203 protein-coding genes (1 of these 203 only partly in view) are annotated in these 227,868 nt (G+C 60.2%); 114 read left to right on the top strand and 89 right to left on the bottom strand.

Going from position 1 to position 227,868, the window contains the following annotated elements:
- Both AC0J41_RS18165 and AC0J41_RS18160 read left to right on the top strand, forming a co-directional pair.
- Positions 1–696: the 3' portion of an MFS transporter gene (locus AC0J41_RS18165; protein ID WP_025113047.1), read on the top strand. The gene continues 615 nt to the left of window position 1, outside the view; only the last 696 of its 1,311 coding nucleotides appear in the window; its start codon lies beyond the left edge, outside the window; its stop codon occupies positions 694–696.
- 60 nt (positions 697–756) lie between these two features.
- Entirely contained in the window at positions 757–1,560 is an 804-nt protein-coding gene (locus AC0J41_RS18160) for an IclR family transcriptional regulator (protein ID WP_096794901.1), read from the top strand.
- A 4-nt stretch (positions 1,561–1,564) separates the two neighbouring features.
- Here the strand turns inward: AC0J41_RS18160 and AC0J41_RS18155 are convergent, their stop codons facing one another.
- Entirely contained in the window at positions 1,565–2,617 is a 1,053-nt protein-coding gene (locus AC0J41_RS18155) for an NAD(P)-dependent alcohol dehydrogenase (protein ID WP_473013231.1), read from the bottom strand.
- Between the two features lie 190 nt (positions 2,618–2,807).
- On the opposite strand from AC0J41_RS18155, the gene AC0J41_RS18150 reads away from it, so the two are divergent.
- Entirely contained in the window at positions 2,808–3,698 is an 891-nt protein-coding gene (locus AC0J41_RS18150) for an AraC family transcriptional regulator (RefSeq protein WP_473013230.1), read from the top strand.
- A 186-nt stretch (positions 3,699–3,884) separates the two neighbouring features.
- Here AC0J41_RS18150 and AC0J41_RS18145 read toward each other — a convergent pair whose 3' ends face one another.
- The gene (locus tag AC0J41_RS18145) at positions 3,885–5,549 is read right to left on the bottom strand and encodes an electron transfer flavoprotein-ubiquinone oxidoreductase (protein WP_025113051.1); all 1,665 of its coding nucleotides are present in this window, start codon (positions 5,547–5,549) and stop codon (positions 3,885–3,887) included.
- Between the two features lie 525 nt (positions 5,550–6,074).
- On the opposite strand from AC0J41_RS18145, the gene AC0J41_RS18140 reads away from it, so the two are divergent.
- The 10 genes from AC0J41_RS18140 to AC0J41_RS18095 all read left to right on the top strand — a co-directional run bounded on the left by AC0J41_RS18140 (position 6,075) and on the right by AC0J41_RS18095 (position 15,529).
- Positions 6,075–6,824 (top strand): electron transfer flavoprotein subunit beta/FixA family protein, encoded by a 750-nt coding sequence (locus tag AC0J41_RS18140; RefSeq protein ID WP_003226982.1) that lies wholly within the window; start codon positions 6,075–6,077, stop codon positions 6,822–6,824.
- 2 nt (positions 6,825–6,826) lie between these two features.
- A complete protein-coding gene (locus AC0J41_RS18135) occupies positions 6,827–7,756 on the top strand; it encodes an electron transfer flavoprotein subunit alpha/FixB family protein (protein WP_025113052.1) in 930 nt (309 codons plus the stop codon).
- Between the two features lie 81 nt (positions 7,757–7,837).
- On the top strand, positions 7,838–8,668 hold the full coding sequence (locus AC0J41_RS18130) for a substrate-binding periplasmic protein (RefSeq protein ID WP_473013229.1): 831 nt from the start codon (positions 7,838–7,840) through the stop codon (positions 8,666–8,668).
- Between the two features lie 9 nt (positions 8,669–8,677).
- The gene (locus AC0J41_RS18125) at positions 8,678–9,034 is read left to right on the top strand and encodes a DUF4398 domain-containing protein (protein ID WP_025113054.1); all 357 of its coding nucleotides are present in this window, start codon (positions 8,678–8,680) and stop codon (positions 9,032–9,034) included.
- Positions 9,031–9,843, top strand: a complete 813-nt coding sequence (locus AC0J41_RS18120; protein ID WP_473013228.1) for an OmpA family protein — start codon at positions 9,031–9,033, stop codon at positions 9,841–9,843. The genes AC0J41_RS18125 and AC0J41_RS18120 overlap by 4 nt, the downstream gene beginning before the upstream one ends.
- 201 nt (positions 9,844–10,044) lie before the next feature.
- Entirely contained in the window at positions 10,045–11,484 is a 1,440-nt protein-coding gene (locus AC0J41_RS18115) for an aminotransferase-like domain-containing protein (protein WP_003226969.1), read from the top strand.
- Positions 11,485–11,562: 78 nt separating this feature from the next.
- A complete protein-coding gene (locus AC0J41_RS18110) occupies positions 11,563–12,057 on the top strand; it encodes a translation initiation factor 2 (RefSeq protein WP_473013227.1) in 495 nt (164 codons plus the stop codon).
- Positions 12,058–12,222: 165 nt separating this feature from the next.
- Entirely contained in the window at positions 12,223–12,477 is a 255-nt protein-coding gene (locus AC0J41_RS18105; protein ID WP_025113057.1) for a YkgJ family cysteine cluster protein, read from the top strand.
- A 41-nt stretch (positions 12,478–12,518) separates the two neighbouring features.
- Positions 12,519–13,124, top strand: a complete 606-nt coding sequence (locus tag AC0J41_RS18100) for an START domain-containing protein (RefSeq protein WP_025113058.1) — start codon at positions 12,519–12,521, stop codon at positions 13,122–13,124.
- A gap of 311 nt (positions 13,125–13,435) precedes the next feature.
- Positions 13,436–15,529 carry an LTA synthase family protein gene (locus AC0J41_RS18095; RefSeq protein WP_025113059.1) on the top strand — a complete coding sequence of 698 codons (2,094 nt, stop codon included), beginning with the start codon at positions 13,436–13,438 and terminating at the stop codon, positions 15,527–15,529.
- Between the two features lie 57 nt (positions 15,530–15,586).
- On the opposite strand, the gene AC0J41_RS18090 is transcribed toward AC0J41_RS18095, so the two are convergent.
- Positions 15,587–15,745 (bottom strand): DUF3309 family protein, encoded by a 159-nt coding sequence (locus AC0J41_RS18090; protein WP_169432680.1) that lies wholly within the window; start codon positions 15,743–15,745, stop codon positions 15,587–15,589.
- A 300-nt stretch (positions 15,746–16,045) separates the two neighbouring features.
- On the opposite strand from AC0J41_RS18090, the gene AC0J41_RS18085 reads away from it, so the two are divergent.
- From AC0J41_RS18085 to csrA, 3 genes are all read left to right on the top strand, one after another.
- Positions 16,046–16,861 carry an SDR family oxidoreductase gene (locus tag AC0J41_RS18085; protein WP_025113060.1) on the top strand — a complete coding sequence of 272 codons (816 nt, stop codon included), beginning with the start codon at positions 16,046–16,048 and terminating at the stop codon, positions 16,859–16,861.
- 63 nt (positions 16,862–16,924) lie between these two features.
- Positions 16,925–17,257, top strand: coding sequence for a YnfA family protein (locus AC0J41_RS18080; protein WP_003226957.1), 333 nt, complete (start codon positions 16,925–16,927; stop codon positions 17,255–17,257).
- 146 nt (positions 17,258–17,403) lie between these two features.
- Positions 17,404–17,589 carry a carbon storage regulator CsrA gene (gene csrA, locus AC0J41_RS18075; RefSeq protein ID WP_025113061.1) on the top strand — a complete coding sequence of 62 codons (186 nt, stop codon included), beginning with the start codon at positions 17,404–17,406 and terminating at the stop codon, positions 17,587–17,589.
- 5 nt (positions 17,590–17,594) lie between these two features.
- Here csrA and AC0J41_RS18070 read toward each other — a convergent pair whose 3' ends face one another.
- The 5 genes from AC0J41_RS18070 to mnmC all read right to left on the bottom strand — a co-directional run bounded on the left by AC0J41_RS18070 (position 17,595) and on the right by mnmC (position 24,991).
- Positions 17,595–17,822 carry a YheU family protein gene (locus tag AC0J41_RS18070; RefSeq protein ID WP_003192759.1) on the bottom strand — a complete coding sequence of 76 codons (228 nt, stop codon included), beginning with the start codon at positions 17,820–17,822 and terminating at the stop codon, positions 17,595–17,597.
- A 163-nt stretch (positions 17,823–17,985) separates the two neighbouring features.
- A complete protein-coding gene (locus AC0J41_RS18065; protein WP_473013226.1) occupies positions 17,986–19,176 on the bottom strand; it encodes an osmoprotectant NAGGN system M42 family peptidase in 1,191 nt (396 codons plus the stop codon).
- Between the two features lie 162 nt (positions 19,177–19,338).
- The gene (gene ngg / locus AC0J41_RS18060; protein WP_473013225.1) at positions 19,339–21,087 is read right to left on the bottom strand and encodes an N-acetylglutaminylglutamine synthetase; all 1,749 of its coding nucleotides are present in this window, start codon (positions 21,085–21,087) and stop codon (positions 19,339–19,341) included.
- Positions 21,088–21,090: 3 nt separating this feature from the next.
- Positions 21,091–22,863, bottom strand: coding sequence for an N-acetylglutaminylglutamine amidotransferase (locus AC0J41_RS18055; RefSeq protein WP_473013224.1), 1,773 nt, complete (start codon positions 22,861–22,863; stop codon positions 21,091–21,093).
- Between the two features lie 148 nt (positions 22,864–23,011).
- Positions 23,012–24,991: a bifunctional tRNA (5-methylaminomethyl-2-thiouridine)(34)-methyltransferase MnmC2/FAD-dependent 5-carboxymethylaminomethyl-2-thiouridine(34) oxidoreductase MnmC1 gene (gene mnmC / locus AC0J41_RS18050; protein ID WP_473013223.1), complete on the bottom strand. Its 1,980-nt coding sequence runs from the start codon at positions 24,989–24,991 to the stop codon at positions 23,012–23,014.
- Positions 24,992–25,214: 223 nt separating this feature from the next.
- Between mnmC and pap the strand changes: the two genes are divergently transcribed.
- Together pap and AC0J41_RS18040 are read left to right on the top strand one after the other, a co-directional pair.
- Entirely contained in the window at positions 25,215–26,729 is a 1,515-nt protein-coding gene (pap, locus tag AC0J41_RS18045; protein ID WP_025113066.1) for a polyphosphate:AMP phosphotransferase, read from the top strand.
- Positions 26,730–26,831: 102 nt separating this feature from the next.
- Positions 26,832–28,016, top strand: a complete 1,185-nt coding sequence (locus AC0J41_RS18040; RefSeq protein ID WP_473013222.1) for a thiolase family protein — start codon at positions 26,832–26,834, stop codon at positions 28,014–28,016.
- A 111-nt stretch (positions 28,017–28,127) separates the two neighbouring features.
- Here the strand turns inward: AC0J41_RS18040 and AC0J41_RS18035 are convergent, their stop codons facing one another.
- Positions 28,128–28,322 (bottom strand): DUF6316 family protein, encoded by a 195-nt coding sequence (locus AC0J41_RS18035; protein WP_473013221.1) that lies wholly within the window; start codon positions 28,320–28,322, stop codon positions 28,128–28,130.
- Between the two features lie 209 nt (positions 28,323–28,531).
- Between AC0J41_RS18035 and AC0J41_RS18030 the strand changes: the two genes are divergently transcribed.
- A complete protein-coding gene (locus AC0J41_RS18030) occupies positions 28,532–29,491 on the top strand; it encodes a DMT family transporter (RefSeq protein ID WP_473013220.1) in 960 nt (319 codons plus the stop codon).
- Positions 29,492–29,613: 122 nt separating this feature from the next.
- Here AC0J41_RS18030 and AC0J41_RS18025 read toward each other — a convergent pair whose 3' ends face one another.
- Positions 29,614–31,008, bottom strand: a complete 1,395-nt coding sequence (locus tag AC0J41_RS18025; RefSeq protein ID WP_025113070.1) for a class II fumarate hydratase — start codon at positions 31,006–31,008, stop codon at positions 29,614–29,616.
- Between the two features lie 194 nt (positions 31,009–31,202).
- On the opposite strand from AC0J41_RS18025, the gene AC0J41_RS18020 reads away from it, so the two are divergent.
- From AC0J41_RS18020 to AC0J41_RS18000, 5 genes are all read left to right on the top strand, one after another.
- Positions 31,203–31,721 (top strand): DUF2059 domain-containing protein, encoded by a 519-nt coding sequence (locus AC0J41_RS18020; protein ID WP_003226938.1) that lies wholly within the window; start codon positions 31,203–31,205, stop codon positions 31,719–31,721.
- A gap of 12 nt (positions 31,722–31,733) precedes the next feature.
- Positions 31,734–32,033 carry a BolA family protein gene (locus AC0J41_RS18015; RefSeq protein ID WP_025113071.1) on the top strand — a complete coding sequence of 100 codons (300 nt, stop codon included), beginning with the start codon at positions 31,734–31,736 and terminating at the stop codon, positions 32,031–32,033.
- Positions 32,034–32,135: 102 nt separating this feature from the next.
- The gene (gene trhO / locus AC0J41_RS18010) at positions 32,136–33,077 is read left to right on the top strand and encodes an oxygen-dependent tRNA uridine(34) hydroxylase TrhO (protein ID WP_025113072.1); all 942 of its coding nucleotides are present in this window, start codon (positions 32,136–32,138) and stop codon (positions 33,075–33,077) included.
- 35 nt (positions 33,078–33,112) lie between these two features.
- Positions 33,113–33,715 carry a DsbA family protein gene (locus tag AC0J41_RS18005; protein WP_473016018.1) on the top strand — a complete coding sequence of 201 codons (603 nt, stop codon included), beginning with the start codon at positions 33,113–33,115 and terminating at the stop codon, positions 33,713–33,715.
- The gene (locus AC0J41_RS18000; RefSeq protein WP_473013219.1) at positions 33,708–35,525 is read left to right on the top strand and encodes an ABC transporter ATP-binding protein; all 1,818 of its coding nucleotides are present in this window, start codon (positions 33,708–33,710) and stop codon (positions 35,523–35,525) included. Before AC0J41_RS18005 ends, AC0J41_RS18000 begins: the two co-directional genes overlap by 8 nt.
- Here the strand turns inward: AC0J41_RS18000 and AC0J41_RS17995 are convergent, their stop codons facing one another.
- Positions 35,526–40,157 (bottom strand): hypothetical protein, encoded by a 4,632-nt coding sequence (locus AC0J41_RS17995; RefSeq protein WP_473013218.1) that lies wholly within the window; start codon positions 40,155–40,157, stop codon positions 35,526–35,528.
- 177 nt (positions 40,158–40,334) lie between these two features.
- Here AC0J41_RS17995 and AC0J41_RS17990 point away from each other — a divergent pair, with 177 nt between their 5' ends.
- Both AC0J41_RS17990 and AC0J41_RS17985 read left to right on the top strand, forming a co-directional pair.
- Positions 40,335–42,794 (top strand): EAL domain-containing protein, encoded by a 2,460-nt coding sequence (locus tag AC0J41_RS17990; RefSeq protein WP_025113076.1) that lies wholly within the window; start codon positions 40,335–40,337, stop codon positions 42,792–42,794.
- 79 nt (positions 42,795–42,873) lie between these two features.
- Positions 42,874–43,635 (top strand): TenA family transcriptional regulator, encoded by a 762-nt coding sequence (locus AC0J41_RS17985; RefSeq protein ID WP_473013217.1) that lies wholly within the window; start codon positions 42,874–42,876, stop codon positions 43,633–43,635.
- A 139-nt stretch (positions 43,636–43,774) separates the two neighbouring features.
- Here the strand turns inward: AC0J41_RS17985 and AC0J41_RS17980 are convergent, their stop codons facing one another.
- The 5 genes from AC0J41_RS17980 to AC0J41_RS17960 all read right to left on the bottom strand — a co-directional run bounded on the left by AC0J41_RS17980 (position 43,775) and on the right by AC0J41_RS17960 (position 48,749).
- The gene (locus AC0J41_RS17980; RefSeq protein ID WP_473013216.1) at positions 43,775–44,701 is read right to left on the bottom strand and encodes a GGDEF domain-containing protein; all 927 of its coding nucleotides are present in this window, start codon (positions 44,699–44,701) and stop codon (positions 43,775–43,777) included.
- Positions 44,702–45,063: 362 nt separating this feature from the next.
- Entirely contained in the window at positions 45,064–45,804 is a 741-nt protein-coding gene (locus AC0J41_RS17975) for a YciK family oxidoreductase (RefSeq protein ID WP_025113079.1), read from the bottom strand.
- A 178-nt stretch (positions 45,805–45,982) separates the two neighbouring features.
- Positions 45,983–46,654 carry an N-acetylmuramic acid 6-phosphate phosphatase MupP gene (gene mupP, locus AC0J41_RS17970; RefSeq protein WP_473013215.1) on the bottom strand — a complete coding sequence of 224 codons (672 nt, stop codon included), beginning with the start codon at positions 46,652–46,654 and terminating at the stop codon, positions 45,983–45,985.
- A 4-nt stretch (positions 46,655–46,658) separates the two neighbouring features.
- Entirely contained in the window at positions 46,659–47,357 is a 699-nt protein-coding gene (gene ubiG, locus AC0J41_RS17965) for a bifunctional 2-polyprenyl-6-hydroxyphenol methylase/3-demethylubiquinol 3-O-methyltransferase UbiG (RefSeq protein WP_025113081.1), read from the bottom strand.
- Positions 47,358–47,414: 57 nt separating this feature from the next.
- Entirely contained in the window at positions 47,415–48,749 is a 1,335-nt protein-coding gene (locus AC0J41_RS17960; protein WP_473013214.1) for a TRZ/ATZ family hydrolase, read from the bottom strand.
- Between the two features lie 108 nt (positions 48,750–48,857).
- Between AC0J41_RS17960 and mtnA the strand changes: the two genes are divergently transcribed.
- From mtnA to fabF, 27 genes are all read left to right on the top strand, one after another.
- Positions 48,858–49,934 carry an S-methyl-5-thioribose-1-phosphate isomerase gene (gene mtnA / locus AC0J41_RS17955; protein ID WP_473013213.1) on the top strand — a complete coding sequence of 359 codons (1,077 nt, stop codon included), beginning with the start codon at positions 48,858–48,860 and terminating at the stop codon, positions 49,932–49,934.
- 423 nt (positions 49,935–50,357) lie between these two features.
- A complete protein-coding gene (gene gyrA / locus AC0J41_RS17950) occupies positions 50,358–53,132 on the top strand; it encodes a DNA gyrase subunit A (RefSeq protein WP_473013212.1) in 2,775 nt (924 codons plus the stop codon).
- 240 nt (positions 53,133–53,372) lie between these two features.
- Positions 53,373–54,458, top strand: a complete 1,086-nt coding sequence (gene serC / locus AC0J41_RS17945; protein ID WP_473013211.1) for a 3-phosphoserine/phosphohydroxythreonine transaminase — start codon at positions 53,373–53,375, stop codon at positions 54,456–54,458.
- A complete protein-coding gene (gene pheA, locus AC0J41_RS17940; protein WP_025113086.1) occupies positions 54,458–55,552 on the top strand; it encodes a prephenate dehydratase in 1,095 nt (364 codons plus the stop codon). Before serC ends, pheA begins: the two co-directional genes overlap by 1 nt.
- 13 nt (positions 55,553–55,565) lie before the next feature.
- Positions 55,566–56,678, top strand: a complete 1,113-nt coding sequence (gene hisC / locus AC0J41_RS17935) for a histidinol-phosphate transaminase (RefSeq protein WP_473013210.1) — start codon at positions 55,566–55,568, stop codon at positions 56,676–56,678.
- 28 nt (positions 56,679–56,706) lie between these two features.
- Positions 56,707–58,914, top strand: a complete 2,208-nt coding sequence (locus tag AC0J41_RS17930; protein WP_338802653.1) for a bifunctional prephenate dehydrogenase/3-phosphoshikimate 1-carboxyvinyltransferase — start codon at positions 56,707–56,709, stop codon at positions 58,912–58,914.
- The gene (cmk, locus tag AC0J41_RS17925; RefSeq protein ID WP_473013209.1) at positions 58,911–59,600 is read left to right on the top strand and encodes a (d)CMP kinase; all 690 of its coding nucleotides are present in this window, start codon (positions 58,911–58,913) and stop codon (positions 59,598–59,600) included. The genes AC0J41_RS17930 and cmk overlap by 4 nt, the downstream gene beginning before the upstream one ends.
- Positions 59,601–59,719: 119 nt before the next feature.
- A complete protein-coding gene (rpsA, locus tag AC0J41_RS17920) occupies positions 59,720–61,402 on the top strand; it encodes a 30S ribosomal protein S1 (protein ID WP_025113090.1) in 1,683 nt (560 codons plus the stop codon).
- Positions 61,403–61,616: 214 nt separating this feature from the next.
- Positions 61,617–61,907: a hypothetical protein gene (locus AC0J41_RS17915; RefSeq protein ID WP_473013208.1), complete on the top strand. Its 291-nt coding sequence runs from the start codon at positions 61,617–61,619 to the stop codon at positions 61,905–61,907.
- Positions 61,908–62,060: 153 nt separating this feature from the next.
- Positions 62,061–62,357 carry an integration host factor subunit beta gene (gene ihfB, locus AC0J41_RS17910; protein ID WP_003189779.1) on the top strand — a complete coding sequence of 99 codons (297 nt, stop codon included), beginning with the start codon at positions 62,061–62,063 and terminating at the stop codon, positions 62,355–62,357.
- Between the two features lie 27 nt (positions 62,358–62,384).
- Complete coding sequence (locus AC0J41_RS17905; protein ID WP_473013207.1) at positions 62,385–62,624, top strand: LapA family protein; 240 nt, start codon at positions 62,385–62,387, stop codon at positions 62,622–62,624.
- Between the two features lie 224 nt (positions 62,625–62,848).
- Entirely contained in the window at positions 62,849–63,925 is a 1,077-nt protein-coding gene (rfbB, locus tag AC0J41_RS17900; protein WP_025113093.1) for a dTDP-glucose 4,6-dehydratase, read from the top strand.
- The gene (rfbD, locus tag AC0J41_RS17895; protein WP_473013206.1) at positions 63,922–64,815 is read left to right on the top strand and encodes a dTDP-4-dehydrorhamnose reductase; all 894 of its coding nucleotides are present in this window, start codon (positions 63,922–63,924) and stop codon (positions 64,813–64,815) included. Before rfbB ends, rfbD begins: the two co-directional genes overlap by 4 nt.
- Entirely contained in the window at positions 64,812–65,702 is an 891-nt protein-coding gene (gene rfbA / locus AC0J41_RS17890) for a glucose-1-phosphate thymidylyltransferase RfbA (protein ID WP_025113095.1), read from the top strand. The genes rfbD and rfbA overlap by 4 nt, the downstream gene beginning before the upstream one ends.
- A gap of 53 nt (positions 65,703–65,755) precedes the next feature.
- Positions 65,756–66,679 (top strand): glycosyltransferase, encoded by a 924-nt coding sequence (locus AC0J41_RS17885; protein ID WP_473016017.1) that lies wholly within the window; start codon positions 65,756–65,758, stop codon positions 66,677–66,679.
- Complete coding sequence (locus AC0J41_RS17880) at positions 66,676–67,635, top strand: UDP-glucose 4-epimerase family protein (RefSeq protein ID WP_473013205.1); 960 nt, start codon at positions 66,676–66,678, stop codon at positions 67,633–67,635. Before AC0J41_RS17885 ends, AC0J41_RS17880 begins: the two co-directional genes overlap by 4 nt.
- 485 nt (positions 67,636–68,120) lie before the next feature.
- A complete protein-coding gene (locus tag AC0J41_RS17875) occupies positions 68,121–68,939 on the top strand; it encodes an ABC transporter permease (RefSeq protein ID WP_025113098.1) in 819 nt (272 codons plus the stop codon).
- Positions 68,929–70,290: an ABC transporter ATP-binding protein gene (locus AC0J41_RS17870; RefSeq protein ID WP_367085304.1), complete on the top strand. Its 1,362-nt coding sequence runs from the start codon at positions 68,929–68,931 to the stop codon at positions 70,288–70,290. The genes AC0J41_RS17875 and AC0J41_RS17870 overlap by 11 nt, the downstream gene beginning before the upstream one ends.
- Entirely contained in the window at positions 70,287–73,304 is a 3,018-nt protein-coding gene (locus AC0J41_RS17865; protein WP_473013204.1) for a polysaccharide pyruvyl transferase family protein, read from the top strand. The genes AC0J41_RS17870 and AC0J41_RS17865 overlap by 4 nt, the downstream gene beginning before the upstream one ends.
- 2 nt (positions 73,305–73,306) lie before the next feature.
- Positions 73,307–74,923 (top strand): glycosyltransferase, encoded by a 1,617-nt coding sequence (locus AC0J41_RS17860; RefSeq protein ID WP_473013203.1) that lies wholly within the window; start codon positions 73,307–73,309, stop codon positions 74,921–74,923.
- Positions 74,924–74,934: 11 nt separating this feature from the next.
- Positions 74,935–76,191, top strand: coding sequence for a glycosyltransferase family protein (locus tag AC0J41_RS17855; RefSeq protein WP_367085301.1), 1,257 nt, complete (start codon positions 74,935–74,937; stop codon positions 76,189–76,191).
- 122 nt (positions 76,192–76,313) lie between these two features.
- On the top strand, positions 76,314–77,489 hold the full coding sequence (locus tag AC0J41_RS17850; RefSeq protein WP_473013202.1) for an acyltransferase family protein: 1,176 nt from the start codon (positions 76,314–76,316) through the stop codon (positions 77,487–77,489).
- A 117-nt stretch (positions 77,490–77,606) separates the two neighbouring features.
- Positions 77,607–78,638 (top strand): MraY family glycosyltransferase, encoded by a 1,032-nt coding sequence (locus AC0J41_RS17845; RefSeq protein WP_473013201.1) that lies wholly within the window; start codon positions 77,607–77,609, stop codon positions 78,636–78,638.
- A gap of 93 nt (positions 78,639–78,731) precedes the next feature.
- Positions 78,732–80,726 (top strand): polysaccharide biosynthesis protein, encoded by a 1,995-nt coding sequence (locus AC0J41_RS17840; protein ID WP_473013200.1) that lies wholly within the window; start codon positions 78,732–78,734, stop codon positions 80,724–80,726.
- A gap of 112 nt (positions 80,727–80,838) precedes the next feature.
- Positions 80,839–81,174 carry a ComEA family DNA-binding protein gene (locus AC0J41_RS17835; protein ID WP_473013199.1) on the top strand — a complete coding sequence of 112 codons (336 nt, stop codon included), beginning with the start codon at positions 80,839–80,841 and terminating at the stop codon, positions 81,172–81,174.
- Positions 81,175–81,384: 210 nt separating this feature from the next.
- Positions 81,385–82,182 (top strand): SDR family NAD(P)-dependent oxidoreductase, encoded by a 798-nt coding sequence (locus AC0J41_RS17830; RefSeq protein ID WP_473013198.1) that lies wholly within the window; start codon positions 81,385–81,387, stop codon positions 82,180–82,182.
- Between the two features lie 17 nt (positions 82,183–82,199).
- Entirely contained in the window at positions 82,200–83,474 is a 1,275-nt protein-coding gene (gene fabF / locus AC0J41_RS17825; protein ID WP_473013197.1) for a beta-ketoacyl-ACP synthase II, read from the top strand.
- On the opposite strand, the gene AC0J41_RS17820 is transcribed toward fabF, so the two are convergent.
- The 3 genes from AC0J41_RS17820 to eat all read right to left on the bottom strand — a co-directional run bounded on the left by AC0J41_RS17820 (position 83,471) and on the right by eat (position 85,866).
- Positions 83,471–84,025, bottom strand: coding sequence for a TetR/AcrR family transcriptional regulator (locus tag AC0J41_RS17820; protein WP_473013196.1), 555 nt, complete (start codon positions 84,023–84,025; stop codon positions 83,471–83,473). The two genes, fabF and AC0J41_RS17820, sit on opposite strands and share 4 nt — an antisense overlap.
- A gap of 181 nt (positions 84,026–84,206) precedes the next feature.
- The gene (locus AC0J41_RS17815; RefSeq protein WP_003226857.1) at positions 84,207–84,374 is read right to left on the bottom strand and encodes a DUF2897 family protein; all 168 of its coding nucleotides are present in this window, start codon (positions 84,372–84,374) and stop codon (positions 84,207–84,209) included.
- Between the two features lie 127 nt (positions 84,375–84,501).
- Positions 84,502–85,866: an ethanolamine permease gene (eat, locus tag AC0J41_RS17810; RefSeq protein ID WP_473013195.1), complete on the bottom strand. Its 1,365-nt coding sequence runs from the start codon at positions 85,864–85,866 to the stop codon at positions 84,502–84,504.
- A 399-nt stretch (positions 85,867–86,265) separates the two neighbouring features.
- Here eat and kdpF point away from each other — a divergent pair, with 399 nt between their 5' ends.
- The 6 genes from kdpF (at position 86,266) to AC0J41_RS17780 (ending at position 94,428) form a co-directional block, all read left to right on the top strand.
- Positions 86,266–86,355, top strand: coding sequence for a K(+)-transporting ATPase subunit F (kdpF, locus tag AC0J41_RS17805; RefSeq protein WP_007963673.1), 90 nt, complete (start codon positions 86,266–86,268; stop codon positions 86,353–86,355).
- A gap of 8 nt (positions 86,356–86,363) precedes the next feature.
- On the top strand, positions 86,364–88,058 hold the full coding sequence (gene kdpA / locus AC0J41_RS17800; protein ID WP_473013194.1) for a potassium-transporting ATPase subunit KdpA: 1,695 nt from the start codon (positions 86,364–86,366) through the stop codon (positions 88,056–88,058).
- A 10-nt stretch (positions 88,059–88,068) separates the two neighbouring features.
- Positions 88,069–90,126, top strand: a complete 2,058-nt coding sequence (gene kdpB, locus AC0J41_RS17795) for a potassium-transporting ATPase subunit KdpB (protein ID WP_473013193.1) — start codon at positions 88,069–88,071, stop codon at positions 90,124–90,126.
- Between the two features lie 228 nt (positions 90,127–90,354).
- The gene (kdpC, locus tag AC0J41_RS17790) at positions 90,355–90,900 is read left to right on the top strand and encodes a potassium-transporting ATPase subunit KdpC (protein WP_025113113.1); all 546 of its coding nucleotides are present in this window, start codon (positions 90,355–90,357) and stop codon (positions 90,898–90,900) included.
- 129 nt (positions 90,901–91,029) lie between these two features.
- Complete coding sequence (locus tag AC0J41_RS17785) at positions 91,030–93,681, top strand: DUF4118 domain-containing protein (protein ID WP_473013192.1); 2,652 nt, start codon at positions 91,030–91,032, stop codon at positions 93,679–93,681.
- Between the two features lie 48 nt (positions 93,682–93,729).
- A complete protein-coding gene (locus AC0J41_RS17780; protein ID WP_473013191.1) occupies positions 93,730–94,428 on the top strand; it encodes a response regulator in 699 nt (232 codons plus the stop codon).
- A 115-nt stretch (positions 94,429–94,543) separates the two neighbouring features.
- Here the strand turns inward: AC0J41_RS17780 and AC0J41_RS17775 are convergent, their stop codons facing one another.
- Positions 94,544–95,581, bottom strand: coding sequence for a patatin-like phospholipase family protein (locus AC0J41_RS17775; RefSeq protein WP_025113116.1), 1,038 nt, complete (start codon positions 95,579–95,581; stop codon positions 94,544–94,546).
- Between the two features lie 216 nt (positions 95,582–95,797).
- Here AC0J41_RS17775 and AC0J41_RS17770 point away from each other — a divergent pair, with 216 nt between their 5' ends.
- The 3 genes from AC0J41_RS17770 to AC0J41_RS17760 all read left to right on the top strand — a co-directional run bounded on the left by AC0J41_RS17770 (position 95,798) and on the right by AC0J41_RS17760 (position 97,943).
- A complete protein-coding gene (locus AC0J41_RS17770; protein ID WP_025113117.1) occupies positions 95,798–96,076 on the top strand; it encodes a hypothetical protein in 279 nt (92 codons plus the stop codon).
- A gap of 79 nt (positions 96,077–96,155) precedes the next feature.
- Positions 96,156–96,923: a CHAD domain-containing protein gene (locus tag AC0J41_RS17765; RefSeq protein ID WP_473013190.1), complete on the top strand. Its 768-nt coding sequence runs from the start codon at positions 96,156–96,158 to the stop codon at positions 96,921–96,923.
- Positions 96,924–97,148: 225 nt separating this feature from the next.
- On the top strand, positions 97,149–97,943 hold the full coding sequence (locus tag AC0J41_RS17760) for an acyl-CoA thioesterase (RefSeq protein ID WP_473013189.1): 795 nt from the start codon (positions 97,149–97,151) through the stop codon (positions 97,941–97,943).
- A gap of 1 nt (position 97,944) precedes the next feature.
- Here AC0J41_RS17760 and AC0J41_RS17755 read toward each other — a convergent pair whose 3' ends face one another.
- The 3 genes from AC0J41_RS17755 to AC0J41_RS17745 all read right to left on the bottom strand — a co-directional run bounded on the left by AC0J41_RS17755 (position 97,945) and on the right by AC0J41_RS17745 (position 101,018).
- Entirely contained in the window at positions 97,945–98,310 is a 366-nt protein-coding gene (locus AC0J41_RS17755; RefSeq protein WP_025113120.1) for an Mpo1-like protein, read from the bottom strand.
- Positions 98,311–98,519: 209 nt separating this feature from the next.
- Positions 98,520–100,001, bottom strand: a complete 1,482-nt coding sequence (locus AC0J41_RS17750) for a methyl-accepting chemotaxis protein (RefSeq protein WP_025113121.1) — start codon at positions 99,999–100,001, stop codon at positions 98,520–98,522.
- A 210-nt stretch (positions 100,002–100,211) separates the two neighbouring features.
- Positions 100,212–101,018: a TatD family hydrolase gene (locus AC0J41_RS17745; RefSeq protein ID WP_473013188.1), complete on the bottom strand. Its 807-nt coding sequence runs from the start codon at positions 101,016–101,018 to the stop codon at positions 100,212–100,214.
- A gap of 236 nt (positions 101,019–101,254) precedes the next feature.
- On the opposite strand from AC0J41_RS17745, the gene AC0J41_RS17740 reads away from it, so the two are divergent.
- The 3 genes from AC0J41_RS17740 (at position 101,255) to AC0J41_RS17730 (ending at position 103,776) form a co-directional block, all read left to right on the top strand.
- Complete coding sequence (locus tag AC0J41_RS17740; protein WP_025113123.1) at positions 101,255–102,676, top strand: MltF family protein; 1,422 nt, start codon at positions 101,255–101,257, stop codon at positions 102,674–102,676.
- Between the two features lie 108 nt (positions 102,677–102,784).
- The gene (locus AC0J41_RS17735; RefSeq protein ID WP_025113124.1) at positions 102,785–103,219 is read left to right on the top strand and encodes a DoxX family protein; all 435 of its coding nucleotides are present in this window, start codon (positions 102,785–102,787) and stop codon (positions 103,217–103,219) included.
- A gap of 248 nt (positions 103,220–103,467) precedes the next feature.
- Positions 103,468–103,776, top strand: coding sequence for a hypothetical protein (locus AC0J41_RS17730; RefSeq protein ID WP_003226820.1), 309 nt, complete (start codon positions 103,468–103,470; stop codon positions 103,774–103,776).
- A 6-nt stretch (positions 103,777–103,782) separates the two neighbouring features.
- On the opposite strand, the gene greB is transcribed toward AC0J41_RS17730, so the two are convergent.
- From greB to AC0J41_RS17715, 3 genes are read right to left on the bottom strand one after another with little or no spacing between them, the layout of a single operon-like run.
- A complete protein-coding gene (gene greB, locus AC0J41_RS17725) occupies positions 103,783–104,280 on the bottom strand; it encodes a transcription elongation factor GreB (RefSeq protein WP_025113125.1) in 498 nt (165 codons plus the stop codon).
- Between the two features lie 34 nt (positions 104,281–104,314).
- On the bottom strand, positions 104,315–106,819 hold the full coding sequence (locus AC0J41_RS17720; RefSeq protein WP_473013187.1) for an ABC transporter permease: 2,505 nt from the start codon (positions 106,817–106,819) through the stop codon (positions 104,315–104,317).
- The gene (locus AC0J41_RS17715; RefSeq protein WP_025113127.1) at positions 106,819–107,502 is read right to left on the bottom strand and encodes an ABC transporter ATP-binding protein; all 684 of its coding nucleotides are present in this window, start codon (positions 107,500–107,502) and stop codon (positions 106,819–106,821) included. Before AC0J41_RS17715 ends, AC0J41_RS17720 begins: the two co-directional genes overlap by 1 nt.
- A gap of 10 nt (positions 107,503–107,512) precedes the next feature.
- Here AC0J41_RS17715 and AC0J41_RS17710 point away from each other — a divergent pair, with 10 nt between their 5' ends.
- From AC0J41_RS17710 to AC0J41_RS17700, 3 genes are all read left to right on the top strand, one after another.
- On the top strand, positions 107,513–108,118 hold the full coding sequence (locus AC0J41_RS17710) for an arylesterase (RefSeq protein WP_473013186.1): 606 nt from the start codon (positions 107,513–107,515) through the stop codon (positions 108,116–108,118).
- A gap of 57 nt (positions 108,119–108,175) precedes the next feature.
- The gene (locus AC0J41_RS17705; protein WP_007908575.1) at positions 108,176–108,469 is read left to right on the top strand and encodes a hypothetical protein; all 294 of its coding nucleotides are present in this window, start codon (positions 108,176–108,178) and stop codon (positions 108,467–108,469) included.
- Positions 108,470–108,666: 197 nt separating this feature from the next.
- Entirely contained in the window at positions 108,667–109,638 is a 972-nt protein-coding gene (locus tag AC0J41_RS17700; protein WP_473013185.1) for a L,D-transpeptidase family protein, read from the top strand.
- 123 nt (positions 109,639–109,761) lie between these two features.
- Here AC0J41_RS17700 and oprI read toward each other — a convergent pair whose 3' ends face one another.
- A complete protein-coding gene (gene oprI / locus AC0J41_RS17695) occupies positions 109,762–110,013 on the bottom strand; it encodes an outer membrane lipoprotei OprI (RefSeq protein WP_025113130.1) in 252 nt (83 codons plus the stop codon).
- Between the two features lie 636 nt (positions 110,014–110,649).
- On the opposite strand from oprI, the gene AC0J41_RS17690 reads away from it, so the two are divergent.
- On the top strand, positions 110,650–110,931 hold the full coding sequence (locus AC0J41_RS17690) for a GNAT family N-acetyltransferase (RefSeq protein ID WP_025113131.1): 282 nt from the start codon (positions 110,650–110,652) through the stop codon (positions 110,929–110,931).
- A gap of 62 nt (positions 110,932–110,993) precedes the next feature.
- Here the strand turns inward: AC0J41_RS17690 and AC0J41_RS17685 are convergent, their stop codons facing one another.
- Both AC0J41_RS17685 and AC0J41_RS17680 read right to left on the bottom strand, forming a co-directional pair.
- A complete protein-coding gene (locus tag AC0J41_RS17685) occupies positions 110,994–112,070 on the bottom strand; it encodes a 3-deoxy-7-phosphoheptulonate synthase (protein WP_025113132.1) in 1,077 nt (358 codons plus the stop codon).
- 129 nt (positions 112,071–112,199) lie between these two features.
- Positions 112,200–112,643: a PilZ domain-containing protein gene (locus AC0J41_RS17680; protein ID WP_025113133.1), complete on the bottom strand. Its 444-nt coding sequence runs from the start codon at positions 112,641–112,643 to the stop codon at positions 112,200–112,202.
- On the opposite strand from AC0J41_RS17680, the gene AC0J41_RS17675 reads away from it, so the two are divergent.
- The 5 genes from AC0J41_RS17675 to cysB all read left to right on the top strand — a co-directional run bounded on the left by AC0J41_RS17675 (position 112,642) and on the right by cysB (position 116,605).
- A complete protein-coding gene (locus AC0J41_RS17675; RefSeq protein ID WP_473013184.1) occupies positions 112,642–113,028 on the top strand; it encodes a thioredoxin family protein in 387 nt (128 codons plus the stop codon). The two genes, AC0J41_RS17680 and AC0J41_RS17675, sit on opposite strands and share 2 nt — an antisense overlap.
- Positions 113,025–113,981: a putative 2-dehydropantoate 2-reductase gene (locus AC0J41_RS17670; protein ID WP_473013183.1), complete on the top strand. Its 957-nt coding sequence runs from the start codon at positions 113,025–113,027 to the stop codon at positions 113,979–113,981. Before AC0J41_RS17675 ends, AC0J41_RS17670 begins: the two co-directional genes overlap by 4 nt.
- Positions 113,982–114,009: 28 nt before the next feature.
- Entirely contained in the window at positions 114,010–114,915 is a 906-nt protein-coding gene (locus tag AC0J41_RS17665; RefSeq protein ID WP_025113136.1) for a 5'-nucleotidase, read from the top strand.
- Between the two features lie 98 nt (positions 114,916–115,013).
- Positions 115,014–115,517, top strand: coding sequence for a universal stress protein (locus AC0J41_RS17660; protein ID WP_025113137.1), 504 nt, complete (start codon positions 115,014–115,016; stop codon positions 115,515–115,517).
- A gap of 113 nt (positions 115,518–115,630) precedes the next feature.
- Positions 115,631–116,605 carry an HTH-type transcriptional regulator CysB gene (cysB, locus tag AC0J41_RS17655; RefSeq protein WP_007908591.1) on the top strand — a complete coding sequence of 325 codons (975 nt, stop codon included), beginning with the start codon at positions 115,631–115,633 and terminating at the stop codon, positions 116,603–116,605.
- Positions 116,606–116,614: 9 nt separating this feature from the next.
- On the opposite strand, the gene AC0J41_RS17650 is transcribed toward cysB, so the two are convergent.
- On the bottom strand, positions 116,615–117,097 hold the full coding sequence (locus AC0J41_RS17650) for a GreA/GreB family elongation factor (RefSeq protein ID WP_025113138.1): 483 nt from the start codon (positions 117,095–117,097) through the stop codon (positions 116,615–116,617).
- A gap of 2 nt (positions 117,098–117,099) precedes the next feature.
- Positions 117,100–117,510 carry a hypothetical protein gene (locus tag AC0J41_RS17645; protein WP_473013182.1) on the bottom strand — a complete coding sequence of 137 codons (411 nt, stop codon included), beginning with the start codon at positions 117,508–117,510 and terminating at the stop codon, positions 117,100–117,102.
- 124 nt (positions 117,511–117,634) lie between these two features.
- Between AC0J41_RS17645 and earP the strand changes: the two genes are divergently transcribed.
- Positions 117,635–118,777 (top strand): elongation factor P maturation arginine rhamnosyltransferase EarP, encoded by a 1,143-nt coding sequence (gene earP, locus AC0J41_RS17640; RefSeq protein WP_473013181.1) that lies wholly within the window; start codon positions 117,635–117,637, stop codon positions 118,775–118,777.
- A 48-nt stretch (positions 118,778–118,825) separates the two neighbouring features.
- Complete coding sequence (locus AC0J41_RS17635; RefSeq protein ID WP_025113141.1) at positions 118,826–119,395, top strand: elongation factor P; 570 nt, start codon at positions 118,826–118,828, stop codon at positions 119,393–119,395.
- 186 nt (positions 119,396–119,581) lie between these two features.
- Here AC0J41_RS17635 and AC0J41_RS17630 read toward each other — a convergent pair whose 3' ends face one another.
- The 3 genes from AC0J41_RS17630 to AC0J41_RS17620 form a co-directional block, all read right to left on the bottom strand.
- Complete coding sequence (locus AC0J41_RS17630) at positions 119,582–120,001, bottom strand: organic hydroperoxide resistance protein (RefSeq protein ID WP_007964807.1); 420 nt, start codon at positions 119,999–120,001, stop codon at positions 119,582–119,584.
- Positions 120,002–120,339: 338 nt separating this feature from the next.
- On the bottom strand, positions 120,340–120,813 hold the full coding sequence (locus AC0J41_RS17625; protein ID WP_473013180.1) for a MarR family winged helix-turn-helix transcriptional regulator: 474 nt from the start codon (positions 120,811–120,813) through the stop codon (positions 120,340–120,342).
- 73 nt (positions 120,814–120,886) lie between these two features.
- Complete coding sequence (locus AC0J41_RS17620; protein WP_025113143.1) at positions 120,887–121,843, bottom strand: LysR family transcriptional regulator; 957 nt, start codon at positions 121,841–121,843, stop codon at positions 120,887–120,889.
- A 109-nt stretch (positions 121,844–121,952) separates the two neighbouring features.
- Here AC0J41_RS17620 and AC0J41_RS17615 point away from each other — a divergent pair, with 109 nt between their 5' ends.
- Entirely contained in the window at positions 121,953–122,702 is a 750-nt protein-coding gene (locus tag AC0J41_RS17615; protein ID WP_473013179.1) for a sulfite exporter TauE/SafE family protein, read from the top strand.
- Here the strand turns inward: AC0J41_RS17615 and AC0J41_RS17610 are convergent.
- Entirely contained in the window at positions 122,692–123,546 is an 855-nt protein-coding gene (locus AC0J41_RS17610; RefSeq protein WP_025113145.1) for a LysR substrate-binding domain-containing protein, read from the bottom strand. The two genes, AC0J41_RS17615 and AC0J41_RS17610, sit on opposite strands and share 11 nt — an antisense overlap.
- 96 nt (positions 123,547–123,642) lie before the next feature.
- Here AC0J41_RS17610 and AC0J41_RS17605 point away from each other — a divergent pair, with 96 nt between their 5' ends.
- Together AC0J41_RS17605 and AC0J41_RS17600 are read left to right on the top strand one after the other, a co-directional pair.
- The gene (locus tag AC0J41_RS17605; protein WP_025113146.1) at positions 123,643–123,864 is read left to right on the top strand and encodes a DUF1127 domain-containing protein; all 222 of its coding nucleotides are present in this window, start codon (positions 123,643–123,645) and stop codon (positions 123,862–123,864) included.
- A 64-nt stretch (positions 123,865–123,928) separates the two neighbouring features.
- Complete coding sequence (locus AC0J41_RS17600; protein ID WP_473013178.1) at positions 123,929–125,155, top strand: winged helix-turn-helix domain-containing protein; 1,227 nt, start codon at positions 123,929–123,931, stop codon at positions 125,153–125,155.
- 251 nt (positions 125,156–125,406) lie between these two features.
- Here the strand turns inward: AC0J41_RS17600 and AC0J41_RS17595 are convergent, their stop codons facing one another.
- A complete protein-coding gene (locus AC0J41_RS17595; protein ID WP_204895215.1) occupies positions 125,407–126,753 on the bottom strand; it encodes a class II 3-deoxy-7-phosphoheptulonate synthase in 1,347 nt (448 codons plus the stop codon).
- A 153-nt stretch (positions 126,754–126,906) separates the two neighbouring features.
- Between AC0J41_RS17595 and AC0J41_RS17590 the strand changes: the two genes are divergently transcribed.
- On the top strand, positions 126,907–127,662 hold the full coding sequence (locus tag AC0J41_RS17590) for a spermidine synthase (RefSeq protein ID WP_025113149.1): 756 nt from the start codon (positions 126,907–126,909) through the stop codon (positions 127,660–127,662).
- Between the two features lie 108 nt (positions 127,663–127,770).
- Here the strand turns inward: AC0J41_RS17590 and AC0J41_RS17585 are convergent, their stop codons facing one another.
- Complete coding sequence (locus AC0J41_RS17585; protein ID WP_003226769.1) at positions 127,771–128,562, bottom strand: crotonase/enoyl-CoA hydratase family protein; 792 nt, start codon at positions 128,560–128,562, stop codon at positions 127,771–127,773.
- Positions 128,563–128,983: 421 nt separating this feature from the next.
- On the opposite strand from AC0J41_RS17585, the gene AC0J41_RS17580 reads away from it, so the two are divergent.
- A complete protein-coding gene (locus AC0J41_RS17580) occupies positions 128,984–130,657 on the top strand; it encodes a DEAD/DEAH box helicase (protein WP_007964821.1) in 1,674 nt (557 codons plus the stop codon).
- 117 nt (positions 130,658–130,774) lie between these two features.
- On the opposite strand, the gene AC0J41_RS17575 is transcribed toward AC0J41_RS17580, so the two are convergent.
- Positions 130,775–131,542, bottom strand: a complete 768-nt coding sequence (locus AC0J41_RS17575) for a DODA-type extradiol aromatic ring-opening family dioxygenase (protein WP_473013177.1) — start codon at positions 131,540–131,542, stop codon at positions 130,775–130,777.
- A 103-nt stretch (positions 131,543–131,645) separates the two neighbouring features.
- On the opposite strand from AC0J41_RS17575, the gene AC0J41_RS17570 reads away from it, so the two are divergent.
- Positions 131,646–132,302: a thiopurine S-methyltransferase gene (locus tag AC0J41_RS17570; RefSeq protein ID WP_473013176.1), complete on the top strand. Its 657-nt coding sequence runs from the start codon at positions 131,646–131,648 to the stop codon at positions 132,300–132,302.
- 805 nt (positions 132,303–133,107) lie between these two features.
- On the opposite strand, the gene htpX is transcribed toward AC0J41_RS17570, so the two are convergent.
- Together htpX and AC0J41_RS17560 are read right to left on the bottom strand one after the other, a co-directional pair.
- On the bottom strand, positions 133,108–133,995 hold the full coding sequence (gene htpX, locus AC0J41_RS17565; protein WP_473013175.1) for a protease HtpX: 888 nt from the start codon (positions 133,993–133,995) through the stop codon (positions 133,108–133,110).
- Positions 133,996–134,299: 304 nt separating this feature from the next.
- Positions 134,300–135,511: a pyridoxal phosphate-dependent aminotransferase gene (locus AC0J41_RS17560; protein ID WP_025113152.1), complete on the bottom strand. Its 1,212-nt coding sequence runs from the start codon at positions 135,509–135,511 to the stop codon at positions 134,300–134,302.
- Positions 135,512–135,734: 223 nt separating this feature from the next.
- Here AC0J41_RS17560 and msrB point away from each other — a divergent pair, with 223 nt between their 5' ends.
- From msrB to AC0J41_RS17545, 3 genes are all read left to right on the top strand, one after another.
- Entirely contained in the window at positions 135,735–136,130 is a 396-nt protein-coding gene (gene msrB, locus AC0J41_RS17555) for a peptide-methionine (R)-S-oxide reductase MsrB (RefSeq protein WP_025113153.1), read from the top strand.
- A gap of 101 nt (positions 136,131–136,231) precedes the next feature.
- Positions 136,232–136,717 (top strand): glutathione peroxidase, encoded by a 486-nt coding sequence (locus tag AC0J41_RS17550; RefSeq protein WP_025113154.1) that lies wholly within the window; start codon positions 136,232–136,234, stop codon positions 136,715–136,717.
- A complete protein-coding gene (locus AC0J41_RS17545; RefSeq protein WP_473013174.1) occupies positions 136,714–137,175 on the top strand; it encodes a MarR family winged helix-turn-helix transcriptional regulator in 462 nt (153 codons plus the stop codon). Before AC0J41_RS17550 ends, AC0J41_RS17545 begins: the two co-directional genes overlap by 4 nt.
- Here the strand turns inward: AC0J41_RS17545 and AC0J41_RS17540 are convergent.
- Complete coding sequence (locus AC0J41_RS17540) at positions 137,159–139,480, bottom strand: hybrid sensor histidine kinase/response regulator (RefSeq protein ID WP_473013173.1); 2,322 nt, start codon at positions 139,478–139,480, stop codon at positions 137,159–137,161. The two genes, AC0J41_RS17545 and AC0J41_RS17540, sit on opposite strands and share 17 nt — an antisense overlap.
- 165 nt (positions 139,481–139,645) lie before the next feature.
- Here AC0J41_RS17540 and AC0J41_RS17535 point away from each other — a divergent pair, with 165 nt between their 5' ends.
- Positions 139,646–140,536 (top strand): ATP-binding protein, encoded by an 891-nt coding sequence (locus tag AC0J41_RS17535; RefSeq protein WP_473013172.1) that lies wholly within the window; start codon positions 139,646–139,648, stop codon positions 140,534–140,536.
- Positions 140,533–141,015 carry a GAF domain-containing protein gene (locus AC0J41_RS17530; protein ID WP_473013171.1) on the top strand — a complete coding sequence of 161 codons (483 nt, stop codon included), beginning with the start codon at positions 140,533–140,535 and terminating at the stop codon, positions 141,013–141,015. Before AC0J41_RS17535 ends, AC0J41_RS17530 begins: the two co-directional genes overlap by 4 nt.
- On the opposite strand, the gene AC0J41_RS17525 is transcribed toward AC0J41_RS17530, so the two are convergent.
- From AC0J41_RS17525 to AC0J41_RS17490, 8 genes are all read right to left on the bottom strand, one after another.
- On the bottom strand, positions 141,016–143,961 hold the full coding sequence (locus AC0J41_RS17525; RefSeq protein WP_473013170.1) for an HD domain-containing phosphohydrolase: 2,946 nt from the start codon (positions 143,959–143,961) through the stop codon (positions 141,016–141,018). It lies immediately after the preceding gene.
- A 48-nt stretch (positions 143,962–144,009) separates the two neighbouring features.
- Positions 144,010–147,654 (bottom strand): transporter substrate-binding domain-containing protein, encoded by a 3,645-nt coding sequence (locus tag AC0J41_RS17520; protein WP_473013169.1) that lies wholly within the window; start codon positions 147,652–147,654, stop codon positions 144,010–144,012.
- Positions 147,655–147,662: 8 nt separating this feature from the next.
- Positions 147,663–148,289 (bottom strand): response regulator transcription factor, encoded by a 627-nt coding sequence (locus AC0J41_RS17515; RefSeq protein WP_041069609.1) that lies wholly within the window; start codon positions 148,287–148,289, stop codon positions 147,663–147,665.
- Between the two features lie 332 nt (positions 148,290–148,621).
- The gene (locus AC0J41_RS17510; RefSeq protein WP_025113162.1) at positions 148,622–149,950 is read right to left on the bottom strand and encodes a deoxyguanosinetriphosphate triphosphohydrolase; all 1,329 of its coding nucleotides are present in this window, start codon (positions 149,948–149,950) and stop codon (positions 148,622–148,624) included.
- Positions 149,951–150,026: 76 nt separating this feature from the next.
- Positions 150,027–151,190 carry an EAL domain-containing protein gene (locus AC0J41_RS17505; RefSeq protein WP_473013168.1) on the bottom strand — a complete coding sequence of 388 codons (1,164 nt, stop codon included), beginning with the start codon at positions 151,188–151,190 and terminating at the stop codon, positions 150,027–150,029.
- A 122-nt stretch (positions 151,191–151,312) separates the two neighbouring features.
- Positions 151,313–151,651 carry a hypothetical protein gene (locus tag AC0J41_RS17500; RefSeq protein ID WP_473013167.1) on the bottom strand — a complete coding sequence of 113 codons (339 nt, stop codon included), beginning with the start codon at positions 151,649–151,651 and terminating at the stop codon, positions 151,313–151,315.
- Positions 151,648–152,034, bottom strand: coding sequence for a phage holin family protein (locus tag AC0J41_RS17495; protein WP_025113165.1), 387 nt, complete (start codon positions 152,032–152,034; stop codon positions 151,648–151,650). Before AC0J41_RS17495 ends, AC0J41_RS17500 begins: the two co-directional genes overlap by 4 nt.
- A gap of 2 nt (positions 152,035–152,036) precedes the next feature.
- Complete coding sequence (locus tag AC0J41_RS17490; protein ID WP_025113166.1) at positions 152,037–152,351, bottom strand: ElaB/YgaM/YqjD family protein; 315 nt, start codon at positions 152,349–152,351, stop codon at positions 152,037–152,039.
- Positions 152,352–152,657: 306 nt separating this feature from the next.
- Here AC0J41_RS17490 and AC0J41_RS17485 point away from each other — a divergent pair, with 306 nt between their 5' ends.
- Positions 152,658–153,866, top strand: coding sequence for an ammonium transporter (locus tag AC0J41_RS17485; RefSeq protein ID WP_473013166.1), 1,209 nt, complete (start codon positions 152,658–152,660; stop codon positions 153,864–153,866).
- Here AC0J41_RS17485 and AC0J41_RS17480 read toward each other — a convergent pair.
- Positions 153,863–155,575, bottom strand: a complete 1,713-nt coding sequence (locus tag AC0J41_RS17480; protein WP_473013165.1) for a cation:proton antiporter — start codon at positions 155,573–155,575, stop codon at positions 153,863–153,865. The two genes, AC0J41_RS17485 and AC0J41_RS17480, sit on opposite strands and share 4 nt — an antisense overlap.
- Before the next feature lie 201 nt (positions 155,576–155,776).
- Between AC0J41_RS17480 and AC0J41_RS17475 the strand changes: the two genes are divergently transcribed.
- From AC0J41_RS17475 to AC0J41_RS17465, 3 genes are all read left to right on the top strand, one after another.
- On the top strand, positions 155,777–156,013 hold the full coding sequence (locus AC0J41_RS17475) for a glutaredoxin family protein (protein ID WP_473013164.1): 237 nt from the start codon (positions 155,777–155,779) through the stop codon (positions 156,011–156,013).
- A gap of 165 nt (positions 156,014–156,178) precedes the next feature.
- On the top strand, positions 156,179–156,496 hold the full coding sequence (locus AC0J41_RS17470) for a transcriptional regulator (protein WP_003226726.1): 318 nt from the start codon (positions 156,179–156,181) through the stop codon (positions 156,494–156,496).
- 81 nt (positions 156,497–156,577) lie between these two features.
- On the top strand, positions 156,578–157,468 hold the full coding sequence (locus tag AC0J41_RS17465) for a pseudouridine synthase (RefSeq protein WP_473013163.1): 891 nt from the start codon (positions 156,578–156,580) through the stop codon (positions 157,466–157,468).
- A gap of 77 nt (positions 157,469–157,545) precedes the next feature.
- Here the strand turns inward: AC0J41_RS17465 and AC0J41_RS17460 are convergent, their stop codons facing one another.
- Entirely contained in the window at positions 157,546–157,767 is a 222-nt protein-coding gene (locus AC0J41_RS17460; RefSeq protein ID WP_025113171.1) for a YgdI/YgdR family lipoprotein, read from the bottom strand.
- A gap of 78 nt (positions 157,768–157,845) precedes the next feature.
- Positions 157,846–158,448, bottom strand: coding sequence for a molybdenum cofactor guanylyltransferase MobA (gene mobA, locus AC0J41_RS17455; RefSeq protein ID WP_473013162.1), 603 nt, complete (start codon positions 158,446–158,448; stop codon positions 157,846–157,848).
- Between the two features lie 82 nt (positions 158,449–158,530).
- Between mobA and moaB the strand changes: the two genes are divergently transcribed.
- The gene (gene moaB, locus AC0J41_RS17450; protein WP_025113173.1) at positions 158,531–159,070 is read left to right on the top strand and encodes a molybdenum cofactor biosynthesis protein B; all 540 of its coding nucleotides are present in this window, start codon (positions 158,531–158,533) and stop codon (positions 159,068–159,070) included.
- Positions 159,054–160,280: a molybdopterin molybdotransferase MoeA gene (locus AC0J41_RS17445; RefSeq protein ID WP_473013161.1), complete on the top strand. Its 1,227-nt coding sequence runs from the start codon at positions 159,054–159,056 to the stop codon at positions 160,278–160,280. The genes moaB and AC0J41_RS17445 overlap by 17 nt, the downstream gene beginning before the upstream one ends.
- Positions 160,281–160,338: 58 nt before the next feature.
- On the opposite strand, the gene AC0J41_RS17440 is transcribed toward AC0J41_RS17445, so the two are convergent.
- The gene (locus AC0J41_RS17440) at positions 160,339–160,647 is read right to left on the bottom strand and encodes a hypothetical protein (protein ID WP_473013160.1); all 309 of its coding nucleotides are present in this window, start codon (positions 160,645–160,647) and stop codon (positions 160,339–160,341) included.
- A 318-nt stretch (positions 160,648–160,965) separates the two neighbouring features.
- On the opposite strand from AC0J41_RS17440, the gene yegS reads away from it, so the two are divergent.
- Positions 160,966–161,883: a lipid kinase YegS gene (yegS, locus tag AC0J41_RS17435; protein WP_473013159.1), complete on the top strand. Its 918-nt coding sequence runs from the start codon at positions 160,966–160,968 to the stop codon at positions 161,881–161,883.
- Here yegS and AC0J41_RS17430 read toward each other — a convergent pair.
- The 3 genes from AC0J41_RS17430 to AC0J41_RS17420 all read right to left on the bottom strand — a co-directional run bounded on the left by AC0J41_RS17430 (position 161,867) and on the right by AC0J41_RS17420 (position 164,379).
- Positions 161,867–162,526 carry a response regulator gene (locus tag AC0J41_RS17430; RefSeq protein ID WP_025113176.1) on the bottom strand — a complete coding sequence of 220 codons (660 nt, stop codon included), beginning with the start codon at positions 162,524–162,526 and terminating at the stop codon, positions 161,867–161,869. The two genes, yegS and AC0J41_RS17430, sit on opposite strands and share 17 nt — an antisense overlap.
- Positions 162,523–163,416 carry a sensor histidine kinase gene (locus AC0J41_RS17425; RefSeq protein WP_473016016.1) on the bottom strand — a complete coding sequence of 298 codons (894 nt, stop codon included), beginning with the start codon at positions 163,414–163,416 and terminating at the stop codon, positions 162,523–162,525. The genes AC0J41_RS17430 and AC0J41_RS17425 overlap by 4 nt, the downstream gene beginning before the upstream one ends.
- A gap of 492 nt (positions 163,417–163,908) precedes the next feature.
- On the bottom strand, positions 163,909–164,379 hold the full coding sequence (locus tag AC0J41_RS17420; RefSeq protein ID WP_025113179.1) for a hypothetical protein: 471 nt from the start codon (positions 164,377–164,379) through the stop codon (positions 163,909–163,911).
- 453 nt (positions 164,380–164,832) lie between these two features.
- On the opposite strand from AC0J41_RS17420, the gene AC0J41_RS17415 reads away from it, so the two are divergent.
- Together AC0J41_RS17415 and AC0J41_RS17410 are read left to right on the top strand one after the other, a co-directional pair.
- A complete protein-coding gene (locus tag AC0J41_RS17415) occupies positions 164,833–165,768 on the top strand; it encodes a chemotaxis protein CheV (RefSeq protein ID WP_025113180.1) in 936 nt (311 codons plus the stop codon).
- A gap of 97 nt (positions 165,769–165,865) precedes the next feature.
- Positions 165,866–166,678 carry an MOSC domain-containing protein gene (locus AC0J41_RS17410; protein WP_025113181.1) on the top strand — a complete coding sequence of 271 codons (813 nt, stop codon included), beginning with the start codon at positions 165,866–165,868 and terminating at the stop codon, positions 166,676–166,678.
- Between the two features lie 70 nt (positions 166,679–166,748).
- Here AC0J41_RS17410 and ppnP read toward each other — a convergent pair whose 3' ends face one another.
- The 8 genes from ppnP to AC0J41_RS17370 form a co-directional block, all read right to left on the bottom strand.
- Positions 166,749–167,033: a pyrimidine/purine nucleoside phosphorylase gene (gene ppnP, locus AC0J41_RS17405; RefSeq protein WP_007940055.1), complete on the bottom strand. Its 285-nt coding sequence runs from the start codon at positions 167,031–167,033 to the stop codon at positions 166,749–166,751.
- A gap of 114 nt (positions 167,034–167,147) precedes the next feature.
- Positions 167,148–167,690: a 3'-5' exonuclease gene (locus AC0J41_RS17400; protein WP_025113182.1), complete on the bottom strand. Its 543-nt coding sequence runs from the start codon at positions 167,688–167,690 to the stop codon at positions 167,148–167,150.
- A gap of 70 nt (positions 167,691–167,760) precedes the next feature.
- Positions 167,761–169,722 (bottom strand): acetyl/propionyl/methylcrotonyl-CoA carboxylase subunit alpha, encoded by a 1,962-nt coding sequence (locus tag AC0J41_RS17395; RefSeq protein WP_473013158.1) that lies wholly within the window; start codon positions 169,720–169,722, stop codon positions 167,761–167,763.
- A gap of 113 nt (positions 169,723–169,835) precedes the next feature.
- The gene (locus AC0J41_RS17390) at positions 169,836–170,633 is read right to left on the bottom strand and encodes an enoyl-CoA hydratase/isomerase family protein (RefSeq protein ID WP_473013157.1); all 798 of its coding nucleotides are present in this window, start codon (positions 170,631–170,633) and stop codon (positions 169,836–169,838) included.
- A complete protein-coding gene (gene atuD / locus AC0J41_RS17385) occupies positions 170,630–171,787 on the bottom strand; it encodes a citronellyl-CoA dehydrogenase (RefSeq protein WP_473013156.1) in 1,158 nt (385 codons plus the stop codon). The genes AC0J41_RS17390 and atuD overlap by 4 nt, the downstream gene beginning before the upstream one ends.
- Positions 171,788–171,817: 30 nt before the next feature.
- Positions 171,818–173,434 carry a geranyl-CoA carboxylase subunit beta gene (gene atuC, locus AC0J41_RS17380; protein ID WP_473013155.1) on the bottom strand — a complete coding sequence of 539 codons (1,617 nt, stop codon included), beginning with the start codon at positions 173,432–173,434 and terminating at the stop codon, positions 171,818–171,820.
- A 3-nt stretch (positions 173,435–173,437) separates the two neighbouring features.
- Entirely contained in the window at positions 173,438–174,307 is an 870-nt protein-coding gene (locus AC0J41_RS17375) for an SDR family oxidoreductase (RefSeq protein WP_473013154.1), read from the bottom strand.
- A 12-nt stretch (positions 174,308–174,319) separates the two neighbouring features.
- Positions 174,320–176,110 carry an acyclic terpene utilization AtuA family protein gene (locus AC0J41_RS17370; RefSeq protein ID WP_473013153.1) on the bottom strand — a complete coding sequence of 597 codons (1,791 nt, stop codon included), beginning with the start codon at positions 176,108–176,110 and terminating at the stop codon, positions 174,320–174,322.
- Between the two features lie 183 nt (positions 176,111–176,293).
- On the opposite strand from AC0J41_RS17370, the gene AC0J41_RS17365 reads away from it, so the two are divergent.
- The 3 genes from AC0J41_RS17365 (at position 176,294) to AC0J41_RS17355 (ending at position 178,907) form a co-directional block, all read left to right on the top strand.
- Entirely contained in the window at positions 176,294–176,917 is a 624-nt protein-coding gene (locus AC0J41_RS17365; RefSeq protein ID WP_473013152.1) for a TetR/AcrR family transcriptional regulator, read from the top strand.
- A gap of 94 nt (positions 176,918–177,011) precedes the next feature.
- Positions 177,012–177,809, top strand: a complete 798-nt coding sequence (locus AC0J41_RS17360; protein WP_473013151.1) for a substrate-binding periplasmic protein — start codon at positions 177,012–177,014, stop codon at positions 177,807–177,809.
- Positions 177,810–177,893: 84 nt separating this feature from the next.
- Positions 177,894–178,907, top strand: coding sequence for a GNAT family N-acetyltransferase (locus AC0J41_RS17355; RefSeq protein WP_473013150.1), 1,014 nt, complete (start codon positions 177,894–177,896; stop codon positions 178,905–178,907).
- Between the two features lie 133 nt (positions 178,908–179,040).
- On the opposite strand, the gene AC0J41_RS17350 is transcribed toward AC0J41_RS17355, so the two are convergent.
- Entirely contained in the window at positions 179,041–179,595 is a 555-nt protein-coding gene (locus AC0J41_RS17350; RefSeq protein ID WP_025113192.1) for an RNA polymerase factor sigma-70, read from the bottom strand.
- Positions 179,596–179,965: 370 nt separating this feature from the next.
- Between AC0J41_RS17350 and AC0J41_RS17345 the strand changes: the two genes are divergently transcribed.
- Positions 179,966–192,964, top strand: coding sequence for a non-ribosomal peptide synthetase (locus AC0J41_RS17345; RefSeq protein ID WP_473013149.1), 12,999 nt, complete (start codon positions 179,966–179,968; stop codon positions 192,962–192,964).
- 214 nt (positions 192,965–193,178) lie between these two features.
- Positions 193,179–194,003 carry an alpha/beta fold hydrolase gene (locus AC0J41_RS17340; RefSeq protein WP_473013148.1) on the top strand — a complete coding sequence of 275 codons (825 nt, stop codon included), beginning with the start codon at positions 193,179–193,181 and terminating at the stop codon, positions 194,001–194,003.
- Positions 194,004–194,129: 126 nt separating this feature from the next.
- Here the strand turns inward: AC0J41_RS17340 and dsbG are convergent, their stop codons facing one another.
- From dsbG to AC0J41_RS17320, 4 genes are all read right to left on the bottom strand, one after another.
- Positions 194,130–194,900: a thiol:disulfide interchange protein DsbG gene (gene dsbG / locus AC0J41_RS17335; protein WP_473013147.1), complete on the bottom strand. Its 771-nt coding sequence runs from the start codon at positions 194,898–194,900 to the stop codon at positions 194,130–194,132.
- The gene (locus tag AC0J41_RS17330) at positions 194,876–195,745 is read right to left on the bottom strand and encodes a TlpA disulfide reductase family protein (protein WP_025113196.1); all 870 of its coding nucleotides are present in this window, start codon (positions 195,743–195,745) and stop codon (positions 194,876–194,878) included. The genes dsbG and AC0J41_RS17330 overlap by 25 nt, the downstream gene beginning before the upstream one ends.
- The gene (dsbD, locus tag AC0J41_RS17325) at positions 195,745–197,478 is read right to left on the bottom strand and encodes a protein-disulfide reductase DsbD (protein ID WP_473013146.1); all 1,734 of its coding nucleotides are present in this window, start codon (positions 197,476–197,478) and stop codon (positions 195,745–195,747) included. Before dsbD ends, AC0J41_RS17330 begins: the two co-directional genes overlap by 1 nt.
- 125 nt (positions 197,479–197,603) lie before the next feature.
- Positions 197,604–198,287, bottom strand: coding sequence for a hypothetical protein (locus AC0J41_RS17320; protein ID WP_473013145.1), 684 nt, complete (start codon positions 198,285–198,287; stop codon positions 197,604–197,606).
- 275 nt (positions 198,288–198,562) lie between these two features.
- On the opposite strand from AC0J41_RS17320, the gene AC0J41_RS17315 reads away from it, so the two are divergent.
- From AC0J41_RS17315 to AC0J41_RS17295, 5 genes are all read left to right on the top strand, one after another.
- A complete protein-coding gene (locus tag AC0J41_RS17315; RefSeq protein ID WP_007969056.1) occupies positions 198,563–199,243 on the top strand; it encodes a response regulator in 681 nt (226 codons plus the stop codon).
- Positions 199,243–200,565: an ATP-binding protein gene (locus AC0J41_RS17310; RefSeq protein ID WP_029977855.1), complete on the top strand. Its 1,323-nt coding sequence runs from the start codon at positions 199,243–199,245 to the stop codon at positions 200,563–200,565. Before AC0J41_RS17315 ends, AC0J41_RS17310 begins: the two co-directional genes overlap by 1 nt.
- 216 nt (positions 200,566–200,781) lie before the next feature.
- Positions 200,782–201,267, top strand: coding sequence for a GNAT family N-acetyltransferase (locus AC0J41_RS17305; RefSeq protein ID WP_473013144.1), 486 nt, complete (start codon positions 200,782–200,784; stop codon positions 201,265–201,267).
- Positions 201,268–201,410: 143 nt separating this feature from the next.
- Positions 201,411–202,823 (top strand): diaminobutyrate--2-oxoglutarate transaminase, encoded by a 1,413-nt coding sequence (locus AC0J41_RS17300; RefSeq protein WP_473013143.1) that lies wholly within the window; start codon positions 201,411–201,413, stop codon positions 202,821–202,823.
- Positions 202,824–202,906: 83 nt separating this feature from the next.
- Positions 202,907–203,131 carry an MbtH family protein gene (locus AC0J41_RS17295; RefSeq protein ID WP_025113201.1) on the top strand — a complete coding sequence of 75 codons (225 nt, stop codon included), beginning with the start codon at positions 202,907–202,909 and terminating at the stop codon, positions 203,129–203,131.
- 185 nt (positions 203,132–203,316) lie between these two features.
- Here the strand turns inward: AC0J41_RS17295 and AC0J41_RS17290 are convergent, their stop codons facing one another.
- From AC0J41_RS17290 to AC0J41_RS17255, 8 genes are read right to left on the bottom strand one after another with little or no spacing between them, the layout of a single operon-like run.
- A complete protein-coding gene (locus AC0J41_RS17290) occupies positions 203,317–204,222 on the bottom strand; it encodes a metal ABC transporter substrate-binding protein (protein ID WP_473013142.1) in 906 nt (301 codons plus the stop codon).
- The gene (locus AC0J41_RS17285; protein WP_025113203.1) at positions 204,223–205,122 is read right to left on the bottom strand and encodes a metal ABC transporter permease; all 900 of its coding nucleotides are present in this window, start codon (positions 205,120–205,122) and stop codon (positions 204,223–204,225) included.
- A complete protein-coding gene (locus AC0J41_RS17280) occupies positions 205,122–205,970 on the bottom strand; it encodes a metal ABC transporter ATP-binding protein (RefSeq protein ID WP_473013141.1) in 849 nt (282 codons plus the stop codon). Before AC0J41_RS17280 ends, AC0J41_RS17285 begins: the two co-directional genes overlap by 1 nt.
- Entirely contained in the window at positions 205,967–206,896 is a 930-nt protein-coding gene (locus tag AC0J41_RS17275; RefSeq protein WP_473013140.1) for a metal ABC transporter substrate-binding protein, read from the bottom strand. Before AC0J41_RS17275 ends, AC0J41_RS17280 begins: the two co-directional genes overlap by 4 nt.
- Before the next feature lie 35 nt (positions 206,897–206,931).
- On the bottom strand, positions 206,932–207,507 hold the full coding sequence (locus AC0J41_RS17270; protein ID WP_473013139.1) for a DUF6162 family protein: 576 nt from the start codon (positions 207,505–207,507) through the stop codon (positions 206,932–206,934).
- The gene (locus AC0J41_RS17265; protein WP_473013138.1) at positions 207,504–207,845 is read right to left on the bottom strand and encodes a hypothetical protein; all 342 of its coding nucleotides are present in this window, start codon (positions 207,843–207,845) and stop codon (positions 207,504–207,506) included. Before AC0J41_RS17265 ends, AC0J41_RS17270 begins: the two co-directional genes overlap by 4 nt.
- On the bottom strand, positions 207,842–208,384 hold the full coding sequence (locus AC0J41_RS17260) for a thiamine pyrophosphate-binding protein (protein ID WP_473013137.1): 543 nt from the start codon (positions 208,382–208,384) through the stop codon (positions 207,842–207,844). The genes AC0J41_RS17265 and AC0J41_RS17260 overlap by 4 nt, the downstream gene beginning before the upstream one ends.
- Entirely contained in the window at positions 208,381–209,571 is a 1,191-nt protein-coding gene (locus tag AC0J41_RS17255; RefSeq protein WP_473013136.1) for a PepSY-associated TM helix domain-containing protein, read from the bottom strand. The genes AC0J41_RS17260 and AC0J41_RS17255 overlap by 4 nt, the downstream gene beginning before the upstream one ends.
- A gap of 323 nt (positions 209,572–209,894) precedes the next feature.
- Here AC0J41_RS17255 and leuC point away from each other — a divergent pair, with 323 nt between their 5' ends.
- Together leuC and leuD are read left to right on the top strand one after the other, a co-directional pair.
- Positions 209,895–211,313, top strand: a complete 1,419-nt coding sequence (gene leuC / locus AC0J41_RS17250; protein WP_473013135.1) for a 3-isopropylmalate dehydratase large subunit — start codon at positions 209,895–209,897, stop codon at positions 211,311–211,313.
- Positions 211,310–211,924 carry a 3-isopropylmalate dehydratase small subunit gene (gene leuD, locus AC0J41_RS17245; RefSeq protein ID WP_473013134.1) on the top strand — a complete coding sequence of 205 codons (615 nt, stop codon included), beginning with the start codon at positions 211,310–211,312 and terminating at the stop codon, positions 211,922–211,924. The genes leuC and leuD overlap by 4 nt, the downstream gene beginning before the upstream one ends.
- 109 nt (positions 211,925–212,033) lie before the next feature.
- Here the strand turns inward: leuD and AC0J41_RS17240 are convergent, their stop codons facing one another.
- The 4 genes from AC0J41_RS17240 to soxR form a co-directional block, all read right to left on the bottom strand.
- Positions 212,034–212,984, bottom strand: coding sequence for a LysR substrate-binding domain-containing protein (locus AC0J41_RS17240; protein WP_025113212.1), 951 nt, complete (start codon positions 212,982–212,984; stop codon positions 212,034–212,036).
- 23 nt (positions 212,985–213,007) lie between these two features.
- Positions 213,008–213,883 (bottom strand): alpha/beta fold hydrolase, encoded by an 876-nt coding sequence (locus tag AC0J41_RS17235; protein ID WP_473013133.1) that lies wholly within the window; start codon positions 213,881–213,883, stop codon positions 213,008–213,010.
- Positions 213,884–214,114: 231 nt separating this feature from the next.
- Complete coding sequence (locus AC0J41_RS17230) at positions 214,115–214,573, bottom strand: VOC family protein (protein ID WP_025113214.1); 459 nt, start codon at positions 214,571–214,573, stop codon at positions 214,115–214,117.
- A 106-nt stretch (positions 214,574–214,679) separates the two neighbouring features.
- Complete coding sequence (gene soxR / locus AC0J41_RS17225) at positions 214,680–215,129, bottom strand: redox-sensitive transcriptional activator SoxR (protein WP_473013132.1); 450 nt, start codon at positions 215,127–215,129, stop codon at positions 214,680–214,682.
- 94 nt (positions 215,130–215,223) lie between these two features.
- Between soxR and AC0J41_RS17220 the strand changes: the two genes are divergently transcribed.
- Positions 215,224–215,589, top strand: a complete 366-nt coding sequence (locus AC0J41_RS17220) for an antibiotic biosynthesis monooxygenase (RefSeq protein WP_025113216.1) — start codon at positions 215,224–215,226, stop codon at positions 215,587–215,589.
- On the opposite strand, the gene AC0J41_RS17215 is transcribed toward AC0J41_RS17220, so the two are convergent.
- The 4 genes from AC0J41_RS17215 to msuE form a co-directional block, all read right to left on the bottom strand.
- Positions 215,586–216,689, bottom strand: a complete 1,104-nt coding sequence (locus AC0J41_RS17215; protein WP_473013131.1) for a sigma-54 interaction domain-containing protein — start codon at positions 216,687–216,689, stop codon at positions 215,586–215,588. The two genes, AC0J41_RS17220 and AC0J41_RS17215, sit on opposite strands and share 4 nt — an antisense overlap.
- A 23-nt stretch (positions 216,690–216,712) precedes the next feature.
- Complete coding sequence (locus AC0J41_RS17210) at positions 216,713–217,900, bottom strand: acyl-CoA dehydrogenase family protein (protein ID WP_473013130.1); 1,188 nt, start codon at positions 217,898–217,900, stop codon at positions 216,713–216,715.
- A gap of 131 nt (positions 217,901–218,031) precedes the next feature.
- The gene (ssuD, locus tag AC0J41_RS17205) at positions 218,032–219,177 is read right to left on the bottom strand and encodes an FMNH2-dependent alkanesulfonate monooxygenase (RefSeq protein WP_473013129.1); all 1,146 of its coding nucleotides are present in this window, start codon (positions 219,175–219,177) and stop codon (positions 218,032–218,034) included.
- Positions 219,178–219,187: 10 nt separating this feature from the next.
- Positions 219,188–219,751: an FMN reductase gene (gene msuE / locus AC0J41_RS17200; RefSeq protein WP_473013128.1), complete on the bottom strand. Its 564-nt coding sequence runs from the start codon at positions 219,749–219,751 to the stop codon at positions 219,188–219,190.
- A gap of 391 nt (positions 219,752–220,142) precedes the next feature.
- Between msuE and AC0J41_RS17195 the strand changes: the two genes are divergently transcribed.
- From AC0J41_RS17195 to AC0J41_RS17180, 4 genes are all read left to right on the top strand, one after another.
- On the top strand, positions 220,143–220,400 hold the full coding sequence (locus AC0J41_RS17195; RefSeq protein WP_025113221.1) for a hypothetical protein: 258 nt from the start codon (positions 220,143–220,145) through the stop codon (positions 220,398–220,400).
- A 102-nt stretch (positions 220,401–220,502) separates the two neighbouring features.
- Positions 220,503–221,117 (top strand): LysE family translocator, encoded by a 615-nt coding sequence (locus AC0J41_RS17190; protein ID WP_473013127.1) that lies wholly within the window; start codon positions 220,503–220,505, stop codon positions 221,115–221,117.
- Positions 221,118–221,322: 205 nt separating this feature from the next.
- A complete protein-coding gene (locus AC0J41_RS17185; protein ID WP_473013126.1) occupies positions 221,323–222,489 on the top strand; it encodes an aminotransferase class V-fold PLP-dependent enzyme in 1,167 nt (388 codons plus the stop codon).
- Between the two features lie 56 nt (positions 222,490–222,545).
- A complete protein-coding gene (locus AC0J41_RS17180; protein ID WP_025113224.1) occupies positions 222,546–224,354 on the top strand; it encodes an aminopeptidase P family protein in 1,809 nt (602 codons plus the stop codon).
- A 45-nt stretch (positions 224,355–224,399) separates the two neighbouring features.
- On the opposite strand, the gene AC0J41_RS17175 is transcribed toward AC0J41_RS17180, so the two are convergent.
- Both AC0J41_RS17175 and AC0J41_RS17170 read right to left on the bottom strand, forming a co-directional pair.
- On the bottom strand, positions 224,400–224,996 hold the full coding sequence (locus AC0J41_RS17175) for a 2-hydroxychromene-2-carboxylate isomerase (protein WP_473013125.1): 597 nt from the start codon (positions 224,994–224,996) through the stop codon (positions 224,400–224,402).
- A 38-nt stretch (positions 224,997–225,034) separates the two neighbouring features.
- Positions 225,035–225,763, bottom strand: coding sequence for an SDR family oxidoreductase (locus tag AC0J41_RS17170; RefSeq protein WP_473013124.1), 729 nt, complete (start codon positions 225,761–225,763; stop codon positions 225,035–225,037).
- Positions 225,764–225,855: 92 nt separating this feature from the next.
- On the opposite strand from AC0J41_RS17170, the gene AC0J41_RS17165 reads away from it, so the two are divergent.
- On the top strand, positions 225,856–226,434 hold the full coding sequence (locus tag AC0J41_RS17165; RefSeq protein ID WP_025113227.1) for a TetR/AcrR family transcriptional regulator: 579 nt from the start codon (positions 225,856–225,858) through the stop codon (positions 226,432–226,434).
- Between the two features lies 1 nt (position 226,435).
- Here AC0J41_RS17165 and AC0J41_RS17160 read toward each other — a convergent pair whose 3' ends face one another.
- Together AC0J41_RS17160 and rhtA are read right to left on the bottom strand one after the other, a co-directional pair.
- The gene (locus AC0J41_RS17160; protein ID WP_473013123.1) at positions 226,436–226,717 is read right to left on the bottom strand and encodes a hypothetical protein; all 282 of its coding nucleotides are present in this window, start codon (positions 226,715–226,717) and stop codon (positions 226,436–226,438) included.
- A 169-nt stretch (positions 226,718–226,886) separates the two neighbouring features.
- The gene (rhtA, locus tag AC0J41_RS17155; protein ID WP_473013122.1) at positions 226,887–227,774 is read right to left on the bottom strand and encodes a threonine/homoserine exporter RhtA; all 888 of its coding nucleotides are present in this window, start codon (positions 227,772–227,774) and stop codon (positions 226,887–226,889) included.
- Between the last annotated feature and the right edge of the window lie 94 nt (positions 227,775–227,868).

The raw sequence follows: 227,868 nt of genomic DNA, 5'->3' as shown, positions 1-227,868 counted from the left end.
AACGAAGGTGAAATCGAGCTGATCCGCGAGGGCGGCGGATTGGTGGATATCCAGGCCGACACCGCCAAGGTCAAAGCCAGATTCAGCTGGACTGATCTGGGTATCGTCCTGACCAGGCGCAAGTTGTGGGGCATCTACCTCGGCCAGTTCTGCCTGAACTCGACGCTGTGGTTCTTCCTCACGTGGTTCCCGACCTACCTGGTGAAATATCGTGGCATGGACTTCATCAAGTCCGGCCTGCTGGCGTCGCTGCCGTTCCTTGCCGCGTTCATCGGCGTGCTGTGTTCGGGGTTCTTCTCCGACTTGCTGATTCGGCGTGGCTGCAGCGTGGGCTTTGCACGCAAGTTGCCGATTATCGGCGGGTTGCTGATTTCCACCTCGATCATCGGCGCCAACTTCGTTGAGTCGACGCCGCTGGTGATCGCCTTCCTGGCGCTGGCGTTTTTCGGCAACGGGCTGGCGTCGATCACCTGGTCGCTGGTCTCGACGCTGGCGCCGGCGCGCTTGCTGGGCCTGACCGGAGGGGTGTTCAACTTCATCGGCAACCTGTCGGCGATTGCCACGCCGATCGTCATCGGCTTCCTCGCCAGCGGCGATTCGTTTGCCCCGGCGATCACCTATATCGCCGTGCTGGCCTTGATCGGCGCGTTGTCCTACGTGCTGTTGGTAGGCAAGGTCGAACGTATCGAGTTGTAGTGGTCCGCGTCGGGCGACCATAATGCCGCCCGTTCCCTCGCTCAACGGTAAAGGCTGGATATGCAGGAAGACGCCCCGGAAAAAACCAAGGACGCCGCACCCACCGGCACCCAGACGCTGCTCCGCGGACTGGGTGTGGTGCAGGCGGTGGCCAGTGGCGCCCGCGATCTGAAAGAGATCGCCCGGCTGATCGGCACCACGCGCAGCACCACCCATCGTCTGGCCAGTTGCCTGGTGGACGAGCGCTACCTGCGCGTGGTGCCGCAAATCGGCTATCTGCTCGGGCCAAAGTTGATTGAGCTGGGGTTTCAGGCGCGCGAAGAGTTACCGCTGGTGAGCCTGGCCGGGCCGTATCTGGACGAGTTGTCGGCGCTGACCGGTGACACCGTGCATCTGGGTATTCGTGAAGGCGACGAGGTTTTGTACCTGCTGAAAAATCCGGGGCGCAATGGCCCGGAAATGCGCTCGCGGGTCGGCCATCGGATGCCGTTGGCGCGCACCGGGATCGGCAAGGCCTTGATGCTCGACGATGCGCCGCAGGATTGGCAGCGGCTGTACGACATCAGTCTGCCGGCGGGTGGGAAAAGTCAGTTCTGGCCGCAGCATCCCCAACAGTCGTGGGAACAGCTTGAGCAGCGCATGACCGAGTACGTAGCCGGTGGCTACGCCTTCGATCTGGAAGACAACGAACCGTCGATCCGCTGCGTGGCGGCGCCGATTCGCGATGCAAGCAAGCGCATTGTGGCGGCGATCAGCATCGCCAGCACCGTGCCGTACATGCCGCTGGAAAAAATGGCCGAGCTGATCCCCCTGATCAAAGGGGTCACAGCCCGGCTGTCGGCGGAGCTTGGCTTGAAGGTCTGAAGCCTTAAACCTTGAGCGTCGCCATGTCGATCACGAAGCGGTATTTCACGTCACCGGCGATCATGCGCGCGTAAGCCTCGTTGATCTGGCGGATGTCGAGCATTTCGATGTCGCAGGTGATGCTGTGCTCGGCGCAGAAATCCAGCACTTCCTGGGTTTCTGCGATGCCTCCGATCAACGAGCCGGCCAGTACGCGGCGGCCCAGCACCAGGTTGGCGGCATGCACCGGCGGGTCGATCGGCTCGATCAGTCCCACCAGAATATGCACGCCATCAAAGCGCAGGGTTTGCAGGTACGGGTTGAGGTCGTGCTGCACCGGAATGGTGTCGAGCAGGAAGTCGAACCGGCCCGCGGCGGCGGCCATCTGTTCGGCATCGGTGGAGACGATCACATGATCGGCGCCCTGACGACGGCCTTCCTCGGCCTTGCTCGCCGAACGGGTGAACAGCGTGACTTCTGCGCCCATCGCCTTGGCGAACTTGATACCCATGTGGCCGAGGCCGCCCATGCCGAGAATCCCGACCTTGTCGCCGGCCTTGACCCCGTAGTGCTTGAGCGGCGAGTAGGTGGTGATGCCGGCGCAGAGGATCGGCGCGGCGCTGGCCAGGTCGAGTTTCTCCGGGATGCGCACCACGAAGTGCTCGCTGACGACGATGCTGTCCGAGTAGCCGCCCATGGTGTTGCTGCCATCGACCCGATCCGGGGTGGCGTAGGTCATGGTCGGGCCTTCGAGGCAGTATTGCTCAAGGTTTTGCTGGCAGGCGGCGCAGGTGCGGCAGGAGTCGACCATGCAGCCAACGCCGACCAGATCGCCTACTTTATGTTGGGTGACGTTCGCACCGATGGCGGTGACTTTTCCGACGATCTCGTGGCCGGGCATCAGCGGATAGACGGCGATACCCCATTCGTTGCGCGCCTGATGGATGTCGGAGTGGCAGACGCCGCAGTACAGGATTTCGATCGCCACGTCGTCAGCGCGAGGGCTGCGGCGTTCGAATTTCATCGGGGCGAGGGGAGTGGTGGCCGATTGAGCGGCATAACCGATAGCGGTGTACATGATGAACCTCGCAGAAGCAGTGACGGGTGAGGTGGCGCATTCTGGGCGCCGTTCACCGGTCCGGCCATGACGATTCCTCCGGGTCTCATGCCTAATCCTCCGGCATGCGGGTCTGGGCGAGCGCATTGGCAAAAGGATCTGCGATGATGCTTGCATGCCTTTTTCCGTGAATTTTTTGAAGACCCCTCCGATGCAGTTGACCCGCCATCTTGATGCCAATGCCACGCTGGTTTCGCTGATCGAACCGCTGGCGCTCCGCGACGGTTACAGCCAGACCGGACTGCCCGGCGTGCAGGTGTTGCGCGCCAGTTGCGACGTGGCGCGTGGCCCGCACATCTATGAGCCAAGCCTGATGATCATCGCCCAGGGCAGCAAACTGGCGTTCCTCGGTCCGCGCACCATGGAGTATGGCGCCGGGCACTACCTGATTCAGGCGCTGCCGGTGCCGTTCGAGTGCGAAACCTTTGCCTTGCCGGACGCACCATTGCTGGGGGTGTCGGTGGCGATTGACCGGGTGCTGCTCGGTGAGCTGGTGCTGGCCATGGGGCTGGCGCCGGGGCGACACATTCCGGCGCAGACCCCGGAGTCGATGACTTCGGTGGTGCTCGACGATGACATGCGCGGCTGTGTCGAACGCTTGCTGAGCTGCCTGCACGATCCGCTGGAGTGCCAGATTCTCGGGCCTTCGCGGGTGCGCGAATTGTTGTTCACCGCGCTGCGCGGGCCGCAGGCCGATGTGTTGCGAGCGCTGGTGGAGCAGCAGGGGCAGTTCGCGCGCGTGGCAGCGTCGATCAGTCATCTGCATGCGCATTACACCGAGCCGCTGAACGTCGAAACCCTGGCCAGTTGCGCGAACATGAGTGTGTCGACCTTTCATGAGCACTTCAAACGCAGCACGTTGCTGTCGCCGGTGCAGTACCTGAAGCGCCTGCGTCTGCTCAAGGCGCAGACCTTGCTGATCGCCGAGGGGTTGGGTGTGGCGCAGGTGGCGCATCGGGTGGGGTATCAGAGCACGTCGCAGTTCAGTCGCGAGTACAAACGCTACTTCGAGCGTAGCCCCGGAGATGAACGCGCTGCCTGAATTGGCAATAGGTTCTCCTGGGAGCGAGCCTGCTCGCGAATGCGGTGTATCAGTCGACATCTATTCTGGATGATCCATCGCATTCGCGAGCAGGCTCGCTCCCACAAGGGATTTTTGGTGCGGCTCCCATATCGTGGGCAACAAAAAGGCCCCCAATATGGGAGCCTTGTTGTTCAGCAATACGACTTACATATTCGGGTAAGTCGGGCCACCGGCGCCTTCCGGCGTGACCCAGGTGATGTTCTGCGAAGGGTCCTTGATGTCACAGGTCTTGCAGTGCACGCAGTTCTGGGCGTTGATCTGGAAGCGCTTCTCGCCGTCTTCCTTGGTAATCACTTCGTAGACACCGGCCGGGCAGTAGCGCTGCGCCGGTTCGTCGTACAGCGGCAGGTTCTTGCTGATCGGGATGCTCGGGTCGGTCAGCTTCAGGTGGCACGGCTGTTCTTCTTCGTGGTTGGTACCGGAGATGAACACCGAGCTCAGTTTGTCGAAGCTGAGTTTGCCGTCCGGCTTCGGATAGTCGATCTTCTTGCAGTCAGCCGCCAGCTTCAGGCACGCGTAGTCCGGCTTGGTGTCGTGCAGGGTGAACGGCAGTTTGCCGCCGAAGATGTTCTGGTCCAGCCAGTTGAAACCACCGCCGACAATGGCGCCGAACTTGTGGATCGCCGGGCCGAAATTGCGGCTGGCGAACAGTTCGTCGTAGAGCCAGCTCTTCTTGAACGCGTCGACGTAAGTGGTCAGTTCTTCAGTGCCATCCTTCTCGGCGAACAGAGCGTCGGCCACCGATTCAGCGGCGAGCATGCCCGACTTCATCGCGGTGTGGCTGCCCTTGATCTTGGCGAAGTTCAGGGTGCCGAGGTCGCAACCGATCAGCGCGCCACCTTTGAAAACCATCTTCGGCAGCGAGTTCAGGCCACCTTTGCAGATCGCGCGGGCGCCATAGCTGACGCGCTTGCCGCCTTCCAGGTACTGAGCCAGCACCGGGTGGTGCTTGAGGCGCTGGAACTCGTCGAACGGCGACAGGTAGGTGTTGCTGTAGGACAGATCGACGATCAGGCCAACCACCACCTGGTTGTTTTCCAGGTGATAGAGGAACGAGCCGCCAGTGTTCTCGGTGCCCATGATGTCCAGCGGCCAGCCGGCGGTGTGCACCACCAGGCCAGGCTGGTGTTTGGCCGGGTCGATTTCCCAGATTTCTTTCAGACCGATGCCGTAATGCTGGGCGTCGGCCTCGCTGTCGAGGTTGTAGCGCTTGATCAGTTGCTTGCCGATGTGGCCACGGCAGCCTTCGGCGAACAGCGTGTACTTGCCACGCAGTTCCATGCCCGGGGTGTACAGGCCTTCCTTCGGATTGCCTTCACGGTCGACGCCCAGATCACCGGTGATGATCCCGCGCACGATGCCGTTTTCGTCGATCAAGGCCTCCTGAGCAGCGAAGCCCGGGTAGATTTCCACGCCCAGGTTCTCAGCCTGCTGCGCCAGCCAGCGGCACAGGTTGCCCAGGGAAATAATGTAGTTGCCTTCGTTGTGCATGGTCTTGGGCACAAAGAAGTCAGGAATTTTCTGCGCGCTTTCGGCGTTTTTCAGCACGAAAATATCGTCGCGGGTGACCGGAGTGTTCAGCGGGGCGCCGAGTTCCTTCCAGTCCGGGAACAGTTCGTTCAGAGCGCGTGGTTCGAACACGGCACCAGAAAGGATGTGTGCGCCGACTTCGGAGCCTTTTTCGACCACGCAGACGCTGATTTCCTTACCGGCTTCGGCGGCCTTCTGCTTCAAGCGGCAGGCGGCGGACAAGCCAGCGGGGCCGGCACCGACGATGACCACGTCGAATTCCATGTATTCGCGTTCCACAGGCTATCTCCTACTCAAGGCTCAACAGTTTTTTTTCTAATTTGGAGGTTTGGTGTCGTATCCGTTATTGCCTTTACGTTAACGTCAAGGGTAATAATGGACAAACCACCTTTCTCTCTAGGCGGCGCATTATATCTACACCACTCTGAGCGTCCAATACAAACGTTTGTTTGAATCGGCTCCAGCCCAGAGAAATCAAAGAAGCGCGGCTTATGAACGACCATTTTGCCGTATTGACCGGAATAGGCGTTCCGGTCAAGATACGGTCGGTTTTGCGCTCGCCGTAGGCAGACTGGCGGTTTCAAGAGCACCTCTAAAGACAGGGCACAGGCAGTTGAAGGTGATGCGCAGCGCAGGTCCGGCGCGCAGTTTACACACCGTGCAGAGCAATGACTTGTTGGTCACCACTGACGAACGGTCATCGCCCCCAGCCGGCGTTTTTAGAGGTGCCCTTGTGCCCGATGAGCATCAACCGCCAGGTTCGCCTAGGCGACTTTCTTTTCACCGGAGAGTAACGAGGAATCCATGAAGGTTCTTGTAGCTGTCAAACGCGTTGTGGATTACAACGTCAAGGTTCGCGTCAAGGCGGACAATTCCGGCGTCGATCTCGCCAACGTCAAGATGTCGATGAACCCGTTCTGCGAAATCGCAGTGGAAGAAGCCGTACGCCTGAAAGAGAAAGGTGTTGCGACTGAAATCGTCGTCGTCTCCATCGGCCCGTCCACCGCTCAGGAACAGCTGCGTACTGCACTGGCTCTGGGTGCCGACCGCGCCATCCTCGTCGAATCCGCGGAAGACCTGACTTCGCTGGCCGTGGCCAAGCTGCTCAAGGCTGTGGTCGACAAGGAACAACCTCAGTTGGTGATCCTGGGCAAACAGGCCATCGACAGCGACAACAACCAGACCGGCCAGATGCTCGCTGCACTGAGCGGCTACGGTCAGGGCACTTTCGCCTCGAAAGTCGAAGTCTCCGGCGACAGCGTTGCCGTGACCCGCGAAATCGACGGCGGCGCGCAGACCGTTTCGCTGAAACTGCCGGCCATCGTCACCACCGACCTGCGTTTGAACGAGCCGCGCTACGCGTCCCTGCCAAACATCATGAAAGCCAAGAAGAAGCCTCTCGAAGTGCTGACTCCGGACGCTTTGGGCGTTTCCACCGCCTCCACCAACAAAACCCTGAAAGTTGAAGCGCCGGCTGCACGCAGCGCTGGCATCAAGGTCAAGTCGGTGGCTGAACTGGTCGAGAAACTGAAAAACGAAGCGAAGGTAATCTAATCATGACTATCTTGGTAATCGCTGAACACGACAACAAAGTGCTGGCCCCGGCCACACTGAACACCGTGGCTGCTGCTGCCAAAATCGGCGGCGACATTCACGTGCTGGTTGCCGGCCAGGGCGCTGGCGCCGTGGCTGAAGCCGCTGCGAAAATCGCAGGTGTGAGCAAAGTCCTGAACGCTGACAATGCCGCATACGCGCATCAGTTGCCGGAAAACGTCGCTCCGCTGGTTGCTGAGCTGGGCAAGGGTTACAGCCACATCCTGGCTGCCGCCACGTCCAACGGCAAAAACATCCTGCCGCGCGTAGCCGCTGCACTGGACGTTGACCAGATCTCCGAGATCATCTCGGTGGAAAGCGCTGATACCTTCAAGCGCCCGATCTACGCCGGTAACGCCATTGCTACCGTGCAGTCGACCGCTCCAATCAAGGTGATCACCGTACGTGCCACCGGTTTCGATCCGGTTGCCGCTGAAGGTGGTTCGGCTGCTGTTGAAGTCGTTGCTGCTGCGCACAACGCCGGCACCTCGAGCTTCGTCAGCGAAGAGCTGGCCAAGTCCGATCGTCCTGAGCTGACCGCTGCCAAGATCGTCGTTTCCGGCGGCCGCGGCATGCAGAACGGCGACAACTTCAAACACCTGTACGCCCTGGCCGACAAGCTGGGCGCTGCCGTTGGTGCTTCGCGCGCCGCGGTCGATGCAGGTTTTGTACCGAACGACATGCAGGTCGGTCAGACCGGCAAGATCGTTGCACCACAGCTGTACATCGCCGTCGGTATCTCCGGCGCGATCCAGCACCTGGCCGGCATGAAAGATTCCAAAGTGATCGTTGCGATCAACAAGGACGAAGAAGCGCCGATCTTCCAGGTGGCCGATTACGGCCTGGTGGCGGATCTGTTCGAAGCAGTTCCTGAGCTGGAGAAGCTGGTCTAATCCGGCGGCTTCACTTATAAAGAGCCCGGCCTTATGGTCGGGCTTTTTTTTGTTTGGGATTTGAGTGGGGAGTGTTTTGCCATGGATCTGCGCCGCCGGTTGCATTGCTCGTTGTTGAGCCTGGCCCTGTTGCCGGGACTGTCCTTGGCCGCCGGTAAATGCGAGCGACTCATCGTCACCGGTAGCCCGGACGCGCCGCCGTACCTGTGGCAAGACCCGCAGAACCCCAAACAGCTGATCGGTGCCAGTGCCGACCTGCTGCAGCAAGTGGCCAAGGATCTCGGCATCAAGGTCGAATTGCTTTACGCCGGCAAACGCGCGCAGGCCCTCGATGAGGTGCGCAGCGGGCGCATGGACATGCTGGCCGACACGCCACTGATGTTCAACGAGCTGGAAAACCTCGACTACATCTATCCGCCATTGCTGGAAAACGACTATTTGGTGTGGACGCGCAAAGGCTCGACGCTGGCCTACAGCGAAGCCAAAGACTTGCACGGGCACACCGGCGGGTTGTCGGAAAAGTCTCGAATGACCCAGGAGTTTGGCACTTTCGCCGAGCAGAATCTGACCCTGACGCGGACGGCAAACATCACTCAGGCCTTTCAGAAATTGCTCTTGGGTGAGGTGGAATATGTACTCGCCGGGCGTTACTCGGGTATGGCTGCCGCGCAGGCGTTGGGCATGGCCAATGATCTGCTCGCCTTCGAGCAACCGATCGACCGACCGGGGCTGTTCCTCGCGGTTTCGCACAACTCCGCCTGCAACGATCCGTGGTTGCGCGGACAGCTCGCTAAAAAGATGACAGAATTGCCCGCGTCCGGACTGACCGAAGCCGCACTGCAACGCAACATCGAGCGCTGGAAAGCGCAGCAACAACAGCCGCAGCCATCTGTCAGTGCCCCAAAACAGTAGGGATTCTTAGTGAGTATTCGACCTCTTTTCGCGGCCATGGCCGTTCTGGCCCTGGCCGGCTGCGCCAACGACCCGGCACCCAATGAGCAAATGCGTCTGACCGAGCAGGCCATCGCCCAGGCCAAGGCCGTGGGTGCGACCGCCGATGAAATGCCGGAAATGAAACTGGCCGAAGACAAGTTCAATCGGGCCAAGGGCAACATGGCCGACGAGTCGTACAAGAACGCGCGCATGCGTTCCGAGCAGGCCGAGCTGGACGCACGTCTGGCCGAAGCCAAAGTGCTGACGCAAAAGAGCGAAGAGCAATTGAATGTGCTGAACACCCGCATCATCCGTCTGCGCAAGCAACTGGGAGATGCCCAATGAGCCTCAAGTCAAAAGCCCTCGGCGGCCTGATTCTGGCCGGTTGCGCGAGCCTCTACGGTTGCGCCGGTCAACACAGCGAAGCCGCCTTGCAGCAGGCCAGCAGTGATTTCCAGAAGGTCAAGGAAGACTCCAACGTGCTGCGCATCGCGCCGAAAGACGTGATCCGCGCGGGTGAGTCGCTGGCCCGGGCCGATCGGCTGACGACCTATTGGGGCAGCGGCTGGGACGTTGCGCATTACGCTTACCTGAGCCAGCGCTACAGCGAAATCGCCCGCGAGCACACCAATCTGGTGCTCAACGAAGAGCGTGCGGCGAAGCTCGAATTGGAGCGTCAGCGCCTGCAACTGGCTCTGCGCGAGTCCAAATTGCTGAGCGTGCAGCAGCAGGGCAAGTGGCTCGAAGAACAGATCGTCGCGCTGGCCACCACGCAAACCGATCGCGGTCTGGTCATGACCCTCGGCGATGTGCTGTTCGACACTGGCGAAGCGGAGCTGAAGAACTCGGCCAACCGCGTGGTGTTGAAGATCGTGCAGTTCCTGCAGCTCAACCCGAAACGCGTGGTGCGTATCGAGGGCTACACCGACAGCACCGGCGGCAAGCAGGACAATCTCAAGCTGTCGCGTGATCGTGCACAAGCGGTGGCCGATGTGCTGATGGACCTGGGCATCGAAGACAAACGGATTCAGGTCGAAGGTTACGGCGACGAGTACCCGGTGGACGCCAACGCTTCCGAGCGCGGGCGGGCACAGAACCGTCGGGTGGAAATTGTGTTCTCCGACGAAAAAGGCCAGCTCGGCGCCGCCCGCTGAGGGCTGCGTCTCTGGAAAGCCCGGGCTGTCATGCAGCGCCGGGCTTTTTTACGTCTGTCGAATAGCGCTCAATTCCATACAGTTGCAGCTGACACTGCACTGTATGGTCGACTATGGTGACAACTGTCCCAGTACACTTCTAAACTGTTCCGGTATTGTTTCACACAAGAATAAAATGCCCGTGAAATCGAGTGCTGCGTCATGACCAATCTCTTGCTCTACCAGCGTATTGCTCAACAACTGGCTGAAGACATCCGCCGTGGCGTCTATCAACCCGGGGAACGCGTACCGTCGGTGCGCAAGATGAGTTCGCAGCTCAATGTCAGCCATGCGACGGTGTTGCAGGCTTACGCCAATCTCGAGGATCAGGGTCTGATTCGCGCGCGGCCGCAGTCCGGGTACTACGTGCACCAGACTCCGGCGCTGACGGCACCGACGCCGGACATTGCCCGGGTCGAACGGCCGGGACTGGTCACGCGCGCCAGCATCATTCAGCAAGTGTTGGTCGAATCGCGTCGTGAAGGGGTGTTCCCTTTGGGCGCGGCGGTGCCGAGCGTCGACTATTTGCCGGTGCGTGCATTGCATCAACAATTGGCGAAAGTCACGCGTTTCCATAGCCCTCGGGCATTCAGCTATATGTTCAGCCCGGGTTTCGAACCGCTGCGCCGGCAAGTGGCGATCCGCATGCGCGACGCCGGCGTCGTGGTCGACCCGTCAGAAGTGGTGATCACCCACGGTTGCGTCGATGCGCTGCAGATGTCATTGCGCGTGCTGACCCGTCCGGGCGACCTGATCGCCGCCGAATCGCCGACCTATTACGGCTTGCTGCAACTGGCCGACCTGTTGGGCCTGAAAGTGATCGAGATCCCCAGCGATCCAGCCACCGGCATGAGCCTCGAAGCCTTGCAACTGGCGGCCAACCAATGGTCGATCAAGGCCCTGGTGCTGACCACCCGCCTGAGCAATCCCCTAGGCGGCACCATGCCCGAAGAGCGGCAGAAACAGTTGCTGCGCCTGGCCTCGGACTTCGATATCCAGATTGTCGAAGACGACATCTATGGCGAGTTGATGTTCGAGCAGGGGCGCACCAAAGCCCTGAAAGCCTACGACCGGCTCGACCGGGTGATCTACTGCTCGAGCTTCTCCAAAACCTTGTCGCCGGGAGTGCGTGTCGGCTGGATGATTGCCGGCAAGTATCAGCAGGAAATCCAGCGCCTGCAGACGTTCACCACGCATTCGGCGTGCAGCGTCACGCAAATGGCGATTGCCGCTTATCTGGAAAATGGCGGTTATGACCGGCATTTACGGTACATCCGCCAGGAATACCGGAAAAACCTCAGCGCCTTTCAGCTGGCGGTGCAGCAGTACTTCCCTGAAGGAACGCAAATGACCCGGCCCACGGGCGGTTTCATCCTCTGGGTGAGCTTGCCGGGGAGGGTCAATACCCAGGAGTTGCATGTCCGCGCATTGCAACAAGGCATCAGCATCGCGCCGGGACTGATCTTCAGTAATACCGAGCAGTTCAACCACTGTATCCGCCTCAATTGCGGCACGCCGTGGAATCGCGAGGCGGAGAGGGCGCTGATGACCCTCGGTTTGCTGGCGACGCAACTGTGTCAGGAAACTGCTGGCGGATTCTGAACAAGCGCTGCGTCGTGCTTGTCTTGTGACGCCCAACAAGCGAGCATATGGCCCTCTGCCGTTAGTGTTGTTGGGTTCATGAAAGCGATTTTTCCTGCCGCCTGGGTTTTGCTTTGTGTGTTGACGATGGGCCACGTGCCCGGTGTCATGGCCGCCGCCGTTCAGGAGAAACCGGCAGCGTCCGCATCAACGAGCAAAGCGGTCGCCAGCAAAAAAGCCGTTGCCGATAAAAAAGCTCAGGATAAAAAGGCCCGGCAGAAGAAAGCCACCACGGTGAAGAAACGGCCTCCGGTCGCTTCCAAGTCGAAACCGGCCAGTGAGGTGGTGAAAACCAAACTGCCGCCGGCCAAACTGGATCTGAGCCTGCCCAAGGACATGGTCCAGCAACTGAAACCGGCCGGTACCGTGCCGATGCCCAAACACGACGCGATCCTGCCGCAGATGTTTGGTGAGAAAAACAGCGGCTTCCAGCTTAATGGACGCCTGCTGAGCAACGAAATGCAGTTGCAGCTGCGCAACGAAGAACGTCGCGAAGTCGAAGGCGCCGCCCTCGATTTCGAGTTCAAGCAGTAATTTCAATCGATCCGTGACCCGCAGACCAGACGCTTTGTCGGAGACTGGTCAGTCACATTCAGTTATCGGTAAAAACCCCGGTTCAGGGAATTTGAAACAACCGTTTTAGCGGTTACTCTGTCCGTGTCTCTTTAACACATTGCCCGTCGCGAGGACTTGCTCGTCATGAAATGCCGTGAAGGCTGTGGCGCTTGCTGTATTGCCCCTTCCATAAGTTCTGCCATTCCGGGCATGCCCGATGGCAAACCCGCCGGCGAACGTTGCGTGCAGCTGTCGGTCGAAAACCTGTGCAGCATTTTCGGCCAACCGGAGCGTCCGGCGGTCTGTTCTGGCTTCGCAGCTGATGTCGAAGTCTGTGGCAGCAGCTCGGAAGAAGCGATCAAACTGATCGGCTGGTGGGAGCAGATGACAGCGGCGTGATGTGTCAAACGAACGGAACTTCAACAATAAGGAATAAGACTATGGGTTCGCTGCATCGTATCGCTGTGTTGTGTGGTTTGACGGCCGTGCTGGCTACTTCGGTTGCTCAGGCCGAGGACTGGAAGGTCGCCAAGGAACAGGACGGGATCAAGGTCTCACTGGCCGAAGTGCCGGGTTCCGATTACAAGTCCTATCAGGGTGTTGCCCTGATGAAGACCACCGTTGCCAAACTGCGTGCCTTGCAGGAAGACGTGTCCGGAGCTTGCGCCTGGATTCACGAGTGCAAGACCCAGAAACTGCTCAAGCACGAAGGCGATCAGAGCTGGACCTACACCCAGTTCAATACGCCATGGCCAGTGACTCCGCGTGATTCGGTGCTGCACGTCACCACCGTTGAAGGTGCCGATGGCAGCCTGACCCGCAATCTCGAAGGTGTGCCGAAGTACATTCCTGAAGAGAAAGGCTTTGTCCGTGTCGCCCAGGTCAAAGGTTTCTGGAAGTTCGTGCCCAAAGGCGATCAGGTCGAAGTGACCTATCAAGTGCACACCGAGCCAGGTGGCAGCGTGCCGAGCATGATTGCCAACAAGTTCGTGGTCGATGCGCCGTTCAACACCCTTAAAGCACTGAAAGAACGCGCCGAGAAGTAATCCGCGCGCTTAACGCAAAACGCCCCGATCGATTCGGGGCGTTTTTGTTTTGTCGTTATATTGTGTTTCCAGATATGCGTTGCACGAAATTTTCACAAAGTGTTCCAGACAATTCGCCCGCGCAATTCACGTCGTCCCCCTGCGGCTGCCTGTGTGAAAGAGTCGGGCAGTGGGGCACTAATCAATGGCAATGCTGCCGTTGATCGTGCAACATTTGCGCACCGCGCACGCCCCGGGGCCTGGATTGGCCAATAGAGGGCATGGCGCCGCTGTATTTTGCAACTTCAACTTCCAATGGGTCCTAAAACGACATGGCAAACCCGGACGCCCTGAATCAGCAGCGATCTTCCACTCGCCTGCTGCAACCGACCGTCAAATCGCATCTGGCCTACACACTGCTGTGTGCCCTAGTCATGATGGTGATGTTTTCCGTGCTGCGCCTCGCGCTGCTGGTCTACAACCGCGAGATGATCCTCGATACCCCGGCTTCGACTTTCCTCGAAGCCTTCGCCAACGGCCTGCGTTTCGACCTGCGCCTGGTGGTCTACGTCTGCGTTCCGCTGCTGCTGGCACTGTTCAGTGCCCGGGCGATGGCGGCGCGTGGTTTCTTCCGTCTGTGGCTGACCGTTGCATCCAGCATCGCGCTGTTCCTCGGCCTGATGGAGATGGACTTCTACCGTGAGTTCCACCAGCGTCTCAACGGCCTGGTATTCCAGTACGTGAAGGAAGACCCGAAAACCGTGATGAGCATGCTCTGGTACGGTTTCCCGGTGGTGCGCTACCTGTTGGCATGGGTCGTCGGCACGGTGATTCTGACGCTGGCCTTCAAGGGCGCCGACCGTGCGACCCGGCCACGCGGACCGTTCAGCGGCGGCAACGTCGGCACCCGTCAGGTGGCGCCGTGGTACACCCGCCTGGCGGTGTTCGTGGTCTGCCTGCTGATCTGCGTCGTGGCTGCCCGTGGCACCCTGCGTCAGGGCCCGCCGCTGCGCTGGGGTGACGTGTACACCACCGAATCGAACTTCGCCAACCAGCTCGGCCTCAACGGTACGCTGTCGCTGATCGCGGCCGCCAAAGACCGCATGGGCGAGGATCGCAACAACATCTGGAAAGCCACACTGCCGCAGGAACAGGCGCAGAAAGTCGTGCGCGAGATGCTGGTGATGCCGGACGACAAACTGGTCGATGCCGACATTGCTGCCGTGCGTCGTGATTACACGCCACCGGCCGACAAGACCCTGCCGATCAAGAACGTGGTCGTGATCCTGATGGAAAGCATGGCCGGTCACTCGGTGGGCGCCCTGGGCGCGCCGGGCAACATCACGCCGTACCTCGACAAACTGTCGAAGGAAGGCCTGTTGTTCGACCGCTTCTTCTCCAACGGCACGCATACCCACCAGGGCATGTTCGCGACCATGGCGTGCTTCCCGAACCTGCCGGGCTTCGAATACCTGATGCAGACCCCGGAAGGCAGCCACAAGCTCTCCGGCCTGCCGCAGCTGCTCAGTGCGCGCAAGTATGACGACGTCTACGTCTACAACGGTGACTTCGCCTGGGACAACCAGTCGGGCTTCTTCAGCAACCAGGGCATGACCAACTTCGTTGGCCGTAACGACTTCGTCAACCCGGTGTTCTCCGATCCGACCTGGGGTGTGTCCGACCAGGACATGTTCGACCGTGGTCTGGTGGAGCTGAAGGCGCGGGAAAACGGCAAGCCGTTCTACGCGCTGCTGCAAACCCTGTCCAACCACACGCCGTACGCCTTGCCGACGCCATTGCCGGTCGAGCGCGTGACCGATCGCGGCACGCTCAACGAACACCTGACCGCCATGCGTTACGCCGACTGGGCACTGGGTCAGTTCTTCGAGAAGGCGCGTAAAGAGCCGTACTTCAAGGAAACCCTGTTCGTGATCGTCGGCGACCACGGGTTCGGCAACGAGCGTCAGATCACCGAAATGGACCTGGGCCGCTTCAACGTGCCGATGCTGATGATTGCACCGGGCATCCAGGAGAAGTTCGGTACGCGTGACCACACCGTGGGCACCCAGATCGACATCGTGCCGACCATCATGGGCCGTCTGGGCGGCGAAGTACGTCACCAGTGCTGGGGCCGTGACCTGCTCAACCTGCCGGCAGGCGACACCGGTTTCGGTGTGATCAAGCCGTCGGGCAGCGAGCAGACCACTGCCATCGTGACGGCCGACCAGATTCTGGTGCTGCCGAAAGAGAAGGAAATGGCACCGAAAATCTATCAGTACCAACTGGGCGCGAACCCTTCTGCCGAGGTCATTCCGGACGCACCGCGTACCGCCGAACTGAAACTCAAGCTTGAAGCGTTCCTGCAAACCGCGACCAAGAGCCTGATGGACAACACCGCCGGTGTGATCAACGGCAAGCCGGACTGATAAAATCGCTGCACAAAAAAAGAGGCCCTCAGGGCCTCTTTTTTTTGTCTTGGGGTTTTATATCCTGCCAAGTAACAGCAAGACCAACAGCACCACCAATACCACGCCGATAATACCCGACGGGCCATAACCCCAACTTCTGGAGTGCGGGAAGACCGGCAGACCACCGATCAGCAACAGGATCAGGATGATGATAAGAATTGTGCCCATGTCGATTTCCTTGTTGATAGTGTTCGAGAAGTCTTGGTATTCAAGGGCGACTGGAGGTTAACTAAATCCAGACGGCTTACAAATTCCGACCGGTGCGAATGACAGAAAATTCAAAGTTTTTTTAATGTATTTAGTCCGCAGGTTTATTTCCTTTTCCCGCCCCGCAAGTGCAGAACTCTGGCTTTTCAAACGAATCCAACGCGCCACGGTTTGCCCCCACCATTCAGCAATCTGATGGAGCGTGGGTGGTCGCGGATCCTTCGCTACACTCCGCGCATCTCCTACGGAACAACAAGGCTGTCTGCTATGCAAAATCGCATGATGATCACTGGTGCGGGTTCAGGTTTAGGTCGCGAAATCGCGCTGCGCTGGGCGCGTGAAGGCTGGCAACTGGCCTTGTCCGACGTCAGCGAGCCTGGCCTGCAGGAGACCCTGAAGCGGGTGCGCGAGGCTGGTGGCGACGGTTTCACCCAACGCTGCGATGTGCGCGATTACAGCCAGCTCACCGCGTTTGCCCAGGCCTGCGAAGTGAAACTGGGCGGCATCGATGTCATCGTCAATAACGCAGGCGTGGCGTCCGGCGGGTTCTTCAGCGAACTGTCGCTGGAGGATTGGGACTGGCAGATCGCAATCAACCTGATGGGCGTGGTCAAGGGCTGCAAGGCGTTCCTGCCACTGCTGGAGCAGAGCAAAGGCAAAATCATCAACATCGCCTCGATGGCCGCATTGATGCAAGGCCCGGCGATGAGCAACTACAACGTGGCCAAGGCCGGTGTGGTGGCGTTGTCGGAAAGCCTGCTGGTGGAACTGGCGCAGCAGGAAGTCGGGGTGCACGTGGTTTGCCCCTCGTTCTTCCAGACCAACTTGCTCGATTCGTTCCGTGGCCCGACCCCGGCAATGAAAGCGCAGGTCGGCAAGTTGCTGGAAAGTTCGCCGATCAGCGCCGCCGACATTGCCGATTACATCTATCAGCAAGTGGCCGCTGGCGAGTTCATGATCCTGCCGCACGAACAAGGGCGCATGGCCTGGGCGATCAAGCAGAAGAACCCGCAACTGATCTACAACGAAATGACCAGCATGGCCGATAAAATGCGCGCCAAGGCCAAATCCAGCAATGGTTGAACTTGCCCGCCGGGTGTTGCGTCGTTAGGGTGGCCGCAATGGTCACCCTGTCGAGACGCATCAATGCTCAATTACTTGTGGTTCTTTCTCGCGGCGCTGTTTGAAATCGCCGGTTGTTTCGCTTTTTTCATGTGGTTGCGCCAAGGTAAAAGTGCCTTGTGGGTCATTCCGGCGTTGCTCAGTCTGACGCTGTTTGCGCTGTTGTTGACCCGTGTCGAAGCGGCTTACGCCGGTCGCGCCTATGCCGCCTATGGCGGGATCTACATCGTGGCATCGATCGGTTGGCTGGCAGTGGTCGAGCGCGTGCGCCCGCTGGGGTCGGACTGGATCGGCGTGGCACTGTGCGTGATCGGGGCCAGCGTGATTCTATTCGGGCCGCGCTTTTCCGCTGCTTGAGACGAGACTGTTTAGCGATTTGCAGGAAATGTCTGACGGGCGCAGCGCTTGAGGCTGTAGGGCAAGACTGATTTGCTCGCCACGCATTGTCGAGCGGGCGCTCACCGCGCATCTTCAGGGCTGGCTAACCCTGAAGGACGAACTCCATGCTTGTACTCAGCCGTGTTGTAGGCGAGTTGATTTCCATCGGTGACGACATTTCCGTGCGCGTTCTGTCGGTCAACGGTTCCAGTGTGCGCTTTGGTGTCGAGGCGCCGCCGAAGGTCAATGTGCACCGTTCTGAAGTGTACGAGCGGATCCAGCGCAAACAGGCCAGCGAAAAGGCGGGCTGAAATGTTCAGTCGAAAAGATGCTTGGGCACATCGTGTTTGAGCATCAATTGGCATTGCTCGCTTTCCGGATCGAACACGATCAGCGCCTGGCCTTTGGTCAGCGCCTGGCGCACGCGTAGCACACGGGTTTCCAGCGGTGTGTCATCACCGTTGTCGGTGCCGTCACGGGTGACGAAATCCTCGATCAGGCGGGTGAGGGTGTCGACTTCAAGAGCGTCGTAGGGAATCAGCATGGGCACCTCGGTTCAATCAATGTCGGGATGCTACGGCGATTACGTTTTACCTGCCAGTTTTGCGGCATGCCAATTCGCGAACAGGTTCGCTCCCACATTCGGGATGTGTTCCCCCTGTGGGAGCGAGCCTGCTCGCGAAGGCGATTGTTCTGCCAACAAGGAATCAACTGTCGGAACGCTGCCCCACCAGGCTGTCCACCGACGGCACCCGGGTATCGCTCTCCATCTGCGTCTCATGCTCGATCTGATGACTGAAGCGATCGAGCGACGCATTGGCCGGCGCTGCATCGCTGGCGAACACCGGCGGGCTCAGGATGTACGCCCCGAGCAGGCGGCTGAGTGCCGCGAGGCTGTCGATATGCGTGCGCTCGTAACCGTGGGTGGCATCGCAGCCGAACGCCAGCAGCGCGGTGCGGATGTCATGCCCGGCGGTGACAGCCGAATGCGCGTCGCTGAAGTAGTAGCGAAACAGGTCACGGCGCACCGGCAGTTCGTGTTCACTGGCCAGGCGCAGCAAATGCCGTGACAGGTGATAGTCGTATGGCCCGCCGGAGTCCTGCATTGCCACACTGACCGCGTGTTCACTGGAATGCTGGCCCGGGGCGACCGGCGCAATGTCGATGCCGACGAATTCGCTGACGTCCCACGGCAAGGCTGCCGCTGCGCCGCTGCCGGTTTCTTCGGTGATGGTGAACAGCGGGTGACAGTCGATCATCAACTCCTGGCCGCTGTCGACGATGGCTTTGAGCGAGGCGAGCAACGCCGCGACGCCGGCCTTGTCATCCAGATGGCGAGCGCTGATGTGGCCGCTGTCGGTGAACTCAGGCAATGGGTCGAAGGCCACCACGTCGCCGACGCTGATGCCCAACGAGTCGCAATCGGCCCTGGTTGCGCAATAGGCATCCAGACGCAGTTCGACGTGATCCCAACTGATCGGCATCTCGTCCACGGCGGTATTGAACGCGTGCCCGGATGCCATCAGCGGCAGCACGCTGCCGCGAATCACGCCGTTGTCGGTGAACAGGCTGACCCGGCTGCCCTCGGCAAACCGGCTCGACCAGCAGCCGACCGGGGCCAGGCTCAGGCGTCCGTTGTCCTTCACTGCACGCACGGCGGCGCCGATGGTGTCCAGGTGCGCGGAAACGGCGCGGTCGGGGCTGTTTTTCTTGCCCCTCAGGGTGGCGCGGATCGTGCCGCGACGGGTCATTTCGAACGGGATGCCGAGTTCCTCCAGACGCTCGGCGACATAACGCACGATGGTGTCGGTGAACCCGGTAGGGCTGGGAATGGCGAGCATTTCCAGCAGGACTTTTTGCAGGTAGTTCAGATCCGGTTCAGGGATTTGTGTGGTCATGGAAACTCCTGATGAGTTGAGGCGCATCGATGGTTTCGATGAGGGGTGATTCAGGGGGGCTGTTGCGGCCCCTTCGCGAACAAGCCCGCTCCCACATTTGGAATGCGTTCACCCTGTGGGAGCGGGCTTGCTCGCGAAGGCGTCAGTCCAGACGCCTCGGAATCAAGAAACAGCCGGCTGACTGTGCGGAAACAACAAATCGACAAACCGCTCTGCCGTCGGCTGCGGTTCGTGGTTGGCCAGGCCCGCGCGTTCGTTGGCTTCGATAAACACGTACTCCGGCTGATCCGCCGCCGGCACCATCAAATCGAGACCCACCATTGGGATGTCCAGCGCCCGCGCGGCCCGAACAGCGGCATCGACCAGGGTCGGATGCAGGATCGCCGTGACATCCTCCAGCGTGCCGCCGGTGTGCAGGTTGGCGGTGCGACGCACGAAAAGGTGCTCGCCGGCCGGCAGAATGCTGCTGTAGTCATACCCGGCTGCGTGCAGGGTGCGCTGGGTTTCGTGATCCAGCGGGATCTTGCTTTCGCCACCAGTGGCGGCTTGCCGGCGTCGGCTCTGGGCCTCGATAAGCGCGCCAATCGAATGGTGCCCGTCACCGACGACTTCAGCGGGACGGCGAATCGCCGCCGCCACCACTTCAAAACCGATCACCAGAATCCGCAGGTCCAGCCCTTCGTGGAAGCTTTCAAGCAGCACACGGCTGTCAAAACGTTTGGCGGACTCGATGGCTTGCTGCACCTCTTCGATGCTCTGCAAATCCACCGCCACACCTTGACCCTGTTCACCGTCGAGCGGCTTTACCACTACCCGCTGATGTTCGTCGAGAAACGCCAGGTTGTCGTCGGCATTGCCCGCCAGCTGCTGCGAGGGCAGGTTCAGGCCGGCGGCTTTCAGCACTTTGTGGGTCAGGCTTTTGTCCTGGCACAGGCTCATGCTGATCGCGCTGGTCAGGTCGCTCAGGGATTCGCGGCAACGCACCCGGCGGCCGCCATGGCTGAGGGTGAACAGCCCGGCATCGGCGTCATCCACTTGCACATCGATGCCGCGTCGGTGCGCTTCTTCGACGATGATCCGCGCATAAGGGTTGAAGTTGGCTTCCGGCCCTGGCCCGAGGAACAGCGTCTGATTGATGCCGTTCTTGCGCTTGATGGCGAACGTCGAGAGATTGCGAAAACCGAGCTTGGCATAGAGGTTCTTCGCCTGACGGTTGTCGTGCAGCACCGACAGGTCCAGATAGCTCAGGCCGCGACTCATGAAATGCTCGATCAAGTGTCGCACCAGCACTTCGCCGACACCTGGGCGCGAACACTGTGGATCGACCGCCAGGCACCACAGGCTGCTGCCGTGTTCCGGGTCGTTGAAGGCTTTCTGGTGGTTGAGGCCCATGACGCTGCCGATCACCGCGCCGCTGTCTTCATCTTCGGCCAGCCAGTACACCGGGCCGCCCTGATGATGCGGGGTCAGCCGCGTGGCATCGATCGGCAGCATGCCGCGCGCCTGATACAGCAGATTGATTGCCTGCCAGTCCGCTTCGCTCTGTGCCCGACGAATGCGGAAGCCGCGAAACACTCGGGTGGCTTGGCGGTAATCGCTGAACCACAGGCGCAGGGTGTCGGAAGGGTCGAGAAACAGCTGCGTCGGTTCCAGGCCCAGAATCTGTTGCGGCGCGGCGACGTACAGGGCGATGTCACGTTCGCCGGGCTGCTCGTTGAGCAGTTCCTGCGCCAGCGTTGCCGGGTCAGGAAAGGTGTGACCGATCAGCAGCCGGCCCCAACCGCAATGCACGGCGATAGGGTCGGCGCCGAGTTCGCTGCCGTCTTCGGCCAGACGCGCCTGCAAGCGTTCATACGACGGTGTCTGACCGCGCAGCAGGCGTTGGCTGATAGCCGTGGCGTGAGGTTTCATCAATCAGATTCCTTGTTCACTGAGCCACAGGTTCAGGGCCGCCAGTTGCCACAGTTTCGAGCCGCGCAACGGCGTCAGTTGGCCTTGCGGATCAGTCAGCAGTTTGTCGAGCATCGCCGGGTTGAACAGGCCGCGATCCTGACTCGGATCCAGCAGCAGTTCACGCACCCAGTTCAAGGTGTCGCCCTGCAAGTGCTTCAGGCCCGGTACCGGGAAATAGCCTTTCTTGCGGTCGATCACTTCGCTTGGGATCACCAGGCGTGCGGCTTCTTTCAGCACTTGTTTACCGCCGTCCGGTAGCTTGAACTGGCCGGGAATCCGCGCCGAGAGTTCCACCAGGCGATAGTCGAGAAACGGCGTGCGCGCTTCCAGGCCCCAGGCCATGGTCATGTTGTCGACACGTTTGACCGGGTCATCCACCAGCATCACCGTGCTGTCCAGACGCAGGGCTTTATCGACCGCTGCATCAGCGCCAGGCTGTGCGAAATGTTCCTTCACGAAGTCGCCGGCCGCGTCATTGGCCGTCAGCCATTTCGGTTGCACGGTGGCGGCGTAGTCGTCGTAGCTGCGGTCGAAGAACGCCGCGCGATAGGCTGCGTACGGATCGGCCGCACCGTCGACCTGCGGGTACCAGTGATAACCGGCGAACAGTTCGTCGGCACCCTGGCCGCTCTGCACCACTTTGCAGTGCTTGGCCACTTCGCGGGACAACAGATAGAAAGCGATGCAGTCGTGGCTGACCATCGGCTCGCTCATCGCGCGGAACGCGGCGGGCAATTGCTCGATGATCTCTTTTTCGTTGATGCGCAATTGGTGGTGCTGAGTGCCGTAGTGTTTGGCGATCAGGTCCGAATACTGGAACTCGTCACCGCGTTCGCCGCCAGCGTCCTGGAAACCGATGGAAAAGGTCGACAGATTTTCCACGCCGACTTCGCGCAGCAGGCCGACGAGCATGCTCGAATCGACACCGCCGGAAAGCAGCACGCCGACATCCACTGCTGCACGTTGACGGATCGCCACGGCTTCGCGGGTGCTGTCGAGCACGCGGTCACGCCAGTCTTCGAGGGTCAGATTCTTCTCGTCCTCGTGTGGGCCGTAGGGCAGGGTCCACCAGGTTTTCTGCTCGCTGCGGCCATCGGCTTCAACGCGCATCCAGGTCGCTGGTGGCAGCTTTTCGATGCCCGCGAGCAAGGTGCGTGGCGCAGGCACCACCGCGTGGAAATTCAGGTAGTGATTGAGCGCCACCGGGTCGAGGATCGGGTTGATGTCACCGCCCTTGAGCAGCGCCGGCAGGGCCGAGGCAAAGCGCAAACGCTGGCCGGTGCGCGACAGGTACAGCGGCTTTACACCGAGACGGTCGCGAGCGATGAACAGGCGCTGGGCGTCACGCTCCCAGATGGCAAAGGCAAACATGCCGTTGAGTTTCGGCAGCAGTGCTTCGCCCCAGGCGTGGTAGCCCTTGAGCAACACTTCGGTGTCGCCACCGGAATAGAAGGCATAACCGAGCGCTTCGAGTTCGGCGCGCAGTTCCGGGAAGTTGTAGATCGCACCGTTGAAGGCCAGCGACAAGCCCAGTTGGCTGTCGATCATCGGCTGCGCCGAGCCGTCCGACAGGTCCATGATTTTCAGGCGACGATGGCCCAGGGCAATCGGCCCTTGGGCATGGAAGCCCCACGCGTCGGGGCCGCGAGGGGCCAGGTGATGGGTAATTCGTTCAACCGCTGCAAGGTCTGCAGGTTGATGATCAAAACGTAACTCGCCAGCTAATCCGCACATAAGGTCCTTACCGGTTTTTCCGTTGGGGAGGGTCATTCAAGTCTGGCCAAAATGGCCGCTACTCAGAAACTGACCCGGTGCAGTTGTGGGAGTTTTAGAACGATAAGTTATAAGGGGTGGCGACTGACCAGCGGCCAGTCGCACTTTTTCACTTGCCGCGAATCAACGTGCGCAGCGCGAAACGGTTGGGATGGCAGGCCTCGGCGACGCTTCTGGGCAGTGGCAGCGGCTCGTTATCCAGCCACGCGGCGAGCAGCTCACCGGACAGCGGCGCGGTGATCAGCCCCCGTGAGCCGTGGCCACTGTTGACGTACAGACCGTCGAGCCACGGGCAGGCAATGTCCGGCACTTGTCGCGCATCCTTGCTCAACACCGCGTAGGCCTGCGCAAACGCCTGGCGGTCGGCCAGCGGGCCGACGATCGGCAAATAGTCGGGGCTGGTGCAGCGGAAAGCGGCGCGGCCTTCGAGCATTTCTGCAGGTCGTTCAGTGATGTGCAGGCGCGCGACCAGATCGCCGGAAATCTCTTCGAGCATCGCCAGGTTACCCAGGTGTTCGGCGGTGGTCGGCGTCAGGTCATCGCTGTTGAAGTCGAAACTGGCACCAAGGGTATGTTCGCCAAGACGTGCCGGTGCGACATAACCTTCGGCGCAGACCACGGTGTGCAGCGCCTGACTCTCGGCGGTTTGTGGCAGGCGCGTGATCTGCCCGCGAATGCGCTTGAGCGGCAGCTCGGCACTTTGCGCAAAACGTTTGATTTCCGCCGCGCCGGCCAATACCACCACCGGGGCGCTGGCGAGCAGGTGGTCGCCATCGAGGGCTTGCCATTGGCCCTCGACCTTGCGCAGCTCCAGCGCGTCGTGATGCTTGAGCAATTGGATGTTCGGTTGCGCGGCTTGTGCATGGCACAACGCCGGCGGATGCACCCAGCCGCCTTCGGGGTAGTACAAGCCGCCGTGGTCCAGACCGATCCCGGCCTGAGTTTCGGCTTGCGGCTGATCGAGCCAGTGCACCAGGTCTTCCGGGAACGCCGCGGCCAGTTGCGCCTGACGTTCGGCCTCTTTGGCATTGAACGCCAATTGCAGCACGCCGCAATCGTCCCAATCCGTACCGCGTTGCAGGGTTTCCAGCAGACGGCGGGTGTAGCCGAAGCCGCTGACGATCAGTTGCGACAACGCGGTGCCGTGGGCCGATAACTTCAGGTACAGCACGCCTTGCGGATTGCCCGACGCTTCTTGCGCCACGTCGGCATGCCGCTCCAGCAGGCTGACCTGCCAGCCCCGTGCCGCGAGACTGGCAGCGGTCGCGCAACCGGCCAGCCCGGCGCCGATCACCAGCGCTCGACTCTCACCGGTCAGCGGGGCAGGGCGGGCGAACCACGGTTTGTCCGGCGCGGGTGGCGCGACGTCCTGCGGCCAGCCGAGAAACTCGCCGCGCAGGATTTCCCACTTGTGACCAATGCCCGGTGTGCGCTTCATCTTGAAGCCGGCGGCATTGAGCAAACGCCGCACCCAGCCGGTGCTGGTAAAGGTGCTGATGGTCGAACCGGGTGCGGCCAGTCGAGCCAGTTCGATGAACAGCTCGGCGGTCCACATCTCCGGGTTTTTCGCCGGGGCGAAACCGTCGAGAAACCACGCATCGATCTGCGCATCGAGTTGCGGCAGTTGCTCCAGCGCATCGCCGATCAGCAGCGTCAGCGTGACTCGGCCATTACCCAGAATGATCCGCTGGAAGCCCTGATGGATCGCCACGTAACGGGTCAGCAACTGATCGGCCAGCGGCTTGAGCTCAGGCCACAAGGCCAACGCCCGTTGCAGGTCGGCCGGACTCAGCGGGTACTTTTCGACGCTGACAAAATGCAGTCGCGCACCGGCGACCGCGTGTTGCTCGAACAACTGCCAGGCGCAAAGAAAATTCAGCCCGGTGCCGAAGCCGGTTTCGCCGATCACCAGTCGCCCGTGCGCTGGCAACGCGGCAAACCGCTCGGCCAGACGGTTCTGTTCGAGGAACACGTAGCGGGTTTCATCCAGCCCCGACTGGTCGGAAAAGTACACGTCATCGAACACTCGCGAACGCGGGCGTCCGTGGTCATCCCAGTCGAGTTGGGCGTGGGGCGATACAGGTTTCATGGCAGGCTCGGCAACGACAAGGCGGCCATTCTAGCCGATCGGGCGCAGGCTGCTTGATCCATGGCAAGGCCTGGTTGCGCAGTCTCGAAGACAATCGATGATTTGGGCGCTGAACATAGATCCCCGTGGAGAGGGGCTCCCTACACAACATAGGCGGGGAATTTCTCCTCCATCGCCGTGCCCAATCCGCTAGTCTTGCTGAATCCTGGAAGGAGCCGTCCCCATGTTTGAATCCGCTGAAATCGGTCACGCCATCGACAAAGAGACATACGACGCGGCTGTGCCTGCTTTGCGTGAGGCGCTGCTGGAAGCGCAGTTCGAGTTGCAGCAGCAGAAGCGTTTCCCGGTGATCATTTTGATCAACGGCATCGAAGGCGCGGGCAAGGGCGAGACCGTCAAGTTACTCAACGAGTGGATGGACCCGCGCCTGATCGAGGTGCGCACCTTCGACCAGCAGACCGACGAAGAGCTGGCGCGACCACCGGCCTGGCGTTACTGGCGGATGCTCCCGGCCAAGGGGCGGATGGGGATTTTCTTCGGCAACTGGTACAGCCAGATGCTCCAGGGGCGGGTTCACGGTTTGTTCAAGGATCCGCGTCTGGATCAGGCGATCAACGCCGCCGAGCGTCTGGAAAAGATGCTCTGCGATGAAGGTGCGCTGATCTTCAAGTTCTGGTTTCACCTGTCCAAGAAACAGATGAAGGCCCGCCTCAAGGCGCTGGCCGATGACCCGTTGCACAGCTGGCGCATCAGCCCGCTGGACTGGCAGCAATCTGAAACCTACGACAAGTTCGTCAAATACGGCGAGCGCGTGCTGCGCCGCACCAGCCGCGACTACGCGCCGTGGCACATCATCGAAGGCATGGACGCCAATTACCGCAGTCTGGCGGTCGGCAAGATCCTGCTCGAAGGTTTGCAGAATGCCTTGAAACGCCCGGATGTTCATACCGAGGAGGTCAACGCCGCACCGCTGGGCACCGCGGTCGATCAACTGAACCTGCTCGACAGTCTCGACCTCAATCAACGACTGGAAAAGAAAGACTACGAAGAACAATTGATCACCGAGCAGGCGCGGCTGTCCGGGCTGATGCGCGACAAACGCATGCGCCGCCACGCGTTGGTGGCGGTGTTCGAAGGCAACGATGCTGCGGGCAAGGGTGGGGCGATCCGCCGGGTGGCGGCAGCGCTTGATCCGCGTCAGTACAGCATCGTGCCGATTGCAGCGCCGACCGAGGAGGAGCGCGCGCAACCGTACTTGTGGCGTTTCTGGCGGCACCTGCCGGCGCGGGGCAAGTTCACCGTGTTCGATCGCTCATGGTATGGCCGGGTGCTGGTGGAGCGGGTCGAGGGCTTTTGCAGCCCGGCCGACTGGCTGCGCGCCTACAGCGAGATCAATGACTTCGAAGAGCAGATCGCCGACGCCGGGGTCATCGTCGTCAAGTTCTGGCTGGCGATCGACAAAGACACGCAGATGGAGCGCTTCCAGGCCCGGGAGCAGATTCCGTTCAAGCGCTTCAAAATCACCGAAGACGACTGGCGCAACCGCGACAAGTGGGATGCCTATCGCGCAGCCGTGGGCGACATGGTCGACCGCACCAGCACCGAGATTTCGCCGTGGACCCTGGTCGAGGCCAACGACAAGCGCTGGGCGCGGGTCAAGGTGTTGCGCACGATCAACCGCGCGCTCGAAGAGGCGTTCGAGAAGTCCGACAAGCGCGCGAAAAAGCACAAGGACTGACCGATGGACACGCATACGCGGGGTGAATGATTGTCGCGGTCGGCGGCGGGGTGGACTTATGCTCGGTGCACTCTCATCCGACAACAACAATTGAGGTATGCCATGCGTGAAGTGGTGATCGTCGACAGCGTGCGGACCGGCCTGGCCAAGTCCTTTCGCGGCAAGTTCAACCAGACCCGTCCCGACGACATGGCGGCCCATTGCGTCAATGCGCTGCTGTCGCGCAACGACATCGATCCGGCCAGCGTCGAGGACTGCATTGTCGGCGCCGGCTCCAACGAAGGCGCGCAGGGTTACAACATCGGCCGCAACGTGGCGGTGCTCTCACGCCTGGGCACCAACGTGGCCGGCATGACCCTTAATCGCTTCTGCTCTTCGGGCCTGCAGGCGATCGCGATTGCCGCCAACCAGATCGCTTCCGGTTGCAGCGACATCATTGTTGCCGGCGGCGTCGAGTCGATCAGTCTGACCCTCAAAAGCGTCAACACCGATCACCTGATCAACCCGTTGCTCAAGCAGCAGGTGCCGGGCATCTATTACACGATGGGCCAGACTGCCGAAGTGGTTGCGCGCCGTTACGATGTCAGCCGCGAGGCCCAGGACCGTTATGCGCTGCAAAGTCAGCTGCGCACCGCCCAGGCGCAGGTCGCCGGGCTGTTCAATGATGAAATCGTGCCGATGGCGGTCAAGTACCGGGTCGAGGACAAAAACAGCGGTGAGGTGCAGATTCTCGACGGGATTGTCGATCACGACGACTGCAACCGGCCGGACACCACCTACGAAAGCCTCGCCGGCTTGAAGCCGGTGTTCGCCGAGGACGGTTCGGTGACCGCCGGCAATTCGTCGCAGCTGTCCGACGGCGCGTCGATGACCCTGGTGATGAGCCTGGAAAAAGCCCTGCAACTGGGACTCAAGCCCAAGGCGTTTTTCCGTGGTTTTACCGTGGCTGGCTGCGAGCCGGACGAGATGGGCATCGGCCCGGTGTTCTCGGTGCCGAAACTGCTCAAGGCCAAAGGCTTGCAGGTGGCGGATATTGATCTGTGGGAACTCAACGAGGCGTTTGCTTCGCAGTGCCTGTATGCCCGGGACCGGCTGGAGATCGATAACGACAAGTACAACGTCAACGGCGGCTCGATTTCCATCGGCCACCCGTTCGGCATGACCGGGTCGCGGCAGGTCGGGCATCTGGTGCGCGAGTTGCAGCGGCGCCATCTGCGTTACGGCGTCGTGACCATGTGCGTGGGGGGCGGGATGGGGGCGACGGGGTTGTTTGAGGCGGTGCGCTGACCCTGCAGATTTGTATTGCCTGTCAGGACGCTTTCGCGAGCAGGCTCGCTCCCACAGGTGACCGCGTTCTCCTGTGGGAGCGAGCCTGCTCGCGAAGGGATCAAACCGGATTTACCGGTTGGAATCCAGAAGCTGCATCCGCGCGATATACGCCTTTATTTCCTGCTCGGCTGTCTCCTGGCTGTCGAACGGCCCTTCAAGGGTGTTCTCCCGTGTGCAGAAAAACAGTTCGCCATTGACCCGACACACCCGGTCGCTACGAAAGTGCGTGGCGGGGGCGCTGTCCTGGGCGCGCATTCCTAACATGATCGGGCTCCTTGGATGATCGGGTGAAAGGATCCAATGAGCTTATGCCTGAAGCACTTGGCACGCCCGGGCAGCCGATCAACGGCGATTCGTCAATTTAATGCTGCGACCTGCACAGTTTCATTCGCGGCCTGGCCCGAACTGTCCCTGTGTTGCGTCTGCGTGCGGGCCTAGAATGACCGCTCTTGTCAGCAGGCATTGGGGTTCGCATGCACATTTCATCCGGTCGCTGGGTTTACGGTCTGTTCCTGGCGCTGCTGACGGCGTTTCTGTGGGGCATCCTGCCGATCAAGCTCAAACAGGTATTGCAGGTGATGGACCCGATCACCGTGACCTGGTTTCGCCTGCTGGTTTCCGGCGGTTGCCTGTTCATTTATCTGGCTTCGGTCAAGCGTCTGCCGAGCCGCAAGGTGCTCGGCCCTCGAGGCGGCTGGCTGGTGCTGATGGCGGTTCTCGGGCTGGTAGGCAACTACGTGCTGTACCTGATGGGGCTTAACCTGCTGAGCCCTGGCACCGCGCAACTGGTGGTGCAGATGGGGCCGATCATGTTGCTGATCGCCAGCCTGTTTGTGTTCAAGGAGCGTTTCAGTATCGGTCAGGGCATTGGTCTGGCGGTGTTGCTGATCGGCTTTGTGTTGTTCTTCAATCAGCGCCTGGCCGAATTGCTCACCTCTTTGTCGGACTACACCGCGGGTGTGTTACTGGTGCTGTTGGCCTCTACGGTCTGGACGTTTTACGCACTGGGCCAGAAGCAACTGCTTACGGTGTGGAAGTCGTTGCAGGTGATGATGGTGATCTACCTGTTCTGCGCGCTGTTGTTGACGCCGTGGGTGCATCCGCTCAAAGCCCTGGAGTTGAGCCCGTTGCAGGGCTGGCTGCTGCTGGCGTGCTGCATGAACACGCTGATTGCCTACGGCGCATTTGCCGAGGCGCTGGCACATTGGGAGGCGTCGCGGGTCAGTGCGACGTTGGCGATCACGCCGTTGGTGACCTTCGGCGCAGTGGCGATTGCCGCCGGGGTGTGGCCGGATTATGTGCATGCCGAGCAGATCAATGGTCTGGGTTATGGCGGGGCAGTGCTGGTGGTGCTGGGGTCGGCGCTGGTGGCGTTGGGGCCGTCGTTGATTGCCGGGCTGAAGGCACGGCGGATGCGGATTGCAGCCGGTTAGACCGCGTCGCTCCCATTCGCGAGCAGGCTCGCTCCCACATTTGACCGCATTTCCAACATGAGAATGCGGTCCACTGTGGGAGCGAGCCTGCTCGCGAAGACGGACTTTCAGGCGCTACAAAATCAGCCCTTGGCACCAGCCTCGATCATGTTCTCCGGCCGTACCCACGCATCGAACTCTTCATCCGTCAGATACCCCAGCTGCAGCGCCGCTTCACGCAAGGTCAGGCCTTCGCTGTAAGCCTTCTTGGCAATCTCTGCCGACTTGTCATAACCGATGTGCGGGTTCAACGCCGTCACCAGCATCAGCCCGCGTTCCAGGTGTCTGGCCATGACTTCGGCGTCTGGCTCTAGACCGGCGATGCAGTGCTGCTGGAAGTTGCTGCAACCGTCGGCGAGCAGGCGGATCGATTGCAGCAGGTTGTGGATGATCACCGGTTTGTACACGTTCAGTTGCAGGTGGCCCTGACTCGCCGCGATGCCGATGGTGACATCGTTGCCCAACACCTGGCAGGCGAGCATCGACAGGGCTTCACACTGGGTCGGGTTGACCTTGCCCGGCATGATCGAGCTGCCCGGTTCATTGGCCGGCAGCTTGACTTCGGCAAAGCCTGCGCGCGGGCCAGAGCCGAGCAGGCGCAGGTCGTTGGCGATTTTCATCAGGGCCACGGCGAGAGTTTTCAAGGCGCCGGACAGGCTGGTCAGCGGCTCATGCCCGGCCAGCGCGGCAAACTTGTTCGGCGCGGTGACGAACGGCAGGCCGGACAGGGCGGCAAGCTCTGCGGCAATCGCTTCGCCGAAGCCGTGCGGCGAATTCAAACCCGTGCCGACAGCCGTCCCGCCCTGCGCCAGTTCACACACCGCCGGCAGCGCTGAGCGGATCGCCCGCTCGGCGTAATCCAGCTGCGCTATAAAACCCGATAATTCCTGACCGAAGGTGATCGGCGTTGCATCCATCATGTGCGTGCGACCGGTCTTCACCAGTTTCATGTGGCGTGCCGCCAGTTCGGCCAGACCGCCGGACAGCTCGGCGATGGCCGGCAGCAATTGCTCCTGCACGGCTTTGGCGGTGGCGATGCTCATGGCGGTGGGGAAGCAGTCGTTGGAGCTTTGCGAGCGGTTGACGTGATCGTTGGGGTGCACTGGCGTCTTGCCGCCGCGCGGGTTGCCGGCCAATTCGTTGGCGCGGCCGGCGATCACTTCGTTGACATTCATGTTGCTCTGGGTGCCGCTGCCGGTCTGCCAGACCACCAGCGGGAACTGGTCATCGTGCTGGCCGTCGAGCACTTCGTCGGCGGCCTGTTCGATCAGGCGGGCGATGTCGGCGGGCAGGTCGCCGTTGCGGTCGTTGACCCGTGCGGCGGCTTTCTTGATCAGGGCCAGGGCGTGCAGTACCGGCAGTGGCATGCGTTCCTGACCGATGGCGAAGTTGATCAGCGAGCGTTGCGTCTGAGCACCCCAGTAAGCGTCGTCCGGGACTTCGATCTGGCCCAGGCTGTCGGTTTCGATACGGCTCATCGTGCACACTCCTGTTGGTCTGTTTGCGCAGTTTAGGCCCGGTCAGGCCTTGGTGGTTCCCTTGAACCGATTGTTGACCGGTAAAACCCCGTCAATCAAGCACGGCAAGGGCCGGGGGGTTGAGCCACGAGGTTTTTTAGGCGCAGAATGGTCGCCCTTGGGGTTTTACCTCGCTAGCTAGAAAAGGAAACTCGATGACTCGTCTTCGTGCCATCTGTACCGCGGTTGCACTGGTTTGCGCCAGCGGCCAGGTGCTTGCCGATACCGCCAGCCACAACGCCAGTGCCGAAGCTTTCCTGACCCTGGCGCACGCTGACAAACTGGGCACTCCGGTGTACATGCAAGTGCAGCAGATGTTTGCTCAGCGCTTTGAACAGACCAAAGCCCCGGAATCCAAGAAAGCCGTACTGGAAACCTACCAGGCCAAGGCCAATGCCGCCCTGGACCAGGCCATCGGCTGGAACAAGCTCAAGCCTGACATGGTCAAGCTCTACACCAGCAACTTCAGCGAATCGGAGCTCAAGGACCTGGTCGCGTTCTACCAGTCGCCACTGGGCAAGAAAGTCCTGGAAAAAATGCCGCAGCTGACCCAGCAATCGGCCCAGATGACCCAGGCCAAACTGGAAAGCGCCGTCCCTGTCGTCAACAAGCTGCTCGACGACATGACCAACGAGCTGGCACCGAAAGGCGCTGCGCCGGCCAAGAAGAAGTAAGCGGAGTTCGTGATGACCATGCAACAACGCATCGAATCGACGCTGAACCTGCTTCAGCCTGAGCATCTGCAGGTGCTGGACGAAAGCCACATGCACAGTCGCGGGTTGCAGACCCACTACAAGGCGGTGGTGGTCAGCGCGCAGTTCGAAGGCCTGAACCGGGTCAAGCGCCACCAGAAAGTCTACGGCACGCTCGGCGAGCTGATGGGCGAGTTCCATGCGTTGGCGCTGCACACGTACACCCCGCAGGAATGGGCAGAGGTGGGCGCCGCCCCGGCGTCGCCGACCTGTGCTGGCGGCAGCAAGCACTAAACCCGGGTTTTTTGCTAGAATCCGCAACGCGCCGCTCATCCGGCGCGTTTTTTTTTGAATCCGGTTCACCCTTTGCGAGGGTAGCCACCTGGAGAAATACCCATGACACAACCGATTGTCGTGGCGGCACTGTATAAGTTCGTCACCCTCGAAGATTACGTCAACCTGCGCGAGCCCCTGCTGCAAGCGATGGTCGACAATGGCATCAAAGGCACTCTGCTGATCGCCGAAGAAGGCATCAACGGCACGGTGTCCGGCAGCCGCGAAGGCATCGACGGCCTGCTCGCCTGGCTGAAGAACGACCCGCGCATGATCGACATCGACCACAAAGAGTCGTACTGCGACGAACAGCCGTTCTACCGTACCAAAGTCAAACTGAAGAAAGAGATCGTCACCCTCGGCGTCGAAGGCGTGGACCCGAACAAAAAGGTTGGCACCTACGTCGAGCCGCAAGACTGGAACGCGCTGATCAGCGATCCGGAAGTGCTGCTGATCGACACCCGCAACGACTACGAAGTGTCGATCGGCACCTTCGAAGGCGCCATCGATCCGAAAACCACCAGTTTTCGCGAATTCCCCGACTACATCAAAGAACACTTCAACCCGGCCGTGCACAAGAAGGTCGCGATGTTCTGCACCGGCGGCATTCGCTGCGAAAAGGCCTCCAGCTACATGCTCGGCGAAGGTTATGAAGAGGTTTATCACCTCAAGGGCGGCATCCTGAAGTACCTCGAAGAGGTGCCGCAGGAAGAAACCAAGTGGCAGGGCGACTGCTTTGTGTTCGACAACCGCGTGACTGTGCGTCACGACCTCAGCGAAGGCGACTACGATCAATGTCATGCCTGCCGCACACCGGTCAGCGTTGAAGATCGCGCCTCCGAGCATTACGTGGCCGGCATCAGCTGCCCGCATTGCTGGGACAAGCTGAGCGAGAAAACCCGGCGCAGCGCCATCGATCGGCAGAAACAGATCGAACTGGCCAAGGCGCGCAACATGCCGCACCCGATCGGCTACAACTATAAACAAGCATCCACCGAGGCCTGATCATGTCTGCGCGCCTGCTCTATGTGATGGACCCGATGTGTTCCTGGTGCTGGGGGTTCGCTCCGGTCGCCAAGGCATTGGTCGAACAGGCGCAGGCAGCCGGGGTGGAGTTGCATCTGGTGGTCGGCGGCTTGCGCACCGGCAGCGGTGCGGCGCTGGAACCGACCACGCGGCGCTACATCCTTGAGCACTGGCAAGCGGTCACCGAGGCCACCGGTCAGCCGTTCAAGTTTGACGGCGCGTTGCCCGACGGTTTTGTCTACGACACCGAGCCTGCCTGCCGGGCGATCGTCACCGCGCGCAGCCTGGCGCCGGATTGCGCGTGGACACTGGTCGGTTTGATCCAGCAGGCGTTTTACGCTGAAGGTCGCGATGTCACCCAAGCCGGCGTGCTGGTGGAACTGGCTGAAAAGGCTGGCGTGCCGCGTATCGAATTCGCTGCCTTGTTCGATCATGCCGATCAGCACAAGGCGACGCAGGCCGATTTCAGTTGGGTGCAGGATCTGGGCATCGCCGGGTTCCCGACCCTGCTCGCCGAACGCAACGGCCAACTGGCGTTGCTGACCAACGGCTATCAACCGCTCAGTGAGCTGTCGCCATTGCTTGGCCGCTGGCTGGAGCGCGCGGCCTGTGCCTGACCGGGCCGATGACACGCCAGCCGTAAAGCGTGTCGACCGGCTGAGCTGGGCAGAAGTCCGGCGTCTGGCACTTCATCACAAAAAATCCCTGTGGATCGCCAACGGCGTGGCCGTCCTGGCGACGCTGTGCAGCGTGCCGATTCCGTTGCTGTTGCCATTGCTGGTGGACGAAGTCCTGCTCGGCCATGGCGATGCGGCACTGAACATCATGAACCACGTGTTGCCGTCGATGTGGCAGCAGGCGGCGGGCTATATCGGCCTGATGCTGCTGGTCACCCTGACTCTGCGTTGCAGTGCCCTGTGCTTTGGCGTGCTGCAGGCGCGACTGTTTGCGCGGTTGGCCAAGGACATCGTCTACCGCATTCGTGTGCGCCTGATCGAGCGCCTTAAACGTATCTCTCTCGGTGAGTACGAAAGCCTCGGCAGCGGCACGGTGACCACGCACCTGGTCACCGATCTGGACACCCTCGACAAGTTCGTCGGCGAAACCCTCAGCCGTTTTCTGGTGGCGATGCTGACGCTGGTCGGCACCGCCAGCATCCTGATGTGGATGCACTGGAAACTGGCGCTGCTGATCCTGCTGTTCAACCCGCTGGTGATCTACGCCACAGTGCAACTGGGCAAGCGGGTCAAGCACCTGAAGAAACTGGAAAACGACAGCACCTCGCGCTTCACTCAGGCCCTGAGTGAAACCCTTGATGCGATCCAGGAAGTGCGCGCCGGCAACCGTCAGGGTTTCTTTCTCGGGCGACTCGGATTGCGCGCGCAGGAAGTGCGCAACTACGCGGTCAACTCGCAGTGGAAGACTGACGCTTCGAACCGCGCCAGCGGCCTGCTGTTCCAGTTCGGCATCGACATCTTTCGCGCCGCTGCCATGCTCACGGTGCTGTTTTCCGACCTGTCGATCGGGCAGATGCTCGCGGTGTTCAGTTACCTGTGGTTCATGATCGGCCCGGTCGAACAACTGCTCAATCTGCAATACGCCTACTACGCGGCGGGCGGCGCACTGTCACGGATCAACGAACTGCTGGCGCGGGCTGACGAGCCGCAGTACCCGGGCGGCGTCGATCCGTTCAAGGGCCGTGAAACCGTGGGTATCGAGGTGCAGGGGCTGAGCTTCGGTTACGGCGATGAACTGGTGGTGGATCAGATGAACCTGTCCATCGCCCCCGGTGAAAAAGTCGCGATTGTCGGTGCCAGTGGCGGTGGCAAAAGTACCCTGGTGCAGTTGCTGCTCGGGCTGTACACGCCGGTGGCCGGCACCATCCGTTTCGGCGGTTCGACTCAGCAGGAAATCGGCCTGGAGCTGATTCGCGAAAACGTCGCGGTGGTGCTGCAGCATCCGGCACTGTTCAACGACACGGTGCGCGCCAACCTGACCATGGGCCGCACCCGCAGCGACGAGGCTTGTTGGCAGGCGCTGGAAATCGCCCAGCTCGAGGCGACCATTCGGGCGCTGCCGGACGGCCTCGACAGCATTGTCGGACGCTCTGGCGTGCGCCTGTCGGGTGGTCAGCGTCAGCGCCTGGCAATCGCGCGGATGATCCTTGCCGAGCCGAAAGTGGTGATCCTCGACGAAGCCACCTCGGCCCTCGATGCCGCGACCGAGTACAACCTGCATCAGGCCATGGCGCGGTTCCTCAATGGTCGCACCACGCTGATCATTGCCCATCGCCTGTCAGCGGTGAAGCAGGCGGATCGGGTGCTGGTGTTCGACAGCGGCCAAGTGGCCGAGGACGGCGACCACCAGCAACTGATCGCTGATGGCGGCTTGTATGCCAAGCTGTATGGCCACCTGCAACGTCTGTAATCAACCCCAGAGCACTTGCAACGCCGCATCCCCACCGTCATGGGCGAACTGCTTCATCACCACTGAACAGGATTCGCACGGGCGCATGGTCGTCGCGATGTCGACGGCGCGGATTTCCTTCGGATCAGGGTATTTTTCGCGAATCATGCTGATCAGCTTGCTCTCACTGTCCAGTGAAGTGGGGCGGCTGGTCTGCGTTGGCTGATAGCTTTTCAACTCCTTGATGGTCAGCGGCACCGCCAGCAGTTGACCTTGTTCGGTCACCTCCAGCGAAGTGCGCGCAAAGGCCGGGTTGTAGTCGATATTGATGTAGGTGGTCTGACCGATCCGCACGTGATTGGCGCCCATGTGCCGAAACAGCGGCAGGCGCTGCGTGCTGCCTTGCGCGCCGGAGACGCTGACGTAGATTTCGCGCAGGCCGCTGGCGGTGGTGACTTCGGCGTAGGCTATGTTGCGCGGGTTGATCGGCCGCTCACGCAGGGCCAGCAGGTTCTGCAGTTTCTGCATGGCGCCGTCGATGCGCAGTGCCGCGTTGGCAGTGGTCGGGTGCACGGTGGGTGAGAGGAACAGGGTGTCGAAAATCTCCGCGGTTTTTTCTCGAAAGGCCTGCGGTGCTTCTTTGCTGCGTGCCCAGGTGACGGCACCTTCGGGCAGGCGTGTGACGATCATTCGGGTCGAGTGATCGAACATCAGCGCCTCGCCCGGACTGGTATCGACCTTCAGCCATTTCATGTTGTTCGCAGGGTTTGCCTGGGTGCCGATGGGGATCGCGATCTGTTCCATGGTGTGCATGGCGCGCTGCACAGCTTCGAGGCCATGAATGCGCGCGACATTGTTGGCATGCAGCGAACCGGTGTAGACGGTCAGCAGTTCCGCGCCCAGCGTGCCGTCGGCCAGCTCGGCAGGTGTCAGGCGTTTGAAGCTCAACTGGTTGCCGGGAATCTCGCCCTTGGCAATGCTGGCGAGGTAGTACTCTTGGTGGTTCACCCGAAAGAACACGTGAGCGCAGGAGTCGTCGAGGGCCGGCACGAGCACCGCACCGACCTGATGCGAGTCGTTGATGCCATCGTAGGTGCCACCCGTCTTGATGCGGGCGAAAATCCCTTTGCGAAACTGCAGCGTGGCCTGAATCTGTTGTCGCGGCACCAGCCTGCCACGACTGAACCCCAAGCGATGCAGATCACCGGTGAACAGTGTCGGGCGGTTGTCGACGATGCGATAGAGCTTGGCGTCGACGGCCAGGAACGTACCGTTGTGCCCGGGCAGGGGGACCGGTTCCGAGACTCGCTCGCCGAACCATGGCGCATAGCCTTTTTCCTTGTCGATCGTGCCCAGAGGCGGGGTCGGTGCGGGCTCTGCGGTGATATAGCTGACGCGGCAGTCGCCTGCTGGCCCGGGTGCGCGGCGAAAACGGCATGGCAACAGCTTCCAGTGCTGACTCTCGTCGAGAAGATCGACGCGACGCAGTTCGTCGCCGTCGAATCGATAGGGCACGTCGTCGATCAGCACCGTGGTCCGTCCACTTGTTTCGGGCAGATGTTCCACTCGCGCGTTTTGCGGCAGGTCGATGACGATTTGATCGTCGGTTTTCGTCACCCCGCGGTAGTGTGAGCGCCCGAGTGAAAAGTCATGCTCCTGCGCAATCAGTCGCGGCCCGTAAGGGCGGTTGGAGAGCGGGTCGAGCAGGTGATGCCGGAACCCGTTGACGGCAACGTTGCGCACCGGCACATCGTCAATGCCTCTGACCACGGCCAGGTGATCGGCCGGGCTCAGGGGTTTCCAGCTTCCGGCATCCAGCGTTTGCGGCAGGCTGTGCAGCAGATCGTATTCACCGCTTCTGCCGGCCAGTTTTTTCAGGCGCAATACCGCACGGTTTTCCAGGTGTGCAGCGGCTCGCACCGCGCCGATCACACCGCGGCCACCGAGCTTGAGCAAGGCCGGCACCGCGTCCAGCGGATTGAGATTTCTCAGGCTGGCAATGACCAGACTTGTCGACAGTTGCGCCATGCGTGGCAGGGTTGCACGAATCGCCATTTTTCCTGCCGCTGCGGCCAGGCGAATGCTGCCGGCGATGAACTTGCCCAGCGGAATCGCGAACGAAACAATGTCGAACAGCAGGCCGACGATGCCCAACAAGCGTGTGCCGGATTTGTCTGATTGCAGGTCGTCGAGGCTGCCCCAGAACGGGATAAATGCCTTGAGCCGGAAGATCCAGTGTTGCTTGTTGTTTTCTCGCTCGAAGCGGGTTTCGCCCCAGGCTTCGCGGCGCAGCGCCTGTTCATCGACATAGAACAACCGGGTGGCGACGAAAGAGGCGATCTGCCCGGTTCTCGGCGAGGTGAAGTTCAGGTTCGGTGCGCTTGGGTGATGGGCCGACGGGAGCGTCGAAGGGGGAAATGCATCGCCCAGCGGTTCGAGGATCGCGACACATATGACCTGCTGCCTGGGTATTGAGCCGTTCCTGTGCGCATCGTAGTCGAACGGCAGCGGGCGGGCAGTGATACGACGGATGCTCTGGCCCTTGGTCCTCCCGCGTTTTGGAGGCAGTGGCGGCAATACAATCCCGCCCACATGGCTGACTGTCAGGTCCGGGCGTTTGCGAATCATGCCGGCGCGCGGCAGGCACTCGTAGAAGCTCGATGTCCCCTGATAAGTCGCCTGTAACACAAACCCCATGCGTGCCCGGTGCCGCAGGATGTTTTCCGGTGTTTCCAGGTGAGCTTCGATGCGACGGGTCTGTTCCCTGAGGCTGAGGATTTTCACTTCACCATGTTCCAGCGCCTGACGATCAGCCGATGGCAGTGTCACCAGCTGACTTTTAATCAGGTACTCATAGGCACTTCTGGTCTTGGCCAGATAGGTATCGAACTGCTGCTCGAACACGTTCTTGATGTCAGGTAGGGTGCGACCGGTCGGGAATTGGGAGAGGCGTTGGCCCGGGTGCGAGCCTGCGCTGTCGACAAATCCGCTTTGCAGTTTGCCTTCTGCACTCAGGCTGATCCATTCGCTGGCACGCCTGCCATCCTCGCTGACGTACCAGCGGGCATCGACGGTCAGCGCGCCGCTGGCATACACCTCCAGCAACGGCCAGATGGGGAGCGCGACGTCCGGGGTGTCGAGAATGCTGCGTCGATGACGGTTGGCCGATTGATGATGGTGGCGCTTGAGGTGAATCTTCGTGTGGTCGTAAAGGTCATTGGCCAGCGCGCGTTGCAGCAATTGCCTGGCCAGTGGCAGGCGTTGCGGCGGCTCGACATCCAGTTGCAGGATCGCCTTGTTCAGTTGCGCCTCGTGATCCTCCAGCGCTTGCATGGCAGCCTGCGCGGTTGATGGCGCGTCCGAGGGCGTCAATGCCCCCGTCGCCAGCGCCCAGGTTTGCGCTGCTGGCGCACGAGTCGCGGCAATCAGGGCTTGCAGGTCGGCGTTGGCGTTTGCGCTTTTCGTCAGGGGCAGGTCGAGCAACTGTTGAAAGGTCAGGGCGTGCAGCAGCTCGGGGTCAAGGGCATGGGCGAGGTGGGTGCCGTGCACGAAATTCACCCAGACCGTCGAACAGGCATAGGGCAAGTCTTCAGGAATGTCGCGCACTTGAAACTCCAGTGGGAACCGCGCCAGGCATACCCACCCCAACAGGTGTTTCTCGATCGCTGTCGACGTGTGGCAAGAGTCCTCCAGATGCTTCAGAAAATCCCGGCGAAGGCTGGTGTAGCTCTTCCCGTAGTGAGCCCGTTGCTCAAGTGCAAAACCGGCCACCTGGGCCGAGCTGCCGTCGTTGGCCACTTCGTACCACAGGCACAAGGCTTCAAGCAGCAGGCGTGCGCCGATGTCAGGCAGCGTTTGCTCGTCAGGCTGTGCGCCATACCACTGCAGTGCTTGCAGAATACGCTGGCCCAGACCCTGCGCCTTGGGCGTATCGAGCAGGCGCTCCAGGCACGAGGCGGGCTGATCTTCCAGCTGCTTGCCGGTGAACGCCGGTATCACCTCAGCGGCCAGACTGTCGATGGGTGACAGGGTTTTGCCGGTGAGCCAATCGCCAATCAGGTCGTTAATCGCGGCTTTGTCGTCATCGCTCATCAATTGCGTCAGCCCCGGGTTCTGGCGCAGATTCAGTCGGTGGCTGGCGCGTTGTTCTTCTATTTCGTTAATCAGCCGGGCCAGTGTCGTAGCGTCCGGCTTGTCCGGTAATGTGAACCCGGACTCACGCAGCAGTTGTGACAGCGGCAACAGCCTGTCGGTACGCAGGTGTGCGCCTATACTCAGCAACGCTCGCTGAAACTCTTGAATGCTGGCGGAGGCCTTTTTGACATCCTCGATGGTGTGGCGGGCGGTGCTTTCGTCGCGACGGCTGAACGTAAAGTGGCACTGATCGCCCACGGCACTGACTTCTAACAGCAGCCCTTTGGCAGCTTGCAGATGCTCGTGCAGTTGCCGATTGCCGGCTTCTTCGAACAGCGCTTGCAGAAGTGTTTGCGCTCGCTCGTGCGCCGCGCCGAGGCGCGAATGCGCTTGGGGAGACAGGTAATGGGTGTCCAACGAGGTCGAGGCCGTGAGGACGGCGCGCAGTGCGGTGTTCAGCGAACGGTATTCTGCCTGTTGGGCGGTATGGCGTTGCAGTGCGGATATCGGTGATTGCATGGGGGGAGCGGCTCTGGAATGATCGGAAGCCGTCAGTGTCGAAGCATCGAGAACCCTGGGTGCGGTACATAGGTAACGCAGGTTGAAAATGTCCTGGCTTGCCGGAAGGGGGATCGCCCCCTAGGCTAGCTCTAGCGGTCTCCTCTTGATGATGGCAGTGCGTGCGCAAAGGACCTCATGAAGCAAAAAAGGACTCTCGGAACGCCACGGTTGTTAGGCATCGTCTGGCCATTTATTGCCGTCGTGTTATTTCAGGCGTTATTGGGGGGCGTGAGTCTTTACGTCCTGTCGGCCGTTCGCGGCTATGTGGCCGGTGAAAGTCTTTGGTCCAAGGGCCAGAAAGACGCCATCTATTATCTGAATCTCTACGCCGACAGCCGCGACGAGGCGATCTTCCTCAAGTACAAGGAAGCGATTGCCGTGCCACAGGGCGGGCATGAGTTGCGTCTGGCCCTTGATCGACAGCCACCAGATCTACAGGCAGCGCGGGACGGGATTCTGAAGGGCGGCAATCATCCCGATGACGTCTCCAGCCTGATCTGGCTGTATCTCAATTTCCGCCATTTCAGTTATCTGGAAACCGCGATCGACCGCTGGACGATTGGCGATGGCTATCTGGTTCAACTGGACAATGTCGCACGTGAGATGCATCAGCGCATCAGCGAAAACCTCGTAACGCCGGCTGATATCCAGCACTGGAAAGCGCGGATTTTCGCCATCAATGACGGTGTGACGCCGGCGGCCAAGGCGTTCAGCGATGCGTTGGGTGAAGGCTCGCGGATGATTCTGCGCCTGCTGCTGTTCACCAATCTGGCGACGGCGCTCGGGCTGATCGTGCTGGCCCTGTTGCGCACGCACAAGCTGCTCAAGCAGCGCCATGCCTTTGCCCAGGCGCTGCAACTGGAGAAAGACAGGGCGCACATCACCCTGCAATCGATCGGCGACGGCGTCATCACCACCGATGTCGACGGCGCCATCGATTACATGAACCCGGCCGCCGAGGCCATGACGCACTGGAAGGCCGAGCACGCGGCAGGTCTGCCGCTGGCGGCGTTGTTCAACCTGCTGGATGACAACGCCCAGGCTGAAGGACTGACGCTGATCGAGCATATTCTCAGCGGCAAACTGGTCGGCGGCAGCGAGCACTCGAAGCTGATACAGCGTCTGGACGGCAGCACGGTCTCGGTGACACTGGTGGGCGCGCCGATCCGCAATGCCGAAAAGATCAGTGGCACGGTGCTGGTGCTGCATGACATGACCCAGGAGCGGCAGTACATCGCTAATCTGTCGTGGCAGGCGACCCACGATGCCCTGACCGGTCTGGCCAACCGCCGCGAATTCGAATACCGCCTGGAGCAGGCCCTGCACAACCTGACACGGCAGTCCGGGCGGCATGCGCTGATGTTCCTTGACCTGGACCAGTTCAAACTGGTCAACGACACCTGCGGTCACGCCGCCGGCGATGAGTTGTTGCGCCACATCTGCACGCTGTTGCAATCGGGCTTGCGTGAGGGCGACACCCTGGCGCGGCTGGGCGGGGACGAGTTCGGTATCTTGCTGGAGAACTGCGCACCGGAGGCTGCGGAGAAGATCGCCGAGAGCCTGCGCCAGACCGTGCAGAACTTGCACTTCGTGTGGAAGGGGCGACCATTCCTGACCACCGTGAGCATCGGCCTGGTGCACATCGCCCAGACACCGGCCACCCTCGAAGCTTCGCTGCGCGCCGCCGACATGGCGTGCTACATGGCCAAGGAAAAGGGCCGTAACCGGGTGCAGGTCTACCATGCCGATGATTCCGAGCTGTCCTTGCGCTTTGGCGAAATGGCCTGGGTGCAGCGTCTGCACATGGCGCTGGAAGAAAACCGCTTCTGCCTCTACGCCCAGGAAATTGCCCCGCTGAGCCCCGCGGCGGGAGGCGCAGGGCACATCGAAATACTTCTGCGCCTGCATGATGAGGCCGGGCGGATGATCCTGCCGGACAGTTTCATTCCGGCAGCCGAACGTTATGGTCTGATGAGTCAACTCGACCGCTGGGTGGTCGAGAATGTTTTTAAAGTCATTGCCCAATGTATTGCCGAACAACATGAAGGGCCGTTGGCAATGTGTGCGATTAATCTTTCAGGCATTACTATCGGAGATGACGCGTTCTTGCACTTTCTGCGTGAACAGTTTGTTAATTACGCCATACCACCTGAAATGATTTGTTTTGAAATTACTGAAACCAGTGCCATTTCCAATCTCGGTAGTGCCATTCGATTTATTAATGAACTCAAAGGCTTAGGCTGTTACTTCTCGCTCGATGACTTTTGCGCCGGAATGTCTTCATTCGCTTATCTGAAACATTTGCCTGTAGACTTCCTGAAGATCGACGGGAGTTTCGTAAAGGATATGCTGGACGACCCGATTAACCGCGCAATGGTCGAAGTGATCAATCACATCGGCCATGTCATGGGTAAGCAGACAATTGCCGAGTTTGTTGAAACAACCCAGATCGAGCAGGCATTGCTTGAAATCGGGGTGGATTACGCTCAGGGTTATGTCATCGAGCGCCCACAGTTGTTTACCTGCGACAGTTTGCAAAGTCGGCCCGCCAGGCCGCAGCCGTTGTTGTTCAAGGCGCCTGGCACGTTCCGTTGAAATCTCTTGCCGATCCTTACAATCACAAATCAAAAGGAGCCGAACAGTGATCGACACATTCAACCGAACCGGACCACTCATGGAAGCTGCAAGTTATCCTGCCTGGGCGCAACAGCTCATTGCGGATTGCAGCGAGAGCAAGCGCCGGGTTGTCGAACATGAACTGTACCTGCGCATGCGCGATAACAAGCTCAGCGCCAAGACCATGCGTCAGTACCTGATCGGGGGCTGGCCAGTCGTTGAACAGTTTGCCTTGTATATGGCGCAGAACCTGACCAAGACCAAGTTTGCGCGCCATCCTGGGGAGGACATGGCGCGCCGCTGGTTGATGCGCAACATCCGCGTCGAACTCAACCATGCCGACTATTGGCTGAACTGGAGCCGCGCGCATGGCGTCAGCCTGGAGGATCTGCAGGCCCAGCAAGTCCCGCCCGAGTTGCACGCCTTGAGTCACTGGTGCTGGCATACCAGCTCGGCAGATTCACTGATCGTCGCCATCGCGGCCACCAACTATGCAATCGAAGGTGCGACCGGGGAGTGGTCGGCGCTCGTCTGCTCCACCGGCGTGTACGCCGCGGCGTTCCCGGAAGAGGAGCGCAAGCGCGCCATGAAGTGGCTGAAGATGCATGCTCAATACGATGATGCCCATCCTTGGGAAGCACTGGAAATCATCTGCACGCTGGCCGGGATGAACCCGAGCAAGGCATTGCAGACCGAACTGCGCCAGGCGGTCTGCAAGAGCTACGACTACATGTACCTGTTCCTTGAGCGCTGCATGCAGCTGGAAACCTCAGAGCGGGCAATCCATGGACGTGAGCGTCTGGCGTTGGCAGAGAGCTGATTTACGGCGGTACACAAGGCAAAAATGTGGGAGCGGGCTTGCTCGCGAATGCGATCTGACATTCAACATCCAGTTGACTGAAAGTCCGCTTTCGCTATCAAGCCCGCTCCCACATTTGGTTTGTGCTGGCCAGCAGAACTTAGCCAGCCATCGCCAGACGATTGCGGCCTTCACGCTTGGCCACATACAGCGCGCTATCGGCACGGCGCAGCAGGCTGTCGGCCGACTCCCCCGGCAGCAGGGTCGAGCAACCAAGGCTCACGGTCAGGTCAATCAACTGACCATCCGCAAAGTATTGCGCAGCCTGCGCCGCGTGGCGCAGTCGCTCGCCGACCATCGCCGCCGCTTCCCGGGCGGTGTTGGACAGCAGGATCAGAAACTCTTCCCCGCCATAGCGAAACACCATGTCGACGTTGCGCAGCTGGCCCTTGATCGACGCCGCCACGGCCTTGAGCACGTCGTCCCCGGCGCTGTGTCCGTGGCTGTCGTTGACCCGTTTGAAGTGGTCGATGTCGAGCATCAGCACCGACAACGGTTGCAGGTGCCGCCGCGACATGTCGATCTCGCGTTGCAGGGTCTGCTCCATGGCGATCCGGTTGCCGGTCCCGGTCAACGGGTCACGCAAGGCACTTTGTGTGGCGGCGCGATAGAGCAGGGCGTTGCGCATCGGGAACAGCAGCGACGACAGCAATGATTCGAGGTTGCCCTGGTCCTGCTCGCTGAAGCGCTGGTTGCGGCGAAATACCAGTTCGCCCAGGTGTTCGCCTTCGTGACTCAGGCTGTAACTGACCGAATGGTGACCGCGTGCGCCGAACTCCAGGCGCAGATCGCTGCCCTGATGCACATAGCTCAAGGCGTCGAGCGGCACGAGGCGCTGAACTTCGCGGAAAAACAGACCGAGGATGCGTTGCGGTTCAAGACTGGTTTGCAGTTGCAGGCTCATTTGCTGGCGCAATTGCGCCAGGCTGGCCGGGCGTTCCAGAAGTGGAGGCAGCTGACCAAAGCCCAGGCGTTGCAATTTGGCACTGTCAAAGTCAATTGCATTGGTCTGGGAGGGTGATTTCATATGGCGTGAGCCCCTAAGCAGTAAGTCTGTCTTACAGGCTGGGTGAGAGCGGCTATGGGCTGCGCGTCATACTGATCCATCAGTCCCGTAGGACATTTGGCGTAAGTTTAGTCTGCCTGATGACGATTAGTCAGCTATCGAAATCGGCCTTGCCCCACTGCCTTCACACGGCGTGCTTTGAGGAAAATTAGAGCGAAAGTCGTGCCATTCGGTTCATGTTTATTAAAACCGTTATGAATCAACAGGATGGCGTTTTGCTTTGGGAGGGGGTGGCAGATATTTGACTGAAAAGTGCCGGCGAGAGGCGGCAAAGGCGTGCCGCGACGGGAATCCGCCACGGCAACAAAAGCGACGTATGGCAGTTATTGGGCGTTGAATGCCTGACCATTGATGCCCGTGCTGTCCGGGCCCATCAGGTACAGATACACCGGCATGATCTCTTCCGGGGTCGGATTGTTCAGCGGATTCTCTCCCGGGTAAGCCTGGGCGCGCATGCTGGTGCGGGTGCCGCCCGGGTTGATGCTGTTGGAGCGTACCGGCGCCACGCCGTCGACTTCGTCGGCCAGGGTTTGCATCAGGCCTTCGGTGGCGAACTTCGACACGCCGTAGGCGCCCCAGTAGGCCCGGCCCTTGCGCCCGACGCTGCTGGAGGTAAACACCACCGAGGCATCCTGCGACAGCTTGAGCAGCGGCAGCAGGGTGCTGGTCAGCATGAACATGGCGTTGACGTTGACTTGCATGACGCGCATGAAGTTTTCGCCCGACAGTTGTTCGATCGGTGTGCGCGGACCAATGATCGAGGCATTGTGCAGCAGGCCGTCGAGATGGCCGAACTCGGTCTCGATCATCGCTGCCAGCTCATCGTACTGATGGGGCAGGGCGGTCTCGAGGTTGAACGGGATCACCGCCGGTTGCGGGTGGCCCGCGGCCTCGATCTCGTCGTAGACCTGCGTCAGGTTGGCTTCGGTCTTGCCCAGCAACAGCACTGTGGCGCCGTGGGCGGCATAGGTTTTTGCGGCAGCCGCGCCAATGCCACGACCGGCACCGGTGACCAGAATGACCCGATCCTTGAGCAATTCGGGACGAGCGGAATAATCAAACATAAAAACCTCTCCATAAGGCGAACGCTGAACTCTGTGGCAAGGGGATTTATCCCCGATGGGCCGCGAGGCAGCCCCAGCATTCTTTCAGGTCGATTCGACATGCAGGTCTTACGACGGCTCCGCCGCCGACCGGGGCGGTGCGTCGTTTCGCTAAATCCCCGCGTTAAAGGGGCTTTTTTCAGCAGCTGCAAAGCGCGCTGTCGAGCACCTTGCGCAATTCCAGCGGATGATCCACCACCACGTCCGCGCCCCAGTGTCGCGGGTTATCGTCCGGATGGATGTAGCCGTAGGTCACGGCAGCTGTTTTAGTGCCGGCATCGCGCCCGGATTCGATATCGCGTAGATCATCGCCCACAAACAGAACAGTCGACGGATCCAGATCAAGCATCTTGCACGCGAGGATCAACGGTTCCGGGTCCGGCTTGCTGTTCTTCACGTGATCCGGGCAGATCAGCAGCGCCGAACGTTCGGCCAGCCCCAGCTGTTGCATGATCGGCTCGGCAAAGCGCAGGGGCTTGTTGGTGACCACACCCCAGATCAGGTTGGCCTTTTCAATATCGGCCAGCAGCTCACCCATGCCTTCGAACAGTTTGCTGTGCACCGCGCAGCCAACCAGATAGCGCTCAAGAAATTCCAGGCGCAGTTCCTCGAAACCCGGCGATTCCGGGTCCATCGAAAAGGTCACGGCGACCATGGCTTTGGCGCCGCCGGAGATTTCGTCGCGGATGTGCTTGTCATTCATCGGCGGCAAACCACGATCCGCGCGCATCGCCTGACAGATGGCGATGAAGTCCGGCGCGGTGTCGAGCAGGGTGCCGTCCATGTCGAAAAGGACTGCTCTGATGGCCATCGGCTTACTCCTCGCGCAGGGTCTGGATCATGTAGTTGACGTCAACGTCGTTGGCCAGCTTGTAGTGCTTGGTCAGCGGGTTGTAGGTCAGGCCGATGATGTCCTTGACGGTCAGGCCAGCCATGCGGCTCCAGGCGCCGAGCTCGGAAGGGCGGATGAATTTCTTGAAGTCGTGGGTGCCGCGCGGCAGCAGCTTCATGATGTATTCAGCGCCGACAATGGCGAACAGATACGCCTTCGGGTTGCGGTTGATGGTCGAGAAGAACACCTGGCCACCCGGCTTGACCATGCGGAAGCAGGCACGGATCACCGACGATGGGTCCGGCACGTGTTCGAGCATTTCCAGGCACGTCACCACGTCGAACTGCTCGGGCATTTCCTCGGCCAGGGCTTCGGCGGTGATCTGGCGGTATTCGACGCTGACGCCGGATTCCAGTTGATGCAATTGCGCGACCGCCAGCGGCGCTTCGCCCATGTCAATGCCCATCACGGTTGCGCCGCGCTGAGCCATGGCTTCGCTGAGGATGCCGCCGCCGCAACCAACGTCGAGGACTTTCTTGCCGGCCAGGTTGACCCGCTCGTCGATCCAGTTGACCCGCAACGGGTTGATGTCGTGCAGCGGTTTGAACTCGCTTTCGCGATCCCACCAGCGATGGGCCAGGGCTTCGAATTTGGCGATTTCGGCGTGGTCGACGTTGCTCATGATCTATTCCTCTGAAACTTGAAAAAGGTTGTAGCCCCGGAGTCTGTTCCGGGGTGTTTACGATTCGGTATGGCCGCTGATGCGCTGGCCCCAGGCTCGGGCGGTGGCGCCCAGCTGTTGTTCATCCAGGCGGGTCAGGCGTCGGTCGTCGAGTAACTGTTTGCCGGCGACCCACAGGTGTTTCACGCAATCGCGGCCGGTGGCATATATAAGCTGCGACACCGGGTCGTAGACCGGTTGCTGGGCCAGGCCGGACAGGTCGAACGCAACGATGTCGGCGGCCTTGCCAATCTCCAGCGAGCCGACCTGCGTCTCGATGCCCAGGGCGCGGGCGCCATTGAGGGTGGCCATGCGCAGCGCGCGATGGGCGTCCAGCGCAGTGGCCGAGCCGGCAACGGCTTTGGCCAGCAGGGCGGCAGTGCGGGTTTCGCCAAGCAGGTCCAGATCATTGTTGCTCGCTGCGCCATCGGTGCCGACGGCCACGTTGACCCCGGCCTGCCACAGACGCTCCACCGGGCAGAAACCGCTGGCCAGCTTCAGGTTCGATTCCGGGCAGTGGATCACGCTGGTGTTGCTTTCTACCAGCAATGCCAGATCGTCATCGCTGATCTGGGTCATGTGCACCGCCTGAAAGCGCGGGCCGAGCAGGCCCAGGCGACCGAGACGGGCCAGTGGCCGCTCGCCGCGATGTTCCAGTGATTGCTGGACTTCGAAGGCGGTTTCGTGGACATGCATGTGAATCGACGCGTCCAGCTCTTCGGCGATCACGCGGATTTTTTCCAGGTTCTCGTCACCCACGGTGTAGGGTGCATGGGGGCCGAAGGTGATCTTGATCCGTTCGTGATGTTTCAGATCGCCGAACAGTTCGACGCCCTGGCGAATGGCCTCATCGGCACTGGCGGCGCCGGGAATCGGAAAATCGAGGATCGGAATCGCGATCTGCGCGCGAATGCCGCTGTTGTGCACGCGCTCGCTGGCGACTTTCGGGAAGAAGTACATGTCCGAGAAGCAGGTGATACCGCCCTTGATCTGCTCGGCGATGGCCAGATCAGTGCCATCGCGGACAAAGTCTTCATCGACCCATTTGGCCTCGGCCGGCCAGATGTGATTTTCCAGCCAGGTCATCAGCGGCAGATCGTCGGCCAGGCCACGGAACAGGGTCATTGCCGCGTGGCCGTGGGCGTTGATCAGGCCCGGAGCGAGCAGCACGTCCGGCAATTCTCGGATTTCAGTGGCGTTACACTTCAGTGCTTCAGCGCGTGGGCCGATAAACACGATGCGACCGTCGCGGATGCCCAGGCCATGCTCTTTGAGCACAACGCCTGCGGGTTCGACGGGTACCAGCCAGGTCGGCAGCAATAGTAAGTCGAGCGCAATGGCAGGTTTCGGCATCGAGGGTCGGTTCCAGTGCTTTTGTAAAGGATGGCGAAGTATACCCGAGCGTCTTCGCGGGGGGATCGCTATAATCGGCGGCTTTTGTTCATGAGTGCGGGGTGAGGGATGCGCGATCGACTGTTGGCTGCGGAGAAAGTAAAGGCCATCGATTGGCGAGATGGCGCGCTCCACCTGCTGGATCAGCGTATTTTGCCGTTCGAGGAAAGCTGGATTGCCTACACCAGCGCCGCTGGCGTGGCTGAGGCAATTCGTTCGATGGTGGTGCGGGGCGCACCGGCCATTGGCATCAGTGCCGCTTATGGCATCGTCCTCGCGGCCCGTGCGCGGATCGCCGAAGGTGGCGACTGGTACGCGGCGCTGGAAGAGGATTTCGCCTTGCTGGCCGACTCCCGCCCGACCGCAGTCAATCTGTTCTGGGCCCTTGGGCGCATGCACGATCGCCTGGATCGCCTGAAAGAAAACGCCGATCCGCTGGCGGCGCTGGAAGCCGAAGCTATCGCTATTCATGAAAGCGATCGCGAAGCCAACCTGACCATGGCCCAGCTCGGCGTCGATCTGATTCGCAAGCATCAGGGCAATGCCCAGGCGATCCTGACCCACTGCAACACCGGTGCGCTGGCCACTGGCGGTTTCGGTACGGCGCTGGGGGTAATTCGTGCGGCGTACCTTGAAGGTATGGTGGAGCGGGTTTATGCCGACGAAACCCGGCCGTGGCTGCAGGGTTCGCGTCTGACTGCGTGGGAGTTGGCGAATGAAGGTATCCCGGTGACTCTCAATGCCGACTCCGCCGCCGCGCACATCATGAAGACCAAAGGCGTGACCTGGGTGATCGTCGGTGCTGACCGCATCACCGCCAATGGCGATGTGGCGAACAAGATCGGCACCTATCAACTGGCGGTCAATGCCATGCACCACGGCGTGCGCTTCATGGTGGTGGCGCCGAGTTCGACCATCGACATGAATCTGGCCAGTGGCGACGACATCCCGATCGAGGAGCGTGACGGCGCCGAACTGCTGGAAGTCGGTGGCAAGCGCGTCGGTGCAGACGTCGAGGCGTTCAACCCGGTGTTTGACGTGACGCCGGCGGATCTGATCGATGCGATCGTGACCGAGAAAGGCATCGTCGAGCGTCCGGATACCGCGAAAATGGCCCAGTTGATGTGCCGCAAGCGCCTGCATTGACAGGTTCAGTAGCGGCGTCGGCCTCTTCGCGAGCAGGCTCGCTCCCACAGGTTTTGCATTCACTGCAGAACACTGTGGGAGCGAGCCTGCTCGCGAAAGGGGCTTAAAAGTCAATAAACATCCACAAACCAAGCCTCAAATCTGCATTCAAAGAAGCTCTGAGCCTCTCTCGTCCCCTTTACGCCTGTCATCGGTCAACTAACTATGCTCCATGCGCATCTGGGGGATAGGTGCGTGGCGGCTCTTGTGATAACATCCGGCGTTTTCCGAGGCAGCTTCACGGAGCTGTCTTTACTGCGCAAATCCACGATCCAATGTTGATTTGTCGTAAGTCGGCGCATGGCACTCAGCCTGCCCCGACGAGCTTCGTTCATCCCATATGGATATGACGAAGTTTCACCAGAAAAAGGAATCAGGCTTCTCATGGGCGAACTGGCCAAAGAAATCCTCCCGGTCAATATCGAAGACGAGCTGAAACAGTCCTACCTCGACTACGCAATGAGCGTAATCGTCGGCCGTGCACTGCCGGATGCGCGCGATGGCCTCAAGCCCGTGCACCGTCGCGTACTGTTCGCGATGAGCGAGCTGGGCAATGACTTCAATAAGCCGTACAAGAAATCTGCCCGTGTTGTCGGTGACGTGATCGGTAAGTATCACCCGCACGGTGATACCGCGGTGTACGACACCATCGTCCGCATGGCTCAGCCTTTCTCCCTGCGCTACCTGCTGGTTGACGGTCAGGGCAACTTCGGTTCGGTCGACGGCGACAACGCCGCGGCCATGCGATACACCGAAGTGCGCATGACCAAGCTGGCGCACGAGCTGCTGGCCGACCTGCACAAGGAAACCGTGGACTGGGTGCCGAACTACGACGGCACCGAACTGATCCCGGCGGTCATGCCGACCCGCGTGCCGAACCTGCTGGTCAACGGTTCCAGCGGTATCGCCGTGGGCATGGCGACCAACATTCCGCCGCACAACCTCGGTGAAGTCATCGACGGTTGCCTGGCCCTCATCGACAACCCCGAGCTGACCGTCGATGAGCTGATGCAATACATCCCCGGTCCGGACTTCCCGACTGCCGCGATCATCAACGGTCGCGCCGGCATCATCGAGGCCTATCGCACCGGTCGCGGCCGCATTTACATGCGCGCACGCTCGATCATCGAAGACATCGACAAGGTTGGTGGTCGTCAGCAGATCGTCATCACCGAATTGCCTTACCAGCTGAACAAGGCGCGTCTGATCGAGAAGATCGCCGAGCTGGTAAAAGAGAAGAAGCTCGAAGGCATCACCGAACTGCGCGACGAGTCCGACAAGGACGGTATGCGCGTCGTGATCGAACTGCGTCGCGGTGAAGTGCCTGAGGTCATCCTCAACAACCTCTACGCCCAGACCCAGCTGCAATCGGTATTCGGCATCAACATCGTGGCGCTGATCGACGGTCGTCCACGCATCCTTAACCTCAAGGATCTGCTGGAAGCCTTCGTTCGCCACCGTCGCGAAGTGGTCACCCGTCGTACCGTGTTCGAACTGCGCAAGGCTCGTGAGCGTGGTCACATCCTCGAAGGCCAGGCCGTTGCCCTGTCGAACATCGACCCGGTCATCGCCCTGATCAAGGCTTCGCCGACCCCGTCGGAAGCGAAAGAAGCGCTGGTCAGCACCCCGTGGGAATCCTCGGCCGTAGTGGCGATGGTTGAGCGTGCCGGTGCCGATTCGTGCCGTCCGGAAAACCTCGATCCGCAATACGGTCTGCGCGAAGGCAAGTACTTCCTGTCGCCAGAGCAGGCGCAAGCCATTCTGGAGCTGCGTCTGCACCGTCTGACCGGTCTGGAACACGAGAAGCTGTTGGCCGAGTATCAAGAGATTCTCAACCAGATCGGCGAGCTGATCCGCATCCTCAACAGCGCCGTGCGCCTGATGGAAGTGATCCGCGAAGAGCTGGAAGTGATCCGCGCCGAATACGGCGACGTGCGCCGCACCGAAATTCTCGATGCGCGTCTCGACCTGACCCTGGGTGACATGATCCCGGAAGAAGAGCGCGTCGTGACCATCTCCCACGGTGGCTACGCCAAGACCCAGCCGCTGGCTGCGTACCAGGCTCAGCGTCGTGGCGGTAAAGGCAAATCGGCCACCGGCGTCAAGGATGAGGACTACATTGCTCACCTGCTGGTTGCCAACAGCCACACCACGCTGCTGCTGTTCTCCAGCAAGGGCAAGGTGTACTGGCTCAAGACGTACGAAATTCCGGAAGCATCCCGTGCTGCCCGTGGCCGTCCGTTGGTCAACCTGTTGCCGTTGAGCGAAGGCGAATACATCACCACGATGCTACCGGTCGATCTCGAGGCCATGAAGCGTCAGGCTGACGAAGAAGAGGCTGAAGGCGCCGAGGCTGACGTAGAAGAAATCGAAAACAGCAACGAGACCGACGAAGAGCGCCGCGCGCGCATCAAGGCTGCTGACCGCAAGAAGGCTCCGTTCATCTTCATGTCGACCGCTAACGGTACTGTGAAGAAGACGCCGCTGGTGGCCTTCAGCCGTCAGCGCAGTGTCGGTCTGATCGCGCTGGAGCTGGACGAAGGTGACATCCTGATCTCCGCAGCCATCACTGATGGCGAGCAGGAAATCATGCTGTTCTCCGATGGCGGCAAAGTGACGCGCTTCAAGGAATCCGAAGTTCGTGCCATGGGCCGTACCGCTCGTGGTGTGCGTGGCATGCGTCTGCCGGAAGGGCAGAAGCTGATTTCCATGCTGATTCCGGAAGAAGGCAGCGAAATTCTGACTGCATCCGAGCGCGGCTACGGCAAGCGTACAGCCATCACCGAGTTCCCTGAGTACAAGCGTGGCGGCCAGGGCGTTATCGCCATGGTCAGCAACGAGCGTAACGGCCGTCTGGTCGGTGCGGTTCAGGTGCAGGATGGCGAAGAAATCATGCTGATCTCCGATCAGGGCACCCTGGTGCGTACCCGTGTCGACGAAGTGTCGAGCCTGGGTCGTAACACGCAGGGCGTGACCCTGATCAAGCTGGCCAAGGATGAAACCCTGGTCGGTCTGGAGCGGGTTCAGGAGCCTTCGGAAGTCGAAGGTGAAGAGTTTGAGGGTGAAGAGGGTGAGGCGTTCGAAGGCAATGTCGTGATCGACGATGCTGCCGAAGACCAGCAACTCGACGCCGCAGCTGACGAAGAGCCGCAGGAATAAGCGGGCAAGCGAGGGGGCGGATGAGAATTCGCCCCCTTGTTATTTGTCCGGTATGAAACATCGGAGATCTCTTGTAGGAGTGAGCCTGCTCGCGATGCAGGCGCCGCGGTGCATCTGAAATACCGCAGTGATGCAATCGCGAGCAGGCTCACTCCTACAGGGGGATGCGCTTCAGTGCCGTTCCGGTGTCGACGATTAATGCGATTTAATGCGTGATATCAAATCAGAGCGAGATTGGATGTGAGCAAGCGAGCCTATAACTTCTGTGCCGGTCCTGCGGCGCTTCCTGAAGCTGTCCTGCAACGTGCCCAGGGTGAACTCCTTGATTGGCATGGCAAGGGTCTGTCGGTCATGGAAATGAGCCATCGCAGTGATGAGTTCGTGTCCATTGCCAATCAGGCCGAGCAGGATCTGCGTGACCTGCTGAATATCCCGTCGAACTATAAAGTGCTGTTTCTGCAAGGTGGCGCCAGCCAGCAATTTGCGCAGATTCCACTGAACCTGCTGCCGGAAAACGGTTCTGCCGATTACATCGATACCGGCATCTGGTCGCAGAAAGCCATCGAAGAAGCCTCGCGCTACGGCCACGTCAATGTTGCCGCCACCGCCAAGCCTTACGACTATTTCGCCATCCCGGATCAGAGCGAGTGGAACCTGTCGAAAGACGCCGCTTATGTCCACTACGCGCCGAACGAAACCATCGGCGGCCTGGAATTCCAGTGGATCCCGGAAACCGGCGACGTACCGCTGGTGGCTGACATGTCTTCGGACATCCTCTCGCGTCCGGTCGACATCTCGCGTTTCGGCATGATCTACGCCGGTGCCCAGAAGAACATCGGTCCGAGCGGCATCGTGGTCAACATCATCCGTGAAGACTTGCTGGGCAAGGCTCGTGCGCTGTGCCCGACCATGCTCGACTACAAGGTCGCGGCCGATAATGGCTCGATGTACAACACCCCGCCGACCCTGGCCTGGTACCTGTCCGGCCTGGTGTTCCAGTGGCTCAAAGAGCAGGGTGGCGTTGAGGCCATCGCCAGGCTCAATGACGCGAAGCAGCGCATACTGTACGACTTCATTGATGCCAGTGGCCTCTACAGCAACCCGATCAAGAAGTCGGACCGCTCGTGGATGAACGTGCCGTTCCGTCTGGCTGACGATCGCCTGGACAAGCCGTTCCTGGCGGGTGCCGACGAGCGCGGTCTGCTCAATCTCAAGGGCCATCGCTCCGTGGGCGGCATGCGCGCCTCCATCTACAACGCCGTCGACATCAACGCCGTCAATGCGCTGGTGGCGTACATGGCTGAATTCGAGAAGGAGCACGGCTGATGTCCGAGCAAGAACTCAAGGCACTGCGCGTTCGCATTGATGCCCTCGACACCAAAGTCCTGGAGCTGATCAGTGAGCGTGCGCGTTGCGCCCAGGAAGTCGCGCGAGTAAAGATGGCCTCGCTGGCCGAAGGCGAAGTGCCGGTGTTCTATCGTCCTGAGCGCGAAGCTCAGGTGCTCAAGCGTGTTATGGAGCGCAATCAGGGGCCGCTGGGCAACGAAGAGATGGCGCGCTTGTTTCGCGAAATCATGTCCTCGTGCCTGGCCTTGGAGCAGCCGCTGAAAGTGGCTTATCTCGGCCCTGAAGGCACCTTCACGCAAGCTGCGGCCATGAAGCACTTCGGTCACGCGGTGATCAGCAAACCGATGGCGGCGATCGATGAAGTGTTCCGTGAAGTGGCGGCGGGTGCGGTGAATTTTGGCGTGGTGCCGGTGGAGAACTCCACCGAAGGTGCGGTCAACCACACCCTCGACAGCTTCCTCGAACACGACATGGTGATCTGTGGTGAGGTCGAGCTGCGCATTCACCACCACCTGTTGGTCGGTGAAAACACCAAGACCGACAGCATCAGCCGCATCTACTCCCATGCCCAGTCGCTGGCCCAGTGCCGCAAGTGGCTGGACGCGCACTACCCGAATGTCGAGCGCGTCGCGGTGTCGAGCAACGCCGAAGCAGCCAAGCGGGTTAAAGGTGAGTGGAATTCGGCGGCGATTGCCGGCGACATGGCTGCAGGTTTGTACGGCTTGACGCGTCTGGCCGAGAAGATCGAAGACCGTCCGGACAACTCGACGCGCTTCCTGATGATCGGTAATCAGGAAGTGCCGCCGACCGGCGATGACAAGACTTCGATCATCGTTTCGATGAGCAACAAGCCCGGCGCACTCCATGAGTTGCTGGTGCCGTTCCACGACAATGGCATCGACCTGACTCGTATCGAAACCCGTCCGTCGCGCAGCGGCAAATGGACGTATGTGTTCTTCATTGACTTCGTCGGCCACCACCGCGACCCGTTGGTCAAAAGTGTGCTGGAAAAGATCAGTCAGGAAGCAGTGGCACTCAAAGTGCTGGGTTCCTACCCGAAAGCAGTTCTCTAAGGGGCGGTAGCAAATGAGTGGCAATTTCCTCGCTCTGGCACAGCCGGGCGTGCAACAACTTTCGCCGTACGTTCCGGGCAAGCCTGTGGACGAACTGGCGCGCGAGCTGGATCTGGATCCGGCGAAAATCGTCAAACTGGCGAGCAACGAAAATCCGCTGGGCGCCAGCCCGAAAGCGCTGGCGGCAATCCGCGAAGAGCTGACCGAGCTGACCCGCTATCCGGACGGCAACGGCTTCGCGCTCAAATCCCTGCTGGCCGAGCAGTGCCGCGTCGAGCTCAATCAGGTGACGCTGGGCAACGGCTCCAACGACATTCTCGAGCTGGTGGCGCGCGCCTACCTGGCGCCGGGCCTGAACGCGGTATTCAGCGAGCACGCATTCGCCGTTTACCCGATTGCGACCCAGGCGGTCGGCGCTGAGGCCAAAGTGGTTGCGGCCAGAGATTGGGGGCATGACCTGCCTGCGATGCTCGCGGCCATCGACGCCAACACTCGCGTGGTGTTCATCGCCAACCCGAACAACCCGACTGGCACCTGGTTCGGCGCTGAAGCGCTGGACGAGTTCCTGCAGGATGTGCCGGAGCATGTGCTGGTGGTGCTGGACGAGGCGTACATCGAGTACGCCGAAGGCAGCGATCTGCCGGACGGTCTGGACTTCCTTGCGGCGTATCCGAACCTGCTGGTGTCGCGCACCTTCTCCAAGGCCTATGGTCTGGCAGCGCTGCGCGTGGGTTATGGCCTGTCCACCGCTGTCGTGGCAGACGTGCTGAACCGCGTACGCCAGCCGTTCAACGTCAACAGCCTTGCCCTGGCTGCGGCCTGTGCAGCGCTGAAAGACGAAGAGTATCTGGCGCAAAGCCGTCAGCTCAACGAGGCCGGCATGCAGCAACTGCAGGCAGGTTTTCGGGAGCTGGGTCTGAGCTGGATCGAGTCCAAGGGCAACTTCATCTGTGTCGACCTCGGTCAGGTGGCAGCGCCGATTTTCCGGGGCCTTCTGCGTGAGGGCGTGATTGTGCGTCCGGTGGCCAATTACGGCATGCCGAACCACCTGCGGGTGACCATCGGTCTGCCGGCGGAAAACAGCCGCTTCCTCGAGGCGCTGCGTAAGGTTCTGGCTCGTGGGTGATGTCACTGCTCTGCAATCTGCTGCACCTATGATCGGTCGCCTGGTGGTGGTTGGTCTGGGATTGATTGGTGGTTCGTTTGCCAAAGGTTTGCGTGAAAGTGGTATCTGCCGCGAAGTGGTCGGGGTCGATCTCGATCCGCAATCACGCAAGCTGGCGGTCGAGTTGGGCGTGGTGGATCGTTGTGAGGACGACCTGATCGCTGCCTGTCAGGGCGCCGACGTGATTCAGTTGGCGGTGCCGATCCTGGCCATGGAAAAAGTGCTGGCCCGTCTGGCGAGTGTTGATCTGGGCCAGGCAATTCTGACCGATGTCGGCAGTGCCAAAGGCAATGTGGTGCGTGCGGCGACCGAGGCGTTCGGCGGCATGCCGGCGCGTTTCGTGCCGGGCCACCCGATCGCCGGTTCCGAGCAGAGCGGGGTGGAAGCTTCCAATGCCGAACTGTTCCGTCGTCACAAGGTGATTCTGACTCCGCTTGAGCAAACCGATCCCGCCGCGCTGGCGGTGGTCGATCGCTTGTGGCGCGAGTTGGGCGCCGATGTCGAGCACATGCAGGTCGAGCGTCACGATGAAGTGCTGGCTGCGACCAGTCATCTGCCGCACCTGTTGGCTTTCGGTCTGGTCGACTCGTTGGCCAAACGCAATGAAAACCTTGAGATCTTCCGTTACGCTGCGGGCGGTTTCCGCGATTTCACAAGAATCGCCGGAAGCGACCCGGTGATGTGGCACGACATCTTCCTCGCCAACCGCGAGGCTGTCCTGCGCACACTCGATACATTTCGCAGCGACCTCGACGCCTTGCGCGACGCGGTCGATGCAGGGGATGGGCACCAATTGTTGGGCGTCTTCACGCGCGCCCGGGTTGCCCGCGAGCATTTCAGTAAAATCCTGGCCCGCAGGGCCTATGTGGACGCTATGAATTCCAACGATCTGATTTTCCTGGCTCAACCTGGTGGCCGCCTGTCCGGTCGGATTCGCGTACCGGGTGACAAATCGATTTCCCATCGCTCGATCATGCTCGGCTCGCTGGCTGAAGGCGTGACCGAAGTCGAAGGTTTCCTTGAGGGCGAAGATGCCCTGGCAACCTTGCAGGCGTTCCGTGACATGGGCGTGGTCATTGAAGGCCCGCACCACGGTCGTGTGACCATTCACGGCGTCGGCCTGCATGGCCTGAAGCCTGCGCCGGGCCCGATCTATCTGGGCAACTCCGGTACCTCGATGCGTCTGCTGTCCGGCCTGTTGGCTGCGCAGAACTTCGATAGCACCCTGACGGGTGATGCTTCGCTGTCCAAGCGTCCGATGAATCGCGTGGCCAATCCGCTGCGTGAAATGGGCGCGGTGATCGAAACTGCAGCCGAAGGTCGTCCGCCGATGACCATTCGCGGCGGGCACAAGCTCAAAGGCCTGACTTACACCATGCCGATGGCCAGTGCGCAGGTGAAGTCCTGCCTGCTGCTGGCGGGTCTGTATGCTGAAGGCAAGACCACCGTGACCGAGCCGGCGCCGACCCGTGACCATACCGAGCGCATGCTGCGCGGCTTCGGCTACCCGGTGAGCGTCGATGGCGCCACGGCGTCGGTCGAGTCCGGCGGCAAGCTGACCGCGACCCACATCGAGGTACCGGGCGACATTTCGTCGTCGGCGTTCTTCCTGGTGGCGGCATCGATCGCTGAGGGCTCCGAGCTGGTGCTGGAGCACGTCGGCATCAACCCGACCCGTACCGGTGTCATCGACATCCTGCGCCTGATGGGTGCGGACATCACGCTGGAAAACCAGCGTGAAGTCGGTGGCGAGCCAGTGGCTGACTTGCGCGTGCGGGCAGCTAAACTCAAAGGTATCGAGATTCCGGAAGCGCTGGTGCCACTGGCCATTGACGAATTCCCGGTGCTGTTCGTGGCAGCGGCCTGTGCTGAAGGGCGCACCGTGCTGACCGGCGCCGAAGAGCTGCGAGTCAAGGAGTCGGATCGCATTCAGGTGATGGCGGACGGCTTGCTGGCGCTGGGCGTCAAATGCCAGCCGACCCCGGACGGCATCATCATTGATGGCGGCCAGATCGGTGGTGGCGAAGTGCACGGTCATGGTGATCACCGTATCGCCATGGCCTTCAGCGTCGCCTCGCTGCGCGCCACTGCGCCGATCCGTATCCATGATTGCGCCAACGTCGCGACGTCGTTCCCGAACTTCCTCGCGCTGTGTGCGCAGGTCGGCATTCGTGTTGCTCAAGAGGCTCAGTCGTGAAAAACATTGCACCGGTCATCACCATCGATGGGCCAAGCGGTTCGGGCAAGGGCACGGTAGCCGGGATTCTGGCCAAGCGTCTGGGCTGGAACCTGCTGGATTCCGGTGCGCTGTATCGCCTCCTGGCGTTCGCTGCGCACAACCATGGTGTCGACCTGACCAATGAAGAGCTGCTGAAGAAGCTGGCTGCTCATCTGGATGTGCAGTTCATTGCAGCGGCTGAAGGCCAGTTGCAGCGCATCATTCTTGAGGGTGATGAAGTCAGTGATGTCATCCGCACTGAAAGTATCGGCGCCGGCGCTTCCCAGGTGGCGGCACTGCCGGCAGTTCGCGAGGCGCTGCTGCAGCGCCAGCGGGCATTTCAGGAGGCTCCGGGGCTGGTGGCTGATGGTCGGGACATGGGCACGGTGGTGTTTCCCGATGCGCCGCTGAAGATTTTCCTGACGGCCAGTGCCGAGGAGCGGGCGCGTCGTCGATATTTGCAGTTGAAGGGCAAAGGCGAGGATGTTAGTCTGTCGAGTCTGCTAGATGAGATCCGTGCGCGCGACGAGCGTGACACCCAGCGAGCGGTAGCCCCGCTTAAGCCGGCGGCTGACGCCATACAGCTGGATTCCACGGAGTTGTCCATCGATCAGGTGCTTGCACGCATCATGAGCGAGATCGCCATTCGCGATATCGCCGGGTGACCAAGAAGGCTGCAGGGGACCAGTCATAGTCCTGCAGCGCTTCTTTTATATGAAACTAACCCACACCGTCTGGGGTGTGGAGATGGGCGTATCCTTCGCCCTCATTTACAGGAATTAAAATGAGCGAAAGCTTTGCGGAACTCTTTGAAGAAAGCCTAAAAACCCTGAACCTTCAGGCAGGCTCCATCATCACCGGTGTTATCGTTGATATCGATTACCAAGCTCGCTGGGTAACCGTTCACGCTGGCCTGAAGTCTGAAGCACTCATCCCGCTTGAGCAGTTCTACAACGACGCTGGCGATCTGACTATCAATGTCGGTGACGAAGTTCACGTTGCTCTGGACTCGGTTGAAGACGGTTTCGGTGAAACCAAGCTGTCCCGTGAAAAAGCCAAGCGCGCTGAATGCTGGATCGTTCTGGAAGCAGCCTTCGCAGCTGAGGAAGTGGTCAAGGGCGTTATCAACGGTAAGGTTAAAGGCGGCTTCACTGTCGACGTTAACGGCATCCGTGCGTTCCTGCCAGGTTCCCTGGTTGACGTCCGTCCAGTGCGCGACACCACGCACCTGGAAGGCAAAGAGCTGGAATTCAAGGTCATCAAGCTGGACCAGAAGCGCAACAACGTTGTCGTTTCCCGTCGCAGCGTCCTGGAAGCCGAGAACTCCGCCGAGCGTGAAGCTCTGCTGGAATCCCTGCAGGAAGGCCAGCAAGTCAAAGGTATCGTCAAAAACCTCACCGATTACGGCGCATTCGTCGATCTGGGTGGCGTGGACGGCCTGCTGCACATCACCGACATGGCCTGGAAGCGCATCAAGCATCCTTCCGAGATCGTCAACGTTGGTGACGAAATCGACGTTAAGGTTCTGAAATACGATCGCGAACGCAACCGTGTTTCCCTGGGCCTGAAGCAACTGGGCGAAGATCCATGGGTTGCTATCAAAGCCCGTTACCCAGAAAGCACTCGCGTTACCGCTCGTGTAACCAACCTGACCGACTACGGCTGCTTCGCTGAGCTGGAAGAAGGCGTTGAAGGTCTGGTACACGTGTCGGAAATGGACTGGACCAACAAGAACATCCATCCTTCGAAAGTCGTACAAGTCGGCGACGAAGTGGAAGTTATGGTTCTGGACATCGACGAAGAGCGTCGTCGTATCTCCCTGGGCATCAAGCAGTGCAAATCGAACCCATGGGAAGATTTCTCTGGCCAGTTCAACAAGGGCGATAAAATCTCCGGCACCATCAAGTCGATCACCGATTTCGGTATCTTCATTGGTCTGGACGGCGGCATCGACGGCCTGGTTCACCTGTCCGACATCTCCTGGAACGAAGTGGGCGAAGAAGCTGTACGTCGTTTCAAGAAGGGCGACGAACTGGACACCGTTATCCTGTCGGTTGACCCAGAGCGCGAGCGTATTTCCCTGGGTATCAAGCAACTGGAAAGTGATCCGTTCTCCGAGTACGTCTCGGTTAACGACAAAGGCGCAATCGTTACTGGCACCGTGAAAGAAGTTGACGCCAAAGGCGCCATCATCGTTCTGGCCGACGATATCGAAGCAACTCTGAAAGCCTCCGAAATCAGCCGTGACCGCGTTGAAGACGCGCGCAACGTTCTGAAAGAAGGCCAGCAAGTAGAAGCCAAGATCATCAGCGTTGATCGCAAGAGCCGCGTAATTCAGCTGTCGATCAAATCGAAAGACGATGCTGAAGAGAAAGAAGCTATCCAGAGCCTGAACTCTGTTCAGGAAGCTCCAGCCGATACCACCATGGCTGCTCTGCTGAAGCAAGCAATGGCCAAACAGAACTAAGTTCTGCTTGATCATGAAAAAGGGCGACTTCGGTTGCCCTTTTTTGTGTCTGCGATTTGGTGAGTTGTGATGCGGTCTGGGTGTCTTGGGTCGCTGGTGAAACCAATCTGTTTGCCTGGTTGTCTGTTTCTTTAATCGGATCAATTGCCTGTTCGCGACTAAGCTAGGTGTTAGTCGTGTAGTGGTCGGGCTGTTGCCTGGCATAAGGAAGTGGATGAACAGATTTATTGTCTTCATGGCGGTGTCGGTGTCGGTGTCGGTGTTGGCTGGTTGCACCACAAGTGCCAAGACGCATGCGGTACGTGGGGTCAGTGGCATCGAGATCGATTGTTCCGGCCTGGGTTCGGGGTGGGAGAAATGTCAAAGGCGCGCAGCGAAAGAGTGCAAGGGGGCGGGTTACAAGGTGCTCACCCGGTCTGATGACGCAAAGGATGACGATGAGTTTCCATTTGGCTTCAACCCCGCAGGCTATGTAACCCGAACCATGCTGGTGATGTGTCGCTGACCGCGCGCTGATCCGGTTTGGTGTTTTTATGTTCTGAAAACGGGCGTTTCGACGCCGAGGAAGATATGTCAATCCCTGGGCTGTTCAAAATCTTCCGGGCGTGCTAAAACCTTTCAAGCGCTGATCTAGCTGCTTGAAAAAGAAGGGAAAAATATGACGAAGTCGGAGTTGATCGAACGAATTGTCACCCATCAAGGGCTACTCTCATCCAAGGATGTGGAGCTGGCCATCAAGACCATGCTTGAACAAATGTCCCAATGTCTGGCCACCGGTGATCGCATCGAGATCCGCGGGTTTGGCAGCTTCTCCCTGCATTACCGTGCGCCACGTGTCGGGCGCAATCCAAAGACTGGTCAGTCTGTCAGTCTGGACGGCAAATTCGTTCCGCATTTCAAGCCGGGCAAGGAATTGCGCGACCGGGTGAATGAGGAAGAGGAGGAGGGGGTTTGACAGTCGCTATCTCTCAAGGAGTCAATCATGCGTAACCTCAAGCGCATGCTTCTTGGCGTTTTCATTTTATTGTTGGTATTGGTGATTCTGGCGTTCGTGCTCGAGAATCAGCAATCCATCTCGTTGATGTTCCTCGGTTTGGCTGGGCCACAACTTCCAGTATCGTTGGTGGTGGTCTGCGCATTGCTCGTTGGCATGCTGATTGGTCCGATCCTTGGGTGGTTTCTGGGGCGTTCGTCCAGAGCTGCACGAAAGCGCCTTGTCTGAGTTTGATGGCTGCAGCGCGCCTATCAAATTTGGGTCGTCGCTTGTCCATATCCATTAGTAAAACGTTCATTAAGCTGTAAAATGCAACCCTTGTTCGATAGTGGTCTATTTCCACGTCGATTCAGACTGACTCTGACGGAAGCCCTGAGGTTGGTGGCTTCCGCATTCATGGATTAGACAGCGCTCTTATATGGCCTGTCCGCAGCTCAAGGGTATGCTTTCGCGTGAAAATTCTAGTTACCGGCGGCGCCGGGTTCATCGGCTCGGCAGTCATCCGTCACATCATCTCCAACACCACCGACTCTGTCGTTAACGTTGATAAGCTGACCTACGCCGGTAACCTGGAGTCTTTGGCTGAAGTCAGTCATGACTCGCGATACGCTTTTGAGCGTGTTGATATTTGTGATCGTGATCAGATTGATCGTGTTCTGCGTGAGCATCAACCCGATGCGATTATGCATCTGGCCGCAGAATCTCATGTCGATCGCTCTATTTCCGGGCCTTCCGAGTTCATCCAGACCAACATCATCGGCACTTACACATTGCTTGAAGCGGCTCGCCATTATTGGGCTGCACTGGATGATGCGCGTAAAGCCAGCTTCCGTTTCCATCACATTTCGACTGACGAAGTTTATGGTGATCTGGAAGGTCCGGAAGATCTGTTCACTGAAACTACACCTTATCAGCCGAGCTCCCCGTACTCGGCCAGCAAGGCCAGTTCCGATCACCTGGTTCGCGCATGGGCTCGCACCTACGGCTTGCCGACACTGGTGACAAACTGCTCGAACAATTACGGCCCTTGCCACTTTCCCGAAAAGTTGATCCCGTTGATCATTCTCAATGCACTGGAAGGCAAGCCATTGCCGGTCTATGGCAAAGGCAATCAGGTTCGCGACTGGTTGTATGTCGAAGACCATGCGCGTGCGCTGTACAAGGTTGTAACTGAAGGTGTCATTGGCGAGACCTACAATATTGGTGGTCACAACGAGAAGCAGAACATTGAGGTTGTCCATACTCTTTGCGCGCTGCTTGATGAGCTTCGTCCTGATTCCGCGCATCGTCCGCACGCAAGTCTGATTGCTTATGTGCAGGATCGCCCTGGCCATGACCAGCGCTACGCGATCGATGCAAGCAAGATTCAACGTGAGCTTGGCTGGACGCCGGAAGAAACCTTCGAAACCGGTATTCGCAAGACTGTCGAGTGGTATTTGCAGAACACTGAGTGGGTTGCTCACGTGAAGAGCGGCAGCTATCAGCAGTGGATCGATCAAAACTACGCAGACCGTTCAAAAAAAGCATGAAAATCCTTCTACTTGGAAAAAACGGCCAGGTAGGCTGGGAGCTGCAACGCTCCCTGGCTCCTCTTGGCGAACTGGTTGCTCTGGATCGCCACCCGGTTGGCGGTCTGACTGGTGATCTGTCTGACCTTGACGCGCTGCGTAATACGATTCGTCAGGTCAAGCCCGACATCATTGTCAATGCGGCGGCTTACACTGCCGTTGATAAGGCCGAATCCGAAATCGAGTTGGCTGATCGCGTGAACGCTCTCGCCACGGAGGTTATGGCGCAGGAAGCTGCGTCTTTGAACGCGTGGCTGGTTCACTATTCCACCGACTATGTGTTCAGTGGTGAAGGCTTGGCTGCGTGGCGGGAGACCGACGCGGTATCGCCGGTCAATCACTATGGCGCCAGCAAGCTGGCAGGCGAACAGGCGATAGTCGCCTCGGGTTGCAAGCACCTGATTTTCCGTACAAGTTGGGTCTATGCAGCGCGTGGCAATAATTTCGCCAAGACCATGCTGCGTCTGGCCAAGGATCGCGAGACGCTTGGCGTCATCGCCGATCAGATCGGCGCTCCAACAGGTGCTGACCTGATTGCTGACGTGACAGCATTGGCTATTCAGCGGGTTCTGCTCCGCCCTGAGTTGGCAGGTCTCTATCATTTGGCCGCCGCCGGCGAAATCTCTTGGCACGGATATGCCTGTCATGTGATTGACCTTGCCAAGGCTAACGGTGAGGAGCTTGCCGTCAAGGCGATCAATCCGATAGATACCACCGCCTACCCGACTCCTGCGCGCCGCCCTCTGAATTCCCGACTGGATACTCAGAAACTGCGCGACAACTTTTCTCTACACTTGCCGGATTGGCAAAGTGGTGTAACCCGAATGATTATGGAAGTTCTGAATAAATGATCACGACAAATCGTAAAGGCATCATTCTCGCCGGCGGTTCCGGCACACGCCTGCATCCACTGACGCTCGGCGTTTCCAAGCAGATGCTGCCCATCTACGACAAGCCGATGATCTTTTATCCTTTGTCGGTGCTGATGCTGGCCGGCATGCGTGAAATTCTGATCATTTCCACGCCCGATGATTTGCCAAGCTTCCGCAAGTTGCTGGGAGACGGAAGTCTTTACGGTATCAAGCTGACCTATGCGGAGCAGCCAAGCCCGGATGGTCTTGCTCAGGCGTTCATCATTGGTGAAGAGTTCATCGGTGATGATCCTTGCTGTCTGATTCTGGGCGACAATATTTTTCATGGTCAGCATTTCTCCGACAACCTGCGCTCAGCCTGCTCTCAGCAGGAGGGGGCCACGGTGTTCGGATATCATGTTTCTGATCCTGAGCGCTTCGGTGTCGTGGAGTTTGATGCGCAAGGTCGGGCGCTGAGCATTGAAGAGAAGCCGGCCAAGCCCAAGTCGAGCTATGCCGTTACCGGTTTGTATTTCTATGACAACAAGGTTGTCGAGATTGCCAAGGGAATCAAGCCTTCTCCGCGTGGGGAGCTTGAAATCACCGATGTAAATCGCGCCTATTTGAGCCAGGACTCCTTGAAAGTGGAGCTTCTTGGTCGCGGTTTCGCATGGTTGGATACAGGGACTCACGAATCGCTTCTTGAGGCCAGTCACTTTGTGCATACGATCGAGCATCGGCAGGGCTTCAAGGTCGCATGCCTGGAAGAAATCGCCTACAACAATGGCTGGATTGATGCCGCCCAGCTCGCGCAACAGGCGGAGCGCTTGAAGAAAACCGGCTACGGGCAATATCTGCAGCAACTGTTGGAGACAGGTCATATCTGAATTTGCTCGGGAAGATTCAGTGCGCCCTTCTTTAGGGGTAATTCAGGGCTGGTATAGCGGTGAGACCCATTAAAGTTGCAATTTTGCTTGCTGCGTACAATGGCATGGCATGGATCGAAGAGCAGGTCGCTTCGATTCTTTGCCAGCAGGGGGTGGAGCTCAACCTCTTTATCAGTATCGACCCCTCAACCGATGGTACTGAAGCCTGGTGTGCAGATCTTGCCGCCCGACATGATTGTGTGACAGTGCTGCCTACCGGTGATCGGTATGGCGGCGCTGCATGTAACTTCTATCGCTTGGTTCGTGATGTCGATCTGACTGCGTTTGATTTCGTAGGGTTTGCTGATCAGGACGATATTTGGCTTCCTGAGAAACTGAAGCGCGCCACCGATATTCTTGCAACCGGTGAATACTCCGCTTATTCGAGCAATGTCACGGCCTTTTGGTCGGATGGGCGAACTGTTGTTTTGAACAAGGCGCAGCCTCAGGTTGCCTGGGATCATATATTCGAGGCGGCAGGTCCAGGTTGTACCTATGTATTCAGTCGCGCATTGGCGCAACACCTGAAGCAATCAATGCTGGCCAACTGGCACTCGCTGCAGGGTGTCACTTTGCATGACTGGTTCTGTTACGCCTTTGCGCGCAGCCATGGATATCGCTGGTTCATAGATCCTTTGCCTTCTATGCGATATCGGCAGCACGAGCACAATCAGGTGGGCGCGAATACCGGAATTTCCAATCTGATTGCTCGATACAAAACGATCCATGATGGTTGGTGGTTTGATCAGGTGCGATTGATTGTGCGGTTGGTGGGCTTGGATTCGGATCCTTTTGTTCGGCGCTGGTCGAAGCTGGGGCGTTGGCAGTTACTCAAACTATCACTGAGTGCTGCAAGTTGCCGGCGACGATTGCGTGACAAAGTGTTGTTTTTCTTTACCTGTTGGTTAACTTCTCTGTTAGGAGGGAAGGCAAGATGACTTCCCGAAGAGTATTGGTTACAGGTGCTACCGGCTTTGTCGGTGAGGCGGTCGTTCTCCGATTATTGCTTGATCGGGTCCTGACTCCGGTAGCTGTCGTCAGAAGGGCATCGTGTTTGTCAGGATTGTGCCCCACGGTAATGTTCGACCTTGCCAGTTCGAATGAGCTGCCCGAGTTCGAGAATATCGATGCAGTGATTCACGCGGCGGCGCGCGTGCATGTCATGAAAGAGGCAGCACCAGATGCGCTCGCAGCCTTCAGAAAAATAAATGTCGACGGTACTGTGAAGCTGGCGCGAAAAGCGGCGCAATCAGGGGTCAGACGCTTCATATTTATCAGTTCGATCAAGGTTAACGGTGAGGTGACGCTGCCAGGTCATCCGTTCAAGGCGGATGATATCCCGGCGCCTCTTGATGCGTACGGCATTTCAAAGCTCGAGGCGGAAGAGGCGCTGAAAAGTATCGGTAAAGAGACCGGGATGGAGGTTGTCATTATCAGGCCTCCGCTTGTCTATGGGCCGGGTGTAAAGGCGAATTTCTACCGGATGATGAGCGTGCTGACGAGGCGGTTGCCGTTGCCGATGGGCGCAATCAATAATCGTAGAAGTATGGTGGGTATCAGTAATCTGGTGGATCTGATTGTCACCTGTGTCGATCACGTTGGTGCAAGGAATCAGACCTTCCTGGTCAGCGATGGCAGAGATTTGTCCACTAGCGAACTGTTGCGTTGCCTGCGAGAGACAATCGGTGGCAAGGCGTTGCTGATACCTTTTCCCGAAGTGGTGCTCAGGGCGGTCTTGAGATTGTGTGGAATGCACTCTGTCATACAGCGAGTTTGTGGTTCTTTGCAGGTTGACATTACGGCAACAAAGGCGGCTCTCGGTTGGTCTGCGCCTTATTCTCCAGAGGTGGAGTTGAAGAAAACTGCACTAAAGTTTCTCGAGAGCCAACAATAAATTATTGTTGGTCTGGAACTTTGGAAGTGCGGTTGGAATGTTGTTAGGTTGCAGATATTAACAATAATTACTGGGGCTGTATCTTTTTTTTGTTCTGATGTATAATGGGGGGTATTTTTATATTTGTTTTTGTACTTAAGAGTAGTGGATCCCGTTGAGTTTTGAGTCGAAATATTTCCTCTTGGGGTGCATTACCAATCTTGCTTAAAGGATTAATGTGGTGGAGTTAAAGTGGAGTGGTTTTTGGAAGTTGTCATGAAAGTGCTGTTTTGCACATGGCTAACTAATCATTCGCTTTTCTCTAATCAATGAGATTGATTTAAAATGAAGTTTGGTCAAGTGGATGGTTCTGTGATTTTTATGAGCGGTGTAGCAGAACATTTTGGGTCTTGCGAGTCGATCATTGTGGGAATTAATGTTAGGCAGTTACGCATCGTTTCAGATGGTGCAGGAAATCTCCCGAGCGATGCTGAGGTGTGCTGGTAATGGAAAAGTTTTCAATTTCGCCCCTGAATATGGTCAGTAGTTTCTGGAAAAATCGCGGACTTATCAAGGCTTTGGTCAAGCGCGAAATTGTTGGGCGTTATCGCGGCTCCATGATGGGTATCCTGTGGTCATTCCTGATCCCAGTATTTATGTTGAGTGTGTATACACTCGTGTTCAGTGTTATTTTCAAGGCGCGCTGGGGCGGAGGAGGTGACTCTAAAGTCGAGTTCGCGCTGGTGCTGTTTGCCGGTCTGCTGGTTTATAACTTTTTTGCTGAATGTATCAATAAATCACCGTTATTGATTACAAGTAATATAAATTATGTAAAGAAAGTTATTTTCCCTCTTGAGATTCTGCCTTGGGTCAGTATGGGGGCGGCTCTATTTCATGCGCTTATCAGTTTGAGTGTCTGGATTGCAGCGTATGCCTTGCTTTTTGGTATTCCTCATTTGACCGTATTTCTTATTCCTTTGGTTTTTTTACCTCTTATATTGTTTGTGATGGGGTTTTCCTGGCTGCTCGCAGCGTCCGGGGTTTTTCTGCGTGATATATCGCAACTGATCGGCATTATTACGACCACGCTGATGTTTCTGTCGCCGATCTTCTATCCGGCAACAGCCATTCCTGAAGAATTCCGCAGCCTGCTTTTCATGAACCCTCTGACCCCAGTAATTGAGTTGGCGCGAGGCGTATTATTTTTTGGGCAAGGTATTGATTGGGGACTCTACTCAATCTGCATGGCGGTCTCCGTCGTCGTGTGCTGGTTGGGTTTCGCCTGGTTCCAAAAAACAAGAAAGGGGTTTGCCGATGTCCTCTGATATCTCGATCAAAGTTGAGAACCTGAGCAAGTGCTATCACATCTACGACAAGCCCAGCGACCGCTTGCTGCAAATGCTTTCTCCAGTGAGAAAGCAGTACTACAAAGAATTTTGGGCGCTTCGCGATCTTTCGTTTGAGGTCAAGCGAGGAGAGTCGATTGGTATTCTCGGCCGAAACGGTTCGGGCAAATCAACGCTTTTGCAAATGATTTGCGGCACACTGAACCCGACCACCGGCAGCGTGCAGACATTTGGCAGGATTGCTGCGTTGCTTGAACTTGGCTCGGGGTTCAATCCAGATTTTACCGGTCGTGAGAATATTTTTCTGAATGGCACGATTCTCGGCCTGACCCAGAAAGAAATCGAAGACCGTTTTGACGCCATCGCTGCTTTCGCAGATATCGGTGATCACCTTAACCAGCCGGTTAAAACATATTCGAGCGGGATGCTGGTTCGTTTGGCGTTTGCCGTACAGGTCCAGGTGACTCCGGACATCCTAATCGTTGACGAGGCGCTCGCAGTTGGCGATGCGTTGTTTCAAAAGCGCTGCTTTCAGCAGATTGAAAAGCTGATTTCTGATGGCACCACGCTACTTTTTGTTTCCCACGATCAGGAAAGCGTTCGCACCCTGACTCACCGAGCTTTGCTTCTTCACAAAGGTGTGAGGAAGATGTGGGGTAAATCATCTGACGTCGTTCTGGAGTATCGTCGGATGCTTCATGAGGATGAACGCCAGAGCTTTCTTGAGTACGGTGCAAAGCTGACGGCCAATGCGGCAGCCACTACAGCGGCTGTTAAAGAGGCAAAGGTCAAAGGCGTTGAACTTCCGGAGAAACATAACAAGATCAAGTCTTTTGGTGATCTGGAAGCTGAAATTCTGGGTGTGAAAATCCTCGATTCCAAAGGTGTTGAGGTCTCGCATTTTTATATTGGCGAGCGCCTCACGATCAAGGTCTCGCTGCGGGCGAACGTTGATCTGAATAATGTCAACGTTGCATTTCGTATTCGAAACAAGGAAGGCGTCAAGATTACTTCATGGGGCACATTGAATCATGATATGCGGGCCTCACTGAAGAATGCTGACGCGTCTGAAATTATTTGGCTGAAGAACTTCAGCGCAGGTACAGAGTTCGCGGTGGAGTTCAATGCTGCCTGTACGCTTGGTGCAAACCTATACGAGGTCCAGGCGACGGTGACTCGTGAGCATGATATGTATTATGGGTCGCAACAGATATTGCATTGGATGGACGAAGCTGCCTTCTTTACTGTTGCAATCAAACAGCAAGAGCATGTTGTTGGCGGAATTTGCGATTTGGGTTTTGAACAAAAACTTATAGAGCATTCAGCATGAAAGTTGCCATCTTCAATGACACCAGCAGCTATCACCATATAGGTTGCCTCGCCGTGTCGGATGCTCACGACAGAATGCTCTCGGAAGTGGGGGCAATCGTCGAATATCGACACTTCGTCAATGAGTTTCATGATCTGTGGCAGGGTGACGAAAAATCGACCCGTGATTTTCTTGCAAATAGTGCCCTGGCAGCAGAAATTTCTGCAGTGGATGCTGTGGTGGTCAATGGTGAAGGCACGATCCATCACGGATCAGGCCTTCATTTGCTTGCCATCCTCGCCTATGCTCAAGAGCTGGGCAAGCGCACTGTTTTGGTGAATGCGGTCTTGCAGGATGTACCTGTTTATCTCGATGTCCTGGCAAAGCTTGATGACTTGACCGTCAGAGAGGTGAACTCATTCAGATACCTGTCTAGCCTGGGCATTGACTCGCGAATTGTATCCGATTCGATTGTTGGAGCACGGTTCAACCCAGGTGTTGACGAAAACTATCGTGACAAGGTCATTATCACCGACTGTCATTTGTCTCGAGAGGATGTAAGGCAGGTTCTGGAAAGAGCCAACGTCGAATTTTCTGCTGATTGTGTTTACTTTCCGCTTGAATATGAAAACAGTGTAAATGACTGGCGGGATACTTTAAGAAAATTTCGCGCAGCGAAGCTTGTTATTACAGGTCGCCACCACGCCGTCTATCTGGCTTTACTCGCGAACACTCCATTTATTGCCCTGCCTTCCAATACCTGGAAGATTGAGGGGACGCTGGAGCAGTTGGGCGGGTTGTTCGCGATGTGGACGGGAGAAGATATCGTCGACATGGCTCATCGTGCCATAGCGAATCCCGAGGCATACAAATCCGTATTCGCTCACAAACTGCTTGCCAATCCATTGAGCACTTTTGCGAACCTGCGTGACAGTGGCGTTCCAAAGTCTCTGCTGGATATCGAAGCCTATAAGGAATTGGCAACGAAGTATTTTTCGCCTCTGTCAGACGTTCTGTTTCTAGGTTCGAATGCAAGTCTGCGTTTGTTTAAAAACCACTCGATTGCACGAAACTTCGTATTCAGTGAGATCCCTCTCTCAGTATTGACCGATGGCACCATTGATGCAGTTGCTCTAAAAGGCGTAGTTCCCGAATCAAGTCGTGACATCGATACGATCGTTTGCATCGATGCTGTTGTGGATTCGGCAGGACTTACGCTTCTCACTGCTCTTGCAGCGGAGAAGCTACGGCCTGGAGGTCGTCTTCTGGTTCGGTGTTCGAACGATTCGTGTGCTGATGGGGATATTTCCCCCGAGAATAAATCAGCTCTTGAGGCCAAGGGGCTGCTTTTTGAATCAAGTCTGAGCATTGCTGCACTTCAGGCGCAGACAGCTGAGAGTAACTGGATTCTCTCGTTTTTCAGAAGTCCCCTCGTAAAATATTCTGCGCCGTATGAAGAGAGAAACCTGCCGGAATTTAATGGCAAGACTCACCTCGTTGATTTTGCTCGATATTACGAAAATCCATGGATTGTCCATTCCGTAGTGGAAATTCCGTGGAGGATAAAGAGTGCTGAACAACTGTTCAAATTGTCCGAACAGATACTCTCACGTTCCAGTGATGCCAGCGCAGACCAAGGTGCTGCATTGGCCATCCTCGGGTGGCGATACTTCGAGGCGGACTCGGCGGTAGACTTGTTGGGCTGGGGTGACGCGGTTGATTTGTATCTGAAAAATGATCGGTCGGATAATCCGCATGTTCGCAGATGGTGTGTTTCGTTAAATTATCTTCAGGCTCGATTTTGCCACCGTGCCAATTTGCAACAGCGAGCGCTGCAGTATTACAAAAGTGTTGTGAATAGCGAGATCTTCAGTATCACGCCGACACTTGGAACAAAGCAGGTCAGTGCGGCCTATCATGCCGGTATGATTCACTGGAATGCGAGTGAGCGTGAACAAGCGATCAGCATGTGGAAGCAGGGAGTCAAGCTCGCATTTGAGTGTTTGAGCTCTGATATGTTGGAGTTTGTTGGAAATATCGATCAACCTTTCATGTTCTCGTTGAATGACTCCGTGGAAATCATCGACGGTGCCGTTCAGTGTGCCTCGGCACTGAATATTGCATCGAAGTCCTCTGTGGCTTCCGAATGTTTTATTTTGTCGGCATTGGACGAAGTTGCGCGAAATGCATTGCGTAGTGCTTTCAATAGAGTTTCGCTGGAGTTGCAAGAATGCAGCGCTGAAAAGGTCTCTCTCCACGCTCGCCTTAACGAAACGTTGACGGCCAAGAAGTACGCTGAGGATCTGGCGTTCGGACGCCTGGATGAGATAAACAGCCTTTGTTCCGAAATTCAAAAGGTTCAGGATCAGTTAAAACTGACGGAAGACGCCAAGGGCTACGCAGAATCGTTGGCGATTTCCCGCTTGGCGCAGCTGGATGCATTAAACGCCAACGTTAGCTCAATGGACAGAATTCACTTCCTTTGCACGGTGAATGATGATCTGAGAGAACAGTTGAGTCTGACTGAGAGCGCAAAGGATGAATCTGACGCTCTGGCCATTTCCCGCTTGGGCGAGCTTGATGCGCTCAATGTAAAAAGCATAGAGCAGTCCGAAAAGTTTGGTGCAGAGCTTCGTTCACTGTCGGAGCAGTTGCAAGCGACAGAAGACGCCAAGGCTTTTGCGGAGAAATTGGCCATTGCTCGATTGGATGAACTCAATGCACTCAAAGAGAATACTGAAAAGCAGGATGAGATTGTTGGGCTCTATGCAGAGAATCAAGCTTTAAGGGAAAGGCTACAACTGACAGAAGACGCCAAGACTTTTGCGGAGGAATTGGCCATTTCTCGATTGGATGAACTCAATGCATTCAAAGAGAATACTGAAAAGCAGGATGAGATTGTTGGGCTCCATGCAGAGAATCAAGCTTTAAGGGAAAGGCTACAACTTACAGAAGATGCCAAGACTTTTGCGGAGGAATTGGCAATTTCTCGTTTGGCTGAGCTCGATGCTATTAAAAAAAGTGAAGGGAATTGATAGTGGAAAAGCTACATTGGTCCGTTGATTCGTTAGTACTGCGGAACCAGACTTATTTTGGATTTGGCTGGGCTTTTCACGAAGAGAAGGTGATCGTAGGCGTTAAACTGGCGGTCAAGACCAAAAATGGCTCTTTTCAAGCAATTCCAGCTAGCTACGGGAATCCGAGGGAAGATGTCTCCTCTCATTTTTCCGGCAAGCAAAATGCCTTGCATTCCGGTTTTGTAATGTATGGTAGTTGTAAAACCGATGCCGAAAGTGGTGATAACTTATTTCTTTTGATTGAGTTTGCCGATGGTACTTCGGTAGAACTTCCTGTCTCGGTTTCCTCGCTAATTTCTTTAGAGAAAACGTCAGCCAATGCGTTGCCATTGGCGAAACAGTTTTGGGCGTTTTTCAAACGTGGCTTGTCGTTGATCAGGCAGTTGAAGTTTAAATTGTTGGTCGAGAAAATCCAGCGATATACTCGTAACCGTCCTTCGGGTTCGTTAAATGATGTGTCGAACGCACGCGATCAGTTGGGTGTTACGGGCTCGCAATCCTCGGTCCTGATTATTGATCATGATCTGGGTGGCGGTGCCAACCATTATCGCGAACGCCTGGTCGCAGAAAAAATTCAGGAAGGGAAAGTTGTTTATATTTTCAGCTTCCATATTGCCACATTGTCTTATGTTCTCATGGTCAGGAAAGGCGCGACGAGTGAGACATTGTCGATTCCCGGCTACGAGTTTCTGATCGAGCTGTGCAAGTCGCTGAAGATTGACGAGATCGTCTACAATACGGGCGTTTCATTTGCACGCTCGGAAGAGATCCCACAACTTATTATTGAACTGAAAAAAGAGCTCAATTCAAAGTTGTTGTTGCTGGTCCACGATTTTTTCATGGTGTGTCCTTCACACTTCCTGATTGATGACACCAACAAGTATTGTGGTATCCCCGACCTTAGCAAGTGCCAGTCGTGCTTGTTGAATAACCACAACGGTTTTACTTCGCTGTTCAGTGCTCGAGATATGCATCAGTGGCGAGCGCTGTGGGGAACTGTCCTCAGTGTTGCGGATGAGGTGCGTACCTTCTCCACCAACACGCTGGAACTGCTGTGCAAGGCTTATCCATCTATTGATTTGTCGCGCGCCGTGGTCAAGCCGCATGTGGTTGAATACATCGATTTTGGCGCAGTGAAACCTTCCCAGACCTCCGAACTCAGAATCGGGGTGGTGGGGCAGATCGGGCTCCATAAAGGGGCTCAGATTGTCCAGCGTTTGTCTGAAGAGATCATGAGTCAGCAGCTTGACATCAAGATTGTCATCATCGGTTCGATCGAGACGCAGTGTGATGCGTCGGTGGTTACACAAACCGGCCACTACAAGCATGACGATCTGGCAAAATTGATCGAATCTTCGGGCGTGAATGTCATGCTGTTCCCGTCCATTTGGCCAGAAACGTTCTCTTACGTCGTCCAAGAGTTGATGGAAATGAAATTGCCCGTAGCCAGTTTTGATCTAGGGGCACCCGCAGAACGTCTTGCCAGCTATCAAAAAGCGCTCATACTCAAGAACTTCGACGTGCCGTCAGTTCTGAGTGAGCTGGTAATGTTTCATAAAAGAATTTATTCGGTTTAGGAGTATTGGAAATGACTCAAGTGCACGTTTTCACCAGCGCGGCATTCAACTACATTCCAAAAGTGAGGATGTTGTTCAATTCGCTGCGTGAGCACCATCCAGAATGGCGCCTGCATTTGGCTCTGGCTGATGAGTTGCGTGACAATATTGACCTGAGCAGCGAGCCTTTCGACGAGGTTATTCCCCTCAGCGAATTGAATATTCCACACTGGAAAGCCTGGGCGTTCTGCCACACCATCGTTGAGCTCGCCACAGCCATCAAGCCATTCACGTTGTCACGACTGCTCGCGTTGCCGGATACCGCCAAAGTTATCTATCTGGATCCGGACACCGTTGCCTTCTCGCGCCTGGATGACATCGTTGCTGCACTCGATGAGTCCAATGTCGTGTTGACGCCACACCAGATTACACCTGAGTCCAGCCTTGCCGCGGTGATGGACAACGAAATCTGCAGCCTGAAGCACGGTGTCTACAACCTGGGCTTCGCCGCCGTTGCAGCAACAGATACCGGTAAAGCCTTCGCCAACTGGTGGGGTGAGCGGATTTATCACTTCTGCCGTGCCGATATCCCGAATGGCCTGTTTACCGACCAGAAGTGGATCGATCTGGTACCTGCGCTGTTTGAAGGTGTGGCGATCATGCGCACACCTCGCCATAACGTCGCACCATGGAACCTGACCACCCGTGAAATCACTATTGATGACAACGGGACTTACCTGGTGAACGGCGAGCCTTTGGGCTTTTATCACTTCACCGGTTTTGACAGCGGTGCTCACCGCGTCATGGCAGCGAAAAATGGCGGTACCAACTCGGCAGTCAGCAAGCTGGTTAACTGGTACGACGATGAAACCAAGAAGCTGGCGGAAGATCCGCTTGCCAAAGAAGTGTGGGCCTACGGTCAATACTCTGATGGCACTCCGATCAGCAAGGGCGCCCGCGCTGTTTATCGTGAGCGTATCGACTTGCAGCGTGCGTTCCCGGAACCGTTCGATGCCACCGGTTACAAGGCTTGGTGGGAAACTCAGGGTAAGGTCGAATACCCGCAGTTCCACGACAAGAAGCAAGAAGCGGCAGCGTTGCTCGAGTTCTCGCGAGTGCTGACCCCAGGTTTTCGTGGTGGTATGGAGACCGTGGACTGGTCGCGCCTGGGTGGCCTGCTGAAGCAATCCATCATGAATCCGAGAACCGGTGGCGAGATGGCCAAGAAGGGCTGGGAAGTCCTGCGCAACCAGGGTCTTCGGGGTTTGAAGAATAAGCTCTTGGGTTAATGTTGCACATCGGCTAGCCCGTCATGCGGGCTGGCCGATTTTTTTATTGTCCTGTGTCCTGAGAATGGAATGAAGTCAGACGCACAGGGTAGTTCGACTCACACTGGCTTGATATTGCGATTATGACTACGGAAATTTTACAGCAGCGTCGATCTTTGCACTTTCCCTTGATCGATTTGTTAAGGGGATTTGCAGCTATATCTGTAGTGATTTATCACATCATCGAACACTTCTCATGGAAGGCGTTTCCAGCTGAGGGTATTTTGAGCTGGTTTCGAATTGGCTGGATGGGAGTTGACCTTTTTTTTGTAATTTCGGGTCTGGTGATCGGCCTCGCAGCGTTTTCAGGCATTGATAAGTTCGGTCCGCAAGGGTTTCGCGCGGATTTCATCCGGCGTCGTATCGCCCGGATCGTGCCACTTCATTACCTGACCATGCTTGTTTTCATCGCTTTCATTATGCCTGAGGTCATGTTTCAGGGATTTTGGGCAAATCTGCTTACGCATTTGTTTTTCCTGCATAACCTCTTTCCCGCCTTTCACGGTGCAATAAACGGCAGCAACTGGTCGCTGGGGACCGAGATGCAGTTTTACGCACTGATGGTGGTGGTTTCCCCGTGGCTGTACGTCGCTCGCATCTGGAAAGTGCTGTTTGCGTTTTTGATGGTGGCCTGGGCGTGGCGGTTGGGGACGGTCTGGTTTGTCGAGCCTGATGCAATGGGACCCTTCAAGATCTTTTTGGTCTCGACACAGTTGCCGGGGATGCTGGATGAATTCGCCATCGGTATTGTGATGGCAAAGTTGTTTCGCAGTGACTTGGGGCACAGGATTTTTGACTACTGTCAGAAGCTGCCTGTTGCGCTGGGCGTATGTGCCGTCGCCGCCGCAGTGTTTTATTTGATGCTTTCCATCTATTGGAAACACGCCAGTTTCTGGGACATCCCGGTGATGGTCGTGTTGTTCCGAACCTTCATTGCAGTATCATTTGGCATGATCATTTTTGCTGCCTGCGTGATTACCCCAAGCGTCCAGGTCAAGCGCCTGTTGTGGCCGCTCACTTATCTGGGAGAGATCTCCTTCGGCATCTACCTCTGGCATCTTCCTGTGCTGCTTTCGCTCAAGCGTCTGAATTGGCTGAGCTTTGAACAAATTGTAGTGTTGGCTCTGGTGTTGACCATTACGCTGGCGTCCGTGTCCTGGCATTTCTTTGAGCGTCCACTGATGCAGAAATATGCCCGTTCGACTAAGAAAGTGTCGGTTCAGGAGTCTGTGCCGCAAGTGGAAAAAGCCGCTGTATAGGGGGCTAAAGATAAATGTGTTTCCAGTAACTGTTTTCTTTGCACATATCAGCGAAGTCACAATTACTGCGAAACACGGTGTCCTTGGTCGACGAGAATTACAGGGTGACGGATTGTGATGGATTATTATTTTTTGTGGATGCTGTTGATCCTGGTCATGTCGTTTGCACTGACACTTTACTTGCGTCATTACGCGCTGCACCGAAAACTTCTGGATGTCCCCAATTCGCGTAGTTCCCACTCAGTACCGACTCCACGTGGTGGTGGTGTGGCGTTTGTATTGACGTATCTTGTATTTCTGACACTTGCGTGGTTTTTCTCAAAGGTCGATAGTTCGACGCTTATGAGTAGCGCGGGAGCAGGGGCGCTCGTCGCAATAATTGGCTTTATCGATGACCATCGCCATATAGCTGCGCGTTGGCGCCTGATCGGACACTTCACAGCAGCCGTTTTGGTCATTGCTCCACTCGGTCCATTTCCAACGATCACGATGGCGGGTTTTGCGCTCGATATGGGCGTGATCGGGCTGGTGCTGTCTGCCGTCTATCTGGTCTGGATGCTGAATCTCTACAACTTCATGGATGGCATCGATGGAATCGCCGCAGTCGAAGCGGTGACAACCTGTCTGGGGATGGTTGTGCTGTACAGCATCACGCAGCATTTCGAGCTGATCCTGGCACCGCTGTTACTTGCCACCTGTGTTGCCGGCTTTCTGATTTTGAATTTCCCGCCTGCGAAGATATTCATGGGTGATGCTGGCAGTGGCTTCCTCGGCGTTGTGTTGGCCGGACTCTCGCTTCAGGCCGCATTCAAGCAACCCGAGTTAATCTGGCCGTGGTTGATCCTGATGGGGGTGTTTATCGTTGACGCGACATTTACTCTTTTGAGGCGTTTGCTGCGGGGCGACAAAGTGTATGAGGCTCATCGTTCGCATGCTTATCAGTTTGCCTCTCGTCAGGTGGGTAAACATCTGCCGGTTACGCTGTGCGTAGGATTGATTAATCTTTTCTGGTTGCTGCCCATTGCATTCTGCGTTGTGCGGCTTGATTTTCCGGGGCTGGCCGGCGTGGTGTTGGCTTATGTTCCACTGGTACTGCTGGCTATTAAATATCACGCCGGTGCACTGGAAGGCGCCACTCAAGGACCATGACAATGGCGCATCCGGCTGACGGGTGCTGTATTCTTCAGGGATATTGCCTGAGTCGTGGACTTAGTATCGAAAGTTGATGAGAACGAAAGCATTATGGATAGATTTCGGGCTTTGTTACTTGGGTTACCTCGCCGCAAGAAAAGGCTGATTCAGGTAGCCACCGATGTCGTACTCGTTTGGTTGGCGCTTTGGCTGGCCTTCATTGTGCGCCTTGGTGTCGACGATATGTACAACCCTCTCAGGGCGCATTTTTGGCTGTTCGTATCAGCGCCGCTGATCGCGATTCCGCTCTTTGTGCGTTTTGGCATGTATCGGGCAGTCATGCGCTACTTTGGCAACGATGCCTTGATCGCTATCGTCAAGGCCGTGAGCCTTTCGTCGTTGATCCTGGCCCTCGTGGTGTTCTGGTACAGCAATCACGAAGCCGTTGTCCCGCGTTCCATCATCTTCAATTATTGGTGGTTGAGCCTGGTCATCATCGGCGGTCTGCGCTTATTCATGCGTCAGTACTTTATGGGCGACTGGTTTACCGCAGCGCAGCATGTCCCCTTTGCCAATCGTGATGACGGCCTTACCAAGGTTGCGATTTACGGTGCCGGTGTCGCCGGCAATCAATTGGTGGCTGCACTACGCATGGGCCGCGTCATGCGTCCGGTCGCTTTTCTTGATGATGATGCTGGTATTGCCGAGCGTTCCATTTCGGGTCTTCAGGTCTACAAGCCCAAGCATATCCAGCAGATGATCGATATGACGGGTGCGCAGGAGATTCTTCTCGCGCTGCCATCGTCGACCCGTGCTCGGCGCAGGGAAATCCTCAATATGCTGGAAGGTTTCCCGCTCCATGTTCGCAGCGTACCCAATTTCACCGATCTGGCCAGTGGCCGAGTCAAGGTCGAGGATATCCAGGAGGTCGACATTGCCGACTTGCTGGGACGCGATGCCGTGCCAGCACAGCCTGACCTGCTTGAACGCTGTATCAAGGGCAAGACTGTCATGGTCACTGGGGCTGGGGGGTCGATCGGTGCCGAGTTGTGCAGGCAGATATTTTCGCTAGGCCCGACCACGCTTTTACTGTTCGAACACAGTGAGTTCAATCTTTACAGCATTCTTTCCGAACTGGAGCCGCGCTGCATCCGTGAATCAATTTCTGTGCGCTTGCTGCCCATCCTTGGCTCCATCCGCCATCAGGACAAATTGCTTGATGTGATGAAGACCTGGAAGGTTGATACGGTTTATCACGCGGCTGCGTATAAACATGTGCCAATGGTTGAGCACAACATTGCCGAAGGCGTGCTGAACAATGTCATTGGTACGTTGAACACTGCCCAGGCCGCGTTGCAGTCCGGTGTGTCGAACTTCGTACTGATCTCGACCGACAAGGCCGTTCGCCCAACCAATGTAATGGGCAGCACCAAACGACTTGCCGAGCTGACACTGCAGGCATTGAGCCGTGAGGTTGCTCCGGTCCTGTTCGGCGACAAAGCCAACGTTTCCCGGGTCAACAAGACACGTTTCACCATGGTCCGCTTCGGCAATGTATTGGGATCGTCCGGGTCAGTGATTCCACTGTTTCACAGCCAGATCAAGTCCGGCGGCCCGCTGACCGTCACGCACCCGAAAATCACCCGCTATTTCATGACCATTCCCGAAGCGGCCCAACTGGTCATCCAGGCAGGTTCGATGGGGCAGGGCGGCGATGTCTTTGTGCTTGATATGGGCGAGCCGGTAAAAATCGTCGAGCTGGCAGAGAAAATGATCCATTTGTCGGGATTGAGCATTCGTTCCGATCGCAATCCTCAGGGCGATATCTCAATCGAATTCACCGGATTGCGACCTGGTGAAAAGCTCTACGAGGAGTTGTTGATCGGCGATAACGTGGCGGCCACGCCCCATCCGATGATCATGACAGCCAATGAAGACCATCTGCCTTGGGATGCACTCAAGGTCAAGTTGAACGATCTGCTCGCTGCGGTAGATAGGGACGACTATTCCCGAGTTCGCCAACTCCTGCGCGAAACCGTCAGCGGTTATACCCCCGATGGCGAAATCGTCGACTGGATTTACCAGCAGCGCCGCCTCGAACCCTGATTGTTTCACATCCTGTAATAGACGCATTTTTGACACCTGTCCTCCATGGCCTAGGTTTGTAAGAGCAGCTTGGGAAAAGCTGCTTTCTCAAACCATGTCATGGAGCGTCATTATGCGTAACGGTTTTTTCTACTCTCTGGTTTTTGCTCTGCTTACTGGTGCTTCAGTTGCCGTAATTGCAGCGCCTGCTGTTACTTCTTCCACCGAAAAGGCGCCGATGGTGACTGATGCCCAGGCGCAGTCCCCGAGTGAAAAGGTCGATCTCAACGGTGCAGATGCGGCAACTCTGCAAAAGCAATTGTCCGGGATAGGCGAGGCGAAGGCCAAAGCGATTGTTGCGTACCGTGATGCTAATGGGCCATTCGCGTCGGTGGATGAGCTGCTGGAAGTCAAAGGCATCGGCAAGGCGATTCTCGATCGCAATCGCGAGAAGCTGGAAGTGAACTAAGCTGATTATTCAACGCCAAGGGGCCGGTCATTGACCGGCCTTTCTGTTTTCGGATGCCGGAAATTCGGTGGAGGGAGGCTCACGCGTCTGTCGGTGAGTTGAAAATTATGGGTATCATATTACCTTGGTATTATGCCGATAATAAATTCCGTCGCCTCCAGACCTGTGTGGGTTGGAGGTTAATGTTCCCCCTGTTTCAGGAGCACCCTCATGAATTCGGTTCAGTCTCAAGGTACCGCTGTTGTCACCGGTGCATCGTCCGGTATCGGTGCCGTTTACGCACAGCGGCTGGCGGCGCGGGGCTTTGATCTGCTGCTGGTGGCCCGTGATCAGCAACGTCTGCAAAGTGCCGCGAGCCAATTGCGCGAGGCCCATGGTGTTCAGGTCGAAGTGCTCAAAGCTGATCTGACGCGAAAGGATGATCTGCTGAAACTCCAGCAGCGCCTGCGCAGTGATTCGAGCATCAGCCTGTTGGTGAACAACGCCGGTGTGGCAGCCAATGGTCTGTTGGCCGATGCTGACGCCGAGCAACTGGAGCGCCTGATCCAGTTGAACGTCACCGCCGTGACCCTGTTGGCTGCGGCGGCTGCCGCCAGTTTCACTCAGGCTGGTCGTGGCACGATCATCAACATTGCCTCGGTGGTGGCGCTGTTTCCCGAGCGTTTCAACGCGACCTACAGCGCCAGCAAAGCCTACGTGTTAAGCCTGACCCAGTCGCTCAACACCGAACTCGAAGGCACCGGCGTAAAGGTACAAGCGGTATTACCGGGCGTTACCCGCACCGAAATCTGGGAGCGCTCGGGCATTGATGCCAGTGGCATTCCGGCGGAGATGGTGATGGAGGCGGGTGAGATGGTCGATGCGGCGCTGGCCGGTCTGGATCAGGGCGAGTTGATCACCATCCCGTCGCTGCCTGACGAAGGTGAATGGCAGTCCTTTGTTCGTGCCCGGCATGTCATGGCGCCGAACCTGTCGCGCAGTTCGGCAGCCCAACGCTACAAGAACTGATCAGAGGTAACTGTGGTATGAGTCAACGTCGAATTGTTGTTACCGGCATGGGGCTGGTTTCTCCTTTGGGCAGTGATGTCGAGATTGTCTGGCAGCGCTTGCTGGCCGGGCGTTCCGGCCTGCGTAACTTACCGGACACGGTGATCGCTGATCTGCCGACCCGCGTCGGCGGCGTAGTACCGGCAATGGCGGAGGATGCCGAGGCCGGTTTCGATCCGGATCGTGCCACGCCACCCAAAGAGCAGAAGAAGATGGATCGCTTCATCCTGTTTGCCATGGAGGCGGCGCGGCAGGCGTTGGCGCAGGCCGGTTGGCACCCGACCGAGGACAAGGATCAGGTGCGCACCGCGACCATCATCGGTTCCGGTGTGGGCGGATTCGGTGCGATAGCTGACGCGGTGCGCACCACCGACAGTCGCGGTCCGCGTCGTCTGTCGCCGTTCACCATTCCATCGTTTCTGGTCAATCTTGCCGCTGGACACGTGTCGATCGAGCACGGATTGAAAGGCGCACTGGGGGCACCGGTAACTGCTTGTGCCGCCGGGGTTCAGGCGATTGGCGATGCGGCCCGCCTGATTCGCGCAGGCGAGGCGGATATAGCGGTGTGCGGCGGGGCGGAGGCGTGCATCGATCGGGTAAGCCTGGCCGGTTTTGCAGCGGCGCGAGCACTGTCCAGCGGTTACAACGACACCCCCGAACGCGCCTCACGGCCGTTCGACAGTGGGCGCGATGGCTTTGTGATGGGCGAGGGCGCGGGCCTGTTGGTGATCGAATCGCTGGAGCATGCGCTGGCACGTGGAGCGCAGCCCTTGGCCGAGCTGGTCGGTTATGGCACTACCGCCGATGCCTATCACCTCACCGCCGGGCCGGAGGACGGTAGCGGAGCACGTCGTGCCATGGCGCTGGCATTGGCGCAGGGCGGTGTCACGCCCGATCAGGTGCAGCATCTCAATGCACATGCGACCTCCACGCCGGTCGGCGATCTTGGCGAGTTGGCAGCCATCAAGGGGTTGTTCGGCACAGAGAATAAAATCGCCGTGACCTCGACCAAGTCAGCCACTGGGCATTTGCTCGGGGCAGCGGGCGGGCTGGAAGCGATCTTCACCCTGTTGGCTATACGCGATCAAATCGTGCCGCCGACGCTCAATTTCGATAACCCCGATCCTGCGAGCGCGGGCGTAGACATCGTCCATGGTCAGGCGCGTTCGATGCCGATCGAATATGCCCTGTCCAACGGTTTCGGCTTTGGCGGGGTGAACGCCAGTGTGCTGTTCAAGCGTTGGCAGGCTTAGTCCTGTGATTGCTTGAGGTGATCGCGAGTGACGTCGAGGATGCGTTGGGCAAATTCGGCGTCAGCGACACTGCGTGACAGCAACAGCGCGCCGACCAGCGTCGACATGATGACGATGGCCTCGTCGGCACTGTTGTCTTTGAGGGTGCTCTCGATCTGGTTCAGTCGGGCAATGAGTACGGCATCACTGGTCGGACTCGGATGGCCGCGCAGGCCCAGTTCTGAAGAGATCGTCGGCAGCGGACAGCCTTCGTGCGGGGAGGTCTGGTGCCATTCGGACAGGTAGGTGTCGATAAACGCGTGCAGCGGGTTTTCCTGGGCGAAGATCTCTGCGCACAAACCGTCGACCTGATTGCTCGCCTCCTGCAGGGCTTTTTCGACCAGTTCGTCCTTGGATTTGAAGTGTGAGTAAAAGCCGCCATGGGTCAGCCCCAGTGCTTTCATCAGCGGCTGCAGACCGGTGGCGCCGATGCCGTCCTTGCGAAATCGCGCCGAAGCTTCCTTGATGATTCGTTGATGGGTCTGAGCTTTATGATCTTGCGAGTAACGCATGTGGAACTCTCCGCAACAAGACCGCCATCTTAACCAAGGAAAATGACATGGTGACTGTACTTCTACTTCTTAATAGCGCGCCGCTCAGTCCAATATGATCCTTGAGGGCACTACCGGACATACGCAGCCAGTAAAAGTCTGTACAAAAACAAACCCCGCCTGTTCCGGCGGGGTTTTTTATTCAACGATCCTGTGCGTCCTTGATGTCCGCTTCGGCGTTGCGCTGCGCAACGCGCTTACGTTCTTCATCGGTCAGTTCGACCTTGTTGGCGGTGTCGCGCAGCATCATCAATCCGCCAACGATCGAGCCGATTGCAACGACCAGAATCAACCAGGCATACCAGGGCATAACGGCTCTCCTTAATGGCAGCTCGACGGGCGAGGGTTTCACCACAGACGCTGCATACCACTTTGAGCGAAGTGAGTTCGCAGTGGTTCCATTCTAGGCCGGTTATGCCCGGTGCACCCGAAATCCCTCAACGGCCCGTCAACATTGCATCCGCTGGGGCGTCAGCACGCAATTGACCGGTCAGCAGGAAGTAGCCGAAGCCGACCGCCATGAAGCCAAGAAAGACCAGCCCGATCAGCGCGTTGAACCAGGCCATGGCGACCAGGCACACCACTGCCAGCACCAGCGCAATCATCGGCACCAACGGATAGCACGGCGCACGGAAAGTACGCTCCAGATTCGGTTCGCACTTACGCAGTTTGAACAGGCTGAGCATGCTCATGATGTACATCACGATAGCGCCGAACACGGCCATGGTGATCATCGCGGCGGTGAGGGTCATGCCGCCGAGGTTGATCAGTCCGTCGCTGTAGATCGCGGCAATGCCGATGATGCCGCCGGCGATGATCGCCCGGTGTGGGGTCTGGAAGCGCGACAGTTTCGCCAGCGAGGCCGGCAAATATCCGGCGCGGGCAAGGGCGAAGAACTGTCGCGAGTAGCCGAGGATGATCCCGTGAAAACTCGCCACCAGACCGAACAGGCCGATCCACACCAGCATGTGCAGCCACCCGGAGTTGTCGCCGACCACGGTTTTCATTGCTTGGGGCAACGGGTCGTTGATGTTTGCCAGCGTGCGCCAGTCACCCACACCACCCGCGAAAAACATCACGCCCATCGCCAGCAGCACCAGCGTCAGGATGCCGCTGATGTAAGCCTTGGGGATCGTGCGCTTGGGATCCTTGGCCTCTTCGGCTGCCATGGCCGCGCCTTCGATGGCGAGGAAAAACCAGATCGCAAACGGAATCGCGGCGAACATCCCGGCAATCGCCGGTGCACCGAACACATCGGAACCGGCCCAGCCATTGAGCGCAAAACTGCTGAAGCTGAACGCCGGCGCGACCACGCCCATGAACACCAGCAATTCGATCACCGCCAGCACGCAAACGATCAGCTCGAACGTCGCCGCCAGTTTCACCCCGAGGATGTTCAGGGTCATGAACACAACGTAGGCACCGACCGCTGCGTGTTTCGGGTCGAGCGCCGGAAATTGCACATTCAGATAAGCACCAATTGCCAGCGCAATAGCCGGTGGTGCGAAGACGAATTCGATCAGCGTCGCCAGCCCGGCGATCAGTCCGCCTTTTTCACCGAACGCGCGCCGGCTGTAGGCGAACGGGCCGCCCGCGTGAGGAATCGCCGTAGTCAGTTCGGTGAAGCTGAAGATGAAGCAGGTGTACATGGTGGCGACCATGAACGAGGTCACCAGAAAGCCCAGCGTGCCGGCCACGCCCCAGCCGTAACTCCAGCCGAAATACTCGCCGGAAATCACCAGCCCGACGGCGATGCCCCACAGGTGCAGGGTGCCCAGCGTGGGTTTGAGTTGTGTGTTCATGCGCGTGCTCCCTGAACGGTTTGGAAAGCTCGGGGGAGGGCGTGTGCAGTGGGCGTGCCATTGCTGTGAAACGAGTCGTAATGAGTTGAAAGCTGTCGTATCGGGGATGTTCGCGGCGCAAGAACGGCTTTTTGTGCGCCAGTTGAGTGCGATGTTGACGGTTATGCCGTCTTCGCGAGCAGGCTCGCTCCCCCAGGGGAATGCATTTCAAATTGTGCGAGCGAGCCTGCTCGCGAAGAGGCCCGGCCTGACGGCGCAAAAACCTGCTGTAACGCCCGCATAAACCCACTCTTTACGCTTTCTTTATGCCCCGCCACACCCCTCGGTCTCGTTCCTTTACAGCCTCCTTTCCGACAATGCCTCCACACGCGGCAATACGCCGTAACACGGAGATCTTCCATGAGCGTTCTGGACGGGGTGTCCCTGCTGTTGGCAGCCGGGCTGTTCATTTATCTGTTGGTTGCGCTGTTGCGCGCGGACCGGAACTAGGAGCGGCTATGCACAGTTATGACTATTGGCTGATCCTCGCGTTTTTCGCGGTGGTCTTGCTGCCGGCGCCGTTCCTCGGGCGCTTCTACTACAAAGTGATGGAAGGTCAGCGCACCTGGCTGACGCCGATTCTCGGCCCGGTCGAGCGCGGCTGCTATCGCATTGCCGGGGTTGATCCACAGGCTGAACAGAGCTGGCAGAAATACACGCTGGCGCTGCTGGCGTTCAACCTCGCCGGTTTCCTGCTGCTGTTCGCGATCCTGTTGTTTCAGGATCACCTGCCGCTGAACCCGCAAAACCTGCCGGGCCAGGAGTGGACTCAGGCATTCAACACCGCGGTCAGTTTCATGACCAACACCAACTGGCAGTCCTACAGCGGTGAAGCGACCCTCAGCTACCTGAGCCAGATGGTCGGTCTCACCGTGCAGAACTTCGTCAGCGCCGCCACCGGCCTCGCCGTGCTGGTTGCGCTGTGCCGTGGCATCGGGCGCAAGTCGACCAAGACCCTGGGCAACTTCTGGGTCGACATGACCCGCGCCACCCTCTACGGCTTGCTGCCACTGTGCCTGCTGCTGGCGTTGTACCTGGTGTGGCAAGGCGTGCCACAAACCTTCGCGCAATACGTCAATGCCGTGACGATGCAGGGTGTTGATCAAGTGATCCCGCTCGGCCCGGCGGCCAGCCAGATTGCGATCAAGCAACTGGGCACCAACGGCGGTGGCTTCTTCGGCGTCAACTCGGCGCATCCGTTCGAGAACCCGACCGCGTGGAGCAACCTGTTCGAAGTCACTTCGATCATTCTGATCCCGGTGGCGCTGGTGTTCACCTTCGGCCATTACGTCAAGGACCAGCGTCAGAGCCGCGCGATCATCGCCTGCATGCTGGCACTGTTCCTGATCGGCGGCGCGACTTCGCTGTGGGCCGAATATCAGCCTAACCCTGCGCTGAACAACGTCGCCGTCGAGCAGACTGCACCGCTGGAAGGCAAGGAAGCGCGCTTCGGCACCACCGCCACCGTGCTGTGGTCGGTGACCACCACCGCCGCGTCGAACGGTTCGGTCAACGGCATGCACGACAGCCTCAACCCGCTCAGTGGCATGGTCGCGCTGGTCAACATGATGGTCGGCGAAGTGATCTTCGGCGGCGTCGGTGCCGGGCTCTACGGCATGTTGCTCAACGTGCTCATCGCGGTGTTCCTCGCCGGCCTGATGATCGGCCGCACCCCCGAATACCTCGGCAAGAAACTGCAGGCGCGGGAAGTGCAATTGCTGGTGGTGACCTTGCTGGTGATGCCGGTTGGCGTGCTGGTCCTCGGCGCCATCGCGGCGGCCCTGCCTGGCCCGGCGGCAACCATCAGCAACCCCGGCCCGCACGGTTTCAGCCAGTTGCTGTACGCCTACACCTCGGCCAGCGCCAACAACGGTTCGGCCTTCGGTGGCCTGAGTGCCAACACGCCGTTCCACAACCTGATGCTCGGTCTGGGCATGTTGATCGGGCGCTTCGGTTACATCCTGCCGGTGCTGGCACTGGCCGGTAGCCTGGCGATGAAGAAAACCGCACCGATCGGCCAGAACAGCTTCCCGACCCATGGCCCGCTGTTCGTGACCTTGTTGACCGTGACCATTTTGCTGGTGGGCGGCCTGACCTTCCTGCCGACCCTGGCGTTGGGCCCAATCGCTGAACATCTGAGCATGGGCTTCTGAGGACTCAATGATGAATATGCCCGCAATCAAACCCGCTGCCATCAAGGCACCGGAACAAGCGAAAACCGCGATCTCGGCCCTGTGGCGCCCGGCGCTGGTGCAAGCGTTCGTCAAGCTCGACCCACGCCAGCTGGTGCGCTCGCCCGTGATGCTGGTGGTCGAACTGACCGCGATCTTCACCACCGTGCTGTGCTTCATCCCGGACAACGTCGTGCCGACTTTCGTCGCTGCGCAGATTGCCCTGTGGCTGTGGTTCACCGTGCTGTTCGCCAACTTCGCCGAAGCCTTGGCCGAAGGTCGCGGCAAGGCCCGCGCCGACAGTCTCAAGGCGGGCAGCGAAGGCCTCAGCGCGCGGCGTAAAATGGCCAATGGCAGCTTCCAGGTGGTGCCCGCTGCCAACCTGCGCAAAGGTGATGTGGTGCGCGTCGAAGCGGGGGAGATGATCCCCGGTGACGGCGAGGTCATCGAAGGCATCGCGGCCGTCAACGAAGCGGCGATCACTGGCGAATCGGCGCCGGTGATTCGCGAGTCCGGCGGCGATCGTTCGGCAGTCACCGGCAACACGCGACTGGTGTCCGACTGGCTGTTGGTGCAGATCACCGCCAACCCGGGTGAATCGACCCTCGACCGCATGATCGCACTGGTCGAAGGCGCCAAACGCCAGAAGACCCCGAACGAAGTTGCGCTGGACATCCTGCTGATCGGTCTGACCCTTATTTTCCTGTTGGTGGTGGTGACCCTGCAGCCGTTCGCCCATTTCGCCAACGGCAACCTGCCGCTGGTGTTCCTGGTGGCGCTGCTGGTCACGCTGATTCCAACCACCATCGGTGGCTTGCTGTCGGCGATTGGTATCGCCGGGATGGACCGTCTGGTGCGCCTGAACGTGATCGCCAAGTCCGGTCGCGCGGTGGAAGCGGCCGGTGACGTGCACGTGCTGCTGCTGGACAAGACCGGCACCATCACCTTCGGCAACCGTCGTTGCAGCGCGGTGTACGCCGCGCCTGGCGTCAATGGTCGCGAACTGGCCGAAGGCGCGTTGTTCGCTTCACTGGCGGATGAAACCGCTGAAGGCAAATCCATCGTTGAATACCTGCGCGGTCTGCACCCACAGCCTGAGCCGACGCTGGACAGCCTGACCGCCGTGCCATTCAGTGCTGAAACCCGTTTGTCCGGTGTCGACTATCAGGGCCGCGTTTACCGCAAGGGTGCAGTGGATTCGTTGCTGGCCTTCCTCGGCCAACAGCGTGCCGATCTGGCGCCTGCGCTGTCGCGGGAAATCGACAAGATCGCCCAGAGTGGCGGCACCCCGTTGCTGGTCTGCGCCGACGGCAAACTGCTCGGTGCGATCCACCTCAAGGACGTGGTCAAGCCGGGCATTCGCGAGCGGTTTGCCGAGCTGCGCAAACTGGGGATTCGCACCGTGATGGTCACCGGTGACAACCCGTTGACCGCAGCGGCCATCGCGGCAGAAGCAGGCGTCGATGACGTGCTCGCTGAAGCTACCCCTGAGAAAAAACTGGCACGCATTCGTCACGAACAGAACGACGGTCGTCTGGTCGCCATGTGCGGCGACGGTGCCAACGACGCGCCAGCGCTGGCCCAGGCGGACGTTGGTATGGCGATGAACGACGGCACGCAAGCCGCACGCGAAGCGGCGAACATGGTCGACCTCGACAGCGACCCGACCAAGCTGCTGGACGTGGTGCAGATCGGCAAGGAATTGCTGGTGACCCGTGGCGCGCTGACGACCTTTTCCATCGCCAACGACGTCGCCAAATACTTCGCGATTCTGCCGGCACTGTTCGCCGCGATTTATCCGCAACTGGGCGTGCTGAACATCATGCACCTGACCAGTCCGCAGAGCGCGATTCTCTCGGCCATTGTTTTCAACGCCTTGATCATCGTGGTGCTGATTCCGCTGGCATTGCGTGGCGTGCGCGTGCAGGCGGCAAGTGCGGCGGCATTGCTGCGCCGCAACCTGCTGATCTACGGACTGGGCGGGATTCTGGTGCCGTTCGTGGGGATCAAGGCGATCGACATGCTGCTGACGGCGCTGCATCTGGTTTGAGACTGAAAGAGCCCCTCACCCTAAACCTTCTTCCTGGGGTAGAGGGGACCGACCGAGGTGTTTGCGGGAGCTGGATCGACCTGAAATACCGAGCCGAACTCAGGTCTTGAACAACACGAGGATCGGCTCCCTTTAACCTCTTCCCCTCGGGGGAGAGGGCTGGGGTGAGGGGGAAGAAATCTCCCTGACACTCCACCCAAGTTGCCCAACGAATTCGAGGATTTTGCAATGTCCACAATGATACGTCCGGCCCTGAGCCTGCTGGTGCTGATGACCCTGATCACCGGCGTGGCCTACCCGCTGGTGGTAACCGGTGTTGCGCAGGTCGCTTTCCCTGAACAGGCCAACGGCAGTCTGGTCCACGACGCCGACGGCAAGGTGCGTGGCTCGGCGCTGATCGCCCAGGATTTCGTCGGTGATGCGTGGTTCCATCCGCGTCCTTCGGCGGGTGCTTTTGCTACGGTTTCCAGCAGTGCCAGCAACCTGGCGCCGAGCAATCCGGCACTGGCCACCCGGGTGATCGACGACGCCAACAAGTTGCAGGTGCCCGGCCAGGGGCCAGTGCCATTGGCGTTGCTGACCACCTCCGGCAGCGGTCTCGATCCGCACTTGCCACCGGCGGCAATTGCCTATCAACTGGCGCGTGTCGCGGCAGCCCGCAACCTGCCGGTGTCGACCTTGCAGCAACTGCTCGATGCGCACATCGAACAACCGCTGGTGGGGCCGCCGGTGGTGAATGTGCTGGAGCTGAACATGGCGCTCGAGAAACTGTAAATCTGCGGCACGGCCATTCGCGAGCAGGCTCGCTCCCACAGGAGAATGCATTCCAGAATGTGCGAGCGGGCTTGCTCGGGAAGAGGCCCGCACAGGTAACACATAAACATCTGACTGAAGAGATCAAGCATGAGTGACTCCGGCCGCGCCGACGCGTTGTTAGCAGACCTGCCCCGCGACGGCCGTGGCCGGCTGAAAGTCTTCCTCGGCGCCGCCCCCGGTGTCGGCAAGACTTACGCCATGCTCCAGGCCGCGCACACACAATTGCGCCAAGGCGTGAAAATCATCGCCGGCGTCGTCGAAACCCACGGCCGGGCCGAAACCGAAGCGTTGCTCGGCGGCTTGCCCCAGCAGCCGCTGGTGCGCTCGGAATACCGCGGCGTGATGCTCGAAGAAATGGACCTCGACGGCCTGCTCGCGGCCAAACCGAAGCTTGTGCTGGTGGATGAACTGGCGCACACCAACGCCCCCGGCAGCCGCCATGCCAAACGCTGGCAGGACATTCAGGAACTGCTCGCCGCCGGCATCGACGTGTACACCACGGTCAACGTCCAGCACCTGGAAAGCCTCAACGATCAGGTGCGTGGCATCACCGGCGTGCAGGTGCGCGAAACCTTGCCGGACTGGGTGCTGCAGGAAGCCTACGAACTGCTGCTGATCGACCTGCCGCCGCGCGAGCTGCTTGAGCGCCTGCGCGAAGGCAAGGTCTACGTGCCGGAACAGGCGCGGGCGGCAATCGATGCGTTTTTCACTCAGACCAACCTCACCGCGTTGCGCGAACTGGCGATGCAAACGGCGGCGGCACAGGTCGATAACGATCTCGCGCAAGGCTATCGTCAACTCGGTCAGGCGGCCCCGGCGGTGCGCGGGCGTCTGCTGGTCGGCGTCGATGGCGATGCCCATGCCGAACGCCTGGTGCGTCACGCCAGTCGCGTGGCCCAGCGGCGGCATTTGCCGTGGAGCCTGGTGCACGTCGACAACGGCACGGTGCGCGATGAGCAATCGCGGCTGCGTCTGCAAAGCGCTCAGCAATTGGCCGAACGCCTCGGTGGCGAAGTGGTGCTGCTGCGTGCCGGTGAAGTGGCGAAGACTCTGATTCAACACGCCAGCGAACGCCGTGCGAGCCTGGTGCTGGTCGGCCAGTCGCGACCGAGCCTGCGTCGTCGCCTGTTCGGTGGTGGGCTTGCAGCACGCTTGTTGCGCCAGGCTCACGGACTGGAAATCAACGTTCTCGACAACGACCATGAACACCCTCAACCGCGCCTGCGGGTCACGCCGACGCTGGTCTGGTTCGACTATGCGCTGGCGCTGGCGGCCACGGTGTTGGCCAGTGCCCTGGCGTGGGCGGTGTCGAGTGTGTTGCCGCTGCCGAACATCTCGCTGGTGTTCCTCGCGGCGGTGTTGCTGGTGGCGGTGCGCAGCAGTCTGGGGCCGGCGCTTGCCTGCGCGGCGTTGTCGTTTCTGACTTACGATTTTCTGTTCATTCCACCGAATTTTTCCTTCGCCATTCAGCGCGAAGAAGATGTCCTGACCTTGCTGTTCTTCCTGCTGATGGCGGCGCTCACCGGCAATCTCGCGGCGCGCCAGCGGCGGCAGTTGCAGGCCCTGCGTGACACTCAGGAAGAGACCACCGAACTGCTCGATCTGTCGCGCAAACTGACTGCGGCGACCGACCGTCAGGCGGTGGTCAGCGCCGCCGCGCAACACCTCAATGGCTGGAGCGATCTGCAATTGTGCCTGCTCAATCGTGACGGCCAGGGTGGCTGGAAAGTCGAGACCGGCGGGCCGCTGGAATTTACCGAATCCGAACGTGCCGCCGCCGACTGGGCCTGGCAGCACGATCAACCGGCGGGCATGGGCACCGGCACGCTGCCATTCGGCCGCTGGTGGTGGTGGCCGCTGTCGGTGGAGGACGGGCCGCTTGCGCTGCTCGGGGTCTGCGCCAAAGAGGGCCAGACCTTGAGCGGCCAGCGCCGACGCCTGCTTACCGCGTTGAGTCAGCCACTCGCTCAGGCACTGGCCCGGGCGCAACTGGCGGACGATCTGGAAGCCGCGCGCCTGCACGGTGAAACCGAGCAATTGCGCAGTGCGCTGCTGGCCTCGGTGTCCCACGATCTGCGCACACCGCTGACCGCCATGCGCGGCAGCATCGATAGTTTGCTGGCGCTCGGCGAAGCCATTCCGCTGGAAGATCGCCGCGAGTTGCTCGAAGGCACTCGTGATGAGGCCGAACGCCTCGACCGCTACATCCAGAACCTGCTGGACATGACTCGTCTCGGCCACGGGGCGTTGAAGCTGGCGCGGGACTGGGTGGCGCCGGCCGACATTGTCGGCAGCTCGCTCAATCGCCTGCGTGCGGTGCTGGCGCCGTTGCAGGTCAGCACCGACGTGCCGGCCGAGTTGCCGCTGCTGTTCGTGCATGCGGCGCTGATCGAACAGGCGCTGGTCAATGTGCTGGAAAACGCTGCGCGTTTTTCGCCTGCCCATGGGCGTTTGCAATTGAGCGCCGGGGCGAGCGGTGAAGAGATTTTTTTCACGGTCAGCGATGAGGGACCGGGGATTCCAGAAGATGAGCGGGCGAAGATTTTCGACATGTTCTACACCGCTGCCCGCGGTGATCGCGGCGGCCAGGGCACCGGTCTGGGGTTGGCGATCTGTCAGGGTATGGTGGGCGCGCATGGCGGGCGGATCAGCGTCGCCGACGGCATCGACGGGCGCGGCACCAGCATCACCCTGCACTTGCCATTGCAGGCGCAACCGGGGATGGACAATGAAGCCTGAGCCCGGCTGCGCTACTCTCTTGCCAATCTTTTGCGTTGATGTGAATTCATGAGCCAGACCGCGACCATTTTGGTCATTGATGACGAACCGCAGATCCGTAAATTCCTGCGCATCAGCCTCGCCTCACAAGGCTACAAAGTGCTGGAAGCCGGCACCGGCGCCGAGGGCCTGGCCCAGGCCGCGTTGAACAAACCGGACTTGCTGGTGCTAGACCTCGGCCTGCCGGACATGGACGGCCAGCAGGTGCTGCGCGAATTTCGCGAATGGGCCACCGCGCCGGTGCTGGTGCTTTCGGTGCGGGCCAGCGAAGGGCAGAAAGTCCAGGCGCTGGATGGCGGCGCCAACGACTACGTGACCAAGCCGTTCGGCATTCAGGAGTTTCTCGCCCGGGTCCGCGCCTTGTTGCGCCAGGCACCGGCCGGCGAAGCGCAACAAGCGGCGTTGACGTTTGGCCCGTTGACGGTTGATCTGGCCTATCGGCGGGTGTTGCTCGATGGCGCCGAAGTGGCGCTGACCCGCAAGGAGTACGCGGTGCTGGCGCAACTGGCGCGGCACCCGGGGCGGGTGATCACCCAGCAGCAATTGCTCAAGGACATCTGGGGACCGACGCATACCGAAGACAGTCACTACCTGCGGATTGTCGTCGGGCATTTGCGGCAGAAACTGGCGGATGATCCGACACGGCCGCGATTTATCGTGACTGAGGCGGGGGTTGGGTATCGGTTGTTGAGTGAGGGCAGCCTGTAGTTTTTAGGGGTGTCTGGTCTGGTCTCTTCGCGAGCAAGCCCGCTCCCACATTGGATCACCCAACTCCTGTGGGAGCGGGCTTGCTCGCGAAGAGGCCTGACAGGCTGCCGGGATTTCAGCCTTGTTCACTCTCATACCGGTCCAGCGTATCCCGCGCAATTTCACGCCCCAGCGCGATCAATTCCGGCGCCTTGTAGAACTCGAAAAACCGGCACACGCGCTTCGGCACGTTGATCAGAATGTCCGGCGGATAGCCGGCGATCTTGTACTGCGCCAGCGAGGTCTGCATCACCTCGAAACTCTGGTTGATCAGGTCCAGCAGTGACGCCGGCCCGACGTTGTCGATGATGAACGAACCGGTGGCGGATTTCGGTGCGCCTTCGCGTTCGGGTGCAGCCGCCGGTTGCTGACTTTCCGGCTCGCTGCCTTCCAGCCAGGGGTTGATGTCCGCCGCTTCCGCGCGCAGGGCTTCCTGCTCGAGCAACAGCAACTGTTCGGCCTGTTTGCGCCGGAACGGCATCTTCGAACCCAGCGAGCTGAGCAGGCTGTCGAAGCGCGAGCGAAAGGCTGGCGGACGCTGGATCACCGGCAATTTGTAATGCCGCTGGTTGGTCGCGTTGAGGTTGACCGCGATGATCAGGTCGCAGTGGCTGGACACCACCGGCACGATCGGCAACGGGTTGAGAATGCCACCGTCCACCAGCATCCGGTTGCCTTGCATCACCGGGGTGAACAGGCTGGGAATCGCCGCCGAGGCGCGCATCGCCTGATGCAGACAGCCTTCCTGGAACCAGATTTCCTGCTGGTTGGTGAGGTCGGCGGCGACAGCGGTGTAGGGGATGCGCAGGTCCTCGATGTTGATCTCGCCGACGATCTTGCGGATCTGCCCGAAGACTTTTTCGCCACGGATCGCGCCGAGGCGGAAACTCACGTCCACCAGCCGCAGCACATCCAGATAGTCGAGGGATTCGATCCACGTGCGGTACTCGTCGAGTTTGCCCGCCGCATAGATCCCGCCGACCACCGCGCCCATCGAACAACCGGCAATGCAGGCAATGTCGTAACCGCGTCTTTCGATCTCCTCAATGACCCCGATATGGGCATAGCCCCGGGCGCCACCGGAGCCCAGCACCAGTGCGACACGCTTTTTCATCTGACTTCCTCCCGACAAGGTTCCACAATGCACCTATCCTGGGGCGGGCGACAATCGGCAGGGTCGTTCGGGGCGGCGGGGGCGTCGTTTTTTCGATACTCCGTGACCACTCGACGCTATCCTTGAGTCACCGCAGATTCATCGGGCGCCAAGGCACTTTTTCCTCGCCGCACCGTCTTAACTGCACGACTGTTGACCTATTTTGAGGTGTAAGTGATGAAAGCCTGGATCTGTGTGCCGTTGATCGCGCTGGCATTGGCCGGTTGCGCGGGCAAGACTGCTTATCGTGACAGCTGTGGCACTCAGCTTGATGCGGCGTGGCATGAACTGGACCTGGCCAAGGCCGAAGGTTTCGCCGGTACGGTCAGCTATTCCAAGGCGCTGTCGTTGCTGACGGCCGCCAAGACCCAGCAGCAATTCGAAGGCTTCGAGGGCTGCAGCAATAAGGCCGAGAAAGCCCGTTTCTATATTCGCGAATCCCGCGCCGGCCGCTAAGCTGCTGACTTGACGCAAGGATGCGGCTGCCTTCCCGAGGCAGACTGGTCCTTCAAGCCATTTGAATCAGGAGCAAGTGATGTCTGCGTTGGTGGATCGGTTGGTGGCTCATGTCCTGAGCCTGGAAGTGCGGCTGCTGGCGTGTCAGGCGCGCTTGACCGCGCGCACCGACCCCGAAGCGCTGCATGACTTGCGCACCACGGTGCGGCGCTTGCGCAGCCTGCTGCGGCCATTGCGCGGCTTGCCCGGTGTCGAGCAACTGGAAGTGGCGGCATCAGCGGTGGGGCAGGTGACCACGCCGTGGCGTGATCGCGAGGTGCTGGCGGCGTATCTGCTCAAGCATGATCAACCGCAAGCGGCGCAGCGACGCATGGCGCAAATGGCCGAGGCCTATCCGGCACTGGCAGCAAGTGCGGAAGTGGCTTCGCTGCTGATCATCCTCGACGCCTTCCCGCGATTCCTGCGTGCGTCTGAACGTCAGGGTCTGCTCAAGGGGCTGGCCACGCGCATCGAAAAACGCCTGCACAAACAATGGAAAAAACTCGACGAGGCCCTGCACGATCCGGCCCACGATCGGCATCGCTTGCGCTTGTTGATCAAGCGCGTGCGCTATGGCATCGAAGCGTATCCGGAGCTGGATCGCTTGCCTGCGGCGGCGCTGGCGCGATTGAAGTCGGCACAGGGCGCGCTGGGCGACTGGCACGATTGCTGGCAGTGGCTGGCGCGGGCCGAGCAGGAAAGCGATCTGCAACCGTGCGTTGCGACCTGGCAGGCGGGCCTGATCAAGGCTGAAGCCAAGGCGGATCGAGTGCTCGAAAAACTCAGCACTGCCTGCTTCAAATCCTGACCCTCCATAGAACCCCTGTGGGAGCGGGCTTGCTCGCGAAAGCGGAATATCAGTCACCGATGTGCCTGCTGATCTACAGCTTTCGCGAGCAAGCTCGCTCCCACCTTCGAATATCTCCTTGGCCTTAAGGCCTTTCTGTCAGTCCATTTGACCGGAATAGACGCTGCGGCGCTCTGCCATGCTGGTTAAGATCGCTGCATACACTTTTCGCTTTCCGAGGTTGTCATGCGCTTTTCCGATCTGCTCGATGCGGTCCGCCGCGATCCAGAACTGACCGTTCCCGCCGAGTGGGGCCAGGGTCGGGCCAGTTTTGGTGGCCTGGTAGCGGCGCTGCAATATGAAGCCATGCGCGCGAAGGTCCCCGCAGATCGCCCGGTGCGCTCTCTGGCTATTACCTTCGTCGGTCCGGTGGAGCCGGAAGTCCCGGTGCGCTTTGAAGTCGATGTGCTGCGCGAAGGCAAGGCGGTCAGTCAGGTGCTGGGGCGTGCGATGCAGAACGGGCAGGTGGTGACGATTGTGCAAGGCAGCTTTGGTGCTTCCAGACCTTCGGAAGTGGCCGTTGCAGCTTATCCGGCGGCCGAAATGAAACATTGGGATGAATGCCAGGAGCTGCCCTACATCAAGGGTGTGACCCCGGAGTTCATGCGTCACCTGTCGATGCGCTGGAGTGTCGGCGGCATGCCGTTCACCGGCAACAAATCGCGGCAAATGGGCGGTTGGGTGCGGTTGCGTGGAGACGTCAAGGAAGAGCCGGTCAATGAAGCGCATCTGCTGACGCTAGTGGATGCATGGCCGCCGGCACTGTTGCCGTACCTGAAAAAACCGGCACCGGGCAGCACGTTGACCTGGACCATTGAATTCGTTCAGCCGCTACGCGACTTGAGCACGCTGGACTGGTGCAAATACCTGGCTGACATCGAGTACGCCGCCGACGGCTACGGCCATGTCGCCGCGAAACTGTGGAGCGCGGAAGGAGAGTTGATCGCCATGAGTCGACAGACCGTGACGATTTTTGCCTGAGTCAATGCCGACGGTGGCGCTCACGCCAGGCGCGCCACCAGCCGCCGCTGAGGAAAAACCGCGGAAAGGTCAGGAACTGTTCGACCAGCAAGCGTGACATTGCATCTTTGCGGTCACTGAACGGCTCGGAGGCTTGCGCCTCCAGGCTGTGGCCGTGGCGCTGCAGACCCAGCGCCGCGACGATACCGATCACGCCGATGGCGACGCTGGCCAGGCTTAGGCTGAACACCCCGGACACGATCAACAGAAACGCGACGATGAACAACGGCACGGCAATCAGGTGCAACACCAGATTGGTCGGGTGTTGGTGATTGTTCGGGTACGCGCGCCATTGCCACGCGGGAAGATTGGGGTGACGTTTGCCCATGTTGCTTACTCCTCGATCCATGTTGAACACATGATTGAAGAATAGGCCGGGGCGGGTAGGGCGGCGAATCAAGGTTGGCTATTGCGGTGATAGGCGTCATCGCCGGATTTGATGTTGACCCGGCTGACGCCTTCGCGAGCAAGCCCGCACAGCAGATTTGTGTACGCCGCAGATCCCCTGTGGAAGCGGGCTTGCTCGCGAAGCGGCCGTCAGAGTTTCAACTGACCGATGGCCTTGCTCAACTCTCCGGCCAACGTCGCCAGCTCATTACTGGTGGTCGCCGAATCCACGGTCTGCTGCACCGTGTTCTCGGTCACATCACGAATGCTCACCACTGCCCGATTCATCTCTTCCGCTACCTGACTCTGCTGCTCGGCCGCCACCGCAATCTGGGTGTTGCTCTCACGCATCTGCGCCACGGCGCCGGTGATTTCCGCCAGCGCCTCGCCAGCCTCCTGCGCCTGTTGCACGCAGTCGTCGGCCTTGTATGAACTCTCCTGCATGAAGTCCACCGCATCGCGGGTGCCGGCCTGCAGCGCCGAGACCATGGTGGTGATTTCATCGGTGGAGGTCTGCACGCGTTTTGCCAGATTGCGCACCTCGTCGGCGACCACGGCAAAACCGCGGCCCATCTCGCCGGCCCGGGCGGCTTCGATGGCAGCATTCAGTGCCAGCAGGTTGGTCTGCTCGGCGATGCTGTGAATCACGCTGACCACGCCGTTGATCTTCTGGCTGTCTTCGGCCAGGCGCTGGATCATCTCGGCGGTCTGCTGCACGCCGCTGGAAAGTCCGGCAATCGATTGCTGCACCCGACTGACCACTTGCTGGCCGCTGCCCGCGAGGCCATCGGCGGTCTGCGACAGATCGCGGGTGGCGCCGGCATGCTGGGCAATGTGATAAACCGTGGCGGTCATTTCGTTGATCGCGGTGGCGGCCTGATCGGTTTCGCTCTGCTGGCCGAGCATGCCGTGGCGCACCTCGTTCATGCTCGCCGCCAGGCGTGCAGCACCGACGTCGAGTTGCCGCGCAGTGTTGGCGACCGTCGTGACCACGCGCTGATAACCGGCCTGCATCGCGTTGAACGCATTGGCCATCTGTCCGACTTCATCCTTGCAGGCCAACGGTACGCGGGCCGAGAGGTCGCCGCTTTTCTCGACATGCAGCATCACGTCCTTCAGCGTGTTGAGCTGGCTGAGCAGGAAGCGGATCAGCAACTGCGACGCGCAGAGCATCGCGAACATCAGGATGAACACCGCCACCGCGTAGTTGGCAAAACGCTCGCTGAACACTTGCGCCAGGCTTGGACCATAGGCGATGACTGCGACCTGTTGGCCATCGGCGCGGCTGAATACTTCAGCGCCCATCAATGGGTTGTCGCCGAACAGCGGCAGGTGATTGATTGCGTTCCAGCCGTTGCTGTCGCTGATTTCCAGTACGGGTTGATCGTTGAGGCGCGGCGCTTCCCCGCGTTTGAAGGTCAGCACCTGGTCAGCCTTGGGCAAGGCCTGTCCGGTCGGCCAGGCCTTGAGCAATTGTGCCTGGGCCTGAGCGGATGCTTGTGAGGCGTGGCTGCGGGCCTGTTGCTCCAGTTGCACGGCGTACAGCACCAGCAGCAGGGTGGTGACAAAGGCGACCGCGTTGACCGCCCAGAATTTGTATTTCAGCGAGATATTGCTAAGCCAGGCACCCATGGAGGTCTTCTCTGATAGCGGAAACAGTTTCGGCAAGGTGCCAGCATTGTGCCGCTACGCAGATATAGACGTCTTGATATGAGTCAACAGACCGCACTCTCCCCTGTGGGAGCGAGCCTGCTCGCGAAGAGGCCGTGTCAGTCGACATCGTTGCTGTCTGAACCATTGCTTTCGCGAGCAGGCTCGCTCCCACAGAGAAATTCTGGGGTGTCAGGGGAGGGTGGGCAGGTTGAAGAACGCACGGGCGCACGCCGTGGTGTGTGCCGCCAGGTCGTCCTCGCTCTCGCCGCGATGCAGCGCTACCTCGCGCAGTACTTCGCTCAGATACGCCGGCTCATTGCGGCCGTTTTTCGGCTTCGGTCGCAGAGTGCGCGGCAGCAGGTACGGCGCGTCGCTTTCGAGCATCAGCCGTCCGCGCTTGATCTCCTTGACCAGCGGGTGCAGATGGGTGCCCCGGCGCTCGTCGCAGATCCAGCCGGTGATGCCGATGTGCAGGTCCAGATCCAGATAGCTGAACAGGGCTTTTTGTTCGCCGGTAAAGCAGTGCACCACGGCAGCGGGCAACTGATCGCGGAAGTCCCGGAGCATTTCCAGCAGGCGCTGACTGGCATCACGCTCGTGCAGGAACACCGGCAGTTGCAGTTCTGCGGCCAGTGCCAGGTGTTCTTCCAGCACTTTTTCCTGTTGCGGGCGCGGCGAGAAATCGCGGTTGAAATCCAGCCCGCATTCACCCACGGCGACCACGTTTTGCTCTTGCAGCAGGCTGCGCAAACGACGTGCGCTGTCAGCGTTCCAATCACTGGCCGAATGCGGGTGAATGCCGGCGGTGGCGAACAGTCGTTGCCCGCTGTCATCCAGTTGCTGGCACAGTTCCAGCGCCTGCTCGCTACCCTCGACGCTGGTGCCGGTCAGCACCAGTTGGCAGACCCCGGCGGCGTAGGCGCGGTCGAGCACGGCCTGATGTTTTTCGGCGAAACTTGGGTTGGTCAGGTTGACGCCGATATCGATGAGTTGCATGGTTCTACCTCGGGCCGAAGGCCGGAAAGCATACCAGAGCTGTAGATTTATAAGAAAAGCCAAGAACTACAAAGAGTTATAGCTGTCTTTTGATGCCGTGACGCAGCCCGGGTTGGCAGAAGTGCCATCACTGTGCCAGTCTCTCGCACTTTGCCAGCGCTCATAGGCGCTCTGTTTTCGTCGGTGTTTTTGACCGTTCAGCGGTAAAAACACCCCGTATTCTTTCCGGAGAGTGGATGCATCGTCCCTCGGTTTTGCTCCTGTTGTGTGCGTCGCTGCTGCTGCCGATAACGGCGGTTGCGCGCTTGCCCGGGCCACTGCAAGCCGTGCCGGCCGCCAAGGTCCGAGACCTGTCGGAGATCCGTAGCAGCCGCGTGCTGCGAGTGCTGGTCAACCAGAGCCGCAACAGCTCCGGTGAAGTTCAGGGCCAGGCCATCGGTGTCGAATACCACCGCCTGCGCGCCTTCGAGCAATACCTCAATGGCCACGCCCGCGATGGCCAGGAAATCACTCTCAAGATCATTCCCAAAGCCAAGGACCAACTGCTCGGTGCCTTGCAGCGCGGCGAAGGTGACGTGGTAGCCCCAGGAGAACTGCTTGATCTGCAGCCGGGCCACGCGGTTGCCAGCAGCGAGCCGATTGCCCGCAATGTGCCGTTGGTGCTGGTCGGCATCAAGGGCGAGCGCCGTTACACCAAGGTCGAACAGCTGTCCGGCAAAACCCTGGCCTTGCCGACCGGCAGCGCGGCGGGGGAGGCGGTCAGCCAGCTCAATCAGAAACTCGCGTTGCACAAACTGGCGCCGATCAAGATCGAGTGGGTCGACCCCACCCTGGCTGTGGAAGACGTACTGGAGATGGTGCAGGGTGGGATATTTCACCTGACCATCGTCGAGCAACCCATCGCCGAGCGCTGGGGCAAAATCCTGCCCAGGTTGCGTTTCGATCGCCAGTTGATGATCAGCGAGCCGGGCGAGGAATACTGGTTCGTGCGCCGCGATGCCTCGATGTTGCGGGCGAGCATTGATCGCTTCCTGGTCGGCTACAAGAAGCCCTCGAACGAAGACGCAGAGTTTCTGCGGATCTATCGGCGCCTTTATCAAGTCCACTATCCGTTGGCCAAGGCTGACCGCCAGCGTCTGGAAAAACTGCGTCCGACCCTGCAAAAACACGCCGACGCGCAAAACATGGACTGGCTGAATCTGGCGGCGCTGGCGTTCAAGGAATCAGCCCTGCAACCCAGCGCCCGCAGCGGCAGTGGCCCGACCGGGTTGATGCAGATCACTCCGTCCGCGGCGCAACGGGTCGGCGTGAACAATATCCAGAATCTCGATGCAAATGTGCAGGCCGGGGCCAAGTACCTGGCGATGATCCGCCGCAAGTTTTTCAACAGTCCGAAACTCAATGAACGCGAGCGCATGGCGTTCACCCTGGCGGCCTACAACATCGGCCCGGAGCGCGTGCAAGGCATGCGTGCCGAGGCGCGGCGACGTGGGTTGAACCCCAATCAGTGGTTCTTCCAGGTCGAGCGCATCGCAATGGAGCAGGTCGGCATGGGGGCCGTCAGCTATGTTAATAGCGTGAACAAGTACTACTTGGCGTTCGACCGGGAGCGAGAATCGCTGGAGCCCCGGGGACAGAAAGTTGCCTCACGCAAATGATCTAACAATCTGATTGTTATGGCGGAATAATTGCGCTTTTAACATGAAATTAACTGATTAATATAGCGGCCAATCCCAACACACTTCTCGCAAAACAAGGAATGCCCCATGAGCTCTCTGATCAACAAGGTTCTGTTCACTCGCGCCGGTTACGGCCTGACCATTCTGCGCATCGCCGTCGGCGTGATCTTCGCCGCACACGGTTCGCAAAAGCTCTTCGGTCTGTTCGGTGGCTACGGTCTGGCGGGCACCGCGCAGTACATGGACAGCGTTGGTCTGCACCCGGGTTATCTGATGGCCACGCTGGCCGGCGGTACCGAGTTCTTCGCCGGTCTGGCGTTGATCATCGGCCTGCTGGTGCGTCCGGCGGCGCTGGGGCTGACCTTCCTGTCGCTGGTGGCGATCTTCACCGTTCACATCAGCAACGGCCTGTTCATGGCCAACAACGGTTACGAGTTCGCCCTGGCGCTGCTTGGTGGCAGCCTCGCGGTGATGATCGAAGGCGCCGGCAAGCTGTCGGTGGATCGCGCCATCGCCGGTTGAGCGCTCTGAATCAAGCAAAAGGCCCGCATTGTGCGGGCCTTTTTTGTTGTGGTTGATTCTTGACACTCGTCGGTCACGTTCTCTAGGATGTTGCTCATGCGCCGATTTAAACAGCTACTTGCGGGGCGCCAGGTGACTCAGAGAGTTGCCGTCAGAAGCCGGAACAGGGCTTCGAAATACCGCTAAAGCGCTGGTTCGGTGTTGCCTCTCACCTGCCATGCAGACTTTTGAGGCAGAGACACGACACGATGAATGCACTACGCCCTCCAGCACGTCCCGCGCCGATCACGGCACATATCACTCAGCGCAACCCGAAAATTCTGCTTGGCGGCAAACATCAGCCGACGCTGTTGCGTTATCTCGATGGTTGGCCACGTCGCAGCGGTGGTCCTGCCGCGTTCCTGATCCAGTTTGTCGAAGACGGCGAGTCCCTGGCACGCTTTGCCAGTGACAGTTTCGATCTGGCAGTGATTCAGGCGCCGAGCGCTGAAGACGCTCCGGAAATGATCAAGCAACTGACCCGCGTTGCGCGTCAGGGGTTGATCACTCGTCGCTGAAACGCGTTACGGATAATCGATCGCCACGATATAGACACACTGCTCACCGGTTGGCGTCTGTACCCGAACTTCGGCGTCCAGCGCCTTGCCGATCAAGGCGCGGGCCAGCGGTGAGTCGATGCTGATCAAACCCAGTTTCAGATCCAGTTCATCCGGGCCGACGATGCGGTAGCGTGATTGCTTGCCGTCTTCGTCCTCGATGGTCACCCAGGCACCGAAGTAGACCTTGTTCGGATCGCTGGGTTTTTCGCTGACGACCTTGAGTGCTTCCAGGCGCTTGGTGAGAAAACGCACGCGGCTGTCGATTTCGCGCAGCATCTTTTTGCCGTAGGTGTACTCGGCGTTTTCCGAACGATCGCCCTGAGCCGCGGCTTCGCTGACCGATTGCGTCACTTGCGGGCGGCGCACATGCCACAGCTCATGGAATTCGGCGCGCATCCGCGCTTCACCCTCTGGGGTGATCAGCGCGGTGCCGGCGGTGCGGGGAGGGCGATAACGGCTCATGGCAACTTCTTGTGGTGACGAAGGCTGGAGTCTATCAACCCTCGCGCAAGACTGTCAGCGGACTCGCATTCAGTGCTCTTCGTGTACCGAACACACCGGCACCGCCAATCAGCGCTGCACCGATCAAAGGCAGCACCAGCAGCCACGGATGCGGATGCCACGGCAGATCGAACGCATAGCGATACAACACCAGGCTCACCACCTCCGAGCCGATGGCCGCGAGCAGCCCGCTGACCGCACCGAGCAAGCCGAACTCGATGCGCCGAGCCTTGACCAGCAACTGCCGTTCCGCACCCAGCGCTCGCAACAGTGCGCCTTGGCGAATGCGTTCATCCAGCGTCGCCTGCAAGCCGGAGAACAGCACCGCCATCCCCGCTGCCAACACGAACAACAACACATACTCCACCGCCAGGGTGACTTGGGCGAGGATGCTGCGCAGTTGTTCGAGCAGGGCTTCGACCTGAAGAATGGTCACCGCCGGAAACGCTCGCGATAACTCGACGATCTGCTGATCGTGACCGGGTGCCAGGTAGAAACTGGTCAGATAGGTCGCCGGCAGATCCTTCAGCGTACCGGGCTGGAAGATCATGAAGAAGTTCGGCTGGAAATTGTCCCAGTTGATCTCGCGCAGGCTGGTGACTTTCGCTTCGCGATTGACGCCGCCGACGCTGAACACCAGGTGATCGCCCAGCTTGAGCTTGAGGCTTTCGGCGACCTTGCCTTCCACCGACACGCCCGGTACGTCATCCGAGGGTTGCGCGGTCCACCAAGTGCCGGCGGTAAGCTTGTTGCCGGCCGGCAGATCGGCGGCCCAGGTCAGACTCAGATCACGCTGAACCGCGCGGTCGCCGGCCGAATCCTTGCTGACGATTTGCTGCACTGGCTCGCCATTGATGCTGACCAGTCGTCCTGGCACCACCGGGTACAGTGGCGCCGCTTGTGCGGAGACGCTGACCAGGTGCTCGGTGAAGGCCTGTTTGTCCGCCGGCAGGATGTTCAAGGCGAAATAGTTCGGGGCGTTTTTCGGCAACTGGTTTTGCCAGGTGTCGAGCAGTTCGCCGCGCAGCAGGGCGATCAGCGCCATCGACAGCAGGATCAGACCAAACGCCAGTGATTGTCCAGCGGCCGCCAATGGATGGCGTAGCAACTGGCCCAGCCCCAGACGCCAAGGCAGCGAGGCTCGCGCCAACAGACGACGCAGGCTGTTCAGCAGTAACAGCAGCAACCCGCCGAGGATCACCGCCGCCACGACACCGCCACCAAGCAGGGCGAAGGTCAGCAGCAAATCGAGACTCAGGCGCCACATGATCAGACCGAGTGCGCCCAGTGCTGCGCCATAGACCATCCAGGTGCTCGACGGAATCGGCAGCATGTCGCGGCGCAGTACCCGCAGCGGTGGCACTCGACCCAGCGCGGCAAGCGGCGGCAGGGCGAACCCGGCGAGCGCCACCAGACCGGTACCGATCCCGGCCATCGCTGGAAACAGCCCACCCGGCGGTACATCCGCCGGCAGCAAGTCATGCAGCAGGGCAAACAGCCCCAGTTGAGCCAGCCAGCCGAGCACCGCACCACTGAGGGCGGCGCCCAGGCCCAGTACCGTCAGTTGAATACTGAACAACAGCATGGTTTCGCGACGCGACAAGCCGAGGCAGCGCAGCAATGCGCTGGCATCAAAGCGGCGACTGGCAAAACGGTTCGCCGACAGCGCCACCGCCACACCGGCCAACAGCACCGCGACCAGACTGGCCATGTTCAGGTAGCGCTCGGCCTTGCCCAGCGCACCGCCGATCTGTCGGTTACCGTCGCGGGCATCCTGAATCCGCTGGTTGGCGGCCAGTCCCGGTTTGATCAGCTGTCGGTAGGTTTCCAGCGCCTGCGGTTCGCCGCGCCACAACTCGCGATAGCTGACCCGGCTGCCCGGTTGCACCACACCCGTGGCGGTGAGGTCATCAAGGTTGATCATCACCCGAGGCGTGAGGCTGTAGAAGTTGCCCGCACGATCCGGCTCGTAGGTCAGCACGCGGGTCAGCTTCAGGGTTTTCATGCCGACGTCGATGCTGTCGCCGATCTTCAGATCCAGCGCGGTCAACAGTCGTGCTTCGACCCACGCTTCGCCGGGTTGCGGCTCGCCTCCGGAGGTTTCTGCGGCAAATGGAGCGGGGGCACTTTTCAGTTCGCCGCGCAGTGGGTATGCGCGGTCGACTGCTTTGATGCTCGATAACTGAATGCCATTGTCGGTGGCGATGACGCTGGAAAACTCCACCACCTGGGCATGAATCAAGCGCAGTTCGGTGCCGCTGCGGATCTGTTCGTCACGGGCCGGTGAGCTGCCTTCAAGCACCAGGTCGGCGCCAAGGAACTCGGTGGCGCGCAGCATCATCGCGCCGTTGAGGCGCGCGCCGAAATAGCCGATGGCGGTACTCGCCGCCACCGCGACGACCAGCGCGAAGAACAGCACGCGCAATTCACCGGCGCGGGCATCGCGCAGCAACTGGCGGATAGCGAGACTGAACAGACGCAACAGCGGCAGACGTGCCATCAAGGCTCCAGAGGGGCGACCAGCAGCCCGGCTTCAAGTCGGATCAGGCGCCGGCAGCGATGGGCCAGGCGTTCATCGTGGGTCACCAGCACCAGCGTGGTGCCGCGCTCCATATTCAGCTCGAACAGCAAGTCACTGATGCGCTCGCCGGTATGGCTGTCGAGGTTGCCGGTGGGTTCGTCGGCGAACAGCACGTCCGGTTCGGCGGCGAAGGCCCGGGCAATCGCCACGCGTTGTTGTTCGCCGCCGGAGAGCTGGCGTGGCGAGTGCGTCAGGCGCTGGCCAAGACCGACCCGTTGCAGCAATTCGGTGGCGCGTTCGCGGGCGTCTTTGCGGCCATCGAGTTCCAGCGGCAGCATGACGTTTTCCAGTGCGTTGAGGCTGTCGAGCAACTGGAAGGATTGAAAGACGAAACCTACGTGCTCGGCGCGGATACGCGCGCGCTGGTCTTCGTCGAGATTGCTCAGGGCTTGCCCGGCGAGGATGACTTCGCCGCTGCTCGGCAGGTCGAGGCCGGCCAGCAGGCCGAGCAGGGTGGATTTGCCGGAACCGGACGCGCCGACGATGGCCAGGCTGTCGCCCTTGTTCAGTTCCAGGCTGAGTTCGTGCAGGATAGTCAGTTCACCTTCCGCGCTGGGAACCACTTTGCTGAGGTTCTTCGCGGTGAGAATGCTTGCGCCCATGGAGAATCCGATGCGTGTGTGGTTTTTGAGTGCTGGCCTGGCCTTGATGTGCATGGCCCAGAACGCAGCGGCGGGTACTGTCCTGATCGTTGGCGATAGTATCAGCGCCGGTTTCGGACTGGATACCCGCCTGGGATGGGTATCGCTGCTCGAGCAACGGCTCAAACAGGAAGGTTTTGACGACAAAGTGGTCAATGCCTCCATCAGCGGCGACACCAGTGCCGGAGGCCAGGCGCGCCTGCCGGCGCTGCTTGCAGAGCACAAGCCGGAACTGGTGATTCTCGAATTGGGTGGCAATGACGGCCTGCGCGGAATGCCGCCAACGCAATTGCAACAAAACCTTGCGGCGATGATCGACGGCTCGCGCCAGAGCGGCGCCAAGGTGCTGTTGCTCGGCATGCAACTGCCGCCCAATTACGGCAAGCGTTACACCGATGCTTTCGCCGAGGTCTACGGCAAACTCGCCGACGAGAAAAAGATCCCGCTGGTGCCGTTTTTCCTCGATGGCATCGGTGGCCATCCCGATCTGATGCAGGCCGATGGTCTGCACCCGGCAGTCGGGGCTCAGGGCAAGTTGCTGGAAAATGTCTGGCCGACGCTAAAACCGCTGTTATGAGGCTTTTCTAGTGGCAGGCTTTCGGCTAATGTGGCGCCCCCTTATTTGGAGCCCCCGATGTCGCGTTCTGCCTGGTCCCTGTTTGCCTACCAACTGATCGAGCCTGACGAACAGCTGGATCTGTTCGCCTGCCAGGAAGTGCGGGTGCATCTGGTGACCCGTCAACTCGAACTCGGTGGCTCGGCCGACCGGACGTTGTGTGGCAGCTTGCTGCCGGCGCAGCCGCGCTGGTCGAGTGTCGATCGCCGGGTGTTTCAGGATCAGCGCCTGTGCTCGTTGTGCCGGGCGATCCTTGAGTCGCAGAAGCGCGGTACCTCGCCGATCTGGCCTGAGTTGCGTTTCGAGCTCTGACCTTGTGGGAGCGGGCTTGCTCGCGAATGCGGTGTTTCATTCAACGAATGCTTTGACTGACACACCGCATTTGCGAGCAAGCCCGCTCCCACCCAAAGCACCTTGTCGCCTGCTGCAGGGTGGTCTCCCCGAATTCCCGAGGCGCGGTGTACAATCGCGCTCTTATACCCTTGTTGATCATGCGAAGGATTTTCCGGATGTTGCCGCGCTTTCCTGCCGTCACCCGCTGCCTGTCACTTGCCGCCCTGTGTGTGGCCGGTCCCGTTGCTGCATTGGAGTTTCCCCTGCCACCACCCGGTGAGGACATCATCGGCCAGGTGCAGGTGATCAAGGCCAAGTACGAAGATACCTTCGCTGACCTGGGCACCACCTACGATCTGGGCTATTCGGAAATGGTCGCGGCCAACCCGGGCGTCGATGCCTGGCTGCCGGGCGCCGGCACGGAAATCGTCCTGCCGACGCGGTTCATCCTGCCGCCGGGTCCGCGCGAAGGCATCGTGATCAACCTCGCCGAATACCGCCTCTACTACTACCCGAAAGGCCGGAACGTGGTGTACACCTTCCCGTTGGGTATCGGTCGTGAAGGCTGGGGTTCGCCGATCGCTCACACCACTATCACCGCGAAAACGCCGAACCCGACCTGGACCCCTCCAGCGTCGATCAAGGCCGAGCACGCCGCCGATGGTGATCCGCTGCCGAACGTGGTGCCGGCCGGTCCTGACAACCCGCTGGGGCCGTTCAAGTTCAGCCTCGGCACACCCGGCTACCTGATCCACGGTTCGAACAAGAAGTTCGGCATCGGCATGCGCACCAGCCACGGCTGCTTCCGCATGTTCAACAACAACGTGCTGGAAATGGCCAGCATGGTGCCGGTCGGTACCTCGGTGCGCATTCTCAACGACGCGTACAAGTTCGGTCGCAGTGGTGGCAAGGTCTACCTGGAAGCGCACACGCCGATCGACGACAAGGGCAACCCGTCGGTGGTCGACAAGCACACTGCGGTGATCAACGCGATGCTCAAGCGTGAAGATATCGCCAACAACGTGCGGGTAAACTGGGACGTTGTGCGCGATGTAGTGGCGGCTGAAGACGGCCTGCCAACCGAAATCGGTACGCCGGGTGCGGCGGCGCCGATGGTTTCGAACTCGCCGATCGATCTGCAACAGTAAGGTCGATCCGGACCCGCCGGCGCGTGCAGCGTCGGCGGGTTTTTTATTGCCCGGACAAAAGCATCAGGCACAAAAAAGCCGACCCAGAAACTGGGTCGGCTTGATAACAATCCCGAGGGATTATTACTTGCGGCTAGCTTTGTCCAGCATACGCAGAGCACGCTCGTTAGCTTCGTCAGCAGTCTGTTGTGCTTTTTGAGCAGCAGCCAGAGCTTCATCAGCTTTACGGTATGCTTCGTCTGCACGAGCTTGAGCGCGAGCAGCTGCGTCTTCAGTAGCGGTCAGACGTGCTTCGGTTTCTTTCGATGCGCTGCTGCAACCGGTAGCCAGAACTGCGGCCAGAGCCAGAGCAGAGAATTTCAGAACGTTGTTCATCGTGTTCCCCTTCAAGGACTTTCAATTAAGTGGCTTTCTCCTCCGATTGAGGAAATAGCCGGCGTACATACTACCCATTACTTGTAGTAAGTAAACTGACGTAGCGCAAGAAGCAAAAAAAATTGTAGGCGTTGATTCTTTTTCGAGCAACTTTTAACTGGACTGTTTAAAAAATATCCAGCTACAAGCCCCGGCTTGAGCGAGTTATTGAGAAAAAGTTCCCGTTGCCCGGTGCAGTTTTTGCCGTCTTGCACCAAGTCTGTCTAGATGAATTCGTCTACACTTTTGTTCCGATTTTGCATGATGCCTCACCTATCTTTGTCTCTCTTGAGGTGACTTTAAACAAGACGCTACGTCTTAAGTCTCGACATTCGGCAATGTTCAGGTGAGCGCTTCGGGAAGATCTTCCCCACGCCTGCCACTACGCCCATCGATGTCACCCGGTCAATGAGCATGATGACGAGCGCACCTTGAGCATTTTCGCCAATGGTGCCTACTATTTATCACGTGCTCGGTTGTGCGAGATCGGTGTGGCTCTTCTCGGTGTTCATCAGGCACGGGGTGGCGTAGATGTTCCTTCGCCGGAAAAACATCGGTAAGGTAGGGGTCAGAATTCAAGACCCGCGAGGAGTAGTGATGAGCGAGGCGTTGTCCATCCACCATGACCAGGCTGGTCATCAGTTCGAGACCAATGTGGACGGTCATCGTGCCTACCTGACCTATATGGATCTGGGGAAACAGACCTTGGATATCTATCGCACTTTCGTGCCCAACGCGCTGCGTGGCCGGGGCATTGCGGCTGCGCTGACTGAAAGCGCGCTGCAATACGCCGAGGAAATGGGCTACACGGTGATACCGTCGTGCTCCTACGTCGAGCGCTACATGGAGCGCCATCAGAAGCGCGCCGCGAAAATCTGACAAACCCTACACACAAAAACGCCGGGCTGAGCCCGGCGTTTTTTATGCCTGCGAAACGCTGATCAGCTGCGCTGACGTTTCGGCAGAACATCCTTGAGTTTGGCGTGCATGCTGCGCAGGGTGTTCTCGGTGGCAGCCCAATCGATGCAGGCGTCGGTGATCGACACGCCGTATTGCAGGTCGGCGAGGTCTTTCGGGATCGCCTGGCAGCCCCAGTTCAGGTGACTCTCGACCATCAGACCGATGATCGACTGGTTGCCTTCGAGGATCTGGTTGGCGACGTTCTCCATCACCAGCGGTTGCAGGGCCGGATCCTTGTTGGAGTTGGCGTGACTGCAATCGACCATGATGTTCGGCTTGATCTTCGCCTTGTTCAGCGCCTGCTCGCAGAGGGCGACGCTGACCGAATCGTAGTTCGGCTTGCCGTTGCCGCCACGCAGCACCACGTGACCGTAGGCGTTGCCCTTGGTGGTGACGATCGACACGCCACCTTCCTGGTTGATCCCCAGGAAGCGGTGCGGGCTGGAGACCGACTGCAAGGCATTGATCGCCACGGTCAGGCCGCCATCGGTGCCGTTCTTGAAGCCGACGGCCGAGGACAGGCCGGAAGCCATTTCACGGTGAGTCTGCGATTCGGTGGTGCGCGCGCCGATCGCCGACCAGCTGATCAGGTCCTGCAGATACTGCGGGGAGATCGGGTCGAGGGCTTCGGTGGCGGTCGGCAGGCCTTTTTCGGCCAGGTCCAGCAGCAACTGGCGACCGATGTGCAGGCCGTCCTGAATCTTGAACGAGTCGTCGAGGTACGGATCGTTGATCAGACCTTTCCAGCCGACGGTGGTCCGTGGCTTCTCGAAATACACGCGCATGACCAGATACAGGGTATCGGAGACTTCCGCCGCCAGTTCCTTGAGGCGGTCAGCGTATTCGTGGGCAGCCTTGATGTCGTGGATCGAGCACGGGCCGATCACTACGAACAGACGGTGGTCGGTGCCATCAAGAATGTTGCGAATGACTTCGCGGCCCTTGGTGACGGTGCGCAGGGCAGCGTCGCTCAGAGGGATATCACGCTTGAGCTGATCGGGAGTGATCAGGGTCTCGTTAGAGGCGACGTTTAGGTCGTTGATCGGTAAATCAGCCATCGTTTACTCGTCAGGTCACGGGTGCCGGCCGCCAGCGATCCCCGCGCGGCGGAGCACAGCAGATTTAAGCGCGTCGGGGAGCCGAACCTTAGCGCGTCAGACGCGGCTCGACAATGGGCAAACGCCGCTTTAATCCAGCACTGGCTGGGCAAAAGCCTTGCGAACGCTGTCGTGAGAGAACTCGTCGGCGTGTTGTTCGACCCATTGCAGCGCCAGCGCCTGAATATCCTGCAGGTCGTCGTGGGCCTCGTTCATGCGGCAATAGCGTTCGATCTGGCACACCTGTTCGCCCATCCGGGCGCTGAACAGCGTCTGCTCGTCGGTGAACGCGATCCCCACCAGATAGCCCTTTTTACGCCGCAGGCACCACGCCACATAGCCTGGGTAACAAATGTCGGAGTTGAGCGTCGGCATGCGTACTTGCAGTGCGGTGCCGTGGCGCCAGGCGCGGTGATAATTGCAAGCGATCCCGCCGAGGCTGATAGTGTGCAACTGTTGCCTGGAAATGCACTCGGGCTTGAGTAGCGTTAATTCGACAGGCACTTCGTCCGGATGAGGAATGAAACGTCCCATGAGCACAGACTCCCTGTGTCGGCCATTTGACATTGTTTCACCCAGTATAGTGGTCGAATCGCAGCTGACCGATTTTGACGCCGACCAGCGGCTGCTGGCGATGAGCGGTGTTTCACTGGTGATTTTCACCAGTGTCGGCTGCTCCAGCTGCCGCTTTGCCAGGGAGGTGTTGCCCGGGTTCGAGCTGGCGGTCGATCGCCTGTGCTGGATCGATGCCGGCGACAATGGCGGGTTGGTGGAGCGCTATCAGGTCTTTCATTTGCCGGCGCTGTTTGTAGTGCGCGACGGTGAGTTCTTTGGGGCATTGCACACGCGCCTGACAGCCGACGCGCTGAACGCGGCAGTGGCGCAGGCGCTGGGTCGAATTGCAGAGGAGTTGCCATGATGGGAGAGGTCAGCAAACCGGTGGTGGGGATTATCGGCACCGGCGCGATTGGGGGATTCTACGGTTTGATGCTGGCGCGAGCCGGTTGCGATGTGCACTTCTTACTGCGCAGTGAATTCGCCGCAGTGGCCGAACGTGGTTTGCAGGTGGACAGTGCCGTTCATGGCACGCTGACGCTGAACCCGGTGCAGGCCTATGCGAAGGCCGAGGACATGCCGGCCTGCGACTGGCTGCTGGTGGGCGCCAAGACCACCAGCAGCGCCGGGCTGGCCCCGGCGATCATCGCTGCGGCCAAACCCGGTGCGAAAGTGCTGGTGCTGCAAAACGGCCTCGATGTCGAAGACAGCTTGCGCGAGTTGCTGCCAGATTCCCTGCATCTGCTCGGCGGTCTGTGCCTGATCTGCGTGCATCGCGAAGGCCCCGGGCACATTACTCATCAGGCTCTGGGGGCGGTGAACGTCGGTTACCACAGCGGCCCGGCGGCGGACGACGCAGGGCGCATGGCGATCGTCGAGGAGGGCTCCGGGCTGTTCCGTGCTGCCGGCATCGATTCACAGGCGATGCCCAATCTGCATCAGGCGCGCTGGCAGAAACTGGTCTGGAATATTCCCTACAACGGCCTCTCGGTGTTGCTCGGTGCCAGTACCTCGCCGCTGATGGCTGATGCCGACAGTCGCGCGCTGATCCAGGCCTTGATGGCCGAAGTGGTGCAGGGCGCCAGGGCCTGTGGTCACGACATGCCGCCCGGTTACGCCGAGTACCTGTTCATGATGACCGAGAAAATGCCCGACTATTGGCCGAGCATGTACCACGATTTTCTGCACAAGCGGCCGCTGGAGCTGGAAGCGATTTATGCCCGGCCATTGGCGGCAGCCAAGGCGGCAGGGTGTGAACTGCCGCGTATTGAAGCGCTGTATCGCACGTTGAGTTTCATCGACCGACGCAACACCTGAGTCGGTTTTTCGGGAAGTGGGGGAAGGCATGGCCAAGAACATCGATGACAAGCTGGTGCTGGCGATTTCGTCTCGCGCCTTGTTCGACCTGAGCGAGAGTCACAAGGTCTACCTGTCGAGCGGCGTCGAAGCCTACCGGCAATATCAGATCGAGCACGAAGACGAGATTCTCGCCCCCGGCGATGCCTTTCCCCTGGTGGAAAAACTTCTCAGCCTCAACAGTCGCCTCGACCGCGCCCGGGTCGAGGTGATTCTGGTCTCGCGTAACAGTGCCGACACCGGTCTGCGCGCGTTCAATTCGATCCATCACTATGGGCTGGACATCTCTCGGGCGGCATTCGTCGGCGGGCGCAGTCCCTATCCGTACCTCAAAGCCTTTGGCTGTGATCTGTTTCTGTCCACGCACGCCGAAGATGTACGCGCCGCGCTGGACGCCGGATTTGCTGCCGCGACAATTCTGTCCGGTGGCGCCAGTCGTGCTGCCAGTGACGAGTTGCGCATTGCCTTCGATGGCGACGCGGTGCTGTTCTCCGATGAATCCGAGCGCATTTATCAGTCCGGCGGGCTGGAGGCGTTTCAGGCCAAGGAGCGTGAGGCGGCGCGCGAGCCATTGCGCGGCGGGCCGTTCAAAGGCTTCCTGGCGGCGCTCAATGCGCTGCAGCGCGAGTTCCCCGAGGACGATTGCCCGATTCGCACGGCGCTGGTGACCGCACGTTCGGCGCCGGCCCACGAGCGGGTGATCCGCACCTTGCGCGAGTGGGACATCCGTCTCGACGAGTCGTTGTTCCTCGGCGGGCTGACCAAATCGGCGTTTCTCGAAGCCTTTGCTGCCGATGTGTTTTTCGACGATCAGGCCGGCCACTGCGAGCTCGCCCGCGAAGTGGTCGCCACCGGCCACGTGCCGCACGGCATCAGCAACGAACCGTCGATCTAAAGCCCCTGTGCTTCAAGACGTTGCGTCGCACGTCGTACTCGCCTGGGCACTGCTAAGCTGAATCAAATCTCCGCCATGTTGGCACGCGAGGAGGTCATATGATTCGTTCGATGCTGTATGCCACTGACCTCGGTCTGTACGCACCGTTAGTGATGCAGCATGCCCTGGCGTTGGCGCGAACATTCAATGCCGACTTGTATGTGGTGCATGCGGTGGAGCCTATGGGGTTGTTTGCCGAGTCGGTGTTGCAAAGCTATCTCGACGAGCAGGCATTGAACGAATTCCACAGTCAGGGTCTGAAAACTGTCATCGCCAATATCGAACAGCGGGTGCTCGACAGTTTTCGCGAAGAGCTGGGGGACGAGGGCGAGCAGGATCTGCAGCGGATTCGCGCGGTTCGGGTGCTGCAGGGCGATCCGGCGCAGGTGATTCTCGACCAGGTGCAAAAGCTCTCGGTGGATTTGCTGATCGTCGGCACGCATAGCCACGGAGTGGGGGTGGAAACGCCGTTGGGGCGCACGGCCACGCGAGTCCTGCAATTGGCCAAGGTGCCGGTTTATCTGGTGCCGTTGGTGGAGCGTCGGCGTCGGGGGGATCGCTGAAGCGGTAATAATGGCGTTTTGATAAAAAAGTTCTAGATTTATTCATCAAACCATTAATATAGTTATATACCGTCGCTGATGCCCGTGGCGTCTACCTGCTTTGAGGGATACATATGAAGCTTCAACAATTGCGCTACATCTGGGAAGTGGCGCACCACGACCTCAACGTTTCCGCTACAGCCCAAAGCCTTTACACCTCGCAACCGGGTATCAGTAAACAGATCCGCCTGCTGGAAGACGAACTTGGCGTTGAAGTGTTCGCCCGCAGCGGCAAGCACCTGACCCGCGTCACGCCGGCCGGCGAGCGTATCATCACCACCGCTGGCGAGATTCTGCGCAAAGTTGAAAGCATCAAACAGATTGCCCAGGAATTCTCCAACGAGAAGAAAGGTACCCTGTCGATCGCCACCACCCACACCCAGGCGCGTTATGCACTGCCGCCGGTGATCAGCAATTTCATCAAGCAATACCCGGACGTGGCGCTGCACATGCACCAGGGGTCGCCGATGCAGATCGCCGAAATGGCCGCTGACGGCACCGTTGATTTCGCCATTGCCACCGAAGCGCTCGAGCTGTTCGGTGACCTGGTGATGATGCCGTGCTACCGCTGGAACCGCTGCGTGGTGGTGCCGCAGGGGCACCCGCTGACCAAGCTGCCGAAGCTGACCCTTGAAGCGCTGGCCGAATACCCGATCGTGACGTACGTGTTCGGTTTCACCGGCCGTTCGAAACTTGACGAGGCCTTCAGCCATCGTGGCCTGACGCCGAAAGTGGTGTTCACCGCTGCCGACGCCGACGTGATCAAAACCTACGTGCGCCTGGGCCTGGGTGTGGGCATCGTGGCCAAGATGGCTGTCGACACCAAACTGGACAACGACCTGGTGGTGTTGGATGCCAGCGAGCTGTTCGAGTCGAGTATCACCAAGATCGGTTTCCGTCGCGGCACGTTCCTGCGTGGTTTCATGTGCGACTTCATCGAGAAGTTCGCTCCGCACCTGACCCGTGAAGTGATGGCCAAAGCCATTCAGTGCCACAACAAGCAGGAGCTGGAAGAGCTGTTCGACGGCGTCGAACTGCCGGTCCACTAAGAACCTGCCTCAGAGCACCTCGGTGACAGCGAACTGTTGCCGGGTGCCCGCCACCAGAATCTCCACCTCGTCACCCTCGAACTTGCCCAGCAGGCTTTTACCCAGCGGTGAGCGCGGGGTGATGACGGTAATCGGCTGACCCACCACATCGACTTTCAGGCCTGCCGCATCCGGCGCCAGAAACAGCCATTGCTCGCGACCCTTTTCGTCTTCCAGACCGAGCAGGGCGCCGATCTCGATGCCGCGATTTTCATCGTAGGCGCGCAGCGCCAGGTTCTGGCACAGCGCCAGCGACTGGCGGATTTCCTCGACCCGTTTCGCCTGACCCGCCGCCAGATAAGACGCCTCAAGCCCGAGCGTGTCGTATTTGTTCTCGGCGATGTTCTCTTCGTGGGTCGCGGTTTCGTAAGCGGTCTGCGCGGCACGCTCGGCGATGTCGAGGTCGACGCGCAGTTTGTCGAGGATCAGTTGGTGGACGGTGTGCTTGTTCATGATCAATCGCAGAATTGCAAAACGTTGGCGCGGCTCTTTTCGCTCGGCGCGGTCTGGTCCTGTTGCAGCCAGAACTGGCATTTCGCATTCGACTGGTTGCGACTGCTACCGCGAGCCTGATCCAGACGTGCCTGCTGTTCGTTCTTGCGCAGGTTCTCTTCGTACTGCTCGAACAGCGGGCTCTGTGGCGGAATGTCCGGTTGTACCTGGACGGCCGCTGGCGGCTTGGCCAGCTGCTGCACCGCCTGAGCGACAGGCGCCAGTTGTTCGGTGAACATGAATCGCAAGAGCAGCCAGCAGGTCAGGGCGATGGCCAGAAAGCCCAGCCACATGCCCAGGGCAATACTGCCGGTCAGTTGCAGCGCGCTAAGCTGAACAGGCAACGGACGACGTGGGTTGGGACGATAGGGCATGGCTGCCTCCTGGCGGATGATTGCGGGCAAGTGGCGATTGTCGCACGAAGATTAATCGCCGTCGGCTCTTCTGCGCGACGTCATTTATGCGGACAATCAGCGCTTTTGCCAACGGGAGTCTTGCATGTCGGTATCGGAAACCCGCTGGGATATTTTTTGTACCGTGGTCGACAACTATGGCGACATCGGCGTGACCTGGCGTCTGGCCCGGCAACTGGTGGCCGAGCATGGCATGACTGTGCGCCTGTGGGTCGATGACTTGCGCGCCTTCGAGCGTATCTGCCCCGAGATCGATATCCACGTTGCGCAGCAATCGCAGCAGGGGGTCGAGGTGCGGCACTGGCCGAGTGACTGGCCGCAGACGGCCTCGGCGGACGTGGTGATCGCCGCTTTCGCTTGCCAGTTACCACCCGCTTATATGGACGCCATGGCCGAGCGGCAACAACCGCCGTTGTGGATGAACCTCGATTACCTCAGCGCCGAAGACTGGGTAAGCGGTTGTCACGGCTTGCCCTCGGTGAAGTACAAATCGGTGCAGAAGTTTTTCTTCTTTCCGGGGTTTCAGCCAGGCACTGGCGGATTGATACGCGAACGGGGCTTGCTAGAGCGGCGTCGTGCGTTTCAGGCTGACGACGGGGCGCAGCGACAATTCCTGCTGGGGCTGGGGGTTGATCGTGCACCGGATGCACAATTGATCTCCTTGTTTGCCTACGAAAATGCCGGGCTTGCCAGTTGGCTGGACGTGCTGGCTGCCGACGCTGTGCCAACCCACCTGCTGGTGCCGGAAGGGCGGATTCTCGGCGACGTCGCGCGCTGGCTCGGAGTCGATTCGCTGGCCGCCGGCGACTTCAACGTACGGCAGGCGCTGACGGTGCAAGTGTTGCCGTTCGTCCGCCAGGATCAATACGATCAGTTGCTGTGGTGCTGCGACTTCAATGCGGTGCGCGGGGAAGATTCATTTGTCCGGGCACAGTGGGCCGGGCGCCCGATGCTCTGGCACATCTACCAGCAGGACGAAGACATCCATCTGGACAAGCTCGACGCCTTCCTTGCGCTGTACACGAAAGGTCTTTCGCCGGCGGCGGCCGAGGCGATGAACGGTCTGTGGCGAGCCTGGAGTGCCGGGCAACCGATCGGCGAGCACTGGCTAGAGGCCCGTAAACATTGGCCGCAGCTGCAGGAAAACGCCGAGCAATGGTGTCTGGAACAAGGCTTGCAGGCGGATCTTGCCACGGCGCTGGTACAGTTTTACCTAAATTGGATATGATACGCGGCCTAGATTTTTGTAAATCCCATCCAAATTCGGATATTCGCAATGAAAACTGGTAAAGAACTCAAACCCGGTACCGTGATCCGTATCGACAACGATCCTTGGCTGGTTCAGAAAGCTGAATTCACCAAATCGGGCCGTAACAGCGCGATCATGAAGACCAAGCTGAAGAACCTGCTGACCGGTTACAAGACCGAAACCGTTTACGGTGCGGACGACAAGCTGGACGACGTGATCCTGGATCGTAAAGAAGCCACCCTGTCTTTCATCAGCGGTGACACCTACACGTTCATGGACACCACTGACTACACCATGTACGAGCTGAACGCCGAAGACATCGAAAGCGTTCTGCCTTTCGTTGAAGAAGGCATGACCGACGTTTGCGAAGCCGTGTTCTTCGAAGAGCGTCTGGTTTCCGTAGAGCTGCCGACCACCATCGTGCGCGTAGTTGACTACACCGAAGGTTCGGCTCGCGGCGACACTTCCGGCAAAGTCATGAAGCCAGCCAAGCTGAGCAACGGTACTGAGCTGCAGGTTGCTGATTTCATCGAAATCGGTGACAAGATCGAGATCGACACCCGCGAAGGCGGTTCCTACAAAGGCCGTGCCAAATAAGCACGGCTTTTCGCGGAAAGAAAAAGCCCGGCCATTGAGCCGGGCTTTTTTGTGCCTGCGATTTCACCTTCAACACCGGCCCCGTGGGAGCGAGCCGGCTCGCGAAGGCGTCCTGGCAGTTAACACTTCGCTGGATGACACACCGCATTCGCGAGCAAGCCCGCTCCCACAGGGGGGGCTCGATCTTTAAACGGTGGTGTGCAGGCGCACATCGACGTTGCCGCGGGTCGCATTGGAGTACGGGCAGACCTGATGCGCCGCCTCGACCAGGCTCTGTGCATCCGCTTGTTCCAGACCCGGCAGGCTGATGTGCAGGTCGATGTCCAGACCGAAACCGCCAGGGATCTGACCAATGCCGACATGGGCGGTGATCGAGGCGTCGTCGGGAATTTTACGTTTGGTCTGGCTGGCCACGAATTTCAGTGCACCGATGAAGCAGGCCGAGTAGCCAGCCGCGAACAGTTGCTCCGGGTTGGTCGCTGCGCCGCCGGCACCGCCGAGTTCTTTCGGAGTGGCGAGTTTGACATCGAGGATGTTGTCGCTGGAGATCGCACGACCGTCACGGCCGCCAGTGGAGGTTGCGATTGCAGTGTAGAGAGTTTGCATGGTGTGGGCCTCGTTGGGTGTCTTTTGTTTCGCTAATTATTTGCGCGCTAAGTAAGTGCGAGATGAATGTAGCTCGCTAATGTTTAGTGCGCAAGATAATTTTTTGAGGAAAATCGGGATATGCCACCAAGCGCGGTGGTGCGGCCGGCTGGAAGGTTTGTTCTAGAGCGGCTTAAGGCGAATCAAAGCCAGCAAAATAATTTTCGCAGCGTCAATATTTTCAGATCAGCAGGAGGTTCCTGTGGGAGCGAGCCTGCTCGCGAAAGCGGTGCGTCAGTCAGCGAAGGTGTGGGCTGGAAGAACGCCTTCGCGAGCAGGCTCGCTCCCACAAGGGGAAATCAGGTGGACTCGGTCAGGCTGTCTTGCAGGTGGCTGCGCAGGGCTTGCAGCTCCGACTGCAGGTGTTGCAGGCGCTCGACGGTAAAGCCGCTGGCGCCCAGGATGCATTGCGGAACGCGCTTGGCCTGGTCACGAAGGGCCCGGCCCTGTGCGGTCAATTCGACGATCACCACTCGCTCATCCTCGCGACTGCGCGTACGGCTGAGCAGGCCTTCGCCTTCCAGGCGCTTGAGCAACGGCGTCAATGACCCCGGATCGGTCAGCAACCGCGCGCTGATTTCACCCACGGTCAAACCGTCTTTTTCCCACAGCACCATCATCGCCAGATATTGCGGATAGGTCAGGCCCAGCGCTTGCAGCAGCGGCTTGTAGACCTTGGTCATCATCAGCGAAGTGGAATGCAGGGCGAAGCAGGCCTGGTTATCCAGCAGCAGTTGATCGCAGTTGTCGGTGATGTCGCGTTCGGTGGTCATGGCAAAGCCTTGTTCGATGAAGGGTTTGAATCTAGCGCGCGAATGTTTAAGGCGCCAGATAATTATCCCGAATCTAGTGCCGGCCCAGTTCTCGTTGCAGCGCCAGATCCCACGGTGGTACCGGGCTGAAGCGAGTCTTCAGGTATTCGAGGAGCAAGCGGCTGCGCGAGTGGGTCTGCTGTTCCATGCGCAGTGCATAAATGCCGGTGGTCTCCGGTTGTGGCAGACCGTTCTCGCAGAACAGCGGCAATAGCTCGCCACGCAGCAGGTACTCACTGGCCAGCCAGGTCGGTAAATGCGCGATGCCCAGCCCGGCCAGTGCACCGCACACCAGCGCCTCGGCATTGTTGGCGCTCATGCGGATACGCGAGGGGCGATGCAACTGCATCTGCCCGTCCTGTTCGAAGCGCCAGGCGAAGGGCGGGGCAAGGCCTTCCCAATCCAGTCCGTCATGTTCACTCAACTGACCGGGATGGCTCGGCGCACCGCGCCGCTTGAGGTAGTCGGGGCTGGCGCAAGCAATGCGCACCATGCTGGCCAGCGGGGTAGCGACCAGCCGCGTATCGGCCATTTGCCCGGCACGCAAGACCAGGTCGACCTTGCCCAGGTTCGAGCCGTGCATGTCGATGAAGCTGTCGATCAGGTGTAATTGCACGTCGAGGCCCGGGTACAACACCAGAAAGTCGGCAATCACTGGCGCGAGATGGCGGCGACCGAACGCCGCTGGGGCATCGATGCGGATCAAGCCTTCCGGCGCACTGCTCAACGACACCGCTTCGGCCCGGGCCAGTTGCAGTTCGCTGACGATGCGCCGTGCCCGTTCGGCAAACGCCAGCCCGGCCGGTGTGGCCCGCACGGCGTGGGTGCTGCGGATGAACAACTGGCTGCCGACTGCACTTTCCAGGCTGTCGATGCGCCGCGCCACGGCGGAAGGCGTCAATGGATGACGACGGGAAGCCGCAGAAAAACTGCCGCTTTCCAACACATCGAGAAACAGCCCGAGCTGGTCGGTCAATTGATTGGGGTTCATGAGTGTTCAGTGCTTGTGCAAAGTTGGCATAGCCATTGTGCGTTGCTGTGCGTTTCCCCGCCAGCCTCGACTGCGTAGGATGAATCGCCTGACGGATGAGGGAATCGCTGTGCTCGAGTTTTTGTTGTACCTGCTGTTTGGCGCCGCCCTTGGCACATTGGGCGGCATATTCGGCATCGGCGGTGGGCTGATCGCGATTCCGCTGCTGGGTGTCTGGTTCGGTCTCGATCAGCAGATCGCCCAAGGCACGGCGCTGGTGATGGTCGTGCCCAACGTGATGCTCGCGCTGTGGCGCTATCACCAGCGCAATCGCATCGAACTGCGCCATGCACTGCCGTTGGCGATCATGGGCTTCTGCTTCGCCTGGATCGGTTCGATCTGGGCGGTGGGGATCGATGCACAAACCATGCGCATCGGCTTTGTCGCTTTCCTCGTGGTGCTCTCGGCGTACAACTTGCTGAAGATGTTCGGCAAGCAACCGTCTGCCACTTCCCGGATGCGTTATTCCTGGCCGTGGCTCGGCGTGCTAGGCGCGGTGTCCGGAACCATGGGCGGACTGTTTGGTGTCGGCGGGGCCGTGGTGGCGACGCCAGTGCTGACCAGCCTGTTCGGCACCACCCAAGTGGTCGCTCAGGGCCTGTCGCTGGCTCTGGCGTTGCCGAGCACCGGCGTGACGCTGGTGACGTACGCGGTGCATCACGAGGTGGACTGGATGATCGGCCTGCCGCTGGCCGCCGGCGGTCTGGCGAGCATCAGTTGGGGCGTGAAAGTGGCCCACGCCATGCCGGAAAGGCTGCTGCGCGGGCTGTTCTGCGGTTTTCTGGTGCTGTGTGCGGTAATGCTCGCCCTTAAAGTTTGAAGCCTTCGACGATGTGCTCGGCCAGGCATTCGGTGATCGGTGACGGATTGTTCAGGTTACGGATCAGCATGATGCTGGCTTCGGGCAGCAGCGGCAGATCTTCGGCAGCGCCGAGAATGCGCATGTCCGGGGTGATCAGGCTTTCCAGTTGCGCAGTGATCGCCAGACCCGCGCTCACCACCGCCATCAGCGCCGACAGGCTGGTGCTGTTATAGGCGATGCGGTAATCACGGCCCATTGCGTCCAGCGCATTGCAGGCCCACAAGCGGCAAAAACAATCACTGTTGAACATCGCCAGCGGTAGCGGCGTCTGCTCGTGAGCGCTGAAGTTTTGCGCCTCGGCCCAGACGAAACGCTCCTTGCGTAGCAACTGACCGATCTCGTTGCCCGGCTCACGCGTGACGATCGACAAGTCGAGGTCAGTGCGCTGCAACAACTGCTTGCTGGATTCGCAGTGCACTTCAATCTGGATCAGCGGATAGAACTGGGCAAACCGCGACAGGATCCCCGGCAGAAATCGCATCACGTAATCGTCCGGCGTACCGATGCGCACGGTGCCGACCATGTGCGGTTCGCGCAGGGTGTTGAACACCTCGCTGTGCAACTTGAGGATGCGCCGCGCATACCCGAGCAGCACTTGGCCCTCAGCGGTCAGTCGTACCTGACGGCCGTCACGCTCGAACAACTGGCGCTGCAGCACGTCTTCTTCCAGACGCTTCATCTGCATGCTCACTGCCGATTGCGTGCGGTTGACCATTTCGCCGGCGCGGGTAAAACCGCCCTGGTCAGCAATTGCGACGAAGGTGCGCAGGACATCGGTATCGATACTGGGGTAGGCCGACAATTGATGAATCTCCGTGATGAATGCCATCAGAAACATTCGTTGGATTGATCTTAGCGCCAGCGCGAGACTTGAGCCATCCACAAGGAGGGCAACACGATGAAAGGTCAAAGAGAGTATGTAGACGAAACAAAATTTTCCGGCCACGGCCATATCGTTTCCGACCTGCTGCACAAGTTTAGCCGCTGGTATGAACTGCACCGTGAACGCGAGTTGCTCGCCAGTCTGAGCGACGAAGCGCTGAAGGACATAGGGGTCAGCCGTGCCGATGTTGAGCACGAGGCCATCCGGCCGTTCTGGGACGATCCGATGCATAAATGATCAGGGCCTTACTACACAAACCACTTTCAAGTGAGGTAGGTTGCGAGCAGACAAGGAGATGTACATGCCCGCGACTCTGGCCTTTTCCCTCAAACAGGCGCGACGTCTGGCGCTGGCTGCCCAAGGGTTCAACGGGCGCCAGCCGCCGACCGTCAAGGCGCCGCAGCTCAACCGGTTGATCGAACGGCTGGGCCTGCTGCAGATCGACTCCGTCAATGCCGTGGTGCGCTCGCACTACCTGCCGCTGTTTTCCCGTCTGGGTGCCTATTCCTCTGATTTGCTCGACCAGGCTGCCTGGAGTTCGGGGCGACGTCGCACGTTGTTCGAATACTGGGGCCATGAAGCGTCATTGTTGCCGCTGTCGATGTATCCGTTACTCGGCTGGCGCATGCAGCGCGCCAGGCGTGGTGAAGACATCTATCAACAATTGGCCAGGTTCGGGCGTGAGCAGCAGGAGACGATTCGCCGGGTACTGGCATCTGTCGAAAAGCAAGGCGCACTGGGCGCCGGCAGTCTGTCGACCCGCGAAGACAAGGCCGGGCCGTGGTGGGACTGGAGCGCGGAGAAGCATGCACTGGAATGGTTGTTTGCTGCCGGTGAAGTGACTGTGGCCGGCCGCCGGGGGTTTGAGCGTTTGTACGATTTGCCGGAGCGGGTCATCCCGGCGCCGGTTCTGCAGCAGCCGCTGCCGGATGAAGCCGAAGCCCAGCGCGGTTTGCTGCTGCATGCGGCCCAGGCGTTGGGTGTCGGCACTGAAAAAGACCTGCGCGATTACTTTCGCCTGAATCCGGGAGATGCTCGACCGCGACTGGCGGAGCTGGTCGAGGACGGGCAATTGCAGACCTGCGAAGTTGCCGGTTGGCGACAGATCGCCTATTGCCTGCCGGAACCGAAAGTGCCGCGCAAAGTTGTCGCCAGTGCGCTGTTGTCGCCGTTCGACTCGTTGATCTGGGAGCGCAGTCGCACCGAGCGGTTGTTCGATTTCCGCTATCGACTGGAGATCTACATGCCGCAGGACAAGCGGGTCTACGGCTATTACGTATTGCCGTTCTTGCACAACGAGCGGATTGCCGCGCGGGTCGATCTACGCGCCGAACGGGCGTCGGGACGCCTGGCGGTGCACGCGGTGCACGAGGAGGAACCGGGGCTGGGAGATGAGGGGATGCTGGCGCTGGCCTTGAATTTGCGGCGGATGGCCGATTGGCTGGGGCTTGAGCGGGTGCAACTGAATTGTCAGCGAGAGAGTGCGGGGCGGTTGCGGGTGGCATTGGCGCAGATTGGCTGTGACTGAGCTGGCCTCTTCGCGAGCAGGCTCGCTCCCACAGGGCACTTGTGAACGACACAGATCCAATGTGGGAGGAGGAGCCGGGACTGGGAGATGAGGGGATGCTGGCGCTGGCCTTGAATTTGCGGCGGATGGCCGATTGGCTGGGGCTTGAGCTGGCCTCTTCGCGAGCAGGGGACTTGTGAACGACACAGATCCAATGTGGGAGCGGGCTTGCTCGCGAAGGCGGCCGGTCAGACGCTAGATACCTGACGGATTCAGCGCCGAACCTGCTTCAGGGTTTCCGCGATCAAAAACGCCAGCTCCAGCGACTGATCGGCATTCATCCGCGGATCGCAGTGGGTGTGATAACGGTCCGACAACCCGTCTTCAGTAATCGGTCGCGCCCCCCCGATGCACTCGGTGACATTCTGTCCGGTCATCTCGATGTGAATCCCGCCGGCATAAGTGCCTTCGGCTTCGTGCACCTGGAAGAACTGCTTCACTTCGCCAAGGATCTGCGCGAAGTCGCGGGTCTTGTAGCCGCTGCTGGCCTTGATGGTGTTGCCGTGCATCGGGTCCGAGCTCCACAGCACCTGTTTGCCTTCACGCTGCACCGCGCGCAGGAGTGCCGGCAGGTGATCGCCGACCTTGTTCGCGCCCATCCGCGCGATCAGGTTCAGGCGCCCGGGGTCGTTGTCCGGATTGAGCACGTCGATCAGACGGATCAGGTCGTCCGGGTTCATGCTCGGGCCGACTTTTACGCCAATCGGGTTGTTCACCCCGCGCAGGAATTCGACGTGGGCGCCGTCGAGCTGACGGGTGCGGTCACCGATCCACAGCATGTGCGCCGAGCAGTCGTAGTAATCGTTGGTCAGGCTGTCGCGGCGCACGAAGGCTTCTTCGTAGTTCAGCAGCAGCGCTTCGTGGGCGGTGAAGAAACTGGTTTCGCGCAGTTGCGGCGAGCTGTCCATGCCGCAGGCGCGCATGAACGCCAGGGTTTCATCGATGCGGTCGGCGAGGTGGCTGTATTTCTCGGCCAGTGCCGAGTTGGCGATGAAATCGAGGTTCCACTTGTGGACCTGATGCAGGTCGGCAAAACCGCCCTGGGCGAAGGCGCGCAGCAGATTGAGGGTGGCGGTGGACTGGTGATACGACTGCAGCAGACGCTCAGGATCCGGCACGCGGCTTTTTTCGTCGAAACCGATGCCGTTGACGATGTCGCCACGGTAGGCCGGCAGGGTTACGCCATCGATGGTTTCATCGTTGGCCGAGCGCGGCTTGGCGAATTGGCCGGCCATGCGCCCGACCTTGACCACCGGGCAACCGGCGGCAAAGGTCATGACGATCGCCATCTGCAACAACACTTTGAACGTATCGCGAATCTTCGCTGCCGAGAACTCGGCGAAGCTTTCCGCACAATCGCCGCCCTGCAGCAGGAACGCCCGGCCCTGGGTCACTTCGGCAAACTGCCGGCGCAGCTCGCGCGCTTCGCCGGCAAACACCAGTGGCGGGTAGCTGGCGAGGGTCTGCTCGACCTGGCGCAGATGCGCCGCGTCGGGGTATTGGGGTTGTTGCTGGATCGGCAGGGCGCGCCAGCTGTCAGGGCTCCACGGTTGGCTCATCACGGTCTCTAATTGGTTCTACGCACGGGAAGCCCATGGTAGCAGCAATTAGTGCGTGACCTGCTCCCGCCCCATCACCGACAATCGCCGCTTTGCCACGGCGCCTGAGCGGTGCCATCGCGTCACCGCGCCCGGTGACCATCAGGAGACGAAATGACTGAGGAGCGCGTCGAGCTGTTGCTCGCCGAGGTACAGGATGAGTTCGGCGTGATTCGCGTGCTGGAAGTGGCCGATTACCGCTTTCTGGAGTTCGGCGATGCCATCGAGCAGAGCTGCGTGTTTACCGCCGATCCGAGCTGGCTGGAGTACGACTACACCCGGGCAATGCTGATTGGCGCGTTGTGCCACGAACAACCGGAGAGCGCACTGTTTCTCGGCCTCGGTGCCGGCACGCTGACTCAGGCCTGCCTCAAGTTCCTGCCGCTGGAAGACGTCGAAGCCATCGAACTGCGCCCGGATGTACCGCGCCTGGCCATCGAATACCTCGGGCTGGATGATGACCCGCGCCTCTACATTCGTGTCGGCGATGCGCTGGAACTGCTGCCGACGGCCGAGCCAGCGGATCTGATCTTTGTCGACCTGTATACCGATGTCGGCCCGGGTGTCGGGCATCTGGCCTGGAGTTTCCTCGGTGACTGTCAGAAGCGCCTGAATCCGGGCGGCTGGCTGGTGATCAACCAGTGGGCCACCGATGACGGCAAACCACTGGGTGCGGCGCTGTTGCGCGGTCTTTATCACCGGCACTACTGGGAGCTGCCGGTGAAGGAGGGCAATGTGATTCTGATTGTGCCGGCCGACCTCGATCAGGCGCTGGACATGCAAGCTCTGACGGCCCGGGCTGAAGCGCTGGCGCCACAGTTGGGGTATTCGTTGCAGTCGCTGATCAAGGCGATTCGCCCGGCGACTTGAGTCGTCAGTGATGGCCCTTTCGCAAGCAGGCTCGCTCCCACTTTGGAATGTATTCCCCCTGTGGGAGTGAGCCTGCTCGCGATGGCGCCCTGACAGGCGCCATGATTTTCAGATCCCTTTGAAAATCCCCGGCCGCCGCTCAACCAGCGAACGCACCCCCTCCTTGGCATCCTCACTGCCGAGCAACTTCTTCACCAGCGCCGGCAACCCTTGCGCCGCCGCCGTCTCGCCTTCATAGCGTGCCTGCCGCGCCGACATCAGCGTCGCCTGCACGCCCAGCGGGGCCTGTCGGGCAATGCGCTCGGCCAGTTCGATCGCTCGGGGCAACAGGTCCTCACTGGCCATCACTTCCTGCACCAGTCCCAGGCGCAGCGCATCATGCGCATCGAACTCATCACCGGTCAGCAGCCAGCGCATGGCATTGCCCCAGCCGGCCACTTGATGAAAGCGTAAGGTCGCGCCACCAAAAGGAAAAATCCCACGCTGCACTTCCATTTGCGCGAAGCGGGTATTGCTTGCGCACAGGTTGATATCCGCCGCGAGCATCAACTCGATTCCGATGGTCAGGCAGTAACCCTGCGCGGCGACAATCACCGGTTTGCTGACCCGTGGCCCAACGAAAACGCCCCACGGATCGCAACCGCCGGTCGGAACCTGCCAGCCTTCGGCGAGCGCAGCACTCGCGTTCAACAAATCCAGACCGGCGGTAAAGTGCTCGCCATGCCCGAACACCACGGCCACCCGCGCTTCGCTGTCGGCCTCGAATTCACCGTAGGCCAGGCTCAGCGCATTGAGCAGGTCGAGGTCGAACGCATTGCGTTTGGCGGCTCGATCCAGGCCGATCAGGTGGACATGACCACGACGTTCACGGCTGACGCGGCCGGGGCAGGGCTGATTCATGGGTAAATCCTCGGGCGGGAAGGGCGGGTGCAGCGACGGTATGCCGCACATCGATGAATCGTTTAAGCGTCATCACCCGCAGGGCCGGGCCTTTGCAAAATAGACCTTCGCACGATTATCCGCAAAACCCCATTACACAGCGGTGACACACGGATTCAGGCGATAAAAAAAGCTCCCTTTTTTGGCAAATTCCGGTATAGTGCGCGCCGGCCTTTAACCGGGCCGCGTTTAGGTAGCGCAATTCCCCGAAGTCAGCTTCGGCTGCACGTCCGCACTGCGGGCTCTTCCTTGACGATTCTTTTTCATTCATACGTTTTCGCAAATCCCCGCCGACAAAGCTGCCAGGGCGACTCTTGAGTCTCAACACGGCATGTGCAGCTTTGGAGCATGGGTCTTTGCGGATGCACTTAGAGGCAGACCCATGACCCAGGAAATCGGCGGCTTCGCCGCTCTTGAACTTCATCCCAATATTGTCGCTGCAGTAGTCGCTACCGGCTATGAAGAGCCTTCGGCCATTCAGCAGCAGTCGATCCCGATCATCCTCGCCGGTCACGATATGATTGGTCAGGCGCAAACCGGTACCGGTAAAACCGCTGCCTTTGCCCTGCCTATCCTGCACCGCATTGATCCGTCCAAGCGCGAGCCGCAAGCTCTGATCCTGGCCCCAACTCGTGAGTTGGCGCTACAAGTTGCAACCGCTTTCGAAACCTACGCCAAGCAAATGCCGGGCGTAACTGTTGTGGCTGTCTACGGCGGCGCGCCGATGGGCCCACAATTGAAAGCAATCCGTAATGGCGCACAGATCGTTGTCGCCACTCCGGGCCGTCTGTGCGACCACCTGCGTCGCGACGAAAAAGTCCTCGCTACCGTGAACCACCTGGTTCTGGACGAAGCAGACGAAATGCTCAAATTGGGCTTCATGGACGACCTGGAAGTTATCTTCAAGGCCATGCCGGAAACCCGTCAGACCGTATTGTTCTCGGCTACCCTGCCGCAATCGATCCGTGCCATCGCCGAGCGTCACCTGCGCGATCCAAAGCACGTGAAGATCCAGAGCAAGACCCAGACCGTTACCGCGATCGAACAGGCTCACCTGTTGGTTCACGCTGACCAGAAGACCTCTGCCGTTCTCAGCTTGCTGGAAGTGGAAGATTTCGACGCTCTGATCATGTTCGTGCGCACCAAGCAAGCGACCCTGGATCTGGCCAGCGCCCTCGACGCCAAAGGCTACAAAGCCGCAGCGTTGAACGGCGACATCGCCCAGAACCAGCGTGAGCGCGTCATCGACTCGCTGAAAGATGGCCGTCTGGACATCGTTGTGGCGACCGACGTGGCTGCCCGTGGTCTGGACGTTCCGCGCATCACCCACGTGTTCAACGTGGACATGCCGTACGACCCAGAGTCCTACGTGCACCGTATCGGCCGTACCGGCCGTGCCGGTCGCGAAGGTCGTGCGTTGCTGCTGGTGACGCCACGTGAGCGCCGCATGCTGCAAGTGATCGAGCGTGTAACCGGTCAGAAGGTTGCCGAAGTGCGTCTGCCGGACGCTCAGGCTGTTCTCGATGCACGCATCAAGAAACTGACCAACAGCCTGTCGCCGCTGGTCGCTGATGCCGAGTCGACTCACGGTGAGCTGCTCGATCGTCTGACTGCAGACATCGGCTGCACTCCGCGTGCTCTGGCTGCTGCTCTGCTGCGCAAGGCTACCAACGGTCAAGCGTTGAACCTGGCTGCGATCGAGAAGGAACGTCCACTGGTGCCGAACAACGCACCGCGTGGCGACCGTCCTGAGCGTTCCGGCGATCGTCCGGATCGTGGTGACCGCGAGCGTCGTGCGCCAATGCCTTTGGGCGAAGGTCGTGCCCGTTGCCGTACCGCGCTGGGTGCGCGTGACGGTATCGCCGCAAAGAACCTGCTGGGCGCCATCCTCAATGAAGGTGGTCTGGCCCGCGAAGCGATCGGTCGCATCCAGGTGCGTGACAGCTTCAGCCTCGTCGAGCTGCCGGAAGATGGTCTGGACAAACTCCTGACCAAGCTGAAGGACACCCGTGTCGCTGGCAAGCAGCTGAAACTGCGTCGCTACCGCGAAGATTGATCCGCCCTTGGGCTGATTGATCGAACATAAAAAATCCCCGACTGGTTCGGGGATTTTTTTTGCCTGCCTTTTGGATTGCCACACCAGTCTGTGGGAGCGAGCCTGCTCGCGAAGGCGTCAGCCGAAGCGATAAATGTCCATACCCAGCGCCCCCATGGTGAACCCTTGGTGCGCCACGCTGAACTCACCCCCGGCACCGCGGGCAAAATACAACGGCAACAAATGCTCGTCACTCGGATGGCTGCGCACCGCGTTCGGCGCCTGCTGACGGTAGTCGTGCAGTGCCGTCTCATCGTCAGCGGCAAGCTTGTCGATGATCCAGTCGCGAAAGTCCCTGGCCCACGGCTCGACGCTGTCCGGGCCGGCGTGCCAGTCCAGTTCACGCAGATTGTGTGTGATGCTGCCAGAGCCAATCAGCAAAATGCCCTGAGCGCGCAGGCCCGCCAGCGCTTGCCCCACGCGGGTTTGCAGCGCCGGGCCGCCGCGACTCGGCAGCGAAACCTGCACCACCGGGATATCCGCTTGCGGATACATCAGCGACAGTGGCACCCACACACCGTGATCGAACGGGCGTTGCGGATCGAGACGTGCTGGCAGATGCGCGGCCTGCAGCAATTGGGCGACCTCGGTCGCCAGTTGCGGGTCGCCCGGTGCCGGGTACTGCACGTCGAACAGGGCGCGCGGGAAGCCACCGAAGTCATGCCAGGTTTCCGGCTGCGCGTGGCTGCTGACCAGCAGTTCGTGGCTCTCCCAGTGTGCGGAGACGATCACGATGGCTTTCGGTCGGGGCAGCTCGGCTGCCAGGCGCTTCAGGGCCGGGCCGCTGGCGCCTGGCTCCAGAGCAAGCATGGGTGAGCCATGGGAAATAAACAGGCTGGGAAACATGATGGGTTCCTGAGCGGTAAGATGGCCTCATCTTCAGTCAGATCATTGATCTAAATCTAATATAAGTTTTAACGCCTTTTGATCGAATTTATTGGAGGGATGCATGCAGCCTGAGTTTTGGCACAAGAAGTGGGAGTCCAATCAGATCGGCTTTCATTTGCCTGAGGTAAACCCGTATTTGCAGCGTCACTGGCCGCAACTGGCCCTCCAGGCACAGGCGCGGGTGTTGGTGCCGTTGTGCGGGAAAAGTCTGGATCTGGCGTGGCTGGCTGGGCGCGGTCATCAGGTGCTAGGGATCGAATTATCGGAAAGAGCTATTGAGGACTTCTTCAGTGAGCATCAGATAGCGCCGCAGATCAGCGAAAAGGGCGCGTTCAAGGTCTATCGTGGTGACGGTATTGAGTTGTGGTGTGGCGATTTCTTCGCATTGACCGCAGGCGACGTGGCAGATTGCGCGGCGCTCTATGACCGGGCCGCGCTGATTGCCTTGCCGCCGGCGATGCGTGAGCGCTATGCGACGCATCTGCAGCAGATCCTGCCGCAGGCGGTGCAAGGGTTGCTGATCACGCTGGATTACGATCAGGCGCAGATGCCCGGGCCGCCGTTTGCGGTGGGTGATGATGAGGTGCAGCGCTTGCTGGGACATGCGTGGCAGGTGCAGATGCTTGAAGAGCAGGATGTGCTGGGGGAGAGCTGGAAGTTCCTGCAGGCGGGAGTGACGCGGCTGGAGGAGCGGGTTTACCGCATCACTGGCCGGTAGTTTTTTGTCGGTATTAACGGCCTCTTCGCGAGCAAGCCCGCTCCCACAGGGGGGGCGGGTGTTCTCGGCATCTCCAGTACATAAAAATCACTGTGGGAGGGGGCTTGCTCCCGAAGGGGCCAGAACGGGTGTCTGGCAGGTGCAGATGCTTGAAGAGCAGGTGGGAGTGAGGCGGCTGTTTACCGCATCACTGGCCGGTAGTTTTTTGTCGGCATTAATGGCCTCTTCGCGAGCAAGCCCGCTCCCACAGGGGGATCGCGGGTGTTCTCGGCATCTTGAATACACAAAAAACATTGTGGGAGGGGGCTTGCTCCCGAAGGGGCCAGAACGGGTGTCTGGCAGGTGCAGATGCTTGAAGAGCAGGTGGGAGTGAGGCGGCTGTTTACCGCATCACTGGCCGGTAGTTTTTTGTCGGCATTAATGGCCTCTTCGCGAGCAAGCCCGCTCCCACAGGGGATCGCGGGTGTTCTCGGCATCTTGAATACACAAAAAACATTGTGGGAGGGGGCTTGCTCCCGAAGGGGCCAGAACGGGTGTCTGGCAGGTGCAGATGCTTGAAGAGCAGGTGGGAGTGAGGCGGCTGTTTACCGCATCACTGGCCGGTAGTTTTTTGTCGGCATTAATGGCTTCTTCGCGAGCAAGCCCGCTCCCACAGGGGATCGCGGGTGTTCTCGGCATCTTGAATATACAAAAAACATTGTGGGAGGGGGCTTGCTCCCGAAGAGGCCAGAACAGGCGCCGCATAATCCAGAGCATAAAAAAGGCCCGCATCGCTGCGGGCCTTTTCTTTACTGCGCCAAACCGATCAACCGCGACGACGCAGGGCGTCGATACGCTCTTCCAGCGGCGGGTGGCTCATGAACATGCGGGCGAAGCCCTGCTTGATGCCACCGTTGATGCCGAAGGCATTCAGGGTGTCGGGCATGTGTACCGGCAGGCCCTGTTCGGCGCGCAGGCGTTGCAGGGCGCCGATCATTGCGTTGGTGCCGGCCAGCCGTGCACCGGCCTCGTCGGCACGGAATTCGCGTTTGCGCGAGAACCACATGACGATGGCGCTGGCGAGAATGCCCAGTATCAATTCGGCGAAGATGGTCGCCACGTAGTAGGCGATACCCTGGCCTTCCTCGTTCTTGAAGATCACCTTGTCGACGAAGTTGCCGATGATCCGCGCAAAGAACATCACGAAGGTGTTCACCACGCCCTGGATCAACGCCAGGGTGACCATGTCACCGTTGGCGACGTGGCCGATTTCGTGGGCCAGCACGGCTTTCACTTCGTCCGGCGAAAAGCGCTCGAGCAGGCCCTGGCTGACCGCGACCAGCGCGTCGTTCTTGTTCCAGCCGGTGGCGAAGGCGTTTGCTTCGTAGGCCGGGAAAATACCGACTTCGGGCATCTTGATCCCGGCTTCGCGGGACAGTTGCTCGACGGTTTGCAGCAGCCATTGCTCATGCCGGGTACGTGGCTGGCTGATGATCTGGGTGCTGGTGCTCATCTTCGCCATCCACTTGGAGATGAACAGCGAGAACAGCGAACCGGCGAAACCAAAGACCGCACAGAAAACCAGCAGCTGACTGAGGTTGAGATCAACCCCGTTGGCCGCCATGAACCCGTTGAAGCCGAACAGGCTCAGGGTGATGCTGGCTATCAGCACGACCGCCAGGTTAGTGGCCAAAAACAGCAGGATGCGCATCATGGTTGTAGAAATCTCCTCAAGCTAAAGATGTAGCGTACTGCGGGGTATATAAGGTGCGGCACCGGGTGATTCAACCGAGTGACTATTTCAAACTGTGTCCTACAGCGGAATCCATGGCGGGCAGGTCATTCCCCACGAGCAAAACCGAAAGGACTGACAGACAGCCGCCACCCGCCGCCATTACGTCAGATGCGTGTAAGCCATACGAATCGCAAGTGTAGAAGGCGCAGCGAGGCGGGGAGGGCAGAAGTGTTGCTGAATCAGACAGTGCGCAACGTTCGGCCCGTTGCGCACTGTCTGGCCGTTACTGGCGGTAGGACTTGAGGAAGTTGCCGATGCGCCCGATAGCCATCTCGAGGTCGTCGACACGTGGCAGGGTCACCACGCGGAAGTGATCCGGCCACGGCCAGTTGAACGCTGTACCTTGCACTACCAGCAGCTTCTCGGAGAGCAGCAGGTCCAGCACGAACTTCTCGTCGTTGTGGATCGGGCAGACCTTCGGGTCGATCTTCGGGAACGCGTACAGCGCGCCCATCGGCTTGACGCAGCTGACGCCCGGAATGTCGTTGAGCAGCTCCCAGGTACGGTTGCGCTGCTCCAGCAGGCGACCCTGCGGCAGTACCAGGTCATTGATGCTCTGGTAACCACCGAGGGCGGTCTGGATCGCATGCTGGCTCGGCACGTTGGCACACAGGCGCATGTTGGCCAGCATGTCGATGCCTTCGATGTAGCTCTGGGCATTGTGTTTCGGCCCGGAGATAGCGATCCAGCCCGAGCGGAAACCGGCGACGCGGTAGGATTTCGACAGACCGTTGAAGGTCAGGCACAGCAGATCCGGGGCCAGCGAGGCGGTGCAAATGTGTACGGCGTCGTCGTAGAGGATCTTGTCGTAGATCTCGTCGGAGAACACCACCAGGTTGTGTGCGCGGGCGATTTCCAGCATGCCCAGCAACACTTCCTTCGAATACACCGCACCGGTCGGGTTGTTCGGGTTGATGATCACCATGGCTTTGGTGTTCGGGGTGATCTTGGCCTTGATGTCGGCCAGATCGGGGAACCAGCCGGCACCTTCGTCGCAGAGGTAATGCACGGCGTTACCGCCGGCCAGGCTCACGGCGGCGGTCCACAGCGGGTAGTCCGGCGCTGGCACCAGCACTTCGTCACCGTTGTTGAGCAGCGCCTGCAGCGACATCACGATCAGTTCGGACACGCCGTTGCCCAGGTAGATGTCTTCGATGCCGACACCTTCGACATTTTTTTGCTGGTAGTACTGCATCACCGCTTTACGGGCGCTGAACAGACCTTTGGAGTCGCTGTAGCCCTGGGCGGTCGGCAGGTTGCGGATCACATCCTGAAGAATTTCGTCCGGCGCTTCGAAACCAAACGGCGCCGGGTTGCCGATGTTCAGCTTGAGGATGCGCTGGCCTTCCTCCTCCAGACGTTTGGCGTGCTTGAGCACCGGGCCGCGAATGTCGTAGCAGACGTTGGCGAGCTTGTTCGATTTGCTGAACTGCATGGCGATGTGATCCCGAAAATGAACGATCCAGACGGCGAATGGACAACCGTGCTGGGATTCCTGCGTCTTCGCACAGGCGGAGTCTTGCGCCGTGGCGCCGAGAATCCGTTTGAATGCGCCCGGTCTGGCTGCCAGACTGGCGTGTGACGAGGCGCAATCATACGTGCCACCCGATCCGTGGAAAAGGTACAGATCGGGCTTTTTCAGCCGCTGAGGTGTGATGATGGAAAAGTTGGAAAAAACCCTGGAAGAATGGCGTGCGATGCTCGACCCGGAGCAATACAACGTTTGCCGACTCAGTGCTACCGAACGGCCGTTCTCCGGCAAATACAACGCCACCAAAACCGATGGCGTCTATCACTGCGTCTGCTGCAATGAAGCACTGTTCGACTCCAGGACCAAATTCGATTCCGGCTGCGGCTGGCCAAGCTTCTACGCGCCGATCGGCGAGAGCGCCATGACCGAGATTCGCGATACCAGCCACGGCATGATTCGCACCGAGGTCAAGTGCGCTCGCTGCGATGCGCATCTGGGCCACGTATTCCCTGACGGTCCGCCACCGACTGGCCTGCGTTATTGCATCAACTCGGTGTGCCTGAATCTCGAGCCGCGCGAGTAATCGAACGGGCGACCTGCGGGCCGCCTTTCGGATAATTAAATTGCACACAATTTAATTGCTCGCTATGTTTGGTTTTTCCCGATCACCCGTGGAGCCGACTCATGAGCGACAACCTGCTGAATATCCCTGTCACGAACATCAAGGGCGAGCAAAAGACCCTCGCCGAATACGCCGGCAAAGCGGTGCTGGTGGTCAACACCGCCAGCAAATGCGGGTTCACCCCGCAATACAAAGGTCTGGAAGAACTCTGGCAGACCTACAAGGATCAGGGCCTGGTGGTGCTGGGCTTCCCGTGCAATCAGTTCGGCAAACAGGAGCCGGGCAACGAGGGCGCGATCAGCGAGTTCTGTGAGCTGAACTACGGCGTCAGCTTCCCGCTGTTCAAGAAGATCGACGTCAACGGTACCGACGCGCATCCGCTGTTCGTGCAGTTGAAAAAGCGCGCTCCGGGTCTGCTCGGCTCACAAGGCATCAAGTGGAACTTCACCAAGTTCCTGATTGGCAAGGATGGTCAACTGGTCAAGCGTTTCGCCCCGGCCACCAAGCCGCAGGACCTGACCAGCGAGATTGAAGCCTTGCTCAAATGAATAGCCTGCCCGTCGATTCGCTGAAGCTCGACAGTCAGTTGTGCTTCAAGTTGTACGCCGCGTCCCGGGCGGTGATTCGTGCTTACAAGCCGATGCTCGATCAGCTCGGCCTGACCTACCCGCAATATCTGGCGATGCTGGTGCTGTGGGAATGGCAGCAGAATGCGCCAGAGCAACCGACGGTCAAGGCGTTGGGCGAGCGGCTGCTGCTGGATTCCGGCACCCTGACGCCGCTACTCAAGCGTCTTGAGCAACTGCAACTGGTGCAGCGTCAGCGCTCGGCGCTCGATGAACGCGAAGTCCACCTGAGCCTGACATCGCAAGGGCAGGCGCTGCGCGAGCAGGTCGGGCCGCTCAAGGCCCGATTGTTGTGCGACAGCGGGGTGGACCTTGATCGGCTCAACGATTTGCGCAACGGCCTTGATCACCTGCTGGGCCAGATCAAAGCGCTGTCGTAGTCGGAATCCACTGGTCGAGCAGCGCCGCCAGCTCTTCGCGGCGGAACGGCTTGGCCAGGTAATCGCTCATGCCGGCGGCACGGCAGCGCTCGCGTTCCTCGGACATGGCGTTGGCGGTCAGTGCGACGATCGGCAGATGTGGCCAGCGCCCGCTCTGGCGGATTTGCCGGCTCGCTTCGTAACCGTCCATCACCGGCATGTTGCAGTCCATCAGCACCAGATCGAACTCATCGTGCTCCAGTTGATCGAGCGCTTCGGCACCGTGGGCGGCGACCACCACGTCGCAGCCGAGTTTGCCGAGCATGCCTTTGGCCACCAGTTGGTTGACCGGATTGTCTTCCACCAGCAATACCTTGCCGCGCCGCTGGATCGGCAGGCTCTCAAGACGTGCGTCGTTGATCGTGGTGAGGTCGGCGAGCAGGATGCGCCGCAGGATCTGATACAGCGCGTTGCGTGCCAGCGGTCGGGCCTGTTGTTGCAGCGGAGCCAGCGCCGCGGCTTCTTCACCGGGCATGAAGCTGCCATAGGCGGTGACCACCAGGATCGGTGCGCTGAGGGTCGGGCGCAGACTGAACAGGCATTCCGGGCAATCGGTGATCACCAGGTCAGGGGACAGGCCCAGCAACGGCTCGTCCATCGTGCGCTGTTCGTAGGTCACGCCCCACACCGGCAGCAAGGATTTGAGCAGCTCGGCCAACCCGCTGCTGGCGGCGGTGATCGCCAGGACTTTGCCGTGCAGCGGTGGCGGTGCGATCGCGCGGGTGTGGCACGGCAGCGGCAGTTCGGCGCAGAACTGACTGCCGAAACCAGCTTCGGAACTGATGGTCAGCCGGCCCTGCATGGCTTCGCACAGGTTGTAGGTCAGCGCCAGGCCGAGGCCGGTGCCACCGTACTGACGGGTGATGCCCGCACCGGCCTGGGTGAACGGCTGGAAGATTTTCACCTGGGCTTCCTGGGCGATTCCGATGCCGGTGTCGCAGACTTCGATGCGCACCCCGTCCTTGTGGGCGCAAAGACGCACATCGACCCGGCCGAACCGGGTGAACTTCAGGGCGTTGGACAAAAGATTGCTGACGATCTGCCGCACCCGGGTCGGATCCCCCAGCACCAGCGCCGGGAAGTGCGGGTCGATCAGGCACGTCAGTTCGACGCTGGGCGCCGCGTTCTGCGATAACAGGTTGGCGGTGTCCTCAATCAGCGAGCCGAGGTCGAACGGGATGTGTTCCAGCTCCAACTGCCCGGCGTCGAACTTGGACAAGTCGAGAATATCGTTGAGCAATTCCACCAGGACCTTGCCCGAGTCATGGGCAATCGACAGCTGTTGTTGCTGTTCGGCATTCAGTGGCCCGTCGAGGGAGAGGGCGATCATGCCCAGCAAGCCGTTGAGCGGGGTGCGGATCTCGTGGCTCATGTTGGCGAGGAACACCGAACGCGCTTCGGCCATGTCCAGGGCGGTGCTGCGGGCGACTTCCAGTTCCTGGTTGGACTGGCTGAGTCGGGCGTTGATCGCCTTGAGCTCGGCGGTGCGCGCCGAAACGATGTGCTCCAGTTGCCCGAGGTACTCCGTGAGGCGGTTTTCGGCGTTGCGTCTTTGCTGGATTTCCGTGGCGATGTTGTCGAACTGCTGGTTGGCAACCCTGACCAGCACGCCGATCTCGTCGTTGGCGTGCCCGGCCGGGCATTCCAGCGTCGTGGGTTCTGCACTGCGCGCATCGCGGCCGCTGAGTTCGCGGATCAGCCGCACCAGTGGCTTGGTCAGCATCACGTAGAACAATGCCAGCAGGATTCCGGTAAGGATCAGGCTACGGGCAAACCCGTTGAGCAGGGTGATCTCGGCACGACGCAGGAACCGGCTGCCGAACGCATAGGTATCGACTTCCAGGCTCAGAATGCCCAGCGATTCGTTGGGCAGGTGGTCGAGGTAGAGGCGGTCTTCGAACTCGCGTTTGGCGCCGAACAGGAAGTCGCTGATCACTCGATAGCCGCTCTGCAGCTCCGGGCGTTTGACGTTGGCCAGAACGTTGCCATTGTTGTCGGTCAGTTGCGCCGAGATGATCGCCGGCGAACGCAACAGGCCCAGGGTCAGTTCCTGAGCCAGTTCCGCGTCGATGTTGTAGGCGATCCGCGACGCCGGATTGTGGCTGATTTCCAGTAAAGACAGGATTTCACGGTTGATGGAGGCGTCTTCGCTGGCATAATCGATGCCGATTTGCAGCAGGCTGAGCAGCGTGCCCAGAACGAACCCTACCAGCACAGTGAATCTGGCTTGCTTGTAAGACAGCCGGTGGGTGAATTTGATATCCATGGGGTGTTGAACCACTTCCGTTTCCCTTCGCTGCTCAAGCATAGTCGATCATGTATGGATACCGAGGTTCCCGAATCGCCTTGTAACAAGGCCTGAGCGGGGATTGAGATCTGTCTGTCGTCGCTGGATCGACATCATCACTGTGAACGTGCCCGAGGAGAAGACGTGGATTCCCGATTGAATGCTTTTCTTGAACGTGCCGAGTCGGTTCTGGCGCGCATCGAACCGTTGCTGCCGGCGCCGCGTCCGTTGATCGACTGGGGCACATGCCTGGCGGCGCGCTGGCAGCGTGACGGGCGCAGTGGCTATCTGCTGCCGCTGGAAGTCAGCCTCGATATGCGTCTGTCCGATCTGATCGGCGTCGACCGACAACTGGAGCAACTGGGGCGTAACACCCAACAGTTCCTCGACGGCATGCCGGCCAACCACGCGCTGCTCTGGGGCTCGCGCGGTACCGGCAAATCCTCGCTGGTGCGGGCGCTGCTGGCCGAGCACGCCAAGGCTGGGCTGCGTTTGATCGAGATCGAGCGCGATCACCTGGCCGACCTGCCGCGGGTGGTGGAGCAGATCGCCAAACTGCCGCAGCGCTTCGTGCTGTTCTGCGATGACCTGTCGTTCGAATCCGGCGAAGGCGATTATCGCGTACTGAAAAGCGTCCTCGACGGCTCGCTCGAACAAGCCCCGGACAACGTCTTGCTGTACGCCACTTCCAACCGTCGCCACTTGGTGCCGGAGAAGGAAAGCGACAACGAAAACTGGAAACGCGTCGACGGCGAACTGCACCCCAGCGAAGCGGTGGAAGACAAGATCGCGCTGTCGGATCGGTTCGGCCTGTGGCTGTCGTTTTATCCGTTTACCCAGGAACACTTTCTCAACGTCGTCGAACACTGGATCGGCCAGTTGGCGGCCAAGGCCGGCTTGAGCTGGCAGCGTGACGAAGCGCTGGACATCCTCGCTGTGCGCTGGGCAACCGGGCGCGGCAATCGCAACGGACGTTGCGCGTACCAATTCGCCCGTTACTGGGTGGGACTGAAATTGCTGGAGCACAAGGCATGATTGATTTGCAACAAAGCGGCCAGGGCCTCGAAGGCTATGGCCTGTTGGCCGCGCAACTGGAGTCGCTGCTGGCGGACGAACGCGATTTTATCGCCAACGCCGCGCAGTTTTCGGCGTTCCTGTTCAACCAGCTCGATGATCTGAACTGGGCTGGCTTCTACCTCAATCGCAACGAAGAACTGGTGCTTGGCCCGTTCCAGGGCCAGATCGCCTGCGTGCGCATTCCATTCGGGCGCGGCGTGTGTGGCGCGGCGGCGGCCAGCCTGCAGACCCAGCGCGTCGAAGATGTGCATGCATTTGCCGGGCATATCGCCTGCGACAGCGCCTCGAACAGCGAGCTGGTGGTGCCGCTGGTCAAGGACGGCCGGTTGATCGGCGTGCTCGACCTCGACAGCCCGAAGCTGGCGCGTTTCGCGGCGCACGATCAGGCCGGTATCGAGCACCTGGCGGCGATCTTCCTGCGTCTGACCGACTGCTGATCAGGTGCTCAGGCCAGCCTTGCGCAGCAGGCTGGCCGGTTCCACTGCATCGATTTGCCGCGGGTCGAGAAAACGCGCGGCATACTGCAGGTACACCCCGTCGTTGATGAACAGCCCAAACAGCTCGGCGTCGATGTGTGCTTCGCGGCACATGGTGGCCATGATCCCCAGGGCCTCGCTCAGGGACTTGGCCTTCTTGTACGGCCGGTCAGCGGCCGTCAGTGCTTCGAAAATATCGGCAATCGCCATCATCCGCGCCGGCAGGCTCATGTCTTCGCGCTTCAAGCGTTTGGGGTAGCCGCTGCCGTCCATCTTTTCGTGATGCCCGCCGGCGATTTCCGCGACGCTGTCCAGATGCCCGGGGAAAGGCAGGTGGCTGAGCATCAGGATCGTCTGCACCATGTGGTGATTGATGATGTAGCGCTCTTCGCGGGTCAGCGTGCCGCGCGCAATGCTCAGGTTGTAATGTTCGCCGCGATTGTATTTGTAGCGCGGCACATCCAGCTTGAACCCCCACGGGTTGTCTTGCGGAATCAGTTCGCTGTCGGCGCGTTCGATCAGGTGTTCGGGTTTGTCCGCCAGCAGTGGTTCGCTGGCTGGAAGCGTCGGTGCCGGGGTTCGCGTCTGCCGCCGGTTTTCTTCCCATGACACGCCCAGTCGATCATCGAGGGTGCGCGTCCAGCGGCGCTCGGCGATGCGCTCAAGGCGTTGCAGATCGTCCGGCGCCATGGCCTCGCTGCCCAGATTGCAGCGGGCGACAAATGCAAAGTCGTCGTCCAGTTCCGTCAGCGTGGCGTCACGCTGTTCACTCAGTCGCACCTCCTCACCGCCCAAGGCCAGCGCCTGCCAGTAGCTGATCCAGGCGTCGCGTTTGAGCACCTCGAAGCGGGTGCGGATTTCGTGGATGCGATCGTTGAGGGTTTCCAGCTTGGTGGCTTTGTCGACGACATATTCCGGCGTCGTGACCTTGCCGCAATCGTGCAGCCAGGCGGCGATGTGCAGCGCCTCCCAATCGTCTTCGTTTGGCTGGTAGCTCTGGAAGGCCGGCGCCTGACTGGCGGCAGCGGCCTGCGCGAGCATCAGGGTCAGTTCGGGGACGCGCTGGCAGTGGCCACCAGTGTAGGGGCTCTTGGCATCGATGGCGCCGGCAAGCAACTGAATGAACGCATCGAGCAACTGCTTCTGCTTGGCCTGCAGGCGCTGGCTTTCGATACTCACTGCAGCGGCGCCAGAGACTGCCTGCAGGAAGGCGATGCGATCCGGGCGCAACTTCTCCAGGTCTTGCGTGGCGCCGCTGTCGTTGACCAGCAGAATCAACAGGCCGATGGTTTCATTGTGCCGGTTGCGCAGGCGGAGGCCGATCAAGTGGATACGCGGTGACTGCATCGCCAGCAGCACTCTCTGCAGGTCTGCGGCCTGTTCGAAGCCAAGGCTGGTCACCACGTTGTCGCTATTTGTCAGTTGCTGGAACCATCCAGGCCCCTGGCCTGCCAGCAGATCCTGGCCCAGCACATCGAACTCGCCCGGCTCCTGCGCGACGCCATCGATGACCAGTCCGTAGGGCTCCATCCGGCTGCCATCGCTTTCGCGCAGGTAGATCAAGCCTGCCTGGGCCTGGGCGATCTGCACCGTTTCGAACAGCACCCGTTGCAGCAGCGGGACGAAGCGGGTTTCGGCGCACAGGCTGTCAGTGATGCGGAAGAAACTGGCGAGGGTGTCCTTCATGCGCGCCATCGACAGGCTCAACTGGTCGACCTCCAGCACCGGCGAGCGGCGCGTGACCGGAAAGTTGAAATCGAAACTGCGAATCGCGTCGGCTTCCTTGACCAGCGCATGCAGCGGCTTGACCAGAATCCGTGAGGTCAGCCACCCCAGCGGCAGGCATAACAACAATGTCGCCAAGGTGATCAGCGCACCCTGCCAGCGCATGCGGTAGGCGTCGGCGAGCAACTCGTCCTCCGGCACCAGCAGGGCCATCTGCAGACCTTTCGGCCCACCTTCCTGCAGGTTGCTGCGGGCGACGATCCAGTGGCGTCCATCGACGTCAAGTCGCTTGCCCGGGTGCGCCGAGGACAGCAGTGTATGCAGGGTCGGGCTCAGGTCGGCGGCCTTGGCCAGGCGTGCGCTGCTGTCGTCGACAATCAACCGGCGGCTGTCCGGATAGGCCACGGCATTGCCATCGGCATCAAACAGGACGATTTCGGTGGAGGGGGTCACTACGTGCTTGATCAAGGTGGCCGAGAGCGCGGCCAGGGTCAGGTCGGCACCGATCACTGTGGTTTCGCTGCTGCGTCGGGCCAGGGTAGTGCCCACGTTGTGCGTGGAGAAAAACACATAGGGCTCGGTGGTGATCTGATCGCCTTGTTGCAGGGCGTTGCTGTACCACTTGCGGGTGCGGGGGTCGTAGCTGTCTTCAGTGTTGTCCTGACGACCGACCGGGTTCAGCGCTTCGTCGAAAAACAACGATTGTGAAGACGTTGTCCCGCTGGCAGCGTGCTCGATACTCCAGACTTGATAAGCCGCTGTCGGCGGTGCCTTGACCAGAGCCTTCAGAGCGCTGGTACGCAAGGGGCGGACCATGAAGAAGTCGCCATTGCCATACCCCAGATACAGAGAGGCGAGATCGGTGTTGTCCTTGAGCGACTGACTGAACGGCTTGAGCAATGCCAGACGCTGTTGCAGGTTTGAGGCCTCGGCCGCCTGATTGTCGGCCAAAAGGCTCAGCAAATGTCGGATCGGTTCATAAGTGGCGTGCAGATCCAGGCGCACATCCTGCTCGATGCGATTGAACAGGTTTTCGCTGCTCGACAGGATGATTTTGGTGGTCTGGCGATAATTGAACAATCCCAGCACGATGCCCGTCAGCAATAGCAGAAAGGTAAACATGACGCTGATATGCACGTGCAACGGGAACCGGCGTTGATCCGGGCGCAGTGGGCTGGGCATTGCTGACTCTCCATTGAGGTAAACACACTGCTCAGCGTTCAAGCATAGTTAAGGCTCGGTCATTGTGCTTTGTTCAAACGACTCCAGTTGTTGCTGCAACGCCTGCTCCAGTTCGACCATGGCAGCATCGGTGGCCTGAACGCAACGCACGATAACGGGGACGGGAGATGTGGGCGTGCAGGCTTGTTCGAGGGCGTCGCAACAGGCGATCAGGCGCGAGGCCTGGGCGATCCGCGCAGCCCCCTTGATCTTGTGCGCTACCACTGCCAATGCTTCACGGTCATTGTGCGGGGCCAGGGCCAACAGTTCCTGGCGGTCAAGGCGGCTGCTCTTGAGCAATTCGCTGAGCAGGCGCCGGGCCTGCAGCGGATTGCCGCCAGTCAACTGATGCAAGCCCTGAAGATTGAAAGGTGGCTCGGACGCTACGGGCTGCAACCCGTTGACCCATTGGCTCAGCGCGCTGAGGCTCAGGGGTTTGAACAGGCAGTCGTTCATCCCGGCCTGCTTGCAGCGCTGCACTTCTTCAGGCTGCGCGTTGGCAGTGAAGCCCAGCACGGTACAAGGTGCACGCCCTGTGCGTTGTTCCTGCTGGCGGATGGCGGCGGTCAGTTCGTAGCCGTTCATCACTGGCATGTTGCAGTCGGCAATGACCAGATCGAATTCGCCGGCCTGCCACTGTGCAAACCCGCTTCGACCTTCTTCGGCAAGGCTGAAGCGATGGCCCAGAAACTCCAGTTGCTGGCACATCAGCAGGCGATTGGCGGGGTGATCGTCGACCACCAGAATATTCAGCGGGGTAAACGACGCGCGGATCGGCGGCTCGAATTTCGTCGTGGCGACTGTGCACGGTAGCGTTTGCAGCGGCAGCGACAGGCAGACCTGGGTGCCGATCCCGGGCTGGCTGCTCAATTGCAACTGGCCGCCCATCATTTCACAGAGGTTGCGGCTGATGACCAGCCCCAGACCTGCGCCACTGCGTGCCTGCTGCCGACCTCCGTCGGCCTGGGCGAAGGGCTCGAACAGGCGCTGCTGATCTTCGATGCAGATCCCGATTCCGGTGTCCTGAACCGTCAACTGGATAAGCGAGCAACCGTCGACCCCTCCGGGCAGTACGTCCAGAGTGATCCGGACATGCCCGCACTCGGTGAACTTGATGGCATTGCTGATCAGGTTGGAGAGGATTTGCTTGAAGCGTAACGGGTCCAGTTCCACATCGACTTCGAGTCCGGGAGGATTCACGGTCAGGGGCAGAGCGAGGTTTTTCTGTCGGGCCAGGCCGTCGAAGATCCTGACCACCGACGTTACCGTATCGACCAGATTGACCCGCTCCGGACTCAGGCTCAGGCGCCCTGACTCGATCCGGGCGATATCGAGGATGTCGCCGATCAGACCCAGCAGGTCCTTGGCCGAAGAGTAAGCCGTTTCGATGGATGTGCGGTCCGGGTGTTGTCGGGTCATGCGTTTGAGGGTCAATTCGAGCATGCCGATGATGGCATTCATCGGCGTGCGGATTTCGTGGCTCATGGTCGCCAGAAAGGTACTTTTGGCGCGGTTGGCGTTGTCCGCCTGCTCCTTGGCCGTGCGCAGTTCATCGAACAGCTGGCGGCGCTCGCTGATGTCGATCCAGCCGCCGATGATGCCTTGCACATCACCGCTGGAGTCGCGGTACGGCAGGATCCAGTGGTAGATCGTCAACCGCCGGCCACCAATGTGCAGTGGTCGGTCCAGCACCAAGGGCGTGCCTTCGGCCACCACCCGTTGGTAATCGGCCTGATAGCTCTGCGCTTCGAAGGCATTGCTCAGGGTGCCCTGCATGACACTTTTGCCGATCACGTCTTCGCGTTTGGCGTTGAAGGCTTCGAGGTAGCTGTCGTTGCAACTTTGCAGCAGGCCACGACGGTCGCGCACGTAGATCGGGTGCGGTGTACCGTTAACCAGCGAGCGCATGAATTCGAACTGATCGTTCAAGGCGCGCTCGGCCGCCTGACGCTGCTTGATCTGGCGCCGCATGTAGGCGTTCCACAACAGTGACAGCACCAACAGCAGACACGCCGCGCCAATCAGTTGGTAGAACAGACGCTGATAGTGATTCCAGTTGCCTTGCGCGGCGTTGGAAAAACCACGCCAGCGACTGTTGATGACCCCTAGCTCTTCCGGCGTGATGCTCAACAGCGCCTTGTCGAGGATCGACCCCAATTCGGTGTTGTCGCGGGCGGTGGCCAGTGAAAAGGCGGCCTGGTGGGTGCCTAGGGTCGTGGTGATCTGCAACGGGTGCTCGAAGAGCCGCGATGCAATCAGATAGTTGGCGATCACCAGAGAGGTGACGGCGCCATCGGCCTTGCCTTCGGCGAGCAAGGTTGCGGCACCAAAGGTGTCGGAGGTTTCTATCAGGTGAATATTGGGGAACTCGCGGCGCAGGTAATCGGCCATGGGATTGCCCTGAGCGATTGCCAGGTACTTGTCCTTGAGCTGGGTCGGATGAGTCGGGCTGTCGGCGGATTTGCGAGTCAGCAGGACAAACGAGTTTTCCAGATAGGGTCGACTGAATTGCAGCGTCTTTTCGCGTTGGGGGGTGGGGAGCAACGCTGCGATCAGATCGGCCTGATGCTGATTGATCTGCTCGATCATGTCGCCGTCGCTGCGGCTGCGCACCAGTTCGAATCGCATGCCGGTGCGCAGGCGCAGTAGCTCCAGCAGGTCTGCGGTGATGCCGCGCAGATTGCCGTCGCTGTCGAAAAAAGTCATCGGGGCGAACGCTTCGTTCACTACCACACGCAGCACCGGATGTTGCTTGAGCCAGTGCTCTTCATGATCGGTCAATTGCAGCTTCTGGTCGGTCAGCAGGATGTCGCTGCCAGCGCTCCAGCGTTTGGCAACGCTGTCCCGTTCACTGACCGGAACGGCCCGCAGCACGGTGTTGATGAGGGTGAGGAGTTGCGTGTTGTCTGCGCGCACGGCGAAGCTGAAACCGTGGGCTTCCTGTTTGCCGAAATTGGCCATGCGAATGTTGTTCAGATAGCCCTTGTTGATCATGTAGTGGGTGGAGATGGTATCGCCCAGAAACACGTCGGCCTGATCGAACGCCACCGCGTTGATTGCGTTTTGATAAGAGGGGTAGGAGGTCAGGATGGCTTTGGGGTACAGCGCCTTGACTTCATCCTGTGGCAAATAGTGGTACACCATGCTCAGCCGCAGTCCGGCCAGGCCTTCGGTGAGTGTGCGGGTCTCGCCCTCACGGGTGACCAACACGGGCTGGTCAATGGCGTAAGGGGTTGAAAGCAGGACGTCTGCGTTACTCGCCTCGAAACCATTGGCCGTGCCGAGCATGTCGACTTGCCCGGCTAACAGCGCGCGCAAGGCTATGTCCCGTGAGGCAAAACGCTTGACCCGGATCGGCAACTCGATGACCTGACCGAGGAGGCCGGCGTAGTCGGCGGTGAAACCTTCATAATCGCGCCCGCTGGCGGTCATGTCGAAGGGCGGATAATCCGGTGCGGAAGTGCCCAGTACCAGTTCGCTGCGAGTCTGCAACCATTGGCGTTGCGCCGGTTGCAGCGACACGGACAGCGTTTCGTGACTCGAACGGCTGCGCAGCACGTAATCTTGCGCCGTAATGAGCTCGGCATTCACCTGGGGCGTCAGGCACAGGCTCGCGCACAATCCAGCGAGATAGATCTTTAAACGACTGAGCATGCGGGCCCTCACACTAGCGCATTGCGCTTGGCCATCTCGATAAGTTCCACCAGAGACCTGGCTTTGAGTTTTTGCATCAAGCGTTTCTTGTAGGTACTGACTGTCTTGTTACTGAGAAACATGCCCTTGGCAATTTCCTTGTTGGTGCGCCCTTGAGCAAATAACTGCAAGACCATAAGTTCACGGTCATTGACGGACTTGAACAGTTCCAGTTCGGCATAACGCACATCGTCGCTGCGCACCGGATTCAACGCTTGGCTGGGGAAGTAGTTGTAACCGGAAAGAACTGCCTTGATCGCGCTGACCAGTTCGCTCAGATCTTCTTCCTTGCAGACATAACCGGACGCACCGGACTGCATGCAGCGAATACCGAACAATGTCGGACATTGCGCCGTCAGTACCAAGGTCTTGAGCGGAGTGCCCATGGCGTTGAAGCGCGCGAGGACTTCCAGGCCGTCCAGTTTGGGGATGCTGATATCGAGGATGATCAGGTCGGGCATGCATTCGCGGACCATTTGCATGGCATCGACCCCGTTATCGGTTTCGCCGACGACCTTGTAACCTTCATGTTCGAGCAGCATTCGAACGGCAAGCCGGATGACGGGGTGATCATCGACAATAAAAACGGAGTTCATAATCAAATCCCATACGTGCGCGAATAAAGCGCGCACCTTAGCTCAGAAAAATGAGCGGCCGCATGAACTCGCATGGCATTAGCGGCAATATAGGATAAGTCCTACACACTAAAAGGAAATCTACTACGACAAAGCTCTGTGTCGCGTAAGGAAGTGTTGGGAATGTTTGTTTATCTGAATGCTTTAAGTTGCTTGCAGAGTGTGGCGCATGCAGCGTTTTTGTTTGAGTTTTTATTCGCTGATCAAAAGATAATCGTACGCTGCAGAACCAGTTTAATGGGCAAGTCGCTCGACCGGACAGTCATACTGACCGGTCGAGACGAAGCGTCTCGTCAGTGGCTGGAGCGCCCGGTCATTTCCAGCGCCATGTCGCTGGCGTAGCTGTCAGTCATCCCGGCGATGAAGTCGATCATGCGCAGAAACGAACTGTGCAGCGGGCCGTGTGGATCCGGCGCATTGTTGCCCAGCAGATCGAGGATGCGCCGGCTCTTGAACGACGGGGTGCGGCCGCCGTGTTGCTCCAGCGCCGCGCCGCAGAACGCATTGAGGAGGATTTCCAGGGTGGTGTAGGCGCCGATTTCATGCAGCGTCTTGCGCTTGTCCTGGAAGATTTTCTTGCGGGCGATGTCCTTGGCGTTCAGCACGCAACGTTTGGCCGGGCCGTGCATGTGTTCGACGAGGTCGCCGTGCAGGGTGCCGGCCAGCAGCGCGTCCTGTTGCTCGACGAACGCCCGGGCGGCGGCATTGGTCAAGTGCTCGATGGCCTTGCCGCGCAGGATTGCCAGTTTGCGTCGACGCGAATCCTGGGGGCCGAGCTGACGATAGGTTTCCGGCAGATCGTCACCCACCAGGCCGAGCAGCAGCGATTCGACTTCTGCGTAGTCCAGCAGCTCCATTTCCAGGCCGTCTTCGAGGTCGATCAGCGCATAACAGATGTCATCGGCGGCCTCCATCAGGTACACCAATGGATGACGCGCCCAGCGCTGGTCTTCCAGCTGCGGCAGGCCGAGCTTGTGGGCGATCTGTTCCAGCAGCGGCAGTTCACTCTGGTAGCAGCCGAACTTGTGTTTCTTGTAACCCAGCGAGTCGGCGTGACGCGCCGTCCACGGATATTTCAGATAGGTGCCGAGGGTGGCATAGGTAAGACGAGTGCCGCCGTCGAACTGATGGTACTCAAGCTGGGTCAGCACCCGGAAACCTTGTGCGTTACCTTCGAAATTGAGGAAGTCACCGCGCTCGGCTTCGCTCATTGCGTCGAGCCAGCCACGCCCGGCCGCCTGCTGGAACCAGTGGCGAATCGCGTCTTCACCGGAATGGCCGAAGGGTGGATTGCCGATGTCATGGGCCAGGCAGGCCGACTGCACGACCATGCCCAGATCGCTGGGCTCACACCAGTCGGGCAGGGCGCTGCGCAAGGTTTCACCGACGCGCATGCCCAGCGAACGACCCACGCAGCTGACTTCCAGCGAGTGGGTCAGGCGCGTGTGGATGTGATCGTTACTCGACACCGGATGCACCTGGGTCTTGCGTCCCAGACGCCGGAAGGCGCCGGAGAAAATGATGCGGTCATGGTCTTTGTGGAACGGGCTGCGACCCAGCTCTTGCGGGCTGTGCAGCGGTTTTCCAAGGCGTTCGCGGTTGAGCAGGGTCTGCCAATCCAAGGCTGGTTCTCTCCGTCGGTGACTGGGATGACTGTTGCCCTAGCTTCCCGGTTCGGGCCTCCAGCTGCAAGCGGAACTACAGGCCCGCGGCATCGATATCGATCAGCAGCAGGCGCTCGCCGTTATCGAAGAACTGGCCCGCGGTCAGGCAATACTGGTTGCTGGTGGCATCGCGGTAGGTGTTGGAAAGGGTCAAGCGACGCTCCTCCCAGCCTTCGGCCAGCAAATGATAGAAGTACGGGCGCCATGACCAGTTGTGTCCCAGATAACGGTCGTCGGCGACCCAGCCGCGCTGGCGCCATTCCAGGTTGGGTGTCAGCTGCGTACCGTGGCGGTCGCATTGATAGAACCGCAGCAACCACGGAAAGGCGTCCAGCTGCGGCAGTGCACTGAGCGGAGCGCGGGCCTGCGCCCAAGCCTGGAGAATCGACATGAGTTCGCCGAGCTGCTGACGCATTTGCATGAGGCGCCCGCGTTCGGCCAGTTTCTGCCGCACGTAACGCTGGCGCAGTTCGGCGAAGCGTTGCACGAAGGCGTCAGTGGGGTAGAAGGCTTCCTGCGCCCTGGCGAACAGGAAACCCTGGACGTAACGCGACCCGCATTCCAACGCGAAATTGAGTTGTGCTTCGGTTTCCACGCCTTCGGCAATGATCCAGCAGCCGGTCTTCTCGGCCATTTGCGCAAGTGCCTTGACCACATCACTGCTCGGCCCGCCCAACGCTGCGGCCTGAAACAGCCGCATGTCGAGTTTGAGAATGTCCGGCTGCAACGCCAACACCCGATCAAGCTGTGAATAACCGGCACCGAAATCATCGATGGCGATCCGCGCGCCGGCGTCGCGATAACGCGCAACCACTTCGGTCAGGCGCTGGCTGTTGCCGCCCAGTTCAGTGATTTCGAAGACGATGCGTTGCGGGTCGACGCCATGGCGCAGTATCTGCTTGAAGCTGGGCAGCGGCTGATCCGTGCGCAGGCGACTGATCCAGCGCGGCGACATGTTCAGGCTGAGAAACCACTCGGCGGGGGCTTCATGCAGTCGACTCAGGGCGTTGTCGCGGATTTGCCGGTCGAGGCGCCGCAGGGCGATGGCGGGTGTGCGCGGATCGGCGAACAGTGGGCCGACCGAGGCCAGTTGGCCGTCAATCTGGCGCAAGCGGCCCAGTGCTTCGACGCCTGCAATTCGTCCGGTGGCGGTATCGATGAAAGGCTGAAAGCAGGCGAGCGGTTGCCCGTCGATCACGGGGCCTCCTTAGTCGTTCTTGTTCTGGTTGAACCGCGTTGACCGGGTAGGCGCGCGGGATTGAGCCTCCAGCTAAGAGGTTCATCCCGCGGGTATTGCAAGAATGCAGCCAGATGCGCGGCTCAGCGTTTGCCTGAGTTCTGCATCACCAGTTTGATCAGCGGCCCGAGGCTGGTCCCCAGACGAATCAGCCGGGTCAGGCCACCGACGCCACCGCTTTTCGCGCCTTTGCCCGTGATGAAACCCAGCAGGGTGACGGCGGCCACGCCCCATAGCGGCGCGTGCTTGATGCCAAAACCGTCTTGCAGGTTTTGCGTCATGCCGCGCATGCGCTGCAGCGGTTGCAGCACTTGCCCGGCTTCATGGCGGATTTCCTGGCGATGCATTTCCATGCGCAGGCGGATCAGCGCCTTGCGCATTTCCCGGCGCGAGCTGTTGTGTGGCAGTTCAGGCAGGCTCATGGCAACAGGCGCTCCCGATCGTTGGCCAATTCTTCCAGGGTGCCGTGGAAGGGCGAGGATTCATCGAAGACCGCAGCCTTCAGACGCAGTCCACAGAAAGCGGCCGCCAATGTGTAGAACACGCACAGGCCGATGATGGCGGGGAGACGGTAGGTGTCCCAGAACAGGATCAGCACCAGCGTCGACAGGCCGACCAGCAACAGCAGTGCAAACACCAGTGCCAGACCTGCGAACAGCAACAGGCTGACGGTGCGTGATTTCTGCTCCTGCAGTTCAATGCCGAACAGTTCGACATGGCTGTGCAGCAACCCAAGAACAGCGGCGCCCAGACGCCGCGTGGAAGAAGTGGTGCCCGACCCCAGGCCGGATTCTCCGATCGACATGATCAGCGCCGAGTGGCCAGCAGGCCAATCAGAAAACCTACCCCGGCGGCGATGCCCACCGATTGCCAAGGGTTGGCCGACACGTAGTCTTCGGTCGCGGTGACGGCGGCCTGGCCGCGATCGCGCAGAGTGTCTTCGGTCAGCTTCAGGGTTTCCCGGGCGCGCAGCAGGCTGTCGTGGATCTGTTCGCGCAGCTCATCGGCCTGATCGCCTGCCAGAGTCGCGGTGTGCTCAAGCAACCGTTCGGTGTCGGCCACCAGAGTCTGGAAGTCGTTCATCAGGATTTCTTGAGCAGTCTTTGCCTTGATGCTGGCCATGGGTGGATCTCCGTAAGTGACGTCTGAAGCGTTCGAGTATGAGCCTTGCACGAAGGTTCAGTACAAATGACTGGTACAGCTTTTGCTATGTCGTGGTGCGTCTTGCAACCGCCGTGCGCTGTTGGCGGGCGTAATTGCAGGAAAACCTTAACTCAAATAATCCGGGTTTGTGTCAGGGCATCGACCTTGTGCGCCAAAGCGGTTCATCGCAGCTCCAGTGCGGTGCCCGGCAAGGCGCAACTTGGTGCATGAATTGTCCGCGCGAACCGCTTTGGTGCCTTTTTCAGCCTTCAGGTCTGCCTCTTTATGGAAAATCTGCAAAGCGCTGTGGACACGCTGGTTCACAGCTCCAACACGTTGTTCATTCTGATCGGTGCGGTGATGGTGCTGGCGATGCACGCCGGTTTCGCCTTTCTTGAAGTCGGCACGGTTCGCCAGAAAAACCAGGTCAACGCGCTGTCGAAGATTCTCAGCGACTTCGCGGTCTCGACCCTGGCCTATTTCTTTATAGGCTATTGGATCTCCTACGGGGTGACCTTCATGCAACCGGCCGCGGTGCTCAGTGCCGATCACGGTTACGGTCTGGTGAAGTTTTTCTTTTTGCTGACCTTCGCGGCGGCGATTCCGGCGATCATTTCCGGCGGCATTGCCGAGCGCGCACGATTCGTTCCGCAACTGTGCGCGACGGCGCTGATCGTGGCGTTCATCTATCCGTTTTTCGAAGGTATGGTCTGGAACGGCAACTATGGTCTGCAAGCCTGGCTGACGGGCCGGTTCGGCGCTGCGTTCCATGATTTCGCAGGCTCGGTGGTGGTCCATGCCATGGGCGGCTGGCTGGCGCTGGCGGCGGTGCTGTTGCTCGGTCCGCGCAACGGCCGCTATCGCGACGGGCGCCTGGTGGCGTTCGCACCGTCGAGCATTCCGTTTCTGGCGCTGGGTTCGTGGATTCTGATTGTTGGCTGGTTCGGCTTCAACGTGATGAGCGCGCAGACCTTGCAGGGTGTCAGCGGTCTGGTCGCGGTCAACTCGTTGATGGCGATGGTCGGCGGCACTGTGGCGGCATTGATCGTCGGGCGCAACGACCCGGGCTTTCTGCACAACGGCCCGCTGGCCGGGCTGGTGGCGATCTGCGCCGGCTCCGACCTGATGCATCCGGTGGGTGCCTTGGTGACTGGCGCGATTGCCGGTGCGCTGTTTGTCTGGTGCTTTACCGCGGCGCAAGTCAAATGGCGCATCGATGATGTGCTGGGGGTCTGGCCGTTGCACGGCTTGTGCGGGGTCTGGGGCGGGATCGCCTGCGGCATCTTCGGCCAGAGTGCGCTCGGTGGCCTGGGCGGTGTCAGCCTGGTCAGTCAGTTGATCGGTACCGCCCTGGGGGTGGCGGTCGCACTGATTGGCGGATTCGCCGTCTACGGTTTGATCAAGGCGTTGCACGGCCTGCGCCTGAGTCAGGAACAGGAGTATTACGGCGCCGACCTGTCGCTGCACAAGATCGGCGCAGTGAGTCAGGATTAAGTTTCCTCATCGTCGGCGCCGGGGTAAAAACCGTGCAACAGACGATAACGGTCACTGCGTACCTGATCGACTCGCTCCTGGACCTGGCGCGCTGGCAATCCGAGCATGATCAGTGCGTGTGAGCCGAGCATCAGGCTCGATTCCAGCAGCTCCGGCACCACTTCGGTGGCGCCGGCAGCCTTGAGTTCCGCCCATTGGCTATCGTCGCGGGTACGCACCAGAATCGGCACCTGATCATTGTGGCGGCGGGCTTCCTTGAGAACGCGCAGGGCAACGTCGCCTTGATCCACCGCGATCACCACCAGCCGTGCGCGCAACAGTCCGACGGCGATCAGCAGATCGGCCCGAGACGAGTCGCCGTAATGCACATTGCTTTCGCCGACGGCAGCTTCCTGGATCCGCACGGGGTCGTTGTCCAGGGCGATGTAAGGCTGATTCGCGTTGCGCATGAAACGGCCGATGGACTGGCCGACCCGCCCGTACCCGCAAATCACCACATGCTGGTCGAGGTCGGCATTGAGCGCACTGATTTCTTCGATTTGCGCCTCCTGGTTCGGCTTGCGATGCAGGCGCAAGGCAATGTTCGGCGCCGCGCGCAGCAGCAGCGGGGTCAGCAGCATCGAGCAGAACGTTGCCGCGAGCAGCAGGCCGCCCAGCTCGTCAGGCAGCATCCTGTTTTGCTGCATCTGCGCCATCAGCGCAAAGCAGAACTCACCACCCTGGGCCAGGGCCAGGCCGCTACGCCATGCGGTTTCGTGATCGCTGCCACGCCACTTCACCAGCAGCGCCACGACAGTGCCCTTGATCAGCATCAGGCCGAGGGTAAGACCGATGATCAGCACGCTGTGGCTGACGAACAGTTGCAGGTCGATCAGCATGCCGATGCTGACGAAAAACACCCCGAGCAGAATGTCGCGAAACGGCCGGATGTCGGCCTCGATCTGGTGGCGGTAGTGGCTCTCGCCCAGCAACATGCCGGCCAGAAATGCACCGAGGGCAGGGGACAGGCCTAACAGGTGCGTCAGCCATGCGGTCAGCAGCACAATGACCAGCGCCAGCAGCACGAACAGTTCCGCCGAGCGCGAGGCGGCCACCTCATGAAACAGTCGTGGCAGCAACCAGCGGCTGGCCAACAGCAAACCGACAAACAGCACCACGGTTTTTCCCAGAGTCAGCGGCAGCGCCCAGTACCAGGCTTGCGCGCTGCTCCCGGCGAACACCGGCACCAGCGTCAGCAGCAACACCGCAACCACATCCTGAAACAGCAAGACCCCGACCGCGTTCTGCCCGTGACTGCTGAACACCTCACCCAGGCTGCTCAACTCCTTGGTGACAATCGCCGTCGACGACAACGACAGTCCGGCGCCAAGTAGCAGTGCCGGGGTCACCGGCATGCCCAGCAGGATCAACACCAGGCCCAGCACCCCGGTGCTGAGCAACACCTGTTGGCTGCCCATGCGAAACACCACCTGGCGCAGCGCGATCATCTTTGACAGGGAAAATTCGAGGCCCAGCGAAAACAACAGGAACACCACGCCCAACTCGGCCACGTCAGGCAGGTGTTCGCTTTCGTTGACCCAGTTGAATGCGGTCGGCCCGACCATCAAGCCCACACACAGATAGCCCAGCACTGGCGGCAACCGCAAGCGACGGAACAGGGCAATCATCACCAGGGATGAGGCAAGAATGATCAACAGGTTGGCAAACACAAAACACTCCGATGTCAGGCTCTGGCTTCTCAAGCGTAGAGGCAAAAAGCGCGGGAGCATCGCCTGATTGGCTTTTGTGCGGGCTGATTTGCGTCAGGGTTTTGCGTCCTGGGTGCCGTGTCGGGACCTTTGGGCCGCAGTGGCTCGACGGGTTTTCGAGGCAGGCCTAGAATGAACGCTCATTTTTCCGGTTGAGCGATCATGCCCCCTGAATGTCAGTTGTTCGGCACCCTGGGATGCCACTTGTGTGAGTTGGCAGAGGCCGAGTTGATGCCTTTTGTCGAGCACGGTCTGTTGGTGGAACTGGTGGATATTGCCGACGATGAATCCTGGTACGAGGCTTACAGCCTGCGGATTCCGGTGCTGCGCCGGATTGATAATGGTGCAGAACTGGGCTGGCCGTTCAATGCCGATCAGGTAGTGGCCTTCCTGCGCTGAACTGTTTCCTGCTGGCGTGCCACTGTCCTCCGCCGGTCGCGAGCGTGCATCCGTCCCTTGGCACTTTGCGGTTTATTCAGTTACTGTATGTGCATACAGTAATTGGATTGGCCTGCTGCTTTGCATGACTTGAGCAGGTGAATCCGGCAGTCAGAGGGACGAACCGTGGTCAATGTCGAACAGTTGAAGAACAGCGTGAACCGGATGTCGGTTGACGTGGTGCGCGAGGCAGTCCTCGAGTTGCGCCTGGACGGGCTGGTCACGGAGGGCAAGACGCCGTTCAACAAATTGCATTTCAACACCTGCTTTGCCGAAATCGAGGCGCTGTTCCAGCGTGCCGGTTATCACAAGCAACTGGATGTGGTCGGTTATCAGGGGCTGTTGTACGCCTTGTACGACCCGGGGCGCTGGGAGGCGGTCGATGTCCTGCGCTGGCTCAAGGAGTTCACCGAAGCCGCAGCGCTCAAGTCGATCCCGGCCTGAGGCGGGCGGCGGAATCTGCGCTAGGTTCGCATCGCTCAGTGTTGGATAATGCCGACCTGCATCGAGGGTTCGAATTTCCGTATGTCCACACCAACATTTTCCGCTGCCCAGAATCAGGCCAGCACCCTTTATCTGCCGCCAGGCGCCTGGCTCACCGTGCTTGATTGCCTGTGCGAACATTTCAGTGCGATCAGTCGCGAGCAATGGCTGGACCGGATTGCGCGGGGGCGGGTGCTGGATGGTCAGGGCCAGCCGATTGCGCTGGACCTGCCGTACAAGGAAGGCCTGCGGATTCACTACTTCCGTGAAGTGCCGGATGAGAAGCCGATTCCGGTGCTGGAATCGATCCTCTATGCCGACGACCATCTGGTGGTAGCGGACAAACCGCATTTTCTGCCGGTGACACCCGCCGGCGAATATGTCGAGCAAACCTTGCTGCGCCGACTGATCCGGCGCCTGGACAATCCGCACCTGGTGCCGTTGCACCGTATCGACCGGCACACGGCGGGGCTGGTGATCTTCTCGGCCAATCCGCAGACCCGTTCGGCATATCAGTCGCTGTTTCCAACCCGGCAGATCGATAAGCGCTATGAGGCCATTGCCCCCGCGCTGCCGGATCTGGAATTTCCCCTCGTACACAAAAGTCGTCTGATCGATGGCGAACCGTTCTTCCGCATGCAGGAAGGCCCCGGTGTCGCCAACACGGAAACGGCGGTCGAGGTGCGGGAGAAAAACGGTGAACTCTGGCGCTACGGACTGTATCCGGTGACCGGCAAGAAACATCAGTTGCGGGTGCACATGACCGCGCTGGGGGCGAGTATCTGCAATGATCCGTTTTACCCGGATGTGTTGAAAGACGCTGAGGATGACTACGTCAATCCGCTGAAACTGCTCGCGCAGGGGTTGCGGTTTATCGACCCGGTGACGGGCGAAGAGCGCTCGTTCGAGAGCCGGATCACCCTGCAGTGGTGAGACAACCGACTTTTCCAGCGCCCATGAAAAAGCCCGCATTAATGCGGGCTTTTCTGTATCCGGCGTCGACGTAAAGCTTACAGCTCTTTAACGGTACGAACCTGATCCTTGTTGATGCGGGTCTGTTTGCCATCCAGTTGCTTGAACTCGTAGAAACCCGAATCTTCGTCATATTTCGGGGTGTCGACGGCCTGGATTTCGCGACCGTCATTCAAGGTGATCACTGTTGGCGAGGAGCAACCAGCGAGAGTTGCCAGGCCCAGTGCGAGCATGAAAGTGGCGAGGGTCCGTTGAGTCATGGGTGTGTCTCCGAATGGGAATACTTTTGGTTACTGAGCTTGAGACGTATACAAGGCGTGAGAGTTCCTTGAATGCTGTCAGTCTGACACAGTGTTATGCGCATTTAACAGTTCGGGGGTGTTCAGGTTGGCCAGTCGCGGGTCATTGTCCGGGCATTGCAGGGCAGTGACGCCAAGGTCGCGCATGACCCGGCCGGGGCTGCGTTCACCAGCGTTCCAGGCCGCTTTGAACGCGGCCAGCAGGGCTACTGGAATCACGCACAGCAGCGGTTCCCAGTGCCCGTCGTGACGCAACATTAAAGGTTTGTCAGGAAACTGGCCGGCGGTTATTCGCATGTCGTGCAGCAGCGCGGCGTCGATGCGCGGTACATCGCAGGGCAAGATCAGCAGGTGTGACCGGCGCGCGGCCTTGAGCCCGGCGAGTATGCCGGCCAATGGGCCGGGAAAGTCGCCTTCTGCATCGCTCACCAGCTGATCGGCGTACGCGGCGTAGCGCTCGTGATTGCGATTGCAGGAGATGATCAAGTCGTCGGTCAGCGGCCGCACTTTGCGCTGCAGATGGGCAATCAGCGGTTCACCCTGCCATTCGATCAGGCCTTTGTCCTGGCCGCCCATGCGCTGGCCGCGTCCACCCGCCAGGAGCAGAATGGAGCAGGGGGGCAATGGCGTATTCGAGGTCATGGCAGCTCTCCAGCAGGGCGGCGAAAAATTCAGGCGCTGTGATATAACACCGGGCTGTTTCTCCTACAACTGGACGAGCCTAATGAAAGCCAAGGCCGATGTACCTTTTGCACCGCTGAACATTGCGGTGCTGACTGTCAGCGATACCCGAACCCTGGAAACCGACACCTCAGGCCAGGTCTTTGTCGACCGCCTGAGCGCTGCCGGCCACCGCCTGGCCGAACGGGTCTTGCTCAAAGATGACCTGTACAAGATTCGCGCGCAAGTTGCCCACTGGATTGCCGAGGACGTGGTGCAGGTCGTGCTGATTACCGGCGGTACCGGCTTCACCGGGCGTGACAGCACACCGGAAGCCGTGGCCTGTCTGCTCGACAAGCAGGTCGATGGCTTTGGCGAATTGTTCCGCCAGATATCAGTGGCCGATATCGGCACCTCGACCGTGCAGTCGCGGGCATTGGCGGGGCTGGCCAATGGCACGCTGGTATGCTGTCTGCCAGGCTCGACTAACGCCGTGCGCACTGGTTGGGACGGCATTCTGGCTGAACAACTGGACTCGCGGCACCGCCCCTGCAACTTCGTACCTCACCTGAAACAGGCGGCGCCTTGTGAATCCCGTGGGTAAGCCGGGCAAGACCGGCAGTCTGATGCCTGTCGAAGAAGCGCTGGCTCGCCTGCTGGCAATGGCCGAGGCCTCGCTGATTATCGAGCGAGAGTTCCTGCCATTGGCTGACGTCGAGGGGCGGGTGCTGGCCGAAGACTTGATCTCGACCCTGGACCTGCCGCCCTGGCCAAACAGTGCCATGGATGGTTACGCCCTGAATCTCGCAGACTGGACCGGAGAGCCTTTGCCGGTCAGCCAAAAGGTGTTCGCCGGGCAGGCGCCCGAGCCCTTGAAGCCCGGTACCTGTGCGCGGATCTTCACCGGCGCACCCGTGCCTGCCGGGGCAGATTGCGTGGAGATGCAGGAAAACGCCGAGGTTCAGGCCGACGGCCGGGTGCGTTTTACCGAAACTATCACCGTCGGCCAGAACATTCGCCCGCAAGGCCAGGAAACCACCATCGGTGAGTTGATCCTGCCGGCAGGTACCCGGCTGGGACCGATCGAACAAGGTTTGTCGGCATCACTGGGTTGCGCCGGGCTGAGTGTGGTGCGCAAGGTGCGGGTGGCGGTGCTGTCTACCGGCGATGAACTGGTCGAACCCGGCCAGGCGTTGGGCCCGGGCCAGATCTACAACAGCAATCGAGTGGTGCTGTGCAGTTGGCTGCAGCGTCTGGGTTGTGAGGTGATCGATGCCGGCATTCTTCCGGACGATCTGGATGCCACCCGTGCACGTCTGGGCGAGTTGCAGAATGTCGACCTGATTCTCTCGACGGGAGGGGTCTCGGTTGGCGAAGCGGATTTTCTGGGCATCGCCTTGAGAGAGGAGGGCGAACTGGCGCTATGGAAACTGGCAATCAAACCTGGAAAACCGCTGACGTTCGGCCATTTTCGCAATGTGCCGGTCATTGGTTTGCCCGGTAACCCCGCTTCGACGCTGGTGACCTTTGCCCTGCTCACACGGCCCTACTTGTTGCGGCGTCAGGGTGTGAAGGACGTCGAACCGCTGAAGTTCACGGTACCGGCAGGCTTTGTCTGGCCTGTGGCGGGCAATCGGCGTGAATACTTGCGCGGTCGACTCGAACAAGGCCGTGCAATCATCTACCGCAATCAAAGTTCAGGGGTATTGCGCAGTGCTGCCTGGGCGGATGGACTGGTAGAAGTGCTTGAGGGACGCACACTGGTGGAAGACGATCAAGTTGTCTTCATTCCTCTGAGTGATCTGCTCGGCTGATCCCCCGCCTTGCAAGTGCAGGCTCGACCGATACAGCGTCGATGCCTGCATTTCCCAATCAATGGCTCATCAGTGTGACCAGTTGATCGAACCGGCTATTGGCGACCCACCCAAGCAGCCCCAGCACCACCGCTGTTGCCCCCGCCGAATAGGCGAGGCGGTGCTTGATGGTTTTGACATCGCCGCGGACTTCATCCATATCCCGGCGAATGTATTTGAGGTGGGTTTCCAGTTCAGTCACGCGCGGTTCCATATCAACTTCTCCAGTGGTTCTGGCGCTCTTTTTGAAATCGGATGTGTGACTGGCGCGACTTTCGGTGAGAGAGGGCAGCGGACTATTTGAAATTCTGGCTTCATGGCTTTGCATGGAAATGTCCGTCGGCTGTTTCAATTGTAAGCTCGCTAAGCTTTCCATGATTCAAACTGTTACCCGTTCGGAGGGTGTATCCACTCATGACCTGCACATCCTTGTGTTGTTAAATCGAAGATTGATATCACCTGCACACGGTGAATCAATGAACGCGACGGGTCAATTGAGCCGATTCCTCACATGTTGTAAGAAAAAATACCGCTGTGTAGGACGCAACAGGTCAGTCGCTTGAATTAAAAGTGATTCCTGCGGCTTTTTTACGTGCGCCAGTGGTCAAGATGTCTCAGACCGAGTCAAACGTGGGGAGTAATGGTTATGAGTGAACGCAGGGCGCTGTTGATTCTGCATGGCAAGCAGGCACTCAATGAGGCGGTTCGTGCCGCCGTCGAAGGCAAACGCAAACAGGGCTGGGAGCTAGCGGTACGACTGACCTGGGAAGCCGGTGACGCTCAGCGTCTGGTGCAAGAGGCATTGGCGGCCGGGTACAAACAGATTATCGCTGGCGGCGGGGACGGTACGTTACGCGATATCGCCGAAGCGCTCGCCGCACATCCGCATCAGGCCAGTCTGGTGCTGCTGCCGCTGGGGACGGCCAACGATTTTTCCCGCGCAGCGGGGATCCCGCTGGAGCCGGCCGAGGCGCTGGAGCTGCTGGATGTGCCACCGCGCGAGATTGATCTGGGTGAAGTCGGTGGACAGATTTTCCTCAACATGGCGACGGGTGGTTTCGGCAGCCAGGTCACCGCCAATACGTCTGAGGATCTGAAAAAAGTACTCGGCGGGGCGGCCTATCTGTTCACTGGTCTGTCGCGGTTCAGTGAGTTGCACGCGGCCTATGGCGAGTTGCATGGACCGGATTTTCACTGGAGTGGCGAGTTGCTGGCGCTGGGTATCGGCAATGGCCGCCAGGCGGGCGGCGGACACGAATTGTGTCCGCAGGCATTGGCCGATGATGGCCTGTTGGATATCAGCATCCTGCCGGCACCGCAGGAGTTGTTCGGCACGCTGAAGAACCTGCTCAGCGATGGCTTCGGCCTCGACAATATGTTTGTCCGGGCGCGCTTGCCTTGGGTCGAAATCAAGGTCGCCGAAGGGTTGAGCATCAATCTTGACGGCGAACCGCTGGAAGGTGAAAGCCTGCGCTTCGAGGTGCGCCCCGCAGCCTTGCGGGTGCACTTGCCCGAGCATTCGCCGCTGTTGGGCGGCGCGCGGTCGGTCAGTCGTCGAGACTGATGATCTGTTCGCGCACAGCGAACAGCACCAGACCCGCCACATCGTAGATCTGCAGGCGCTTCATGATCTGTGAGCGGTGGGTTTCGACGGTCTTGATGCTCAAGCCAAGGCCGTTGGCGATTTCCCGGGTGGACTTGCCGCGCACGATCAACCGCAGGATTTCCAGCTGACGAGCCGTCAGGTTGTGCGAATCGGCCACTTCCGGCTGATTTTTCTGCGTGCGGGTCAGCGCCTGGTTGATCACGGTATGGGCGATGGCCGGGCTCAGGTAGCGTTCGTTGTTGCGCAGCGCTTCAAGGGCATGTTCAAGTTCGGTGGCCGTGGTGTCCTTGAGCAGATAGCCGTGTGCGCCGGACTCCAGTGCCTGCATGATCAGCGCCGGATCGGTGTGCATCGACAGGATCAGCACCTTGCTTTGCGGACGCACCCGCTTGAGTCGTTGCAGGGCTTCCAGTCCACCGGTTTCTTTCATCGAGATATCCAGCAACACGATGTCGGGCGTCAGTTGCTCGACCATTTCGAGCAGCTGCGAGCCATCGCTGGCTTCGCCAATGACCGCGTAACCGGGAATATCGAGCACCAGAGCGCGCACGCCGGCCCTGATCAGCGAGTGGTCATCCACCAGAAGTAAGTTACAAGTCAACGCATAACCTTATTCGTACTGGCCCGCTCGAGTGCACGGGGCGCCCAGGGGAATAGTGCTTCGATTTGAGTGCCTTTGCCCGGCTCGCTGATGACGTTCAGTGTGCCGCCCAGTTGTTCGATTCTTTCGGCCATCCCGGCCATGCCACGTTGTCCTTCGCGGCCCGGGTCGGCGGCAGGCGCAAATCCCAGGCCATCGTCACTGATAAACAACGTCAGACCTTGCGGCAGGCGTTGTACGCGGATCAGCAGGTTTTTCGCCTGCGCATGACGCAGGATATTAGTGACCGCTTCCTGAGTAATACGAAAGGCGGCGACCGCCATTTCTTCCGGAATGCCATTGAGGCGTTGCTGGCAATCGAGGCTCCAGTGCACCGGGGTGTTCGCCAGAGCCTTGAGCAAGTGCGCGCGCAGGCTGGCTTCGAGCCCGAGGCTGGTCAGTTGGCGCGGGTTGAGAATGGCTGAAACATCGCGCACCTTGTTGAGGGTTTCTTCAAGCGTGTCGCAAAGTGTCGAGCAATGTTCTTGCAAGTCCTGCGGCAGGCGTCTCTTCAGCCATTCGCTTTGCAGCTTGGCAGCCGTCAGCAACTGACCGATATCGTCATGCAGCTCGCGGCTGAGTCGGTGCCGTTCATTTTCCTGGACTTCGAGCAGGCGGTCTGCGAGTTCCTGAGGCTGGAACTTGATCGATTTGCGCGACAGCCGATATTGCACCCAGACGCAAGCGGTGGCCGCGACGTTCAGCAGTAGCAATCCCAGTGACAGCGGCGCCGACAAACCGTAGGTCAGCAGGCTGCCGACAGTCGCGATGACACTCAATATGAGCGTGAACCGGCGGGCATTTTCCCGGGAAGGTGGCCATGTAGTGATTGACTTGAGGCTGGCGTACATAACGGATGGAGCCAATGGATGTTCGCTGCGGGCAGACCGGCCGGTGGCGGGCGGATCTCTGTCTGAAAATGCTGTCAATTATGTTATTGAATTTAACGAGGTTCAGTGAGCGATATTTGACCGCCAAGTTTGGTGGGTGCCTGTCACTGAATCACTGTGCCATTAATTGAAAGCAACTAATGGCCGGCATAATACCACTTAAGATACCGTTGGTCGCGTTTGCCATATATGTCCAACGAGTCAGGAAAGACCCCATGTTGGACGCGAGTTCCATAATGGAAAAAAGTCGCTTTATTGTGCTCGGTAGATATCCACGTCACTCGAAGTTGTTCGTTACACGGACACAGGAAAACCCTGAGGCCGCGGGAAAATATCCGCTGCTGACGGGTGTGATTATTTAATTCGGCTTGTCGCTGGCAGGTATGAACTATTCAATTGCGACATTCAGCGACTCGGATATACAGCCTCGATTTGCGTATTAACAGCGGCCAATCAGGCCTGACGCTCCGAGTAGGGCGTGAACGATAGTGATCGGGTCGAGAGCGATGGCTGAAACTGGCTTTGGCCTACCTGGAATGCAAAGGCTTCGATCAGGGAAGTCTGTTCGCTGTCATCAAGGCTCAACTGGCCGGTGTTCTGGTCAACCAGTTCGATTTGCCAAGCCATCAGGGTGAAGCAGTCTTTGAGCGCATCCAGTGCCTGTGCGTGCAGATCGATATGATCCGGCGCGTGGGTGAGCAGGCTGTGAATGTGCAAGGAAAACTCGGAAACCGCTTCCAGCGCCAACGCTTCAGCCCGGCCTGCGAGTTTTAGCAGGGTGCTGAGCATGCAGTCGATGGCGTCCTTGTCGTTGCTGATCAGTTGCAGGTGGCTCAGGCATTCTTCGGATTTGGCCAGGAGTGTTTCTGCCTCGACGAGAAATTCGGGAAAGCGTTGTGCCCAGTCTTTACGGTCGATTGGCATGCTTATCTCCACAGCGTCATGTCTGATGAGGGAATGCCGTGTGTGTCGACGATCGTGAATCGTCGCGAGACCGCGCCCCGGCGTGCAAGTGCACAAGCTGAGGGTTTCGAGAGGATGCGTTTCCACCGAACTGCGATCGCACACAATAGCCTGACTCCGTTCATGCAATGAGAATGGCGTCACATTAATGGCTATTGGATATTGCGAACATCAGGTTGGGCCTGATTGTTACTAGGGGATTCCCTTACACGCGGGAACCTGTGGCGCAAACCGTGGTCGCGCCAGAAGAGAATGTAGCAGATGAAATCACCGAGCCAGTAAAGCATGATGTTAATGTGACATCAATGCCTGTGTATGGCATTTTGTTGGTGATTTGTGCGGGGATCAAGATTCACCATGAACAGCCGATAACCCCTCTTAGTGAATTCATCAGAACAAGCCCAGGAGTCATTGATGGCCGGCATTCTCGACACGGTAGACCAACGCACGCAACTGGTGGGTGAGAATCGCCTGGAAATTCTCATGTTTCGACTGGCCGGACGCCAACTGTTCGCGATCAACGTGTTCAAGGTTCAGGAAGTTCTGCAACTGCCGAAGCTGACCCTGATGCCCCAGCGCCACCCGTTTGTCTGCGGCGTGGTCAACCTGCGTGGCCAGACGCTGCCGGTGATCGACCTGTCCCAGGCGATCGGCATGCGTCCGCTGGTACCGGGTCCCAACAGCACGATTATCGTCACCGAGTACAACCGTTCAGTGCAGGCCTTCCTCGTCGGTGGCGTGGATCGCATCGTCAACATGAACTGGGAAGCCATTCTGCCGCCGCCGACCAGCGCCGGGCGCCAGCATTACCTGACTGCGATCAGCAAGGTCGACGAGCAATTGGTGGAAATCATCGACGTCGAGAAAGTCCTCGCCGAAATCGTCCCGTACAACGCCAAGGTCTCGCGCGACAAGCTGGATGATCCGGTGCTGGAGCGTGCCCGTGGCCGCGAAGTGCTGCTGGTGGATGACTCTAACGTCGCGCTCTCGCAACTGCGTGACACCCTCGGCCAGCTCGGGGTGAAAATGCACATTGCCAGCGATGGTCTGAAAGCGCTGAACATGCTCAAGGCCTGGGCCGATACCGGCGTGAACATGACCGACAAGTTGTTGATGGTGTTCACCGACGCGGAAATGCCGGAAATGGACGGTTACCGCCTGACCACCGAGATCCGCAACGACCCGCGTCTGCGTGGCCTGTACGTGGTGTTGCACACCTCGTTGTCCGGCAGCTTCAACGACTCGATGGTCAAGAAGGTCGGCTGCGACAACTTCCTCTCCAAGTTCCAGCCGGACAAGCTGGTCGATGTGGTGCGCCAGCGTCTGATGCTTGATGAAGTGCCGGCCTGATCACAACGTCTTGCAGGAGTGAGCCTGCAGTGTTTGTTCTTTGATTCGCGAATAAAGCTCGTATAGGGTGGCGTTTTCATCCTCCAGGGAGCTGGCCATGCTGCGTCTGAGCGCGCTTTATCGTTACCCGTTGAAATCCGGCAAACCCGAGATTCTGCAATCGATTGGTCTGGATAAACTGGGCCTTGAAGGCGACCGCCGCTGGATGCTGGTGGACGAGGCCAGCGGGCGCTTTCTGACCCAGCGGGCCGAGGCGAAAATGAGCCAGCTGTCGGCGCTGTGGAATGCGCAGGGCGGCCTGACCCTCAGCGCGCCAGGGCACGCGGCGCTGGATGTGCCGTTGCCCGAGCAGGATACTGACACCGGCCTGCGCGGCGTGACCATTTGGCGCGACACCTTGCGCGTACCGGATGCCGGTGACGCAGCGGCTCGTTGGGTCAGCGATTTCATTGGCAAACCCACCCGGCTGGTGCAGGTGCCACTGAACCGCGCCCGCATGACTCAGGACGGCTATGGCCGCGACGACGATCAGGTTGCGTTCGCCGATGGCTTCCCGTTGTTGCTGATCGGCGAGGCGTCCCTCCAGGATCTTTCGCAAAGGGTCGGGCGTTCGCTGGAGATGCTGCGCTTTCGGCCCAATCTGGTGATCGAAGGCAGCGCGCCGTTCGCCGAGGATGGCTGGAAGCGGATCCGCATCGGTGATGTCGAGTTTCGGGTGGTGAAGCCGTGCTCACGGTGCATTCTGACCACCATCGACCCGCAGACTGGCGAACGCAGTGCTGATCGCGAACCGCTGGCTACCTTGCAGAAATACCGTGCCCAAGCCGATGGCGCAATGTTTGGCCAGAACCTGGTCAACGACAGCAATGGTCACTTGGAAGTCGGGATGCCGGTGGAAGTCCTCGAGTAACCGTTCCTGAAATGAAAATGCCCGTGTCCTTCGACACGGGCATTTTTTTGCACCGGAAAAACCTGCAGCGTCAGCCGCGGTATTCGCACAGGTAAGCAGTGTCGACGGCGACTTTCAGCTGGAACTTGCTGTTGGCCGGTACGTTGAACTGGCTGCCGGCGGCGAAGGTTTCCCAGTCGCTGCTGTCCGGCAGTTTGACGGTCAGTGCGCCGGAGACCACGTGCATGATTTCCCGTTGGCTGGTGCCGAATTCGTACTCGCCCGGGGCCATGACGCCGATGGTCGCCGGACCTTCAGCGGTGCCAAAAGCGATCGACTTGACGGTGCCGTCGAAGTACTCGTTGACTTTGAACATGGGCGATTCCTCTCGAAAAGGGCAAAAAAGGGTTAAAAAAGGCTGGCCAGTATGCACAAGGCTCCTGGCGCCGTCACCTGCCCGGGGCGTGTCCGGCAAGTTCCCGCCCTGACTCTAGAGTGGCAATACCAGCGGCAACAATCGCGCGGTATTGCGCGCATCCTCCAGGGCTCGATGCTGCTGACCGCTGAACTGCATGCCAGCCAGTTGCAGCGCCCCGTTCAGCCCCAACGGCCGCTCCAGGCGCCGGGCCTTGGCAAAGCGCTGTTTGAGGTTCATGTGCGGCACCCGGCTCAACACGCTGTCGAGTTGCAGGCGCTGCCATTCCTGAAGCAATTGCTTGCGGTCGTAGTCACCCCAACTGGCCCAGCCTTCGAGGCGCGTCTGGTGTTGGCCGAGCCAGCGTTCGAAGGCCGGCCAGACCTCGGTCAACGGCTGCGCGGCGTCGATATTCGCCTGGGTGATGTGCGTGAGCTCACGGCAGAATGCCGTCAGCAACGGCCGCCGTGTCGGTTTGACGAAGCGCTGAAAGTGATCCTGCTCACGACCGGCACGATCGACCAGCGTGGCGCCGATTTCGATGATTTCCATTTCCGTAACCGGCCAGCCACCTTCATCCGTGGTGGCTTCCAGATCAATGACCAGCCAATGGGGCATCGCAGGTTTCCTGATTTACGCGTCCTGATAGATCAGAGCGTAGTCAAACCTCGCGTTTGCGCTTGGTGACTCACTCGACCTGCAACAGAACCTGACGATTTTTTACCTGATCGCCGACCTTGACCTGCACCCGCTTGAGCACGCCGTCAATGCCGGCCTTGAGCGGGTGCTCCATTTTCATTGCCTCCAGCACCACCAGCAGTTGACCCTTGCTGACCGGGCTGCCTTCGCTGACCAGCACGTCGACGATAGCACCGTCCATCGGTGCCTTCAGCGTGCCGGAGCTGACGCTGCTCTGACTGCTGATCAGTGCATGAGTTCGATCCTCCAGCCGCAGGTTGCCGGGGCGGGTGAACAGCCAGAGTTGTCCGCTCTCCAGCCGATAGGCGTGACGCTGGCGCAGGCCGTCGATTTCCAGGGTCAGCGAGCGCTCGTTGCAATCGATAATGTTCAGCGCCAGCGAGCGCTCCATCACGTTCACGGTGAAGTGGCCATCGCTGTCCGCCAGCAGTTGCAGCGTCCAGTCCTGTTCTTCAAGGCCAAGGCGGTAATTGAGCGGCGCCCCGGCATTGTTGCGCCAACCCTTGAGCGGCGCACGATGGGCCTGCGCGCCAGACTGATAAAACAGCACGGCGGCGATGGCCAGTTCCTCGGCACCGGGCACGTAGGCGTGCAGGCAAGCGTGGTCGGTGAAGTGTTGGGCGATGAACGCGGTACTGAATTCGCCGCTGATGAACTGCGGATGTTGCAGCAGGCTGCCCAGCAAGCGCTGATTGCTTTGTACGCCGAGCAGCACGCTGTCTTGCACCGCGCGCAGCAGCTTGCGCCGCGCCTCCTCGCGGGTGGCGCCGTGGGCGATCAGCTTGCTGAGCATCGGGTCGTAGAACGGGCTGATCGACTGACCTTCGAGCAGGCCATGATCGATCCGTGCGCCCGACGTCAAGACCGGTTCCCAGGCCTGAATGCGCCCGGTCTGCGGCAGGAAATCCTGCGTCGGGTCTTCGGCATACAGGCGTACTTCCATGGCGTGGCCGCTGAGCGTGACCTGATCCTGGGTCAATGGCAGCGGCTGCCCCTCGGCGACTGCGAGTTGCCAGGCGACCAGGTCCAGCCCGGTGATCAGTTCGGTGACGGGATGCTCGACCTGCAGACGGGTGTTCATTTCCAGAAAGTAGAATTGCCCACGGGCGTCGAGCAGAAATTCGACGGTGCCGGCACCTACATAATTCACTGCACGGCCAGCCTTGAGCGCCGCTTCGCCCATGGCCTGACGCAACGCTTGAGTCATGACCGGGCAGGGGGCTTCCTCGATGACTTTCTGGTGGCGCCGCTGCACCGAGCAATCGCGTTCGCCCAGATAGACCAGATTGCCGTGGCTATCGCCGAACAATTGCACCTCGACGTGTCGCGGTTCGATCAGCGCCTGTTCGAGGATCAGTTCGTCACTGCCGAAGCCGTTCAATGCCTCGGAGCGCGCCGTACGCAATTGCGCCGGCAACTCATCGCGGCTGTGCACCAGACGCATGCCGCGTCCGCCGCCCCCGGCGCTGGCTTTGATCATCAGCGGATAGCCAATGCGTTCGGCTTCACGCAGCAAGGTCGCGTCGTCCTGCGCGGCGCCTTGATAGCCAGCGATGCACGGTACACCGGCGTCGAGCATGGCGATTTTCGACAGGCGCTTGCTGCCCATCAGCTCGATGGCGTCGGCACTGGGGCCGATAAAAATCAGGCCGGCTTCTTCGCAGGCGCGGGCGAATCCGGCATTTTCCGAGAGGAAACCGTAACCGGGATGAATTGCGTCGGCACCGCTGCGGCGCGCGGCGTCGAGGATCGCCGGGATGTTCAGGTAGGACTGTTGCACCGGTGCCGGGCCGATGTTCACCGCTTGATCAGCCATCTGCACATGCAAAGCCTGGGCGTCGGCGTCGCTGAACACCGCGACGGTGCGATAGCCCAGGGCCTGGGCGGTGCGCTGGATGCGGCAGGCGATTTCACCGCGGTTGGCGATCAGGATTTTGTGGAGGGTGGGCATGGCTGTTTCCTCGGAATGTGCGGTGCTTATGCTGGCCTCTTCGCGAGCAGGCTCGCTCCCACATCTGGAATGCGTTGCTGCCCCTGTGGGAGCGAGCCTGCTCGCGAAGCTTTTCAGGTGGCCCACCCGGGTTTACGCTTTTGCACAAAAGCCATGGTGCCCTCGACCCCCTCGGCCCCGGTCACCGCCTCGCTGAACCACTGCGCCGCCTCGTCCAGCAATTCACTCGACGGTTGTCCGGCGCTGGCCAGCAGTAACTTCTTGGTCATGGCATTCGCCTCCGGCGCGCAACACAACACATGCTGCAGAACCTCATCGAGGCGCTCGGCCAGCGCTTGCGGATCCTGCTCGACAAAGTGCACCAGTCCCAGACGCCGCGCCTGATGCCCATCAAAGCGCGCAGCGGTCAGCGCCAGTCGGCGGGTCTCGGTCAGGCCGATGCGTTGCACCACGAACGGGGCGATCTGCGCCGGCAGCAGGCCGAGGCTGGTTTCCGGCAGACCGAACTGCGCCTGATGGTCGGCCATGGCGATGTCGCTGACACACGCCAGTCCGAACCCGCCGCCCAGCACCGCACCTTGCAACACGCTGATCAGCACTTGCGGAGCGTGCTGCGCCTCTTCCAGCAGCGCGCCGAAAGCGCGATTCAAATCACGGTAAGCATCGGCGCCCTGGGCGCGGGCGTTGGCCATGTCCTTGATATCGCCGCCGGCGCAGAAATGCCCGCCGGCGCCACTGAGCACCAAGGCCCGGACACGGCGGTCATCCCTTACTGTGGCCAACACTGCACGCAGTTCGCTGACCATCTGCAGACTCATCGCGTTGCGGCTGTCCGGGCGATTGAGGGTGATGTGCAGCACGCCGCCATGCAGTTCCAGCAACAGCGTCTGGCAATCGGGCAGGGTGCTCATTTCTTTTTCCCCGGCAGGATGCCCATCAGTTTGCAGATGATGCCGAGCATGATTTCGTCGGCACCGCCGCCAATCGACACCAGCCGCACATCGCGATAGGCACGCGCCACCGGGTTATCCCACATGAAGCCCATGCCGCCCCAATATTGCAGGCAGCTGTCGCTGACTTCTCGGCCGAGACGCCCGGCCTTGAGCTTGGCCATCGATGCCAGTCGTGTGACGTCCTGGCCTTTCACGTACTGCTCGGTGGCCTGATAGACCAGCGCGCGCAGGCATTCGATTTCGGTTTGCAGCTCCGCCAGGCGAAAGTGGATCACTTGATTGTCGATCAGCGCATTGCCGAAGGTCTTGCGTTCCTTGCAGTACTCGATGGTGCTGTCGACGCAATATTCCAGGCCCTTGATCATGTTCGCGGCGCCGAACAGGCGTTCCTCCTGGAACTGCAGCATCTGCATCATGAAACCGGCGCCTTCGTGGCCGATGCGGTTGCGCTGAGGCACACGCACGTTGTCGAAAAACACCTGGGCGGTTTCCGAGCTGCGCATGCCAAGCTTGTCCAGGTGCGAACTGAGGCTGATCCCCGGGGTGTTCATCGGCACCATGATCAGCGACTTGTTGATGTGCGGCTTGTCATCCGAGGTGTTGGCCAGCAGGCAGATGAAGTCGGCGCTCGGCGAGTTGGTGATCCACATCTTGCTGCCGTTGATCAGGTAGTCATCGCCATCTTTGCGCGCGGTGGTCTTGAGCCCGGCGACGTCGGAACCGGCACCGACTTCCGAGACCCCGATGCAGCCAACTTGCTCACCGCTGATGGCCGGGCGCAGAAACTCTTCGCGCAACTCATCGGAACCGAAGCGGGCCAGCGCCGGGGTGCACATGTCGGTCTGTACGCCGATGGACATCGGAATGCCACCGCAATGGATGGTGCCGAACTCTTCGGCGGCGACAATCGAGTAGCTGTAGTCGAGGCCCATGCCGCCGAACTTTTCCGGTTTGGAAATCCCCAGCAGACCGAGGTCGCCGGCCTTGCGAAAAATCTCGTGGATCGGAAAACGCCCGGCCTTTTCCCACTCATCGACGTGCGGATTGATCTCGTGTTCGACGAATTGGCGGACGGTGCGGCGCAGTGCTTCGTGTTCCGGGGTGAAGATCATTTTTATTGTTCTCCTTGGGATCCGTGGCCGTCAGAAACGGCTGACGCCGAAGCTGTTGGGTTGCAGCGTGCGGATGTCGGCTTCGTGGCAGATCTCCAGCAGGTAGCCGAGCAGGGTGCGGGTGTCACGCGGGTCGATCAGGCCGTCATCCCACAGGTTGGCGCTGCCGTAGAGCGCGGTGGACTGGCTGTCGAGTTTCTGCGCAGTGACCTGTTCGAGCATGTCGAGCATCTTCGGGTCCGGCACCAGTCCCTCCTTGAGCTGCTTGGCCTCGGTGACGATACGCAGCACCTTGCCGGCTTGCGCGCCGCCCATCACCGCCGTGCGGCTGTTGGGCCAGGCGAAGATGAACCGCGGATCGAGACCACGCCCGCACATCGCATAGTTGCCGGCGCCGTAGGAGCCACCGACGACGATGGTCAGTTTAGGCACGCGCGCATTGGCCACCGCTTGAATCAGTTTCGAGCCGTGTTTGATCACGCCTTGCTGCTCGGATTCGGTGCCGACCATGAACCCGGTGGTGTTGTGGAAAAACAGCAACGGTGTCTGGCTCTGGTCGCACAGCTGGATGAATTGGGCTGCCTTGCTCGCACCGGCCGGTGTGATCGGGCCGTTGTTGCCGATCAGGCCGCAGGCGCGGCCGTGGATTTTCAGTTGGCCGCACACGGTCTGTTGATCGAACTCGCCCTTGAATTCGAGAAACTCCGATTCGTCGGCGATTCGCGCAATGATTTCGCGCACGTCGTAGGGTTTTTTCGGGTCGTCGGGAATCAGCCCAAGCAGTTCGTCGATCGGGTAGAGCGGTACCTTGTATTGCGGCTCCGGCAGCCACGGCAGTTGCTCGTTCCATGGCAGCATGCGCAGGATCTCGCGCACCAGCCGTACGCCATCGGCATCGTTCTCGGCCAGGTATTCGGCGGTGCCGGCAACCTGCGCATGCATCTCGGCGCCGCCCAGTTCTTCATCGGTGGCGACTTCGCCGGTCGCGGCCTTGAGCAGGGGTGGCCCGGCGAGAAACAGCTTGGCCTTGCCCCGCACCACCACCACGTAATCCGACAGCCCCGGCTGATAGGCGCCACCGGCGGTGGCCGAGCCGTGCACCACGGTGATCTGCGGCAGGCCCATGGCCGACATGCGCGCCTGATTGGCAAAGCTGCGTGCGCCTTCGACGAAGATCTCGGCGGCGTAGTTGAGGTTGGCGCCACCGCTTTCGGCGAGGGTGATCACCGGCAGTTTGTTTTCCTGGGCGATCTGTTGCAGGCGCAGGGACTTTTTCAGGCCGCTTGGCGAAATGGTGCCGCCCTTGATCGCGCTGTTGTTGGCCACCACCAGTGCGCGCACGCCGGACACGTAACCGATGCCGGCGATCAAGCCCCCGCCAGCGGCACTGCCGTCCTTGTCGTCGTGCAGTTTGTAACCGGCCAGGCTCGCCAGTTCGAGGAACGGTGCGCCGGGGTCGAGCAACAGGTTCAGACGTTCGCGGGGCAGCAGTTGCCCGCGTTTGTCGAATTTGGCCTTGGCTTCAGCGGCCTTGTTCAGCAGGTTCTGCTCCAGTTGCTGGACTTGCTCGATGGCCGTGAGCATCGCCGCGCGGTTGCGGACGAACGCTTCGCTGTGCGGATCGAGTTGGGACTGGATCTGCGGCATGGCTTACTCCTTGTCCTTGAGGACGTCGGGCAAGTACGCCCGATGGAAACCGTTGAACGACTCGCTGTGGCTCGCCTTGTGCAGCGGCCACGCGCGGCTGCCGAGGCTGGCCGCGCCATCGATTTTCAAGGTGCTGCCACTGATGAACGCCGCCGCCGGGCTGAGCAGGAAAACGATCGCCGCGCTGACTTCCGATTCAGTACCGATGCGCTTGAGCGGCACGTGTTCGCGCAACGTCGGAATCACCGCCTTGAACGCGCCTTCGTAGGTGTCCATGCCGCTGGAGGCGATCCAGCCCGGGGCCACTGCATTGACCCGCACTCCGGCGTAACCCCATTCGAAGGCGGCAGTCTTGGTGAAATTGTCCATGCCCGAGCGTGCCGCGCCCGAGTGCCCCATGCCGGGCATGCCGCCCCACATGTCGGCGAGCATGTTGACGATATTGCCGCCGTGCTTGCTCATCGACTGGTTGAACACTTCCCGGGCCATCAGGAAACCGCCGACCAGATTGGTCCGCAACACGGTTTCAAAGCCTTTCTGGTTGATCGAGACCAACGGCGACGGGTACTGGCCGCCGGCATTGTTGACCAGACCGTGGATCGGCCCGTGTTCGGCGATCAACTCGCCGACCAATTGCTTGACTGCTTCTTCGTCACGGATGTCGCAGGCTTGCCAGTGGGCGCGGCCGCCGTCTTCGGTGATTTCGGCGGCGACCTTTTGCAGCTTCTCCGGCTTGCGCCCGACCAGCAGCACCGTGGCCCCGAGCGCCGCCAGTTCATGCGCAGTGCAGCGCCCGATGCCGCTGCCGCCACCGGTAACGATGATGGTCTGGCCGCTGAACAGATCGGCTTTGAAAATCGATTCGTAAGCCATGAAGCCCAACCTCTAGTCGAGTTGTTCGGCGATGCTCTGCGGCACCGGGATCTGGATTTCCAGCAGTTGCTGGGCGAAGGCTTTGCCCTGTGGGTCGATGCGCAGACTTGCGACACCGCCGCCACCGAGAGCGTTTTCCAGCAGAAAGTTCAGGCTGTGGGTGCCGGGCAGATACCAGCGTTCAACCCGGCCGTGGATCGGGTCGAGCACGTGGCGCATCCAGTCGACGAGCACCGCCGGGGTTAGCGCTTCGGCGATCCACGGCAGGTATTCGGGCCGGCGCGGCAATACGCCGATGTTGCTGTGATTGCCCTTGTCACCGGAGCGCGCCACCGCCAGTTTGACCAATGGCACACTGGCGTCGGCGCGGCCTTGGGGTTTGGACGGCTGGTCGGGGGTGGGCAGGTCGTGGCTGTCGAGCGGGGTCTGCGCGGGCAGGGCGCAGGGATGTCGCGCACCGGCCATGTCGATTTGCAGGGTGCAGGCGGTTTTATCGATCAGGAACGAGAACAGGCGAATCAGCGGGTACACCGTTGGCCGTCCGCCGACGATGCCGGTCAGCCCAGGCGCCATGCCGGTGGCGGCCTGAGCGATTTCCCGGGAGAACAGCACCAGCGCCTGTTTCTGTGGATGGCGCACGGCGAGTTTGATCACCACCTCGCGACTGTCCCGGCGCTGGCCGTGCGGGCCGTAGGTGGCTTCGCTGCCGAGCAGTTCGATGTCGACTTCGCTGTAGCCTGGCCAGCCGCGTTGGCTGAACATCTCGGATGTCTTGTCGATGATCGCCTGGCTGACGCGTCGCGCCTTGTCCACCGCATCGATGCCGGCGATCAGGCAACTGGCGGTGCAACGAAAACCGTCCGGCCAGGTGGCGCTGACCTTGTATTTGTCGCTGGGCGGCAAGCCTTTGGCGCCGTGCACATGCACGGTGTTTTTGCCTTGTTGCTGCAATTTGACCTGGGTGAAATCGCAGACCACGTCCGGCAACAGGTACGCCTGCGGGTCGCCGATTTCGTAGAGCAACTGCTCGCCGACGGTCAGTGGCGTCACCAGGCCGCCGGAGCCTTCGGGTTTGCTGACGATGAATTGGCCGTCGGCGCGGACTTCAACGATGGGAAAACCGATGTGTTCGTAATCCGGCACGTCGCGCCAGTCGGTGAAATTGCCGCCTGTGCACTGCGCGCCGCATTCGATGATGTGCCCGGCCAGCGCGGCCTGGGCGAGCTTGTCGTAGTCGTGCCACGCCCAGCCGAATTCATGCACCAGTGCGGCACTGACCACCGCGCTGTCGACCACGCGCCCGGTGATGACGATGTCGGCGCCCAGGCGCAGCGCCTCGACGATGCCCGGCGCGCCAAGGTAGGCGTTGGTCGACACGCACATTGGCGGCAGCGGCGTGCCGTTGAACATCTCATGGATGCCCTGAGAGGCGAGCTGCTTGAATTGCGGTTGCAGGTCATCACCCAGCAGCACGGCGATTTTCAGCGCCACGCCGGCCTTGTCGCAGGCCGCTTGCAGGGCGGCGGCGCAGGCCTGTGGATTGATTCCGCCAGCGTTGCTGATGACGCGGATATTCTGTTCGGCCAGTTGTGGCAGCAGCGGGGCGAGCACCTCGATGAAGTCCCCGGCGAACCCGGCCTGAGGCTCTTTCAGGCGGGCGCCGGCCATGATCGACAGGGTGATCTCGGCCAGGTAGTCGAACACCAGATAATCCAGGCGCCCGCCTGCCACAAGCTGCGCGGCGGCGGTACTGGTGTCACCCCAGAATGCGCTGGCGCATCCGATGCGAACGGTGGTTGGCATTGTTATCTCCGACTCAGGAACCTGCGACAGAAGTGTCTGGAGGCTACCAAGCAAGCGCTTGGTTTGTAAACAGCTGAAATATCTTCTGCCCAAGCGCTTGCTTGGTCGCAGCCCGCGGCTTAAATTGCGCGCAACCCTGCATGTTCAGGGGGCAACAGACTGATCGACTGTAGGAGAGAACGGGTGGACGAGCAAAAAGCCCTGAGGGTCATGCGCGAACTGGTCGACCAGGGCCAGTTGACCGACCCTGACAGCGCCCGCGGCAAACTGCTGCAAGTGGCCGCTCACCTGTTTCGCAACAAGGGCTATGAGCGCACCACCGTGCGTGACCTGGCCGGGGCGGTGGGGATTCAGTCCGGGAGCATTTTTCATCACTTCAAAAGCAAGGACGAAATCCTCCGTGCGGTGATGGAAGAGACCATCCGCTACAACACCGCGCTGATGCGCGCCGCACTGGCCGACGCGACAAATGTGCGCGAGCGGGTGCTGGCGCTGATCCGCTGCGAATTGCAATCGATCATGGGCGGCAGCGGCGAAGCGATGGCGGTGCTGGTCTACGAATGGCGTTCGCTGTCCGAAGACGGTCAGGCCAAAGTGCTGGCCCTGCGCGATGTCTACGAAGACATCTGGCTGCAGGTGCTGGGCGAAGCCAAGGCGGCCGGATTTATCCGTGGCGATGTGTTCATAACCCGACGTTTTCTCACTGGCGCGTTGTCCTGGACCACCACCTGGTTCCGTGCCGGCGGCAGTCTGAGCCTCGATCAACTGGCCGATGAAGCGCTGATTCTGGTGCTCGAAGAGCGCTGATCCACTTTCTAACGGGTCGGGAAACTGGCTAACTGGGCGAAACCGCCTAGCTTGAATGCATTGATCGGTATTTTTTTCGGGGGAGTGGGGTGTTTTGAAGTCTTCGCCAATTCGGACGGCCACGGGTCTGGTACTCGTCGCGCTGACGGCATTTTCAGGGTTGCCTGCGCAGGCGGCGCAACTGGTTCGAGTGGGCGCCGCGCACTTCCCGCCTTACACGATCCGCCCGGAAAGCGGTGCCGATACCGGGCTGCTGCCGGAGTTGGTCGAGGCGCTCAATGCGTTGCAGACGGATTATCAGTTTGTCCTCGTGCCGACCTCGATTCCCCGTCGCTTCGGTGATTTCAAGCAGGGCCGGATCGACATGGCGATCTTCGAGAATCCCGACTGGGGCTGGAAGGATATCCCGCACACGGATGTCGATATGGGCCTGGAAGATGCCGAGATTTTCGTGGCGCAGCGCGAAGACGGTCGTCAGCAGAACTATTTCGCCGACCTCAAGGGCAAGCGCCTGGCGCTGTACAGCGGTTATCACTATGAGTTCGCCAACTTCAATGCCGATCCCAAATACCTTGCTGATACGTTCAACGCCACGCTGACCTATTCCCACGACAGCAACCTGCTGATGGTGCTGCGCGGGCGGGCCGACATTGCCTTGGTGACTCGCTCCTACCTGTTCGATTATCTGAAGCGCAACGAAAAGGTGAAAGACGATCTGCTGGTGTCGCAGCGCATCGATCAGATTTATCACCACTACGCCATTCTGCGCCCGACCGCTCCGATTACCGGCGAGGCATTCGGCAAGTTGCTGCAGGGTTTGCGCGACAACGGCCAGATGCTGAAGATATTCGATCCTTACAAAATTGCCGTGGTGCCGGTGCCCCATCCCTGACCGTTTTTCACCCGCGCGGCTAAATTTCCGCTCTCGGCTCACGTCCCATCGTTGAACTGTCGACGATTATCGTGAGCCCGACCCATGTCCAATCTGAATGACCTGACTGCCCTGGCCTTGCCTTCGGGCAGCCAACTGGTAGCCGATGCAACTGAAAGCCGTCTGAGCCTGAGTCTGGACGGGCAACCGCTGATTCGCCTGCGCCTGGATCGTGAAGGCAACGGCCCGATCCAGCTCGATGAGCGTTTTGCCCTGCCGCCAGGCCTGGCGCTATGGGCGGCCTGCTATTGGTTGTTTGCCCGCGAGCCGGCGCGCCAGCAATTGACCTGGCAACTCGATCAACCGCCTACCGAAGCCTTGCTCAGCGGTCTGCTGGTCAGCACCGAGGTGGCCGGTGAGTATCGCTGCGAACGCGCGCTGTTCTGGCAACTGCCGCAACCATGGCTCGGCACGTCACTGAGCGGCAGCTATCCGCAGCACATGGTGATCAGCCATGGCAAGCGTCACCCGCTGCGCCCGGTGAAACCGCGCGGTGAGGTCTATCGGCGTTTCGATGCGCGTCTCGGCGCCTGGATTTCCCTGCGCACGGTGGAGATCGAGCAGGATCTGCCGCGTTTCAATCGCTGGCAGAACAGCCCGCGGGTCGCCAGTTTCTGGCAGGAAGAGGGCAGTCTTGAGCAGCATCGCGAGTACCTGAGCAAGCTCGACGCCGACCCGCACACGCTGTCCCTGATCGGCTGTTTCGACGATCAGCCCTTCGCTTACTTCGAAGCCTACTGGGCCAAGGAAGATCGTATCGCGCCGTTCTACGACGCCGATAATTACGATCGCGGCATTCACATGCTGGTCGGGGAGGAAGATCACCGTGGCCCGCACAAGGTGGCGAGCTGGTTGTCGGCGCTGGTGCACTACCTGTTTCTGGACGATCCGCGCACTCAGCGAGTGGTCGCCGAACCGCGTGCCGACAACGCGAAGATGATCGGCCACATGCACAACCAGTGCTTCCACTGCGAAAAGGAATTCGACTTCCCGCACAAGCGCGCGGCGTTGATGATTCTGGGGCGTGAGCGGTTTTTTGATCGGTGCAAGTTGGCTTGATGCTCAGGCCTCGGGATTTCAATGATCCTGAGGTCGCCTTCGCAAGCAGGCTCGCTCCCACATTTGTCCTGTGTACGCAGAACCAGTGTGGGAGCGAGCCTGCTCGCGAATGAGGGCGCCACGATTTCGCTGATTAACGACGACCCATCGATGCCGCATCCCCACGACTGCCCGACACCTTGCGGCAGTGCACCAGTGCGTCGCGAATCATGAAGTTGACCAGGGTCGGCGAGACGCCGAGCTCCTTGGCGATGTCCTTCTGCGGCACGCCATGCAGGCGGTACATCTCGAAAGCGTAGCGGGTGCGGCTCGGCAGTTCGGTCAGCGCGTCGGCAATATGTTCCAGCGTCGAGAAATTGATGTGCGAGGTTTCCGGCGAAGCGCCCTGGATGACCACATTCAATCCTTCCTCTTCGGGTCCTGCGTATTTCTGCTCCAGCGCCTGTTTGCGGTAATGATCGATGGCAAGGTTGCGCACGATCTGGAACAGGTAACTCAATTGCGCCTTGATCGACGAGGTGATTTGCGGCGCCGACTGCAACCGGAAGAACGCATCCTGCACCACGTCTTCGGCGCGCGAACGGCAGCCGGTAATGCGCGCTGCAATCTTCACCAGAATCAGTCGATTGTCGACGAAGGCCTGAAGTAGCGGTGAATCGCACCTGCTTGTGGATACTTGTTCCGTCATGGAAATCACCTTGCTGCCAATAGGTTAGTGGGACGCCTGGGGGACGGGGCCGTCCTACACATCGAGCGACAAATTATGTTGAATGATAATGATTGTCAATTGAGAAAGAGAAGTAATGCTCCATAAAAGTGCGAAGCGAGCACTGCGACACACCGCCACACTCCCGCTCCCATTGGCGATCCAGCCTGCCGACTAATTATTTCAAGACGCCATCCGTTCTCATTGGTGAATGGTTCCGGGTACACAACCCCGGCCAGACAGCATTCCGAAGCCTTGCGCGGTCGGCACAGACCGCGCCCTGCATGCCCTTCGAGGGGCGTGACGCAGCAACCCGATTCCATTAGCAAGCCGAATTCAGGCAGGAAACCTCATGACCGACGCGTTCGAACTCCCCAGCACCCTGGTCCAAGCCCTCCAGCGCCGCGCGGCCCGGACACCGGATCAACTGGCCTTGCGTTTTCTTGCCGAAAACGCAGAGCAGGCTGTGGTGCTCAGCTATCGCGAACTCGATCAGCGCGCCCGCCGCATCGCGGCCGCGTTGCAGGCTGAAGCCGAATTCGGCGATCGCGCGGTGCTGCTGTTTCCCAGCGGCCCGGACTACGTCGCGGCGTTCTTCGGTTGCCTGTACGCCGGCGTGATCGCGGTACCGGCCTACCCGCCGGAGTCGGCCCGGCGTCATCATCAGGAGCGCCTGCTGTCGATCATTGCCGATGCCGAACCGCGTCTGCTGCTGACCAGCGCCGACCTGCGCGATGCCTTGCAGCAGATCGAAGGGGCACCGCCATTGCTGTGCGTCGATACTCTCGACAGCGCACTGGCCGAGCACTGGGTTGAGCCGAACCTGCCGCAAGATCACATCGCCTTCCTGCAATACACCTCCGGTTCTACCGCGCTGCCCAAAGGCGTGCAGGTCAGCCATGGCAACCTCGTGGCCAACGAACTGCTGATCCGCCACGGTTTCGGCATCGATGTGAACCCCGACGACGTGATCGTCAGCTGGCTGCCGCTGTACCACGACATGGGCCTGATCGGCGGTCTGTTGCAACCGATCTTCAGCGGCGTGCCGTGCATTCTGATGTCGCCGGCGTACTTCCTCGGTCGGCCGTTGCGCTGGCTCGAAGCGATCAGCGAATACGGCGGCACCATCAGCGGCGGCCCGGATTTCGCCTACCGTCTGTGCAGCGAGCGCGTCAGTGAATCGGCGCTGGAGCGTCTCGATCTGAGCCGCTGGCGCGTGGCCTATTCCGGCTCGGAACCGATTCGTCTCGACACCCTTGAACGCTTCGCCGAGAAGTTCACCGCGTGCGGTTTCAGCGAAGACAGCTTCATGGCCTCTTACGGCCTGGCCGAAGCGACGCTATTCGTTGCCGGCACACCGCGTGGCACCGGCATTCCTGCGCTGCGCGTGGATGATCAGGCGCTGGCGCAAAACCGCGCCGAGCCGGGCGACGGCAGCCCGATCATGAGTTGTGGCGTCAGCCAACCCGATCACGCCGTGTTGATTGCTGACCCGGTCACGCTGAAAGAACAGCCTGACAGCCTCGTCGGCGAAGTCTGGGCCGCGGGGCCGAGCATTGCCCATGGCTACTGGCGCAATCCCGAAGCCAGCGCCAAGACCTTCGTCCAGCACGCCGGCCAGACCTGGCTGCGTACCGGTGACCTGGGCTTCATTCGCGACGGTGAACTGTTCATCACCGGGCGCCTGAAAGACATGCTGATCGTGCGCGGCCACAACCTATACCCGCAGGACATCGAGCAAACCGTCGAGCGCGAAGTGGAAGTGGTGCGCAAGGGTCGGGTTGCGGCATTCGCGGTCAGTCAGAGCGGTGAGGAAGGCATCGGCATCGCCGCAGAAATCAGCCGCAGCGTGCAGAAAATCCTCCCGCCCGAAGCACTGATCAAAGCCATTCGCCAAGCGGTGGCCGAGGCGTATCAGGAAGCACCGAGCGTGGTGGTACTGCTCAATCCGGGCGCGTTGCCGAAAACCTCCAGCGGCAAGCTGCAGCGCTCCGCCTGTCGCAATCGTCTGGCCGATGGCAGCCTCGACAGCTATGCGGTGTTCCCGTCCGCCAGCGAAGCCACTGAAAACCCAGGCGCCTCGGTGTCCGGGCTGGAAGCCCTGATCGGCAAGATCTGGGCCGAGCAACTGAGCGTCAAACAGGTCAACGCCGACGACCATTTCTTTCTCCTCGGCGGCAACTCGATTGCGGCAACTCAGGTGATCGCCAAAGTGCGCGAAGAACTCGGCCTGGAGCTTAACCTGCGCCTGCTGTTCGAAGCACCGACCCTGGCCGCGTTCGCCGTTGCCGTGGCGCAACAGCAACACAACGGTGGCAGCGCCCAAGGCGAAATCACCGCCCTGGCGCGCACTGAAGCGATGCCGCAATCGCTGGCGCAAAACCGTTTGTGGATCACCTGGCAACTCGACCCGCAAAGCAGCGCCTACAACATCCCCGGCGCTTTGCGTCTGCGCGGTGAACTGGACGAGGAGGCGTTGCGCGCCAGCTTCCAGCAACTGCTCGAACGCCACGAATCCCTGCGCACGCGCTTCTTCGAACGTGACGGCGTGGCGCTGCAACACGTCGACGCGGCGAATGAATTCAACTTGCAACTGATCGATATCAGTGACCTGCCGGCGCACGAGCGTGAAGCCCGCGCGCAACAGATCCGCGAAGACGAAGCGCGCACTCAGTTCGATCTGGAAAAAGGCCCGCTGCTGTGGGTGACGCTGGTACGTCTTGACGACGAAGATCACCAGTTGCTGGTGACACTGCACCACATCATCGCCGACGGCTGGTCGCTGAACGTGCTGATCGATGAATTCTCGCGGCTGTACGCGGCCGCCTCCCAAGGCCAGCGCGCCGACCTCGCGCCGTTGCCGACCCAATACGCCGACTACGGCAGCTGGCAGCGCCAGTGGCTGGCGCAAGGCGAGGGCGAGCGGCAGCTGAGCTACTGGAAAGCCCAACTGGGCGACGAACATCCAGTGCTGGAACTGGCGACCGACCACCCGCGCTCGGCCAGACAGCTGCACAGCGCCGCCCGCCACAGCGTGCGTCTTGGCGTCAGCCTCAGCGATGCGATCAGGCAGACCGCCCAGGCACATCAATCGACGCCGTTCATGCTGTTGCTCGCGGCATTCCAGAGCCTGTTGCACCGCTACAGCGGCCAGCGCGACATTCGCATCGGCGTGCCCAATGCCAACCGACCGCGCCTGGAAACCCAGGGCCTGATCGGCTTCTTCATCAACACCCAGGTACTGCGCGCGGAGGTTGATTCGCGCTTGTCGTTTGTCGAGTTGCTGGCGCAAACCCGCCAGGCATCGCTCGGCGCTCAGGCGAATCAGGACCTGCCTTTCGAACAACTGCTCGAAGCCTTCCCGCAGGCCCGGGAGCAGGGTCTGTTCCAGGTCATGTTCAACCACCAGCAACGCGACTTGAGTGCGCTCAAGCGCTTGCCGGGGCTGCTCGCCGAAGAACTGCCGTGGCACAGCCGCGAGGCCAAGTTCGACCTGCAACTGCACAGTGAAGAGGATCGCAATGGGCGCCTGACCCTATCCTTCGACTACGCCGATGAGTTGTTCGAGGCGGCGACCATCGAGCGGCTGGCCGAACACTTCAGCAACCTGCTGCGCGCTGTCTGCGAGCAACCGCAACAGGCGATCGGTGACCTGCAATTGCTGACCCCGTGCGAGCACGAACAGCAACAGGCATGGAGCGTCGCACCGTGCACCCCAGCGCAACAATGGCTGCCGGAACTGCTCAACGAGCAGGCACGCCAGACCCCGGAACGCACTGCGCTGGTGTGGGACGGTGGCAGCCTCGATTTCGCCGAACTGCACGCCCAGGCCAACCGTCTTGCGCACTACCTGCGCGACAAAGGTGTCGGCCCGGATGTGTGCGTGGCGATTGCCGCCGAGCGTTCGCCGCAGCTGCTGATCGGCCTGCTGGCAATCATCAAGGCTGGCGGCGCCTACGTTCCGCTGGACCCGGATTACCCGGCCGAGCGCCTGGCCTACATGCTCAGCGACAGCGGTGTCGAACTGCTGCTGACCCAGACTGCGTTGCTCGATCGCTTGCCGGCCAGTGAAGGCGTCAGCGTGATCGCCATGGACACCCTGCACCTGGAGAACTGGCCGAGTCAGGCACCGGGCCTGCACCTGCACGGCGACAACCTCGCCTATGTGATTTACACCTCGGGCTCCACCGGCCAGCCGAAAGGCGTCGGCAACACTCACGCGGCATTGGCCGAACGACTGCAATGGATGCAGAACACTTATCGCCTGAACGACACCGACGTGCTGATGCAAAAGGCGCCGATCAGTTTCGACGTGTCGGTGTGGGAGTGCTTCTGGCCGCTGATCACCGGCGCACGATTGCTGATTGCCGCACCGGGTGAGCACCGTGATCCGCATCGCATCGCTCAGCTGGTTCAGACATACGGCGTGACCGCGCTGCACTTCGTGCCGCCGTTGCTCTCGCTGTTCATCGATGAACCGCTGAGCGCTGAGTGCACCAGCCTGCGCCGGGTATTCTCCGGCGGTGAAGCGCTGCCGGCGGAACTGCGTAACCGGGTGTTGGCGCAACTGCCGGCGGTGCAATTGCACAACCGTTATGGCCCGACCGAAACCGCGATTAACGTCACCCACTGGCACTGCACAAGCGCCGACGGCGAACGTTCGCCGATTGGCCGTCCGCTGGGCAACGTGGTCTGCCGCGTACTCGACGCCGATCTCAATCCCGTACCGGCCGGTGTGCCGGGTGAGCTGTGCATCAGCGGCATCGGACTGGCTCGCGGTTACCTCGGTCGCCCGGCGCTGACTGCCGAGCGTTTCGTGGTCGATCCGCTGGGCGAGCAGGGCGCACGTTTGTACCGCACCGGTGACCGCGCACGCTGGACCTCGGACGGCGTGATCGAATACCTCGGGCGTCTCGATCAGCAGGTCAAACTGCGTGGCTTTCGCGTTGAACCGGAAGAAATCGAAGCACGCCTGCTGGCCCAGGACGGCATCGCCCAAGCCGTGGTGCTGGTACGTGAAACAGCGGCCGGCGCACAACTGATCGGCTATTTCACCGCGCTTGATGCCAGCGAAGATCGGGACGCGCAGATCGCCCGCCTGAAAACTGCATTGGCCGCCGAGCTGCCGGAATACATGGTGCCGGCGCAACTGATGCGTCTGGCGCAAATGCCTCTGAGTCCGAGCGGCAAACTCGACCGTCGCGCGTTGCCCGAGCCGCACTGGCAAGTGCGCGAGCATGTCGAACCTGTCACTGAACTCGAACAACAGATCGCCGCGATCTGGCGTGAAGTGCTGGGCCTGGCGCAAGTCGGTCTGCGCGACGACTTCTTCGCCCTCGGTGGTCACTCCTTGCTGGCCACGCAAATCATTTCGCGTACCCGTCAGGCCTGCGACGTCGAACTGCCGTTGCGCGCCTTGTTCGAGCACAGCGAACTGGCGGATTTCGCCGAGCAAATCCGCCTGATTCAGGCCAGCGGCCGCACCAATAAACAGCCGCCGATCGACAAGGTTGATCGCAGCAAACCTGTGCCTCTGTCCTATTCACAACAACGCATGTGGTTCCTCTGGCAGATGGAGCCGGACAGCCCGGCGTACAACGTCGGCGGCATGGCGCGCCTGCGTGGCGTGTTGCATGTCGAGCGTTTCGAGGCCGCTCTGCAGGCGTTGATCCTGCGCCACGAAACCCTGCGCACCACCTTCCCGAGCGTCGACGGCGTAGCGCGTCAGCAAGTGCATGCCGAGACGGGCGTGCGCATGGGCTGGAAGGATTTCTCGAAACTGGCGGCTGAGCAGCGCGAGCAAAAGGTTCAGCAACTGGCCGACGAAGAAGCGCATCTGCCGTTCGATCTGGAGACCGGCCCGCTGCTGCGCGCCTGTCTGGTGAAGACCGCCGAGCACGAGCATTACTTCGTCCTGACCCTGCACCACATCGTCACCGAAGGCTGGGCGATGGATATCTTTGCCCGCGAACTCAGCGCGCTGTACGAAGCGTTCGTCGATGACCGCGACTCGCCGCTGGAGCCGCTGCCGGTGCAGTACCTGGACTACAGCGTGTGGCAGCGCAACTGGTTGGAGTCCGGTGAGCGTCAGCGTCAACTCGACTACTGGACCGCGCAACTGGGTCGCGAACATCCACTGCTGGAGCTGCCCGGCGACCGTCCGCGTCCGCCGGTACAAAGTCATCAGGGCGAACTGTTCCGTTTTGACCTCAGTGATGACCTCGCTGCCCGTGTCCGTGCGTTCAACGCGCAAAACGGTCTGACTCTGTTCATGACCATGACCGCCGCGCTCGCCACGTTGCTCTACCGCTACAGCGGCCAGACCGATCTGCGCATTGGTGCGCCGGTAGCCAACCGTATCCGCCCGGAAAGCGAAGGGCTGATCGGTGCGTTCCTCAACACCCAGGTGCTGCGTTGCCAGCTCGACGGCCAGATGTCGGTCGGCGAGTTGTTCGAGCAGGTGCGTCACACCGTAATTGAAGGCCAGTCGCATCAGGACCTGCCGTTCGATCATCTGGTTGAAGCCCTGCAACCTCCGCGCAGCGCCGCGTACAACCCGCTGTTCCAGGTGATGTGCAACGTGCAGCGCTGGGAATTCCAGCAGAGCCGCATGCTCGCCGGGATGACCGTCGAGTACCTGGCCAACGATGCGCGGGCGACCAAGTTCGACCTCAACCTGGAAGTCACCGACCTCGACCATCGTCTTGGCTGCTGCCTGACGTACAGCACCGACCTGTTCGACGAGCCGACCATCGCACGCATGGCCCAGCATTGGCGCAATCTGCTGGAAGCGTTGATCGCCGATCCGCAGCAGCGCCTCAGTCAATTGCCGCTGCTGGCTGCGCCGGAGCAACAGCAGTTGCTCGACAGCCTCGGTGTCGAGCCGGGCGAACATCGCCTCGACCAGTGCCTCCATCACCTGTTCGCCGAGCAGGCGCTGGCGCGCAAAGACGCGCCGGCCCTGACCTTCGCCGGGCAGACCCTGAGCTACGCCGAACTCGACGCTCGTGCCAATCGCCTGGCCTGGGCCCTGCGTGAGCGCGGCGTCGGCCCGCAAGTGCGAGTCGGTCTGGCGCTGGAGCGCTCGTTGGAAATGGTTGTCGGCCTGCTGGCGATTCTCAAGGCCGGTGGCGCCTACGTGCCGCTCGACCCGGAATACCCGCTCGACCGTTTGCACTACATGATCGAAGACAGCCGCATCGGTCTGCTGCTCAGCGATCGGGCGATGTTCAACGCCCTCGGTGATCTGCCGCCGAGCGTGGCGCGCTGGTGCCTGGAAGAGGACAGCGCGGCGCTGGCCGATTACCCGGCCAGCGAGTTGCCATTTATCAGCCTGCCGCAGCATCAGGCGTACCTGATCTACACCTCGGGTTCCACCGGCAAGCCGAAAGGCGTGGTGGTGTCCCACGGTGAAATCGCCATGCATTGCCAGGCGGTGATTGCACGTTTCGGCATGCGCCCGGACGACTGCGAACTGCATTTCTATTCGATCAACTTCGACGCCGCCACCGAGCGTCTGCTGGTGCCGTTGCTCAGCGGTGCGCAAGTGGTGCTGCGGGCGCAAGGGCAGTGGGACGCGGAAGAAATCTGCGGCCTGATTCGCGAACATCGCATCAATATTCTCGGTTTCACCCCGAGTTACGGCAGCCAGTTGGCACAGTTCCTCGCCACGCGACACGAGATCCTGCCGGTGCGGATGATCATCACCGGCGGCGAAGCGCTGACCGGCGAACACCTGCAGCGGATTCGCGCGGCGTTCAAACCGAGCCTGTTCTTCAACGCTTACGGCCCGACTGAAACCGTGGTCATGCCGCTCGCCAGTCTGGCGCCGCAAGTGCTGGAAGAGGGCGCCGGCAGTGTGCCGATCGGCAGCGTGATCGGCGACCGCGTGGCGTACATTCTCGACGCCGATCTGGCGCTGGTGCCGCAAGGCGCCACCGGTGAGTTGTGCGTCGGTGGCGCGGGTCTGGCGCAGGGGTATCACGAACGTCCGGGCATCAGCGCCGAGCGTTTTGTCGCCGACCCGTTTGCCGCCAATGGCGCACGCATGTACCGCACCGGCGACCTGGTGCGCCAGCGTGCCGACGGGCTGGTGGAATACCTGGGGCGGATCGACCATCAGGTGAAGATTCGCGGTTTCCGGATCGAGTTGGGCGAAATTGAAACCCGTCTGCTCGATAACGCTTCAATCCGTGAAGCGGTGGTGCTGGCGCTGGATACGCCGAGCCGTAAACAACTGGTTGCCTACCTGGTTACCGATGTCGCCGAGCAAGGCGCAGTACAACAGGCCGAACTACGCGAAGCGCTGAAGTCGCACCTCAAGCTCCAGTTGCCGGACTACATGGTGCCGACGCACCTGATGCTGCTGGCCAGCATGCCGCTGACCGCCAACGGCAAACTCGACCGCCGTGCCTTGCCGGCGCCGGACCCTGAGTTGAATCGCCAGGACTACGTCGCCCCGAGCAATGAGTTGGAGCAGACCCTGGCGCAGATCTGGTGCGAAGTGCTCAACGTCGAGCAGGTCGGTCTCAACGACAACTTCTTCGAGCTTGGCGGCGACTCGATTCTGTCGATTCAAGTGGTCAGCCGGGCGCGGCAGCAGGGCATTCACTTCAGCCCGCGCGATCTGTTCCAGCATCAGACCGTGCAGACCCTCGCCGGCGTCGCCAGCCGCAGCGAACAGGTGACGGCCGAGCAAGGTCTGGTCAGCGGTGAGTCGGCACTGACGCCCATTCAGCACTGGTTCTTCGACACTGAAATCCCTGAGCGTCAGCACTGGAACCAGGCGTTGCTGCTGGAGCCGAGCGTGACACTGCAAGCGCATCGCCTGGAGCAGGCACTGCTGGTGGTGATCGAACAGCATGACGCTTTGCGTCTGCGCTTCACCGAGGCCAACCGCGAGTGGCACGCGACGCACCAACCGGTGTCCGATGCGGCCGTGTTGTGGCAAGTGCGTGTCACCTCGATGGACCAGTGCGAAGCCCTGTTTGCCGATGCCCAGCGCAGCCTTGATCTGGAAAATGGCCCGCTGGTTCGCGCCTTGCTGGTAGACGGCCCCGAAGGTCAGCAACGTCTGTTCATCGCGATCCATCACTTGGTGGTCGACGGTGTGTCGTGGCGCGTATTGCTCGACGATCTGCAAACCGTGTATCGCCAACTCGACGCCGAACAGTCGGTGAAACTGCCAGCGAAAACCAGCGCCTTCAAGGACTGGGCGGCACGCTTGCAAGCCTATGCCGGCAGCGAATCGTTGCGTGAAGAATTGCGCTGGTGGCAGACGCAACTGGCCGGGCCGAGCGCTGAACTGCCGTGCGAAAACCCGCAGGGTGGGCGGCAGAACCGCCATGCGCAAACCGTCAGCGTGCGCCTCGATGCCGAGCGCACTCAACAGCTGCTGCAACAGGCGCCGCGCGCCTATCGCACTCAGGTCAACGACCTGCTGCTGACCGCATTGGCCCGTGTGTTGTGCCGCTGGAGCGGTCAGCCGTCAGCGCTGATTCAGTTGGAAGGCCACGGCCGCGAAACCCTGTTCGACGAGATTGACCTGACCCGCACTGTCGGCTGGTTCACCAGCGCTTACCCACTACGCCTGACCCCGCACAACATCGAAGAAGCCGCCGGGCAGGGCGCTTCGATCAAGGCGATCAAGGAACAACTGCGCGGTGTGCCGCACAAAGGCCTGGGCTATGGCGTGCTGCGTTATCTGGCTGATGAACTCAGCCAGCGCAGCATGGCGGCGTTGACGAACGCACCGGTCACCTTCAACTACCTCGGCCAGTTCGACCAGAGTTTCGGCAGCGATGCGCTGTTCCGTCCGCTGGACGAGGCGGTCGGTGCGGCCCACGATCCGCAGGCGCCGCTGCCCAACGAGTTGAGCATCGACAGTCAGGTGTACGGCGGGGAACTGCTGCTGCGCTGGACTTTCAGTGCCGAGCGTCATGACGCGCAGACTATCAATGAGCTGGCCGACGCCTACCTCGGCGAACTGCAAAGCCTGATCGCCCATTGTCTGCAAGACGCCGCCGGCGGCCTCACGCCATCGGACTTCCCGCTGGCGAAACTGACCCAGGCGCAACTCGACGCGTTGCCGGTGCCGGCGGCGCAGATCGAAGACGTCTATCCGCTGACGCCGATGCAGGAGGGCATGTTGCTGCACACCTTGCTCGAACCGGGCACTGGCCTGTACTACATGCAGGATCGCTACCGCATCAACAGCGAGCTCGATCCCCAGCGTTTCGCCCAGGCCTGGCAAGCGGTGGTCGCCCGTCACGAAGCGTTGCGTGCATCGTTCTGCTGGAACGTTGGCGAAGACATGCTGCAAGTGATCCACACTCCGGGGCGCACGCCGATCGAGTACCTGGACTGGAGCGCCGTTGCCGAGGACGAACAGGAACCGCAACTGCAAGCGCTGCTCAAAAGCGAGCGCGAGGCCGGTTTCGATCTGCTCAACCAGGCACCGTTCCACCTGCGCCTGATCAAGGTCGGCGCGGCGCGCTACTGGTTCATGATGAGCAACCACCACATCCTCATCGATGCCTGGTGCCGCTCGTTGCTGATGAACGACTTCTTCGAGATTTACACCGCCTTGGGTGAAGGTCGCGAAGCGCAGTTGTCGCTGCCGCCGCGTTACCGCGACTACATCGGCTGGCTGCAACGCCAGAGCCTGGCCGAGGCGCGCCAGTGGTGGCAGCAGAACCTGCAAGGTTTCGAACGCACCACGCCGATCCCGAGCGACCGGCCGTTCCTGCGTGAGCACGCTGGCGAAAGCGGCGGGATGATCGTTGGCGACCGCTACACTCGCCTTGATGTCGAGGATGGCGCCCGCCTGCGTGAATTGGCCCAGGCCCATCAATTGACCATCAACACCTTCGCCCAAGCGGCGTGGGCCTTGGTCCTGCGGCGCCTGAGTGGTGATCGCGACGTACTGTTCGGTGTGACCGTGGCCGGGCGTCCGGTGGACATGCCGGAAATGCAGCGCACGGTCGGCCTGTTCATCAACAGCATCGCCCTGCGAGTGAAAATGCCTGAGGACGATCAGCGCAGCAGCGTGCGTCAGTGGCTCAGCGGTTTGCTCGACAGCAACATGCAACTGCGCGAGTACGAATACCTGCCGCTGGTGAACATCCAGGAGCAGAGCGAACTGCCCAAAGGCCAACCGCTGTTCGACAGCCTGTTCGTGTTTGAAAACGCGCCAGTGGAAGTCTCGGTACTCGACCGCGCGCAGAGCTTGAACGCGACCTCGGATTCCGGTCGCACCCACACCAACTTCCCGCTGACGGCGGTGTGCTACCCGGGCGATGACCTCGGTCTGCACCTGTCGTACGACCAGCGTTATTTCGACGACTCGACCATCGAGCGCATGCTCGGCGAGTTCAAGCGTCTGTTGCTGGCACTGGTCGATGGCTTCCATGGCGACATGGCCGATCTGCCGCTGCTGGGCTCTGATGAACGGCAATTCCTGCTGCACGGTTGCAACCAGAGCGCGCACGATTATCCGCTGGAGCAGAGCTACGTTGCGCTGTTCGAAGCGCAGGTTGCGGCGCATCCGCAGCGCATTGCCGCCACTTGCCTCGATCAGCAACTGAGCTATGCCGAGCTGAACCACAACGCCAACCGCCTCGGCCATGCACTGGTCGCGGCCGGGGTGCAAATGGATCAACCGGTGGCGTTGCTGGCGGAGCGTAACCTCGACCTGCTGGGCATGATCATCGGCAGCTTCAAGGCCGGCGCCGGTTATCTGCCGCTGGATCCGGGCCTGCCGAGCCAGCGTCTGCAACGCATCATCGAGCTGAGCCGTACGCCGCTGCTGGTGTGCACGCAAGCCTGTCGCGAACAGGCGCAGACCTTGCTCGATGAATTCAGCTGCGCCAACCGCCCACGGCTGTTGGTCTGGGAGGAGGTGCAAGCGCTGGCGACGGCGCTGCAAAACCCGGGCATCTACAGTGGCCCGGACAACCTCGCGTATGTGATCTACACCTCGGGTTCAACCGGCTTGCCGAAAGGCGTGATGGTCGAGCAGCGCGGCATGCTCAACAACCAGTTGAGCAAGGTGCCGTACCTGAAGTTGACGGACGCCGATGTGATCGCGCAGACCGCTTCGCAAAGCTTCGACATCTCGGTCTGGCAGTTCCTCGCCGCGCCGTTGTTTGGCGCACGAGTGGACATCGTGCCGAATACCATCGCCCACGATCCGCAAGGTTTGCTGGTGCATGTACAGGCCCAGGGCATTACCGTGCTGGAGAGCGTGCCGTCGCTGATTCAGGGCATGCTCGCCGCTGAGCGCCTGAGCCTCGACGGCCTGCGCTGGATGCTGCCGACCGGCGAAGCGATGCCGCCGGAGCTGGCGCATCAGTGGCTGTTGCGTTATCCGCAGATCGGTCTGGTCAACGCCTACGGTCCGGCGGAATGTTCCGATGACGTGGCGTTCTTCCGTGTCGATATGGCTTCGACTCGCGGCAGTTACTTGCCGATCGGTACGCCGACCGACAACAACTTGCTGTACCTGGTCGATGGCGCGCTGGAACTGGTGCCGTTGGGAGCGGTGGGTGAGTTGTGCGTGGCCGGTACCGGCGTCGGTCGCGGTTACGTCGGCGATCCGCTGCGCACCGCGCCGGTGTTCGTGCCGAACCCGTTCGGCGCGCCGGGCGAACGTCTGTATCGCACCGGTGATCTGGCACGCCGTCGCAGTGACGGTGTGCTGGAGTACGTCGGCCGGGTCGACCATCAGGTGAAGATTCGCGGCTACCGCATCGAACTGGGCGAGATCGAGGCGCGTCTGCACGAACAACCGGAAGTCCGCGATGCGGCGGTCGGTGTGCAGGAAGGGGTCAATGGCAAGCATCTGGTCGGTTATCTGGTCGCCGCCGACACTGCGCTGAATCCGAGCGAACGCCTGGAGCGAATCAAGCAGCGCCTGCGCAGCGAGCTGCCGGAGTACATGGTGCCGCTGCATTGGTTGTGGCTGGATCAACTGCCGCACAACGCCAATGGCAAACTCGACCGCAAGGTCCTGCCGGCGCTGGAGATTGGCCAGCTGCAGAGCCAGGATTACCTGGCCCCGCGCAATGAGCTGGAACAGACCCTGGCCGATATCTGGGCCGAGGTGCTCAAGGTCGCCAAGGTCGGTGTACGCGACAACTTCTTCGAGTTGGGCGGTCACTCGCTGCTCGCCACGCAGATCGCCTCGCGGGTACAGAAAACCCTGCAACGCGACGTGCCGCTGCGAGCGATGTTCGAGTGCAGCACGGTGCAGGAACTGGCCGAGTACATTGAGGGCTTGGCGGCAAGCGACATCACCGAGGACAAAGTGGATCGGTTGAATGATCTGATGGCGGAACTGGAAGGCTTTTAATCTCCAGCGTCTGCCGCGGCCGCTTCGCGAGCAGGCTCGCTCCCGCATGGGTTTTGTGTCGATCACAGATCCCTTGTGGGAGCGGGCTTGCTCGCGAAGGCGTCAGTGAATTCAACACCTATAAACCGGCATATTCACGTACACATTCAGGGTTGACGATCCAGAACCGGCAGCTCAGTCTGCCGGTTCTCTTTTTTTGTCGCGGGGGTGGTCGATGCCTTTTTTCACGGTTGACGGACAAGCGCTGCACTACATTGATCAAGGCACCGGCCCGGCCGTCATGATGGCAGGCAGTTATCTGTGGGACAGCGCCATGTGGGCACCGCAGATCGCAGCGCTGGCGCCGCACTATCGGGTGATCGCACTGGACCTTTGGGGCCATGGTGAGTCGGGACGGTTACCTGAAGGCACGGCATCACTGGATGACATCGCCCGTCAGGCGCAGGCCTTGCTCGATCATCTGGATATCGATCAGGTCACTCTGGTCGGGCTGTCGGTCGGCGGCATGTGGGGCGTGCGCCTGGCGTTGTCGGCACCGCAGCGGCTCAACGGCCTGGTGCTGATGGACACTTACGTCGGCGTGGAGCCTGAGCCAACGCGTCAGTACTACTTCTCGCTGTTCAAGCAGATCGAAGAAAGCGGCGAAATTTCCGAGCAGTTGCTCGACATTGTCGTACCGATTTTCTTCCGCCCAGGCATCGATCCACAGTCGGCGCTGTATCAGGGCTTCCGCGCCAAACTGGCGGCTTACACCGCTGATCGCCTGCGCGAAAGCATTGTGCCGATGGGGCGTATCACGTTCAGTCGTGATGATCTGTTGCCGCGTCTGGGCGAATTGAATGCCGCGACCACGCTGGTGCTGTGCGGCGATCAGGACAAACCGCGACCGCCGTCGGAGGCGCAGGAAATGGCCGAGTTGATTGGTTGTCCGTGGGCGCTGGTGCCGGAGGCGGGGCATATTTCCAGTCTGGAGAACCCGGAGTTTGTGAACGAGGTGTTGTTTACCTTCCTCAGCGAGCGCAACCGGCGCACCGAGTAATCGTTCTTCGTCGGAACGTCGCCCCGCAAACAAGCTCGCTGCCACAATGGTTCTGCGTGTACAGAACCAAGTGTGGCAGCGAGCCTGCTCGCGAAAAGGCCGCTTCAGGCAATAAAGAATCTGACGTTACTTAGGCCCAAGAATCTTCGCCAACTTATCCGGCGACGGCGCGCCTTGCTGCTGTTGCAGCTCACCCTTGTCATCCATGTAGAAAATCGCCGGAGTCGCCTGCAACTCCAGGTCTTCCATCAACTGCATGTTGGCCGCCAGTTTGGTTTGCACCGCAGGTGGAATGTTCTTCAATGGCTTTAGCGAACTTTCCTTGCCCGCCTTCTCGTGTTCTTCCAGGGCCTTGGCCGGATCCTTCGCCGCCAGCAGTGCGGCGGATTTCGCCGGGCTGTCTTCGCGGATGATCCCGACCATGATGTGCCGCAACTGCACCTTGCCGGCCTTGACCCATGGACGGGCCTGCTCCCAGAACATGTTGCAGTACGGGCAATTCGGATCGCTGAACAGGTACACGGTGCGCGGTGCATCCTTGTTGCCGTCCTGAATCCAGTTGCTGGCTTCGAACTTGCCCCAGATTTCCTTGGCCATCGGCGCGTAGACCAGTTTCTGCAACGGCTCGCTGCTCAAGTCCTTGCCGTCGGCGTCGTACAGATTGCCCAGCAACACATGTTGGCCGTCCGGCGTCAGGTACAACGCCATGCCTCGGTTCTGATACTGCGCCGCATAACCGCGCAAACCGTCCGGGGCGTCGAACTGGCCGACGATTTTTGCGCCCTTGGCTTCGATCTGCTTGATCGCGGCGGGCAATTCTTCGGCGGCCTGTACCGACGGCAGGTGCAGCAGGGCAGTGCCCAGAGTCAGCGTCAGCAGGTGGCGGAGGCGGGGCATGGCAGTTTCCTTGCAGAGGTGGCCGGTGCGGCGGATGGGTTCGCAATGTCGAAATTTTCCAGGGCGCGGGCCAGGCTGGCGTTCGACAACTCGCCCAGATGGCTGGTCAACAGTCGTCCATCCGGGCTATAGAACAGCGTAGTCGGCAGCGCCATGGAACCCACGGCCTGACCGAGTCGGCCGCTGCGGTCGAACAGCACATTGTTCAGGCTCAGACCTTGGGTTTCGAGGAAGGTAGCAACGCTTTGCATGCTTTCGGCCTGATTGACGAACAGAAAGGTCAGGTCCGGGCGTTGTTGCTGGGCGCTTTCCAGCACTGGCATTTCGCGCCGACACGGTGGGCACCAGGTCGCCCACAGGTTGATCACCAGCGGACCGCCTTGATAATCGCTGAGCTGGATGGTCTCCCCGGCGGCGTTGCGCAGGGTGATCTCCGGCAGGCGGGTGCCTTGTTCGTAGATGTTCAACGACAGGGTCGCCAACAGCCAGAACAGCACACCGCTGGCCACGCCAAAACCCAGCGGCCGACGCAGGCCCGGGCGGCGCCAGCCGCGATACAACGCCGCAAGCAACAGTACGATCACACCCGGCCAGGCGAGAAAACCGCCATCGCGCAGGTCGATGATCTGCCACGGATCGTTGCGATAGTGGCCCCAATACAGCGCGACAAACGCCACGCGCGCGGCGAGCATGCCGAGCAGAAACAGACTGAACAGCGCCGACTCGGGGTTATCGCCGCCACGCTTGGCCACCCGCCAGCCGACAAAGGTCGCCAGTGCCAAGGCACTGATCAGCAGCAGGTGGTTAAGCGCGATGGCAAAGGTGCCGAGGGTGAACGTCAGCATTAATTGGCGTCTCGGGTGGTGGTCCAGCGTTGCAGGAACGTATCGGCATCGACCTCACCGGTGATGCGCTGGTTACGCCGTTCTTCGCCGTCGGCGCCGATCCAGACAAAACTCGGTGGCCCCGGGACTTTGTAGCGACCGAGCAGCTCGCGGCTGGCGGCATTGTCGGCGGTGACGTCCAGCCGCAGCAGACGCACGTCGCTGAGCGCCTGCATGACCTTGTCCTTGCCGAACACTTGTTTCTCCATGACTTTGCACGACACGCACCAGTCGGCGTAGTAATCGAGCAACACCCATTGGCCCTGGGCCCTGGCGGCATCCAGCTCACGTTGCAGCGCTGCCGGATCCTTGATCGTGGTGAACGCGTCGTGCCCGCTCGGCGTGGCGCTGGCAACACGGCCGGCGCTGTACACCTGCAGCGGCTGATACGGGTCGTCACTGCCGCCAGCGGCACCGATCATCAACAGGCTGCCCCAAAGACCGAGCAGCAACGAACTGGCGCCGAACACCTGGGCGACCCGTCCGAAACCATCCGATTGCTTCCAGGCGCAGAACGCGGCGATCAACAGCAGCGCGCCGCACAGGCCCAGCCATAGGGACGAGTCCAGCACCGGGCGCAACATCAGCAGCGCAGTCGCCAGAAACAGGAAACCGAAGATGCCCTTGAGCAGGTTCATCCACGCCCCGGGTTTTGGCAGGAAGCGGTTGCCGACGGTCACCAGCAGCAACAGCGGCACACCAATGCCGATGCCCAGCGCGAACAGAATCAGCCCACCGTGCAGCGCGTTGCCGCTCTGGGCGATGTACAACAGGGCGCCGGCCAGCGGCGCGGTCATGCACGGGCCGACCAGCAGACCGGACAAGGCCCCGAGCACCCCGGCGCCGATCAGGCTGCCGCCGTTGCGGCTGCGCGAGGCGTGTTCGAGGCGGTCACGCAATGCCACCGGCAATTGCAATTCGAAGAAGCCGAACATCGGCAGCGCGAGCACCACGAACACTGCGGCAAACGCACCGAGCAGCCATGGATTTTGCAGCCATGCCTGCAGGTTGGCGCCGAGCAGAGAAGCAACCACGCCCATCGCCGCATACACCAGCGCCATGCAGATCACATAGCTGCTGGCCAGCGCAAAACCACGACGAGGCGTGGCACCACTGCCGACGATCATCCCCGCCAGGATCGGCAACATCGGCAACGAGCACGGGGTAAATGCCAGCAACAGCCCAAGGCCGAAGAACACCAGCAGGCTCCAGCCCAACGCGCGTTGCTCAAGGCCGCTGGCCAAGGCTTGATCCGGTGCTTCAGCGCTGGTCGACGGCGCGGCTTTGCCACCCAGATCGATGACCCGGGTTTGCGGTGGGTAACACAGGCCAGCATCGGCGCAGCCCTGGTAACTGACTTTGATCTGACCGCTGGCCGAGGCCGGGACTTTCACCTCCAGGCCCTGGCGATACACCGGCTGTTCACCGAAAAATTCGTCGCTGTGGGACTCGCCCTCGGGCAGAACCGGCTGTTGCTCGGCTTTGAGACCGTCGAATTTCAGACGCTTCTGATACAGGTAGTAGCCGTCGGTGATCTGCCAGAACAGTTGGGTTTCCCCGGATTCCAGGCGTTCGGAGGTGAGCACGAACGCTTTGTCGACCGGCAGAAATTCCGGTTTGCTCTCGAATGGATTATTTCCCGCCTGGGCCAGGCCGGAGATCAGCAGTGCAAACAAAAGAAAAAAACGACGCATGGAGGAGCCTTGTCCCTGTGCAAGTCTGGTGCACAGTGGCGGGTGGCGATTAACCGATGATTAACCGCCCCGCACGATGCCGGATGGGCGACCCGACGCCGATTCACTGATGCCTGCGAGTGGCCTCAGTCCTTCAGCAGCCCGGGCCAGGTTGAGTCGGAGATTGTATACGGGCCAAATACTTTTTTCGCGCCCTGTTCATAACGCAGGTACTGGTTGTCGTTCAGGAAAACATAAAAGTAAGTGTCGAATGTCGGGTAGTCATTGGTGACGGCCGTCATCATGCGATCTTTATATTCTTCCAGCGGCGCCCACAGCGAGCCTTTGAGTGGCAGCACTTCCAGACTGTTTGAGTAGAGGTCGTAGATAAGGTAGTTGCCGTTATTCAACAGGAACCAATACGTTTCCTTGGCGGCCGAACTCTCGGCCCACATCACGCCTATGATTTGATAATAGTAAGGCAGTAACTTTGCCCACGTGGATTTTGCCACGGGAGTTTTAGACGCGGCTTTGTCCGACTTCTGGTTGAACTCACAGACGCTGGGGGTATTGCCCTCGTCGTAGAACACCCAGAGGGTGTCGATGCCACCGTTATAGCTGCTGATCGTCGTGGTGAAACCGAAACGTAGATCGGCAGCAGGCTTGTCCAGGCCTTCCCATGCACCGTTAACGGATTTGGGGTAGCCGGCGAGAACTTTATTGTCCTCGAAATCGAAGCGGGAATAGGTGTTCTTTTCTTTGAAAAAGAAATAAATGCGATCGGCGCCAGTGCGCCAGTCAACAGTAATGAAGTTCTTGCCAATGGCCATGTTTAAGACTCTTTTGAGGTATTGAATTTGTGTGGTTTGTTGTTTGTGTGTTGCCAGGCAAGATTAGTTTTTGGGTTCTTATTTGTACAGTAAAAGGGTGTTATTAGTTGTTTCGTTAGTTGGTAATATAGTTTGATTGGTTGTTAGCTATTAGTTGTCGTGGCTATTTAGGTTTCATTCAAACAGGGCATGGCCTGCCGCCTGCGTTGTGGCTCTGCCATAATGGCGGCTTAATCCTGCTCTGTTTGACTCACCTCTTTTCTCAGGGAATCGCCATGCACGTACTGGTTTGCGAAGACGATGAATTGATCGCCAGCGGTATCGTTGCCGGGCTCACAGCCCAAGGCCTCACCGTGGAGCATGTCAATACGGCTTCCAAGGCAAGGGCGATGCTCAAGGTCGCCGAATTCGACGTGATGGTGCTCGACCTCGGCCTGCCCGACGAAGATGGCCTCAAATTGCTGCAACAGTTGCGGCAACAGGGCCTGGAAATTCCGGTGCTGATTCTGACCGCGCGGGACTCGGTGACCGACCGCGTCGATGGTTTGCAGGCCGGGGCTGACGATTACCTGCTCAAACCATTCGATCTGCGTGAGTTGTTCGCCCGTTTGCAAACCTTGTTGCGCCGGGTCGCCGGGCGCAGTGTCAACCTGATCGAACATGGCGCGCTGACCTACGATCCAAGCAGCCGTGAAACCACCTTGGCCGGGCAACCGGTGGACTTGTCGCGACGCGAGCAATCGCTGTTGCAGGCGCTGTTGCACAATCGTGGCCGGGTGCTGTCCACCGAGCAATTGAAAGACAGCGTCTACGGCTTCAATGACGAACTGGAGAGCAACGCCCTGAACGTGCATATCCATCACCTGCGCAGCAAGCTCGGCAAGGGCATCGTCGAAACCGTTCGCGGTCTGGGTTATCGCCTCGGGCCGGCCGATGGTGGAGAGCAACAGAAGTGATGAGTCTGCGTCTGCGCCTGAGTCTGACCCTCGGCGCCGCGTTCGCCCTGATCTGGGCCCTGGCCGCGGCCTGGATGCTCAGCGACTTGCGCAATCAGATGATGTTTTCCCTCGACCAGCGGCTGGTGGCTTCGGCGCGCATGGTCGCCGGGTTGCTGGAGCAACTGCCGGCGTTGCCGAGCAAGGGCGAGGGCACCCATTTCAGTGCCGAACAATTGAACATTCCCGGCGGCATGGCCTGTCAGGTCAGTTCGTTGCGCGGGGAGATTCTTGCCCGCAGCCACAGCAGCCCAGAGCAAACCCTGGAAGCCGAGAAAATGGGCTTTCACGACCAGATGATCGATGGCGCGCCGTGGCGCAGTTTCACCCTTGCGCGAGGTGACGTGCGGATCACCACGGCCGATCGGCAGATTGAGCGCGAAGCGCTGAACATGTCGATTCTGTTGGCGGCCTCGGTGCCGGTCGGCGTGGCGCTGCTCGGTTGCCTGTGCCTGTTGTGGCTGGGCATCGGTCAGGGCCTGGCGCCGCTCAATCGCCTGCGCGAAGCCTTGATGCGGCGTAACGCCGACTCGCTCGAACCGTTGCAACTGCAGTCGTTTCCCAGCGAACTGAAACCGCTGCTCGACACCCAGAACCAGCTGTTCCAGCGCATCGGCAAGACCATCGAACGTGAACGCCGCCTGACCGGTGACGCCGCCCATGAGCTGCGCAGCCCGCTGACAGCGATCAAGACTCACCTGCAAGTGGCGCGCATGACCGAGGGCAGCGCCCGCGATCAGTCGCTGGCCCGGGCCGAGGAGGGCGCCGACCGCATGCACCGCACGCTGGAGCAATTGCTGTTGCTGGCGCGGGTCGAGGGCAGTCTGTCGTTCGACGATGGCGTGCAGTGCAGTGCCGAGCAGGTGGCGAAACTGGCGATGCAGGATGCGGCCGGCGGCGAGCGCCAGCGCATCAAACTGCAATTGCCGACGCCGCTGTCCAGCGCGCCGGTGCAGATGCCGGCGGTGCTGTCGATTGCCGCGCTGCGCAATCTGCTCGACAACGCCCTGCGCCATACCCCGGCGGACGCTGCCGTGGAACTGAGCCTGGAAACCGTCGGCCAGCGCGCACGCTTTGTGGTACGCGACCACGGCCCGGGGATTGCTGCGGATGATCTGCAGCATCTGACCCAGCGCTTCTGGCGCAACGGCCAGAGCACTGGCTGCGGACTCGGCCTGGCCATTGTGCAAGCCATCGTCCAGCGTTGCGCCTGCACCCTGCATTTCGACAGCCGCCCGGATGGCCTGCGCGTGGAGCTGACGATGCCGTTGCAACCTGTTTGATTCCACCGTAATTCCCTTGTGGGAGCGGGCTTGCTCGCGAAGGCGGTGTGTCAGTTAGTGATGCGTTGACTGACACACCGCCTTCGCGAACAGTCTCACTCCTGCAGGGGATCTGTGTTGCGGGCACATCAAATGTAACGTCTGCGCATTGGTCATTCGCCAGTCCCGGCGTTATGGTCGGGGCTGCTCTGACTCAATGGATTGAGGGACCGCAGCATGGAAGCAGCAATCTGTATCTGCCCGGCGAAACTTGCCGACGCCGGCATTATCAGCCGCATCATCGAGCGTTCGATCCGTCTCGGTTGTGCGCTCGAACACCGTAACGACCCTCAACTGCTCAACCGCTGGATTGCGCGGCACTGTGCTGATTTCATCAGCGCGCAGCTGGCCGACCCGCATTGCTACCTGAATATCGCGCTGTTGCAAGGCAAACCGGTGGGTGTCGGTATGGCCATGGTCAGCGGCGACATCGGCTTCTGTCATGTGCAACCGGAATGGTTTCGCCGTGGCGCGGGGCGGGCGCTGATGACGGACCTGGAAGGCTGGTTGCGGATCCGCGCAGTGCCTCAGGTGAATATCGTCAGTACACGCACCGGTGCGGCTTTTTATCGGTATCTGGGCTACCGCGAGTCGGTGCCAACCTTCATCGATCAGGGCTTGCAGCGCGTCGTGTTGCACAAACCGTTGCCATCGCCCGACTGACAACGCGATCAAGGGTCTAAATCCTCGCCCCGCTTAAGCGTTTCCAGAACAGGAAAACCTGCATGTGCGCCCCGCGACCGGAACGCGCACCTGTTCGGTGTGCTGTTTTGGTCACTATCCATAGCGTATTGAGGGGTCGAGAGATGTCAGTCGCCACCAGCCTTATCGAAGAGTCGTCGGCCCGGATCGCCTCCGCGCCGGCCGAAACCCTGTATCAGTTCAACGAGTCGCCACTGCTGGCCCGTCAGAGTCAGCAGGAATCCAACGCCCGCAGCTACCCGCGACGTATTCCGCTGGCACTCAAACGTGCCAAGGGGCTGTACGTCGAAGACGTTGAAGGCCGCACCTTCATCGACTGCCTGGCCGGTGCCGGCACGCTGGCGTTGGGACACAACCATCCGGTGGTGATCGAGGCGATCCAGCAAGTGCTCGCCGATGAGTTGCCGCTGCACACCCTCGACCTGACCACGCCGGTCAAGGATCAGTTTGTGCAGGATCTGTTCGGCCTGCTGCCGCCGGCACTGGCGGCCGAGGCGAAGATCCAGTTCTGCGGCCCGACCGGCACCGACGCGGTGGAAGCTGCGTTGAAACTGGTGCGCACCGCCACCGGGCGCAGCACTGTGCTGTCGTTCTCCGGCGGTTATCACGGCATGAGCCAGGGCGCGTTGAGCCTGATGGGCAGTCTGGGGCCGAAGAAGCCATTGGCTGCCTTGCTCAGCAACGGCGTGCAGTTCATGCCGTTCCCGTATGACTACCGCTGCCCGTTCGGCCTCGGCGGCGCGGCCGGGGTCAAAGCCAACCTGAGTTATCTGGAAAATCTGCTCAACGATCCCGAGGCCGGCGTGCAGTTGCCGGCGGCGGTGATTGTCGAAGCGGTGCAGGGCGAGGGCGGGGTGATTCCGGCCGATATCGAGTGGCTGCGCGGTTTGCGTCGGATTACCGAAAAGGCTGGTGTGGCGCTGATCGTCGACGAGATCCAGAGCGGTTTCGCCCGCACCGGCAAGATGTTTGCCTTTGAGCACGCCGGCATCACTCCGGACGTGGTGGTGTTGTCCAAAGCCATCGGCGGCAGCCTGCCATTGGCGGTGGTGGTCTATCGCGACTGGCTCGACACCTGGCAACCGGGCGCCCATGCCGGCACCTTCCGTGGCAATCAGATGGCGATGGCCGCAGGTTCTGCGGTGATGCGTTATCTGGTTGAGCACAAGGTCTGCGAACACGCCGCGGCCATGGGCGAGCGCCTGAGCGAACACCTGCGCATTCTGCAACGCGACTTCCCGCAACTGGGCGACATTCGTGGTCGCGGCTTGATGCTCGGCGTCGAACTGGTGGACCCGAACGGTACGCCGGACGCCCTCGGCCATCCGCCGGCCTTCGCCCGTCTGGCGCCGCTGGTGCAGCGCGAATGCCTCAAGCGCGGGCTGATTCTGGAGCTGGGCGGCCGCCATGGCGCGGTGGTGCGCTTCCTGCCCCCACTGGTGATCACTGCTGCCGAAATCGACCGCGTCGCCGAAATCTTCGGGCGTGCCTTGGCCGCTGCCACCGCAGCCGGGTAAATTTTTTACAGCGCCCAACGTTCTTTCTACATACCCGGCTGCACCCTGTGTGCAGCCCACCCCTACAACGATGGAGAACCAGCATGACGTCAGTATTCGACCGCGAGGACATCCTCTTTCAGGTCGTGGTCAACCACGAAGAGCAATACTCGATCTGGCCGGACTACAAGGCCGTGCCGCAAGGCTGGCGCACCGTGGGCAAGAGCGGCCTGAAAAAGGAATGCCTGGCCTACATCGAGGAAACCTGGACCGACATGCGTCCGCTGAGCCTGCGCCAGAAGATGGAAGGGCAGGCGGCTGCTCAGTAAGCTGACAGACAAAAGAAACCCGCTGGACTGGTGACAGTCAGCGGGTTTTTTCATGGCTGGCATTTGTGGTGTTTTGGCGGGCCTCTTCGCGAGCAGGCTCGCTCCCACAGGGGATTTGTGAGTGACACAGATCCCGTGTGGGAGCGAGCCTGCTCGCGAAGAACGATAACGCGGCGCAACTGAAACTACGCCCCGTTCAAACCCTTGAGCAGCAAATCCACATTCCCTTCCAGCTCCGCCACCGGATCTTCGGCATCGGTACTCAACACCAGCAACCGACTCCCCGACTCGGCAATCGCCGCTTTCACCGCCTCCGATGGCTGACGATGATGCAGCACCAGCGCCACGTCGTTGTCCTTGAGCGTCGCCGTGAGTTTCTGCAGATCCTCCGCAGTCCATTCGGCATCCGGTCGTGGATCCTGGCCGATCAGCTCCAGGTTCAGGCTGCCGATCAGGTAACCGAAGTGATCGCTGAGGCTCATCACACTGAGGTTGTCGGTCTTGGCCAGACGCGCTTCGCTGTCGGCGCTGAGCTTGAGCAAGCGCTGTTTCAACGCCGCCAGATTGGCCTCGATCTTCGGCTTGGCGGACGGTGCCAGGCGCACCAGGTCCGCCGCCATCACGTCGGCCATGCGCCCCATGTTGTTGCTCGCCAGCCATGGCTGACTGTTCAAGCCATCGACCTTGAGCCCCGGTTGCACGGCAATTCCGGGCAAGGCGCCATCGACCGGGCGCGCCGCGTTGACCTCGACGATGCGAATGTTGCTGCGCCGGGCGATCGGGTACAGCGGGTCATCGGCCCACAGCGAACGTACGCCGATCACCGCGTCGGCGTCGTTCGCCAGTTTGCCCAGTGCCGGCGCACCGCGACCGGTGAAGTAGGCGGTCTGACGGCTGCCCGGCAGATTCGCCGGGGCCGCGCGTTCCAGGCTGACATCGGTGCCCTTGAGCAGCACCTCGCCCAGCCCGTAGGTGATCGGCAACGAGGCCAGCACGCGCAACGGTTTGGCGTTTTCGGCAGCGATCAGGGGCGTGCAGACCACGCCGCACAGGGCCATGGCCAGGGTCAGTTTGCGCAATGAGAAAGCCATTTATCCAAGGTTCCCTTTCAGACTCGGAACAACCCCGCGCGCAATGGCGGCGAGGGCGAAGGCGATGCCGGCGACCAGAATGATCGCGGCGCCGGACGGAATTGGCAGATCGAAGACGATCGGCGCGAGAATCCCGCACAAGGTGCTGACGGTGGCAATCAGCACTGAGCACCAGAAGAAGCCCTTGAGCGACTGGCTGAGCAAGCGCGCCGCCGCTGCCGGAATCACCAGCAGCGCACCGACGAGGATTGCACCGATGACCTTCACTGCTGCAACGGTGATCAGCGTCACCAGAATCACGAACAGGTAATCCAGGGTCTTCACCGCCACGCCGCGCACCGCCGCCAGTTGCGGGTTGAAACTGGCGAGCATGATCCGGTTGTACAGCGGCAGCGCCAGGGCCATGACCAGCGAACCGACGATCGCCAGCACCAGCAGGTCGTTGCCGTTGACCGTCAGCACCGAACCGAACAGCACGTTCTCCAGAATGTGCACGTTGATCTTGCCGGCCAGAATCAGCAGCAGGCTCGCCCCCAGCGCCAGTGACACCGAGAGGAACACGCCGATCAGCGTGTCCGGCGCCAGGCCGGTACGGTTGCGCAGGTAGTTGAGCAGGATGCCGAACAGCAGGCAGTAACCGAACAGGCTGCCGTACGGCCCGGTGTAGGGTTCGCCGAGCAGAATGCCGATGGCCACGCCGGTCAGCGCCGCATGGCCGACCGCTTCGGAGAAAAACGCGAAGCGCTTGACCACCACCAGCGTGCCGAGGCCGCCGAGCACCGGGCCGATCAGCAGGCCGGCGAGCAGCGCATTGACCACAAAACCGTAGGCGAGCGCTTCCGGCAGGTAACCGGAGGTGGCCCAGCCTTGAACCATCAAACGAAAGGCTTCGTAACTCATCAGACAGCGCTCCGAGGATGGGTCGAGAACAGCGTCAGCAGCCGTTCCGGGGTCAGCGCCTGTTGCGGCGTGGCGTCGAACAGTACGCGCCGGTTGAGGCCGGTGACCCGATTAGCCAGGCGCTTGACCGCTTCCAGATCGTGCTCGATCCACAGCACGGTGATGCCAGCGGCGCGCCAGTCGCCGAGCAAGCGCTCGAACACTTGAATTCCGGCTTCGTCGAGCGCCGACATCGGTTCATCCAGCACCAGCAGTTGTGGCGGCGGGATCAACCCTTGGGCGAGCAGGACGCGCTGCCGCTCACCGCCGGACAGCGCGCCCATGCGTCGCTTGCGTTTGTCTTGCATGCCGACCCGTTCCAGTGCCTCGCCGATGGCCTTGGCGTAGTGCTTGCTCAGGCCAAGAAACGCCGGACGGCGCTGGCACATGGCGGCCATGAAATCGTCAACGGTCATTGGCAGGCCGCGATCGAACTCCAGCGCCTGCGGCACATAACCGATGGTGCCGGGTTCGCCCGGCCAGCGCAGGCTCAACTGACCTTGATGGGGCATCTGCCCGAGCAAGGTCTTGATCAGCGAGCTTTTGCCGCCGCCGTTGGGGCCGACCAATGCGTGTACGTGGCCGGGCTGCACCTGGAAGGTGACGTTGTCGAGAATTGTGGTACGCCCCAGGGTCAGGCTGACCTGCGCAAACTCCAGCGTCGGCCCGCTGACCCTTTGTAGGCCTTCGCCTGCTCGCGATGGCGGTGTGTCATTCAACGATGTGGTTGACTGGCCGGGCGCTTTCGCGAGCAGGCTCGCTCCCACAGGGGATTGGGGGGTATCAGAGAGGGTTTCTTTTACCGTCATGCCCCGGACTCCTGAATCGCTCGCACCACGGTGTTGAGGTTGCCGGTCATTTCCTTTTCATACTTGTCAGCGGTGTATTCGCCGTAGGAAATGTGCGACAGCGGGTACAGCTTCACGCCGGATTCGCGCTGAATGGTTTCAACGTAGGTGGACGGGAAGTCCATTTCCGAGAAGATCACCTTCACGTCGAGTTCGCGCAGTTGGTCGATGGTCTTTTTCAACTGGCTCGGGCTGGGTTCGATACCGTGGGCCGGCTCGACCACGGCAGTGACTTCCAGGCCGAACTCGCGCAGCAGATAGTCGTACGCCGCGTGCACTGTCGCCACCCGCAACTCGGCGTTGGGGGCCTGAGTGAGTTTCGCCAGCGCATCGGCGCGCATCTGCCGCAGGCGTTTGCCGTAGGCGCGGGCGTTCTGGGTGTAGATCCTGGCGTTGTCCGGGTCGAGTTTGCCCAGCTCGCGGGCGATGTTATTGACCTGGGCAATCGAGGCGCTGATCGACAGGAAGGTGTGCGGGTTGACCACTTTGCCGGCACCACGCGCGGCGGTACCGGTGGCGGCCAGCAGCGGCACGTTCTCGTTGGCTTCGATGGTCTTGATGTTCGGCGTTTCGCTGGCCGCGATCATGCGGTCGGCGAAGTCGTCATGGCCGACACCGTTGAGGACGATCACGTCCAGCCCGCTGATGCGTTTGATGTCCTCGGCCCGTGGCTCATAGGCGTGCGGATTGAAACCGGCAGGAATCAGCGGCACCACGTCGGCCTTGTCGCCGACGATGTTGGCCACATAGCTGTAATACGGGTGCAGCGTGATGCCGATGCGCAGGCGCTTGCCCGGATCGGCGCTGGCAAGCGGGCTCAGCAGGCAGGCGCAAAGGCCTGCCAGCAGCAGGCGCAGGAAGGGACGGCGAGGCGATGAAATAGACATGGGCAAGCGGTCTTCTCTGGGGTGAAGGCGAAGGTTCAGTGGCGATGCTCGCGAGTCACGCCGGCATCGAATTGCGCGACGATCTGCTTCCAGCCAGCGGCCGACAGCGCGGTGTCGGTCAGTTCGGCGGGCGTCTGCAGATCGGCGGCGCGGTTGAGCCAGATGTCCGGCGCCGCATGGGCATCGGCGCTCAGCAGCATCACGAACGATCCCGCCACGGCCGGCGACTGGCTATGGCCGAAATAGGCGGTGTCCGCCAGCAACTGCCAGGCATGTCCACCACGGCTGACCGAGCTGGCGTCCTGGGCGAATGGCGCAAAACCTTCCTCTGCCAGGGATTGCGGGCTCGGAAGGGTTTGCTGCTCTTCGCGCAACAGGCGGATTTCGTCCAGGGTCACCCGCAGGTCGGCGTAGATGCCTTGCTCGGCGGCGCTGAGGTCGCGCCGGGCATCGAGCTGATGGCTGGCGACCGGCTGCGGTTCATGGGACACCCCGCGCCACGCCACCACCGAACCGGCAACCGCGAGGATCAACAGGCACAGCAGCAGGACGTTGAGGGTTTCATGGCCGGCGCCGGCCGGACGGACGACTTGCGTGGTGGGCGTACTCATGGGGCCTCGATGTCTGCTTGGTCGATTTCCACGACGTGACCGGGGCCGGCGTCGAACAGCACGTAAAACTCGGCGGCGGGTTTCTTGAAGGTCAGGCTCGAGTCGGCGCCGAGCTTGCCCGGCAGCAGAATGGTTTCGTCGTAACCGATCACGTCCAGAGTCACCCCGGGCGCGCCGCTGCCATCGGAAAAGCCGCCGGTGCATTTGATCTGCTCGGCATCGACGGCTTTGCATTCACACATCGGGTTGTGGGCCAGGGCGCCGGCGCTGAAACCGCTGCACAACAGCAGCAAGGCAGCGCGCAATCGCAGGCGCAAAGGGCGTTGAACGCGGTTCATGGTTTGGCTCCTTGTTTGTTCAGCCAGGCAATGGTGGCGGGAGAGGCCTGGCGCAGCGGAATCGAGGCTTGATGCAGGCTGCCGTCCCAGCCTTCCATGGTGATCCACAGGTCGGCGTCGGCCTGGGTCTTTTCCGCCACCGGCAACTGCGCGCCCATGCGGTACGGCGTGCCGAAGAAAATCACCCCGGCGGCGCGCAGGCTGCGGGGCTTGCCGATGCGCAGGTAGGTGGCCTTGACCTGTTCGACGCAGGCGTCGCACAGGGCTGCATTGAAGTCCTTCATGTAACCGGCGGGGCCGTCGAGATGCGGCGCTTCGTTTCGCAGTTCGGCCAGGCGCAGGCTCCAGGGCCCGACCTGGATGTCACCGATCTCGTGCTCGCCGAGGCCGACATCGCCGCGAAACAGCGCAGCGTCGGCGAAATACTTGGGCATGAAACCCAACGGAATCAGCAGCAGCAGCGCATTCAGATGAAAGCGCCATTTGTGCCAGAAGCGGCGCAGTGTGGACGGCTGGACATTGCGGTTGGACTGGCTCACAGGCTGACCTCCGCTGGTTCACGACTGACGCTGGTGCTGCGGGTTTTTTTACTCTCGCGCTTGAGCGCGTTGGCGGTGGCCAGCGCGGTGCGTTTGGTCCAGATCAACAGGCCGCTGAGCACCATCATGCTCAGCAACAGGCCGAAGAAGAACCAGATCAACTTGATCCACAGGCCGCCGAAATCACCGGTGTGCAACGGTCGCATCGACTCGGTGACGAACTCCAGCGAGGAGCGGTCGGAGATCAGCCGCGAGGCAGCCATGTCGCCGTTGTAAGGGTTGAGCGTGGCGGTCTGGAACATCAGCGGATACCAGCCGCGACCGCCGACACTCAGATGGCTGTAGGCGTTGCCCGGCAGGCTGATGAAGCTGACTTCCAGCCCGGGGATTTGCTGTTCGGCGATCTGCACCGCGCGATCCAGGCTGATCCGTGGCGGTGGCCCGGCGTCGGCCGACATCGGCACGTCTTCGCGGGCCATCGCCGGGATGATCGGCTCGGTAGTGATGGACACCTGGTTATCGAACAAAAACGCCTGAATCAGAAACCAGGTGCCGGTGATGGAAATCACGGCAATGAACCAGATCGACCAGATGCCGCTCAGTCGATGGAAGTCCCCCCAGAAGATCCGGGCGCCGTGGCGAAAACGCAGCGTAGGCTTGAAAAAGCCTTTCCAGAAACGCTTGTAGACCACCAGCCCGGTGACCAGCGAGGCGAGCATCGGCAGGCCGAGAAACGACACCAGGTACCAGCCCCAGCTATAGCCGTTGGTGAACGGCACCAGCCACCAGCCGTGCAGGGCACGGGTGAATGCCTTGAAGTTGAAGTCCGGCGCCGGGCCCTGGATCGCGCCGGTGTACGGGTTGACGTACACCGTCTGCGCGCGGCCGTCGGGGTAGCTGACCTCGACGTCGAGGGCGAAATGCGACTCGTCGGGGCGGCTGATGCTTTCGACCAGTGTTTGCGGTTCGGCTTTCTTGATTGCGGCCAGCACTTGATCGTAACTGAGCAGCGGAGCGTCGTCCGCCGGTTGGCTGGCGCGCATCTGCGGGTTGGCCAGCCAGACGATCTCCTGGCTGACCACCGCCAGTGTGCCGGTGACACAGACGATCAGGACAAAAAACCAGATCGGCAGCGCGAGCCAGCTATGCACCAGGAACCACAGTTTGGAACGGGATTTCTTCGACATGATTGCGCGTCTTGATTGCGATGAAAGGGCACGCGGCTACGGGCTTCGCAGTAAGGGTGACCCTGAAAGGCGCGGTCGTGGCTGTTGCCTACGCGAACGGCCTGCATCTCTATAGGACGGATGAGTCAGGTAAATCCCGAAGGCTTATATGAAAGTAAATGTTTCGCACTTCCCCCAGACACCACCAACCCTCCTACAGGGGGCGTTCGGTGGCCAGGGGATCGAACACGATTCATGAACGCCGCTCTCACTTCCTGCCAATTGATGGCCGCCAACCGCTCCCTATGATGGAAATCACCGGATTCCCCTGAGCGAGCGCCTTGATGAGCCCCAGAACCCTCTACGACAAACACATCGACTCGCACGCCGTGTGCCGCCTCGATGAGCAGGGCCATGTCCTGCTGTATATCGACCGTCAGGTGATCAACGAATACACCAGCCCCCAGGCCTTCAGCGGTTTGCGTGCAGCCGGGCGTCAGGTCTGGCGGCCGGGCACGGCGCTGGCGGTGGTTGATCACGTCAACCCGACCACACCGCTGCGGGTCGCGGCGATGCCTGATGCGGGCGGTGCGCGGCAGGTGTCGTATCTGGCGGAAAACTGCCGGGACTTCGGCATCGAACTGCTGGACATCCTCGACAAGCGCCAAGGCATCGAGCATGTGATCGCCCCAGAGCAAGGCTTCATTCTGCCGGGGATGGTCATCGCCGCCGGCGACAGCCACACCACCACCTACGGTGCGCTGGGGGCGTTCGGTTTCGGCATCGGCACCTCGGAGATCGAACACCTGCTGGCCTCGCAGACCCTGGTCTACAAACGCCTGAAAAGCATGCGCGTAACCGTCGATGGCGCGCTGGCGCCGGGCCTGACCTCCAAGGACGTGATCATGGCGCTGATCGGCCGCATCGGTGCCTCCGGTGCCAGCGGCTACGCCATCGAGTTCAGCGGTTCGACCATCGATGCCCTGAGCGTCGAAGCGCGCATGACCATTTGCAACATGGCGGTCGAGGCCGGTGCGCGCGGTGCGTTCATGGCGCCGGACGAAAAAGTGTTTGCCTATCTCAAGGGCAAACCCCGAGCACCGCAGGGTGAACTCTGGGAACGCGGGTTGCAGAAGTGGCGTGAACTGCGCAGCGATCCCGGCGCCGTGTTCGACCGCGAAGTACACCTCGACGCGAGCCTGCTGGAACCGATGGTCACCTGGGGCACCAGCCCGGATCAGGCGGTAGCCATCGGCGCGCAAGTGCCGGACCCGCAAAGCATCGACGATCCGATCCTGCGTCAGGACATGCACCGGGCCCTGCATTACATGGGCCTGGAACCGGGGATGGCGCTGCGCGATATCGTCATCAGCCATGCGTTCATTGGTTCCTGCACCAACGCGCGGATCGAGGATTTGCGCGACGCCGCCGCTGTCGTGCGCGGGAGGAGAGTGGCCGAACATGTGCGGGCGATGATCGTGCCCGGCTCCAGCGAAGTCCGCGCTCAGGCCGAGGTCGAAGGCCTGGCGCAGATCTTCATCGACGCCGGGTTTGAATGGCGCCAGTCCGGCTGTTCGATGTGCCTGGCGATGAACGATGACGTGCTCGCGCCCGGCGACCGCTGCGCCTCCAGCACCAACCGCAATTTCGAAGGCCGGCAGGGTGCCGGAGCGCGCACTCACCTGATGAGTCCGGCGATGGTCGCCGCCGCCGCGATCAGCGGCCACCTCACCGACATTCGTCACTTTGGAGAACGCCCATGAGCCTGCAACCCTTCACTCAGGTCAGCGGCCAGGCCGCGCCGCTGCTGGCGGCCAACGTCGACACCGACGTGATCATGCCCAAGCAGTTTCTCAAGGGCATTGATCGTCAGGGACTGGATCGCGGGGTGTTTTTCGATCTGCGTTTTTTTGCCGACGGTACGCCCAACCCTGAGTTCGTGTTGAACCAGCCGGCCTGGCAGGGTGCGAGCTTTCTGGTGGTCGGGCCGAATTTCGGCTGCGGCTCCAGCCGTGAACACGCGGTGTGGGGGCTGCAGCAGTTGGGGGTTCGCGCGCTGATCGGCAGCCGTTTCGCCGGGATCTTTTACGACAATTGCCAGCGCAACGGTGTGTTGCTGATCACCCTCGACGAGGCGCAGGTGCAGCGCATTGGCCGGCGGGTGAGTCAGCCGGAAAGTGCACGGCTCAGTATTGATCTGGAGGCGCAGCAGATCCGTCTGGCGGACGGCGAAGTGCTGGATTTCCAGATGGAGGGCTTGCGCAAAACCGCCCTGTTGCTGGGGCTGGATGCGATTGGCAGTACCTTGCAGCGGCGTGAACAGATCAAGGCGTTCGAGCGCGAACACCTGACCAACAACCCATGGCTTGCCTGACACAGTACCAACCTGTGTAGGCCTTCGCCTGCTCGCGATAGCGTCGTGTCAGTCGACATCATCATTGGCTGAACGACCGCTATCGCGAGCAGGCGAAGGCCTACAAGGGCTACAGTGAAAGATCCTTGAAATGCCCCTGCAAAAACTCCACACACGCACGCAGCTTTCCGGAGTTGGCCAGCCGCGTCGGGTACACCGCCCAGACGTTGGCGCTCTGACTGTAATCGGCCAGCACCGGCACCAATCGGCCTTGTTCCAGCAACGGCTTCACATCCCACAATGAGCGCAGCAACACGCCACGTCCGTCGAGCGCCCATTGCAGGACGATCTCACCGTTGTTGGACGACAGCGGCCCGCTGACCCGCACGCTTTCCTGCGCGCCGTCGCGATCCAGGTGCCAGATGCCGAATGCATTGTCGCGCTCCTTGATCACCAGGCAGTCATGCTGTTGCAAGTCGTCCAGCGTCTGCGGCGTACCGTGGCGTTGCAGGTATTCGGGCGCTGCGCACAGCACCCGGCGGTTGCTCACCAGTTGTCGGCCGATGTGCTGGCCGGGCAGGTCATCGCCGACGCGGATTTCCAGATCGAAGCCTTCGTTGACGATGTCCACCGCGCGGTCGAACAGGTCGAGGCGAATCTGCAATTGCGGGTGACGTTCGGCCAGCAGCGAAACGGCGGGCGCCACGTGGTTGCGGCCAAAGCCGAAACTGCTGCAGATGTGCAGGCGCCCGCGCGGGCTGTCGTGGGCATCGGCGAGGTCGTCGCGCAGTTGCTGAAAGTCATCGAGGATGCGCAAGGCCCAGCGCTGCACCCGCTCACCGTCCTCGGTCAAAGACACGCGGCGACTGGTGCGGTGCAGCAGGCGGGTGCCGAGGGTCGATTCGAGAATCTGGATGCGTTTGCTGACGTAGGCCGGGGACAGGCCCAGCTCGTCGGCGGCGGCCGCGAAACCGTTCTTGCGGATCACCGTCAACAGCACGCGCAGGTCTTCGGGCAGGGGCACGGGTTCTTGGTTCTGGGACATGTTGGCACGAGCACTGGCGGCACAAGCCGCCAGCATAGCATCGGCAGGCAAGGCTCGATTCAGCGCAGGAAATCCAGGGCTTCGGCGAGCAGCAGATCAGGCACTTCCTCGGCCAGATAATGCCCGGCGGGCAGTGCTTTACCGCTGACATCGGTTGCCACTTGCTGCCATTCGCGCAGCGGTTCGAAGCAACGTCCGACCGTGCCTTCGGCACCCCACAGCACGCGCAGCGGCAGATGCAGCTGATGGCCGGCGGCGATGTCGGCGCGGTCATGTTCCAGGTCGATGGCGGCGCTGGCGCGGTAGTCTTCGCAAATGCCCCGGGCGCTGCCGGGACGTCGCAGGCAGCGCAGGTATTCGCTGAACGCGGGCTCGGTGAACGGTGTGAGCCCGGCGCTGCGGCTGCCCATGACGCTGCGCAGATAGGCTTCGGGATCGGCCTCGATCAAGGTTTCCGGCAATGGCGCCGGGCGGATCAGGAAGAACCAGTGCCAATAGGCACGGGCGAAGGCTTCGTTGGTCTGCGTGTACATCGACAGAGTCGGGGCGATGTCGAGCAGCATCATCCGCTGCACGGCAGTTGGGTGGTCGAGGGCCAGGCGATGGGCGACCCGGGCGCCACGGTCGTGGGCCAGCACCGAGAACTGCGCGAAACCCAGCGCATGCATCAGCTCGACGTTGTCCCTGGCCATTTCACGTTTTGAGTGGTTGCGGTGCTGCTCATCGGCGGCGGGCCGGCTGCTGTCGCCATAACCGCGCAGGTCGGCGGCGACCACGGTGAAGTGCCCGGCCAGTTGCTCGGCAATCTTGTGCCAGATCACGTGGGTCTGTGGGTGACCGTGCAACAGCAACAGGCCCGGGCCGCTGCCGCCGAGGCGGTAGGCGATGTCGACGCCGTTGACGTGGCGCTGGTCTTTGCAAAATCCGGCAAACATCGGGCTGATCCTTTTTTCAGTCGTTGTCGGCATGCTGAAAGTGTTTGCGTTCGGGAGCAACTGGCGCAGCGTGGTGTGGTGGTTCATGAAGTGTGATGTGTCCGCACTGGCCCCTTCGCGAGCAAGCCCGCTCCCACAGTGTTCTGCTGTTTGACCACGATAGTGTTCACACCAGAGATCCCTGTGGGAGCGGGCTTGCTCGCGAAGAGGCCGGTCAAGACACTGAAGATCTCAACCCTGACTGAACATCTCGATCGCCCGCTGCTTGATCTGCTCTTCGGTCAGGTCCTCCTTGCGCGTAGCCAGGAACCACAGGTGCCCATACGGATCCTTCAGCGTCCCGCTGCGGTCACCATAAAACTGATCCTTGACCTCGGACACCGCCTTGGCCCCGGCATCCAGCGCCCGTTGAAAGGACTTGTCGACATCAGTGACATACAAATGCAGACCGACCGACACGGCGTTGTCCGGACCGCTCAACGGCCCTTGGTCGCAGGGCGTGCCGAGCATGATTGCGCTGTCGCCAATGCGCAGTTCGGCGTGGCCGATGCGGCCGTCCGGCATGTCGAGGCGCATGACGACCGTGGCGCCGAAGGCTTTTTTATAGAATTCGATGGCTTCGGCGGCCTTGAGGATGCCGAGGTACGGGGTAATGCTGTGATACCCCTCGGGAATGGGTTTGACGCTCATGACGTTCTCCCTGTTCTTTGTTTTGCGAGGTGTGGGGCTCCACCGGATTTGTGGAAGATTCACTATAGAACTGTCTGCGCAACGAGGATTTTTGCCCGACGAGCAGTCAGCCGAGGAAATGCGCGCCTGGCCCCTGTTCACCGAGCACATCGCCCTGATTGCGCAACGGGCAGGCCTCCATCGACAGGCAGCCGCAGCCGATGCAACCGGTGAGCCGATCGCGCAACAGGGTCAACTGATTGATCCGCTCATCGAGTTCGCGTCGCCACTGCTCGGACAGGACTTTCCAGTCCGCCGCGGTCGGCGCGCGATCGTCCGGGAGCATCTTCAACGCCTCGCCAATCTCCGCCAGCGGAATGCCCAGCCGTTGCGCGACCTTGATCAGCGCCACTCGACGCAAGACTTCCCGTGGATAGCGGCGTTGATTGCCGGCATTGCGCTGGCTCTTGATCAGGCCCTTGGCTTCGTAAAAGTGCAGGGCGGTGACTGCCACGCCGCTGCGCGCGGCGACTTCGCCCACGGTGAGCTGCTTGTGCAGGGTTTCTTTGGTGATCATTGGCAAAATGACTCTTGACCTTGACTTAACTAGAGGTTTTACCCTGCAGGCCTTCGAGTCGCAAGACTCGTCTTACGGTGAATGGGGACTTGTCATGCAAACGTCAGCGAAAAATCGCAGTTTTACCCAATTGATCGAATTCGAGATCGAACCGCGCCAGCAACCGGCGCTGGTGTCGGCACTGGCGCAGCAGACCGAGCATCTGGCGCAGCGCTACGCAGGCTTTGTCAGCGCCAGCGTGCAGGTCAGTGACGACGGTCGGCGGGTGCTGAGCCTGCTGCAATGGCAGACCCGCGAGGCCGGGGAAGCAGCGTTCAGCCGTTTTGAAAGTGGCGAGCAGGATTTCTGGCAACTGATCCGTGCCCATCAGGCGAAAACCGTGACCTTCAATTCGTTCCAGGTATTGAGCAGCATCGCCCGCAGTCATGACGATGCGCTGCACTGCAACCTGGTGGGCTAGATCGACAACTGGATCAGGCGTTCGCCTTGCAGGTTCTCCGTGAATCGCCGCTTGTTAACCGCCAGTTCGCCGATCTTGATCAGCCGCGTGCGAGTGACATTGCGGCTCAGGCCGAGCAGGGCAGCGGTGTGCACCTGGTTGTAATGGCAGAACCGATACGCGGCGCGCAGCAGGGCGTCTTCGACCTTTTCGTGGAGAGCGCCGGCCTGTTGTTCGAAGAGCTTTTGAAAGGCTCGCTCAAGCAGCGCTTGCGGTGAGTCGTCGGCGCTCGACTGCTGATCGTCCGGGCGCTCGATGCGCAGGTTCGACAGGCGCAAATCATCGCGCTCGATCACACCGTTGCGGCAGATCAACAGGGTGTGATGGATGACGTTTTCCAGTTCGCGGATGTTGCCCGGCCAACTGTAGCCGCGCAGTTTGTGCTCGGCGCCGGGGCTGATGCTGACCCGCCCGTAACCCAGGCGCTGGCTGTAGGCTTCGATGAAGTGCCGGGTCAGCGGCAGGATGTCACCGGGCCGATCGCGCAGTGGGCTGAGCTCCAGATTGACCACGTTCAGGCGATAGAACAGGTCTTCGCGGAAGTTGCCGGCATTGATGGCTTTTTCCAGTTGCACGTTGGTCGCCGCCAGCACCCGCACATCGATGGGAATGCTCTTGCGCGAGCCCAGGCGCACCACTTCGCGCTCTTGTAACACCCGCAGCAACTTGACCTGAATCGCCATCGGCAAATCGCCGATTTCGTCGAGGAACAAGGTGCCGCCGTCCGCCTCCTCGAACCAGCCGGCCTTGGCGCTGAGGGCGCCGGTGAAGGCCCCTTTTTCATGGCCGAACAGTTCGGCTTCCACCAGCGATTCGGAGAACGCGCCGCAGTTGACCGCGACAAACGGCCGATGGCGGCGATTGCTCAGGTTGTGGATATGCCGCGCCACCAGCTCCTTGCCGGTGCCGGTTTCGCCGATGATCAGCACGCTGGCTTCGCTCGGTGCAACTTGCTGCAGATGCGCGAGCAGGGCCTGGGATTTCGGGTCTTCGAAGACTTGCGCGGTGGCGCGGATCGATGTCGCCAGGGTGGGTGAGGGCGGAAGGGTCAGCAGTTGCATGGCTCGCTCCATTAAAGGAAAGATCAGGAATAGAACGTCGGCACCGGCAGCGCCTGATTCAGCGCCCAGTCGCCCAGCTCATGGAGCTTGTAGTCGAGCGGGTCGTGCAGGGTCTGGGTGCGCAGGTTGCGCCAGTGCCGGTCCAGGCGCAGCGAAGCGTGGGTCGAACGCGCGCCGGTGACTTCGAATAAGCGGCTGCAAATCTCCAGCCCCTGACGACTGGCGGCGACCTTGGCCGTGGCAATCGCCGTGGCCAGATGCCCACGCTCCTCGGCAGTCAGATTCGGGCCTTTGGCCCAGGCGTCGTCAAGCAGCGAGGCGGCCCGTTCGACCAGCAGGCGAATGCCTTCCAGCGCCACCCAGAACTCGCCGTAATGCGCGAGCACGTACGGGTCTTCGCGCACATCACGGGCCACGGATTTGTGCCAGAGCCGGGTTTCGCTCAGCGTGTATTGGCGGGCTTCGGCAAAAGCGCCTTCGGCGATGCCAAGAAACAGGTGGGTGAACGTCAGTTGCGCGATCAGCGGACGCAGGCAGGCAAACGGTGTGCTCAACGGCCCGGGATCGAGCAGCAGTTCGGACTCTTCGACGCGCACTCGTTCGAACGTGGCGCTGCCGCTGTCGGTCTGGCGCTGGCCGATGTTGTTCCAGTCATCGTGCAGGGTGATGCCGCTGCGCCCACTGGGGATCGCCGCGATCAGCAATTTGCCGCCGGCGCTTTCGTCCACCGCCGAAGCGATCAGCATCTGCGAGTCGCTGGCGCCGGAGCAGAAACTTTTCTTGCCGGAGAATTCGCGCCAGCCGCCGCAGTCCTTGACCACGGTGCGGGTGTCGAGCGGGTTGAGGGCGTTGCCCCAGAACCAGTTCTGCCGTGCGGTCTGTTCGAACCACGGCTGCCATTGTTCCGGGCGCGAGAACAGGCGCACGGTGGCGAGCATCAGGTGATGAAAGCCGAAGACGTGGGCGATTGAGCTGTTGACCTTGGCGAACTCGCGCACGATCTGCAGGGTTTCGCTCCAGCGCGCGCCGAGGCCGCCGTAGCGCGTGGGAATGCTCAGGGCCAGCAGGCCGCTGTCACGCAGGGCATCGCGTTCGGCCTTCGGCGTACCGCCGCGCTCGTCACGCTCGACGGCGGTGAGGGCAAATTCGGTGGCCAGTTGGCGGGCGGTCTGCAGCGGGGAGAGCAGGGTACTTTGTGGTTTGGCGGTCACACGGTGTTCCTCAAAGAGTCAACGCAGTCCCCTATGGGAGCGAGCCTGCTCGCGAAGGGGTCGTATCAGTCACCATTCCTGTAGATGACCACTGCATTCGCGAGCAGGCTCGCTCCCACAAGGGTTTCGGTTCAGGCAGTGGCTTTTGTGGGCAACACATCGTTGGCAATCATTTCGCCAAACGGCCCGGTCAGATTGGTCACGCCGCGCCCGGCCAGGCTCGCGTAGGGTTCCGGCAGCAGCGGGAACACCAGTTCGGCAAAGCGGTAGGCTTCTTCAAGGTGCGGATAACCGGAAAAGATGAAGCTCTCGATACCGAGGTCGGCGTACTCCTTGATGCGCGCCGCCACTTGCTGCGGATCGCCGACCAGCGCAGTCCCGGCGCCGCCGCGTACCAAGCCGACACCGGCCCACAGGTTGGGGGCGATTTCCAGGTTGTCGCGTCGCCCGTCGTGCAACGCCGCCATGCGCCGCTGCCCTTCGGAGTCGAAGCGCGAGAAGGATTTCTGCGCCGCCTCGATGGTCTCGTCGCTGATGTGCTCGATCAGTTTGTCCGCAGCTTTCCAGGCTTCTTCGGCGGTCTCGCGGACGATCACGTGCAGGCGAATTCCGAACTTCACCTTGCGCCCGTGCCGAGCCGCAAGTTCGCGCACATCGGCAAGTTTTTCGGCGACGGCGGCGGGTGGTTCGCCCCAGGTCAGGTACACGTCTACTTGCTCGGCGGCCAGGTCATGGGCAGCGTCGGAGGAACCGCCGAAATACAGCGGCGGATACGGCTTCTGCACCGGTGGATACAGAGCTTTGGCGTTCTGCACTTTGAGGTGTTTGCCCTCGAAGTCCACCGCCTCGCCTTGCAGCACTCGCCGCCAGATCCTGAGGAATTCGTCGGTGACTTCGTAGCGCTCGCTGTGGCTGAGGAAACTGCCGTCGCCACGGTTTTCGTCGGGGTCGCCGCCGGTCACCACGTTGATCAGCAGGCGACCGTTGGACAGGCGATCCAGAGTCGCCGCCATGCGCGCCGATACGGTCGGCGAGATGATCCCCGGACGGATCGCCACCAGATAACGCAGGCGTTCGGTCAACGGCACCAGCGCCGAGGCGATCACCCACGAGTCTTCGCAGGAGCGCCCGGTGGGGATCAATACGCCGTGGTAGCCAAGGCTGTCGGCGGCTTGCGCCACTTGTTTGAGGTAATTGAGTGTGACCGGGCGCGCGCCTTGCGTGGTGCCCAGATAATGGCCGTCGCCGTGGGTCGGCAGGAACCAGAAAACATCCATGAACAGCTCCTTAAGCGATTTTCAGCAACGGTTTGATTTGCGTGCCGAACAGCGGCGCGGCGCGTTCAGCGGCGAGGCGGATGCGCGCTTTCAGCTGTTCGCTGGTGATCTGGTAGTCGGCGAAATCGGCCTCGGTGGCGTAAACGCCAATCGGCAGGGTCACGGCCTGGAAGAAACTGAGCAGCGGACGCAACTGGTGATCGAGCACCAGCGCATGACGCTCGCTGCCACCGGTGGCGGCCAGCAACACCGGGGTGTCGATCAGTGCATTGAGGTCGATCAGGTCAAACAGATGCTTGAGCAGGCCCGGGTAGGAGCCTCGATACACCGGCGCTGCAACGATCAGCAGGTCGGCCTGTTCGATGGCCTGCAGCTCGGCCTCGACCTCTGCGCTCAGTTCCTGACGCGACAGCGCAGCACCGAGTGGCCGGGCGATGTCACCGAGTTCGATCAGGTGACTGTCGAGCGGCAGGTGCTCGCCCAGTTCGGCCAATAAAGCCTGAGTCAGCACCAGGGTGCGGGACGGGCGCCAGGTGCCGCCGGACAGGGCAACGACTTTCAGGGGACGCGACATGATGAGTTCCTTTTTATCAACAGTTGCTCAGCGAGCAGTGAGTAAGTGCCAAGGCTTGAGCAAGCGCTGTACCAATTCCTGAGAAGCCCGGTTCGCGGGGGCTATAGCGTTCTGGCGCCATTGAGTTGTGCAGATATCAGGCGGGTTTGTTGAACTGCTGTTGCCTGGGCAACAGTTGCTGGAGCAACAGTTGTTCGCCGTATGGAGGGATTTATAGCGGTTGCTTGTTATTCCGTAAAAGAACGTTAATCGATATTTATAGATCTTTAAGAGATATGAGGACGATCAAGCTGAAATCCTGATAGCCACTATTGAGCGCGTTGATTTTTGCCCGGGCGAGCGCGGGCGTAGCCTTTGTCCATCGACTAACACCGCTCGCCAGGACGCCCCCATGAATCGTTTACTGACTGTTTCGCTGCTGCTCGCTGTTTCCGTGCTCGCCGGATGCGCCACCCACGTTTCCCCCGAACAACGGCCCTACACCGCCGAAGAGACCCGCGAACTGGCGATGGAAGCGCTGAATCGCAGCGGCTTGTCCTTCGACGAATACCACGCGAAAAAAGCGGCGCTGCTGGGTCAATCGTCGTTCGACAAGAAAGCTGAAATGAGTGCCGGACGTGCCATACAGCTGCACGGTCGTCCAAGCTGATCGCAAACTGTACTGCTCGAAGTTTTAGCCAACTGTCCGTGGGTTTGCGGGCTGCCGTGCGATAGGGTCAACACCTGAATGCCCCCCCGACGGAATGACTACATGACCCTCTCGCTTGATCTGCTGCTGGGCTTTGCCCTGTTTGCCCTTGTCACCTCGATTACACCGGGGCCGAACAACACCATGTTGCTGGCGTCGGGGGTGAACTTCGGTTTCAACCGCACCATTCCCCATATGCTCGGCATCACCTGCGGTTTCTTCGTGTTGGTGGTCGCGGTGGGCTTTGGCCTGGGCGCGGTGTTCCAGACATATCCACTGCTCTACACGGTGCTGCGCTATATAGGCGCCGCGTATCTGTTGTACCTGGCGTGGAAGATCGCTCATTCGGGACCGGTGGGCGAAGGCGCTGAAGGCGAGGGCAAACCGATCAGTTATCTGGGCGCCGCCGCGTTTCAGTGGGTCAATCCCAAGGCCTGGATCATGGCCATCGGCGCGATCAGCACCTACACGCCGATGCAGGGGTATTTCACCAATGTTGTGGTGATCGCTGCGGTGTTCGCCATCATCAACCTGCCCAGTGTCGGCGTCTGGGCGGCGTGCGGCACGTTGTTGCGCAACGTGCTGAAGGACCCACGCTGGTTGCGCGTATTCAACTGGGGCATGGCCGCGTTGTTGGTGATTTCGCTGTACCCGTTACTTCTCGAAAGCTTTCACTGACGCATTGCTTCAACCGCCGGCCCGATGCCTGTTAAGCTCGGCTTCAGGAGCGTTCCTACGCACTTTTAAATGAAGTTGTTCTTCTTTAACGGCATCCGATCAGGTATTGATGACGCTCTCGAACCGACGCGCAGCTCACAAGGCTGCGCTGTGCCGTTTGCAGACACGAGCCTCCTGATCCCGGAACACGCTCTGCGAGTCTTTTATGAATAAACGTCCGTTGTATTTCGATTATGCCGCCACCACTCCGGTGGACGATCGGGTCATCCAGGTGATGATCGACTGTCTGGGCTTTCACGCCAACTTCGGCAATCCGGCGTCCAGTTCTCACGCATTCGGTCAGCAGGCCCGGCAAACAGTCGAGCACGCCCGCCGGCAAGTCGCCGAACTGGTCGGTGCCGAGGCAGCGCAGATCGTCTGGACCTCCGGTGCCACCGAATCCAACAACCTCGCCCTTAAAGGCGTGGCCCAGGCACGCGGCGTTGCCGGCGGCCACATCATTACCAGCCAGATCGAACACAAAGCCATCCTCGATACCGCCCGGCAACTGCAGGACGCGGGCGTTGCGGTGACCTACCTGGTGCCGGATGCCGAGGGCCTGATCACCCCACAGGCAGTCAGCGAAGCGATGCGCGACGACACCTTTCTGGTCTCGCTGATGCTGGTCAACAATGAACTCGGCACGCTCAATGACATCCCGGCCATCGGTGAGGTCGTGCGCAACCGTGGAGCGCTGTTCCATGTCGATGCGGCGCAGGGCGCCGGTAAAGTGGCGATCGATCTGCAGCAATGGCCGGTGGACCTGATGTCGTTTTCGGCGCACAAGCTCTACGGCCCCAAAGGCATTGGTGCGCTGTATGTCGGGCCGCGGGCGCAGCAGCGTTTGCAGGCGCAGATTCATGGTGGCGGGCACGAAGGCGGCTTGCGTTCCGGGACTCTCGCGACCCATCAGATTGCGGGTATGGGCGCGGCATTCGCCTTGGCCACTGCGATGTTCGATGAGGAGAAAAAGTCCATCGTGGCGCTGCGTGATCGCTTGCTCGAACCGTTGCTGAGCCTGCCGGGCGTGCGCCTCAACGGCAGCGCCAGTCAGCGTATTGCGCACACCTTGAGCCTGACGTTCAGCGAAGGTGAGTTCAACAGTGCAGCCTTGAGCCATTCGATCGCGTTTTCCGCGACTTCGGCCTGCAACTCGGCGAGCAATGCGCCTTCCCACGTGCTGCTGGCACTGGGGCATGACGCCCGGCTGGCTGCTCGCACCATTCGCCTGAGCCTCGGCCGCTTCACCACCACCGACGATATCGATCAGGCGGTAGAACTGATCAAAGGCGCCTGCGCCAGTGCTCCGGCATTCTGGGCGACAGGGCTTTAACCAGCCGACTTCCACGGCTACGAACAATAACGATGAAGTGATTGGCAGGAGACATGATGAGTACCCAGACTTTGACCGAAGGAACGGTTCCCCAGCGCCTGGCGCACACCCGTGAACTTATGCGCCGTGAAGGCATTCATGCGTTGCTGGTGCCGTCGGCCGACCCGCACCTGTCGGAATACCTGCCGGGATACTGGCAAGGGCGGCAATGGCTGTCGGGGTTCCATGGTTCGGTTGGCACGCTGATTGTCACCGCTGATTTCGCCGGAGTCTGGGCCGACAGTCGTTATTGGGAACAGGCGACCAAGGAACTCAAAGGCAGCGGCATCGAACTGGTCAAGCTGCAACCGGGGCAACCGAGCCCACTGGACTGGCTGGCCGAGCAGACTCCGGAAGGTGGCGTGGTGGCGGTTGATGGCGCGGTGATGGCCGTGGCCTCGGCGCGTACCTTGAGCAGCAAGCTTGAAGCCCGTGGTGCGCGTCTGCGCACTGACATCGATTTGCTGAATGAAGTCTGGGCCGATCGTCCTGGCCTGCCGAACGCACCGATCTATCAGCATTTGCCGCCGCAAGCGACGGTCAGTCGCGGCGAAAAACTCGCCAGACTGCGTGAGACCTTGCAGGAACGTGGTGCCGATTGGCACTTCATCGCCACCCTTGATGACATCGCCTGGCTGTTCAATCTGCGTGGCGGCGATGTGTCGTTCAACCCGGTGTTCGTTTCTTTTGCGTTGATCAATCAACAGCAAGCGACACTGTTTGTGGCTCTGAGCAAGGTCGATGCCGAATTGCGTGCGGTGCTGGAGCGGGACGGAGTGACTCTGCGTGATTACCATGAAGTGGCCGACGCCTTGCGCGCTGTGCCAGGCGGCGCAACCCTGTTGGTGGATCCGGCGCGGGTGACCAGCGGTTTGCTGGATAACCTGGAAAGCGGGGTGAAACTGGTCGAAGGCCTGAATCCGACAACCCTCGCCAAGTCGCAGAAAAGCGAAGCCGATGCGCAGCACATTCGCCAGGCCATGGAGCAGGACGGTGCGGCATTGTGCGAATTTTTCGCCTGGCTGGAGTCTGCCTGGGGGCGCGAGCGCATTACCGAACTGACCATCGACGAGAAGCTCACCGCCGCCCGCGAACGCCGTCCGGATTACGTGTCGCTAAGCTTCAACACGATTGCCGCGTTTAACGCCAATGGCGCGATGCCGCACTATCACGCCACCGAAGAAGAACACGCGGTGATCGAGGGTGATGGCTTGCTGCTGATCGACTCGGGCGGCCAGTACCTGGGCGGTACGACCGACATCACGCGCATGGTGCCGGTCGGTACGCCAACGGATGAGCAGAAGCGTGACTGCACGCGCGTGCTCAAAGGGGTGATCGCACTGTCGCGGGCACAGTTCCCGAAAGGCATTCTGTCGCCGCTGCTGGATGCCATCGCCCGTGCGCCGATCTGGGCTGAAAGCGTGGATTATGGCCACGGCACCGGTCATGGGGTCGGCTATTTCCTCAATGTTCACGAAGGCCCGCAGGTGATCGCGTATCAGGCCGCAGCGGCTCCGCAAACGGCAATGCAGCCGGGGATGATCACATCGATCGAGCCGGGCACTTACCGTCCGGGCCGTTGGGGGGTGCGAATCGAGAACCTGGCCATGAATCGCGAGGCGGGCAGCAGCGAGTTTGGCGAGTTCCTCAAGTTTGAAACCTTGACTCTGTGCCCGATCGACACACGCTGCCTGGAGCCGTCTTTGCTGACGCAGGAGGAGAAGCAGTGGTTCAACGCCTATCACGCCGAAGTGCGTGAGCGCTTGAGTCCGTTGCTGGAGGGCGCTGCACTGGCGTGGCTGAACACGCGGACAGCGGCTATCTGATGGCATCAACCCGGGGGCTGTGTGGCGCCCGGGTCTGTTCTCCTTCTAAGCCTGACGCAGGGCTTCTTCGACAAAGTCGAGGCGGTCCTGACCGAAGAACAACTGATTGCCGATGAACATGCTTGGCGCACCAAACACTCCGCGTTTAACGGCTGTTTCGGTGTTGTCCTTGAGTGCTGCCTTGACCGCCTCGTCGTTGGTCAGGGCCAGGACTTCATTGGAATCGAAGCCGTGTTCGCTCAACACCGCTGCGACAGTGGCCGGCTCATCGAGAGCACGTCCCTCCACCCACAGTGCCTTGAACAGGCAATCGATAAACGCCTGAAAGCGTTCTGGCTGGCGCAGTTGTATGCCGGTGACGGCGCGCATCAGCATCAGTGTGTTGATCGGGAAATGCGGATTGAACTTCAGTGGCACGCCATATCGTTTGGCGTAGCGATCCAGATCCTGAAACATGTAGCGGCCCTTGGCCGGGATCATCGCCGGTGAGGCATTGCCGGTGGCCTTGAACACACCGCCCAGCAGCATCGGGATGTAGATCAATTCGCTATGGGTGTCGGCACAGATTTTCGGTAACTGGGTGTAGGCCAGATAAGTGGCAGGGCTGCCGAGGTCGAAATAGAACTCCACGGTTTTCGTCATATTCGCTGCTCTCTATTTATTGTTATGGAGGAGGGGGATTACCAGCGTTCGTTCCATGGACGCAGATCCAGTTCGAACGTCCAGGCATCCCGTGGCTGACTGTGCAGGTACCAGTAGTTTTCGGCGATGTGCTCGGGATTGAGAATACCGTCCTCATCCTTGGTCGCGTACTTCTCCGGAAAGCTGTTTCGGATGAAGTCGGTATCGATGGCGCCATCAACCACCACGTGGGCGACGTGGATGTTCATCGGCCCCAACTCGCGCGCCATGCTTTGCGCCAGCGCACGAATACCGTGTTTGGCGCCGGCAAATGCGGCAAAACCGGCGGCGCCGCGAAGCCCGGCGGTGGCCCCGGTAAACAGAATGGTGCCGCGCTTGCGGCTGACCATGCGCTTGGCCACTTCGCGGGCATTGAGAAAACCCGAGAAACAGGCCATCTCCCAGATCTTGAAGTATTTGCGCGCAGTTTCTTCAAGAATGCTGCAAGGCACGTTGGCGCCGATGTTGAAAACAAACGCTTCGATCGGGCCGAGGCGGGTTTCAATCTCTTCAATCAGCGCAATGACGTCTTCTTCCTTGCGTGCATCGCAGGCGAAGCCATGTGCTTCTCCACCCTCGGCCTGAATGGCCTCGACCAGCGGCTGCAATTTGTCAGCACTGCGTCGGGTAACGCAGGCGACAAAACCTTCTTTGGCAAAACGCTTGGCGATGGCTCCGCCGGTAGCATCGCCAGCACCGACCACTAGTACGACCTTGTTGTTATTCATCGGTGTTTCCCTTTAGTAAACGATCGTTAAGTGAACGAACGTTATGCTAGGATTCGGACAACGTCAAGGCGGTCGATCACGAGGGTAAGCACATGCGGTATTCCGCCGGTCATAAGCTGGAAACCCGGGAAAAGCTGCTGAACAGCAGTGCGCTGTCGGCAAAGCGCGCTGGATTTTCGACTGTCGGAGTCGATGGATTGATGAAAGCCATCGGCCTGAGTGGGGCGGCTTTCTATAGCCACTTCTCATCGAAAGACGCGTTATTCACGGCAATCGTCGAACGCGAACTGTGTCAGAGCCTGGAGCGACTGGGTGGGAGAGGTGAGCAGGATCGCGAGCGGCTGGAGCGCTGTCTCAAACAATACCTGAGCATGGCTCACGTAGAGCAGCCTGAATCGGGGTGTGCCTTGCCGACGCTGGGTGCGGAAATAGCCCGTTCAGATGATCAGGTTCGCGAGCAGGCCGAGCTGTGGATTTGTCGGCTGCAAACCAGTTGGGCGCAGATTCTGCAGAGTGACAGCCTGGCATGGGCGATTCTGTCGCAATGCGTCGGCGCGTTGGTGGTTGCGCGGATGTTGGTGACGCCGGAGATTCAACGGACGGTATTGAAGTCCAGCCATGAAGAAATCGGGCGTCAACTGGCTGCTCGGCGAGACGAGCAGCCAGAATGATTCATTTGCAGATGACGATCATGCTTCGACTGGTATAGCCAGCCGGGTTGAGACCGAACGGGTAGTCGCCAGGTTCTTCCACGGCGTCTCCCGATTTGGCGATGACCTTGTAACCCTTCGGAGCGCAAGCATTGGCGGCGCTGGTGTAACACTTGTCCCAGGAGGACGACAGCCCCGAACAGTTGATGTGCAGCCCTTTTCTACCGTGCTTCACTTGGGTCTCGGAGGTCGCTGCGCACCCCGCTACTGCCAACACAGCGATCAGTATCAAAAATCGTTTCATTACCGTCCTTATGGTAGCCACGAGTCTGGCGCTCGGGTCTGCCTGTATTCGCTTGCGCTTTAAGCGTTCTGATATCCCTGTCCGAAAAAATCCATATCTGACACTGAGTTAAGGGATCTAAACATGGCCTAAATGAGCGCCAATTGCCAGACCTTCATCAAATCCAGTTTCAATCTGCCGCAATGGCGGGCTTGGCGGTGCTGCCCATCGTCATGGTGGCTCCGACTGACGCCAGAATTATGCACAGGATCGCCATCCATTGTGACAGCGTGAGGTATTCCTGCAGGAAAAGCAGTCCTGACAGTGCGCCGAAGGCGGGTTCTATGCTCATCAAAGTGCCAAAGGTACGTGCGGGTATGCGGGTGAGGGCGACCATCTCCAGCGTGTAGGGCAAAGCGGTCGACAGGACGGCGACGCCAATAGCAATCGGGATGAGTGACGGCGTCAACAGAGCAGCGCCTGCGTGGACAATACCAATCGGTGCAACAAAAAGTGCGGCAATCATTACACCCAGGGCCGCAGTGGTAACGCCGTTGTCTGCGCCGGCCTTCTGACCAAACAGAATGTAAAGTGCCCAGCAGACGCCGGCGCCCAAGGCATAACCAGCCCCGACCAGATCAATTCCTGCTGTTGTCGCTCCAGTGGGGATCAGCAAAAGCAGGCCGACCGCAGCCAAAGCAATCCAGAGAAAGTCGATGGCACGACGGGAAGCATAAACGGCGACGGCCAGCGGGCCGGTAAATTCGAGTGCGACTGCGATTCCGAGCGGTACCGTGCGCAATGACATATAGAAGAGGAAATTCATTCCGCCCAGCGCCATGCCATAAACGATCACTGTCCGCAGGGACTGGGCTGTCAGCCTGGCGCGCCATGGACGCAGCAGTATCAACATGATCACGCTGGCGAAGATCAGGCGCAGGGTGGTCGTTCCCTGAGCGCCGACCACCGGAAACATGCTCTTGGCCAGTGATGCGCCGGACTGGATGGATGCCATGGCTATCAATAACAGGCCAACCGGGAACAGCATTGAGGCCAGAGAGCGGGGTTGGTCAGTCATTGCGAGGCATCATCCGAAGGTAAGAGCAGGGTATTGTTTTAGGTGTTGGGCAATATACTGCGCATTCGATGGCATTGCGTCTATATATAAGCAG

The sequence above is a fragment of the Pseudomonas sp. Arb-4-2C genome (genome assembly GCF_055755015.1).
Note: the sequence above shows the minus strand (reverse complement) of the source record. Positions and strands in the feature narration are given on the sequence as shown.

What these genes read in the sequence shown, in the direction of transcription:
- AC0J41_RS18160 (WP_096794901.1), top strand. Translation starts at nt 757, where the DNA reads ATGCAGGAAGACGCCCCGGAAAAAACCAAGGACGCCGCACCCACCGGC.
- AC0J41_RS18155 (WP_473013231.1), bottom strand. Translation starts at nt 2,617, where the DNA reads ATGTACACCGCTATCGGTTATGCCGCTCAATCGGCCACCACTCCCCTC.
- AC0J41_RS18150 (WP_473013230.1), top strand. Translation starts at nt 2,808, where the DNA reads ATGCAGTTGACCCGCCATCTTGATGCCAATGCCACGCTGGTTTCGCTG.
- AC0J41_RS18140 (WP_003226982.1), top strand. Translation starts at nt 6,075, where the DNA reads ATGAAGGTTCTTGTAGCTGTCAAACGCGTTGTGGATTACAACGTCAAG.
- AC0J41_RS18135 (WP_025113052.1), top strand. Translation starts at nt 6,827, where the DNA reads ATGACTATCTTGGTAATCGCTGAACACGACAACAAAGTGCTGGCCCCG.
- AC0J41_RS18130 (WP_473013229.1), top strand. Translation starts at nt 7,838, where the DNA reads ATGGATCTGCGCCGCCGGTTGCATTGCTCGTTGTTGAGCCTGGCCCTG.
- AC0J41_RS18120 (WP_473013228.1), top strand. Translation starts at nt 9,031, where the DNA reads ATGAGCCTCAAGTCAAAAGCCCTCGGCGGCCTGATTCTGGCCGGTTGC.
- AC0J41_RS18115 (WP_003226969.1), top strand. Translation starts at nt 10,045, where the DNA reads ATGACCAATCTCTTGCTCTACCAGCGTATTGCTCAACAACTGGCTGAA.
- AC0J41_RS18110 (WP_473013227.1), top strand. Translation starts at nt 11,563, where the DNA reads ATGAAAGCGATTTTTCCTGCCGCCTGGGTTTTGCTTTGTGTGTTGACG.
- AC0J41_RS18105 (WP_025113057.1), top strand. Translation starts at nt 12,223, where the DNA reads ATGAAATGCCGTGAAGGCTGTGGCGCTTGCTGTATTGCCCCTTCCATA.
- AC0J41_RS18100 (WP_025113058.1), top strand. Translation starts at nt 12,519, where the DNA reads ATGGGTTCGCTGCATCGTATCGCTGTGTTGTGTGGTTTGACGGCCGTG.
- AC0J41_RS18095 (WP_025113059.1), top strand. Translation starts at nt 13,436, where the DNA reads ATGGCAAACCCGGACGCCCTGAATCAGCAGCGATCTTCCACTCGCCTG.
- AC0J41_RS18085 (WP_025113060.1), top strand. Translation starts at nt 16,046, where the DNA reads ATGCAAAATCGCATGATGATCACTGGTGCGGGTTCAGGTTTAGGTCGC.
- AC0J41_RS18080 (WP_003226957.1), top strand. Translation starts at nt 16,925, where the DNA reads ATGCTCAATTACTTGTGGTTCTTTCTCGCGGCGCTGTTTGAAATCGCC.
- csrA (WP_025113061.1), top strand. Translation starts at nt 17,404, where the DNA reads ATGCTTGTACTCAGCCGTGTTGTAGGCGAGTTGATTTCCATCGGTGAC.
- AC0J41_RS18070 (WP_003192759.1), bottom strand. Translation starts at nt 17,822, where the DNA reads ATGCTGATTCCCTACGACGCTCTTGAAGTCGACACCCTCACCCGCCTG.
- AC0J41_RS18065 (WP_473013226.1), bottom strand. Translation starts at nt 19,176, where the DNA reads ATGACCACACAAATCCCTGAACCGGATCTGAACTACCTGCAAAAAGTC.
- ngg (WP_473013225.1), bottom strand. Translation starts at nt 21,087, where the DNA reads ATGAAACCTCACGCCACGGCTATCAGCCAACGCCTGCTGCGCGGTCAG.
- AC0J41_RS18055 (WP_473013224.1), bottom strand. Translation starts at nt 22,863, where the DNA reads ATGTGCGGATTAGCTGGCGAGTTACGTTTTGATCATCAACCTGCAGAC.
- mnmC (WP_473013223.1), bottom strand. Translation starts at nt 24,991, where the DNA reads ATGAAACCTGTATCGCCCCACGCCCAACTCGACTGGGATGACCACGGA.
- pap (WP_025113066.1), top strand. Translation starts at nt 25,215, where the DNA reads ATGTTTGAATCCGCTGAAATCGGTCACGCCATCGACAAAGAGACATAC.
- AC0J41_RS18040 (WP_473013222.1), top strand. Translation starts at nt 26,832, where the DNA reads ATGCGTGAAGTGGTGATCGTCGACAGCGTGCGGACCGGCCTGGCCAAG.
- AC0J41_RS18035 (WP_473013221.1), bottom strand. Translation starts at nt 28,322, where the DNA reads ATGTTAGGAATGCGCGCCCAGGACAGCGCCCCCGCCACGCACTTTCGT.
- AC0J41_RS18030 (WP_473013220.1), top strand. Translation starts at nt 28,532, where the DNA reads ATGCACATTTCATCCGGTCGCTGGGTTTACGGTCTGTTCCTGGCGCTG.
- AC0J41_RS18025 (WP_025113070.1), bottom strand. Translation starts at nt 31,008, where the DNA reads ATGAGCCGTATCGAAACCGACAGCCTGGGCCAGATCGAAGTCCCGGAC.
- AC0J41_RS18020 (WP_003226938.1), top strand. Translation starts at nt 31,203, where the DNA reads ATGACTCGTCTTCGTGCCATCTGTACCGCGGTTGCACTGGTTTGCGCC.
- AC0J41_RS18015 (WP_025113071.1), top strand. Translation starts at nt 31,734, where the DNA reads ATGACCATGCAACAACGCATCGAATCGACGCTGAACCTGCTTCAGCCT.
- trhO (WP_025113072.1), top strand. Translation starts at nt 32,136, where the DNA reads ATGACACAACCGATTGTCGTGGCGGCACTGTATAAGTTCGTCACCCTC.
- AC0J41_RS18005 (WP_473016018.1), top strand. Translation starts at nt 33,113, where the DNA reads ATGTGTTCCTGGTGCTGGGGGTTCGCTCCGGTCGCCAAGGCATTGGTC.
- AC0J41_RS17995 (WP_473013218.1), bottom strand. Translation starts at nt 40,157, where the DNA reads ATGCAATCACCGATATCCGCACTGCAACGCCATACCGCCCAACAGGCA.
- AC0J41_RS17990 (WP_025113076.1), top strand. Translation starts at nt 40,335, where the DNA reads ATGAAGCAAAAAAGGACTCTCGGAACGCCACGGTTGTTAGGCATCGTC.
- AC0J41_RS17985 (WP_473013217.1), top strand. Translation starts at nt 42,874, where the DNA reads ATGGAAGCTGCAAGTTATCCTGCCTGGGCGCAACAGCTCATTGCGGAT.
- AC0J41_RS17980 (WP_473013216.1), bottom strand. Translation starts at nt 44,701, where the DNA reads ATGAAATCACCCTCCCAGACCAATGCAATTGACTTTGACAGTGCCAAA.
- AC0J41_RS17975 (WP_025113079.1), bottom strand. Translation starts at nt 45,804, where the DNA reads ATGTTTGATTATTCCGCTCGTCCCGAATTGCTCAAGGATCGGGTCATT.
- mupP (WP_473013215.1), bottom strand. Translation starts at nt 46,654, where the DNA reads ATGGCCATCAGAGCAGTCCTTTTCGACATGGACGGCACCCTGCTCGAC.
- ubiG (WP_025113081.1), bottom strand. Translation starts at nt 47,357, where the DNA reads ATGAGCAACGTCGACCACGCCGAAATCGCCAAATTCGAAGCCCTGGCC.
- AC0J41_RS17960 (WP_473013214.1), bottom strand. Translation starts at nt 48,749, where the DNA reads ATGCCGAAACCTGCCATTGCGCTCGACTTACTATTGCTGCCGACCTGG.
- mtnA (WP_473013213.1), top strand. Translation starts at nt 48,858, where the DNA reads ATGCGCGATCGACTGTTGGCTGCGGAGAAAGTAAAGGCCATCGATTGG.
- gyrA (WP_473013212.1), top strand. Translation starts at nt 50,358, where the DNA reads ATGGGCGAACTGGCCAAAGAAATCCTCCCGGTCAATATCGAAGACGAG.
- pheA (WP_025113086.1), top strand. Translation starts at nt 54,458, where the DNA reads ATGTCCGAGCAAGAACTCAAGGCACTGCGCGTTCGCATTGATGCCCTC.
- hisC (WP_473013210.1), top strand. Translation starts at nt 55,566, where the DNA reads ATGAGTGGCAATTTCCTCGCTCTGGCACAGCCGGGCGTGCAACAACTT.
- AC0J41_RS17930 (WP_338802653.1), top strand. Translation starts at nt 56,707, where the DNA reads ATGATCGGTCGCCTGGTGGTGGTTGGTCTGGGATTGATTGGTGGTTCG.
- rpsA (WP_025113090.1), top strand. Translation starts at nt 59,720, where the DNA reads ATGAGCGAAAGCTTTGCGGAACTCTTTGAAGAAAGCCTAAAAACCCTG.
- AC0J41_RS17915 (WP_473013208.1), top strand. Translation starts at nt 61,617, where the DNA reads ATGAACAGATTTATTGTCTTCATGGCGGTGTCGGTGTCGGTGTCGGTG.
- ihfB (WP_003189779.1), top strand. Translation starts at nt 62,061, where the DNA reads ATGACGAAGTCGGAGTTGATCGAACGAATTGTCACCCATCAAGGGCTA.
- AC0J41_RS17905 (WP_473013207.1), top strand. Translation starts at nt 62,385, where the DNA reads ATGCGTAACCTCAAGCGCATGCTTCTTGGCGTTTTCATTTTATTGTTG.
- rfbD (WP_473013206.1), top strand. Translation starts at nt 63,922, where the DNA reads ATGAAAATCCTTCTACTTGGAAAAAACGGCCAGGTAGGCTGGGAGCTG.
- rfbA (WP_025113095.1), top strand. Translation starts at nt 64,812, where the DNA reads ATGATCACGACAAATCGTAAAGGCATCATTCTCGCCGGCGGTTCCGGC.
- AC0J41_RS17880 (WP_473013205.1), top strand. Translation starts at nt 66,676, where the DNA reads ATGACTTCCCGAAGAGTATTGGTTACAGGTGCTACCGGCTTTGTCGGT.
- AC0J41_RS17875 (WP_025113098.1), top strand. Translation starts at nt 68,121, where the DNA reads ATGGAAAAGTTTTCAATTTCGCCCCTGAATATGGTCAGTAGTTTCTGG.
- AC0J41_RS17870 (WP_367085304.1), top strand. Translation starts at nt 68,929, where the DNA reads ATGTCCTCTGATATCTCGATCAAAGTTGAGAACCTGAGCAAGTGCTAT.
- AC0J41_RS17865 (WP_473013204.1), top strand. Translation starts at nt 70,287, where the DNA reads ATGAAAGTTGCCATCTTCAATGACACCAGCAGCTATCACCATATAGGT.
- AC0J41_RS17855 (WP_367085301.1), top strand. Translation starts at nt 74,935, where the DNA reads ATGACTCAAGTGCACGTTTTCACCAGCGCGGCATTCAACTACATTCCA.
- AC0J41_RS17850 (WP_473013202.1), top strand. Translation starts at nt 76,314, where the DNA reads ATGACTACGGAAATTTTACAGCAGCGTCGATCTTTGCACTTTCCCTTG.
- AC0J41_RS17845 (WP_473013201.1), top strand. Translation starts at nt 77,607, where the DNA reads ATGGATTATTATTTTTTGTGGATGCTGTTGATCCTGGTCATGTCGTTT.
- AC0J41_RS17840 (WP_473013200.1), top strand. Translation starts at nt 78,732, where the DNA reads ATGGATAGATTTCGGGCTTTGTTACTTGGGTTACCTCGCCGCAAGAAA.
- AC0J41_RS17835 (WP_473013199.1), top strand. Translation starts at nt 80,839, where the DNA reads ATGCGTAACGGTTTTTTCTACTCTCTGGTTTTTGCTCTGCTTACTGGT.
- AC0J41_RS17830 (WP_473013198.1), top strand. Translation starts at nt 81,385, where the DNA reads ATGAATTCGGTTCAGTCTCAAGGTACCGCTGTTGTCACCGGTGCATCG.
- fabF (WP_473013197.1), top strand. Translation starts at nt 82,200, where the DNA reads ATGAGTCAACGTCGAATTGTTGTTACCGGCATGGGGCTGGTTTCTCCT.
- AC0J41_RS17820 (WP_473013196.1), bottom strand. Translation starts at nt 84,025, where the DNA reads ATGCGTTACTCGCAAGATCATAAAGCTCAGACCCATCAACGAATCATC.
- AC0J41_RS17815 (WP_003226857.1), bottom strand. Translation starts at nt 84,374, where the DNA reads ATGCCCTGGTATGCCTGGTTGATTCTGGTCGTTGCAATCGGCTCGATC.
- eat (WP_473013195.1), bottom strand. Translation starts at nt 85,866, where the DNA reads ATGAACACACAACTCAAACCCACGCTGGGCACCCTGCACCTGTGGGGC.
- kdpF (WP_007963673.1), top strand. Translation starts at nt 86,266, where the DNA reads ATGAGCGTTCTGGACGGGGTGTCCCTGCTGTTGGCAGCCGGGCTGTTC.
- kdpA (WP_473013194.1), top strand. Translation starts at nt 86,364, where the DNA reads ATGCACAGTTATGACTATTGGCTGATCCTCGCGTTTTTCGCGGTGGTC.
- kdpB (WP_473013193.1), top strand. Translation starts at nt 88,069, where the DNA reads ATGAATATGCCCGCAATCAAACCCGCTGCCATCAAGGCACCGGAACAA.
- kdpC (WP_025113113.1), top strand. Translation starts at nt 90,355, where the DNA reads ATGTCCACAATGATACGTCCGGCCCTGAGCCTGCTGGTGCTGATGACC.
- AC0J41_RS17785 (WP_473013192.1), top strand. Translation starts at nt 91,030, where the DNA reads ATGAGTGACTCCGGCCGCGCCGACGCGTTGTTAGCAGACCTGCCCCGC.
- AC0J41_RS17780 (WP_473013191.1), top strand. Translation starts at nt 93,730, where the DNA reads ATGAGCCAGACCGCGACCATTTTGGTCATTGATGACGAACCGCAGATC.
- AC0J41_RS17775 (WP_025113116.1), bottom strand. Translation starts at nt 95,581, where the DNA reads ATGAAAAAGCGTGTCGCACTGGTGCTGGGCTCCGGTGGCGCCCGGGGC.
- AC0J41_RS17770 (WP_025113117.1), top strand. Translation starts at nt 95,798, where the DNA reads ATGAAAGCCTGGATCTGTGTGCCGTTGATCGCGCTGGCATTGGCCGGT.
- AC0J41_RS17765 (WP_473013190.1), top strand. Translation starts at nt 96,156, where the DNA reads ATGTCTGCGTTGGTGGATCGGTTGGTGGCTCATGTCCTGAGCCTGGAA.
- AC0J41_RS17760 (WP_473013189.1), top strand. Translation starts at nt 97,149, where the DNA reads ATGCGCTTTTCCGATCTGCTCGATGCGGTCCGCCGCGATCCAGAACTG.
- AC0J41_RS17755 (WP_025113120.1), bottom strand. Translation starts at nt 98,310, where the DNA reads ATGGGCAAACGTCACCCCAATCTTCCCGCGTGGCAATGGCGCGCGTAC.
- AC0J41_RS17750 (WP_025113121.1), bottom strand. Translation starts at nt 100,001, where the DNA reads ATGGGTGCCTGGCTTAGCAATATCTCGCTGAAATACAAATTCTGGGCG.
- AC0J41_RS17745 (WP_473013188.1), bottom strand. Translation starts at nt 101,018, where the DNA reads ATGCAACTCATCGATATCGGCGTCAACCTGACCAACCCAAGTTTCGCC.
- AC0J41_RS17740 (WP_025113123.1), top strand. Translation starts at nt 101,255, where the DNA reads ATGCATCGTCCCTCGGTTTTGCTCCTGTTGTGTGCGTCGCTGCTGCTG.
- AC0J41_RS17735 (WP_025113124.1), top strand. Translation starts at nt 102,785, where the DNA reads ATGAGCTCTCTGATCAACAAGGTTCTGTTCACTCGCGCCGGTTACGGC.
- AC0J41_RS17730 (WP_003226820.1), top strand. Translation starts at nt 103,468, where the DNA reads ATGAATGCACTACGCCCTCCAGCACGTCCCGCGCCGATCACGGCACAT.
- greB (WP_025113125.1), bottom strand. Translation starts at nt 104,280, where the DNA reads ATGAGCCGTTATCGCCCTCCCCGCACCGCCGGCACCGCGCTGATCACC.
- AC0J41_RS17720 (WP_473013187.1), bottom strand. Translation starts at nt 106,819, where the DNA reads ATGGCACGTCTGCCGCTGTTGCGTCTGTTCAGTCTCGCTATCCGCCAG.
- AC0J41_RS17715 (WP_025113127.1), bottom strand. Translation starts at nt 107,502, where the DNA reads ATGGGCGCAAGCATTCTCACCGCGAAGAACCTCAGCAAAGTGGTTCCC.
- AC0J41_RS17710 (WP_473013186.1), top strand. Translation starts at nt 107,513, where the DNA reads ATGCGTGTGTGGTTTTTGAGTGCTGGCCTGGCCTTGATGTGCATGGCC.
- AC0J41_RS17705 (WP_007908575.1), top strand. Translation starts at nt 108,176, where the DNA reads ATGTCGCGTTCTGCCTGGTCCCTGTTTGCCTACCAACTGATCGAGCCT.
- AC0J41_RS17700 (WP_473013185.1), top strand. Translation starts at nt 108,667, where the DNA reads ATGTTGCCGCGCTTTCCTGCCGTCACCCGCTGCCTGTCACTTGCCGCC.
- oprI (WP_025113130.1), bottom strand. Translation starts at nt 110,013, where the DNA reads ATGAACAACGTTCTGAAATTCTCTGCTCTGGCTCTGGCCGCAGTTCTG.
- AC0J41_RS17690 (WP_025113131.1), top strand. Translation starts at nt 110,650, where the DNA reads ATGAGCGAGGCGTTGTCCATCCACCATGACCAGGCTGGTCATCAGTTC.
- AC0J41_RS17685 (WP_025113132.1), bottom strand. Translation starts at nt 112,070, where the DNA reads ATGGCTGATTTACCGATCAACGACCTAAACGTCGCCTCTAACGAGACC.
- AC0J41_RS17675 (WP_473013184.1), top strand. Translation starts at nt 112,642, where the DNA reads ATGAGCACAGACTCCCTGTGTCGGCCATTTGACATTGTTTCACCCAGT.
- AC0J41_RS17680 (WP_025113133.1), bottom strand. Translation starts at nt 112,643, where the DNA reads ATGGGACGTTTCATTCCTCATCCGGACGAAGTGCCTGTCGAATTAACG.
- AC0J41_RS17670 (WP_473013183.1), top strand. Translation starts at nt 113,025, where the DNA reads ATGATGGGAGAGGTCAGCAAACCGGTGGTGGGGATTATCGGCACCGGC.
- AC0J41_RS17665 (WP_025113136.1), top strand. Translation starts at nt 114,010, where the DNA reads ATGGCCAAGAACATCGATGACAAGCTGGTGCTGGCGATTTCGTCTCGC.
- AC0J41_RS17660 (WP_025113137.1), top strand. Translation starts at nt 115,014, where the DNA reads ATGATTCGTTCGATGCTGTATGCCACTGACCTCGGTCTGTACGCACCG.
- cysB (WP_007908591.1), top strand. Translation starts at nt 115,631, where the DNA reads ATGAAGCTTCAACAATTGCGCTACATCTGGGAAGTGGCGCACCACGAC.
- AC0J41_RS17650 (WP_025113138.1), bottom strand. Translation starts at nt 117,097, where the DNA reads ATGAACAAGCACACCGTCCACCAACTGATCCTCGACAAACTGCGCGTC.
- AC0J41_RS17645 (WP_473013182.1), bottom strand. Translation starts at nt 117,510, where the DNA reads ATGCCCTATCGTCCCAACCCACGTCGTCCGTTGCCTGTTCAGCTTAGC.
- earP (WP_473013181.1), top strand. Translation starts at nt 117,635, where the DNA reads ATGTCGGTATCGGAAACCCGCTGGGATATTTTTTGTACCGTGGTCGAC.
- AC0J41_RS17635 (WP_025113141.1), top strand. Translation starts at nt 118,826, where the DNA reads ATGAAAACTGGTAAAGAACTCAAACCCGGTACCGTGATCCGTATCGAC.
- AC0J41_RS17630 (WP_007964807.1), bottom strand. Translation starts at nt 120,001, where the DNA reads ATGCAAACTCTCTACACTGCAATCGCAACCTCCACTGGCGGCCGTGAC.
- AC0J41_RS17625 (WP_473013180.1), bottom strand. Translation starts at nt 120,813, where the DNA reads ATGACCACCGAACGCGACATCACCGACAACTGCGATCAACTGCTGCTG.
- AC0J41_RS17620 (WP_025113143.1), bottom strand. Translation starts at nt 121,843, where the DNA reads ATGAACCCCAATCAATTGACCGACCAGCTCGGGCTGTTTCTCGATGTG.
- AC0J41_RS17605 (WP_025113146.1), top strand. Translation starts at nt 123,643, where the DNA reads ATGAAAGGTCAAAGAGAGTATGTAGACGAAACAAAATTTTCCGGCCAC.
- AC0J41_RS17600 (WP_473013178.1), top strand. Translation starts at nt 123,929, where the DNA reads ATGCCCGCGACTCTGGCCTTTTCCCTCAAACAGGCGCGACGTCTGGCG.
- AC0J41_RS17595 (WP_204895215.1), bottom strand. Translation starts at nt 126,753, where the DNA reads ATGAGCCAACCGTGGAGCCCTGACAGCTGGCGCGCCCTGCCGATCCAG.
- AC0J41_RS17590 (WP_025113149.1), top strand. Translation starts at nt 126,907, where the DNA reads ATGACTGAGGAGCGCGTCGAGCTGTTGCTCGCCGAGGTACAGGATGAG.
- AC0J41_RS17585 (WP_003226769.1), bottom strand. Translation starts at nt 128,562, where the DNA reads ATGAATCAGCCCTGCCCCGGCCGCGTCAGCCGTGAACGTCGTGGTCAT.
- AC0J41_RS17580 (WP_007964821.1), top strand. Translation starts at nt 128,984, where the DNA reads ATGACCCAGGAAATCGGCGGCTTCGCCGCTCTTGAACTTCATCCCAAT.
- AC0J41_RS17575 (WP_473013177.1), bottom strand. Translation starts at nt 131,542, where the DNA reads ATGTTTCCCAGCCTGTTTATTTCCCATGGCTCACCCATGCTTGCTCTG.
- AC0J41_RS17570 (WP_473013176.1), top strand. Translation starts at nt 131,646, where the DNA reads ATGCAGCCTGAGTTTTGGCACAAGAAGTGGGAGTCCAATCAGATCGGC.
- htpX (WP_473013175.1), bottom strand. Translation starts at nt 133,995, where the DNA reads ATGATGCGCATCCTGCTGTTTTTGGCCACTAACCTGGCGGTCGTGCTG.
- AC0J41_RS17560 (WP_025113152.1), bottom strand. Translation starts at nt 135,511, where the DNA reads ATGCAGTTCAGCAAATCGAACAAGCTCGCCAACGTCTGCTACGACATT.
- msrB (WP_025113153.1), top strand. Translation starts at nt 135,735, where the DNA reads ATGGAAAAGTTGGAAAAAACCCTGGAAGAATGGCGTGCGATGCTCGAC.
- AC0J41_RS17550 (WP_025113154.1), top strand. Translation starts at nt 136,232, where the DNA reads ATGAGCGACAACCTGCTGAATATCCCTGTCACGAACATCAAGGGCGAG.
- AC0J41_RS17545 (WP_473013174.1), top strand. Translation starts at nt 136,714, where the DNA reads ATGAATAGCCTGCCCGTCGATTCGCTGAAGCTCGACAGTCAGTTGTGC.
- AC0J41_RS17540 (WP_473013173.1), bottom strand. Translation starts at nt 139,480, where the DNA reads ATGGATATCAAATTCACCCACCGGCTGTCTTACAAGCAAGCCAGATTC.
- AC0J41_RS17530 (WP_473013171.1), top strand. Translation starts at nt 140,533, where the DNA reads ATGATTGATTTGCAACAAAGCGGCCAGGGCCTCGAAGGCTATGGCCTG.
- AC0J41_RS17525 (WP_473013170.1), bottom strand. Translation starts at nt 143,961, where the DNA reads ATGCCCAGCCCACTGCGCCCGGATCAACGCCGGTTCCCGTTGCACGTG.
- AC0J41_RS17520 (WP_473013169.1), bottom strand. Translation starts at nt 147,654, where the DNA reads ATGCTCAGTCGTTTAAAGATCTATCTCGCTGGATTGTGCGCGAGCCTG.
- AC0J41_RS17515 (WP_041069609.1), bottom strand. Translation starts at nt 148,289, where the DNA reads ATGAACTCCGTTTTTATTGTCGATGATCACCCCGTCATCCGGCTTGCC.
- AC0J41_RS17500 (WP_473013167.1), bottom strand. Translation starts at nt 151,651, where the DNA reads ATGAGCCTGCCTGAACTGCCACACAACAGCTCGCGCCGGGAAATGCGC.
- AC0J41_RS17495 (WP_025113165.1), bottom strand. Translation starts at nt 152,034, where the DNA reads ATGTCGATCGGAGAATCCGGCCTGGGGTCGGGCACCACTTCTTCCACG.
- AC0J41_RS17490 (WP_025113166.1), bottom strand. Translation starts at nt 152,351, where the DNA reads ATGGCCAGCATCAAGGCAAAGACTGCTCAAGAAATCCTGATGAACGAC.
- AC0J41_RS17485 (WP_473013166.1), top strand. Translation starts at nt 152,658, where the DNA reads ATGGAAAATCTGCAAAGCGCTGTGGACACGCTGGTTCACAGCTCCAAC.
- AC0J41_RS17475 (WP_473013164.1), top strand. Translation starts at nt 155,777, where the DNA reads ATGCCCCCTGAATGTCAGTTGTTCGGCACCCTGGGATGCCACTTGTGT.
- AC0J41_RS17465 (WP_473013163.1), top strand. Translation starts at nt 156,578, where the DNA reads ATGTCCACACCAACATTTTCCGCTGCCCAGAATCAGGCCAGCACCCTT.
- AC0J41_RS17460 (WP_025113171.1), bottom strand. Translation starts at nt 157,767, where the DNA reads ATGACTCAACGGACCCTCGCCACTTTCATGCTCGCACTGGGCCTGGCA.
- mobA (WP_473013162.1), bottom strand. Translation starts at nt 158,448, where the DNA reads ATGACCTCGAATACGCCATTGCCCCCCTGCTCCATTCTGCTCCTGGCG.
- moaB (WP_025113173.1), top strand. Translation starts at nt 158,531, where the DNA reads ATGAAAGCCAAGGCCGATGTACCTTTTGCACCGCTGAACATTGCGGTG.
- AC0J41_RS17440 (WP_473013160.1), bottom strand. Translation starts at nt 160,647, where the DNA reads ATGCAAAGCCATGAAGCCAGAATTTCAAATAGTCCGCTGCCCTCTCTC.
- yegS (WP_473013159.1), top strand. Translation starts at nt 160,966, where the DNA reads ATGAGTGAACGCAGGGCGCTGTTGATTCTGCATGGCAAGCAGGCACTC.
- AC0J41_RS17425 (WP_473016016.1), bottom strand. Translation starts at nt 163,416, where the DNA reads ATGTACGCCAGCCTCAAGTCAATCACTACATGGCCACCTTCCCGGGAA.
- AC0J41_RS17420 (WP_025113179.1), bottom strand. Translation starts at nt 164,379, where the DNA reads ATGCCAATCGACCGTAAAGACTGGGCACAACGCTTTCCCGAATTTCTC.
- AC0J41_RS17415 (WP_025113180.1), top strand. Translation starts at nt 164,833, where the DNA reads ATGGCCGGCATTCTCGACACGGTAGACCAACGCACGCAACTGGTGGGT.
- AC0J41_RS17410 (WP_025113181.1), top strand. Translation starts at nt 165,866, where the DNA reads ATGCTGCGTCTGAGCGCGCTTTATCGTTACCCGTTGAAATCCGGCAAA.
- ppnP (WP_007940055.1), bottom strand. Translation starts at nt 167,033, where the DNA reads ATGTTCAAAGTCAACGAGTACTTCGACGGCACCGTCAAGTCGATCGCT.
- AC0J41_RS17400 (WP_025113182.1), bottom strand. Translation starts at nt 167,690, where the DNA reads ATGCCCCATTGGCTGGTCATTGATCTGGAAGCCACCACGGATGAAGGT.
- AC0J41_RS17395 (WP_473013158.1), bottom strand. Translation starts at nt 169,722, where the DNA reads ATGCCCACCCTCCACAAAATCCTGATCGCCAACCGCGGTGAAATCGCC.
- AC0J41_RS17390 (WP_473013157.1), bottom strand. Translation starts at nt 170,633, where the DNA reads ATGAGCACCCTGCCCGATTGCCAGACGCTGTTGCTGGAACTGCATGGC.
- atuD (WP_473013156.1), bottom strand. Translation starts at nt 171,787, where the DNA reads ATGATCTTCACCCCGGAACACGAAGCACTGCGCCGCACCGTCCGCCAA.
- atuC (WP_473013155.1), bottom strand. Translation starts at nt 173,434, where the DNA reads ATGCCGCAGATCCAGTCCCAACTCGATCCGCACAGCGAAGCGTTCGTC.
- AC0J41_RS17375 (WP_473013154.1), bottom strand. Translation starts at nt 174,307, where the DNA reads ATGGCTTACGAATCGATTTTCAAAGCCGATCTGTTCAGCGGCCAGACC.
- AC0J41_RS17370 (WP_473013153.1), bottom strand. Translation starts at nt 176,110, where the DNA reads ATGCCAACCACCGTTCGCATCGGATGCGCCAGCGCATTCTGGGGTGAC.
- AC0J41_RS17355 (WP_473013150.1), top strand. Translation starts at nt 177,894, where the DNA reads ATGTCCAATCTGAATGACCTGACTGCCCTGGCCTTGCCTTCGGGCAGC.
- AC0J41_RS17350 (WP_025113192.1), bottom strand. Translation starts at nt 179,595, where the DNA reads ATGACGGAACAAGTATCCACAAGCAGGTGCGATTCACCGCTACTTCAG.
- AC0J41_RS17345 (WP_473013149.1), top strand. Translation starts at nt 179,966, where the DNA reads ATGACCGACGCGTTCGAACTCCCCAGCACCCTGGTCCAAGCCCTCCAG.
- AC0J41_RS17340 (WP_473013148.1), top strand. Translation starts at nt 193,179, where the DNA reads ATGCCTTTTTTCACGGTTGACGGACAAGCGCTGCACTACATTGATCAA.
- dsbG (WP_473013147.1), bottom strand. Translation starts at nt 194,900, where the DNA reads ATGCCCCGCCTCCGCCACCTGCTGACGCTGACTCTGGGCACTGCCCTG.
- AC0J41_RS17330 (WP_025113196.1), bottom strand. Translation starts at nt 195,745, where the DNA reads ATGCTGACGTTCACCCTCGGCACCTTTGCCATCGCGCTTAACCACCTG.
- dsbD (WP_473013146.1), bottom strand. Translation starts at nt 197,478, where the DNA reads ATGCGTCGTTTTTTTCTTTTGTTTGCACTGCTGATCTCCGGCCTGGCC.
- AC0J41_RS17320 (WP_473013145.1), bottom strand. Translation starts at nt 198,287, where the DNA reads ATGGCCATTGGCAAGAACTTCATTACTGTTGACTGGCGCACTGGCGCC.
- AC0J41_RS17315 (WP_007969056.1), top strand. Translation starts at nt 198,563, where the DNA reads ATGCACGTACTGGTTTGCGAAGACGATGAATTGATCGCCAGCGGTATC.
- AC0J41_RS17310 (WP_029977855.1), top strand. Translation starts at nt 199,243, where the DNA reads ATGAGTCTGCGTCTGCGCCTGAGTCTGACCCTCGGCGCCGCGTTCGCC.
- AC0J41_RS17305 (WP_473013144.1), top strand. Translation starts at nt 200,782, where the DNA reads ATGGAAGCAGCAATCTGTATCTGCCCGGCGAAACTTGCCGACGCCGGC.
- AC0J41_RS17300 (WP_473013143.1), top strand. Translation starts at nt 201,411, where the DNA reads ATGTCAGTCGCCACCAGCCTTATCGAAGAGTCGTCGGCCCGGATCGCC.
- AC0J41_RS17295 (WP_025113201.1), top strand. Translation starts at nt 202,907, where the DNA reads ATGACGTCAGTATTCGACCGCGAGGACATCCTCTTTCAGGTCGTGGTC.
- AC0J41_RS17290 (WP_473013142.1), bottom strand. Translation starts at nt 204,222, where the DNA reads ATGGCTTTCTCATTGCGCAAACTGACCCTGGCCATGGCCCTGTGCGGC.
- AC0J41_RS17285 (WP_025113203.1), bottom strand. Translation starts at nt 205,122, where the DNA reads ATGAGTTACGAAGCCTTTCGTTTGATGGTTCAAGGCTGGGCCACCTCC.
- AC0J41_RS17280 (WP_473013141.1), bottom strand. Translation starts at nt 205,970, where the DNA reads ATGACGGTAAAAGAAACCCTCTCTGATACCCCCCAATCCCCTGTGGGA.
- AC0J41_RS17275 (WP_473013140.1), bottom strand. Translation starts at nt 206,896, where the DNA reads ATGTCTATTTCATCGCCTCGCCGTCCCTTCCTGCGCCTGCTGCTGGCA.
- AC0J41_RS17270 (WP_473013139.1), bottom strand. Translation starts at nt 207,507, where the DNA reads ATGAGTACGCCCACCACGCAAGTCGTCCGTCCGGCCGGCGCCGGCCAT.
- AC0J41_RS17265 (WP_473013138.1), bottom strand. Translation starts at nt 207,845, where the DNA reads ATGAACCGCGTTCAACGCCCTTTGCGCCTGCGATTGCGCGCTGCCTTG.
- AC0J41_RS17255 (WP_473013136.1), bottom strand. Translation starts at nt 209,571, where the DNA reads ATGTCGAAGAAATCCCGTTCCAAACTGTGGTTCCTGGTGCATAGCTGG.
- leuC (WP_473013135.1), top strand. Translation starts at nt 209,895, where the DNA reads ATGAGCCCCAGAACCCTCTACGACAAACACATCGACTCGCACGCCGTG.
- leuD (WP_473013134.1), top strand. Translation starts at nt 211,310, where the DNA reads ATGAGCCTGCAACCCTTCACTCAGGTCAGCGGCCAGGCCGCGCCGCTG.
- AC0J41_RS17240 (WP_025113212.1), bottom strand. Translation starts at nt 212,984, where the DNA reads ATGCTGGCGGCTTGTGCCGCCAGTGCTCGTGCCAACATGTCCCAGAAC.
- AC0J41_RS17235 (WP_473013133.1), bottom strand. Translation starts at nt 213,883, where the DNA reads ATGTTTGCCGGATTTTGCAAAGACCAGCGCCACGTCAACGGCGTCGAC.
- AC0J41_RS17230 (WP_025113214.1), bottom strand. Translation starts at nt 214,573, where the DNA reads ATGAGCGTCAAACCCATTCCCGAGGGGTATCACAGCATTACCCCGTAC.
- soxR (WP_473013132.1), bottom strand. Translation starts at nt 215,129, where the DNA reads ATGATCACCAAAGAAACCCTGCACAAGCAGCTCACCGTGGGCGAAGTC.
- AC0J41_RS17220 (WP_025113216.1), top strand. Translation starts at nt 215,224, where the DNA reads ATGCAAACGTCAGCGAAAAATCGCAGTTTTACCCAATTGATCGAATTC.
- AC0J41_RS17215 (WP_473013131.1), bottom strand. Translation starts at nt 216,689, where the DNA reads ATGCAACTGCTGACCCTTCCGCCCTCACCCACCCTGGCGACATCGATC.
- ssuD (WP_473013129.1), bottom strand. Translation starts at nt 219,177, where the DNA reads ATGGATGTTTTCTGGTTCCTGCCGACCCACGGCGACGGCCATTATCTG.
- msuE (WP_473013128.1), bottom strand. Translation starts at nt 219,751, where the DNA reads ATGTCGCGTCCCCTGAAAGTCGTTGCCCTGTCCGGCGGCACCTGGCGC.
- AC0J41_RS17195 (WP_025113221.1), top strand. Translation starts at nt 220,143, where the DNA reads ATGAATCGTTTACTGACTGTTTCGCTGCTGCTCGCTGTTTCCGTGCTC.
- AC0J41_RS17190 (WP_473013127.1), top strand. Translation starts at nt 220,503, where the DNA reads ATGACCCTCTCGCTTGATCTGCTGCTGGGCTTTGCCCTGTTTGCCCTT.
- AC0J41_RS17185 (WP_473013126.1), top strand. Translation starts at nt 221,323, where the DNA reads ATGAATAAACGTCCGTTGTATTTCGATTATGCCGCCACCACTCCGGTG.
- AC0J41_RS17180 (WP_025113224.1), top strand. Translation starts at nt 222,546, where the DNA reads ATGAGTACCCAGACTTTGACCGAAGGAACGGTTCCCCAGCGCCTGGCG.
- AC0J41_RS17175 (WP_473013125.1), bottom strand. Translation starts at nt 224,996, where the DNA reads ATGACGAAAACCGTGGAGTTCTATTTCGACCTCGGCAGCCCTGCCACT.
- AC0J41_RS17170 (WP_473013124.1), bottom strand. Translation starts at nt 225,763, where the DNA reads ATGAATAACAACAAGGTCGTACTAGTGGTCGGTGCTGGCGATGCTACC.
- AC0J41_RS17165 (WP_025113227.1), top strand. Translation starts at nt 225,856, where the DNA reads ATGCGGTATTCCGCCGGTCATAAGCTGGAAACCCGGGAAAAGCTGCTG.
- AC0J41_RS17160 (WP_473013123.1), bottom strand. Translation starts at nt 226,717, where the DNA reads ATGAAACGATTTTTGATACTGATCGCTGTGTTGGCAGTAGCGGGGTGC.
- rhtA (WP_473013122.1), bottom strand. Translation starts at nt 227,774, where the DNA reads ATGACTGACCAACCCCGCTCTCTGGCCTCAATGCTGTTCCCGGTTGGC.